We start from the raw sequence: 230686 nt of genomic DNA, 5'->3' as shown, positions 1-230686 counted from the left end.
TAGCCATGCGTAAAGTACTAGGTGCCAGCCGTTTCAGCTTGGTGAACTTATTAGCGAATGAATACATTAAACTAATGGCAATAAGTGCCATATTGGCGATACCAACAACCTTTTGGATACTTGAACGCTGGTTAGCTGAATTTAGCGAACGCATAAGTCAAAACCCGTTGTGGTACCTTCTCGCAGCCTTAACGACTTTTACCATCTGCTGGTGCACCGTTGCGGCTTTAGCCTGGCAGGTTGCTAGCCGCAAACCAGCAATGGTATTAAGGCAGCAATAATTAACGCCCTGTGTCAGGAGTTTTTCTTAGGCATGTCAGTATATATTGCCTTAATTAAATACCTGACACAGGTTAACTATTAAAACAGTTAAAATACAAACTCCATTTACTGCTCTAAAATAATTTACCGCTTATAATAAGTAGATTTTAACTAGGGCAGTTGCAATTGACTAAACAGCCAGTCTAGTGCGTGTTTAATTTGCTCTGGTTGCTGCACGGGTACTAGATGATCACTATTACTAAGTGCAATGTACTGACCATTTGACAGCGATGCTTGCTCAGCACTCCAAGCACTGCCTTCTTGTTGCCATAGTTGTAGCGCTGCTGCCAATTCAGGCTGCTCTTGCGCTTGTTCTATCTGCTGTTGTTCAAAGTCACTATCAATTACGCTTACCGGTATGGCCGACACCATTGGCAAACTGGCATAACCATCCAAGTCAGCTATATAACTGGCAATCTCAGTTGCTCTAGCTTGCTGCTGCGGGATCAATAACCGCCGTTGAATAATTTGCTCAAAATAACCCAAGTCAAACGCCACATTGTTTGCTGCAGCAAGCTGTTTTACTTCGTTGTATTCCAGATCCAACTTATCTTTTGTTCTTGCAGTCCAATTACCCTCAGCGATATAGGGCAGTAATTCGGGCAGATTTTCCAGATACCAGTCTGCTGGATAACCCTGATAAAGGCTTAACGAATGGGCAAGCGGAATATCCGGATCGATATACAACATAGCTTTTATATCAAACTGTTGCTGATGTTGCTGGTAAAACCAACGCGCACTAATACTGCTGCTAGAGAAAGCGACCAAGGTCACTTGGCTTTCAGCTAACTGCTGTAACACCAACGCCAAATCATCAGCAAAACGACGGTACGACAAGTTATCAGCACTACTGCTAAACGCATTACCAAGCCGGTCGATGCTATAAACCCGATATTTTTGGGCTAATAAAGGCTGCAGCGCCGCAAACCAAGCGCTGTCGCTGTGATAATTATAATTAGGCCCCGCCAACAACACTACCGCAGGCCCAGGGTTATCTAATCCCATAGCGCGAACATGAAACTGCCCTTGCTCAGTGGTTACTAGTTGCGAATGCTTTGGTAATTCAGGCTGCTCCAGCTCAGCAAAGAAACGGATTATTTGGGCAGAGGTATCAAACTGATTAAAGCGCCAGCTATGGCCACCATATATCGCACTGTATAAATTAAATTTTTGTTTACCATTGCTGTAATTAATACTGCCCGCACCGAGTTCAGGTAAAGGTTTAATTAACGGGTACGGCAAAGCGTTATGCTTATTAGCATGTAATTGAATCGCTTTTGGTGAGCTGATTAATCCAAAATTACTATCGGCTAAGCCGTTATAAGGTAGAACCGGATCATGCGAGCCATGCACCATCATCACCGACAAAGCTTCTTCTGGTGCACAGCTAGCCGCTAATTGCTCTGACATTGGGCTGGCCACCACCGCAACGGCCTTAAACACTTTGCTGCGGTTACATGCTAAATTTTGGGTAAATAATCCACCTTGAGAAAAGCCCGCAGCATATATTTCACTGTCTAAAACCTGATGACGCTGTTTAATATCGGCAATTACCGCATCAACAAAGCCTAAATCGTCAACCTTTTTGCGATGCGCAATATTACAGCCACAACCTTCGTTCCACTCCACTTCTTTAGAGTTAGGATAAGCGACAATGTAGTCATCAGTGTATTGCTCAAATTTAGCCGTACTGTGCATACTCATGGCGTTGCCACCTGAACCATGAAACACCAGCAATAATTTATAGCTTTTATCAGCCTGATAACCAGCCGGTAGTTTTAGCAGATAACTACGTTGCGCCAACTTTATTAATCCTGTGGTGTCAGCTTTGTCACTATCTACATTATTGCTGTCACTGCCACAAGATGACAAAACAAGGCTAAGTAACAACGTTATTATTATCACTAGTATTGATTTTAATATTGGCTGTAGTTTCATATTAAATTCCTGTTAACATTAGTTCAGGCAACAGCTTAGGAAAATAATATGGCCATGTCGTGGTTGTAACCGTGATGTTTATATGATGCATAAGCCATAAAATATGATGAAAAGCTTACCGGGAAGAAAATGAATAAAACTGTGCCCTCTGAGCCCGCTGTACAGTGGCAATTAGGTGAAGTTACTTTTGACAGTCGCACTCGGCAGCTAAGCCGTGGTGATAATCAACTGTACCTTGAACCAAGACAGCATCAGCTGTTACTCAGTTTACTGGCCAGCCCAGAACTGCCCCTTAGCCGCGAGCAATTAATTCAAACGGTGTGGCAAGGTCGTATAGTCAGTGATGGCGCGATTAACCGTGCGGTGTCGATGCTACGCAAAGCTTTTGCCAGTTTAGATCCAACAACAGATTATATTGCGACTCTGCCCAAGCTAGGTTATCAACTGTTGTCGAATGTGAAAGTAGTAAGCTTAATCAGCCCAGATCAGACTCAGAATTCTGCTCAGTCTACTCTCCATCAGGGCGCTCAACAAAAGCCGGCATCTGTGCGTTCTGGTAAAAGTCGCAATCGGTTACAGTGGTTATTTTTGCTACTGGCGTTAATTATTTGCGGGCTATTTGTTGTACGGTTTTGGTTTTATACCAATACACCACTTCAGCTACTCAGTGCCGCTAATAAAGTGCCCCACACTAGCTTTAATGGTCGCGAAAGCCAGCTAAGCAGTAATGCAAAAGGTACAGCGCTGTTGTATCAGCGCCAGGCTAATAATGGTAATCATCAGATCTGGCTAAATACTCTAGCGGATAACAAACACCTTGCCCTGACACCGGATAATGAAGACAGCCAAAATGCTGCATTAAGCCCGGATGGCCGCCAATTTGCTTATGTACGCTATAGCTCGGGTTCTAGCACTGAGCCTAACATCGAGCATTGCCAAATTGTGTTGCAAACGCTGGGCGAAACCACTGCTAATAGAATATTACACCAGTGCCCGCCAGATAACGCGCCGCTAATCAGCTGGCACAGCGATGGCAACACCTTATATTTTCGACAAAGAGCTGATAAAACCCATCCCTACCAGCTCTATCAGCTGAGTATTGCCAGCGGCGCTGTACGCCAACTAACACTGTTAGCTGCTGACTATTCTGGCCAAGGTGATATTGCTTTAGCAACATCAGGCCAACAGCCGCTAGCTATTGTGCGCTATATAACGGCTGATACTAGCGAATTACTGCTGCTGGACAGTAACGGTCAAATCACTTTTTCTCAAACTATAGCCATTCGTGCCACCGCATTGGCTTGGTACAACACTACAACTGTAAACGAGGATAGGGTGCTATTACTTAGCGCCGGCTCAACCTTGTATCAATACCACTTGGCGAGTGCTGAGCTGACGCCGCTGTATCACGCAGCTGATGCCATTAATTCATTTGTTGTCACTGGCGACAATGTGTATTTCAGTAGCACAGAACTTAGCGCCGATATTTGGCAGGCTAATAAAGCGGGAGATGCATTAGTACGGATTAACAGTTCACGGTTAGATACCATGCCGCGGCTATCACATGATGCTACACAACTGGCTTTTCTTAGCGATCGACAAGGCCATCTGCAATTGTGGTTACAGCAAGTTGATGGCACTGAACGCTTATTAAGCGAGCTACCGGGTCAACCCAGCTTTATTCGGCTAGAGTGGTCAGATGATGATAAGCAGTTATTGTTTAGTAAAGACGGCGCCGTTTATAGCGTTAATATCGACAGTGGTAAGCTAATGACACTGCTAAATGCTGATAAGCAAGTTGCGATAGCAAACTGGGCCATGGATGATACTAAGCTAGTATATAGCAGCCAGCGTGATGGCGACTGGCAGTTATGGTTATATGATTTGACTAACAACAGCGAGCAAAGGCTAACACAACAAGGCGGCTACAGCGGCCGTATTTGGCAAAATCGGTTATATTTCAGTAAATATCATCAGGATGGTTTGTGGGTTAAAGAGTTATCTTCTGGTAACGAGAAGTTATCTTCTGGCAGCGAACAGTTATTACTCTCCTTTTTTGACAAGATAAATTGGCTAAACTGGCAGATTGATCAGGTCCAGTTATATTACTACGTGCCAACTAAGGGTATTTATCGGCTGGATCTAGCGTCAGGCGAAAGTGCATTACACTTATCTGAACCCAGCCGCTTTGTCCGCCATTTTAGCGTACGCCAAAACCAAACGGTTTATGTGCGCCATAGTGAACTACAAGGAGATATTTATCGGTTGTTACTTAAAGCTGCCAAGTAAAAACACAGCCTTAAGTTATAGTTGCTAGTGTCTAACACCAAGCAACACCGGGTTGTAATAGCTGCAAACCACCGCGTTGCCAACCCCACCATGCAGCCATTAACACTAAACCCAGTACCGTGCTTAGTGCTAACCAGAGAATAAAGCGCCAGCGTTTTTTCATGTTTGCCTCTGTATTAACTTAACTTTTTTATTGATTTAACGCCGGCGTTAATTGCACCCTGCGCTCTTTAATCGGTAAGTTAAGTAGCGCCGCTATTACACTTAAGCCAATAGATATTTGCCACACCAAATCGTAATTGCCGGTAGAATCGTAAACATAGCCACCAAACCAGCCGCCTAAAAAAGCGCCTATTTGGTGAAACAAAAACACTATACCGCCGAGCATAGATAAATAGCGGACGCCAAATACACTGGCCACAATACCGTTGGTTAACGGCACGGTAGATAACCATAAAAAGCCCATCGCCATACCAAAAGCATAGGCGCTCCAATCTGTTAGCGGTAACATAATAAACGCTAAAATAACGATTGCACGAGCCGCATATAGCACACTTAATAATATAGGTTTAGAAACACGCCCGCCCAACCAACCCGCAGCATAAGTGCCAAAGATATTGAATAAGCCTATTAGCGCCAGCACCGTAGTGCCTACTTGTGGAGCTAATTGGTTATCCAGTAAATAAGAGGGAATATGCGTACCGATAAACACAACTTGAAAGCCGCAAACAAAGAAACCTAGCGACAACAGCCAAAAACCTTTATGAGCCAAAGCTTGTTTTAACGCTTGCTCAATACTTTGTGCCGGTTCGTTATCGTGAGTGGAGCCTGACGTCTTTAACATTAAGGCTAACGGCATAATTAATAACACCATAAAGCCTAACGCATACAATGCAGCAGACCAGCCCAGTTGGGTAATTAACACTAACGTCGCCGGTAACATGATAAATTGACCAAAAGAACCGGCGGCACTGGCAATACCCATGGCCATACTGCGCTTTTCAGCGGGGACAGCACGGCCGATAGCGCCTAAAATAATAGTAAAAGAAGTAGACGATAACGCTAAACCAATTAGCACCCCAGCACTTAAACCTAGGCTTAAGCCTGAATTAGACATGCCCATGGTAATTAAACCTGCGGCATAAAATAAACCACCCGCAATAACCACCTTATGGGCACCTATGCGATCGGCTAAAGCGCCGGTAAGTGGTTGAGTTAAACCCCAAATTAAGTTTTGTAAGGCAATAGCTAAGGCGAAAGTTTGCCGGCCCCAGCCAAAGTCATCACTCATTGGCGCTAAAAATAAGCCAAAACCATGCCGAATACCCAGCGCAAGCGCTAAGACAACCGAACCTCCTAACATTATGTAGAAAGTTGAACGTAACATGGCGGGCATTCGTGGCTCCTGATTAAGAAATACTGCTTAGTTAATATGATAACAGTTATTACTTAATCAGGTTATGCACAAAAGGTCGTAGCAGCTTAGTTTCTCTGCCGTAAACCTTAATGTTTAAAGCGGATCGGACACTTTGCTTTCGCTAAGTTTTTTCTCTAGTTTTTCAATTTTCTCTTGGGCTTGCTCACGATAACGAGTTAACCGCTCAATAGTCGCGGCAGCATTATCTTTAACAAAGCCTACTTGCTGCTCTAACTGAGTTTTTTGCTTTAACATGCGATCATGATCTAATTGCATATCTTGGGTTTTATCACGATGCTGTTGTAATTCTTCGCGCAATTGACGAATAGTTTCCCGCTGTTCAACTTGATGGTTAGCCGTCATTTCATTTTGCTGTTTTAACATCGCATTACTGGCTTTAAGCTGATTTAGCATTTCCTGCATATCGGCAGGACCATTATCTGGTGCTTGTTGTGCTTGAACTAACTTGTCTAATTGCTGCTGTAATGTAGCAATGGTCGCTCGTAGTTCTTTAGTTTCTTTTTTTGCATCATCATGTTCAGCATTTAAAGTCGAAATTTGGTTTACATAATGATTAATTTGTTGCTGAGCTTTTTCAATGTCAGCAGTCGACGCGTGGTCTTGCGAACTACTGGCCTCTATCTTAGCTAAGGCGACATCGTGCTCAGCCTCTAAGGCAATTTTATCTGCTTCAAATTCTTTTAATGCACTTTGTGCTTGGCTTAACTCTTGTTGTAATGCACTTAACTGCTCGTTGTTGTCGTTTGACGTACTGTTCGCAGATTCTCTTGCAGAAAGTTGGGCTATTACTTGTTCATGCTGGGCAACCAGTTGTGATTTTTCTTGTTCTTGTGCGGCTAAATTATCCTGCAGCTGTTGAAAATGCGCCTGCAGTTGTTGGTATTTTTCTACTAGCTCATTATCCGTATCTGTAGCGCTTGAACCCGCACCACCTTGCTGTAACTGTTCTAACTGCTGCTGTAAGCGACGGCTTTGAGCTAGCGCTTGAGTTTCGGTTTTAGTGGCAATTTGTAAGCGACTTTCAAACTCAGTTAACATGCCATTGAGTTCGATTATTTCATTATCTTGTTGCTGTAATTTAACCGCGTTGTCTTTAGCTTGTTGTTGTAACTTCTCAATATCGGCTTTGCCATCTTCAGCCGTTTTTAACGCTAGCTCTGCTTGCTCTAATTCTTGTTCAGAATGAGCAAGTTTACTTTGTAAATCTAGCTGTTGCTGCTCGCTATGCTGTAATGCATGCTTAAGTTGCTGCTGTACTTCATGGCTATCTCGTTGCTGCGCTGTTAATTGCTGCTGGCTTTGCTCAGCTTGTTGTTGCGCTTCAGTAATTAATTCTTCTTGTGCTTCTAAGCTGCTTTGTAGCTCAGCAATAATACCGGCTTGCTTTTGTTGTTGTTGCTCGGCTTGCTCTTGTTGCTCAGCTGATGCAGACGTAAGCTGACTAATATTATCGGTAAGTTGCTGCTGTATTGCTGTCGCGTCAGCCAGTTGTTGTTGTATTTGCAGTAGCTGTTGTTGCTCGGAGGCTAATGCTTGCTCTGCGGTAGCAGCTTGCTCTGTTAACTGCTTTATTTTCTCATTAGCCTGATCACGCTGCTCAGATAAAGCAGCATATTTTTCGGTTTGGGTGGCTAGCTTTTGCTGCTGTTCAGTTACGCTGGCCTCTAATTGTTCTTTGCGCTGCTGAATATCAAATAATTCATTTTGTAACTGCTGATTTTGTTCTGCGGCATTAACTTCAGCTTGAATAGCTTGTTCTAATTGTAAATTTAAACGGTCGGTGTGCTGTTTAGCAAATTGGGCAGCTTCTTGTTGAAAGGCAGTAATAAAGTCTGAGCTAAAAGCAGTATCAGCTGTTTCAGGGGCTTTATGAGCTTGTTCGTTGCGCCACTTTTGATAATGTACCACCACACTGGCTTGCGCGCCGGTGATTTGAGTCAATAAATAATCTAGTGAGACTGGCTGACCTGTCTTTTGCAGATCATCACAGATTTTCTTAATATCATTATATTGCGCCATAATTTAAGTATCCGCCTGACAACTTTGAATTAACATCAAAAATAACTACGTTTTATTATTCTATGCGCTTTTAGCTAAAAGCCAAATTTTATTACAAATATTTTGCAAATAGAGCTAATTAAGGCTACATTGCTGTATATACATACAGTTGGCGGCGCTATGATCTTATATATTGCAGAAAAACCCAGTTTAGGTAAAGCTATTGCAGCAGTGCTGCCTAAACCTCAACATAAAGATAACGGTTTTATCCGACTTGCTAATGGCGATGTTGTTAGTTGGTGTATTGGCCATTTATTAGAGCAAGCCGCTCCTGAACAATATAACCCCGATTATAAACGCTGGCAGGCTGCACATTTGCCTATTATTCCGACAGACTGGCAACTTAAAGTTAAATCATCTGCTGCAAAACAGTTTCAGATATTAAAAAAACTGATAAAACAAGCCGATAAAATCATTCATGCCGGCGATCCTGACCGCGAAGGTCAGCTTTTAGTTGATCAAATGTTGGCCTACTGTGGCGTTAAAGGCGCTAAGTTAGAGACAGCTCAACGCTTGCTAATTAACGACTTAAATCCGGATGCGGTTAAAAAGTCATTATCGCAGTTAAAAGCCAATAAAGACTTTGTGCCACTATCAACCTCGGCCTTAGCCCGCAGCCGTGCTGATTGGTTATACGGCTTAAATATGACTCGAGCTTATACCTTGCAGGGGCAAAAATCAGGTTATAACGGAGTATTATCAGTCGGTAGAGTACAAACGCCCTTATTGGGTTTAGTGGTTCGGCGTGACGAAGAAATTGCGAACTTTATCAGTAAACCGTTTTATCAGGTACTTGCTAGCCTTAGCACTCAGGCTAATGAACAATTTACTGCCCTATGGCAGCCAAGCGAGGCTTGCTTACCTTACCAAGATGAGGAGGGCAGAGTGCTAGTAAAAGCGTTAGCAGAACAGGTTAAGAATAAAATTGTTAACCAAGCCGCTATCGTTAGCAAGCTGGAACAAAAAGATAAAAAGCTTGCTCCGCCACTGCCCTATAACTTATCTGCGTTGCAAATTGATGCCGCCAAACGTTATGGTATCAGTGCCCAGCAAACCTTGGATGCCTGCCAACAATTATATGAACGACATAAACTGATTACCTATCCGCGTTCAGATTGCCGTTATTTACCGCAAGCACAATTTAATGATGCTGCCGCTTTGTGTCAAAGCATTGCAGCCAATAGCCAAGACTTAACCGAATCGGTTGCCAATGCCAATACTAGCCTGCGTAGTAAAGCCTGGAATGACAGTAAAGTGTCTGCCCATCACGCGATTATCCCCACTGCGAAACGGCAAATATTAACCAAGCTTAGCTTGACAGAACAACGCTTATATTTATTAATAGCAGTGCAATATTTAGCCCAGTTTTATCCAGCTTATTGCTATGCTGAAACCCGTGTTGAAGTAACAATATTAACCGGTATATTTCGCGCCACGGCTAAAGTAGAGCAAGCCGCAGGTTGGAAGCAGCTATTTCGCCAAGCTGCAACTAATGAGATCAAGCAGGCAAACAGTGACGAGCACCAAATTAGTCAACTACCAAAGCTAACGTTAGGCCAAGCCTTAAAGTGCATTGATGCAACAGTATTAGAAAAAAATACCCAGCCCGCTCAACATTTTACCGATGCCAGCTTATTAGCGGCTATGACCGGCATTAGCCGCTATGTGCAAGATAAAGACATTCGGAAAATATTACGCGACACTGACGGCTTAGGCACTGAAGCTACTCGCGCCAGTATTATTGAGTTGTTATTTAAACGCCAGTTTATTCAGCGCCAAGGAAAACTCATCCTTGCTACTGAAACCGGTACGGCACTGATTAATGCCCTACCTCTTAAAGCGACACTGCCCGATATGACTGCACTGTGGGAAGCCAGCTTAAATAATATCAGCCAAAAACAAAGCAGTTATCAAGCCTTTATGCAGCCCTTATGTGATGAGCTACAGCAGCTAATTGCTGACGCTAATACGATTAAAACCATGAAATTACCGCAAGGAACTAACCAAGGCTGGTCAAAGAAGAAAGCCAGTAGTGGTAAAAGAAAACCTTATGTGCGAAAGCCGTCAGTAGCTAAAATAGATACAAAACGTAATTAAGTGTTATTTCAGTAGCGAATAGCGAGGTGTCTGTTTTATGCTGCGTGCATTTAAAATGGAGGCCATATGATTAACAACATGTTCAAAGCTGTAACTGCAGCTGCTTTAATACTAGGTTGTAGCGCGGTGCAAGCAACTATTGTCGAAGTTAAAACCAATTTAGGCAGCTTTGAAATCAACTTATTTGATCAAAGCACGCCGGTAACCGTAGAAAACTTTCTTACCTATACTAATGCCGAGCGCTTTAACAATACGGTAATTCATCGTTCAGTACCTGGCTTTGTCATTCAAGGTGGTGGTTTTAAATTTGAACAGCAACTACCCTTAAAAGCCACTACCACTAATGCAGCTATTGTTAATGAGCCTAAATGGTCAAATGTACGTGGCACTATTGCCATGGCAAAGCTTGGAGGGCAGCCTAATAGCGCGACTAATCAATGGTTTATTAATCTAAACAATAATGCCGCTAATTTAGATAAGCAGAATAGTGGTTTTACGGTGTTTGGCCAAGTTAATGCCCAGGGTATGGAAGTGATTGATGCCATGGCGGCACTAGCTCGGTTTGATTTTCCTGCCACGCAAGACTTACCGTTACAAAACTATACTACTGCGGATCGCGATAACAATAAGCCTTTAGTAGCGAGTAATTTTATTACCATAGAAAGTATTACTGTGGTTGATGCTAGCCCAAATACTGACGCTAATGTGACAAAAGTGCCAACTACCGCATCAAGCAACAATAATCCTGCCGTTATCAACTCAGGTAGCACTGGTTTAATCTCTATATTTGCTTTAATGCTTCTGGCTATTCGTCGCTGGGGTATGAAATAAGGCGTATAACTGAAATTAAATAAAGGTCCGGTTTTAGCAATTGAACACGCTAAAACCGGACCTTTAACTTTATATTTTACGTAGCGAGTTTAAGCTAAAAGCATAAGCGGTTGAAAAAGCTGTTTCTTGAAAGATTTTTAAACCGGTGGCTTTAAAGTCAATTTGTAGCGGATTACGTTTAAGCAGTTCTTTTAATTCAGAAGCTGACATTAAGCTGCAACGGCAGTCTTTTATCAGCTGTAATGCAGCTTCAATTTTAAAGCCTACAGCACCACCGGCAAACTTGCCTTTTTGTGGCCGCTCTTTTATCACTAATTGTTCAATTTTATAGTCTTGAATAAACTTAGCGAAAGTAAATTGAAAATGCTGCATCTGTTCACTATCGGCATCTTTACTCAGGGTAAAGCGCGTTTGGCGACATTCTGGTAGCTCAAATAAACCGTCTTTTAAAACCATAAGACATATAATGGCTTCATTGGCTTTTATTTCTATTCCGCATACGCGCATGAAAATTCCCTCAATTAAGGTTTAGTTAAAGTATGCTGATGATTACTAATAATATTACAGCTTTGTTTTAACGGCTCACCAAACAGAATTGGATTAAAATCTCCGCTAATACAATAGTCTTGTTGAAACTTCAGCAGCGCTTCAATACTTGCCGTCGCTTTTTCTAATTGCTTTCGTTGACCTTCGCCCCATTGCTCTGCAGCAGCCATCAATTCCTTCTTCACTTGGCGTAAGGCTGCCTGCTTGTTGTCGCCTGCATCTGCCATTTCATCCATGAATAAACCATATAATTTTTCTTTATGTGGCCGGATAACATCATGATCCGAAAAGGTTAACACCAGTAAAAAAATAACAATGATCCAGAAAAATTTTTTCATAGTCGGCCCAAATTAGCTTTATTATTATTGTTAGTTGGCTAATGCCCGTCGTCATTATTATGACTCGTGCGATGTTAATTAGCGGCCATTATAACGGCTCTCGCTATTGTAACGAATAGTTATCCGACATGCACCGTGGTTTGTATCGTTACTCGCAAGTAAAAACCGTTTTAAATGATAGCCTAAACTAGTGAATTAACGCGTTCAACGCTATTTTTGCTAGGTTAGATCAAAATATTTTCCTGTACATAATGGTATACTAGCTAACAGATACAGTAAGCAGTAATAAGGAAAAACCGTGGATCAGCAAAGAATAGATGTTAAAAACATTCCCGCCCATGTTGAGATCCATAAACCTGATCCTGCTAAAGCCACACCTTATAGTGCGAGAAATCGTATTTATGTTCGGGCGGTAACAGGAATACACCAAGCCATTCGCCGTTATATCGGCTTTCTTTCGATGGCCGCGTTTATGATATTGCCGTGGATCCAATACCAAGGCCATCAGGCTATTCTGCTGGATATTGGTGAACAGAAATTTACATTGTTTTCGCTCACCTTATGGCCACAAGACTTTACTATTTTGGCGTGGATTTTTATTATTTCTGCTTATGCACTGTTTTTTATTACCGCCCTTTATGGTCGGGTCTGGTGTGGGTATTTATGCCCACAAACCGTATGGACCTTTATCTTTATTTGGTTTGAAGAAAAAATTCAAGGCACTCGCAACCAGCGGATTATGTTAGATCGTGAGCCGTGGACTTGGTCAAAATTTGCCAAAAAAGCCCTAACCCATGCTTGTTGGCTGGGTTTCTCGTTACTCACGGCCTTAATTTTTGTCGGTTATTTCACGCCAGTATGGCCGTTATTTAAACAGTTTTTTACCTTTCAAGCCGGCTTTTGGGCGGTGTTTTTTGTCTTTCTTTTTACTTTTTGTACATATGGCAATGCCGGTTGGATGCGGGAAATTATGTGTACCCACATTTGCCCGTATGCCCGCTTTCAATCCGCCATGTTTGATAAAGATACTTTTACCGTGAGTTATGATGAAAAAAGAGGCGAAAATCGCGGTCCGCGTGCCCGCAAAGATAAAGATTATAAAGAAAAAGGCTTAGGCGACTGTATCGACTGTAACTTATGTGTCCATGTTTGCCCTACCGGCATCGATATTCGTAACGGCTTGCAATATGAATGCATTAACTGCGGTGCCTGTGTCGATGCTTGTGACGATACTATGGATAAAATGGGCTACCCACGTGGCTTAATCAGTTACACGACTGAACACAGCTTAGCCGGTAAAAAAACTAAAGTGATGCGACCAAAACTACTGGGCTATATGTTAGTGCTAGCTATAGTTACCAGCGCTTTTGCTTATACCTTATATAGCCGCGTGCCCATGGAGTTAAATATTATTCGTGACCGTGGCGCATTATTTCGTGAAACCAACGAAGGCTTAATCGAAAATACTTTTACAGTGATTATTTCTAATAAATCCCAGCAAGCCGTCGACTTTGCATTAAGCCTAGATAGTGACGTTAAGTTTAACTGGATTGGTTTAGATCAAGTAAGGCTAAATGGCGGCGAAACGCGTAGTGTTCCCATTAGCTTAGCTATTGACCCCTATAGCGTAGAACAAAACAAAATTGAGTTTAAAATAAAAGTGCAGCAAATGGATGATACTGGCGTTAAATTGATTAATAAATCGACCTTTTATGTCGGACATTAATTCTGCCATGGCGACTTTTGATTTTAGCACCTTACAACCCGAGCTTATTATTGATGCCTTGCAGCACCTAGGTCTCGATGTTAGCTCAGGCTTATTAGCCCTTAACAGCTATGAAAATCGGGTGTATCAATTTAGTGCTTACCAAGGCACTGCTGAAAAACCTGTTAAGTTTGTGGTTAAATTTTATCGGCCACAACGCTGGAGTCTGGCTCAGTTAGAAGAAGAGCATCTATTTGCTTTTGAACTTGCTGACGCAGACGTTCCCGTGGTGGCGCCACTCCTTTTACACGGCCAATCTTTACATAGCTATCAAGGTTTCTACTTTGCTGTTTACCCCAGCCGTGGCGGTAGAGGCTTAGAAACGGATAACGACCAGCACCTAGCTATGCTTGGCCGCTTTATCGGCCGATTACATCAAGTTGGCAAAGCTACAAAATTTCAACATCGGCCCAGCTTTAGCATAGAAAGTCAGCTATTAGACAGCCAAACTATTTTACTAGCCTCGGGATTTATCCCTAACTATTTGCAAGCTTCGTTTACCACTGCCTTACAACAAGTTATTGACCTAGTTAAGGTGCAATATAAGCCTAAATCGTTAATCCGTTTACATGGTGATTGCCACGCCGGTAATTTATTTTATGTTGACCAAGGTCCGTTTTTTGTCGATTTAGATGATTGCCGCATGGGCCCAGCCATCCAAGATTTATGGATGATGCTATCGGGCGATCAACGCCAACAACGCGATACGCTAGAATTATTATTAGAAGAATATGAACAGCATTGCGACTTTGATCCTGCAGAGTTAAGGCTAATAGAACCGCTACGCGCCATGCGCATGGTGCATTATATGGCTTGGTTAACTAAGCGTTGGCAAGATCCTGCCTTTCCAATGAACTTTCCATGGTTTAATACAGACAAATACTGGGAGCAACAATGCTTAGTATTAAAAGAGCAACTGTATTTATTGCAACAGCCGCCGCTTTCACTAGTGCCACAGTACTAAATTTTGTTAAGCTGGATGCCGAACGCTAATTAAGGAATTATTTTCAGATGAAAAAGCTGTTTACGATATTACTGTTAAGTTTAACCCTTCCTTTCGCGGCTTTAGCCAGTGAGTTTGAGCAAGGCAAGCATTACGATGTGATTGCAAATCCTAACAGCAGTGCCAAACCTGAAGTGGTAGAGTTTTTTTCATTCTATTGCCCACATTGCGCTAACTTTGAACCTATAGCACAACAACTTGAGCAACAATTACCGGCCGGTAGCAGTTTTACTAAAATGCATGTTGATTTTATGCGTGCAGCCCCTGCAGAGTTACAAAACAATTTAGCTCGAGCGTTTTTAGCTGCTGATCGCCAAGGTAAAAAACACCAAGTCATTGACGCTATTTTTCAGCATATTCATGGCAAACGAGAAAGTTTCACCAGCCCAGATCAAATTCGCCAAGTAGCCATAGATGCGGGTGCTGATGCCAGCGCTTATGATGCTGACATTAATAGCTTTGCCGTTATTAATGCCGCCGACTTTATGAAGCAACAGCAAAACAAATATACTGCCCAAGGCGTATTATCCGGCGTACCTATGTTAATTGTTAATGGTAAATACAAAATTAACTTTCAACATTTAGAAGGCGATTTTGCAGCTGAACTCACTAAGTTAGTTAATTATTTACTTGAAAAATAAGATTAAACCCAGCATAAATACTATGCCATTCAGGCTGCGTAAGTAAGTTCTGAATATAATCAAAAGCATTAATTAAAATTATTGAAAGCAAAAAGGATGGAAGTAATGATTAAACGCGCAGCGATTTTACTGTTATCGGTCTTGTTACCTTTGACGGTGCAAGCGGATAAGTTTGAACAAGGTAAACATTACGACGTTATTGCTGAACAAGTATCAGCTCGGCCTGAAGTAAAAGAATACTTTTCATTTTATTGCGGTGGCTGTAATGCTTTTGAGCCGGTAGCACAAAGTATTGCCGCTAAATTACCTAACAATACTGAGTTTAAAAAAGTCCATGTCGACTTTATTCGTGCCGCCTCACCTGAAATTCAAAATATGTTAGCTCGCGCTTATTTAGTAGCAAAAAACCAAGATAAAGGCGATGAAGTGGCCTCAGCCATATTTAATCAAATTCATCAAAATCGTATACCTTTCAGCAACGAAAATGATATTCGTAGTTTAGTGTTATTACACGGCATAGATGGCGATACTTACGATAAAGCGATTAAAAGTTTTTCGGTGATGGGTGCTGCCAGACAAATGAAAAAAGAACAAGATGAGCTAAGTAAAAGCCGAGTATTAAGTGGCGTGCCTATGCTTATCGTTAACGGTAAATATAAAATTAATAACGCTGCTTTAGATAGCCGCAACTTTCAACAAGAAATGCAGCAGTTAATCGACTATTTACTAGAAAAAGATCAAGTTAAAAGCTAATTAACCTTAAGACGTTTTAGCTTTATAAAGCCGCTGTTTAGCGGCTTTTTGCTTTGAGTTTTTATACTCAGGATTAACTTAAAAGGATTTAACCTTGCCTAAAGTATTCAATATTATTTTTATCCTCGCACCCATTTTAATCTGGCTGCTGCTAAGCGTATTTAATGTCAGTTTTGCTTGGCTGTATTCCCCTGACTATGTCATTTATAACTTGTTAATGTCCGCATTTCTGTTTTTGGTTTTTATTATTGGTGTAGCTAGGCAATTCGCTCAAGCTAAATATTATCTAGTGTTTATAGGTAGCTTTGTGTTTATCAGTTATCAATTATTCTCATGGAGCTTTAGAGGGGTTAATTTCGTGGATAAGCTTGCTCTATCCGATCAGCAAAGCTTAGTGCTTGCTCATCAAGGTGGCGGCGCTATTGGCGAAGATTATCTACAGGTTATTTTAGTCAAAAAAGTAAATCCAGTTTTGATAACAACGACGATTTTGCATAGCTTTGACTACAGCGCTAAAGGCCAATTTGGTCCGTACTCTACAGAAAATAATACTGTGGCTATTAATTATGAAACATACGGTAAAGGATCGACTCAAGCCGGTATAAAAACCTATGAGCTAATACTAAATAAAACAAAGTAAGACAATGCAAATTTAGCGAATGGTAATGTTAGCGCATGCTTAACATGTATTAGCACTGGCGACATTAGCCAAGCAGAGTTTTACAATAAAGAAAAACCGCTAGTATTAGCGGCTTTTCTATTAATCAATAATATTGATTATTGACGTACACCTTCAATAGATATGGTTAGCTCTACTGTTTCTGACGCAGGGCCTAAATTTGTTTTAATATTAAAATCGGTTAATTTTAATGTGGTCGTGCCTGCAAATCCGGCACGGTAACCACCCCATGGATCATCACCCATACCAATAAAGTCAGCTTTAATAACAATACTCTTAGTTACGCCGTTAAGCGTTAAGTCGCCCGTTATATCGGTTGCACCTTCAGCAGTACTGACAACTTTTGTTGAAGTAAAGGTTGCCTTAGGATGCTTGCTCGAATTTAAAAAGTCTGCACTGCGAATATGCTTATCACGTTCAGCATGATTACTATCTACACTGGCGGTGCGCAATGTGACATTAACTTTGCTCGCTTCAGGATGGTTTTGGTCATAGCTAAAAGTACCATCAAAGTCTTTAAAAGTGCCGTATAACCAGCTATAACCTAAGTGACTAATTTTAAAATTAACAAAGGCATGCTGGCCTTCTTGGTCGATTTTATAATCTGCAGCTATTGCAGCTCCACTACTTAATACTGAACCTAACAACAATGCAGCAAGCGTTTTTTTAATCATGATATTTCCTTAACTTTAGTCAATAAATAATTATTTAGGCGCAATGCCCAACATACGTTTTAGCGTTTCATCTCGATCAAATAGATGATGTTTAAGCGCTGCCAAACCGTGTAGTCCGGCAAAAACAACTAAACTCCAAGCGGCATAATAATGAACAAATCCTGCAACATCAGCTTGATTAGGTAACCCTGACAGCACCGCAGGAATTTCAAACAAACCAAACACACTAATACCACGTCCATCTGCAGTTGAAATAAGATAACCTGACACTAGTACTGCAAAAACCATGATGTAGAGTAAACCGTGACCTAAACGACTTAATAAGCGCACCCGCGCAGAGTGACGGCTTAAAGCCGCCGGCGTTGGCGTAAACAACCGCCACAAAACTCGCAGCAGCATCAGGCTAAAAACTGTCACGCCAATACTTTTATGTAAAGCCGGCGCAGATTGGTACCATTCACTGTAATAATTGAGATCGGTCATCCACAAACCTAAACCAAACAACGCAAACACCGCCGCAGCGACCAGCCAATGCAAAACAACACTTATTAATCCATATTGGTTCGAAGAATTACGCCACTGCATGTCAGTTCTCTTTTATTGCTGGTATCAAATTACTGATGCCATATTACGAATACTATAATTCTAATATTAGTTATTATAGTTAATATAAATTGATAAGAAGCGCTAAATATTGGTGATAACCATCAACATTTTAGATGAATACAGGATGTATTAGCTTTCAAGGGGTCAGAACACTTGAAACGGTTTGTAATATAGCCGGCTATTATTGCATTTGTTATTGATTAGTCGCGGGGAAAACCTTTATCTGCTGGTACTCTGATTTTGTGGTAGTTGAATTGTCAGCAGCGCTATCAGCGTAAACTAATATTACTTCACCTTTTTCAGTTAACTGTAAAAAAGCTTCGTAAGCAATGTCTTCTCGCTGTAATAGCTTTTTTCGCGCTAATAGCAGGCTTTTTGGTGCCACAAAAACAGATACCTCACCGGTAAAATAAGCGCGCTCTAGCCAATAAATATCTGCATCCTTGCTGACATAGCTAATAACCGAAATATTTTGCCTGACGGGCAAAAACATTAGACTAAATATCAACAACGTTAATATGATGATCGGTGTTTTGGCTAAGCTTTTATGCCAAAGTAGCACGATTAAGTAATAAACAATAAGCGCCAATAAAATCCAAACAGTTTGACCGGTATTACCCGTTACCTCGGTTAAAAAGCCGACACCAAACACGTTTAATTCGATTACAGCCAAAAAGGGTAATAAATAAATAGCCAAACGCTTCAACTTCGAAGTCATACGTCCCTCATTACTATCCAACAATGTTAGCCGTTATGCCTTCAATCCTAGCACTCTTCTATTTAAAGTTTAAATTTTATTGATGTATTCAAAATAGGCTTTCATTTTTCTACTAATAAGCGGGTCACACACACAATAAAAAGGCACCCTAAAGTGCCTTTATTTATGATCGAGGTTTACTATTTATCTGTCATCGACATTTCTTTATTGAGTCGATAGATGTTGTAGTGGGTGGTCTCAAAATGATCACTCCAGTCTTTCCAGAACTGCATGGCTTTTTTCTCACTACCCAAGTGTTTAACCATCAAGCTGTTAAACTTCACTTCGGGTGGTGTCATGGCGGCATAGTTATCATAGGCGATAGCTAAGTGCATACCATATTCACCAGAAACCGGATAACTCCAACTCCAGCTATATGGCCATTTTTGGTCTTTAGCGACATCACTGATCGTTTTCAGTGCTTTTTCAATATCTTGGCCGTGTCCTTGCTTAAATTTATAGTAAGTTACACCAACAAAATTGGCACTAACACCTTCTGGCCAGTGACTGTTTTCCATATCTAAAATAGACATGTAGTGGCTATAATGAGCCACTTTATCATCAACGTTACTATTCCAATCTTTCATCGGGTCTTTTTCCATGACCCACTTGTCGTAGCTATCCATATCTTTCCATTCAAAGCAGCAGCTACGAATTAAATAACTATTTAGTTCGTCACCCAGTACCGGTGTATATACCTGCCAGACTCTAGGATCACCTAATGTTTTGCGATGAGCGATATGATCTGCGAATGATTTAGCGAAGGCTTGTTCCATGCCATCTTTGGGCTGCATTACCCACATATCAGACAACATTTCTTTTTCTTGCGCCTGCACATGGCCTACCGCTAATAACAGCGGAACAAACAGCCACAGTAGTTTTGGACTCAACTTCTTCCGTAAATTCATGGTGTTCTCCTTTCAATTTCACATATGTGACTAGGACACACCAAACAGCAACTACCAGAATACAAGCGTATCTTAGTGGACTAAGAATAGTAAAAGCGGCTGTTTTAGCCATTATTTGCTAGAACGTTTTAGTATTAAAATGGTGTTTTAACAATTAATCGTGCTAAAGCAGTATGCGCTTGTTCATGCGTTGCGCTACATATGCTGAAATATTAAAGCTGAGAGTTTTCGCCTTCAAGACGGATTGTTATTGATAAAATATATATAATCGCTAAATTAGCAAAATAGACATTGATAATATTAGGCCAGCCATCTCGTATTAGTAAAATATTTGGATCAGGATAGTTATCAGTAATTAATAGTTAAGAGTCATAGTTATGAGAAATAGACATGAGTAAAAGTAGTACCGGTCATCAGGCCTATCAGCAACAAGAGCAAGGTTACCGTGACAAGGCATTAAAAATGTACCCTTGGGTATGTGGCCGTTGTGCCCGCGAATTTGTGCACTCTAATTTACGCGAGCTAACGGTGCATCATGTTGATCATAACCATAGTAATAACCCTGCAGATGGCAGTAACTGGGAATTACTCTGTATTTATTGCCACGATAATGAACACAATAAATTCCACGAGTTCGTTATGTATGGCGGCACCACCGAGCAAAAAGTGGCCGCAGCCACCCACAACCCGTTTGCCGATCTAAAAGCCATGTTGAATAAACCCAAGTAATGCGATAAACCCGCCATTGGTACACTAGCAAGAATTGTCTGTTTGAGACTAAACAGACTCTACATGCCGCATTTTTGAATTCTGGAGATTTTATGAGTAACAGGCTTAAAGTGCCTCATACCCTAATTTTATTATTAGCCATGATGGTCACCGCTTTGATTGCTACTTGGTTAGTACCTCAAGGTTTTTTTGATATCACATTATCTGAGTCAGGCCGGGAAATGGTGGTCGCCGGCACCTATCAAACCGTAGCTGAACGGCATTACCTGACGCCCTGGGATCTCCTTACTGCTATTCCCCGTGCTTTTGCTGCCGCCCAAGATGTAATATTTTTTGTGTTGATTGTTGGTGGTGTGTTAGCTATTGCTCGGGCAACGGGCACGGTTGACGCCCTAATTGGTCGCTTACTTGAACGCCATGGCAAACAGCCACAACGACTCATTTTTATGGTGATATTTTGTTTTGCTATGGCCTCAAGTAGCATAGGTACTGCCGGTGAGTATATTCCGTTTGTTTTAATATTAGTGGCGCTGTGTAAAGCCATGCGACTGGATGCCATGACGGCTGTCGGTATGATCGTTGCCGGTTACGGTATTGGTTATGGCGTATCGGCGTTTAACCCTTTTACCGTGCTTATAGCCCAACAAATTGCTGAAATTCCTGTTTACTCTGGGCTGTGGTTGCGTTTAGCCATTTTTGTACCTTTTGTCTTAATTGGCTTTCATCATGTTTGGCAATACACCAAAAAAGTTGCCAAGGATCCAAGTCAATCTATGATGCTAGATGTGCTATGCCCATTAGCCAAACAAACCGCACCTGATTATCCTGCGCTAGCGCTACGGCATAAGCTTATTCTCGGCAGCTTTATGGCCACTCTGGCTATTGCAGTCTGGGGCATAGCGACTAAAGGTTGGTATTTATACGAGCTAGGCGGCGTCTTTGTTGCTTGGGGAGCATTAGTCGCAGTCTTAGGTCGGTTAACGGCCGATGAAACAGCTGAACGCTTTATAGAGGGCGTATCAGACTTAGTGACCACAGCAATATTAATTGGTGTCGCCCGCGGTATTGCCTTGATATTAGAAGATGGCCAAATTTTGCATAGTATTGTCCATGGTATGTCTTTGCCGCTGTCTTATGTTAGCGCTGAAGTATCCGCCATTGGCATGTTAATTATTCAAACTGTACTCAATACCTTTATACCTTCTGGTTCTGGCCAAGCCTTTGTCACTATGCCATTAATGGCGCCTTTGGGTGACTTAGTCGGCGTGCCGCGGCAAGTTGCGGTACTGGCATATCAATTTGGTGATGGTTTTTCTAATATGATTATCCCCACCAACGCAGTTTTAATGGGTATTTTAGGCATTGCAGGGGTACCTTACGGCCATTGGTTCCGTTTTTGTTTACCGCTGTTACTTAAGTTGCTGTTAGCCGCCTCCATTGTATTAGTGTTAGCTGTGCTATTTGGTTATGGCTTGGATGTGCAACCAACAGTAATACTGCCTTAATCCGGTCTCGTTAATTACGGTTTTATCTTTAAAGAAATTACCGCGTCAGAAATAAAAAAGTCCAGTGTGCTTGTTATGGCATCACTGGACTTTTTAGTTTGGCTGCAGTTTACTTTATTAGTAAAGCCTCTTAACTACAAAACTTTACTCAACCGTCACCGATTTAGCTAAGTTACGTGGCTGGTCAACGTCGGTGCCTTTGATGATGGCAACGTAGTAGCTAAGTAACTGTAGCGGTAAGGTGTAAACGATGGGCGCCAGGATCTCGTCAACGTGCGGTACGTTAATAACGCGCATGGTGGCGTCTGATTTAAACTGGGCGTCTACATCGGCGAATACATATAAAATACCGCCACGAGCGCGCACTTCTTCTACGTTTGATTGTAGTTTTTCTAATAAGTCGTTATTAGGTGCGACGACAATAATCGGCATATTGGCATCAATTAGCGCCAGCGGGCCGTGTTTTAGCTCGCCTGCGGCGTAAGCTTCAGCATGAATATACGAGATTTCTTTTAGCTTTAATGCGCCTTCCATTGCGATAGGGTATTGATCGCCACGGCCTAAGAACAAGGCATGGTGCTTATCGGCAAATTCTTCCGCTAAGGCTTCAATTTGTGGCGCCAGCGCTAAGGTTTGTTCTAATTTAGCCGGTAAGCTTTTTAAAGCATCGGTGAGTGCAAGCTGTTTTTGGTCAGTTAAGCCGTTATATTTACCAATCGCTAGCGTTAACATGGCTAAGCCCACTAACTGAGTGGTAAAGGCTTTAGTTGAAGCCACGCCAATTTCAGCGCCAGCACGGGTCATAAAGGCTAAGTCAGATTCACGTACTAACGATGAACCCGCTACGTTACAAATGGTTAAGCTACCTAAGTAACCTAAGTCTTTAGCTAAGCGTAAGGCCGCTAAGGTATCAGCTGTTTCACCTGATTGAGAAATACTGACTAATAAGCTATTTGGTTGCACAAACGATTTGCGGTACCGGAACTCAGAAGCAATTTCGACATTACAAGAAATACCGCCTAACGATTCTAACCAATAACGCGCTACCATACCTGAGTGATAACTGGTACCACAGGCAACAATTTGCACGTGCTTAACTTGCTTAAATAACTCGGCTGCGCCATTACCAAAGGTTTCGTCTAGTACGCTATCGTTACTTAAACGGCCTTCTAAGGTGTTATTAATGGCGTTTGGTTGCTCGTAAATTTCTTTCATCATAAAGTGCCGATATTGGCCTTTATCGCCGGCATCGTAGCTAACATTAGACTCATGAACTTCACGCTCAATGGCATTACCGTCTTTATCGAAAATGCTCACGCTGTGGCGAGTTATTTCAGCCACATCGCCTTCTTCTAAGAATATAAAACGACGAGTAACCGGTAATAGGGCTAATTGATCAGAGGCGATAAAGTTTTCACCAATACCTAGGCCAATAACTAATGGGCTGCCTGAACGGGCAACAACAATTCGCTCGGCGTCAGTGGTGTCTAATAACACGGTGCCATAAGCGCCATGTAACTGTTTTACACTGCGTTGTACGGCTTGTAATAAACTGCTGGCTGTTTTGCGCTCTTCTTCAACTAAGTGAGCAATAACTTCTGTATCGGTATCTGAGCTAAAGATATAGCCTTTAGCGGTTAAGGCTTCACGCAGCTTATGGTGGTTCTCGATAATACCGTTATGAACAACGTTAATATTGCTAGAAACATGAGGATGGGCATTACGCTCGCTTGGTTCGCCGTGTGTTGCCCAGCGTGTATGAGCAATACCGGTACCGCCTAACAAAGGCTCAATAGCAATAGCGTCGGCTAATTCTTTTACTTTACCTAAGCGACGTACTCGCTGTAATTCACCATTATGGACAATAGCAACACCGGCGGAGTCATAGCCACGGTATTCTAAACGGCGTAAACCTTCGACTAAAATATCAACTACATCGCGCTGTGCTACAGCTCCAACAATCCCACACATATTATTTTCTCCAAAATTTTTGTATTCGTTTAGCTAAATGTACGTTATCTGTTTAATAGCTATGCCGCTACTCTGATAACCGTTACACCTTGCTGTTCAATTTTTTTCGCATCTGCGACAGATAAGCCTTGATCGGTCACCAGTACTTTTACCTTTGACCAAGGTAGTTCTAAATTATGTATTTTTCGGCCTAGCTTATCGGATTCCAGCATAACGATGACTTCACGCGCCACGTCGGCCATGACTCGGCTTAAACTATATAGTTCATTATAAGTAGTAGTACCGCGATCTAAGTCGATACTGTCTGCGCCTATAAACAATTGATCAAAATCATAAGCACGTAACACTTGTTCGGCTAATTGGCCTTGAAAGGCTTCTGATTGCGGATCCCAAGTACCACCGGTCATCAATAAGGTGGGCTCGTTTTCTAATTCACGTAATGCATTAGCGACAGCCAACGAGTTAGTCATTACCACTAAACCACGCTTAATGGATAACTCAGGCAGTAAGGCAGCGGTAGTACGACCGCTATCAATAATAATTCGGTAATGATCTTTAATTAACCCTGCGGCGGCTTTAGCAATGGCAATCTTTCGGGTTGAAACTTGCTGTAAACTGCTTTCGCTAACAAAGTCTTGTGGTACTGGCACAGCTCCACCATACACGCGCAGCAGTAATCCGGCTTGTTCTAATACGGTTAAGTCTTTACGTATGGTTACTTCAGACGTTTTAAAGTGATCAGCAAGCTGCTCAACAGAGAGTTCGCCTTGCTGTTGCAGCTGACTAACAATTAAATGTCGACGTTGCTGAGTATTTCGCTTATTCATGCTTCTGCTTCAATGACCTTTCACTTATCTTTCGATTAACTTTCGAACAAGCTTCGAAACGAAAGGTATTTTACTGTATGCCTTTACGAATGCAACAAAAATATCCGCATTAGTAATGATAACTATTTGCATTTGTCTTTTGTTCATATTATAGTTTGTGTAGTCAACGGAGTGACACTGTGTTTTCAGGATGGATTCTCTGGTCGTTGTTTACTTGTCTTGTACTACATTAAGGGGTGGGTTTTGCCACCCCTATTTTTATGGCTACTTGCTATCTTTTACCCTAGCCAGTAATTTGCTTTAGTTACTTGGACTAAAACGTAGACTGCCATTTTGTACTGCCATATTTAAAGGCACTTGTGATAGCAGTTTCATGGTCGGGTTAGTGGTATCTAAACGATAAACCGGGTTGTCTGCTAAAAAGCCATTTATTAACTGTAGTAATTCAGAATTGACTGGTTTTAAATTACCCCGATATCCGGCGGCATCTATATTTGAGCTAATTAAATTTACTGAGCGTAAAAACACTGCCTGCTTTTCTGCATCGTAATAAGGTGCACCCTCTACTTGCAAGTTCATTTCTGCTGGATAACTTAAACCAAATAATGACAACACCGCGCTGGCGCTAGTATCTAAGCGAACTAAATCACTATTATCTGGACCAATAGCAACTTTCATTTTATCTACCTGTAACCGTAAAGGTATACCGGCAGCAGTGGCTTGATGGGTTAACTTGGGTATTTGCTGTGCCAGCATTTGCTCTAGATCTGACTCAGACACTGAATAACTGGCAATCGAACCTAACTGGGCACAACTGGCTAATACTAGTACGCTCAAAAGTACGCTTAGTGCTATCAGTATTTTCTTCATTTTTTAACCTTATTTATCAACTCAACGAGTGTTTTTATTATTAAGCATAGTGCAACATAACGCTTTCAGCTGACGTTAAGCTGAATATTACGGTTGTTAGCCGTAAAACTGATGCGACCAGCCAAGCTAAGTTGTCTTTGCTATTTTAAGTTGTGTTATGCTCAGCCTCGCTTTTTCGCTTATATTTATAACGCATAACGAGAATTATTATGTCACTTGTTCTTAAACTGATTGCCGGCATAGTGCTGGGTATACTCGCTGGGCTTTACGCGCCAGTTTGGTTAGTACAATTGCTATTAACCTTTAAAGGCTTATTTGGTGAATTATTATTTTTTACCATTCCTTTATTAATCTTATTTTTTATCACCAGCGGTATCGCAGCTTTGCCGCGCAACTCAGGTAAGTTACTGGGCCGCACGCTAACGATTGCTTATTTATCAACGGTTGTTGCCGGTACAGTAGCCTTTTTTGTTGCTAGCTTAGTTGTGCCCATGTTTACTACTGCAGCGCAGCATACGGCAAGTGTAACCGGGACCATTATCGAGCCGTTTTTACGCATGGATATTCCACCGGTTTTTGGTGTAATGACAGCGTTAGCATTAGCCTTTATTTTTGGTTTAGGCATTGCCTCTACCCAAGCTGAGCAATTAAAGAAAATATCGGATCAAGGTCGCGATATTATTCAGCTGTTACTAGAAAAGGTTATTATTCCTTTATTGCCACTATATATTGCCGGTGAATTTGCCCAAATGGCCGTTGCTGGTACGGTTTTCACAACCTTAAAAACCTTTGGTATTGTGTTGCTGTTAGCGGTTGTTATGCATTGGCTGTGGATTATTACTCTTTATACTATCGCGGGTATTAAAGCCGGTAGATCGCCGTTTACCTTAATCAAAAATATGCTGCCAGCGTACTTTACGGCATTAGGTACTATGTCGAGTGCAGCCACTATTCCGGTAGCGTTACAAGCGACTAAGAAAAACGGTGTAAAACCCGACGTCGCTAACTTTACGGTGCCGTTATGCGCCACTATTCATTTATCCGGCTCAACCATCACTATAGTAACGTGCGCTATGGCAGTTATTACCATGCAAAATGGCTTAGAAATGCCGTCGTTTGCCACTATGTTGCCGTTTATCTTTATGTTGGGTGTAGTGATGTTAGCTGCGCCGGGTGTTCCTGGTGGTGCGGTGATGTCTGCTGTAGGCCTATTAGGTTCTATGCTGGGGTTTGGCGAAGCTGCAGTAACCTTAATGATAGCCCTGTATATGGCACAAGACAGCTTTGGAACAGCCTGTAACGTCACCGGTGACGGTGCTATTGCCGTGTTGGTAGATAAAAGCTGAGAAGTCTACAATCAACAATAGTTCGATCTCGCTTTAACCGGTTGCAATGCCCGCTTCGGCTCCCCACAGTAACTCGTCCTTTGCCTTCGGCAGGACTCAGACAACCTGTGGTGACCGATTCGGGATTCCAACCTACTATGAAATCAGCGACTACTGCGCACATACAAGAATCGGTTTAGCCAAAACTAACCGTTGCAGCCCCGGACGGGCGGAAACGAGCCCCCAGGGATGGGTTTACGGCGTGTTAGCGTGGGAAAGCCGGTTCGTGTTTAAACACTAATTTACCAACATAAAGCCACAAGTATCTATTTTTTGATTTTTACAGGCCGTTGCCAATCAGCAATATGACGTTGCTTGCCTCGGGCGACGACTAACTCGCCATCAGCCGCATCACGAGTTAATACTGAACCTGCACCGACAGTTGCGTTAACACCCACAGTGACTGGAGCCACTAACGAACTGTTAGAGCCAATAAAAGCGCCGTCTTTGATAGTGGTGACAAACTTATTAGCGCCATCGTAGTTACAAGTAATAGTGCCCGCGCCTACATTCACTTTGCTGCCAATTATGGCATCACCTAAATAGGTTAAATGATTAGCTTTAGAGCCTTGGCCTAAAGTAGTCTTTTTCATTTCAACAAAGTTACCCACATGACTATCGTCTAGCATAACTGACGCAGGTCGTAAGCGAGCAAAAGGACCTACAGAGCAATTAGCGCCTACAGTGGCTTGTTCTAGCATAGAGTTAGGTTTGATTTCCGTATTATCGCCCACCGTCACGTCTTTAAGAATACAGTTCGCGCCAATAGTGACGCCTTTACCTAACACCACTTTACCTTCGAAGATAACGTTAATGTCGATCATGACATCATTGCCTACTTCAACGCTGCCACGGACATCAATCCGTGCAGGATCGCGTAAGTTTGCGCCAGCAAGCATTAGTTCGTTAGCTTTGCGTTGTTGGTAAGCGCGTTCTAATGCCGCTAATTGAATGCGGTTATTGGCGCCTTCCACTTCCATGGCATCGCTTGGGTGGGCAGTAGTAATTTCCACGCCTTCGCTGTTGGCCATGGCAATAATATCAGTTAAGTAATATTCGCCTTGAGCATTACTATTGGATAACCGGCTTAGCCAGTTTTTAAGCTGCTTACCAGGCACCGCCATAATGCCGCTATTAACTTCATTAATAGCTAACTGCTCGGCGTTGGCATCTTTTTGCTCAACAATACCGACTACTTGGCCATTTTCTCGCACGATACGACCATACCCGGTCGGGTTAGCTAGTTTAACCGTTAAAATCGCCACACCATTGGCTGGCTTGACATGCAATAATTGCTTTAAGGTATCCAGCTCGGTTAACGGTACATCGCCATATAATACTAATACGGTATCGTTATCAGCAATATTATCACTAGCTTGCGCCACAGCATGACCCGTTCCCAATTGTTCGGCTTGTAACACCCAATGTAAGGGTTGTTCACCTAAGGTGGCTTTTAACGCTGCTGCACCATAGCCATATACCAACTGTGGCTTAACTGCCCCTAAAGCACGGGCTGTATCAATAACGTGCTGTACCATGGGCCGTTCAGCTACTTTGTGTAACACTTTAGGTAAATCAGATTTCATCCGCGTGCCTTTACCAGCAGCCAGAATCACTACATTTAACGCCATAACAGAATCCCTGTAAAAATGTGTCTTTAATCAAGTAAGGTGCAATAATACGGTTATTTTAATAGATATTGCCGCAGATTACAGGATTAGGGTGAAGTTTTGCTGAATATTAATTTTGTTGGCTTTTATAACGGCAGCTATAGATGGTGCTAGGGATAATGAGAACAATGTTGTAAGACGTCATGCTACTGTGGCTATTAGCAACAAAAAAGCCACCCGTAGGTGGCCTTTTATAAGACTAAACTTATTTTTTTCGCAGTTGGCGTATAACACGTAATTGCGCTATAGCTTCTGCTAACTGACCTGCAGCTTCAGCATAATTGAAGTCTGCACCAGCATTTTTCATTGCTTCTTCAGCACGTTTCTGTGCGTCTAAAGCAGCTTGTTCATCTAAGTCTTCGCCGCGTACCGCGACATCGGCTAATAGCGTAATATTATCAGGCTGTACTTCTAAAATACCGCCTGCAACATACATTACATGCTCTTCACCGAACTGTTTAACGATACGGACCATGCCAGGTTTCAGGGTGGTGAGAAACGGGGCGTGAAAAGGTAAAATACCTAACTCGCCCTCACTGCCTGTGACCTGCACTGATTCGACAAGGCCTGAGAATAATTTTTCTTCGGCACTTACTACATCTAGTTGCACTGTCATCGCCATCACGCTCTCCTAAAGCCTAACTTACAGCTTTTTCGCTTTTTCGATCGCTTCGTCGATAGAACCTACCATGTAGAACGCTTGCTCTGGCATATGGTCGAACTCGCCTTCCAAAATACCTTTAAAGCCACGAATAGTTTCTTTTAACGGAACATATTTACCAGGTGAACCAGTAAATACTTCAGCTACGAAAAACGGCTGAGACAAGAAACGCTGAATTTTACGCGCACGGTATACTGAAGTGCGGTCTTCATCAGACAATTCGTCCATACCTAGGATAGCAATAATATCTTTCAGCTCTTTATAGCGCTGTAAAACCGATTGCACACCACGAGCAACATCATAATGCTCTTTACCGATAACCTGTGGATCTAACTGACGTGAAGTCGAATCCAGTGGGTCAATCGCAGGGTAAATACCTAAAGAAGCAATGTTACGGCTTAATACAACCGTCGCGTCTAAGTGCGAGAATGTTGTTGCTGGTGATGGGTCAGTTAAGTCATCGGCAGGAACATAAACGGCTTGGATAGACGTGATTGAACCGGTTTTAGTCGACGTAATACGCTCTTGTAACATACCCATTTCTTCAGCCAATGTTGGCTGATAACCTACCGCTGAAGGCATACGGCCTAATAAGGCTGATACTTCAGTACCGGCTAAGGTATAACGGTAAATGTTATCGACGAAAAATAGTACGTCACGGCCTTCTTCACGGAATTTTTCAGCCATAGTTAAGCCGGTTAACGCTACGCGTAAACGGTTACCTGGTGGCTCGTTCATCTGACCGTACACTAACGATACTTTATCTAGTACGTTAGAGTCTTTCATTTCGTGATAGAAGTCGTTACCTTCACGAGTACGCTCACCAACACCAGCAAATACTGAGTAGCCACTGTGCTCGATAGCGATATTACGGATAAGTTCCATCATGTTTACGGTTTTACCTACACCGGCACCACCGAACAGACCAACTTTACCACCTTTAGCAAACGGGCATACTAAGTCGATAACTTTGATACCAGTTTCTAATAACTCATTTGACGATGATTGCTCTTCGTATGTAGGAGCTGCACGGTGAATAGACCAACGTTCTTCTTCACCGATAGGGCCCGCTTCATCGATTGGCTCGCCTAATACGTTCATAATACGGCCCAGTGTAGCTGTACCTACTGGAACCTGAATTGCTTTACCGGTATTTGCCACAGCTGCGCCGCGACGTAAACCATCTGTTGTACCTAATGCGATTGTACGAACTGTACCGCCACCAAGCTGTTGCTGAACTTCCAGCACTAAACCAGCCAGATCACCGTCAGTCACGTTTAACGCGTCATAGATACCAGGTACCGCGTCTTGTGGAAAATCGATATCCACAACGGCGCCAATAATTTGGACGACCTTACCTTGACTCATGATGTTTCCTCAAATTTCTCAAAACTGTTTACCTTAGCCTACAGCTGCCGCACCTGCGACAATCTCGCTAAGCTCCTGGGTGATCGCGGCCTGACGCGCTTTGTTGTACGCCAATTTCAGGTCGTCCATCAAGTCGCCGGCGTTATCGGTTGCGGCTTTCATTGCAACCATACGTGAGGCGTGCTCACTGGCTGAGTTTTCTACCACACCTTGATAAACTTGCGATTCAACAAAGCGGTCCAATAACATATCAATAATAGGTTTTGGATCCGGCTCGTATAAGTAATCCCAGTTATGCTCTCTTGCTGCGATGTCTGCTTTAGGCAAAGGTAATAGTTGATCGATCACTGGCTCTTGCTTCATGGTATTAACAAATTTGTTATACACCAAAAATAAGCGATCAATTCGGCCTTCATTATATGCTTGTAGCATAACTTGAACCGAACCAAGCACATCAGCCAAACGTGGTACGTCACCTGAACCCGCCTGTTGCGCCATTACTTTACCACCAAAGCGACGGAAAAAAGTGGTGGCTTTATTACCAATAACGGCAAATTGCGCATCAACACCTTTATCTTTCCAGCTTTTCAGGTCAATAATAACTTTTTTAAACTCGTTGGTATTCAGGCCTCCACAAAGTCCACGATCAGTAGAAATAACAATATAGCCAACCTTTTTCACTTCACGATCCGCTAAATACGGATGGCGATATTCAAGGCTACCATTTGCCACGTTACCAATCACTTTGCGCATACCTTCAGCGTATGGGCGTGTTGCAGCTACCCGCTCTTGCGCTTTGCGCATTTTGCTGACCGCAACTTTTTCCATAGCACTGGTGATCTTGCGAGTATTATTAATACTCCCGATCTTACTTTTTATCTCTTTACCACCGGCCATGACTGTATCTCCGTTTCATTCAACGAATGGGGGTGGACTAGCCACCCGCATTGCTTACCAGGTCTGCGTTGCTTTGAATTTCTCAATAGCAGTTTTAAACGTAGACTCGATTTGGTCGTTGTAGTTACCGGTTTTATCGATTTCAGCCATCAGCTCAGCGTGTTCTGCTTTCATAAATGATATTAACGCAGCTTCAAAATCAAGGATTTTGTCTACTTCGATATCTTTCATAAAGCCTTTTTCGATAGCAAAAATTGATACACCCATTTCAGCAACAGACATCGGGCTGTACTGTAACTGTTTCATCAGTTCAGTAACCTTTTGACCGTGCTCTAACTGGGCGCGGGTTGCTTCGTCTAAGTCAGATGCAAACTGCGCAAACGCAGCAAGTTCTGAATATTGCGCTAACGCTAAACGAATACCACCACCTAGTTTTTTGATGATTTTTGTTTGTGCTGCACCACCTACCCGCGATACTGAAATACCGGCGTTTACCGCAGGGCGAATACCCGCGTTAAATAAGTCAGTTTCTAAGAAAATTTGACCATCGGTAATAGAGATTACGTTAGTAGGTACGAATGCTGAAACGTCACCGGCTTGAGTTTCGATAATTGGTATAGCCGTTAATGAACCGGTTTTACCTTTTACTTCGCCGTTAGTGTATTTTTCAACATAGTCAGCATTTACACGTGATGCACGCTCTAATAAGCGAGAGTGTAAGTAGAATACGTCACCTGGGTAAGCTTCACGGCCTGGTGGACGACGTAATAGTAAAGAGATTTGACGATAAGCAACTGCTTGCTTAGACAAGTCATCATATACAATTAGCGCATCTTCACCGCGGTCACGGAAGTATTCGCCCATGGTACAACCAGAATAAGGGGCTAAGTACTGTAATGCAGCCGCTTCAGAGGCAGAGGCCACAACTACGATAGTGTGAGCTAACGCATCATGGTCTTCTAATTTGCGTACTACGTTAGCAATAGTTGACGCTTTTTGGCCAACCGCTACGTACACACATTTAACGCCAGTACCTTTTTGGTTGATGATGGCATCAATAGCTAATGCGGTTTTACCGGTTTGACGGTCACCGATTAACAATTCACGCTGACCACGACCAATAGGAATCATCGCATCTACAGACTTATAACCGGTCTGCATTGGTTGATCTACTGATTGACGTTCAATTACGCCTGGAGCGATTTTTTCTACTGGTTCAAAACCAGCAGCATCAATTGGGCCTTTTCCATCGATAGGTGCACCTAGCGTGTTTACTACGCGACCTAATAAATTTGGACCAACTGGTACTTCTAAGATACGGCCAGTACTTTTTACTTTTGTACCTTCCGTTAAGTCCGCATACGGACCCATAACTACAGCACCAACTGAATTTCTTTCTAAGTTCAGTGCGATAGCGTAGCGATTACCAGGAAGCTCAATCATTTCACCTTGCATACAATCTGCAAGACCATTGATACGAATAATACCGTCAGTTACTTGAACGATAGTACCTTCGTTACGAGCTTCACTGACCACTTCGAACTGAGCGATACGACTTTTGATCAGTTCTGATATTTCAGTGGAATTCAGTTGCATTCTCTGTTCCCCAATTACGACTGCAGCGCAGTTGCTAAACGATCCAGCTTGCCGCGGATCGAGCCATCAATAACCATGTCACCTGCTTTAATTAGCAAACCGCTAACTAAGCTAGGATCAACGCTACAGTTCAATTTAACTTTGCGTGCCAAACGTTGCGTTAATGCTGCAACTAACTTGTCTTTTTCCGCAGTATCAAGTTCAGTAGCAGAAACGACAGTGACGTCGATTTCTTTTTCGTGCTCTGCTTTTAACTTGGCAAAAGTAGTTAGTACTTCAGGCAACGCCAACAAGCGATGATTTTCTGCCATCACTTTAATGAAGTTATGACCGTGCTCATTAAGTTGCTCACCACAAACATGAATAAACATACCAGCCTGCTTTTCAGCAGTAGCGTTAGCGTTTAAATACGCGCTAACTTGGTCGTTTTTTGCTGTTTCTGCAGCAAATGTCAACATCTGTAGCCAAGCTGGTAACGCATTTTGCTCTACAGCAAAATCGAACGCAGCTTTGGCGTAAGGACGAGCAATATTAGTCAAATCAGACATAGCTCTTCCTCATTACAGTTCTTGAACCAATTTATCCAGAATGTCGCTGTGAGCAGCTTCATCTATAGAACGTTGCAGAATTCTTTCTGCGCCAGCGACTGCTAAAGCAGCAACTTGTTTACGCATATCTTCACGTAAACGATTACGCTCAGCGGCAATTTCTGCTGTGGCTTGCGCCAAAATAACTTCACGTTCTGCATTTGCTTTATGCACGGCTTCATCAATCATTTTCGCTTCGCGTTTTTTCGCTTGGTCAATAATTTCTGCAGCCTGAGCTTTAGCGTCTTTTAACTGATCTTTAGCTTTATCTTGCGCTAACGCCAAATCTTTTTCAGCACGATCAGAGGCCGCTAAACCATCAGCAATTTTACTTTGGCGCGCTTCGATGGCATTCATCAAAGGTGGCCATACAAACTTCATACAAAACAGTACGAACACCGCGAATGCGATTAATTCGCCTAACAGAGTGGCGTTTAAGTTCACGACCGCTCCTCCTTAGTTGACAGTTGTTCGGATTAACACAAGCTTCAATTACATTGCGAACAACATGAACATAGCAATACCTACACCGATCATTGCTACGGCATCGATAAGACCTGCTAAGATGAACATTTTAACTTGTAGTGAAGGTGCTAATTCTGGCTGACGTGCACAAGCTTCTAAGAACTTACCGCCCATGTTACCAAAACCTAATGCAGTACCGATTGCACCGAAACCGATTAATAACGCAACAGCGATTAATTTGATAGCTTCAGGCATTGATAAGATTGATTCCATTTTTTTTCTCCGATATTTCTATAGTTAAAGTTAAAGTTAAAGTTTATAAAAATTAGTGATTATCTGAACTGGCCATACTTAGATAAACAATGGTTAGCATCATAAAGACAAACGCTTGCAATGTAATAACTAATATATGGAATACCGCCCAAGGGAAGTGCAGTGGTAACTGCGCTAAACCTACTGCACCGATCAAGATGAAGATCATTTCACCGGCATATAAGTTACCGAATAAACGTAATGCTAGTGAAAATGGCTTGGCGAACAAAGCGATAGTTTCTAGCAAAAAGTTGAACGGAATTAAGGCAATTTGTAACGGTACATTTTTAGTGTTAAATGGGTGTAATGTTAGTTCTTTTATAAAACCCAATACACCTTTAATACGAATTGAATACCCGATCATCAATATAAACACGCCTAAGGCTAAACCGGCGGCTAAGTTGATGTCAGTAGTAGGTACGAATTTCATATAGACGTTACCTGGTTCAACGCCCATTGCTTGTTCGCCAACTAAACCGGCTAATGCTGGTAAAAAGTCAACTGGAATTAAATCCATTAAGTTCATTAAAAACACCCAGACAAAGATTGTCAGTGCCAGTGGTGCTATTAATTTACTTTTACCGTGATAGGTATCTTTTACGTTATCAGCGACAAAGCCCACTATCATTTCAATAAAGCACTGTAGTTTTCCTGGTACGCCCGTGGTCGCTTTTTTAGCTGCACTACGGAAGATCCATAAAAACAGCACCCCTAAAATAATAGAGTACGCTAATGTATCGATATGCCATGTCCAGAAACCAGCCTGATCACACGCTTTGTTAAATGCAATACTGCCATCGACAGAACACATTTTCGCGTTAACTAGGTGGTGCTGAATATGACTAGAGAGAGTTAACTCTTCACCTGCAGCCATGTTTCATCCCATTGTTAATGTTTAAAAAAAACTGGTGCTGTCCATTGTGCTATTAGCGTCAGCATAAAACCGGTTAAAAATGCGCCATAAACCAGTTGTTGCTGTGAAAAAACCAAGGCTAACAGCACAGCGGATAAAATTAATTTTAGTGACTGGCCGCGCATAAATGCCATCACGACTAAGTTTGGGTTATCTGCTGCACTAAAGCGAAAAGCAAAAAACGCAAACACTAAATTTGGTATAACAGCGACTAAACCGCCTTTAAATGCTGACTTAGCCGTAAATGCATCACTGGCTATAAAAAAAGCCAACGCAATAACCCCGGCTACAGCTAATTGGCCTAAAACCAACATATAAGCTGACTTACGTGCAGCTTTAGCACTGATATCAGACATTATCTTGCCCCCCTGAAATTACCCGTGTAGGGGGTATAAAAAACTGGCGCAAGTATACTTATCTGGCCTTAATTTGCAACTAAAAGCGGCTAGGCCTTTACTGTTATGTTATTTTATAACTAAAAATAGCGCTTAATCTTGCTCTATTTCTAACTTATTTATTATGCCATCTAGCTCATCTAAGCTGCTATAGCTGATAACCAGATTACCTTTGCCTTTTTTATTATACAAAACTTGCACCGGAGCAGCGAAGCGTTCACTTAAGCGTTGCTCTAATGCAACCACATCAGCATCGCGCTGTTTATCCGCTGGGGCCGCTTTAGGCTCTAGGATACGGCGTACTAGGTTTTCTGTTTCTCGTACCGTAAGTTGCTTGGCCGCCACTAAACGAGCTGCATCACTTTGTTGATCGTCAATTAAGGCCAGTAAAGCTCTAGCATGGCCCATTTCAATATCGCCATGCTCTAATAACAGTTTTACATCATCGTTAAGTTGGTTTAAGCGCAATAAGTTACTAACCGAGACCCGAGATTTACCAACCGCATCGGCCACTTGTTGATGGGTTAAGCTAAATTCAGTTAATAAACGCTCTAATGCCACGGCTTCTTCCATGGCATTAAGATCTTCACGCTGAATATTTTCAATTAATGCTATGGCAACGGCCGCTTCGTCCGGAACATTTTTAATAATACAGGGTACTTCTGCCAGTTGGGCTAATTGCGCAGCTCGCCAACGGCGTTCACCGGCAATAATTTCATAGCTATCTTTAGCAATTGGCCGAACAATAATAGGTTGGATCACGCCTTGAGCGCGAATTGAGCTGGCTAAATCTTCTAATGCTTCTTGCGACATGTCTTTACGTGGCTGATATTTACCGCGCGATAAAAACTCGACCGGCAAAATATGCAGTTGCGAAGTATTGGCTTGCTGATTGTGTTCAGCTGAGGTTTTATTTGACGTAAGTAACGCATCTAAACCACGTCCTAAACCGCGTTTTTTTACCGACATACTGAATATATTCCCTTAATTAGTTACCTTAGTTTGAGGTAACCGGGTTAACTGTTTTTTTATCTGCCCGGCGTAAAATTTCGCCTGCCAGTGCCAGATAAGCTTTTGCACCTGTTGAGTTTTTATCATAATACATTACAGGTGAACCAAAACTGGGGGCTTCTGCTAAACGCACATTACGTGGAATAACAGCACGATATACTTTATCACCAAAATGCTGTTTTAATTGTTCTGAAACATCATTGGCTAAACGATTACGCGGATCGTACATGGTTCTTAAAATACCTTCTATTTTAAGCTCCGGATTAACTACTGCGGCTAATTTATTAATGGTATCCACTAATGCTGTTAAGCCTTCTAATGCGAAATACTCACATTGCATAGGTACTAACACAGTATCGGCAGCAGCCATGGCATTTACAGTAAGCATATTTAACGAAGGTGGGCAGTCGATAAAAATAAAGTCGTAGCTGTTACGATAATCTTTTAATGCCGTGCGTAAGCGAAGTTCGCGAGCAAAAACATCCATTAATCGTACTTCTGCCGCGGTAACATCTGAGTTGGCGGCAATTAAATGATAGCCACCTGTGGTTTCTTTTACCACAACTTCAGATAGTGGCTTTTCATCCACCAGTAATTCATAGGCGGTTGATTCAACCTGATATTTATCCACGCCACTGCCCATAGTGGCATTACCTTGTGGATCAAGATCAATTAATAATACTTTGCGTTTTGTTGCCGCTAGCGATGCAGCCAGATTGACTGCTGTTGTTGTTTTACCAACACCACCTTTCTGGTTAGCTATTGCGATCACTTTGGCCACAAGTTGTCCTCTAGTTTAAAATTAGAAAATTAGCAGTGAGTTAGTATCACTAAATGTCTTTCTGCGTGCAACTGCGGCACTTGCAACGGTTTAATAGCAACTACCTTAACAAAATCAGGTAAAGCTGCAATTTCTTCTTGTACTGCCGCACCTTTCATGGCGAAAAAAGCACCGCCTGAATTAGGTAAGTGCTTGCACCAGCTAAGCATATCATTAATTGAAGCAAAAGCGCGGCTAATCACACCATCATAACCTTGTTCAGGTTGATGCAATTCAACCCTACTTTGCAATGGCTGAATATTGGTTAGTCCTAGCTGTAATTTTACTTGGTTTAAAAACCGGATCCGCTTACCTAAACTATCTAATAAGGTAAAGGTTTTTTCCGGGTAATAAATGGCTAGTAACACGCCAGGTAAACCTGGGCCTGTGCCAACATCTATAAAATTATCACCGATTAAATGCGGAGCTATAACTAAGCTATCCATTACATGCTTGATCAACATTTCTTGCGGATCACGCACTGAAGTTAAGTTATAGGCACTATTCCATTTGTGCAATAATTCTATATAGGCAATACATTGAGCTAATTGATGATCGGTTAGCGTTAATGTTGTTTCAGATACCAGCTTACGTAACTGAGAAATCATATCAAACCTATTAATTTACGTATAATTACAATAATTTAAGCTAACTTACGCAGATTTACGTAATAGGCCCTGTTTTTTTAAGTACACCAGCAATAAAGAAATAGCGGCTGGCGTAATACCAGAAATACGTGACGCTTGGCCTACTGTTTCTGGCTGAGTTTGATTTAATTTAGCAATAACTTCGTTTGATAAACCTTTAACTGCTTGATAATCAAATTTGCTTGGCAATAACGAGTTTTCGTTACGAAGTTGTTTATTAATTTCATCTTGCTGGCGTTGAATATAGCCTTCGTATTTTATTTGAATTTCAACTTGTTCGGCTGCTATCGGATCGACTAAGCCAGGACCAATATCGGCTATTTGCATTAAGCTGGCATAATTGATCTCAGGTCGGCGTACTAATTCTTCTAAACTAGCTTCTTTGCTTAAGGGTGTTTTTACTAAAGCATTAATCGCGGTTAAAGCGCTATGTTTAGGATGTACCCAGCTTTGTTTTAGCCGTTGACGTTCTAGTGCAATTTGTTCCATTTTTTCATTAAAGGCTGCCCAGCGCACATCATCAACTAAGCCTAGTTCTCGGCCTTTTTCGGTTAAGCGCGAGTCAGCGTTATCTTCACGTAGCATTAAGCGATATTCTGCTCGGCTAGTAAACATTCGATAGGGTTCTTTGGTGCCTAAAGTAGTTAGATCGTCTACTAATACACCTAAATAAGCGTTATCACGACGTGGTGACCAACTCTCTTGCTCTTTTGCATATAAAGCGGCATTTAAACCTGCTAGTAAACCTTGAGCACCTGCTTCTTCATAACCTGTGGTGCCGTTAATTTGACCTGCAAAAAATAAGCCTTTAATAAACTTGGTTTCTAAACTGCTTTTCAAATCTCTTGGATCAAAGTAATCATATTCAATAGCGTAACCTGGTCGGGTTATATGCGCATTTTCCATACCGGCTATTGAACGCACAATCTCGAGTTGAACATCAAAAGGTAAACTGGTTGAGATTCCATTTGGATAGACCTCATGGGTGTTTAAGCCTTCTGGTTCAATAAAGATCTGATGTTTATCTTTGTCAGCAAAGCGAGTGATTTTATCTTCAATAGACGGACAATAACGTGGACCTATACCTTCGATCACACCAGAGTACATTGGCGATCGATGTAAATTATCTCGGATCGCTTGATGGGTTTTTTCATTGGTGTAAGTGATGTAACACGGGATTTGAGTTGGGTGATCCTTTTGGCTACCTAAAAATGAAAACACCGGTGTTGGGTTATCACCTGGTTGTTGCTGCATTTTACTAAAATCAATGGTTCTGGCATCGATTCTAGGCGGAGTACCGGTTTTTAAACGATCAACTCTAAACGGCAAGGCTCTTAATCGTTTTGCTAAAGCAACTGAGGGTGGATCTCCGGCTCTACCGCCGGCGTGGCTTTGTAATCCAATATGAATTTGGCCACCTAGAAACGTCCCTACGGTTAACACAACAGATTTGGCTTTAAATGTTAAGCCCATCTGGGTTACCACGCCAGTAACTTGCTCGTTTTCTACCACAAGATCATCACAGGCTTGTTGAAAAATTCGTAAATTAGGTTGATTTTCAAGCATTTGTCTAATGGCTTGACGGTATAATTGTCTATCAGCTTGCGCTCTTGTTGCTCTGACCGCAGGGCCTTTTGAGGCATTTAATGTTCTAAATTGAATACCGCCTTTGTCAGCAGCAATAGCCATAGCGCCACCAAGGGCATCAATTTCTTTAACTAAATGTCCTTTGCCAATACCTCCGATAGCCGGATTACATGACATTTGGCCTAAAGTTTCCAGATTATGGGTCAATAATAAAGTATTTAATCCCATGCGAGCAGAGGCTAAAGCTGCTTCAGTGCCGGCATGGCCACCTCCAACAACAATGACATCAAAAATTTCTTGGTAGAGCATATTCGCCTCAGGATTAAATTAGTAAAGACTGGATATTGAGCCGGCTATTGTACCGTGATCCTTGGCTAAGGGGAATAATGATCTGAAAAGGAGATCTTTAAATAATATAAGATCTTTTAAGAGATCTTTTTACTATTACTACTATTAAGCAAGCTGTTTTCAGTGCATAAGCGTTTCTTATAGTAAAGGATCAATAGCTTACATAAGATCAGATCCTGTGATCAAGAGGGGATCTACGTGTTCAGATGCAGTGCATAAAAAGGCTAGTTATCCACAGGCTAGATTAATTTATTTTTTATAAAGAGGATAAGTACAGCTTAATAACCTCTTACACCCAGAATTATACACTGTGCATTGCTTATAATTTCTGCTTTGTGGATAACTTTATTGGCGGATCATTGCTTTGATCAGATGCATTTATCAGGCTTTTATCAAAAATATATTAAGATTTAATGACGGGAACGAGGCTAAAATAATGCTTGATTGGTGTTATTGCTGAGATCAATCTGAAGTAGTAAAGCGTGAAATAAGTGGGAAATTATCGTTTTTCTTCCTGATTGCGATTGTGCTTAGCGGGTGTTTATTCACCCGCTTTTTTTATGCTAATTTTTTTATTAAGTTTGGTAACCAGGCTAATGCGTATTCTTCGGGTAATTCTGGTAGCTGAGCATCAATTTCTAAATTTGCTATTAACTGCTTAGCGCCTTTCATTTGTAGTGTTTTGCTCAAATTTTGCCCAGCCAAGCAAAAAGTATCGTAACTGGAGTCACCTAAAGTGATCACGGCGAAGAAAAGTGTGCTAAGATCGGCCTGATCTTGTGCTAATTGATCCGCAAAGGGTTGAATATTATCAGGCAGATCTCCTGCGCCATAGGTGGATGTGATAATTAACCAGGTTTTACACCTGTTTAAGTGATCCAATTCGGGTTTAAGATGTAGTTGTACGTCGTAACCCGCTTGTACCAGTGCTTCAGCAACTTGTTCTGCCACATATTCCGCTGCGCCCATTTGGCTGCCAACGAGGATGTCTATCATGATGTTTCTCTTGTCTTCTAAATGTTCGGCTATACTACTGGAATAAAATCAGACAATAAAAACTATTGTTCTGATTTACGTGTTTTTACTGCTTTGCAGGCTAAGTAAAAGCAACATATAGCACTATTACAATGCCTGCGTGTTATTGAGGTTTAAACAACGTATGTCAGACTCTATGTCTTTTGCCCAACTAATGTTACCTGAGGCACTTATTCGTGCTGTGACAGAACTGGGTTATGAAACACCGTCGCCAATTCAAGCGGCTGCTATCCCAAAACTATTAGCTGGGGAAGATGTGTTAGGCCAAGCGCAAACAGGTACCGGTAAAACAGGTGCTTTTGCTTTGCCATTATTAGCTCGGTTAGATCCGACGCAAAATGATCCACAAATATTAGTATTAGCGCCTACGCGTGAGTTAGCTATTCAAGTTGCCGAAGCCTTCCAAGCTTATGCGCGTTATATGCCAGCCTTTCATGTTTTACCGTTATACGGTGGCCAAAGCTATACTAACCAACTTAAATCACTTAAGCGTGGCTCGCAAGTTATTGTAGGTACGCCTGGTCGTATTCTTGATCACCTTGATCGCGGTACGCTTAAGTTAGATAAATTACGCGCTATTGTTTTAGATGAAGCCGATGAAATGTTACGTATGGGCTTTATTGATGATGTGCAAACGATTATGGATGCCACACCAGCGGGTCGCCAAGTTGCGATGTTCTCTGCAACGATGCCACACCAAATTCGCGCCATTGCTCAAAAGCATTTAAAAAATGCTGAAGAAATTAAAATAGCATCTAAAACCAGTACCGTTGAGAGTATTAGCCAACGTTATGTAATGTTAGATAGTAATCAAAAGCTTGATGCGTTAACTCGCTTATTAGAAGGCGAAGAATATGATGCCAGCATTATATTTGTTCGTACTAAGAGCGCGACTGAAGAAATTGCTGAAAAACTAGGTGCTCGTGGTTATGCCGTATCTTGCTTAAACGGTGATATGAACCAAGCTAATCGCGAACAAACGATTCGTCGTTTAAAAAATAGTCAAATCGATATCATTGTTGCAACTGATGTTGCGGCGCGTGGTTTAGATGTTGAGCGTATTAGCTTAGTGGTTAACTATGATATTCCTTACGATAGTGAAGCTTATGTACACCGTATTGGTCGTACAGGCCGCGCAGGTCGTGAAGGTAAAGCAGTATTATTTGTTTCACCACGTGAGCGTCGCTTATTACGCACGATTGAACATGCTACTAAACAACCCATTGAACAGATGTCGTTACCTACGGGTCAGGTTATTGAGCAACGTCGTATTCAATCGTTCCGTGAACAATTAGCGCAAACTGTTGAAAATCAAGATTTAAGCTTTTTCCAAGCTTTAATTAATGAGTGGAGTGAGAAAATTGATGCTTCAGATACTGATATAGCTGCAGCGTTATTATTTTTAGCTCAAAAAGAACAGCCTTTAAATGTGGCCAATAAATTCCCTGAACTTCGCGAGCCGCATGCTCGTGGCGAACGCGAAGACCGTGGTCGTAATGATCGCTCGTCGCGTGACCGTTCAGATCGTCCGCAACGTGATCGTGGTGAGCGCTCAGATCGTCCAGACCGTGGACCGCGTCAGCGTCGTGAAATGAAAGGTGATTTTAATACTTACCGTATAGAAGTAGGTAAAGAGCATGGTGTTCGTGCCGGTGATATCGTTGGTGCTATTGCCAATGAAGCCAGCATAGATAGCCAATTTATTGGTAATATTAAATTGTTTGAACAACATAGTACGGTTGAATTGCCTGCGAATATTCCAACGGAAGTATTTCAGCATTTGAAAAAAGTTTATGTACGTAAACAAAAGTTAAGTATTACTGTAGATAACAGTGCTGCAAGTACACCTAGCACACCTAGTGGTGATCGTCGTCCAAGTAATCCTGGTCCACGTCCTGGTGCTGCACCGCGTAAACCACGCGATTAATTACTAAAAATATTTTAATAAAGCCCCTATATTGGGGCTTTATTTTTATCTTAAATTCGTAATATTTAAATACGTAACACATATACTATAAAGGTTATGCTAGTAGTGAGTAATCACTAACCTATGTAGGGGCTATTGCTAGCCTACGTAATAAATGGCTAACTAGTGTTTAAGAATGTTTTATATCGGCTGAAAAAAACGCTATATAAGTTTCGGTTAACACTTAAAAGAGGTGTCTATGATTATTGCTTGTCCCGCTTGTTCGTCATTAAATAGGTTGCCAGAAGATCGCCTAAGCCAACAACCAGTTTGTGGAAAATGTAAAACAGAATTATTTACCGGACAGCCTATTGAATTAACAGCTACAAATTTTGCCGCCCATGCCAATAAATCTGAGTTGCCTTTAGTGGTAGACTTTTGGGCAAGCTGGTGTGGTCCTTGTAAAAATTTTGCACCGATATTTAGTCAGGTAGCACTTGAGTTGGAACCGCATTTTCGCTTTGGTAAGATAGACACCGAACAACAGCAACAATTAGCCGCTCAGTTTGCTATTCGCTCTATACCGACGCTAATGATTTTTAAACAAGGTAAAGTACTTGCACAGCAAGCGGGTGCATTTCCTAAGCAAGCCTTTTTACAATGGTTATCAAAATATAAGTAATGAATTAAATTAGAGGGCAATATGGATACTAAAATTTTTAGCCTTACCAGTCCAACTATCAAAGAAGGCCATTTTATGGCTAAAGAGCAAGAGTTTGATGGTTTTGGCTGTAATGGAAATAATATTTCACCAGAATTAAATTGGCACAATGCACCCAGTGGCACTAAAAGTTTTGTATTAACGGTGTTTGATCCTGATGCGCCAACCGGCTCGGGTTTTTGGCATTGGATAGTAGCGGATATTCCTGGTTCTGCAACCGGGTTAGCCCAAGGTGCAGGTAAGGGCAGTTTACCGCCAGGTTGCCGCAGTTTTATCAATGATTTTGGTATTAAAGAATTTGGTGGTGCCTGCCCACCTGAAGGTCATGGTATGCACCGTTATCAATTTACTATTTGGGCGCTACCAGAAGAAACCTTACCGGCTGCAGATGACGCAAGAGCAGCAGTTGTTGGCTTTATGTTAAACGCTATGGCGTTAGGTAAAGCAACGCTAACAGCTACTTATGCCCGTTAGTTAGGCTTGCTGTTCAAACAAACCGGCTTGCTCACGCTAACGCGCCGTAAACCCATCCCTGGGGGCTCGATTCAGGCATCCATGCCTTCAACGGTTAGCTTAGAGCAAGTCGGTTTTTGTTTAACTGTTCGGCATTACCCCTCAACAAAATTTATTTATACAGCAGCGGCCAGCGCTTGGCTTAAATCGGCAATAATATCGTCAATATGCTCAATACCAATCGATAAACGGACTAAATCAGCCGAGACACCCGCTTGCTTAAGTTCCTCATCATTTAATTGCCTATGAGTAGTAATCGCCGGAATGGCCGAGCAACTCTTGGCATCACCAATATTGACTAAGCGTAATATCAGCTGCAAGGCATCATAAAACTTAGCGCCAGCTTCACGGCCACCTTTTAAACCAAAGCTTAAAATACCTGAAGCATGGCCTTGTAAATATTTTTGGGCTAAAGCGTGATCTTTATGGTCGGGTAAACCGGCGTAATTAACCCAACTCACTTGGGGTTGTTGTTGTAAAAACTTCGCCACTTTTAAAGTATTCTCACAGACTCTTTCAATCCGTAAAGCTAGGGTTTCTAAGCCTTGTAGTAAATTCCACGCCGCTTGAGCGGATAAAGCCGCACCCATATTTCGTAGCGGGACTACCCGTGCCCGAGCAATAAAGGCAGCTTCGCCGACATCTTTAGCGTAATTAATGCCGTGATACGAGATATCGGGTTCATTAAGTAACGGAAACCGTGCAGCATGCTTTGCCCAGGGGAACTTACCCGAGTCGACAATAACGCCACCAATAGTGGTGCCGTGACCGCCAATATATTTAGTCGCGGAATGCAGCACAATATCAGCGCCGTGTTCAATAGGGCGCCATAAAAAGGGCGTAGCCACCGTATTATCGACAATCAATGGCACGCCATGCTTATGGGCAACCTCGGCTAAAGCGGCAATATCGACAATACCACCAGATGGGTTACCAATAGTTTCACAGAAAACGGCTTTGGTTTTATCATCTATTAAGGCTTCTAGCGCAGTCAAATCGTCTTTATCAGCAAAGCGCACGGTTATGCCTTGGCGCGGTAACGTGTGGGCAAATAAATTATAAGTGCCACCATAAAGCTGATTAACTGAAACAATATTGTCGCCGACTTCAGCAATAGTTTGAATAGCATAGGTAATAGCCGCCATGCCTGAGGCTACGGCTAATGCAGCGATGCCGCCTTCTAATGCGGCAACACGTTGCTCTAAAACATGGCAGGTTGGGTTCATAATACGAGAATAGATATTACCGGTTTGCTTTAAATCGAATAAATCGGCGGCATGTTGGGCACTATCAAAACAAAACGAGGTTGTTTGGTGAATAGGCACTGCAGCTGCTTTTTGTTCGTCGGCTTGGTAGCCATGATGTAAGGCGATCGTTTCCCGTTTCATAATAAAATCCTACTTATTGCTATATTAACTTTACTTATACAACCATGAATATATTACAACGTCAACATAAACATCTAGACGTCTAAGTGTTTGTGTTGAGTTTTGGCCTCGATGTAGGATTAGTTGATAAAGGGATAGTCATGTTTACGCGCTGTAGCGCCTGCTTAAAGCGGTTAGTCTCATAAAAGATTGGGGGGTAATATGGTATGGTAACTATAATTTTTCATTATAGATTAGGTAGATATGAATAGCAGTACCCTTATACTTTTACTAGCCGCTTTTACGTTAACAGCCTGTGGTGGCGGCGAAAGTAGCTCCTCAGTGTCTTCAGCACCATCAGCAGATAACGGTCAATTTAAAAGTAGCCACGAGACGGGCATTTATTACTCAGCAATTATCAATGGCAATACGTTTGATTATAACTTCGGACTTAACTCAATGCTTTGCCAAAGCACTTATCGTGATTACTATTATGAAACCGATAATGCCTTGATATTTGGTAATCCGGACTTACCGCAAGAAGACTTTCAAGTCGCGGCGGGTTGGGTTGAATCCGAGTTAAATACTGCACTCACGGCCATGAATATGACCAAAGCAGAATTCTACGCTGCTCGCACCAATGTCAGCATGACTGCGCGAGATAGACTAAAACAAGGCTTAAGCACCCTAAATAGCCCTGGCCAAAGCTATGGCAACTTTACATTTCCTGACCATTTAAGTGTATTCTCAGAATGGGAAGATGTCGGTGCTTGGCGAGTAAGCACCGCACAAGACGCTAGCTTAGCAGATATAGCGGCCACACTAATCGGCGACAGTCACTCAGGCTATACATCGGAAGATCAGATCCGCTTAGAAAACAAAATATATGTTTGTATCCACGAGCCAGATCATTTAGCCGGTTGGGGGGAAGGCCATTTAACGGGTATCAATATTGGTGCTAATTCGAATATTCAACCCTTTGATACGGCTAAAATTATAGTTCATGAACTAATACACACCATCCAACATGCGCTAGTAGCAAACACGGAAGGCTTTCGCGTACCACGCTGGTTTAGTGAAGGCCAAGCGGTTTATTTAAGCAAGATGCGGGTGGCAGACAAATCAAAACATGCAGAATTCGACCCAACAGAAGTGGTTTCCTTTTCGGACGAAATGGGCGACACCGGCCTGGCTTATCAGCACTACGGCCTTGCCTACCAATACGTACAAGAAGCCAACGGTCTTGATAATGTTAAAGCAATGATGTTGCGGGTTAAAAACGACTCTTACAAGATGCATGCTAGTTCACAACATTACAGAGAAAACCCCAACTACATCCTAGCATTCGATGCCACTATGCTAGATATGAATCAGCAAGCGCTTACAGTTGAACAGTACCGCAGTAACTATCACTCTTATTTAAGTGACTATGCGGCAAAACCGTAATATCTAGGCTTAAATCTAATATTAGCGGCAGTTAAAGCTTATGTTAACTGCCGCTTTTTTATTGCATGCCTTTTTACACTGCTTTTTGAGCTGCTTTAACAAACCCTGTTAAATCTCAAAACATAGTTATACTAAAACAGTTAAAAAAACTGCATCCAAAAACTCGGTTTATTCGAATTTAAGTATGCTAATACGCAATAAGGAGTTTTTGTTATGTCTACCCCCCAGATACTTGAGCGCGATTTACAGCAAATTGCGCTCGGTGATACTGCTGCTTTTCGCCATTTATATGAAGCAACCTCGGCAAAACTCTATTCTGTCAGTTATACCCTGTTGCGCCGTACTGATTTGGCAGAAGAAGCGTTGCAGGATACCTTTATCAAAGTGTGGCACCGTGCCGCTGATTATTCTGTGGCAAAGGGTTCGGTGATGAGTTGGTTGATAAGTATTGTGCGCTATCGTTCTATCGATTTACTGAGAAATAAAGCAAATCAAGAATTATCGACAGACGATTTTGATGAGTTGCCTACGGCCGATACGCTGGGTGCTACCATTGATTCATTGGGGCAGACAAAAAGTTTACGAGTGTGTATGAATGAATTACAGCCAACAACACGGCAGTGCATTCAGTTAGCCTTTGTTTGCGGCTTAAGCCATCAAGAGGTGAGCGATCATATTAGTGAAGCACTTGGCTCGGTAAAAAGTTGGATCCGTCGTGGCCTAGATAGTTTAAAAAGGTGCTTACAGCGATGAATTATCAATCTATTGAATTGCAGCATCAACTAGCAGCCCGCTATGTGTTAGGCAGTATGCGAGGCTTAGCACGACGCCGTTTTCAGCGTTTATTAATGGACTTACCCCCTTTGCGTGATGAAGTAGCATTTTGGGAAGAGCATTTACATCAATTAACGGATGTTATACCAATTCAACAACCTAGAGCGGTAGTGTGGCAGCGTATTCAAGAGCGGTTAGGTTGGGTACAGCCACGTCCAGCAGCAAGCTTTAATTGGTCTTGGTTATTGGCTGCTATGGCCAGTATTTTGTTATTGGTTAATGTGTATATGGTGGTAACGCCTAATTCTGTTGTGTCGCCGACTATTGATCGTATAGCGGTAATTCAAAATGATAAAGCCCGAAGCCTGTGGTTGGTTACCCAGCGAGAGCAAAAATTGACCATTGCTGCAGTTGGCTTGATAGATAAGTTAGTTGATGAGGATTATGAGCTATGGATGTTGCCAGCTGATGGCACTGCGCCTATTTCGCTTGGTTTATTACCGCAGCAAGGTGAAGTGATGTTGGCGCTGACTCAGAAAATTGATTGGGCTTTAGTGGGGGCTTTAGCGGTAAGTCGGGAACCTTTAGGGGGTTCGCCGCAGCCTGTACCAACGGGTCCAGTGCTGTTTACAACGGATTTATTAATTATTTAAATATTTTTGCATTTAATTGCATCTAAAAGATCCGCTCAATCGTTGTTTATATAGACCTCACTAAAACAGTCCGGTCAGCATAATCACTAAAACGATTGAGAGGGAATTTAGATGAATAGAAAAACAGTTATTGCCACTGCGCTACTTGCTGCATTGGCTACTAGCACCACCGCTTTTGCATCCAGTCACCGTGAAGCACCAAATGTGAGCCGCTTACCGACGATTGATTCTACCGATTTTTATATCTTTAATAGCTATGAGCCTGGTCGTGAAGAATATGTCACGATTATTGCTAATTATATTCCTTTGCAAGATAGCTATGGTGGCCCTAACTATTTCGCAATGGATCCTGCAGCAGTCTATGCCTTGCATGTAGATGCTAACGGAGATGCGATTGAAGATTATACCTTTGAGTTTCGCTTTAATAATAAATTACCTAATGGTGGAGTAAAATTACCGGTTGGCCCAGATGGCGTGCTGGTTAGCGTACCGCTAAAGCATGTTGGACCAATTAGTGCCGGTAATAATGGCGCCTTAAATTATAGCGAAACCTATACCATGAGTATGGTGTCGGGTCCGCAACAATCAGGTAGTCGTAGTGCTATTACCGGTGTGAACGGTGAAGCTGATTTTGTTAAGCCTTATGCTTATGTAGGCCAAAAAACTTTTGGTTCTACTGCAGAATACGAAGCCTATGCTAATCAGTATATTTATAACGTATCCATTCCTAATTGCAGTGCCATGGCTCGGGTGTTTGTGGGGCAACGCAAAGACCCCTTTACCGTTAATCTTGGCGAAACCTTTGATTTAGTAAATTATGTGCCGGTTGAAGGTGATAGTGCCCCAGGCGCGGGTGATGGTAATGGCTTCCCAGGCGGGATTACCCAATCGACGGCGAATGATGATCTTAACGATAAAAACGTTAACACCATAGCCTTAGAAGTTCCCAAATCGTGTATTACCGGGTCGGGCAACGGTGTGGTTGGTGCTTGGACCACCGCGAGTTTACCGCAAGCCCGTATTTTAAATCCAAATGCGACCTTAGAAAAGCCAGAAGTGAACGGCGGTGCTTTGGTGCAAGTGTCACGGTTAGGCTCACCACTGGTAAATGAATTGGTGATAGGTATTGATGATAAAGATCGTTTTTCTAGCGCTCATCCTGCAAATGATGGCCAGTTTGCGACCTATGTGACAAATCCGACGCTACCGATCATTCTGGATTTATTGTTTAAAGATGCGGTTAACGCCACTTTAGACACCAGTTTTGCCACCATAGCACCGACTAATTATCCGCGAGCAGATTTAGTGGCAGCGTTTTTAACCGGCTTTGCTGGTGTTAATCAACAAGCCATGGTGACGCCTTCTGAAATGCTACGTTTAAATACTGCTATACCTGCAGTTGCTGCCAGCATGCAATCAAACTTTGGTGTGGCGGGTAATGATTTAGCTGGTTTTCCAAATGGACGTCGCCCAGGCGATGATGTGGTAGATATTGCACTGCGAGTGGTGATGGGGGCGTTATGCTACGACCTTCCGGTAAATAGTGAACCGACTAACTTAGGTCTGTGTGCACCTGAAGATGCCAATCTGGGTACGGCGCCGTTTACCGATGGCGCGCCAGTAGATGCCAGTTTTATGCAGGATAGCTTTCCCTACTTAATCGCACCTTTGTCAGGTTCACCACAGTAAGGAGTGATAGCCATGTTTATTATTAAAAGCTTTAACCATAAGTCTAGGCTGTTAGTGGTGTTAAGTTCGCTGCTGGTATTAACGGCGTGTAATGGCTCAAGCGATAACGAGCCGAAAGTAAATACTGCGCCAAGCGCCACATCACAATCGGTGACAACCAGTGCCGATACCGCCTTGATGGCGCGACTAATCGGCTCTGATGCTGAGGGTGACCGTTTGCGCTTTACTGCCAATATGCCACCTCAGAATGGACGGGTTGAGATTGCGGCTGATGGTGCCTTTACTTATACGCCTAATACCGAATATGTCGGTACTGATAGTTTCACCTTCACAGTGTCTGACGGCTTATTAAGTGCCACAGGGACTATTACTGTGGTGATTAATGCACTGCAAGTTTCGTTTCGCAGCTTAGTTCGCGAGTCTTATGCTCAAACAGCACAGTCGATGCCTTTGGCCGTTAATGGTCGAGAAATTAGCCAAGATGTGTTGGATACCGCTGAGTTTGACGATTTAGTTGTGTCAGGTACGGTGGCAAATAATGACTAAAACCAACTTACGGCATTTCGCCTTAGGGGTTTTATTGGCAGTGGGTTGCGGCTATGCCGCAGCCTCTGTATCCAAGGCCGAACAATATACCAGCTATGTTATCGCGGGTAAGAATGATGCTCAGCATCATTTACACCAACAAGCAGCCATAATGTGGCAAGCGACTGCTCCGCAGTTAACCTCCTTAGCTAAATCAGAGCAGGCGCAGTGGTGGCTGGCTCAGGCTGATTTACTCCAATTTGAACATCGTTTTGATGCGGCGTTATTGGCGTTAGACAAAGTATTAGCATTGTCTACGTTGCAACAAAGTGCCTATTTGATGCAGGCGCGTATCGCCTTGACTCGACATAATTTACCCCTGGCAACGCAAGCTTGTCAGGCTTTAACTGCGTATGCCCAATTTGATGTAGTTGCTACCTGTTTGCTAGAGATTAAGGGGCGGGCAGGAGAATTAACCACAAGTTATGTTGCTTTGCAGCGCTTACAAGCTCGTAATGCTGAAACTAGCTCAGCACTGAGACAGTGGCGAAACCAAATCTTGGCAGAACAGGCCCAGCTACTTAAACGTTATGATGAAGCCTTAATCTGGCTTGATTATGTCAACTACGCCACTAACCCCGTGGTGATGCAACGGCAAATTTTAGATGTTTTGCTACTAACCGAACGCGCGGAAGACATTATTAGGTTATCTGGGACTTGTCCTATCGTCGATGCTTTACCAGTAGACAGCATGCTAGTGCGAATTGCTCATGCCGAGGCCAAGCTTGGCATGCAGTACTGTTGGCGTAAGGTGGCGGCTGAACGTATGCATTTACGTGAACTGCGGGCTGATGCCTTACATACCTCAGATTTAGCTTATTACTTTATATATTTACAACCTAGTGCTGTAAAGGCGCTGCATTGGGCAAGGCAAAATGTTGCGGTAGCACAAGAACCGTTTGATCAACAATTACTCGCGGCAGCCAAGGAGATATCGCCATGAAAAATATTCTAATCTGTTTAGGCCTAGCGGTACTGTTAATGGTGACTTTACCGGCGCAAGCGCATCGTTTTAGTACCAGTTGGTTGCAACTAAGTAGTGGTGAAGATCATCCCGCAGAGTTTGATTGGAGCTGGCTGGTCGTTGAACATGATTTGGCCATAGTGGCGCCCTTTTTAGTCGATAGCTTGGGGCAGTTGTTAGCCAGTGAACAATTGCTGGCGCAACAGGCGTCATTTGGCCAACTGCTAACATCATTGCTGGCGTTTAATGCTGATTGCTCATTAGAAGTGTTGCCGGTTGTACATCTGGTACGCGAAGTGTACGCCGGGCAGCAGTCGGTGCGTATTTATGGTCACGGTGGCTGCCCATTAGCGTCTTTACAGCAGGTTAGTATGCCATCTCTATTTTTAAAAATTAACGATCATAAAGTGATTGTTGAGCTAACAGACACTGCGCAGCAAGGTGTTTTAAGCCAAGACCAGGCACAATGGCAGTTAGCCAACTAATTTTTACTATTAAAATTTTGGCCAATAAAACTATTTACCGATACAAAAGGAGCTAAAAATCCGGCCGAGTAAATCATCGCTGCTAAACTCACCGGTGATTTCATTTAAGTGTTGCTGTGTAATGCGCAGTTCTTCGGCCAGTATTTCGCCGGCGATATAACTTTGCAGTTGCTCTTGGCCGATGGCGAGATGTTCGGCGGCGCGATCTAGGGCGTCTAAGTGACGGCGGCGGGCCAGAAAGCTGCCTTCAGTGCTGGCGTCAAAACCAATACATTGTTTTAAATGGTCGCGTAAAGCGTCGATGCCAGCACCGGTTTTGGCCGAGATAGCAAATACCGGGGTATCATTATGTTGCTTAGGATTCAGGTTTTCGCCACTTAAATCGGCTTTATTACGAATAACAGTCACCCCTAAATTTTCGGGCAGCCGGTCAATAAAGTCGGGCCATAATAGTTTGGGATCACAAGCTTCGGTAGTCGTGGCATCCACCATAAACAGTACTCTGTCGGCTTGACTAATCTCTTGCCATGCTCGCTCGATACCAATTTGTTCTACCGCGTCGGTAGCTTCACGCAGGCCGGCGGTATCTATAATATGCAGCGGCATGCCATCAATGTGGATATGCTCGCGCAGTACATCACGTGTAGTACCAGCAATATCGGTAACAATAGCCGCTTCACGACCCGCTAAAGCGTTAAGTAAGCTAGATTTACCGGCATTGGGTCGACCGGCGATAACCACTTTCATGCCTTCGCGTAAAATACTGCCTTGGGCAGCTTGTTTTTTTAGTGTGCTGAGGTAATCGATAATTTCAGCTAGGTCAGTGGCCACTTTGCCATCCGATAAAAAGTCAATTTCTTCATCCGGGAAATCAATAGCGGCTTCGACATACATGCGTAGATAGATAACTTTTTCGACTAAGTCGTGAATATGGCGCGAAAACTCACCTTGTAATGATTGCATAGCGCAACGAGCGGCTTGTTCACTGCTGGCATCAATTAAGTCGGCAATGGCTTCAGCTTGGGCTAAGTCGAGCTTATCGTTTAAAAAAGCTCGCTCAGAAAATTCGCCGGGCCGGGCGATGCGTACATTGGCTATAGCCAGCACTTGTTTTAACAGTAAATCTAATAACACTGGGCCGCCATGGCCTTGTAGTTCTAAAACGTCTTCACCGGTAAAGGAATTTGGTCCAGGGAAGAACAAGGCGATGCCCTGATCTAAAACCTGACCGTTGGTATCATTAAAGGCAAGATAGTCGGCGTAACGCGGTTTAGGCAGCTTGTGTAGTATAGCTTGGGCAACATCTTTAGTATGAGGTCCAGAAATACGAATAATACCGACACCGGCTCGACCTGGTGCAGTTGCTAATGCGGCGATAGTATCAGTAGTAAACATAGTAGCCTCTTCATATAAAAAAGCCTGCCATAAAGGCAGGCTGTTCGTATTGCGGTTATTCTAAATGTAAGTTGTTAGTTTAACTAGTTTTTGCTTTTTTGGTATGTAAGCCTTTCTTTTCCATACCTCTATAAATATACAGCATTTGCGCCAGTGAAATTAAGTTACTGACTAACCAATATAATACTAAGCCACTTGGGAACCATAAGAAGAAAATAGAGAATGCTACAGGCATCCACATCATTATTTTCTGTTGCATAGGGTCAGTTACGGTCATTGGCTGTAATTTTTGCATCATGAACATGCTAATACCAAATAATACCGGTAACACATAGAACGGATCTTGTGATGATAAATCGGTGATCCATAAGGCAAATGGCGCATGACGTAATTCAACGCTTTCGACAAATACCCAATATAAGGCTAAGAAAATAGGCATTTGTATAATCATAGGCAAACAGCCGCCCATCGGATTTACTTTTTCCTTGCGATAAAGTTCCATCATCGCCGGGCCCATTTTTTGTTTGTCGTCTTTAAATTTGGCTTGTAACTCATCAATTTTCGGCTTTAAATTACGCATTTTAGCCATTGATTCGTATTGGATTTTAGTTAGCGGATACATAGCACCTTTAACAATTAAGGTGATACAAATAATAGCCACACCCCAGTTAACCACAAAGCCTTGAATAGTGGTTAATAACCAGAAAAGAGGTTGTGAGATAAACCATAAAATACCGTAATCTACGGTTAAATCTAAGCCGTTAGCTAGTTTTGCTAGGTTATCTTGGGTTTTAGGACCGGCATAAAAGCTAGAGCCAATTTCTGCAGTGGCACCCGGTTGAATATGGATTTCAGGGCCTTTAGTACCAATGACACCTAAATTATTTTGCACTCGGCTGTATATTTGATTTTCTGCTTGTTGGTCAGGTACCCAAGCCGATACAAAGTAATGCTCTAACATGGCTGCCCAACCACCGGTTGTCGGTTTGATTAGGTTTTCATCTTTCATATCGTCAAATTTATACTTAGTGTACCGCTCTTTGGCTGTACCATAAGCGCCACCACGATAGATAGGCATCATTAAACCACTTTCTGCTCCGCCCTCAATGCTTTGCACTAAGTGTTGGTATGGTTGTACGGTTTTAACTTCATCACTTTGGTTGTGGATAAAATATTCTACCCGAACATCATAATTACCGGCGGTAAAGGTAAAGCGTTTTTCAATACTTAAACCATTAGCGGTATACATCAATGGCACCACTAACTGCTGTTCGCCTTTAGCCAAACTGAAATTTTGTGCAGTAGTGCTATAAACAGGGCGCGGAGTACGGCTATCGTCTGGACCGTCGCGGCCAATTAAGCCTGATTGAGCAGTAAACTCAAAACCGGGTAATTTACGCATTAAGGTATACAGCTCATCGCTGTCTTTGCTTACGGTATATTTCGGTAATTTTAAGCCGATGATATCACCACCACGGTTGTCGATTTGCAGTTGCAAAACGTCAGTGCTGATATTGATAACTTTAGCTTGAGCATTGGTGTTGCTAACAACAGCCTGCTCTGAACTAGTTGAACTCATATCAATGGCATTAGAGCTATTTTGATTTGAGCTACTTTGGGTTACGGTCGTAGGAGCTGGTGGCGCTTGATCAGTTTGCCATTGCTGCCAGAGTAAAAAACTGACTAGAGCTAGACCGATAACTAAAAAACTACGTTGTGATTCCATGGCTTAGTTATTCTCGTTGTGCTTTTCAGGAACAGGATCATTCCCGCCTGCATTTAAAGGGTGACATCTTAAGATACGCTTAGTTGCTAACCAACTGCCTTTTAGTATACCGAAACGTTCTATGGCTGTAACGCTATAGTGTGAGCAGGTTGGATAAAAACGACAACTAGGCCCTAAGATTGGACTAATGAATGTTTGATAACCGCGGATCAGCGTTAACGCGCAGCGGATTGCAAAGCGGTGTGCTGGCGAACGATTTTTCTCCATAGCTTTTCCAGTTGCTTCTGTAATTCATTATTTTCAGTATTACTAATATCGCCTTTAACCATTAATACTAAATCAACGCCTGGTAACTCGTGTTGATGTAAACGGAAGTTATTGCGTACAAAGCGTTTAATACGGTTACGTTGCACCGCTAATTTAACACGTTTTTTGGCAATGGTAAGACCTAATCTAGCATGAGATAAATTATTGGATTTAGCGAGGATAGTAAATAACGGAGAAGAGACCCGGAAAGGTTGTTGAAAGACATTATCGAATTGACCAGGAGTTAGTAATCGTAACTCCCGGCCGAATTTTAAATTCACCACTCAGTACTTAGCTACCAATTAGGCAGATAAGCGCTGACGGCCTTTAGCACGACGACGTGCTAAAACTGCACGACCATTTTTAGTGGCCATACGTGCACGGAAACCGTGATTGCGTTTGCGTTTTAAAACGCTTGGTTGAAAAGTTCTTTTACTCATAGTTCACCCGTCTGGTCAAAAATTTACTAAAGGTTCCTGTGTTTTAGCAAAAAGTACCAAAACGCAGCTAACAAAAATGAGCGCGAATTTTAAGTAGTCTGGAGAGCAAAGTCAATCAGATCCGCGGTTTTATTATACTCGATCATGTTTGATCCTTATTTAATTAGGGTTTTTAATAAGTTTTCCACAGCCTAGGCTACTTTAGTTGAACAAATTGTGGGTTACTTTGTTTTTATCTGTTTTTCAGCATGGAATTTAGCGGGTTAGTATGAAACAATATAAGTAATATATTTAGTTTTAAATCAGCTAGTTAAGCTGTTAATCTTGCTGCAACGCTAAATTTGCAAAAGTCAATATTGAAGTTGTGGATAAGATCGTATCATAATGGTAGATTATTTTAGCTACGCCAGCCTATTTACCATGGTAAATGAGGGCTTCAGGAGAGAAGGTGTATCAGTCCGTTTGGCAAAATTGCCTGCAAGCGCTGCAAGCAGAATTGACCGCGCAACATTTTAGCATGTGGATCCGCCCACTGCAGGCTGATAGTTCTGACGCAGGTTTAACTTTATATGCGCCTAATCGCTTTGTATTAGATTGGGTACGTGAAAAATATTTAAACCGTATTCAAGAGCTTATTCAAGATTACTGTGGTGATGACGCGCCACGGCTTAAATTTGATGTCGGTTCCAGTCAGCAACATAGCAATCGGGTTGCGCCAGTATCGCCAGCCACTTTTAGTGTAGCCCCAAGACGGGTGGTAAAAGAGCAAGAAGTCGTTGAACCGGCGCCAAAAACCATTGTTACCAGTAATGTGCGTGCTATTTATACTTTTACTAACTTTGTTGAAGGTAAATCTAACCAATTAGCTCGAGCAGCAGCCAGCCAAGTCGCCGATAACCCAGGTACAGCTTATAACCCGTTATTTATTTATGGTGGCACGGGTTTGGGTAAAACCCACTTATTGCATGCGGTGGGTAATGGTATTTTAGCTAAAAAGCCGGATGCAAAAGTTATTTATATGCATTCAGAACGCTTTGTTCAGGATATGGTTAAAGCATTACAAAACAATGCCATAGAAGAGTTTAAACGTTATTATCGTTCGGTTGATGCGCTGCTTATAGATGATATTCAATTTTTTGCTAATAAAGAACGCTCGCAAGAAGAGTTTTTCCACACTTTTAATGCCTTGTTAGAAGGCAACCAACAAATTATTTTAACCAGCGATCGTTATCCTAAAGAAATCGATGGCGTTGAAGATCGTTTGAAATCTCGTTTTGGTTGGGGATTAACCATTGCTATCGAGCCTCCAGAGCTAGAAACACGTGTCGCGATCTTGATGCGCAAGGCGCATGAAAATCAAATCCGTTTACCTGAAGAGGTGGCCTTTTTTATTGCCAAGCGTTTACGTTCTAACGTGCGTGAACTGGAAGGTGCGCTTAATCGTGTTATCGCCAATGCTAACTTTACTGGCCGACCGATTACTATCGACTTTGTGCGCGAAGCGTTACGAGATTTATTAGCCTTACAAGATAAATTAGTCACGATTGAAAATATTCAAAAAACAGTCGCTGAATATTATAAGATACGTATAGCCGATTTATTGTCTAAACGTCGCTCACGTTCAGTGGCAAGGCCGCGGCAAATGGCGATGGCATTATCTAAAGAGTTAACAAACCATAGTTTACCGGAAATTGGTGATGCTTTTGGTGGTCGGGATCATACTACTGTGTTGCATGCGTGCCGTAGAATTGAATCACTAAAAGAAGAAACGCATGAAATAAAAGAAGATTTTCAAAACCTAATTCGTACATTGTCATCGTAACAGGGATCTGCTCATGCAATTTGTTATTAACAGAGATGCGTTATTAAAGCCATTGCAGATGGTGTCCGGCGCGATAGAGCGTCGTCATACATTACCAATTTTATCAAATGTATTAGTAGAAGTAGCTGATGGCCGCTTGTCATTAACCGGTACTGATTTAGAAGTGGAGTTAGTGGCAACCACTGATGCCTTATCTATTCAAGCTGAAGGCCGTATAACGGTTCCGGCAAAAAAATTATTAGACATATGCCGCAGCTTACCCGATAGCGCGGATATTAATGTTTTAGTCCAAGCTGATAATTGTATTTTAAGTTGTGGTAAAACTAAGTTTACCTTATCGACACTAAGTGCAGCAGAATATCCAAATTTAGAAAGCTGGCAAGGTGAAGTTGATATTGAATTAAGCCGTCAGCAACTGCGAAAGCTGTTAGATGACACCGCTTTCTCGATGGCCAACCAAGACGTACGTTATTATTTAAATGGTTTATTATTTGAAACTGATAATGGTCAAGTGCGAGCTGTTGCTACAGATGGTCACCGTTTAGCCTTAAGCTTACTAGAACTACCAGGTTTTAATGCCGAACAAAAACAAATTATTATTCCGCGTAAAGGCGTAATGGAAATTATGCGCTTATTAGCCAATGATGAGCAGCAAATTCAATTAAGTTTTGGTCAAAATCATATTCGTTTAACCGACAGTAATTTTGTGTTCAGCAGCAAATTGATTGATGGCCGCTTTCCAGACTATCGTCGAGTATTACCACGCAATAGTACTAAGTTGGTCACTGCCCATCGCAGCATTCTTAAAGATGCTTGTACTAGAGCGTCAATTTTATCCAATGAAAAATATCGTGGTGTGCGTTTTACATTAACACCGGGTGGCTTACATATTGTGGCGAATAACCCTGAGCATGAACAAGCCGAAGAGCAAATTGAAGTTGAGTATCAAGGCGACAATTTAGAAATAGGTTTTAATGTTGGCTATTTATTGGATGTGCTAAACACCTTATCGACTGATTTAGTAATACTACATTTAAATGACGCCAATTCCAGTGCTTTAGTTGAAGGTGTGGGTAATGTTGGGGCATCATATGTTGTTATGCCGATGCGCTTATAATTAATGTCGTTGTTGTCGCTAAATATTAGCCAATTTAGAAATGTTGCTACATCGTCCTTTGTTGCTGCTGAGCAAGTTAATTTATTTGTTGGCAGCAATGGCAGCGGCAAAACCAGTTTATTAGAAGCTATTTATTATTTAGCCCATGGTCGCTCATTTAGAACTAGTCGACCACAGCGCTTAGTGCGACATGAACAAGATGCATTTGTGCTACATGCTAAAGTAAAAGCGCATGGTCAAGCTCATAGCTTAGGTATTAAACGTTCTCGCCAAGGCGACATGCAAGCACGTTTAAATGGTAGTAGTATTACCCGATTAGCAGATTTAGCCAGTTTATTGCCGGTACAATTAATTACGCCAGATAGTTTTAAACTGTTTTTTGGTGGGCCAAAAGAAAGACGGCAGTTTTTTGATATGGGATTGTTCCACGTGGAACCTCAATTCTTTGATATCTGGCTTCGGTTTAGTAAAATACTCAAGCAACGCAATGCGTTGTTAAAAACCCAACGCAGTTATGATAGCCAGTTTGAATATTGGGATCAGCAATTTGTTAGCTTGGCTTTTGCCTTGCAACAGTTACGACAAAGTTATGTACAACAGTTAGCTGCCTGTTTTAGCCAATTAACTGCTGATGACAGTTTGTTTGCTACGCTAACGTTCCAATTACAGCAAGGTTGGCCAGAGAAAATAACCGACGAAGCAGGGCTGTTAGCATTGCTACAGCAAAACTTTGCTCAAGATAGTAGAATGGGCTTTACCCAGTATGGCCCACAAAAAGCTGATTTAAAGCTTAAAGTTGAACAGCAGGCGGTAGAAGAAGAATTATCACGCGGCCAGCTAAAAGTGTTACTATTTGCGTTAAAGATTGCGCAAAATAATTTGATACGCGATAACGGTCAAAAACAGCCGTTATTGTTGATAGATGATTTAACGTCGGAATTAGATCAACACTCTACCCGACAAATATTTAGTTACTTACGCAATATAAACTCACAGGTTTTTATTACTGCAATTAACGCTGATCAGATTTCACCGCACATTGGTACTGATAAAGTAGCAATGTTCCACGTGGAACATGGTCAGATAACAGCACGGACAGATGATGATGGCCGAACAACATAATTACGATTCCTCGAGTATTAAAGTATTAAAAGGACTGGATGCAGTTCGTAAAAGACCCGGTATGTATATTGGGGATACCGATGATGGCTCGGGTTTACACCACATGGTCTTTGAAGTCGTCGATAATGCTATCGATGAAACCTTAGCCGGACACTGTACAGATATTTGGGTCACTATCCATAGTGATGGTTCGGTATCTGTGCGTGATAACGGTCGTGGTATTCCAACCGATATTCACGAAGAAGGTGTTTCAGCCGCTGAAGTGATCATGACAGTACTACATGCTGGCGGTAAGTTTGATGATAACTCTTATAAAGTATCAGGCGGACTGCATGGTGTAGGTGTATCAGTGGTAAATGCTTTGTCAGATAAATTAGAACTGACTATTCGTCGTAAAGGCGAAGTGCATAACCAGATATACCGTTTAGGCGTGCCGCAGGCGCCGTTAGCCATAATTGGTGAAACGGAAGATACCGGTACTTCTTTACGCTTTTGGCCTAGCCCAACAGTGTTTACTAACTTAGATTTTCATTACGATATATTAGCAAAGCGTTTACGTGAGTTATCTTTCTTAAACTCAGGTGTCAGCATTATTTTAGCTGATGAGCGCAATGATAAAAAAGATCACTTTAAGTATGAAGGCGGTATCGAAGCATTTGTTCAATACTTAAATCGTAATAAAACCAGCATTCACCCTAAAGCGTTTTATTTTACCGATCAGCGAGATGATGGTATTTCGGTAGAAGTTGCTATGCAATGGAACGATACCTATCAAGAAAACGTATTTTGTTTTACAAACAATATTCCGCAGCGCGATGGTGGAGCTCACTTAGCGGGCTTTCGTGGCGCTTTAACCCGTGTACTCAATAGTTATATTGAGCATGAAGGTTATGCCAAAAAAATGAAAGTGTCTGCTACCGGTGATGACGCCCGTGAAGGTTTAACGGCGGTTGTTAGTGTTAAAGTGCCAGATCCAAAGTTTAGCTCGCAAACTAAAGATAAGTTAGTGTCATCAGAAGTGCGCTCAGCAGTAGAAGGCGTGATGCATGAAAAACTTAATGAATACCTATTAGAAAACCCTGCTGATGCTAAAATTATTGTCGGCAAAATAGTCGACGCCGCGCGTGCGCGTGAAGCGGCTCGTAAAGCACGAGAAATGACGCGACGTAAAGGCGCTTTAGATATTGCAGGTTTACCCGGTAAACTTGCCGATTGCCAAGAAAAAGATCCGGCATTATCTGAACTATATATAGTGGAAGGTGACTCTGCTGGCGGTTCAGCCAAGCAGGGGCGTAATCGTAAAAACCAAGCTATATTGCCACTTAAAGGTAAGATCCTTAACGTAGAAAAGGCCCGTTTTGATAAAATGCTTTCTTCGCAAGAAGTAGGCACTTTAATCACAGCATTAGGCTGCGGTATTGGTCGTGAAGAATATAATCCTGATAAGACGCGTTATCACAGTATTATATTAATGACCGATGCTGACGTCGATGGTTCGCATATTCGTACATTATTATTAACCTTCTTTTACCGTCAAATGCCAGAGCTTATTGAGCGAGGCTATATTTACATTGCTCAGCCACCTTTATATAAAGTTAAAAAAGGTAAGCAAGAACAATATATTAAAGACGAAGCAGGACTGACTGAGTACTTAACGACGTTAGCATTAGATGGTTCATCTTTACATGTTAATGCCGAAGCTCCGGGTATTAGTGGTGAATGGCTAGAAAAAATAGTCCGCCAGTATCATACGGTCTCTGCTACGATTGAGCGCTTAAGCCGTAAAATACCGTTTAATTTATTAAATGAATTAATTTATGTGCCAGCGCTTGATGCCGAGCAAGCTAAGTCAGAACAATATAGTGAAGATTGGGTGAAACGCTTAGTGCAGCGTTTAGATGAAAAAGAAGGCGATGGTTCTAGCTACAGCTACGCGGTTCATGAAGATCGTGAGCGGCAGTTATTCTTACCAAAAATTATTATTCGTCAGCACGGTATAGATAACGAATACTTATTACACTATGACTTTATTACGTCGCGTGATTACTTATCTATTGCCGCTTTAGGTGATGAAATACGTGACTTAATGGAAGAAGGCAGCTTTATAAAGCGTGGCGAAAAAGTTAAGCCGGTTGAAACATTCTTAGAAGCTTTAGAGTGGCTAATGAGTGAGTCGAAGCGAGGTTTATATATCCAGCGCTATAAAGGGCTAGGTGAGATGAACCCAGAACAGTTGTGGGAAACCACAATGGATCCACAAAGCCGTCGTATGCTGCAAGTGACCATTGAAGATGCAGTTGGCGCTGACCAATTATTTTCTACCCTAATGGGTGATCATGTTGAACCAAGACGTGCTTTCATTGAAGAAAATGCGTTATTCGTAGCGAATTTGGATGTATAGTCCAATTACGAAATAAAAAAAAGGGGCTTAGGCCCCTTTTTTCACTATAAAAAGCCGTTAAGCGCTACAGTTAAGTAGGGCAACTAGGTATAATTTTCAGACATTTTTTAGCGAGTTATCAAGCATGAACACGTATGATATTAAAACCTTTCAAGGCTTAATACAGACCTTACAGGACTATTGGGCTCGTCAAGGCTGCGTACTGGTACAGCCATTAGATCTAGAAGTGGGTGCCGGTACTTTTCATCCTATGACTTTTTTACGATCGCTTGGCCCAGAGCCAACTAATGCCGCTTATGTACAGCCTTGTCGTCGCCCTACGGATGGCCGTTATGGCGATAATCCAATGCGCTTACAGCAATATTATCAGTTTCAAGTCATCTTAAAACCTTCGCCTGATAATATTCAAGAACTGTACTTAGGATCACTTCAAGCATTAGGCATTGATACATTAGTCCATGATATTCGCTTTGTTGAAGATAACTGGGAATCACCCACCTTAGGCGCTTGGGGCTTAGGTTGGGAAGTGTGGCTTAATGGTATGGAAGTCACTCAATTTACCTACTTCCAACAAGTAGGTGGTATAGAGTGTAGCCCTGTTACGGGCGAAATTACTTATGGTTTAGAGCGCTTAGCGATGTATGTACAAGGCGTAGATAGTATCTATGACTTGGTCTGGACAGATGGCCCTTTTGGCTGCGTAACCTATGGTGATGTGTTTCATCAAAATGAAGTGGAACAATCAACCTATAATTTTGAGCTAGCGGATGTACCGGCATTATTTAGTTATTTTGATCAATGCGAAAAAGAAAGCCAATTTTTAATTGAAAAAGGTTTAGCTCTGCCCGCGTATGAAAAAGCGATGAAAGCATCGCATACTTTTAACTTATTAGATGCCAGACATGCGATATCTGTAACTGAACGACAACGTTATATTTTACGGGTAAGAACCCTAGCTAAGGCTTGTGCGGAAACGTACTACGCATCACGTGAGAAACTAGGTTTTCCGCTGTGTAAAAAGCCAAATACAACGTCGCAGGAGGCATAAATGAGCGCACAAGACTTTCTAGTAGAAATTGGCACAGAAGAGTTACCGCCAAAGTCGTTAGTCACCTTAGCAACAGCTTTTGCCGATAATATAAGCCAAGAGTTAGCAAAACTTGATTTAAGCCATGCAGATGTAAAATGGTATGCCGCGCCAAGAAGACTGGCTGTTGTGGTGAAAAATCTCATCGCTAAACAGGCAGATAAAGAAGTAGAAAAACGTGGCCCTGCGATTGCTGCAGCATTTGATGCTGACGGCAATGCCACTAAGGCAGCCATAGGTTGGGCTAAAGGCTGTGGTATAACGGTTGAGCAAGCAGAGCGACTAGAAACAGATAAAGGCGCTTGGTTACTGCATAAGCAAATACAGCCTGGTTCGAACACCAGCAGCTTATTAGCTGAAATTGTTACATCTGCCTTAGCTAAGCTACCAATCGCTAAACCAATGCGTTGGGGCAGTTCAAAAGTGGAATTTATTCGGCCAGTGCACAGTATTATTATGTTATACGGTAATGATGTTATTCCAGCGAATATTATGGGCAAAGACAGTAGTAATCATAGTTACGGTCACCGCTTTCATGCTCCGGCAAAAATTAAGATCCAAAATGCTGAGCATTATGAAACGGCGCTAGAGAGTGGTTATGTTATTGCTGACTTTAGCAAACGTAAAGCCATTATCGAGCAAGGTGTAACAGAAGCCGCAAAACAGTTAAATGGCCAAGCGTTAATGGATGCTGATTTATTGGATGAAGTAACTGCATTAGTTGAGTGGCCTGTCGTACTAGTCGGTAGCTTTGAACAAAGTTTTTTAGATATACCAGCAGAGCCGTTAATTTCAACCATGAAGGATAATCAAAAGTATTTTCCGGTAGTGGATGCAGCGGGTAACTTACAAAATAAATTTATCTTTGTGACTAATATTGAGAGCAAAGATCCGCAGCAAGTTATTTCAGGTAATGAAAAAGTAGTACGACCACGCTTAGCCGATGCTGAATTCTTTTTTAATACAGACCGCAAACAAACGTTGGCTTCAAGATTAGACAGTTTAAGCAGTGTGTTATTTCAAAAGCAACTGGGTACCTTAGCCGAAAAGTCTGAGCGTATTAGTCAATTAGCTGCCTATGTTGCTGAAAAAATTGGTGCTGATAAAACGGCTGCCCAGCGCGCAGGTTTACTGTCTAAAACCGACTTAATGACCAATATGGTGGGTGAGTTTCCAGAAGTACAAGGCATTATGGGCATGCACTACGCTCGATTTGATGGCGAAAATGAAACAGTCGCATTAGCCTTAAATGAGCAGTATATGCCACGGTTTGCCGGTGATCAGTTACCCACTCGTTTAGAAGGCGCAGCGGTGGCTATCGCCGATAAACTTGATAGTTTAGTGGGTATCTTTGGTATTGGCCAAGCACCAAAAGGTGATAAAGATCCGTTTGCATTACGTCGTGCTGCCATTGGTGCATTACGCATTATGGTAGATAAAGATCTTAATCTAGATTTGGTCGACATTATTGCTTTTAGCCAGCAAACCTTTGGTGATAAGTTAACTAATGCCAATGTTGCTACTGATGTTTTAGAGTTTATGTTAGGCCGATTTAGAGCCTGGTATCAAGATCAAGGTTATACCGTTGATGTTATCCAAGCGGTGTTAGCGCGTCGTCCAACGGTACCAGCAGACTTTAACCAACGGGTCAAAGCGGTTGCAGAGTTCCGTAAACTTGATGCTGCAGCTGCCTTAGCTGCTGCAAATAAACGGGTTGCTAATATCTTAGCTAAAATTGATACGGCTATTCCTGATACCGTTGATGTAAAGTTATTACAACAAGTTGAAGAGCAGGCGTTATATCAAGCAATTACAGCAGAGCAAGCAGAGCAGGCTAAGCTGCAAAGTTATACAGACGGCTTAATGCATTTAGCCAAAATGCAGCAGGTAATCGATCAGTTCTTCGATAATGTAATGGTGAATGCCGATGACGCAGCAGTAAAACTAAACCGCCAAGCGTTATTAAAACAATTAAGAGAGCTGTTTTTACAAGTCGCGGATATCTCAGTTTTGCAATAACTATGTTTTACGAGCATAAAGTAAAACTACAGCAACAATTTCCTCTATAAGCAGTAGGTAAGCTAACGTTAATACACTGAACTTTTGCGTGTTAACGTTGGCAACTTGCTTGATGCAACATAAACTTTTCCATTACAAAACTACCAGCACAACTCTACGAAACTCTTCTGCGAAAACAAACCCGAGAAAATAAGCCAAAAATACTAAGGTGCAATTAATAATATTTTTTTGTTCTATCTTATTATCGGTAATTCTTATGCTAAAGCAGTAAATATTACCGATCACATCTATCTCTAAACTTTCAATTATTATAAATCCTATATAATCAGTTGGTTATAAAATAATAATTTAACCATAATTGGTATAAAGCCTGCATTGTTATTGTTAATAATAATAAAAGAGGTGGTAAAAAATGGCTGAGATTAAATATCCACAAAACCAAATTAATCTACATATGATGTATTTAGCTTGGTACAGCCGTCGTAAAAACCGTTGCGATAACAAAGTGACTGATTTTGCCCATGCGCTAGCATTGCGCGGTATCGCTAACAAAACTGTCTTAGAGGTTGAAAATGATTTATTGGCTGATATAGCCATGCTGAATAAACCAGGCAGTGTTTATTAACTAACACTGCTTAGCAATTAAGCTAACTAAAAAGAATTTGTTTTAAAGCAGAGGTAAATATGTCTGATCAAGCAAAGCAAAAGTTTTGGCAAGCCATGGCAGCAACGCCTACGTTGATGATAAAACTACAGCAAAGTGATTTGCATAGTGAGCCTATGCAGGCGCAATTAGATAAACAGGCAAATAGCAGGTTTTGGATTTACACCACTAAAGATAATCGCATCGCTGCAGGCGGTTTGGCAATGGCACAATTTGTAAGTACAGGTCATGATGTATTTGCCTGTATTAGTGGTGAATTAGTTGAAGAAACGGATTCGCTTATTATTGATAAATATTGGAGTAAAGAGGTAGAAGCTTGGTATCCAGAAGGCAAATTAGATACTAATTTAATGATGCTGCGTTTTGAATTATCAGATGCTGAAATCTGGTTGGTTGATGCCACAACTGAAGCAAAAAATAAGTTTATACTAGGCGCAGACGTTAATCCCAATGAAGTCGGTTCACATTATAAAGTTACGCTATAAAAATATAGCTAAAGCCTAACTATCCTGTACAGATTACGTCGGCACAAATTACATCGGCATAAAATACATTCGCTACGCTAAGTAATTAATATTAATTGATTTGATTGCGACCGTTACGTTTTGATTGATACAGTTGTTGGTCCGCGAGTTTAATCGCGGTGGGCAACTGAGCTAACTGCTGACTCTCGGCAACACCAAAACTCGCGGTTACGGTATAGGCTTTATCTGTTGATAAAAGCTTTTGCTGACTGAGCTGTTGGCGAATTTTCTCAGCTACTTTAAAAGCATCTATTTTAGAGGTTTTAGGCAATAGTAATAAAAACTCTTCACCGCCAGTACGACATGCTATGTCTTGCTGGCGTAAGTGGGCTCTAAATATATTAGCGATTACTTTTAATACTTCATCGCCAGCTTGATGACCAAATTTATCATTAAGTTGCTTAAAAGAGTCTATATCACATGCAATCACTGCCAGTGGAAAAAACACGTCTGGTTGTAAATTAAAGCTTTGCATAAGGTTAGCATCAATAAATCTGCGATTAGCTAATCCTGTAAGAGGATCGGTATTCGCTTGTTGTTCTTTATTATGTTGCAATAACTCCATAGCTTGATGGCTTTGTTCACGGAAATATTCATTAATCCAACATGCAAGAATCACAATCAGCAAAGAGGTGATAAATCGGCTTTGCTCCGCATTTTTATAATGGGCTAACGCCAAGTCAGGTACAAATAATATAATAGCCAGCGCACTAGTTAATAAAACGTTACTAATTAAGGCATTACGAACGCCAAGTAAACCAAAAAGTATGGCAGGAAACGGGAAAACCCAATATAAAGCAGTATTATTAAAGCCTCCTATAAAGACCAGACCAAGTACAAAAGCAGCGACTAAAATAGCTTCAATATTACAAGCAAGATTAAGATTATTGTTATAGTGAAAGTAGGTAATATTAAGCAAAAAAGCTGTTGCAGTAATAAATAAAACCATCGGTAAAATAGGATCGACAGCCCCTAAATTTTTAAAGGCATAAATATACATCACGGCACTGGTTATATAACTGACAAAAAGTAATATATAGCGCCGTCGGCGGCTATCGATAAATTGCGCTTGATTAACACTGTCTATGCTAAATTTTGACTGCAATTTTAAATCCAACTAATTACCTTACTTTGATGCTAGCATAAAATAGTGCTAGTTGAGAATTTACCATATTGAATATATCAAAGAATTTAATAACATCTTTTCTAGTTTATCTAACCGTTGTATATGCACACGAAATGTAACACTGCTATGCAGTAGAATTGACGCAAGTTAAGTTGGTATTTACAAGCATTTAGAAAACTTTAGCTTGCTAAGCGATTAAGCAGTTAAATAGTTGCTTTAAATTTTTAATCAATTAAATTAACTAGTTGCAAAAACCTTGCTGGGTTAAATTATAAACAGGGAAGTATACAGTTGAAGAAAATATTACTAATAGCATTAATAGGCTACGGCGGTTGGCAGTTTTATCAAAAGCAAAGCGTTGCTCAGCCTGTTACGGAGCCAACGGTTCAGGTGCTGCCAGATTATACCGTACCATTGCAAAAAGCTCGTGAAGCAGCAAGCCTGTTACAGTTTCGATGTGATGGGCGGCAACACTGTAGTCAGATGAAATCTTATGATGAAGCGGTATTTTTTTTAAGGAACTGTCCAGATACCAAGATGGATGGAGACAATGATGGCATTCCTTGTGAAAGACAATTTAATAAAGGCTAGATTATTGCACTAGCCTTTTTTAACCACATATTTATACGGTAGTTCTGTGGTATCGCTGGCTAATAACTGGTGGTCCATAAAACGACAAAAAGCCGGAATATCCCGAGTGGTAGCAGGGTCGTCAGCAATAATTAATAGGCTTTGGCCAGACTGCATATTACGAATGGTTAAGCGGATCATCATTACAGGCTCAGGGCAGCGCATGCCTAAAGCGTCTAATGTTTTATCTGCGCTGGTAAATAACAGCTCCATTTAAACTCCAATATAAAAAATCAATATAAATAAAAAGGACCGTAAAAACGGTCCTTATTTTAAACTATAAGAATATAAACTGCTATGTTACGGCCGTTCAAACACCGTAGCGATACCTTGGCCTAAACCAATACACATAGTAGCTAAACCAAACTTACCACCTTTATCTTCCATAATATTTATTAAGGTGGTGGCAATACGTGAACCAGAGCAACCTAATGGATGGCCTAGTGCAATAGCACCGCCATTTAAGTTAACCTTTTTATCAGCCACTTCTAGTAAGCCTAAATCTTTCATTACCGGTAAAGCTTGAGCAGCAAAAGCTTCGTTTAATTCTGCATAATCAATATCGTTTATGCTTAATCCAGCCATTTTTAAGGCTTTTTTCGATGCTGGCACCGGGCCATAACCCATAATAGACGGATCACAACCAGCAACACCCATACCGCGTACGTAAGCACGAATAGGTAGGCCAAGCGCTTTGGCTTTTTCTTCACTCATTACTAACATGCCTGAAGCGCCATCAGATAATGCTGAAGACGTACCTGCTGTTACAGTACCATTGGCTGGATCAAACACCGGACGTAATTTACTCAGGCCTTCTACTGTGGTTTCAGGACGAATAACTTCGTCATAATCCATTAGCTTTAATACGCCGTCAGCATCATGACCTTCTGTTGGTACTATTTCGTTATCAAACCGGCCTTCATCACTGGCTTGTTGGGCTAAGCGATGTGAGCGAGCGCCAAATTCATCTTGCTGCTGGCGGCTAATGCCGTGCATTTTACCTAATAACTCAGCGGTTAAACCCATCATGCCAGCGGCTTTAGCAACTGATGTTGATAAACCCGGGTGAAAGTCGACACCATGCGTCATAGGCACATGGCCCATATGCTCAACACCACCAATTAAGTACACATCGCCCATGCCGGTTTGAATGGCACGCACGGCATCGTGTAAAGCTTGCATGGATGAGCCACATAAGCGGTTAATCGTTACTGCCGGTACTGAGTGAGGAATGCCCGCTAATAATGCAGCATTACGTGCGATGTTAAAGCCTTGCTCTAACGTTTGCTGAACACAACCCCAAATAACATCATCAATATCTTCAGGGTTTAGCGCTGGATTACGGGCAACGAGTGACGCCATAATATGGGCGGAAAGTTGCTCAGCCCGAACATTACGGTACATACCATTTTTTGAACGGCCCATAGGGGTGCGAATACAATCTACTATAACTGCGTTTTTCATTATTGTGCTCCTGCGCTTAAACCGGGAAGAAACGCTGGCCAGCTTCGGCCATGGCGCGAGTTTTGTCGGTAACTTGATAGATTTCACCTAAGTGAGCGTAACTATCTGCAAGGGCGACAAAGTTAGCTAAGCCAATAGTATCAGCATAGCGTAGCGGACCACCACGGAACGGCGGGAAACCTAAACCATAAATTAAGCCCATATCAGCTTCAGCAGCTGAGGCAATAATGCCTTCTTCTAAACAACGAATAGTTTCGTTAATCATTGGGATCATGGTACGCGCGATAATGTCATCAGCTGAGAATTCTTTTTTCTCAGAAGTGCATTCAGCTAATAAACTTAATGCTTTAGCATCAATTTCTTTCTTGGTTCTACCTTTGGCATCTTTACTATAAGCATAAAAACCAAGGCCATTTTTTTGGCCGTAGCGTTCAGCTTTATACATAGCGCTTACCGGATCATGGTCTAATTTGGCCATACGTGTAGGGAAGCCATCTGCCATAACATCAGTACAATGGAAGGCGGTATCTAAACCCACTACATCTAATAAGTATGCTGGGCCCATTGGCCAGCCAAATTGTTTCTCCATCACTTTATCAACTTGCGCAAAATCAGCACCATCTAGCACTAACTTACTAAAGCCGGCAAAGTAGGGAAATAAAACCCGGTTAACGAAAAAGCCAGGGCAATCGTTAACTACGATAGGCGATTTACCCATCTTGGCGGCATAAGCGACGACAGCAGCAACGGTTTCATCGCTGGTGTCTTTACCGCGAATAACTTCGACTAAAGGCATGCGGTGTACGGGGTTAAAGAAGTGCATACCACAGAAGTTTTCTGGTCGTGTTAAGTTCGCGGCTAGAGCATTAATAGAAATAGTCGAGGTATTAGAGGTTAAAATGGCATCCTGTGCGATAATCGATTCTACTTCTTTTAACACTGCGCCTTTTACTTTTGGATTTTCGACTACGGCTTCGACAACGATATCAACATTTTTTAGCGCGTCATTGCTTAACGTCGGCGTAATAGAGGCAATAACTTTAGCCATCGATTTTACATCCAGCTTTTTACGCTCTACTTGCTTAGCTAATAAGCCACTTGCTTCAGCCATACCAAGTTCTAATGCTTTATCGGCGATATCTTTCATAACTACCGGCACGCCTTTAAGTGCCGATTGATAGGCTATACCACCACCCATAATGCCGGCACCAATGACTGCTGCCGTATTGACCGCTTTAGTGGCTGTCTTAGCAGCTTTTTTAGCCTTACCTTTAATCAGCTGATCATTTAAGAACAAGCCAATTTGCGCTGTTGCAGCATCGGTTTTAGCCAGTTTAGCAAAACCGGCATTTTCTAACGCTACTGCTTCAGCACGTTTTAAGCCGGCCGCTGCTTCAATAGTTTTAACCGCCACCATAGGTGCTGGATAATGCTTACCCGCTTTAGCCATTACCATGCCTTTAGCGGTGCTAAAGCACATGGTTGCTTCAATTTTGTTCAATTTAAGCGGTTGTAATTTTTGTTCGCGTTTTTTACGCCAATTCAGCTTGCCAGCAATAGCATCTTCAAGCATGCTAAGCGCCGCTTCTTGCAGTTTCTCTGGAGCGACAACAGCATCCACAGCGGCAAATTTTTGCGCTTGTTCAGCACTATATTGCTTACCGGTTGTGATCCACTCTAAGGCGTTATCAGCACCAATAAGTCTGGGTAAACGTGCCGTACCACCAAAACCAGGCATTAAGCCTAATTTAACTTCTGGTAAGCCTATTTGTGCACTAGTATCGGCAACACGATAATCGGACGTTAGTGACCACTCACATCCGCCACCTAGTGCAAATCCATTGATGGCAGTAATGGTAGGGACAGGTAAGTCTTCAGCAAGATCGAAGATGTCAGAGGCCTGTTTAATCCATGGAATTAATTCTGCTTCATCACGCTGAAATATTGTTAGAAATTCGGTAATATCGGCGCCAACAATAAAGGTACTTTTTTCACTAGAAAAAATAACACCTTGTAATGCTTTGTCAGCGTGCAGTAATTCTAAGGCTGATTTACAATCAGTTAGTGTTTGCTGATCAAATTTATTGACAGAGCCTTTAGCATTGAAAGTAAAACGGGCGATGCCAGGTTTAATATAAACAACACTAATGTTGTCACTCTGGTAGATCATAACGGTGCTCCTTGGTCGCGTAGGTTGAATTGTCGCAACTGGTACGATGAGGTTTCACAACCAGTGTGTCGTGGTTTAATAAAAATTTCAACCGCTATTTAAACGCTTGTTTGAATTGAATTGCAATAATAACTGTCAACTATAGCCGCTATTTTATATTTTTTATGTTTTTAGGAGTGAGATTGTGAGACGAGCTCTTTATTTTATCAGTATTTGTTTAGGTGTTACCGTGGCTAACGCAAGCCTTGCTGAAGAGCAAACCTTGCGTGCTGAGTTTAGTCAGGCGGAATTAAAAATAGCGAGTATGAGTGCTGTAGATGCACAAACCACCTTAGAAAAATTTGCAGATTATCCATTACAGCCCTATTTAGAATTGCAGCGTTTAAAGCATCACCTTACGGCTGATCAGCGCATAGCTGAATATTTACAGCGCTATAACAATAGCCCTATGGATTGGCCATTAAGAAAGCCTTGGTTATTTGATTTAGCCAAACGCAAGCAAAGCAAACTGTTTTTAGCTAACTATAACGGCTCATCAGACACTGAATTAGAGTGTTATCATTTACGGTTTAAATTGGCCCAGCCAGACGTCGATAAAGCCTCTATTTGGCCTCAAGTAACTAAGCTATGGACCGTAGGTAAGTCACAACCGAATGTTTGCGATGCTCTGTTTACCGCGTGGCGTGATGCTGGGCAACAAACAACAGCTATTGTGTGGCAACGTTTGCGCTTAGCTGCTGAAGGCGGTACGGCGAGTTTAGTGCCGTACTTAAAATCGTTATTACCGGCTGAACAGCAATATTTAGCCGAAATGTATCGGCAAACCCGAATTAATCCCAGTGTAATTGCCAAGCCTAAATTTTTTGCTTTAAAGAAGCCGCAAGAACGTGACATTTTAGCCTATGGCTTAAAGCGGTTAATTTGGCGAGATGCCGATAAAGCCCTAGCGACTTGGCAGCGCTTTATTAATGATCCTTATTTTACGCCAGCTCAGCGATTAGATGTCCAGCGCCAGTTTGCCATTGCCTTAGCAAATAGAGGGGATGAGCGTGCCAGCAACTGGTTTAAACAATTACCGCCAGAGCTACTTGATGATACGTTAGCCCAGTGGCAAGTTGGCAGTTTATTATTACAATTAGATTGGCCAGCGGTGCAACGCACTATTGAAGCTTTTCCAGCCGAGCTTGCGGGCAACATTCGCTGGCAATACTGGCTAGCGCGGGCATATGAACAGCAAGGTATGGCAGATAAAGCTAAGGTATTATTTGAACAGTTAGCACTGCAACGGCACTTTTACGGCTTTATGTCAGCGGCCAAACTGGGCTTGCCGCCAAGCTTAGCTCATGCGCCGGTCACCGTCAGTGATGAAGAGCTGCATATCTTAAAGCAACATCCCGCAGTATTGCGTGCCCAAGAGTGGTTAGCGTTAAAGCGTAATACCGAGGCACGTCGGGAATGGAACTATTTACAGAACAATGCCACTGAACAACAAAAGTTGGTGTCAGCAAAATTAGCTCATCAATTGCAGTGGTATGACCGAGCAATATTTTCATTGGCCGATGTCGGTTATTGGGATGACATAGAATTACGTTTTCCGCTGGCCTATCAAAATGAAATAAACCAAGGGGCAGAAAAAGCTCAAGTGGCTTCCGGTTGGGCGATGGCAATTGCGCGTCGCGAGAGCTCTTTTATGTCTGATGCTCGCTCACCCGTAGGGGCGCAAGGTTTAATGCAATTAATGCCAGCAACAGCAAAAGAAGTGGCGAAAAAGCCCGTGTCATTAGCGCAACTGAATGATCCTTTGCAAAATATAGATTATGGTACTTATTACTTAAATTATTTAATGCAGCGTAATGACGGTAATTTATTGATGGCTACCGCAGCTTATAATGCTGGCTATAGTCGCGTTAAACAATGGATACCACAAGACTATGCATTACCCGCGGATGTCTGGGTGGAAACCATTCCTTATCGCGAAACCCGAGAGTATGTAAAAGCCGTTATGGCCTATTATCAAATTTATAATATTCGACTTAATGCTAATAATGACGTGTTTCAACCGCTGTTAACAATGCAGATTGGGGTCAGAGTAGATTAATGCTATGATACATCGGATGTTTTTTAGTCAACAGGTCAGACACTTATGACACTTTTATATCAAGCGCTGTACCCGGCGCATATTGCTGAGTTGCAGCAACGGGTACAACAATTACTCGCCCGAGAAGGCTTAGATGCTTTAGTTATTCACTCGGGCCAAACTAAACGTCGATTTTTAGATGATATGGATTACCCGTTTCATGTTAATCCACAGTTTAAAGCTTGGTTGCCGGTAATTGATAATCCACACTGCTGGTTAATTGTTGACGGTGTGAATAAACCAAAGTTGATTTTTTATCGACCTAAAGATTTTTGGCATAAAGTACCTGACGAGCCGCATGATTATTGGGCTGAGCAATTTGATATTCAGCTATTAGAAAAAGCTGAAAGTGTTGAAACCTTTTTGCCTTATGACAAAGCTAATTTAGCTTATATTGGCGAATATATTGAAGTTGCTCAAGCGCTGGGCTTTACTGAAATAAATCCTGAGCCAGTATTAAATTATTTGCACTTTCATCGGGTATATAAAACCCCTTATGAACTGGCGTGTTTACGTATCGCTAATAAAATTGCCGTAGACGGTCATCAAGCTGCTAAAAGTGCTTTTTTTGCCGGTGGTAGTGAGTTTGATATTCAACAAGCGTATTTAACCAGTGTTGAACAAACCGAAAACGAAGTGCCTTATGGCAATATAGTGGCGTTAAATCGCAATGCCGCCATTTTGCATTACACCGGTTTAGAGCGTCGCACGCCAATACAACGGCACTCATTTTTAATTGATGCCGGTGCGTCGTTTAATGGTTATGCAGCAGACATAACACGTACTTATAGTGCTGAACGAAATAATGAGTTTGATGAATTAATTAGTGCAGTTAATCAGGCGCAGTTGGCGTTAATCGATCAATTAAAACCAGGTGCTAAATATGGTGACCTGCATGTTAATTGTCATCAGCATATTGCCACTATTTTGCATCAGTTCGATTTTGTAAAATTAGCTCCAGACGCCATGCTTGAGCAGCAAATTACGCGCAGCTTTTTCCCGCATGGTTTAGGTCATCACTTGGGTTTACAAGTGCATGATGTCGGCGGATTTATGGCTGACGAACGTGGCACTAGCGTAGCGGCTCCAGAAGGTCACCCCTATTTACGTTGCACTCGCGCGATAGAAGCGAATATGGTATTTACTATTGAGCCGGGATTATATTTTATTGATAGTTTGCTGGCTGATTTAGCCGAAACAGAATTTACTCAATATATTAATTGGCAAAAAATAGATCGCTTTAGGCAATATGGCGGCATTCGCATTGAAGACAATATCATTGTCCATCGCGAGCGCAATGAAAATATGACTCGTGAATTAAAACTGGACTAAGTCTTAAGGACGCCACAAGGTATGCAGTACCGTTCGATAATTCGGATCCTGGGATTGCTGATAGCAATGTTCAGTATCACTATGATACCACCTGCTTTTGTTGCGTTAGGGTATAACGACGGTGCTGGCGTACCTTTTTTATTGTCATTTTTATTATGCTTATTTATCGGCTTTATGATTTGGTATCCACACCGAAAACACCGAGCTGAATTAAAAGTACGCGACGGTTTTTTAATTGTTGCCTTGTTTTGGGTCGTATTAGGCGCTGTAGGTGCTATCCCTTTTATGTTGGCGTCAAACCCTAGCTTAAGTTTAGCCAGTGCGATGTTTGAAGCGTTTTCTGGTTTAACCACAACGGGTGCGACGGTGTTAACCGGCATTGAATTTTTACCGAAAGCTATTTTATATTATCGGGCCCAGCTGCAATGGTTGGGCGGTATGGGGATCATTGTTTTAGCAGTAGCTATTTTGCCGATGTTAGGTGTTGGGGGCATGCAGCTATATCGGGCTGAAACACCCGGACCGGTAAAAGATAATAAAATGACGCCACGAATAGCCGATACCGCTAAGCATCTTTGGTACATCTATCTAGCCTTAACAATTGCTTGTTCTTTGGCGTTTTATGCTGCAGGAATGGATGTCTTTGACGCCATTTGTCATGCATTCGCGACCATAGCCATCGGCGGGTTTTCAACTTATGATGCCAGCATGGGGCATTTTCAAAGCCCGGTAATTAATGCTATTTGCGTTATTTTCTTATTAATTAGTGCGGTTAATTTTCCATTACACTTTGCTGCCATGCGTGGTAAAAGTGTCAGTGTCTATTTTCGTGATCCTGAATTTAAAGCGTTTATATTTTTACAAGCCGCGCTAGTTTTCGTTTGCTTTGTGGTGTTATTAAAAACCAATACTTATGACTCTGCAGCCGATGCGCTAAATCATGGTAGTTTTCAAGCGGTGTCCATTGCTACTACCGCGGGATTCTCTACGGTTAGCTTCGCGATTTGGCCATTGTTTTTACCTATATTACTAATCTTTTTTAGTTTTGTCGGTGGTTGTGCTGGTTCGACCGGCGGTGGCTTAAAAGTGGTGCGAGTGGTGTTGTTATTTTTACAAGGTAAGCGTGAGCTAAACCGGTTAATTCACCCCCGCGCGGTATATGCCATTAAGCTGGGCCGTCGTGCGGTACCGGATAGAGTTGTTGAAGCGATTTGGGGCTTTTTCGCTGCTTATGCCTTAGTGTTTGTGGTTATTATGTTGTTGTTAATGGCGACAGGGCTAGATAGTGTGACGGCTTTTACTGCGACTGCGGCGTGCTTAAATAATCTGGGACCCGGCTTGGGCGAAGTGGCTGCCCATTATGGTGCTATCCCAGATATTAGTAAGTGGTTGTTAATCACGGCCATGGTGTTTGGCCGTTTAGAAATATTTACCTTGTTAGTTTTATTTACTCCAACCTTTTGGCAGGATTAAATAAAAATTGCGCTAACTTGGAATAGCTTTTCAACTTCGCTGATATGTTTTTTATCCACCATAAATAGAATGACATGGTCGTTTGTTTCAATCACGGTACTATTTTTGGCTATTAATACTTCTTCGCCGCGTACTATTGCGCCTATGGTGGTGCCCGGGGGTAATTTTAATTTACCAATGGCTTTACCAATAACTTTGCTACTGCTGCTATCACCATGGGCAATAGCTTCAATCGCTTCAGCTGCACCGCGGCGCAGAGAATATACGTTAACAATATCACCGCGACGAATATGGGTCAGTAAGGCTGAAATGGTGGCTTGTTGTGGCGACACGGCAATATCAACTTCGCCACCTTGCAGTAAGTCGACATAGGCGCTGCGCTTAATTAAGACCATGGTTTTTTGTGCCCCCATGCGCTTGGCTAACATGGCGGACATAATATTGGCTTCGTCATCATTAGTGACCGCAATAAATACGTCTATTTGCTCAATGTTTTCTTCTTCTAACAATTCTGGATCAGACGCATCGCCGACAAAAACTCGGGTGCTGTCTAAGGCACTAGATAAAAACTCGGCACGTTCTTTATTACGCTCTATTAATTTAACGCTGTGGGTATCTTCTAAAGCACGCGCTAAACCAAAACCTATATTACCGCCGCCAGCGATCATGATGCGTCTATAATTGCGCTCTAGCTTTTGCAATTCACTCATAACGGCCCGAATATGCTTAGTGGCAGCAATAAAGAACACTTCGTCGTCGGCTTCAATAATAGTCGTACCAAGCGGTCTTATAGCGTTGCCGTTACGATAAATTGTTGCGACCCGAACATCAATATTTGGCATATGTTCTTTTAACGTAGATAAAGCATGACCAACGAGCAAGCCGCCATAGTAAGCTTTAACGGCCACTAAACTCACTTTACCGCCGGCAAACTCAACAACTTGTAGCGCTCCAGGATAATCGATTAAGCGGCGAATATAGTTAGTGACTAATGCTTCAGGCGCGATAAAGTGATCGACAGGCATATCATCTTTATTAAATAACTGATCACGATATTTTAGGTATTGGGTAGTACGAATACGGGCAATTTTGACTGGCGTATTAAAAATACTATAGGCGACTTGGCAAGCAACAATGTTGACTTCATCGCTATTGGTTACAGCAACTAGCATATCAGCATCTTCTGCGCCGGCTTGCTTTAAGACGTCGGGATGAGAGCCGTGACCATGTACCACTTGTAAGTCATAGCGATCTTGCAAGGCGCGTAACTTATCTGCATTACTATCAACGACGGTAATATCGTTTTGCTCACCCACCAAATTTTCGGCCAAGGTTGCGCCAACTTCACCAGCACCTAAAATAATAATCTTCATAGATTGTTGCTAATCCTTGCCGTTTTTAACTAACAGTGCATAGTAAAAACCGTCTAGTTGTTGTTCATTAGGTAGGATCTGCCAGCCTACGGTAGTCGGGTCGGGCTGATGAGGAATAACCTGTAAGCTAGCATCAGCATGCTGCTGTAAAAAAGCAGTGATTTGTTGCTGATTTTCTGCAGGCAACACACTACAAGTAGCATAGAGCAAGCTACCACCTGGCGCTAATAACTGCCAACACTGTTGTAATATTTGCTGTTGTATTGCAACTAACACCGGAATGTCGGCTTTTTTACGTAACCAACGAATATCGGGGTGGCGGCGAATAACACCGGTGGCAGAGCAGGGTACATCTAATAAGATCCGATCAAATAATTGGCCTTGCCACCACGTGTCGGGTTCCGCTGCATCTGCTGCTATTACGGTAGCGGTTAAACCAAGCCGAGCTAAGTTTTCTTCGACCCTAATTAAGCGCTTAGGCTCTTTATCTAAGGCAGTTACCTTAGCTTGTGGTGCCAGTTCTAAAATATGGCAGGTTTTGCCGCCAGGTGCACAGCAAGCATCTAATATATGCTGACAATTTTTAACGTCTAATAAAGTAGCGGCGTATTGGGCTGCACCATCTTGAACTGAAAACCAACCTTCAACATAACCCGGTAACTTTGTCACATCTTGGGCTTGGTTAAGCTTAATTGCTGTCGGCATAGCCACCAAGGGTTGCTGATGCTCTATATCTGCTGCGGTTAACGCTGCGCTATAATCCTCAGCTGTAATTTTATTACTATTAACTCGTAACCAAAGCGGGGCTTTTTGTTGATTCGCCAGCAAAATATCTTGCCACTGCTCTGGATAAGCTTGTTGTAATTGGCTAATAATCCAACCGGGATGGTTAAACTGCACTGGGTCGGGCGCATCTTCGAAATCAAAAATGCCCGGATGACGTTGTACATTACGCAGTACCGCATTAATTAATTTAGTTAAAGACTGGCCTTTTAAAGAGCGGGCTGCCTCAACCGTTTCACTAATGGCAGCGTGATCAGGTATACGCATAAATTTAAGTTGGTAAATACCTACATACAACAAAAACTGCAGCGGCCTTAGCTGTTTAACTAAAGGCTTGGCCATTAACTGGCTGGTTGCGGATTCTAATTGCGGTAAATAGCGCATCACACCAAAACAAATTTCTTGCAGTAATGCTTTATCTAAATCGTTATCTAATTGTGCTTGAGCATGAGGTAGGGCATCAGACATAGATTGGCCACTATCGATAATGTCGAAACAACATTTGGCGGCGAGTACGCGCACATTTTGACTCATAACGATTTCTCAGAACTAGTAGACTCGATTATCATGCTTGGGACTAACCAATCAGCTCGGCCATTTAAAAAATCGGCAACTGCCATGGCTTTTTTACCAGGGGGTTGCAGTTGGCTAATATTCAGTACGCTGTGCTGACAAGCAATACGAATACCGTGCTTATCGGCAGACAGTATTTCACCAGGTACGGCATTAACTTCAAGTGCTTCGCTTGTAGCTTGCCACACTTTAACCGTGCCTTGGGCTAAGGTTATATAACTTACAGGCCAAGGATTAAAAGCGCGAATTTCTCGATCTAACTGCTGTGCGGTTTTACTAAAATCGAGTTCGGCTTCGTCTTTATGTAATTTATTGGCATAGGTGGCTAAATCGTTGCTTTGCACCACAGCATGCTGCTGTTGGTCAGCTAAATTATTTAAGGTTTCAAGTAGCGCAACTGGACCTAGCTCGGCAAGAGTGTTGTATAAAGAGGCACTAGTATCAGCGACATTTATCGGACAGCGACGAATGGCCAGCATATCACCAGTATCTAAGCCGGCGTCCATTTGCATAATGGTTACGCCAGTTTCAGTATCACCAGCCCAAATAGCTCGTTGAATAGGAGCAGCACCACGCCAGCGCGGCAATATAGAGCCGTGAACGTTTAAACAGCCAAATTTAGGCGCATCTAACACCGCTTGTGGCAAAATTAAGCCATAAGCGACGACGATCATAATATCGGCATTTAATGCTGCTAATTCAGCTTGCGCTTCGGCCGTTTTCAGAGATTTAGGTTGGTACACTGGTAACTGATGTTTTAGAGCGAGTTGCTTTACGGCACTAGGTTGCAGTTGTTGGCCTCGTCCTGCTGGGCGATCAGGCTGAGAGTAAACCGCGATCACTTGATATTGGCTAGCGATAAGCGCTTGTAAATGACGCGCAGCAAAATCCGGTGTACCGGCAAAAATAATTCGCAAAGATTGACTCACAGTATTTCCTGATTACAGCGCGTGGCGCTGCGCCATTTTGGCTTCTTTTTCTAATTTTTTTCGAATGCGGTCGCGTTTTAATGGCGATAAATAATCAATAAACAACTTACCCACTAAATGATCCAGCTCATGCTGCAAACAAATAGCCAGTAAGCCATCGGCATCAATAGTAAACCAATTACCATCCAAGCCTTGGGCCTTAACGGTAACTGTTTCGGCACGGTCAACCAGAGCGTAATTCTGCGGGACAGATAAACAGCCTTCTTCGTAGCTAGTTTCGCCATTTAACGCGCTAAGTTCTGGATTAATAAAAACCATAGCGGTATCTCTGTCTTCAGAAATATCAATAACGACAATGCGCAGATGCGCATCGACCTGAGTTGCGGCTAAACCGATACCATTCTCATCATACATAGTATCGATCATATCTTGCACTAGCTGTTTGATTTCACTAGTGATTTCGGTTACAGGCTTAGCGATAGTACGCAGCCGTTCGTCTGGATAATGTAAAACATTTAAAACTGCCATGGCACCTACAAAAATATGCTTTGTTTCAACGGTTGTGATATGTTTTAATTTTAGCCATTAATCCGCTGTATTAACAGCTTAGTGTGCAATAATTACAACTAAAATGAGCTCAAGGATGCAGGCATGCTGAAAAAAATTGCAATAATTTTTACTTTTATACTAATTAGTGGCTGTTTTGTAGCCCAAGCTGATGTATTAAAAATACGTGATGATGCACCACAGAACTACGTGGTGAAAAAAGGCGATACCTTGTGGGACATCTCAGCATTATATTTAAACGAACCTTGGTTATGGCCGCAATTGTGGCAAATGAACCCACAAATTGATAACCCGCATCTTATTTATCCTGGTGATACGTTAACCCTAACCTATGACGCTCAAGGCCGTCCGCGCTTAATCGTCAATGAAAATGTTAAACGATTATCGCCCACCAGCCGTAAAACCCTCAAGGGTGATAGCGCTATTAGTACCTTACCGCTAAGTATGATCCGACCTTATTTAACCTTTGAACAAGCATTATCTGAAGAGAGAATTGACGCGCTTCCTTATATATTAGGTTCAAACGCTAACGTAAAAACTCAGTCAATAATCATATTATCTATGTTAAAGGCGTACTTGATGCAGGTGCCTCTTACGGCGTGTACCGTAAAGGTAAAGCTTATGTTGATCCAGAAACAGACACCATTTTAGGGTATGAAACTAAGCTAGTCGCTACCGCTCGGGCATTTCGTACCGGTCGTGCTGCCACTGAAGATACACCAACTGAAGCCGCTTCGTTAAATGTATTAAGTGTTAAACGCGAAATTAAGCAAGGCGATAAAGTGATGCCTGCGCTTGAAGGTCAATCATTACCCGCCTTTTTTACTATGACCAAACCGAGCTTTGATATTGATGGTTTAATTATTGATACTACTTCAGACTTACGCGAGTTTTCTAAGTGGGATATCGTGGTACTAAACCGCGGCGCGTTACAAGATTTAGCACCTGGCCATATGTTAGGTATTTATCGCAACTCTCCACTAGTGATTGATGCCAAAGATGGCCCTGTGTATGTGGAAGATGGCAATAAATTACAAAAAGCGTTACGTCACTTCGGTGAAAATAGCATTCAGTTACCACGAGAAAAAGTGGGCGAGTTAATGGTATTTAAAGTGTCTGAGCGTACCAGCTTTGCAATTGTAACTCGAAATCAGCGACCAGTACGAGTAGGTGATTTAATCGCAAATTTATAAGCGACACAATAAAAAATGATGGAGCCAGTTTGCTATGCAAGATCTTCGCAACTGGCTCGCTTTAGCCACAGTGCATGGCCTAGATGGCCTGAAGTTCCAACGTCTAAGCGAGCATATAACGGCAGCTGAATTAGTTGCTTTACCAGTAAGTGCGTTACAAAACATTGGCTTTACCTCACGCCAAGCTCAGTTATTAGCTTATGAAACTGATAGTAAAATCGATTCGGCTTTACGTTGGCTAGAACAAGCTGAAAACCATCATATTATTACTTATTTTGACCCAGCTTATCCGGCCCTACTAAAACAAACCAAACAGCCGCCGTTGCTATTATTTGTCAAAGGTAACCCTGCGGTATTAGCCCAGCAGCAATTGGCAATGGTGGGTAGTCGTCAGCCGACACCGACCGGGCGTAAAATCGCCCAAGCTTTTGCTGCTGAGTTAAGCCAACAAGGTTATATTATTACTAGTGGCATGGCACGAGGCATTGATAGCGAAAGCCATAAAGGGGCTTTGCAAGCAGCAGGCATCACCATAGCGGTATTAGGCCATGGTTTAGAGCAGGTATATCCAGCATCCAACAAGGCCCTGGCTGCGGCAATTGCAGAACAAGGTGCGCTAGTGACTGAATACTTTCCATCGGTCGAACCGCAAGCTAAGTATTTTCCACAACGTAATCGTATTGTGGTGGGATTGAGTATTGGTACTATAGTAGTTGAAGCAGCAATTAAAAGTGGCTCATTAATCAGCGCTAATTTATCAGCTGAATATAGTCGAGATGTATTTGCGGTTCCTGGCAATATATATAATCCGCAAAGTGCCGGCTGTCATTTATTAATCCAGCAAGGCGCTAAACTTGTCACTTGTGTTGCCGATATTTTAGAAGAAAGAAGCTTTTTAACTAACAGTTGCGCAAAAACTGAACCAACAGTAGCAAAAAATCGTAATATAGACTTGTTTGCAGCGCAGTTGTTGGCTAACGTAGGAGATGATGTTACTACAATAGATATCATTGCCGAACGTTCAGGCCTGGCGATTACTGAAGCAAGCATTGCTTTATTAGAGCTTGAACTTGCAGGTGAAGTTGCCACCGTTCCGGGTGGCTTTATCAGAGTGAGGAGTGCCTAAGTATGTTTGATATCCTCGTTTATCTGTTCGAAAATTATATTCATAATGAATCTGATATTTACGTAAACCATGCCGACTTAACTAAAGAATTAAGCCGCGCAGGCTTTCATGATGATGATATTTTTAAAGCGCTAAAATGGCTTGATCATCTGTCTGTATTACAACAAAGCGATGTAAAACCGTATTTATCCCACACGGTAGCAAGTTCTACTCGTATTTTTAGTCAGCAAGAACTACAGAAAATAGATGTTCAAGGCCAAGGCTTTTTACTGTTTTTAGAGCAAATAAATGTGTTAAGTGCAGAGACTCGAGAGATGGTGATTGATCGGGTGATGGATTTAGATAGCAATAGCATATGCCTTGAAGACTTAAAATGGGTAGTGTTGATGGTGTTATTTAATGTACCGGGCCACGAGTCGGCTTATGCCCAAATGGAGGATCTTATTTTTGAACAACCAGAAGGGCTGTTGCATTAAACGGCCTAGCCAGTCATGACCGATAAGACGACCTTATTTAGCCAAACCGAGCGCAAACAACTTTGCCCACAGTGTCAGCAACCTTTAGTTATCCGTAGCAGCAAAAGTGGCGCTTTTTTAGGCTGTAGTAGTTATCCGGGCTGTGACTATATTAAACCGCTACACCAACATGAAACCACCATTGTTAAACTGTTAGAAACTGAACCTTGCCCAGAGTGCGCTGCGCCCTTAGCGGTAAAGAATGGTCGATATGGTATGTTTATTGGTTGCAGTAATTATCCCGATTGTCAGTTTATTGTGCCGCAACAGGCAACGTCTGATATTACTGAGCAGCAATTAAGTTGCCCTAAATGCCATAAAGGCGAAATAACCGAGCGATTAAGTAAGTTCGGCAAAGCCTTTTATGGCTGTGATAGCTACCCACAGTGTAAGTTTTTAATTAATGACAAACCGATAGCGGGGCAATGTGTGCAGTGTGGTTTCGAATTACTGGTAGAACGTAAAGCGGAATATTATTGTGCTGATAAAGGCTGTGCGCTAAAACAACCGGCAGACTAAGCTGCCGGCAATAACTTAATTAAACTTATAACTGCTTTAGCATAACGTCTAACTGCGGAAATGCAGTTGGCGATAGCAAGCTAATTAACTGGTTAAATTGTTGCTTTAACTCCGTATTATTTGCTGCTGATAAATTAATATGGCCCATCTTTCTACCTGGACGCTTGGTTTTTCCGTACCAATGCAATTGCAAGCCAGCAATAGCTAAAACCTCTGTCGGTACTGTGTCTTCACCCAGAATATTCACCATTAATGTCGGTCTAATTTCATGCGTGCTGCCGAGGGGTAAACCACATATTGCGCGTAAATGCAGTTGAAATTGACACACTTCTGCACCTTGTTGTGTCCAATGACCAGAGTTATGCACTCGCGGGGCAATTTCATTAACCAATAACTGCTGCTTAAGATCAAAAAACTCTATAGCTAAAACACCAACATACTCTAGGCTGTTAGCGAGTTTGGTAAAAATTTGTTCAGCTTGTAGTTGCAACTCAACACTGGCTTGGGCGATTACCGAAGTACTGAGCACGCCATTAACATGATGATTTTCAGTCAGCGGGTATACGCTTATATTCCCTTTAGCATCCCGAGCACCAATTAATGACACTTCACGCTGAAAAGGAATAAATTTTTCAGCAACAATGGCTTGTTTAGTATCAGCCGCTAAAAAGTCAGCTATGTCTTGCCACAGCGCAGCGGCTTGGTCTGCTGTTTTTAAACGCCATTGCCCTTTGCCGTCATAACCGGCAAGCGCACTTTTAAACACTAAAGGTAAGCCCAACTCTGCAATTGCTTGTTGAAACTCGGTTTCAGTATTAACAATGGCATAAGCGGCAGACTGAACATTGGCAGCATCTAGCAACTGCTTTTCAATTCGGCGATCGCCACCGGCTTTAATGGCTGCAGCGCCAGGTAAAAATTTACCGCTTTGTTGGCATTGGTCAAGAATAGGCAGAGGAATATGTTCAAACTCTGCCGTTATCACATCCGCATTGGCTATCGCCGCCGTTAAACCATGTGCCACTTTTTGCTGACTAATCGCATCAACCACTGTGTCAGTATTAACATCATAAGCACTGATTTGTAAGTTTAATGGCGTACCGGCTAAAGCCATCATTCTGGCCAGTTGGCCAGCGCCTAAGACTAAAATCTTCATAATGCTACCTTTGATGGATCGGGTTGGCTTAATACTGTTTCAGTTTGGGCGGCACGAAAGGCATCTATTTTTAACATTAATTCAGGGTTATGAGTGGCTAAAATTTGCGCCGCTAATAAACCGGCGTTAGCCGCACCGGCATCACCAATAGCTAAGGTACCAACGGCTACACCTTTTGGCATTTGCACGATTGATAATAACGAATCGATACCTTTTAGCGCTTTAGACTGCACCGGAACACCGAGAACCGGTAAGCTAGTAAAGGCAGCGGCCATACCCGGTAAATGGGCAGCACCGCCAGCACCAGCAATAATCACTTTTAAGCCACGCTCAGCAGCTGAATTAGCATAGTCTGCTAAAAGCTGTGGTGTACGGTGGGCAGAAACAACTTTGGTTTCATAGGCAATACCAAAGCTATCCAGCATATCAGCGGCATTTTTCATGGTTGGCCAATCGGAAGTCGAGCCCATTATGATTCCAACTTGCATTGTTGTTTCCTTTTTTGGTGATGAACTGAAAGCGTGAAGGCGTTATTATAACCGCTTGCGTGAATGAAGAACATTTTAACTGTGCTATTTGCACTAATTGATAAGGTAAATTGACACTATGTCAAATTTAACCCAAGTATTACAGGCGCTGCAACAGCAGGGTGTTATCGCTTATCCAACAGAAGCTGTCTATGGTTTAGGCTGTGATCCTGATAGTGAAATCGCCGTGCATGCATTGCTAACCATAAAGCAAAGGCCGGTAGAGAAAGGCTTGATATTAATAGCGGCTAATTATAGTCAATTGCTGCCATATATTGATGACAGTGCTATTTCAACTTCTATGCGTCAGCAAATATTAGCCAGTTGGCCAGGCCATATCAGTTGGGTATTACCAGCAAGTAATACTGCGCCGAAATGGATTACGGGTCAATTTAGCAGTATTGCGGTAAGGGTCAGCGCACACCCGGTAGTGCAACAAATCTGCTTAGCATTTGGTAAACCGATAGTGTCAACTAGCGCAAATTTATCTGGCCAGCCGGCAATAACCGAGGCCACAGTGTTATATCAGCAAATGTCTGATCGAGTTTCTGCTATTATGCCAGGTAATTTAGGTGGTGCAGGGCAACCCAGCCAAATTCGCAATGCACTTACTGGCGATATCGTAAGGAGTTAATATGACAACTAGCCAACCTCACAGCCATTTAGGTGTGGTACAACAATTTTTGTTACAACTACAAGATAGTATTTGCCAAGCATTAGAGCAGGCAGATGGCAGTGCAAAGTTTGTTGAAGATGCCTGGCAGCGCCCAGGTGGTGGTGGTGGTAAAAGCAGAGTATTAACCGGTGGCACAGTGTTTGAACAAGCTGGCGTAAATTACTCGCATGTTTATGGCGCTAATATGCCACCTTCGGCAACCGCGCATCGACCTGAACTTGCTGGCTGTAGCTTTCATGCCTGCGGTGTATCGCTAGTTATCCATCCCAACAATCCTTATATTCCCACTACCCATGCTAACGTACGGTTTTTTATTGCCGAAAAACCGGGTATAGCACCGATTTGGTGGTTTGGTGGTGGCTTTGATTTAACCCCTTTTTATCCGTTTGAACAAGATGTGGTGCATTGGCACCAAGTGGCTAAGAGTGCCGTTGATCCTTTTGGTGCAAATTTTTATCCGGATTATAAAAAATGGTGTGATGAATACTTCTATTTAAAACATCGTGATGAAACCCGTGGTGTTGGCGGCTTATTTTTTGATGATTTAAATCAACTTGGTTTTGAGCAAAGCTTTGGCCTAATGCAGTCAGTCGGTGAAGCGTTTTTACCCGCATATTTACCAATAGTTAGTAAGCGTAAAGATATCGCTTACGGTGAAAATGAACGTCAGTTTCAGCTGTATCGTCGTGGTCGATATGTTGAATTTAACTTAGTGTATGACCGAGGCACCTTGTTTGGCTTACAAAGTGGCGGCCGCACAGAGTCTATATTAATGTCACTGCCACCTTTAGTGCGCTGGGAATATGCTTACACACCAGAGCCTGAAAGCGCTGAAGCTTTGTTATATCAACGCTATTTACAGCCGCAAGATTGGCTAAAACTTAACAATTAATCATATGGCTAGCCAGTTGACCAAAAGACTGGCTTAAGCCTTGGCGCAGCAGTTTGTGTTCAACCACTTCGTTTAATGCTTGATCCATACAAAACATCCATTGATCGCGTAACTGCTCATTGACTTGAAAAGGTAAATGCCGAGCGCGCAGCCGAGGGTGGCCATAATTTTGCTCGAATAGCGCTGGCCCGCCTAACCAACCGGATAAAAACTCATAAAATTTTTGCCGAATAGTATCTAAAGGTAAGGGGTGGATAGCATACAGCTCTGCTGCTTCAGGTGCAGTAGACATAATGTCGTAAAAACGATTAGCTAGCAGCCGAACTTGCTGTTCACCACCGATAATTGCGTATGGTGTTTGTTCTGGCGTAGGATGGGCTGGAGTTTTTGTGTTAACTTTATTCAAAATCTTATTCATTAATTTCTTAATAGGCATCTAATTTGGACCGTTATGCAGTTTTCGGTAATCCGATAGGCCACTCAAAGTCGCCATTTATCCATACACAGTTTGCTCAAGCATTAGGTGAGCAGCTGCAATACGAGGCTATTCTAGCACCGGTTGATAACTTTGCCGACAGCTGGCGCGAATTTGTTGCCGCGGGGGGGAAAGGAGCTAACATTACTGTACCATTTAAACAACAGGCCTATCAGTTAGCCGAGCAGTTGTCTGATCAGGCTAAACAAGCACAAGCCGTCAATACACTATATATAGATAAGTATGGCAAGCTATGTGGCGATAATACTGACGGTATCGGTTTAGTCATGGATTTACGGCGGTTACAGCAAAAGCTAGCAGCAAGTACCGTATTAATTCTTGGCGCGGGTGGTGCAACTAGAGGTGTGATAGCTCCTCTATTACAGGCGGGAGTAGCAAACATTGTTATTGCTAATCGCACACTGAGTAAAGCTCAGGCTATAGCGGATATGATTAATCAGACTGTCAATAAAGAGGTTAAGCAGCAAGTACAAGCTGCAGACTTAGCACAGATCCCAGATCTTGCTTATAACATTGTGATTAATGCGACTTCATCAGGTTTAATGGGCGAACGGCCATTAATTGCAGAGAAACATTTACAGCACTGTTTATTAGCCTATGACATGCTTTATGGTGCCGAACCTACAACATTTTTACGTTGGGCTAAGCAAAGTGGCGTGCCCCTACAAGCTGATGGCTTGGGTATGTTAGTCGCGCAGGCTGCAGAATCGTTCTATATTTGGCGTGGTAAAAGGCCGGAAGTCGAGCCGGTATTAAGCATGTTATCGGAGCAGCTGGCACGATGAATCAACAACTTATCTTTAATAATGATTTTACGTTCAATCCAGAACAACAAGCGGTAATGTTTAGTTGTTTAGTATCAGGGTTAAGAGTTAATTGTTTTATAGCCGTGGCTGAAGGGCTGGCGCCAGAGTTGGCATTACAACAAGTGTTACAGCAGGCATTTAGTTGGGAAGATAGCGCCGAACAAGCAATAGCTAACGACGCTTATAATAGTGCAGGTGAAATTTGGCTTTAAGCTTCAGCCAGGTACTCATCTTTTAATACTACGTAATTGGCAGCCGACTCACTGAGAAAAGCAATTTCAGCTTCATTTAACGGCCGAGCTTGTTTAGCCGGGCTGCCAACATACAAATAGCCACCTTGCAAACGTTTACCTGGCGGTACCAAGCTGCCAGCGCCAATAATCACATCGTCTTCTACTATTACGTCATCCATAACAATAGCACCCATACCAATTAGAATGCGATTACCTAAAGTACAGCCATGTAACATTACTTTATGGCCCACCGTCACATCTTCACCAATAATAAGTGCTGAGCCTTCAGGTTTACCTGGGCTGGGTCTAGACAAATGTAAAACACATCCATCTTGAATATTAGTGCGAGCACCAATGCGCATAATATTAACATCGCCACGTGCAGCCACTAAGGGCCAAATACTAACGTCATCAGCTAATGTTATATCACCCACTAATACTGCAGACTCATCTACATAAACTGCTTTACCAAGAGTTGGTAAAATACCTTTATAGGCTCGTATCGTCATAATCTCCTCCAATGTAGAGATATTATGCAGTAAATGATGTAAAAAAGCGCGGATCGTAGAAAGTTTATGCGAACGATTCAACTATCGTAATATTTCTGCCATAAGCGCTTGCGCATGGTTTAAAACTCCCTATAATGCGCGCCATGCCAACGGGGAAACGCTTACAGTAACCTACTTATTACTAAGTATAGTTACTCAGTACAGCAGCTCTTCAGCGGTTTAAGCAGCGAGTCAAAAATCTTTTAAAAAGACGCTTGACACACAGGCTTAAATCTCTAAAATGGCCGCCTCGCTTCACGGTGGTAAGCAACACGGTGAAACAGGCNTAGGCCTTTTTTGTATTGGCAATACTGGTTGGTCAACCCCTCGAGCAGGGCGATCCCATGCGACAAAAATGTCAGGAACATTTTTGAACGCCGTACGCGGCGGCCCGAAGGGTGCAGGGCAGGACAGCCCGGAATAATGTAGTTCACCGCTCATGATGATTAATCGTTACTCACTAGAATAGCTGGCTTTTTTGCATTGGACTTCCGGCAGGTCAACCCCTCGATCAGGGCGACACCATGCTAATACCCATAAAAAAAGCCCCTATAAAGGAGCCTCTCTAAACCAGTAGTGATTGTATTTAGTTTAAACGTACTAAATTACCCTTGTTATCAAACTTCCACTCAGGCTTAGCTAATAATCGTAAATGTAATGCGGCATCATTTTTATTCACTGCTTGAATAAAGTGCTTATTTTGATCTAGAAAAATTAGCCATTCCGCTGCTGTGCTGGCGACAGTATCGTCATCTACAGCTATGTGCATACCCATATACGTTGCGGTAATGTGTTTCCAGCCTTGCTCAACCTTAAAAATATAGCGATTGTTATAGTTAAGATGCAGATAATTAGCCTGCTCAATTACAGTTAATAACTCTCTGTCACTAACGGTAACTAAAGCAATGGAGTGGCTTCGATCTATTAACTGTTGTATTTCAGTCACTTTTGCTGCCGCTAAACGTTGGTTATTAGCATCAGCAGATTGCGGAGCTTGTTTCAATTCAGTAGCAATCTCAAGCGAAAAATGGCTTAGTTCGTAGTTATCAAGCAATGATTGATAACTTTGGCTATTCTCGCAATCGGTTAATTTAGGGATATTTCGCTGCACAAACCGCGTCATTTTACCGTCAATTAATGCAATAGATGACAGTTCGGACATTTTAAGTTTTTGTTGTAGCAGCAGATTATGTTGCTGTATGTCTACTGGAATTACGGGATAGGTTTTTGCGACCTCAGATCCAGGTTGTTGTTCTAAACATGACTGCTGGAAACGGTTTAGTTCGGCATATTGTAAACTCATTTCTAATGCCGTTTGTAACGTACGGCGCTCAGAAGGCGAATAACCATTGGCTGAATATAAAGGGCTAGCGAGTAAGCCCGCTAAAGAAATAATCGTAAGCATATAATGATACTTAAAGCGCTAAATGCCCGCACACTAGCTTTAATATTATAAAAAGTAAAGTTATTAATAATGCTAAGAAAAATACCTGTAAATTGTGTTATTTAGTTGTACCGATTAAATGCTCGGCAAACAAACTGGTATGCTTAACTAAGTCCCGTTGCCAGCCAGCTAATATCTCTTTCTTACCGGAAATAATATATTGCTCACTTATCTGCTGCCAGCTATGTTGTTGCCAAAGCTTAGCGGCGAGGGTTAAGGCGCTCTGCTCAGGCAAGCTGGTAAAATGCTGATTAAACCAATTTAATAATAAGTGGCTAATTAATTCATAAGGCCGCTTCTGTTGGCTAAATAACCATAACTGTTCTAACTCTAGTGCGGTTAATGGCTGCTGTTGCTTCGTTACGGCTAAAGCTAAGATTAACTTGGCAGGCAGAAGCGGATAGTGCTCAGCCACTAAGCTAGGCAATTGTTGACGAAATTGCAGTGCCATTTCTTGGCTATGTTCAGATGTCGTGGTGATGGCTTTTAGCATTAATAATGAGTATTCAGAGCTGGCCTTATCTGCAGTTTGCCCCAGTCTAACGGGACAATACCCTGCTTGTTGCCAAAATTTCAATAAATCTATACTGACACCATAACTTGTTCCAACATAAGCCATGCCAAATTGCTTGGCATAGTTATCGATCTGTTCTAGTAATTGACTGCCCAACTGTTGGCGTTGTAGTTCAGGCTGCACAGCAATGCGCATGACTCTTAGTAGGGCTAGGCTTGCCAACTCAGGCTGAGCGCAGTGGAAAGCTAAGCTTTGGGCCAATAGATGGCCTTGTAATCGCCGCTCGCCATAATAAATTTGCTGAGCTAGGTCTCCGGTTATATTGCCTTCTATACTTAATAATGCACAGGCGAGTACATTATCAGTTGTTTCAAGCGTGATGACGCTAAGCTGAGGGTTATCTAACAGTGAGGCTAAATCTTTAACTTGGGTTTGATAATGAGCCAAGCTAAGTAAACTGAAAACCTGCTGTAACTTTTCCGGTTGCTTTAACCAATCCTGGGCTGAATAGCATTTAATATCGTAACGTTGCTCTGCTACAGCGTTAAACTGGGGGGTAGTTGATTGTAATAAAAAGCTGTTAAATATTAATTGCTCTAAAGGGTCATGCTGTTGATACCGAATAGCTTGCTGCATGTGTAGTTTTTGCCAGCCGGGGCATTGCTGGGTTAAATGCTGTTGAAAGCGAACAGTAAAGCCTCTACCCGTGCCCTCATATCCGTGCTCTGTTGTGGCGAACACCAGCCGACTGTAGCGGGCTAACAACTGTTGCAGTATCGGTGTTGGTATAGCAGCGGCCTCATCAATAAACACTAATGCTGCAGTAGGCACTTGAGCTAGTAATTCATCTATCGCCATAAACCGCAGTAAATTATGCTCGCTAACAGGTGTTAGCTGCTGAAAGTGTTGCAGGGCAATAGCCGCAGCTTGCGGAGACGGTGCAGTAATAATAAAGCCTTGTCGAGTATGTTGAATTAGTTGCGCTGCAGCGATACCCAAGGCGGCTGACTTGCCTCTACCGCGATCGGCTGTTAATACTAATGGACGTCGCCGATGGCCGGTTAATACTCGCTGGATCGCTTGAACGGCTTTAACTTGATCTTGGCTAGCAAAGGGAGGGGAAACGTCAGTTATCTTGGGTAAGATAGGCCATTGCAACGGCTGAACAAGCTGTTGATTATGACCAATAATGACATTCGCTTGTTGTAATTGCTTGAGCCAAAATGGAATAAAATAGCCCTGATGCTGCTTAGCATCAATAGGATACGGCAACAAGCTTTGATGAGCCGGATTTACTTGTTGTTGCCAAATATTAAATTCCGGACACAATACCAGCCATAATCCGCCCGCTTTAACGCAACCCGAGGTTGCTGCTACGGCGTCTGCAGCAAAGCCACTAAAGGCATTAATAATGAGTACATCGCACTCGGTGCCTAGTAACTGATAGTTACGGCCTTGCGAGACCATAGTTGCGCTAGGGGGGGCATCAGCGCCAAGCCAATAAACCTTAAGCGCGGTATTCGCTTCTAACCATTGTTTAGTCGCGGCCAGCAGAGTGTGCTGCTGGCCCTGCCAAACTATAGGTAGCCGTATTTGCAAATTGGCGGCTTGTGCTAACCAAGTTGAAAACACCGGCTGGTTGAACATTAGCCTACAGCTTCTAGGCGAGCGTAGGCAGTAACTAACCACTTGCTGCCAAGCTGATCAAAGTTAACTTGTATTCTGGACTGGGCGCCGGTGCCTTCATAATTAAGCACAGTACCTTCGCCGAACTTAGCATGCAGCACGCGTTGACCTAGGTTAAAACCAGTGTTTTCAAAGGCAACATGGCTAGCTTGGTTACTAAAGCGATTAAATGGGGTTGGTTTACTAACTTGAGTACTAAGGCGAATTTCCTCGATATATTCAGCCGGGATCTCGCGTAAAAAACGCGACGGTCGATTATGTTGTTCTTGGCCATATAAGCGGCGGCTTTCCGCATGACATAAATACAATTTTTGCATGGCCCGCGTCATACCGACATAGCATAAGCGACGTTCTTCTTCGAGTCGGGTGGCATCTTCAGAGCTTTGCATGCTGGGAAACATGCCTTCTTCTAAGCCACAAATAAAAACCTGCGGGAACTCTAAGCCTTTGGCGCTATGCAATGTCATTAATTGCACCGCATCTGAATTTTCTTCAGCTTGATATTCACCCGCTTCTAGTGCGGCTTGAGATAAAAAAGCCGCTAGGGGCGTCATCTCAACATCATTCGCAACATCAAAGTTTTGGCAAGCCGTGATCAATTCATTTAAGTTTTCAATTCGAGTTTCAGCTTTTTCGCCTTTCTCGGCTTGATACATGGCATATAAGCCGGATTTTTTAATCGCATGATCGGCTTGCTCGTGTAATGGCAATTCTGCGGTTAGGTCAGCTAATTGTTCTATTAATTGCATAAAGCTACTAATAGCATTAGCGGCACGTCCAGATAATTGATTTTCACTGATTAATTGCTGCAAACTTTGCCACATAGTGATTTGTTCGGTACGGGCATGAATACGCACTTTATTTAAAGTTGTCTCACCTATACCACGGGCTGGGGTGTTAACCACGCGCTCTAATGCTGCATCGTCTAGTCGGTTATTCATTAAGCGTAAATAGGCTAAAGCATCTTTTATCTCTTGGCGCTCGTAGAAGCGCAAGCCACCATAAATACGGTAGTTTAAGCCTTCTTGAATTAAGGCTTCTTCTAGTACTCGAGACTGGGCATTATTGCGATATAAAATGGCGCTATCGGATAAGGTGCCACCTTTTTTCAGCCAATCACGCACCCGGCTAACAATAAATCGAGATTCATCTAACTCATTAAAGGCAGTGTACAAAGAAATTGCTTCACCCTCAGCACCATCGGTCCATAAGTCTTTACCTAAACGGCCGCTATTATAGGCAATAACCGCATTCGCAGCTTTTAAAATGGTGGCAGTTGAGCGATAGTTTTGCTCTAAGCGAATGGTTTCCACGTCAGAGTAATCTGTTAAGAAGGTTTGGATGTTTTCCACTTGGGCGCCGCGCCAACCATAGATAGATTGGTCATCATCGCCGACGATCATCACTTTAGCGTTAGTACCGGCTAGTAGCTTTAACCACTTATATTGAATAGCGTTGGTATCTTGAAATTCGTCGACTAAAATATGCCGAAAGCGTTGCTGATAATGCTGGCGTACTTCAGCGTTATTTTGCAGTAACTCAAAGCTACGCAGTAAAATTTCAGCAAAATCGACTAAGCCTGAGCGATCACACATTTCTTGATAAGCAGTATAGATTTTTAGCATCTGTTGTAAGCTAAAGTCACCTGCAGCATCAATCATATTAGGCCGTTGGCCTTCATCTTTACGACCATTAATAAACCATTGCACTTGCTTAGCCGGCCAATGCTTTTCATCTAAATTTAACGCTTTAAGCAGGCGTCTAACTAAGCGGTATTGATCATCGGTATCTATTATTTGAAAGCTTTGCGGTAAGCCCGCTTCTTGATAATGGGCGCGCAGCATACGATGGGATAAACCATGAAAGGTGCCCATCCATAAGTTATTTAAGCTTACGCCTATGGTCTGCTCGATACGGCCGCGCATTTCTTTTGACGCTTTGTTGGTAAAAGTAACGGCAAGCAAACTAAATGGTGCAACACGCTCTACCTGCATTAACCACGCTAAACGGTGCACCAAGACCCGAGTTTTACCACTACCGGCCCCGGCCAGTACCAACATATGTTGCGGCGGCGCGGCAACTGCATCACGTTGTTTGTCGTTAAGCCCGTCTAGCAGGAAAGATACATCCATTAGTTTGTCTCGCTAAGCATAATGGCCGCTATTATAGCAGCCAAAACTGATGCGCCAAGCTAACAGCGCTTATTAGTGGATAAATAACCAGTTATTTGGCAATTAAAGCTTGGCGCAGCTTTATTCGACTAGGGTATTAGGGCGCTTAACATTTGCACATTGGTCAAGCGAATATGCGGTAAAACCGATATCGCGCTGTTATGGTGATCTAGCCAAGCGGTTTGGCAACCGGCATTTAAGGCGCCGATAACATCGGCACGATGGCTGTCACCAATATGTAAGATTTGTTGTGGCGCTAGGTTCAATTGCTGCGCGGCTTTTAAATACATATCAGGATAGGGTTTCATTCTGCCATCAGGGCCAGCTTGCAGGCTAAATTGAAACCACTGGCCGATAGCCATTTTGTCTATGCAGGCATTACCATTGGTAATAGCGATAAGTTGATAATGCTTGGCTAGCGCTGCCAATAATTGCTGAATTTCAATATCGACGGTGATAGTGGTGCGTTGCTGAATAAAAGCGCCATAAGCTATATTGGCAATCGCAGAGGCATCCGTTTGCGGTAAATTAAGGCTTAATAAACCGGCTTCAAGGCTAAGTAAGCGCCAACGGCCTAAATCATGGCGGATTTCAGGGTTAGTGCGAGCTAATTGCTGGCGGTGTTGCCACCAAAAATCGCTATCGGTTGTTAGCTTACTAGGTAGATGTTGCGCTAGTGCTAGTAGCATTGCTTGTTCAGCGGCGGCTATAACCGGTTTATTATTATAAAGCGTATCGTCTAAATCAAACGACAATGCTTGTATAGGCTGTAATTGTTTATAAATTTGCATTACGATTTTTTCTTCGCTCTAGGATGGGCGCTATCATACACTTTAGCTAAATGGGTAAAATCGAGATGGGTATAAACTTGGGTAGTGCTTAAGTTGGCATGACCCAATAACTCTTGCACAGCCCGTAAATCCTGACTGGACTCTAACATATGACTAGCAAAAGAGTGGCGTAACATATGCGGGTGTAAATGCTGGTTTAAGCCTTGCTGCGAAGCCCAAAGTTGCACCCGTTGCCGCACGTGTCTGGCGCTAATACGCTTTTGTTGTTTACTGACAAATAACGCTAATTTGTCGTGTTCAGGTAATAACTGACTAAAAGCGGGGCGCAAGCTTAACCAATGCTGGATAGCCGTTAACGCCACCGTGCCCACCGGTACAATACGTTGTTTATTACCCTTACCAAGCACTCGAATGAGTTTTTGTTGCCAATCAATATCGGTAATGTTGATATTAACCAGTTCATCTAAGCGTAAGCCCGATGAATAAAACAACTCTAAGATGGCTTTATCACGGCTGGCTAAAATATCATCGCTACTATCAAAATTTAATAAATGATTAATTTGGTCAACCGCAAGATTTTTCGGTAAGTCCCGCGCAGCTTTGGGCACAGTTAAGTATTGCGCTGGATTATCTGCACGTAATTGTTGCGCCTGCAATAAATTAAAAAAGCTGCGTAGCGCAGCCACTTTTAACGCAATAGTACGAGGTTTAATGCCCGATAAACGCAAGCTGTTGATATGTTGCTTGAGATGTTGTTGTTCAAGCGTTAGCCAGTTTAGCTGTGCATATTCTGGGTTGTTTAGCGTACTTATGGCGACTTGCTGTAATTGGCGGTGATAGCTGGCTAAGGTGTTTTTACTATAGCCACGCTCATATTGTAAATAGTGCAAAAAATCATCGATGGGTTGTTGCCAATCGACGTTAAGATCTGTTGCTGAATTAGGCCGCGTCATAGCCAGGCAATAATTGGCTTAAAATTAGGCCTAAGTGCTGTAAAAAAAGCTGATCCATATCGGGTTGAAAATGGTCATCATGCTCGCTACCAAAAGCTAACAGTGCCAAAGGTTTCTTGGCTTGGCGAATAACAACCAAAGCGACAGAATGAATATGGCTTGGAAACAGCACTTTTTGTTCTTCTTTATTTAACCGACCTAAATACACGCCTTGCTCATCTAAACGGCGAGATAATAACAATTGGAATCTATCAATATCCTCATCGGCAAAACGAATAAGTTGGTAAGCATGTACCTGCGGCATACTATCAATAAACTGCTGTAATCCGGCTTGAGCTTGCTGCAAACTTTGAGCTTGATATAGCTGAGCTTGCAATTGATTAAAGGCCATAAACAACTGCTCGTTTTGTCTAGCGATAGACATTAACCGAGTTATATCATCTTCTAGCACTTGAATTTTTTCGCGTTGCATTTCTAATTGACGCTCAACTAAAGACACACTGCCACGTTGCTGATGCGATATGCGTAATGACGCTAATAGCTGAGGCCGTTGCTGAAAAAACTCAGGATGGTCTTGTAAATAATCGCTAACCACTTCAGCGGCAATAATATCTTGTTGTACTATGGGGTTTGTCATAAGGCTATTTGTCCGTCATAAACGTGTTCTGCCGGGCCGGTCATTTTAACGGGATGGCCAGGGCCGTTCCAGCGAATGTGTAAGCTACCGCCTGGCAAGTCGACTTGCACTTGTTGTTGTAGTTTATTTTGCAGTTGGCCAATCACCACCGCTGCACAAGCACCGGTACCGCAAGCTAAAGTTTCACCTGCGCCACGTTCCCAAACCCGTAATTTAATATGGCTAGGTGACAATACTTGCATAAAACCAATGTTCGCCCGTTCAGGAAAACGCTCATGCAGTTCAAAAATAGGGCCTTGCACGATAACGGCAGCAGTAGTGACTTCGTCGACAATTATTACCGCATGCGGATTACCCATCGAAACCACACCACAAAGCAAAGTATGTTCTTCGGCGCGTAAAATATAAGTTAACTCTTGTTTCTGGGCTTTAAAAGGAATTCGCGCCGGCTCTAATTGCGGAATGCCCATATTAACAGTGACTTGGCCATCGGCTTCAATATACAGTGTAATTTTACCTGACTGAGTGCTAACGCCAATTTTATGCTTGTTAGTTAAGCCACGGGCGCGTACAAATTTAGCAAAACAGCGAGCACCATTACCGCATTGTTCTACTTCAGTGCCATCAGCATTAAAAATACGGTAATGAAAGTCGAGTTCAGGATCATAAGGTGGCTCTACCATCAGTAACTGATCAAAGCCGATGCCGGTATTGCGATTAGCTAAGGCTTTAATCTGCTCTTTGGTCAGAAATACATTTTGGCTTACCGCATCGACCATCATAAAGTCGTTACCTAAGCCATGCATTTTAGAAAAATGTAGTAACATTCGCGCCTTATAAATTAACTAATTAATACTTGTTCGCCACGCCATAAATCTTGCCATTGCTCACGGGCACGGATTAAATGCATGGTAGAACCATCTATTAATACTTCAGCAGCACGCGGCCGACTATTATAGTTAGAGCTCATGGTAAAGCCATAAGCCCCAGCAGAGCACACAGCAAGTAAATCGCCTTGGCTAATCGCTAGAGGGCGATCTTTACCTAAAAAGTCACCTGTTTCACAGACGGGGCCAACTACATCATAAACGGTGCTTGGCAGCGAATCATTTAACACCACAGGCACAATATTTTGCCAAGCACTGTACAGCGCAGGACGAATTAAATCATTCATAGCAGCATCGACAATAGCGAAATTCTTTTCACTACCCGGCTTTAAGTATTCAACTTTAGTTAATAACACCCCAGCATTGGCCATTATGGCGCGACCTGGCTCCATAACCAATTCTAAGTGTGGGTAGTCGGTTAAACGTTTTACCACTTGGCTAATATAATCAGCAGGAGATGGCGGTGTTTCATCATCATATCTAACACCTAAACCACCACCAATATCAATATGTTGCAACACTATACCGTTAGCAGAAAGTTGCTCAATTAATTTGAGTAATTTTTCTAAAGCATCTAAAAAAGGTTGTACTTCAGTAAGCTGCGAGCCGATATGGCAATCAACACCAACAACATCAATATGACTATAACTGGCTGCGGTTTGATAAATTTGTTCAGCCTGTAAAATATCAATACCAAATTTATTAGCTTTTAAGCCGGTAGAAATATACGGGTGGGTTTTGGCATCAATATCGGGATTAACGCGAATAGAAACCGGTGCCACTTTATTGGCTGCACTGGCCACTTGCTGTAATTGCTCTAACTCAGCGCTAGATTCAACGTTAAAACATTTAATACCTAAATCCAGGGCAAAGCGCATTTCATCTGCGGTTTTAGCCACACCGGAAAATACCACTTTTGCCGGATCACCACCGGCGGCAATAACCCGACGTAATTCACCTGCTGAAACAATATCAAAGCCACTACCTTGTTTTGCTAAAAGGTTTAAAATAGCTAGGTTACTGTTCGCCTTAACGGCATAACAGACTAAACTTGCCGGATGCTTAGCGGCGGCATCGGCAAAAGCATGGTATTGACGCTCAATGGCAGCACGAGAATAGACATAACATGGCGTGCCAAATTCTTGGGCAACCTTATTTAGCGGTTGCTGTTCAGCAAAAAGTATTTGGTTTTGATAATTAAACTGGTCCACTGGGTTCACCTGCTGATTTTATTGTTTTATTTTCGTCTGGCAGAGCGTTGTTTTGGTCTGGCTTCGCCACTTCTGCTGGCGTTTGTGGTAAGGTAAGCGGGCCCATTTGGCCACATGCGCTTAACAAACTACACAGTACTAAGGTGCCAGATATCGTGAAAAGTGACCTTTTGGTTTTAAATGCTTGCATGATGTTATTTTTTTATGGTGATTGCGCTCTATAATCGCATTCTTAGCGGTAAAAGCAAACAGGTGAAACAAGATGAATGATTTTGAATATGATGAATTAACCGATAGTACATTATTAGCGGTTGAAGAAGCGATAGAACGTATAGACTTAGATCTAGATTATGAGTTCCATGAAGGCTTGCTTAGCATCACCTTTCCTGATCAAAGCAAGATTATCATCAACAAACAGCCACCCCTGCATCAGTTGTGGGTAGCAACTAAATTTAATGGCCACCATTTTGAATGGAAAGGCGATAAATGGATTGATAATCGTACCGGAGCCGAATTTTGGCAATTGCTAACCGACGTAGGCAGCCAACAAGCAGGTACTGCGATAAGCTTCGCAAAAAACTAATTTTATAAACTTTCTCGGATAGGTGTAATGGCTTTACTTCCTTTTGTTGATGTTGCTGCGCAGGGTGAAACCCGCGCAGTCGTAGTTTGGTTACATGGCTTAGGTGACTCTGGACATGGTTTTGCGCCAATAGTGCCTGAGTTAAATATTCCTGCTGATGCAGGCATTCGCTTTATTTTTCCGCATGCGCCAGAACAAGCTATTACGGTTAATGGTGGCATGCGTATGCGCGCCTGGTACGACATTAAAACCATGGATTTATCGCATCGGGCTGATGAAGCCGGCGTGCGGCAATCAGCAACAGCGGTGACTGCATTGCTGGATAGTTTAATTGCCCAAGGTATTAGCAGCGAGCGGATTATTTTAGCTGGCTTTAGTCAGGGTGGTGTTATCGCATTACATTTACTTCCGCGCTTACCTTATAAACTGGCCGGAGTGCTGGCGCTATCAACCTATATGTGTGCCGCTGAGAAGTTAGCTGCTGAAGCCAACACGATTAATAAATCTACCGCAGTATTTTTTGGTCATGGTGCCCAAGACCCAGTCGTCCCTATGGCAGCAGGCCAACAAGCATTTTATGATCTGAAAAAGCTGGGCTTTAATGTTAGCTGGCAAGATTACAAAATGCAGCATAGCGTGTGCGCACAAGAAGTAGCCGCTATTAGTGCTTTTATTCAACGCCAACTTCAACGCCAACAAAAGACCGAGGTAGAAAGCTAAATGCACACTAACTCAACCCCAACGTCAGTAACTACATTAGCTGCTACAGCAAAAACAGTCCGGATAGCCACACGTAAAAGTGCCTTGGCTTTATGGCAAGCTGAATATGTTAAAGCGGAACTAGAAAAGCATCATCCGGGCTTATTAGTTGAGCTAGTACCCATGTCGACACAAGGCGACATTATTCTTGATACACCCTTGGCAAAAATTGGCGGTAAAGGCTTATTTGTTAAAGAATTAGAGCTAGCCATGCTAGATGGCCGCGCGGATATTGCGGTGCATAGTATGAAAGATTTACCGGTAGAGTTTCCGCCAGGCTTAACCCTGCAGACTATTTGCCCGCGAGAAAACCCATTAGACGCCTTTGTATCTAATCAATTTACGAGTTTGGATCAATTGCCTCAAGGCGCAGTTGTTGGCACGTCCAGTTTACGTCGACAATGCCAAATTAAAGCGTTACGTCCAGATATAACCGTGCGTGATTTGCGCGGTAATGTGAATACTCGATTGGCTAAGTTAGATAGAGGCGAATTTTCGGCTATTATTTTAGCAGCAGCGGGTTTAATTCGTTTGGGCTTGCAACAGCGAATAGCATCAATTATTCCAGCAGAAGTCAGCTTGCCAGCTAATGGCCAAGGTGCGGTGGGTATTGAATGTCGCGAAGGTGATGAGTTTATTCAGCGACTGCTGGCGCCATTAGAATGTGCTCAAACCCGGATTTGTGTATTAGCCGAGCGTGCAATGAATAGACGTTTACAAGGCGGTTGCCAAGTGCCCATTGGCGCTTATGCTGAGTTAGAGCAAGATCAGCTGTGGTTACGTGGCTTAGTTGGTTCAGTTGATGGTACTGAAATTATTCATCACCAAGTACGTGGACCCGCAGCTGACGCTGAAGCATTAGGGGTAGAATTAGCAAACTATTTATTATCTCAAGGTGCCGATCGTATATTACAGGCGGTATATCAGGCTGCACCATGAGTAATTTTTTAATTGCTCGGCCTGTGGGTAAAGCCGACAAAATGCTCGCAGAACTGGCTAAAATCGGTATAAATTACTTATATCAACCGTTAATTGAAATTTGCCAGTTAACTATTAACGATGCCGATAAGCAGCTTATCCAGCGAGCCGATGCGCTAATTTTTGTTAGTATTAGCGCGGTACGTTGTTTGCAATCGCAATTAGACGGTAACTTAATTAGTGCCGATTTATACGCTGTGGGTGATAGTACCGCCGAAGCTTTAAGCCAATGGCTTGGTCGCTCTGTTTGTGTACCGCAAGATCAGCGCAGTGAAGGCTTAATTGGTTTAGCAGAGTTTAAGCAGTTAGCAGGTAAACGGGTAGTGGTGCTTCGTGCTGAAGGTGGGCGTGAGTTAATTAAACAGCAGTTATTGGCCATTAAAGCCGATGTACACTATGTATTAAATTATCAGCGGCAAGCTTTAGCTTTAGAAGGTAGCGCTTTATACCAACAGTGGCAGCAAGCCGGCATTCGTTGTATTGTGGTAACCAGTAACGAAATACTACAGCAAGTATTTAAGCTAATGCCAGTATCAGCGCATGTTTGGTTGCAAAGTTTAGATTGGATTTTAGTCAGCCCACGTATGCAACAAAAAGCATTACAACTGGGTATAGCAACGAACAATATTACGCTGGCAGAAAATGCTAATGACCCTGCCTTATTGCAGACCATCGGCCAGATAAACAGGAGTTATCTATGAATGAAACCGTCGTTAGAGCCAGTGAGGCCGATGAGCCACTGAAAAATCTGAAGCAAAAGATGGACGATGAACAACAGCAAGCCAGTGAGAAAAAGCCGAGTCAGGGCATAGCGTTATTTAGTTTACTGCTCATTATATTACTTGCCGCCGCTATTGCTGTAGCAGGTTATTGGTTATGGCCACAATGGCAAACGCTACAACAACAGTCTGCCGATATGCAGCAATTGCAACAGCGTGTTACAGCGCAATCTGAGCAGCAGCAAACTACCGAGCAGCAATTACTAAATAGCTTATCTGCGCAACAATCCACTCAATTACGTCAGTTAGAGCAGCAACTGGCTAATGCCGAGCAAAAGCTAACATTAGCCCAACAGCAAACGGCTACTGAGCAGCAAATACAAATTCAAGCATTACGCCAGCAAGTACAAACACGAGACAGTGCACCACCAAGACATTGGCTACTGGCGGAAACCGAATACTTATTACAATTAGCGGCTAAAAAAGTCTGGCTGGAATATGATTTCACGACGGCTATTTCTTTACTAAAGACTGCGCAAGAGAAGCTGACCAAACTAGATGATCCTTCTTTAGTGCTGGTGCGCCAAGCGATAACCCAAGATATGGAACAGTTAAATCAGTTACCGAAAACTGACTTAACGGCCGTTCATTTACAATTACAGCAAGCTAGAAAAAATACCGACTTATTACCGTTAAAGCAGCAAGAAACTGCAGCCACTATTGTAACTAAGCCAAATGCAGGCTTAAAACAATGGCGGCAAACCTTGCATTACTATTGGCAGCAAGCTTGGAGTAATTTATTTACTGTGCGCAGTGCGGTGCCAGAAGATTATTTTAGTTTAAGTAGTGAGCAGCAATTAATATTGCGCAGCAGCTTAAGCCAACAGTTATTATTAGCAGAGCTGGCGGCTTTAGAACAAAATGGCTCAGTTTACGCTGCGTCAATCCAGCAAGCTGCCGAGCAATTGCAGCGTTATTTTGACCCAGCTAGCGCTGAAGTCGCGCAATTACAGCAGCAGCTAGCACAGTTAGCTAGTGTTGAGGTTAATAAACCTGAGCTGAAAGCCTTACTCAGCGTGGGCCAAATGCAGCAATACCAGCAGCAGCTGGAAGAGAGCAGCTTATGATTAAGTTGTTATTACTTATCGTAGCATTAGTGGCGGCAATGCTGCTTGGGCCTATGTTAGTTAATAATCCCGGCTATATTAAAATTATTGTAGCGGGCTATATAGTTGAAATGACAGTGCTGGGGCTAATGATTGCTTTAGTGCTACTCAGCTTAGCTATTTGGATCTTGGGTATCCTTATTCGTAAGCTGTTTCATGTTCAGCATGTATCGTTTAACTTTTTTCGCTGGCGCCGGCAACGTAAAGCACAAGACGCTTATGCGTTAGGTTTGCAAGCATTTGCTAAGCAACAATGGCCGCTAGCAGCCGATCTACTGGGTAAAGCAACAGCCGATAGTTTTATGCACACTGAAAAGCATTTACTGGGCGCCTATGCCGAGTTTTATGCCGGTAATATGCCACAGGCAGAGCAACATGCCGAAGCATTAACCGCTGATGACAATACTAAACGTTTTTTACAAGCTGATCTGTTATTGCGCCAAGCCGAGCCTGCTAAAGCCTGTGCGGTACTTAATGATTATGTTACTGCTGATACCAGCGATAAAGGTTTAGCGCAACTGTATGTCTATGCGTTACAACAAGCTGGACAATGGCAAACCTTATTGCAATTAGTGCCGGCGATATTAAAACAAAAGTGGTTTGATAAGCAGCAATGGCGGCAATTACGTTTTACTATTTACCCGATGGCAATTCATCAATTAAGCCAAAGCGAAGGCTTTGATGCCGAGGCAGATTATTGGCAAGCTCTGCCTAGTAAAGAACGTAAATCAACGGCAGCGGCTATTGGTAAAGCGTGGGCGTTAGCCCAAAATGGCCAATCTGAAAACGCCGAAAAAGAGCTAGTTGCTCACTTGTCGCTAGACCAATTGCCTTTAGCTTTACCCTACATACGGCAAATACCGCTAGGCACATCGGTGTTAAAGCTGCGTAAGCAAGCGCAGCATTGGCTACGTGATCATGATAGTAATGGTTATATCTATGGTCTGTTAGCTTATTTAGCCGAACAAGAAGGCGAGAAAGCGCATGCGAGTGTTGCGTGGCAAAAAGCCATTCAATATGAGCCATCGCTTGGCTAATCTAACTGAGTTACAACGGCTGCAAGGTCTAGCAGCCGTTAGTTCTAGCCAAGTAACAATATTAGTTTTAGGTAGTATGCCAGGTGCAGTTTCGCTGCAACTGCAACAATATTATGCCCACCCGCGCAATAGCTTTTGGCCTATAATGGCCAGTTTAGCCAAGATCTCATTAGACTTACCGTATCAGCAGCGTTTACAGGCTTTAAACCATGCCGGCATTGCGCTGTGGGATGTTATTGGTTTTTGCCAACGTCAAGGTAGTTTAGACAGTGCCATTAAAAACGAACAAGTTAATGACTTCGCGGCGTTCTTTGCTAACCACTCGCAGTTACAAATTATCGCTTTTAATGGCGCCAAAGCAGCACAGAGTTTTAACCGTTATGTGCTGCCCTTAAAAATAGTGCCACAGCATATAAGGTTAATAACCTTGCCATCCACTAGTCCTGCTCATGCCGCATTATCAACAAAGCAAAAACTCAAACAATGGCAAGTATTAGCGGATTATTTACTCAGTTAAATGCAGTTCTAACCGTGATTTTAGTTCGCCATCAATCGGCACGGCTTTACCGGTTTTTTGATCTAAACAAACAAAAGTAATATCAGCGGCGGCCGCCAGTTTGTCGCTGTCTGCTATATAAATAGCCTGATGATTGACAGTGCTTTTACTACCAACTTTACTAAAGCCGGTTTGTACTTCAAGGGTATGACCCATAGAGGAATAATTAAACAGACCATACCAGTTAGCGTTCAGCTCAGGCTAGTGCTAGATATTAAGTTTAAAGTAACACAGTGGCCATCTCACCATTCCTTATTGTTGCATCTGTGTTCTCAAACTTGATATTTATCCTGCCTTCTTGCAACCGTCATTCTTTCTTCTCGCACTGATAAACCGATGCACTCGCTCATTCACACTGTGAGCATTATCAACACTAAGGAAGTGTCCAGCATTAGCAATAATAGCCGTTTCAACGCAGGGTAAAACCCGCTGCGCCTGCTCTAAACTTTCCGGCGAATTAATAATATCCTCATCGCCAATTAGCACCAAAGTTGGCATAGCCAAACGACGGAATATGTCATCATCAAAGGGAGTCATTTGGGTCAACAAGTTTGGCAACGACTTATTAGTCGTTGAATAGCGATAAAACTGGTCAATATATAGCTGATCAATGTTATCAACGTTGGTCGACATGGTTTGCAACATGGCCCTAAGCTCACTTCTTTTGGGGTTAAGCGAAAAATACACACTTTTAAGAACATCTAAGCTCGGCTTTATCCAGCCAAAAGTTTGAGCCGGGCTTAGTAACACTAACTGTTCAACTTTAGCTGGCTCATTTAGGGCAATTTGGGTAGCAAACCATCCACCTTGTGACGCGCCAACTAGGGCAAACTGGTTCAGCGCTAGTGCATCAAATATTTCATTATACCAAGCAAGAACTTGCGCAACGTCATCAACAGCTTTCTTAGATTCAGACTTTCCGTTGCCCAATAGGTAATCAATGGCATAAACCTTATAATGTTGCGCTAGCCAAGGCACATTTGGGTACCACATCGTAGAGTTTGTGTTCATACCATGCAGCAGAATAAGTGGATAACCATCGGTAGGGCCGGAAACTACAACTTGCGCTACCCCAAATGATGTCGCTATACGAAGCTCTGTATATTCGTCACCCCAAAGAGTAAGCGCACGATTATAGAGCTGTTCTGTATTAAGGGTTTCAGGATCATCATTCACGAAGTTGACGTATTGGCTCTGATGTTTGTCGGTTGAATAATTTTCTATCGCTTGTTGGCGTGCAGATGGTGGCTCACACCCCGTTAGCAGTAATAACGAGCCCGCCCACAGGGTAAAAGCGTTAAATGCTAATGGCCGTAATGTGCCGGCCACTTTTATAAATCCGGGTTGGATCAACTGCGAAAATTTATTCAATGAAAACCTCCTATTGGTTGCGGTATGTTATAACACTTAGAGGTGCTGTACCAATAGCGGTAAACGATGTTAGCTGCTCAACTAAGCGTACTTATTAAGTGCTTTTAGTTAGGCTTATTTATTTTGTGTTTACTTAACTCTAAACTTGGTGCCAGACTAAACACGGCCGTACAGATTGAAATAATGTGCTGAAAAGTATTGTGCGTCGATAGAGCAAGCCAGCAGCTGGTAGCCAAGCATCATCAAGCACTAACCCTGGGCAGCATGCGCTGGACAAACACATTAAATCATCATTTAGTTGGCTATATGATGTTCTAACCGTGACTTAAGCTCGCCAACAATCGGCACGGCTTTACCGGTTTTTTGATCTAAACAAACAAAAGTAATATCAGCATCAGCCACTAATTTATCTGTGCCAGCAATATAAATAGCTTGATGAATGACCGCACTTTTACTACCTATTTTACTAAAGCGGGTTTGCACTTCAAGAGTATGGCCCATAGTGGCGGCGTCACGATAATTGATATTAATATTAACAATTACCCATGCTAGCTTTTGCTCGGCAAACCAAGCGACATCGCCATGGTCCTCTAAATAACTCCAACGAGCCTCTTCTAAAAATTCTAAATAGCGAGCGTTATTAACATGTTGGTAGACATCTAAATGATAGCCACGTACTTTAATCAGGGTTTTATGTGTCATTAATATTCTCTTAATTACTACAATTTGGTTTAAATATAAGCAAAAGCATCACAAAACATATTTTCGCGCTCTGCACCATGCTGTAAAAAGGCTTCGCGTACTACACCGGCCATGGCAAAAGGACCGGCGATATAAATGTCGTAGTCAGCTAAAGATGCAAAGTCATCAAGTACCGCTTGATGGACTAAGCCGGTTCTGCCTGCCCAGTCTGCGGTTGGGTTTTGTACTACTGGAATAAACTTAAAGTGCTGATTACTACTGGCCCACTGTTGCATTTCTGGATGATGATAAAGCGCTTCGACATCCCGCACACCCCAATAAGCAGAAACGGGGCGCTGAATATTCTGTTTAGCCAAGGTTTGGGCAATGCTGTAAATATAAGAGAAGCCGGTTCCGCCCGCTAATAAAATAAGCGGCCGTACACTGTCGGTACGCAGTTGTGCTTCACCTAAGCCAATTTCTGTTAACACCGGTTGCTTGGCTGCAAATAGCTGTTGTAAATGAGCTAAAGCTTGGCTTGAGTATTGATCGGTTTCTGCCGCGCCAATATGTAACTCTATTTGCAGGCTACCTTCATGGCTAGCAATAGAAAAAGGCCGTTTATCTTCTTCGCTTAAACATAGTTGTAAATACTGACCGCTTTGATAGCTAATAGGTGTCAACGGCGTTAATAATACGCGATTCACCGTAGGGGTTAAGGGTTCAATAGCGTCAATAGTACAGGCAATAATGGTCATAGCGCTCTCAGCAAAAAGTAAGCTTATTAATAAACATAGCTAGGTAATAGCGAAAAAATTAAAAGACAGGCAACAGTAAATAAATTGCTGTTGCTTGTCTAGTTTAGTAGAAGCCAAGCATATCGAATGCTTGTGCTCTAGGTTACGGTTGTGGTGGTAGCGTAATGCCTAGCGTAGACCAAATATCATCAATACGCTGTTTGACCGCCGGATCCATAACAATAGGCTCACCCCATTCCCGATCGGTTTCACCCGGCCATTTATTGGTAGCATCCATACCCATTTTAGAGCCTAAGCCCGATACCGGTGATGCAAAATCTAAATAATCAATCGGGGTATTTTCTACTAGCGTGGTATCGCGGGCAGGATCCATCCGGGTGGTAATGGCCCAAATAACATCTTGCCAATCACGGGCGTTAATATCGTCATCACAAACAATCACAAACTTGGTATACATAAATTGACGTAAGTAAGACCATACGCCCATCATTACTCGTTTCGCATGCCCAGGATATTGCTTCTTCATGGTTACTACGGCTAACCGATACGAGCAGCCCTCAGGTGGCAAGTAAAAGTCAGTTATTTCTGGAAATTGTTTTTGTAAAATAGGCACAAATACTTCGTTTAGTGCCACACCTAAAATAGCCGGTTCATCTGGCGGCCGTCCGGTATAAGTACTGTGATAAATCGGATCTTTACGCTGGGTAATATGGGTAACGGTAAATACAGGGAAGTCATCTACTTCGTTATAATAACCAGTATGATCGCCATAAGGGCCTTCTGGTGCCATTTCTGTCGGGTCAATATAACCCTCTAAAATATATTCAGCACTGGCAGGCACTTGTAAGTCGTTACTAATACATTTAACCACTTCCGTGTTATCACCACGTAATAAGCCAGCAAAGCCATATTCAGAAAGGTTATCGGGCACTGGCGTTACCGCCCCTAAAATCGTGGCAGGGTCTGCACCTAGTGCCACCGAAACCGGATAGTTTTGTCCTGGATTGGCTTTTTTGAATTCGTAAAAATCGAGCGCACCACCACGATGCGATAACCAGCGCATTATTAATTTGTTTTTACCCAGTAACTGCTGGCGGTAAATACCTAAATTCTGCCGTTCTTTATGTGGGCCTTTGGTAACAGTTAAGCCCCAAGTAATTAACGGTGCTACATCACCTGGCCAGCAAGTCATAATAGGCAGTTTGGTTAAATCAACTTGGTCACCGGTTAAGATAACGTCTTGGCAAGGTGCTTTTTTAACTTGTTTTGGCGACATATTAAGCACTTGCTTAAATAGCGGCAGTTTACTAAATGCGTCTTTTAAGCCTTTTGGTGGCTCGGGCTCTTTTAAAAAGGCCAGCAATTTGCCCACTTCACGCAAAGCCGAGACATCTTCTTGGCCCATACCTAAAGCAACCCGATGGGTGGTACCAAATAAGTTGGCTAATACTGGAGTGCTGTAGCCTTTTGGATTTTCAAATAAAATGGCGGGACCACCAGCACGCAAAGTACGATCGGCTATTTCGGTCATTTCTAATACCGGATCAACTTCAGCAGTCACTCGAACTAATTCGCCGCGCTTTTCTAATTGGGCAATAAAATCACGTAAATCTTTATATTTCATAACAATTCCGACATCCAGGCCCGACATTCAAGCCTGAGCGAATTAAGCTCTTAGATAACCCGCTATTATACAGCTCTGTCTCTAGCTTGCTAGTTTAAGCCTTGGGATATACTAGCCGCAGCTAAATATAAAAAAACAGCTTTATCTTTTGCCGCAGGGCTCAGATAAAGCTGTTTGCTGGTAGCAGCAAAGTAGTGCTGCTGATTAACTAAGCTGAGGCTTACATGTATTATTCAATTAATTAAAATGAATAACGCGCTTCTGCAAAGTAGTAACCGCCATTAAAACCAAAAGGTGCGTTAGTATTGGGATACTTAAAAATACCATTAAACTGATTTACTGCTGGCTGCTCATCTGGATAAGTGTCAAATAAGTTGTTTACACCAACGGTAAAGTCTAATTGCTTATTAAAGGCATAGTTAACAGATACATCCGCGACGGTTTTGGCACTGTATTCATAATTACCGGTGGCATAACCTAGGGTATAAGCACCAAAGCGGTTAATCCGTAGGTTAGTGGTAAAGTCACCATAACTGTGGGTAATGCCGGCGCTAAAACTATTTTTAGGGTTGGCGCTAGTTAAGCGAGTTTTCTCAACATCATCAAATAGCGCTTGTTCTAAACCACCTAATAACGCGGGCACTTTAATCTGCTTAATTTCGGTATCATTATATTGGGCCGAAAAACTTAACTTCACATCACCATATTCAGTTAGTGGCAATTGATAGGCCACTACGGCTTCGACACCTTGGGTACGGCTATCTACTGCGTTAGTGAAAAAGCGTACTGATTGCGCCGCGTTATCGCCAAGTAAAGCGTCGATTACTGGGTTAGAGCGGCTAACACTGCCGGTTAAAATAATCCGATCATCAATATCAATGCGATAACTATCTAAGGTAAAGGTCACACCATTATCGCCTTGATAGGTCACACCTAAACTAACACTTTGCGACTCTTCAGGTTTTAGCTCACCTTGGCCTAATGCTTTAACCACTGGCGAAGTGTTATTAAAAGTGCCTGATTCTACAGGGCTTAATATACCGGTATCGGCATCGGCAACAAACAACGTAGACAAGTTAGAGAAATATAACTGCTGTACGCTTGGCGCTCTAAAGCCACTGTTAATAGTGCTACGAACCGCCCATTCCGGCGTTAATGCATAACGACCTGCTAGCTTCCAACTGGTATTGCTACCAAAATCAGAATAACGCTCTTGGCGTACTGCTGCTGCCCAATTAAATTGTTCTGTTAGTTGGTTTTCAACTTCAACATACACGCCGACGTTATTGCGAGATTCGTCTACTGTTGATTCTGGAGTAAAACCACCAAAGCCTTGCATTCCACCCGATTTACCTTGATAGCCATAATTAGCATAGGAGACTTCATCGCCTTGGAAAATTTTATAATTGTTTTTACGGTAGGCAATACCACCAGACAACACTAAGTCAGACTCATTAACAAAGGCAAACAGCTTACTAGCATCTAGATTAAGATTTTGCTCATTGTTTCTCATACCACCAGCATTCGCGCTAGTAGGGCTGGTTGGGCCAAGTGAAGCATTTAGAGAGTTATTAACATAGTACTGATAGCGACTGGCGCCAGTATTGGCCGATAAATCTAATTGCCAATCTGCTAGTTCGAATTTATAACCTAAAGTGATGGCATGATCATTGGTTTCAGGCGCAATTTCGGGTAAAAAGCCATCCGGATAAATTTCTGGCACGTTGCGAGCATCTAATGGTCGGCGGAAAAAAGCACCTGATTTAGTTTTACGTTGCGATAGATCTGCAAAGGCATAGATCTCGCCGTCTGCTAATTGATAACCGGCATTAACCATAACCGCTAAGTTTTCAAAAGAGGCATCGCCGACACTGTGATTTAAACGATTTGCTGTAGCTTCACGCGGATCGGGCTGGCCATCAATATCGGCGTATTGCTGTCTTGGATCTAAGCCGGCGCGATTGGTTTTATTTTTGTGATGATATTCTGCACTAATATTAACAAAGCCATCTTGGCCAATGCGAATACCTTGACTGCTGCTAATTTTATATTGCTCGCCGTCACCATCGAAAGTTTGGCCGCCATTCAGGCTAATTTGACCACCGGAAACATTATCGTTTAAAACTAAATTAATCACGCCCGCTATGGCATCAGAGCCATACTGAGCGGCTGCACCATCACGCAGTATTTCAATGCGTTTAATCGCACTCATGGGGATGGCATTTAAATCAACGTTAGAGCTGCCCCGGCCCATAGTGCCATTTAAATGGACTAATGCAGAGCCATGTCGGCGCTTACCGTTAATTAAGACTAAAGTGTGATCTGGTGATAGGCCGCGTAAGCTGGCTGGCCGTACCGCGTCACTACCGTCAGTTATTGACGAGGTAGGGAAGTTAAAGCTGGGCACTAAAAACTGCAGTGCGCGCGCGGTTTCTGTCATCCCGGTTGCTTGTAGCTCGGCACTGCCAATAATGTCTACCGGTGCGGTGCTTTCTGTTGCAGAGCGCACAGATAAGCGGCTACCAATCACCGAAATTTTTTCCACGTCAGCTTCATTAGTCTGCTGAGCGAAGGCGGTAGGGGCGGTTAGCGCGATGGCTAAACTTACACTAGACGCTAAGTAAGAAGCTTTATGGTTCATTATTCAGTCCTTTAAGTAAATTCAGCATAAACTATACAATACTTTGATATGCCTTAATTATATGCAATTGATTTAATCTATAGCAAAAAGTTATAACTAGCAGTTATAAGCAAAATATGCCAGTTTCATGCTATACATAAATTAATGCACAAATATTCGTCTGTTCAGCTATATTACTAGCACTTAATTCAGAAGACGTCTAGATGGATTAGACTAATGGCTAATGGCGAATGAAAAAAACACAGAATAAAGAAATAATAAAATGAAAAAACCAACCCAATTAATTCATGCTGGCCGAGATAAAGCCTATACCGGTTATGCGGTAAATCCGCCACTAGTGCGGGCATCGACTATCGTATTTGATACCTTTGCTGAACTTAAACATGCCGCAGCACATGCTGGAGATAGAGTGCCATTTTATGGTCGCCGAGGCACTGATACTCATTTCGCGTTACAAGCGGCGATGTGTGAGCTAGAGGGCGGTGCGGGTTGTGCGCTTTACCCATGCGGATCCGCGGCCGTCAGTGGGGCATTATTGGCTTTTTTAACGGCAGGTGATCATGTTTTAATGGTTGATAGTGTGTATGAACCCACCCGAGCTTTATGTGACAAAGTACTTAAATCATTAGGCATTGATACTGAATATTATGATCCACTAATTGGCGCTAATATTGCCGACTTAATTAAACCGAATACCCGAGTGATATTTCTCGAGTCGCCAGGTTCATTAACGTTTGAAGTACAAGATATTCCGGCCATTTGTGCGGTTGCTAAACAACATAATATTGTTACCATTTTAGATAATACTTGGGCCTCTCCTATTTTATGTCAGCCTTTTGCGCTGGGCGTAGATGTGTCAATTCAAGCGGCGACAAAATACATAGTAGGCCATTCCGATATAATGCTCGGTACGGCGACAGCTAACGAGCAACATTGGCCACAGCTTAGAGATCATAGTTATTTACTGGGTTATTGTGCCTCTGCTGATGATGCCTATACCGCCTTAAGGGGGTTACGTACCTTAGGCGTGCGTTTGCAGCAGCATGAAAAAAGCGCATTAGCTGTGGTTGATTGGCTATTGCAGCGGCCAGAGGTGGCGCAAATATATCACCCTGCATTGCCTAGTCACCCGGGGCATGCCATTTTTAAGCGCGATTTTAGCGGCAGTAATGGTTTATTTTCGTTTGCATTAAAGCAAGGTAATCAAAAGCAAATTGCTGCGTTTGTTGAAGGCATGCAACATTTTAAAATGGGTTTTTCATGGGGCGGTTATGAAAGTTTAATTACCGCCACTATGCAGCTGCAAAGCCAGCGAACAGCCACAACTTGGCCACAGCAAGGGCCCTTATTACGCTTACACATTGGTTTAGAGCATGTCGATGATCTGATTGCCGATTTGGCGCAGGCTTTTGTTCGTTATAACTCTGTTGCTTGATGCAAAAACAGTGATTGACGCTGACTACCGCTGACATACAATAACGGCCGTTTATTTAGTCCGCTTGGTCAAAGGTAGTCGTATGAGCAGTGAGTCTGTATTAGTCGCACCCACGTTGGGTCAGCGCTTAAAATGTTTTATTGAGGCCCCCCTAGTCCAACGCATTTTATTGGCGCTAATTTTAATTAATTCTGTCTCTTTAGGGCTAGAAACAATGCCAGGGTTGATGGCCGTCGCGGGTCCTGTCATCCAAGTGCTAGATAAAGCTATTTTAACCGTGTTTGTACTGGAAATCGCGATACGGCTGTATGTGTACCGGCTAAACTTTTTTAAAGATGCTTGGAGTGTGTTTGATTTTATTGTGGTGACGATTGCACTGCTACCCGCTAGCGGACCGTTTGCGGTACTGCGTGCTCTGCGGGTGTTGCGGGTATTACGGGTGTTGACCTTTGTACCGTCAATGAAAAAAATTGTTGGTGCCTTGGTACAGTCACTAAACGGTATGCTGTCAATTGCCATGGTGCTGAGCTTAGTGTATTACGTGGCAGCAGTGATGGTGACTAAATTATTCGGCGAGGCTTTTCCCGAATGGTTTGGCGGCTTGGGCGCTTCCTTGTACACCTTGTTTCAGGTGATGACGCTGGAGAGCTGGTCGATGGGAATTGCCCGGCCGGTGATGGAGCAATTCCCTTATGCTTGGCTGTTCTTTGTGCCCTTTATTCTTATTGCTACCTTCACTATGTTAAACCTATTTATTGCGGTGATAGTTAACGCAGTACAAAGCATGCACGATGAAGAGCATAAAGCTGAGCATGACGCTGACGTTGCTACGCAACAGCAGCTATTGTTGCAGATGCAGCTGTTGCAGCAAGAGTTAACTGAATTGCGTACCGAGCTAAAAAAGCCTAATTCAGAATAAATTCTTCTAAAGACTGGCCGGTTAAACGGCCAACTTGGCGGAAAATATAAATTATGGCCGCCATTAACATCACCATACTGGGTAAGGCTATTACCGGGTAGCTAAGCCAAGTCATACGGCCTAGTTCTTCTGCGTAAGCAGTGGTACCGGGTAAGCTGACCACTATAGCTTTAGCTAAGATGTAATTTAATGCGGCCGACATAAAAAAGGTGGCGGCAACAATAAAGCCTGCGCGTTGAGTCGTCCTGGCAAATTCCGCAGTTTTCCCGCTTTGAGCTAAGGCGCTGTTCAATTTCTCGATATCGAGTATTTCTGGGTTTATTAATAACGTTTTTACCAGCGGATAACGGGTATATTGGCTAATGAGTACTGCGACACCTATTAATGCTGGGATCATCGCTTCTTTAATCGCAATATAAGCTGGGTCAAGTTGTAATAAACTAATACCGCCAGTAAGCAACACGCTAATGATACCCAGTATCGAGAAAAAATTTACCTTGCCCGATTTTAATAATTCCCAGCCACCATAAACTAATGGAAAAGCCAGCGCGACGACCACAGCCCAAACGGGGCCTAGGCTATCTTCAGTGCTTAACTTACTTAATATCAGCGCTGGCGCGATGATGTTAAATAGCATATTACTAAAAAAACCGGATTTCTTTTTGCTGCGTGTTTCAGTCATATTTAGATCTAACCAAGAGAATTATGCCAACTATTGTACCAGCTTATGCTGCAGGATAAGCCAGTGCTAAAAGCGAATTAGTTTAATTGGCCCATAAACTCGGCCAATGCATGGCGATGGCGGCGCGACATCACTAATTGTTGCCCCGACTTTAAAATAACATCGGCATCCCCTTTATCACCCGGTCGTAACTCGATAATGTCACTTTTTCTGACGATTGATGAACGATGAATACGGGCAAATACAGCTGGGTCTAACTTCTGTTCAATATTGGCCATGGTCTCGCGCATTAAATAACTTTTTTGTTGCGGTTGAGTATGGATCTCAATGTAATTACCGGCACTTTCAATCCAGCTAATATCGTTAACATCCACAATACGCAACCGACCGGGCTCGCGAATAGTTAAGCGCTGAATAAAATTAACGTTAGCTGCAACCTGATCAATAGCCGCGGTTGCGTTAGTTAGCTTATCCATAATTTTGCCATAAGCTTTAAATAACGCTTGTTGAAAACGCTCAGTGGTAAAAGGTTTGAGTAAATAGTCGGTAGCACTAAGCTCAAAGGCATTAACTGCATAGTCTGCATAAGCAGTACAGAAAATAACTTCCGGTTTAGAGGTTAAGCTTTTAAACACATTAATACCATTTAGTCCCGGCATTTCAATGTCGAGAAAAATAATGTCTGGGTTATGTAGCTCGGCTAATCGTAATGCGTCGTTACCGTTATCGGCTTCTGCAGCAATATTAAATTGCCCTTGTTGGGTCAGAAGGTGTCTTATGCCAGCCCTGGCTAAAGGTTCGTCGTCCACTATTAAACAGCTTAGTTTCATTTGTAATCTCTGTAAGCAATTACCGGGCTTAAGGCGTGCATCAATGATTGTTATTGAGCCGTACCAACAGTATTTGAGGGCGCGTAGTTTAGCAGAGCCCGCGTTATGGCAGAAGCGTTTAACTGATTTAAAGCGGTATTGTTAGGCATTAAATTACAAATAATTACTAAACAATGACCCAGCAGTGGCCGTTCAATAAGCATAAGATGCGCTAACCACCTTAGTGGCTAATTTCCCCCTATTAGTCACTGCTTACGCCGTCTTGGCGGATTAGTGCTGGCGTTAGCATTTTAAGCAGATTAGCGTCAGCGCCGTAAAATCCAGCAATCATAACGATGACCATCTTAAATGATGATGTCTAGGGGAATAATAATGCAAAAATCTTCAATAAATACAGCTGTGCGGATAGCTTTGTTAGCCGCGCCACTTAGCGCTATCGGATTCAGTTCAGTTGCTCAAGCTGAAGATGCAGCTGCTATTAAAGTTGAACGTATTGCCGTTACCGGTTCACGTATTCAGCGCCAAGATATGGAAACCTCTTCTCCTGTAACCGTGATCGATGCTAAAGCCATTCGTATGGAAGGTTACAACTCTGTCGATCAGTTATTACAAGCGCAAACTTCAATGGCTGGCGCAGCGGTAGGTTCAACCACAAATAATGGTTCTGACGGTGTTGCGCAAGTTGATTTACGCGGTATGGGCGCATCACGTACGCTAGTTTTATTAAATGGCCGTCGTATGGTCAACTCGGGTTCAGGTGCCGATAGTGCAGTTGATTTAAACTCAATCCCAGTAGCGATGATTGCCCGCGTTGAAATCTTAAAAGATGGTGCATCAGCGGTATATGGCTCTGACGCTATTGCTGGCGTAGTCAATATTATTACCAAGAAAGACTTTGAAGGTGTACAAATTGATTTAAACGGCAGTGGCACAGATAAAGGTGACGGCGAAACGGCTGAGCTAAGTGCTTTATATGGTTTTAGTACAAAAACAGGTAACTATACCTTTGGTGCCGCACTATCTAATCGTGAAGGTGTAGTGCAATCAGACCGTGATTGGACAGAGACAGGTAGTAGCTCATTTATTCCAACCGGTACTTTAGGTGGTAAAGTTCAAAATGCGCAAGGTGAGTGGGTTGGCCGCAGCAGTGGCTATGATTATACTAAAGATAGCTGGTATCAAACCCCAAGTAAGCGTTACAGCTTATTTGCTAATATGACCGAAGAATTAGGTAGCGATTTAGTATTAACGGCAGATGCCATCTATACCAAGCGTAAATCTGATCAGCAGTTAGCGCCGCAACCAGGTAATATTATGTTAGGTGTATGTGGTGAAGCTAATATCGATCCAGCTAAATGCATCACCTTAACGCCAGCCATGATTGCAGGTGGTATAGCCGTAGATGAGACTGGCCGGGTTAACTACCGTCGTCGCATGAATGATGTCGGTGCCCGTGTTTATGAACAGGATACCGATACCTTACGTTTATCTACTGCTTTAGCTGGTAGCTTAGATGTTAGCACCGGTTTAAATTGGGATATCGCTTATACTTTTGGCAAAAACAAAGCTAATAACAGTGTGGCGAACTCTATTAATGCCGTGAAAATGGCTAATTCAGTGTATGCCAACCAAGATGCCTGGTTTAGCGGTGACAAGCTAACTAAAGCCATTATTACTGATGTCGGTTATCTGCAGCAAGAAGGTGGTGGTAATGAGCAACATATTGTATCAGCTGGCTTAAACGGTGATTTATTTGATTTAAGCGCGGGTGCAGTTGGTTTTGCTATTGGTGCTGAATATCGTCGTGATAGCGGCTTCTTTAACCCAGACCCAATTGTTGTCGCTGGTGAAGGCACATCAGCCCAGCAAGATCCTACCGATGGTAACTATGAAGTTATCTCTTTCTACCAAGAAGTAAGCGTTCCGTTTACTGAAAAACTTACTGGTGAATTTGCCTTACGTTTTGACGATTACTCTACTTTTGGTAACGCCAGCACCTGGAAAATGGGTTTAACTTACACAGCAACTGACGAAATTATGTTACGTGCAGTAGCTGCAACGGGTTTCCGTGCACCAAACGTCAGCGAGTTATTCGGTGGTAACACTGGTTCTTATGATTACCTTGATGATCCATGGGGAAATGAGCAAGATCCACAAATCCTAGTTAACTACAGCTCTGACAACAACTTACAGCCTGAAGAGTCTGAATCATTTACGGCCGGTTTTGTTTATTCTCCAGCTGCCATTGATGGCATGTCAATGACAATTGATTACTGGAAATTTAACGTTTCAAATGCGATTACACGTTTAGATGCCCAAGCCGGTTTAGATGGTTGTTTTGCTGGTAATACTGTTGTTTGTGAACAATTTCAAATTACCGCAGCCGGTGATTTATCTAGCTTCACTAACCCGTTAACTAACGTGGGTAAACAGCATACTAGCGGTGTCGATTTCAACTTAGCGTATCGCTTTGACGCCATCGGCTTAACGTGGAATATCAATAACGACTTAACCTACTTATTGAAGTTTGAACAAGACGGAATCGATTACACCAACACCACTGATGGTAACTTCGGTGGTTATGCTAAAGTACGTAACAACTTCAGCCTACAAGCCGGTCAAGGCGATTGGAATATCACTTATTTCAACCGCTATATTGGTGAAACTGATTACTTAGCAGGTGATGCCAAAGTGGATAGCGTGTTGTATCACAACATTGCTGCTAACTACTTTATCACTGATGGCTTAAACCTAACTTTAGGTGTGAAGAACTTTACAGACGAAGAGCCTTCATATGTGGCTAACGGCAGTGACGGCGGTACTGTACCACAAGTGTTTGACACTATTGGTCGCCAAATCTACGGTGGCGTAAGCTACAAATTCTAAGCTAAGGCTTAGTAAAAAGCCCGCCAATTGGCGGGCTTTTTGTTTGGTATCTCAACAGTAGGGATTACTGGGTTAGCGTTGAATCACTTATTCATATTTGGCAGGATAGGTGGTGGCGTTATCGCTGGCCACGCCTTTACCCATGCGAATTTCTAGCACCGCTTCAACTTGCTCTCGACCAGTCGTGGTATTAATACCCATTTCATAATGTGGCTGACTGACAGTACGGCTATTACAACCTAACAAAGAACAATCACGCATTGAACGTTGCGTGCCCTGTTGGTAGCCTACACTGGCATGATTAGCAGGCGCATTGTCACGCTCAGTAACGGTTTCTTTATCAACAATAACAAACCAATCATAACCTTGCTTAGCGGTTAGTTCTGCGGCGCGGCGCATGGCATAGGCTTTAGCTTCACCACTGTTATCGCCGCGGGCTTTAAAGCTAACCCGATAATAATTATTACTAATTTGCTGCTCTGCATAACCATAACCATTAGCCGTTGCTTCCCGATACACCGGTTGGCTGCTACAAGCAGCTAAAACCACGATGAGTATTACTGATAATAAGCCACGCATAGATAAATTATTCATACTGTTCTCCTGATTAATCTTAGTTTTTATGTTCAGTTAACTGTTGTTGTTCAGCAGCTGCCGATAACGCTGGGCCGGCCATTAGCTGGTCTAAAATAGGATCCAAAGCGCTAGGTCCGCTAGCTGTTTGGTATAAGCCACTATTTTGCTTGCCCGGTTGGCTTAGGCTGGCTTTTAGCTGCCATTGACCTTGTTCTTTACAGGCAATATTTTCGCTTTGCTCGCTTATGCTTTGTACGCCATACTGGCGACAAAAGCTGCCTTGTTGGCTGATAAAGCTTAAGCGCGGAGTCACACTGTCATTAGCATTTAACGTATAAGCTTGGCCGCTGCGCGCACTATTTAATACCTGAATAATCTGGCTATTCAAAGCGGTAGTTATGGACTCAGATTCAGAGCCTAACTGGGACAGGCCATAACCAGCAAAGAGCGCTATACAGGCTACGGCAGCAGCATGATGTTGCAAATGTTGCTGGACTTTACGCCACCACGGAAATTGAATTATTTCTGCGCTTTCTGTTGTCGTTGCTTCTGTAGTTGCTGGCTGCTCTAGCAGTAAATTAAGCACAGCTTCAGGCATAGGTTGTTGATTAATTTTATCGTAATGTTGTTGCACTATGCTGTCTACTAAGGCTAAGTCGGCTAGGCGTTCAGCTAATTGTTCATTCTCTACTAGTTGCTGCCGAACCCGTTGCATATCGGCATCACTTAACGCGGCATCTAAAAAGCCAGACAGCATTTCGTCACTTATTATCATGCTAGCTTTCATGCTGGACTCCTATGTTGTTGTAAGGCGCTCACCATGGCTGTGCGAGCTCTAGCAAGTCGACTCATAATGGTTCCGGCAGGGATAGCTAAAATGCTTGCCGCCTCGGCGTAACTTAAACCTTGTACGGCAACCAAGGACAACACTTCACGTTGCTCATCAGGTAGCTGATTCATCGCCGTATTCACTTCACCTAGCTGGATATCATTGAGCATATCTTGCTCACCATCGCTAAAGTTTTGTTGTTGCAGGTCGACATGTTGGGTGGCTTGACGACGTACTTTTTGCGCCCGATAGTCATCTATCCATAAGTTACGGCATATTTTAAATGCCCATTGTGCCAAGGGAACACCTTCAGGTGCCGGGGCATTTAATAATCGTAGTACGGTATTTTGTAGTAAATCATCTGCATCTGCCATAGTGCCGGTAAGCGAATAGGCAAAGCGGCGTAAGGCGGGCAGCAGTAGCTTTAGGTCAGTTTTCATGTTTAGCTTATACTCCTATTTACCCTGATAACGGCTCAGCTATGTAGTTTATTCCATTGAGAAGGGAATTTTTTTCGCTGCTAGCCGTTTAATGTAGTAACTGCAGGTTTAATTTACAGGGAATATGATGAAAATACTCGCCGTTTGTTGCTTAACATTATTGTTAATGCCAACTGTTGGCTTTAGCCAGATCTCGTTAGCCGAGCCGTTATTACAACAGATACCGAGCCAAGTTGAGCAACAGTTGCAGCAAAGAACTAGCCAGTTGCAGCAAGTAGCGCAACAACAACTGGCGCAGCAACAGTTAGTAAAACAACTAGCAGAAAAAGCAACCTTAGCCGACCCCCTGACAGCTTTACCGCAAGTATTAGCAATTGTTGATCAGCAAGGGCAGTCGCTGTGGACAGTGGTTGAGGTTGAGCAGGGCTTTCGCGCAGTTGAGCGCGAATGGTTACTATTGCTAACCGAGTCCGAGTGGCAAGGCTTAGTGCAACGTTGGCCAGAACTAGTGCGTTACCAGCAAGCAAAATCGGAGCTAACGGCACTTGGCATGCTGCTGGTGAAACTAAAAGTCCCTGCAGAATTAGATTCATCGCTTCAGCTGAGCCAGCAATTTGATGCCACTTTGGCCAGCTATGCTGGTCGTAATCATATTTATCAGCCGCAAGCAGCGGTTAATACTGACGCCAGTGCGGCGTTAGTAACCAGTGAGGCGTTAGCAACCAGTGCGGAGTTAGTTAAAAGTACGGAATTAGTAAACAGTGCAGCGATGTGTACCCTGCCGGTAAGATTGGGCATGGTGGATACCGCTGTTGCCTTAGACCATCCGGCTTTGGTGCAGCAGTCACAGCGGCTTAAAATAGTGCAGCAAAATTTTTTACCGCAAACGCTTAATCAAACCTATGGTCATGGTACGGCTGTCGCTGGTTTGCTAGCAGCGCAACACGCTGATATTAAACCATTATTGCCGCAACTAACCCTGTATAGCGCTAGTGCTTTTTATCCGGCTAATCAATATCAACAATCAGCTACCTTAGCCCATATTTTACAAGGCCTAAATTGGCTAGTAAGCCAACAGGTCAAGGTGATTAATATGAGTTTAACCGGGCCAGATAACCCTGTTTTAGCCGCAGTAATAGCGCAATTAGTTAAAACAGACGTGATTTTGGTAGCAGCAGCGGGCAATGGGGGCCCTGTAGCTGCGCCATTATATCCTGCCGCTTACCAAGACGTGTTAGCCGTAACGGCGCTGGATAAGTGGCAGCAGTTATACCGTTGGGCTAATCAAGGCGAATATATAGATTATGCCGCGTTTGGCGTGCAAGTGCCGACATTAAGCGCCAATGGTACGGTTGCTGTGCAAAGCGGTACTTCGATGGCAGCTCCGGTGCTAAGTGCAGCGGTTGCTTGCTTACGTGCGGCCGAGCCAACCTTATCGCTGGCACAAATTCGGCAGCGCCTAACCGCACAGGCTCGGGATTTAGGCGAGCCTGGGCATGATAGTCAGTTTGGTAATGGCCTGATAGCGGCTCCGTTAAAGCAGCATTAAAAGCTAGGTTAAAAGCTCAGTTGTAATGATACTGAACTGCGGGTGTCGCGGTAATCAGCACTATCTAAGCTGGAGCTAAAGTCACCATGTTCAATTGCAGTGATAACAGCGAAATGTGAGTTTATAGCCAGCTGCCAGTTAGCCGCTAACTGGGTATGGGTATCGGTGCGACTAGGACTGGTTGTGTTAGGCTTTTTATTCAAGTTAGAAAAACCATCACTGTCAGTATTAGTAACAGTATTATCAGCAACATTGGCATAGTCACGCTGACTGACTTTAACAGAAAACTGTAGCTGCTGATCTAAATGCCACAGCGTGTAGCTGCTAGACAGTTTTAATTTAACCCCAGGGGCAGTATAGCTAAAAGCATTGTCTAGACTATCTTCGTCATGATAAGTCAGACCAAAGGCAATAAAGCGCTGGCCGTTGGCAAAAAACCAAAACGAATCAGCGCTAACATTCAAAGTATCTGCATCACGTTGACTAAACTGGCTAAACTGTTTTTTACCTGCCGTTAGGGCGGGGCGAATATACCAGCTTGGTGTAAGGCCATGCATGCTATATAGGCTTGCTTGCTGCAAGGTTAAAAAGCGGCTGCTATCTAATTCTGCTAACGCATAATAAACGTTAGCCCCTATGCGGCTATCACCCAATTGGTAGCTGGCATCCAAATAACCTAAATGTAACCGAGTATTAAAGTCAGCACTGTGTTGATATTGGGTATCTTGCACACTATAACCGCTAGTAAATTGTAGCGCTGTGCTGGCTTGCCAAGTTGCATCTACCTCTGCTTCAAGTAACACCGCGCTATCGCTACGGCCACTGGCTTGTTCCAACTCACTGATATTAACGTTTGATTGCTGGGCGATGCCGGCACGCGCTTTAGCACTAAGTTGCAAACTCTCGGAGCTGTGGCTAGGTAAACTGAATAATAAACATAGTGTTGCCGCTATGGTAGTGGCGCGGGTTAATAGGGCCATAATATTGCTCCTGCACTAGAAAAGCGCGCCGAAGGTATGCGGCGCGCAAGTTTGACTTATAAACCGGTAGATAACTTAAGGGTATTACGAACAGTGTTAGACACTTCAGCACTGACAGCTTGGCTAACATTCTGCGCCACTTCTGCACTGGTATTCTGCTGTACAAGTTGGCTGGCATTACTGAGTACTTGCTGTTGCACTGCCGCCGCTGCGTTAGCCGATAAATTGGCATTTACTTGTGAGGCAACACTGGTTCCAGCGGCTATTAAGGTATCGCTATTAATAGCCGAGGTTAATTGCTGCTCGGTTGCTGTAACCGTATTATTTAAGCTAGCAACGGTTGCCAAGGTGGTGTCCGTGCTGGCGGCGAGCTGAGAACTTAAGTTCGTTGCTAAGGCCGCACCGGTAGCACTAGTTTGCTGTGCTATATTTTGACTTGAGCTATCGGCAGCTGGTTGTTCTGTAGGTGTTGAGGATGATGTTGCTGCTGGTGCCGCGGGTTTAGCGACAGAGCCATTCGCGTTAGACGTTTGCTGATTGGTTGAAACAGTACTGTTGTGCTGCGCAGAAAGCTGGCTATTGTGCATTTTTACATCAGTGTTACTGTTACTTTGCGCCGACACAGAAACGTCGGCAGCAACTGATAAAGCAGAAAAACAAGCAATTGCGATCAGGCTAGGGGTCATTAATGTTTTCATTATCGTTTCCTTTAAATGTCGTGATTGACATAGCGATAACGCGTCAGCTTGAAGTTTTATTCCATTAAATATAAAAAAACATAAAAATATTTTATTTGGCTGTTATTAAATGGCTTTATTTTGCGGTTTATTCATTGCGTGTATTGAGTCGCGGTAAATTACCGACTAGGGTGAAGTAGCAGACCATAATAGAGGTATTATAGATGGCACAATATGCAGCATTAAAAGCGAATGTCAGTTTACTCGGCACTAAATTAGGCGACACCATCCGCAACCAATTAGGTGATGCCGTGTTGCAGCGCGTTGAGCAGATCCGTCTATTATCTAAAGCAGCGCGCCAAGGCAATGAGCAGCAAGCTGAGCAATTAAAGCAAGTGCTGACCTCGCTAAGTGACGATGAGTTGTTACCCGTAGCCCGCGCCTTTGCCCAGTTTTTAAATTTAGCAAACCTTGCTGAACAGCATCATACCATTAGTCAAGCTGGCCAAAACACCATCGAAAAGCCGCAGCCGATAGATGAACTACTGGAAAAGTTGCAACAACAGCAAGTATCGACTGAACACGTTATTGCGGCGGTTGAAAATTTATCTATAGAGCTAGTATTAACCGCCCATCCCACTGAAGTGTCACGGCGGACGCTAATTCATAAACTGTCTGAAATAGCCGGCTGTTTAGAACAACTAGAGCAACAACATAGCGCTGAACAACAGCAAGTTATTCAGCAGCGCTTGTTTGAATTAATAAGCCAAGCATGGCACACCAATGAGATTCGGCAGCAACGACCAACACCGGTAGATGAAGCAAAATCTGGGTTTGCGGTAATAGAAACTTCGCTGTGGCAAGCCATTCCCGAATTTTTTACGCCAGTTAGATAGCAAGTTAGTCGCGGCTATTGGTCAGGGCATAGCAGTCGATGCTACGCCAATTAGGTTTACTTCTTGGATGGGCGGCGATCGCGACGGTAATCCGTTCGTAACGGCTGAGGTAACCCAGCAAGTGTTATTGTTAAGCCGATGGAAAGCGGCCGATTTATTTGCCAAAGATTTAGATGTGTTAAGCAGCGAATTATCAATGTCAGAGGCAAACGCTGCTTTAAAAGCAGTAACACAGAGTGACGAGCCTTATCGTGCGGTATTAAATAAGTTAAGGCTGCAGTTATTAAGTACTCGGCAATGGTTAACACAAGCCATTAATCAACAACCCAGCCCAGTTCCGGCCGATTTGATTTGGCATAATAAGCAGCTACTTGAACCCTTATTACTTTGTTACCACTCGTTACAAGAATGTGGGATGACAGTAATAGCCAACAGTAAGTTACTCGATACCCTTCGTCGTGCTTATGCCTTTGGTTTAAGTTTACTAAAACTGGATATTCGCCAAGATGCCCAGCGCCATGCTGATGTGTTTAGCGAGTTAACCCAATATTTAGAGTTAGGTGATTACGCAAGTTGGGATGAAGCCCAAAAACAACAGTTTTTATTATCTGAGTTAAGCAGTCGTCGGCCTTTATTTGGTAAAGAATGGCAGCCCAGCGCAGATGTGCAACAAGTGCTAGATACCTGCGCTATTGTTGCAGAGCATGGCCCAGAAGCGTTAAGTACCTATGTAATCTCTATGGCTGGAAAACCATCCGATGTGTTAGCGGTACAGTTATTACTAAAACAAGCTGGCGCGCAGTTTTCTATGCCAATTGCACCCTTATTTGAAACCTTAGCCGATTTAGAGCATGCACCAGATAGTATGCAACAATTGTTAGCTATCGGTAGTTATCGAAATTATATTGATAACAAACAAGAAGTAATGATTGGTTATTCTGATTCAGCTAAAGATGCCGGTGTATTTGCTGCGGCATGGGCGCAATATCAAGCTCAAGAAGCCTTAGTGGCTATTTGTCAGCAAGCTAAAGTACAACTGACCTTATTCCATGGTCGTGGTGGCACTATTGGTCGTGGCGGTGGTCCTGCGCATGCTGCTATTTTATCTCAGCCACCCGGCTCATTAGCGGGGGGATTAAGGGTAACCGAGCAAGGCGAAATGATCCGGTTTAAATTTGGTTTACCTAAACTAGCCCTACGTAGTTTAGCCTTATATTCTAGTGCTGTACTTGAAGGTTTATTGCTACCGCCACCGGTACCTAAATCTAGCTGGCGCGAACTTATGCAACAGTTAGCGGATGATTCTTGTCAGGCGTATCGCGCAGTAGTACGTGAAGATAAAGCCTTTGTACCTTACTTTCGCGCTGCGACGCCAGAGCAAGAATTAGGACAGTTGCCGTTAGGCAGTCGACCCGCTAAACGAAATCCAACCGGAGGGGTTGAAAGCTTGCGGGCTATCCCATGGATATTTGCTTGGTCGCAAAACCGATTAATGTTGCCAGCGTGGCTAGGTGCCGGCGCAGCATTAGCTAAAGCGGAGCAGAGTCAGCAAGCAGTATTAGATGAAATGCAGCAACAGTGGCCATTTTTTGCCACCCGTTTGTCTATGCTCGAGATGGTGTTTTTAAAAGCCGATACTGATATCGCCGCTTACTACGATAAGATTTTAGTGCCAACAGAGTTACAATATTTAGGCACGCAATTAAGACAACAGCTCGATCATGACCGAGCGCTGTTATTGCGGCTTATACATAGCGATACGTTAATGGCAAAAGAAGGCTGGATCCGTGAGTCCATTATGTTACGTAATACTTATGTTGATCCGCTGCATATTTTACAAGCCGAATTACTCCACCGCGTGCGGCATCAACCCAACAGTGTGAAACCGGATATTAGCCAAGCGTTAATGATTACCATCGCCGGCATTGCGGCAGGCATGCGTAATTCAGGTTAGTTGAATTAAGTTAAGGGAACGTGGATGAAAACTCTGGTCTTGCGGTTAGCTATGCTGTTGTTTATTGGTCTTAGCTGGACCACTTATGCGGTTGATGCAGAGCCTGTTGCTGAAACCATCGCTGTGCTGAATGTGCCGCAAGATCAAGCGATAGCCGATCGGCTAACGGCGATAACTCAAGCTATTTCTGGGTTGGAGCAAGTTGAAGTTACGGTGAACGCTGGGGTATTAAGCCTTAATGGTGAAGCGGAGAATGCACAATTAAGTCGAGATATTGCGCACATAGCCAGTCGGCTGGAGGGTGTAGTTTATGTACAAAACAACTTGCAGGAGCAACTGGCGGTAAGCTCTCGATTAGCTCCGGCCAGTGAAAAGTTTCAAGAAATGTTTAATAAAGCATTACGCATGTTACCGCTATTACTGCTAGCAATAGTGGTGATAATTGTTTTTTACCAGCTTGCGGCTTGGTTAGCAAGACGCAGTGGATGGTTAAAACGGCTGGGCCTTAGTGAGCTATCGTCCAATCTAGGTATGCGATTTATCCGCATAGTCATAACGGGTATTGGCGTTTTAATAGCGTTAGAGCTGTTAGATGCCACAACGCTGGTTAGCGCAGCACTAGGTGTTGCCGGTGTAATAGGTATTGCATTAGGTTTTGCCTTTCGCAATATTGTCGAAAATTATTTAGCCGGTGTTTTATTAAGTACCCGAAATCCGTTTGCGGTTGGTGATCAAATTCAGGTTGGTGATTTTACTGGTAGTGTAGTGCGGTTAACATCAAGAGATACGGTGCTAATGACCTATGATGGTAACCATCTGCGTATTCCAAATAGCGATATTATTACTTCTGCGTTAACTAATTTTTCGCGCAATCCATTGCGCCGGCTAGGCTTTAAAGTCGGGGTGTCGGTTGAGTTAGATTTAGTTAATGTTCGGCAATTAGGTATTGCGACCTTAACAAATATTCCGGGTATATTAACTGACCCTGCACCTCGTTGCATGATTGCCGAATTAGGTGATAGCACGGTATTGTTGCAGTTTTATGCTTGGATAGATCAAAGCCATACTGACTTTTTAAAAGCCCGTAGCGAAGCCATCCGCCAAGTGAAAACGGCTTTCGATGAGGCGGGTATTGAAATGCCAGAGCCTATTTATCGTATCCATATGGTAGAGCAGCCCACTATGGCTAAAACAGAAAAAACAGTACCGTCTATAGCGTCAAACCGTGCAGCTAAACCGGCAGCAGCCACTGCAACTAACGTTACCGCTGAAGATATTGATGTCAGTACAGATAATACCATTCCAGAGCAATTAGCGGCTGATTTAAAAAATTCAGATGAAGAGAACTTGTTGACTAAGTAAAAGCTAAAATAGTTTATATATAAACAGAAGCCGCCAGTTATAAGGCGGCTTCTGTTTTAGCGTGGTTAGCGCGGTATAAAGTCTAATACCGTCGCATTTATACAGTAACGCGCTTGGCCGTTAGGGCCGTCGTTAAAGAGATGGCCTAAATGAATACCTGAGGTTTTCGAGCGTAGCTCTGTGCGTTGCATACCATAACGATTATCTGGCCGTTGGGTTACGGCACCCGCTATGCTATTAGTAAAAGACAACCAACCGGTGCCAGAATCAAATCTATCGCGGGTATCAAATAGCGCTGCGCCACTTAATTTATCAACAAAGACACCGTCTGGGGTATTTTTAAAAATTTCATATTGCTGGCAGAACTGACCATCAGTACCTTCATCAAAAGCGACATTAAATGCCTCTGATTCACCCAACTTAAAGTGGCCTAAAGCCAGATAAAATTGCTCTGGGCTCATATAGCCTTGATGACCAAATACTTCTTTACCATCGACTAAAAATAATATGGTTGGGGTGGCCCACGTAGGCGAGCTAATGTTAAGTCCTTGTAATTGGCTAGCCAGCCGAGAATGCACGGTGATATCACCCTGATAGCTATTAAGCACATTCTTTGTGAATTTTTCACAGTACGGACAATAGCTATCTGATTCAATAACAACTATCTGTTTACCTAGTTGTAAATCGGTGTTGTCGATATTGATTGCAGGGTGAGGGCTGCTGTTAGCAAACCGCACGCCAGTGGCATGATCTGGGCAATAGCCATTTGGATTCTTAGCTAAATAATCTTGGTGATAGTCTTCTGCCGCATAAAACTGAGTTAACGGCTTAATAACCGTGGTAATTTGACCTAAACCGGCTGCTGTAAGTAGTGGCTGATATTCTGCGCTAGTCTGTTTAGCTACAGTAAGTTGCTGATCGTTATTAACTAAAATAGTAGAGCGATATTGGGTGCCAATGTCATTACCTTGACGATTTAATTGGGTTGGATCATGTTGTTCAAAGTAATGTTGTAGCAACCGACCCAGACTTATTTTTGCCGGATCAAAAGTTACTTGCACCACTTCAGCAAAATTATCTGGATTGTATCTGTTTTTAGCGGCAGTAATGGCTTTATAGTTTGGTGCCACACCGGATCCATCGGCATAACCCGCAACGGCATTGACTACACCTTTTAAGGCTTCGAAACGTTTTTCTACGCCCCAAAAACAACCCGCGCCCAGTACAACTGTTTGTAATTTAATACTGGCAGGTAGTTGGCTTTTAAGCTGAGTAAGGTCTGGCTTAGCAGGCTCTGTTTTAGCATGGCTGGTATAACTGGTGATGAAAATTAGTAACGCAGCAGCTGCCGCGACTAAGAATAAATTGAGCAGTTTCATTAATACCTCTGCGTGATAACGGACTCTAGCTAATAAGACAGGTATTTTTACGGTTTGCTTTCAGATTGGATCAATTTAAATAAAAAGGGCCGTCTACATAAATAGTCGGCCCTGATAAATTAACGCTCAGATTCAAGACGAGTGTTTAACACTAAGACTGGAATGGCTCCAAAATAGTATTCATTCAACACTAAAAATTTAAACCTAAATTTAAGTGTATTTACGGTTCGGTTTAACCACACTAAGACGCCGTAAACCCATCCCAGGGGGCTCATTTACGCCCGTCCAGGGCGCAATGGTTAGTATAGGCTAAAACCGATCCTCAATAATTCATCTTAGTTAGTCCAGTTTTAACACTTAATAATGAGTATTTAGTGATTAGTAAAAGCTAATTTTAAAATCAACACCAAAGCTACGTGGTTCGTTAACAAAACCGGTTAAGTTACTAAAGTCGATAGCACCTTTTAAGTTATCTTGGTCAGTAATATTACGGCCAAACACACCTACTTCATAGTTGCTGTTGTAGTTGATATAGGCAACACGTAAGCCAGCTTCATGATTGTTGTTAGATTTAAACTCAGCAGATTCATACAAGAATAAATTAGTTTTACCTTGTAACTGATAATCGCCGTAGATATAAACTTCACCACCTTCTACTGGGAAATCATAACGAGCGTTTAACGTTAAGATGGTCTCAGGTGCTTGTGGGAAAGGGTTACCGTTAATTAACGCTAAACCGTCACCGTTAACCGGATCTAACACGGTACACATACCAGAACCACAAGGTTGCACAGTTAAGTTTTTATCTTTTAATTCAGTATGGTTGTAGCTAAAGCCACCACCGACACTAAGATTGGCTAACATGCGGTAATCAAAATCGACTTCAAAGCCGTAACCTACACCCTTATCGGCATTGATTAACTGGTTACCTTGAGTTTCTCCACCGACGGCAGATAACTGAATATCGTCGATTACATAGTAAAATACCGCACCATTTAAACGTAATGTATTGTCGAGTAAGTCAGATTTAGCACCAAACTCATAAGACATAATCGTTTCAGATTTAGCCACTGATGGTGGGGCTTCAAAGGCAACGTCACGACCTTGAATAGATTGGGCGCGGAAACCGTCTGCAACACGAGCAAATAAACTGGTTTTATTGGTTAAGCGATAGTTAGCGCTTAATTCCCAGCTTATATTGTCGTCCGATACTTTAATTGGTGCATAATCTTGAATTTGGGCGAAACCAATTAATAAAGCAAAGCTATCAACGTTTTGATCGCCAACATAAAATGTTTTTTCATCGTCGGTATAACGAACACCGGCAGTAACATCTAATTGGTCAGTTAATTTATATGAACTTTGACCAAAAACAGACCAGCTGGTATTGCCGTGGAATACATCGGTCGTACCAAAGAAGCCATCAATACTGCTAACGCCAAAGGTAGAATCAAAGTAAAACGCACCGACTTGCCAACCTAAAGGACCATCTGTGTCACTAGCTAAACGTATTTCTTGGGTGATTTGCTTTAAGTCTTTTAATTGATCAGTGGTCACGGCTGAGTCAGGATTAGCAGGGCCGGCTTCACTTGGGTTACCACCGTCAATATCACCAATACCACCACCGTCAGCGCGCTCAAGTGCTGAGATGCTGGTGAAAGTCATACCGTCTAGCATAAAATCAAATTTTAACGACGCGCCCCAGGCATCATAATTCTGTCTATTATAACCAGGTGCATCATAGGCAACCGTATCACGATCGTAGTTTTCGTTTAAATTATTACTGCCTGGGGTTAATATATTTTTACGGAACATGCTCGATGTGCCGTCATAATTGCGCGAGTGTACATTTAATAAAGCATTAAAATCATTCGCTTCATATAAAAACTGTAACCGGCCAGCGCGCTCATCATAGCCACCCATTACATCGTTTTCAGCCGTAAAACTATTATCAATCCAGTTACTACGATGCTGAGATAACAGGGATACTCGAGCAGATAGTTCGTCAGTAAGGCCACCGGCTACGGCACCTTCAACATGAAACATGCCCATAGTACCAACGGTTGTTTTGGCATAAGCATCAAAATCTTGGGTTGGTTTAACACTATCAAACTTTATAATACCGGCAGTGGTATTACGACCGAATAAAGTACCTTGTGGGCCGCGGATCACTTCGACTTGCTGAACGTCAAATAACGGAAAACTTTTTAAAATTACGTTTTCCATCACCACTTCGTCCATAACAATCGACACCGGTTGTGATGACGCTAAGTCGAAATCGGTATTACCTAAACCACGAATATAAAAACGCGGGGCGGCACGGCCGTTTGAGGTTTCAGCATAAAGCCCAGGTACTTTAATCGCTAAGGCGGTGATATCGTCGCCAGACGAAAAAATACTATCAAACTTTTCACCCGATAAGGTGGCGATAGAAATCGGCACTTCCTGAATACTTTGGGTCCGCTTTTGGGCGGTAACTGTGATGGTTTCTAATTCTTGGCTAGCTTGGGCTTTGTCACTTTCCTGTGCGTTTGCAACAGAAGAAAGACCAATAGCAGCAGTAAACAGGCTGGCGTGGATAGCAGTAGCCAGAACCGACTTTGTAAATGGTGTCATTAAGGTGAACCTTTTATTGATAGTGAGGTTTGAGTGAGTGCTAAATGTAATAAAAATATTACTGGAGTGACCACAGCTTTTCTATTGCATAAAGCTGGCTAAATATAGCACTTTTTAGGCAAAAAATCTTACACTCGCTGCTATTAGCAGCAAAAAAGCCTAAATATCAGGTATAAATTAACTAAGCGATTCATTTATCATTGGTTTTAATCTAACCGGTTATTTGCTCAACTAACTGCTGCACTTGTGTTATATCGCTAAGATTGTTGCGTTGCATAATAAGCGCCTGACCTAATTTCATGGCCATAATTTTACAGCGGTCTGTATCAGAATCAGATTTTATTTGCTCAAAGTCGGCAATACGCGCCACACCAATAGCGCGGCGTATTAATTCGCAGCCAGTAAAACCGATAGTGTCGCTAAACAACTGCTGCAGAAAATAGTGTTGATAGTCAGTATTGGTTAGCATGGGCTGCTTGCATTTATTGGCCATTAACTGGTTAAAGGTTTCAGCAAAATGCTGCCATAGCTCGGTGACTTGCTGTAATAAATATTGTTGAAATTGCTGCCGAGACTCGGCTTGTTCGGTTAACGAAAAATGAGCGATATAGTTAAGTAATAAGCTGCCTAGCACACTACCGACATCAAAACCGATAGGGCCGCAAAAACCAAACTCAGCGTCAATAATTTTACACTTTTCGTCATTGATAAACACACTGCTACTATTTAAGTCGCCATGCAATAAGGCTTGCGGGCTAGATAAAAATTTAACTTTAAGTTGGGCCACTTCGGCTTTTAGCGGTTGATCTGCCCAAAGTGCTTGTGCCTGTTGCTGAATGCCGGGCGGAACATGGTTGCGCTCATGATTGACGTAAGGCTCTGTGAAAATAACGTCTTCACTAATCAAGCATAATTCTGGATTAAGATACTTAACCACTTGTTGTTTTTTGTTCGGTCCTGTTAGGGCAAAATCACTGGTGTGATAAAGAGTATGGGCAAGGTACTGCGCGAGCTGAGAAGCTAAATGAGGAAATTGTTTCGCGGCAATAAGTTCACTGCGTAATATACGATAATCGGCTAAATCTTCTAATAAAATGGCGGCCAGTTCGGTATCGTGATGCAGTACTTCCACAGTGAACTCTGGGCAAAGACTATAATGCTTTTTTAGCACGGTCGCTTCGATTCGCGCCCGATCTACTGTTAACGGCCAGTTATCATTGCCGTAACCGGCATTAGGCAGGGCTTGCTTTACAATAAGACTAGTGCCTTTATCGTTACTGACACGGAAAACTTGATTAAAGTTTTTATCGGTTAGCTTTTCTACTTGTAGTTTACTGCGTTTGCCAAATAAACCGCTATGTTCATCGGCAAAAAGTTTTGCGTCTTCCGCTGTAAAAGTATGATATTCCGCCATAAAAGTATACTTAATGCTAAATTAGCCGTAGTACATAGTAGTACATAATTGCAAAGATAAATATCGACAGCAACTGCTGGTGCTACGGCCTAGTAATATTATCGCTAATCTATTGACCCTTGTTAGGATGATTAGGATAGCTAGCGTTGCCTAATATTTTACCGTCCACTTCAGTACCATAATAACTGGTGTTGCCATGAAATTGACGCCGAGTTTGTTTAATATCACCTTGATATCGAGGATCTTGTGGCCGATCCCGGCTATCAAGATAGCTGGCCACGTCCCACGCCTCTTGATCGGATAAACTATTCGGCATACCCAAGGGCATATTGTGTTTAATAAAATAGGCTGCGGTATTCACGCGTTGCATACCTGCGCCCCAGTTATAGCTATCTGGCCCCCATAAAGGAGGAAACACATAGCGCTGATTCACTTGTTGGCCTTGACCATTACTGCCATGACAGGCCACACACTGTTGCTGGTAAACTACTTTACCCCGGGTGATATCACCAGGTAGGGTAGGTTCATCTATTTTTGGATAGCCGCGGCCAGGCAAGACGGGAGTAGTGCTACCTCCGGCCGCTAAATATGCCGGCATAAACGGGAAGTCGTCACGCTTACCACCTTGCAGTAGTTCGGCATCGGTAGGCACAGGTATGTCGGCGGCAGTAAATTTAGCACCGACGCCATTACCTAGGGTAGCTTGAGCCAACCAATAGGCATACGCGGATAAGTCGACTAAGGTATCGTCACCCATAATAGGTGGTGTTCCGTTCATCGAGTATAAAAAACAGCCTTGTAAGCGCTCTTGAAAAGCATTTATCTTATCATTTTTTTTCCGATAAGCAGGATAGCTCATATAAGCGGCCCATAACGGCGCGGCATTTTCTTTTTTTCCGGCATCCATATGACAATTAACACAATTTAAACCATTACCTACATACTTTGGTGCCAGTTGTTGGCTATTAACAAAGTAGCTATAGCCGCGAAGAACCTTCTCACCCAACTCACCACTAGGTAATTGCTGCCAAGACGGAGCAGCTGGAAATTCAGTTGCCGATTTACCCACCGGTAACTCATCTTGGATAGCTAACTTAGCCACCTTAGTATTCTTTAACGGTGGTTTTTCTGCCGCAATAACCGAGCTGGCGCTGGCAACAATAAAGCTAATAATTAGATTCGTTATTAAGATACGCATTATTTAGCTCCTACCGTTGCAAAGTAGCTGGCAACAGCGCTTATTTCTTCTGCAGTAAGCTTGTTAGCGACGCTCGCCATTAACCCATTGGTATCACCTTTGCGATTACCGCTTTGCCAAGCCTGTAATTGGCTTTGGATATAATCAGCGTGTTGACCGGCTATTCGCGGAAATAACTCACCGACACCGACACCTTCAGGGCCATGGCAGCTAACACAGCTGGGCAAATTACGTTGCCAATCACCTTGATAAGCGAGTCGCTCACCGGTTGGCATACCAAGTGGTGATTTTTCACCGCGAAAGGCTGGGTTGTTAGGCAGGTCGGCTTCTAAGTTGGCAAACCAGTCACTGGTGGCTTTAATACCAGCATCATCTAACATCATCGCCATCGGCTGCATAATAGGTGAAACTCGGTTACCGTCTTTAAAGTGCTGAACTTGAGTGGATAAATAAGCGGCTGGTTTACCGGCAATAGAGGGCGCTAAATTAGCGAGGCCTTTGCCATTAGCTTGATGGCAGCTAACGCATAAAGCCGCTTGCGGTGGCATAGCTGCTATGCTGGAAAATGCAGCTAGCGCCAAAAGATAAGAGAACAATAATGATTTTTTCATAGTCTACACCCTAATGTTTACGCCGATTGGTATGACTAAACTCTGTTCCTAACGCTATTAGTAACTCTGATACTAAATTTGTTGTTGCCGTGACAGCAACCATAAACGGGTATCCAGCTCAAATTGATGATAGGCAGGCTCCATATGCAAGCATAGTTGGTAAAATGCCTTGTTGTGATCTTTCTCTTTAAAATGGGCCAGTTCATGCACCACTATCATGCGCAAAAATTCGGCGGGTGCTTGCTTAAATAAGGCGGCAATTTGAATGCTATTATGGGCTTTAAGTTTATTGCCCTGCTGGCGGGATTGAAAAGTATGCATGCCTAATGCTTGTTGGATCACATTTAATTTACTGTCATAGCGCACTTGGCTTAGAGGCGGGCTATTGCGTAGGTATTGCTGCTTTAATTCACTAATATAACTGTACAGGGCTTTATCGCTTTGTACCTGATGTTGTTGCGGATATTTCTGCAATAAATAAGAGGTTAATTTACCGCTAGTATAGAGCTCATTGGCTTGCTGCTGGATCTGCGCTGGATAGCCAGCTAAATAATTAATCGTTTTCACTTTAAGCCTATTTTCATCCTAATTTAATCCTACTACAGTCGCTCCCAGCTATGGGTTTTATACAGCCGAGTAGTATAAAGCATGACGGCAAAAACGTCAGTGAACAATCTGTGAAAATAGGTCACTAACAGCAAAGGGTTGACCGAGACTAAATTCACAGCAACACTATAGCACCAAAGGATAGTGCCTAAGCATAGCGCCAAAGCAAATGCTTAGGCAGAAGAGGTTTACCTGTGACTGATATTAATTGGCCTGGATTGAAGCAGGCAGCAAAACAAGCGACATTGCAAGCTTACGCGCCTTATAGCCATTTTCCCGTTGGAGTAGCCGTATTAGCAACGAGTGGCAAAATTTATATAGGCTGCAATGTTGAGAGTGCTTCTTATGGTGCAACCGTGTGTGCCGAGCGTAATGCTATTGCTGCAGCGATTGTTGCCGGCGAGCGTGAATTTAAAGCTTTGTTAGTGTATACGCCACAACTCGATTTAACGCCCCCTTGCGGTATATGCCGCCAAGTCATTGCTGAGTTTTTCCACCCAGATACACCAGTGGCAAGTTGTAACCATGTTGATCAGCAGCAAACGTGGACCTTAGGTGAACTATTACCGGCTGCCTTTACGCCAAAACATTTGGCTGATAGTGAAAAAGTTGGAGCCAAATAAGCATGATCCCTCAGGAAATAATAAAAACTAAACGCAATAAGCAACAGTTAACAGCTGCGCAAATTCAGCAGTTTGTCCGCGGTTTAATCGATGACAGTTTCAGTGATAGCCAAGTAGCCGCATTGGCCATGTCTATTTATTTAAATGGTATGGATACCAGTGAAATTGTTGCTTTAACCTTAGCCATGCGCGATTCGGGTAAAGTATTAAACTGGCAAGGCAAGTTGAATGGCCCGGTGGTGGATAAACATAGCACCGGCGGAGTAGGTGATAAAGTGACCTTAATGCTGGCGCCAATGGTGGCAGCTTGTGGGGCTTATATGCCCAGTATTGCCGGTCGTGGTTTAGGTCACACCGGTGGCACTGTCGATAAGCTAGAAGCGATCCCTGGTTATAGCTGTAGCCAGTCGTTAGCTAAAATAGAACAGGTGGTGTCTAGCTTAGGCTGCGCCATTGTCGGTCAAAGTAGCGAGCTCGCACCAGCCGATAGGCGTTTATATGCTGTACGAGATGTTACGGCCACGGTTGAATCAATCCCGTTAATTACCGCCTCTATATTATCAAAAAAGCTATCGGAAGGCTTAGATGCCTTAGTGATGGACGTGAAAATTGGTAACGGCGCTATTATGCGCACTATTGATGATGCCTCGGCATTAGCGAATAGTATTGTTAATACCGCCAATGGTGCCAAGGTGCCAACCCGGGCACTATTAACTGACATGAACCAAATTTTAGGCAGTACTGCCGGTAATAATGTTGAAGTACTAGAAACGCTAGATTACTTAAGCGGTAAATACCGTGAACCGCGCTTACATCAAATAACGCTAGAACTAGGTGCCAATATGTTAATGCTCGGCGGTTTATTTAGCGAAAAAGCCAAAGCCATTAACGCCTTACAACAAAGCTTAGATTCTGGCAAAGCAGCAGAAATTTTCGCTAAAATGGTTAGCACTTTAGGTGGCCCGGCCGATTTGTTAGAAAAGCCTGAGCAGTATTTACTGCCGGCATTTGTGGTAGTCGATATCGTAGCGCCGAGTAATGGCTACATCCAATATCTAGATACCGTCGGCTTAGGCATGGCAGTGGTCAGATTAGGCGGTGGCCGCTCCCATCCCAGTCAAAAAATTGATGCCACTGTTGGTTTTAGCCATATTCAAGCTTGCGGCAGCCAAGTACAACAAGGTGATGTTATCGCTAAAGTGCATGCAGCATCAGAGCAAGCAGCAAAACTAGCAACAGTAGAATATTTAGCCGCGTTACAAATCAGCGAAAAACCTTCCATCGCTATGCCATTAGTGCATCAAGTTATTGGCTAAGTCGCATTAACTTATCCTTAACCCAAGATTTAATGTTAAATAAATCTTGGGTTACCTCTCACATAAAAAATTCTTTAAAACGGCAAGTAATCACTCACTCAGCTCATTTTCTATCTTTTACTTAGCCTTATATTTATTATCATATTAAATAAAAAACCTAATCAACAACAAAAAATATATATTAAACATGTATTTAATGCTTTAAATATACTTGATATTCATCGTGCGTTAATGTAAGTTACAAATATTAACAAATACTGGCATGTAGTAACACAATGGAAGTTAGAGGTTGTTGTGTCTGAACAAGGATTGTTTCGTGCTAATGCTGTAAAACAGCAAGGCGCTAAATTAGATGGCGATGTTATTATTGCTCAGCCGCTGAGTAGTAGTGTTTTAACAGCCATTCTAGTGTGTGTTGTTATTATTATTGCTATTTTTCTTAGTGTAACCTCGTTTAATCGTAAAGAAACGGTGACGGGTTATTTAAAACCTGATATGGGCTTAGCTAAAGTGGTCTCGTCTCGTGCAGGTGTTATTCAACAACTTTATGTTGATGATGGTCAACAAGTACAAGCCGGTGATCGCTTAGCGCTTATTACGATACCCGAGCATTTAGCTGCCGGTGAAAGCCTTACCAATACGTTATTTCAAGGGCTTTTGCATCAAACCGAATTAATAAGCCTGCGTAAACAACAATTACAGAGTCAGTTTGTGCAACAACAAGCTGAATTTAGTACCCGCCTAATATTAAGTAAAAACTTATTACACGATATAGCTGCCCAACATGCGCTGCTACAACAAAGGCTACAATTAAATCAGCAGCGTTATCAAAATTATCAAACCCTAAATAACAGCGGCGCTATTTCCACTATAGAACTGCAACAACAGCATGAATTGGTACTCAATATTCAACAGCAACAAGCTGAATTAAATGCTAACGAGCAAAGCCAAAAAGCTCAAATAGAGCAATTAAGTGGCCAATTACAACGCTTACCTAGTGAGCAGCAGCAACAACTAGCCATGCTCGATACCGACATTTCGCGGCTTAAACAACAACAAACCGAATTAAATGCCCGTGGTGAGTTACTTATTACAGCGCCTATTGCTGGTCGAGTGACTAATTTGGTCGCTGAAATTGGCAATAATGTGCAAATTGGTTTGCCATTATTAACCATTATGCCCGATAACGCGAAATTACAAGCGGTATTGTTGGTGCCTACTCGGGCTTATGGTTTTGTCAAGGTTGGCCAGCATACACGCTTACGCTTTGATGCGTTTCCGTATCAGCGCTTTGGTTTATATCAAGGGCAAGTAATAAAAACGGCGCAGGCTATCATGATGCCAAATGAAGTTGATATGCCTGTAGCCGTACAGGAGCCAGTATACCGAGTAGAGGTAGCACTGGATTCGCAACAAATCCGCGCTTATGGCAACACAGTCCCGCTGCAATCGGGAATGCTGTTAAGCGCAGATATCGTGCTAGAACAACGCAGCTTGTTAGCGTGGTTGTTTGAGCCGATTTTAAGCCTAAAAGGGCGACTATAGCTCTAAGTAAAGAGCAACCAATAAACTTAAAAACATCTCAAGGAGAGATAATATGCAAGAGTTAACGTTTGAGCAAGTAGGAATTGTTGCCGGTGGTGAAGGTAGTGGTGATGGTGGGGCATCTGAAAGTGTTGAGACAGATACAATTAAAAAAAAGCAGGATGCTACAGGTTCTAATAGTGGGCGCGATGTAACCATATCATGTTGCTCAGGTAATGTAGGACCTATTAGTTACAACGTACCTGTTTTTAACTATAACTTTTCTTCTTATATAAGAGGAGTCGCGGCTAGACCTCTACCAACTGCGGCGGAATTAAATTCTGCAGTAGAAAATGGCATGAGAGGTAGTATGCTGTAGGTAAAATAATTAATGCTGGTGTAATAGTGTTTTACACCGGCAATCTATGGAATATGATTTGAAATGAAGGCACATATTGATAGAGGAAGTTATGGGTTTTTTGGAATAATTAAAACAGTATCTTTGATAGTGATTTTGTTTAATGTATTTTATTTTATTTTTCAATGCTTGTTTAAAATTTTATACGAAATTGAATATAAATTATGGGTTGAAGAAAATGGATTTGACATGTTTTCTGGATACTTTAAATCGTTTTTAACTGTTGTTGTTGTTGCTATTACTGTCACCAAGGGCTCGGAGCATTGGGCGGAGAAGTTGGCTATAAAAAGAGTTGGTTTTAAAGTTATTTTGTTATATGTAATGCCTCTTTTTCTATGTTTTATATTATATTATTTTTTAAAAAATTTTTTTGATGACACAATTTTTAAACAATACTTTATATTAGAAAGAAAGTTATACATAGAGCCATCAATATTTTTTAATGTTTTTCTATCTACTGTAGTATTAGCGCCTATAGCTGAAGAATTATTATTTAGAGGTTACATATTTAGGGGGTTTGTTAATGAATCTTTCAGTGATTATACAAGTGCGTTTCTTTCTACTGTTATATTTGTTTTATTTCATTATTACTATGAATTTTTTTTTCTATTTGAAATTTTTATTATTTCCTCAATTATTGGTTTCGCAAGAGTTAAAACTAAGTCGATAGTACCTTGTGTGGTTATTCACTCTGCTTACAACGCTATATTTTTCTTTTGATTTTAATATTGCACTTTTTCACGGCATAAGCTGATGTCCACTTAAAAGCATCGTATCGAGTATATATGTTAAACAAAATGATATTTCAATCCGAAGCTGCTGAATGCGGCCTGGCCTGCATTGCGATGCTGGCTAATCATCATGGCCATCAGCTGGACTTGACCACCCTACGCAATCGCTATAGCGTCTCACTTAAGGGTGCCAACCTACAGCAACTAATGCAACTGGGTAATCAGTTGGGCTTAACGCCTCGTGCGTTAAAACTAGATTTAGACGACTTAAACAAACTGCGTACGCCGTGCATTTTACACTGGGATATGAACCATTTTGTGGTGCTAAAAAAAGTCCATCGCGATGGTATTACTATTCTTGATCCGGCTATGGGTGAGCGGCGTTTATCATTAGCCGAAGTGGATAAAGCTTTTACCGGCGTAGCGCTGGAATTAACCCCAAGTACTGAATTTAAAAAAGTTGATGAACGGGTGCAACTTGGTTTAAGCGCATTCTGGTCTAGCATGAAGGGTGTGGTATCTGCTTTAGTTAAGCTATTCGCTTTATCGTTATTACTGCAAATATTCGGTCTGGCTGCGCCTTACTACACACAATTAGTTGTTGATGAAGTATTGGTAAGCCAAGATAAGCCACTTTTGATAGTTCTGGCGCTGGGATTCGGCTTAATTATGCTGATTCAAGTAGTCGTAAGTGCATTGCGCAGTTGGATATCACTGCATTTGAGTACCATGATGAGTATGCAAATGGTAACTAACTTGTTTCGCCACTTGCTGCATTTACCAATATCATTTTTTGGAAAGCGCCATATGGGCGATATTACTTCTAGGTTTGGCTCTTTATCAGCTATACAAACGCTGTTGACCAGCAGCTTAGTGGAAGGTTTATTAGACGGCATTCTGGTAATTATGGTATTTGCTATGATGTACCTATATAACCCCCAGCTAAGTTTGGTGGTGGTTATTGTGGTGTTTTTTTACGCGTTGATCCGCTGGGCGTTTTATAGGCCTATGCGGCAGTTAACTGAAGAAAACATTGTTGCTGGCGCAAAAGAATCTTCGGTATTTATGGAAACTATTCGTGGTATGCAAAGTATAAAGCTGTTTGGGCAGCAAGCGCAGCGGCTTAATATCTGGCAAAATCGGCAAACTGCAACCATTAACACAGGTTATCGGCTAGCTAAATGGGGTATCAGTGCTTCAATAATAAATCAAGTTTTGTTTAGTTTTGAAAATATACTTATTATCTACTTAGCGGCTCATGCAGTAATGGAGGGCAGCATGACAGTGGGTATGTTATTTGCTTTTATGGCGTATAAAGGACAGTTCACCAGTAGGATGTCAGCACTAATTGGCTTAGTGGTGCAGATAAAAATGGCTAAGCTACACCTGGATCGACTAGCAGATATTGCGTTAACAGAAAAAGAAGATGAAGGTGCGGCAGTTGATGGTCGGGACATTAGCGGCCAACTTAGTTTAAGCAATATTAGTTTTCGTTATGCCAGCAATGATCCGTTGTTAGTTAAGGGTTTGGCTCTTGACGTCAATGCTGGTGAAAACATTGCTATTATTGGTCCTTCTGGTTGTGGAAAAACCAGCTTAATGAAAATTATGCTGGGCTTGCTGCCGGCAGAGAGCGGCAAGGTGGAAGTCGATGGGGTGGATATTCGCCATTTAGGGTTACGCCATTATCGCAGCCAAATTGCGGCGGTAATGCAGGATGATCAACTGATGTCGGGTACCTTGGCTGAAAATATCAGTTTTTTTGACAGCCAAATGAATATGCAGCAGGTAACTGAATGCGCACAACTCGCCGGCATCCATCAAGATATTGCTGTGATGCAAATGGGCTATAACTCTTTGGTCGGCGATATGGGCAGCTCGTTATCCGGCGGCCAGAAGCAAAGGCTGTTATTAGCACGGGCACTGTATCGAAAACCAAAAATTTTATTTATGGATGAAGCGACCAGTCATTTGGATCTAGCGTTAGAGCATTACGTTAATCAAGCTATTAAACAATTAAATATGACGCGGATTATTATTGCCCACCGGCCAGAAACTATCATTAATGCACAGCGCATTATGCAGCTAGATAATGGCCAGCTAACAGATGTAACCGAGCAATATAAAGCCCAATTTGGACTGACAAAAGACGCAGGTTAATGTTAAGTTATTGACAAATAAAATTAAAAAAAGGAATGACATGTTAAAGCGCACTATTTTGGCCTTATGGCTATTGTGGCCCCTGGTATTGGCTGCTGAAATTTCGATTGCCGATTATGCTAAGCATAATCAGTTTATTGAGGTGAAAATTTCACCGACTGGCCAGTATTTAGCAGCAACTAATCGGGTTGAAGACGGCACTATTCAAATTGTGGTGATTGATCGTAAAGATATGAAAGTGATTTCTCAGCGCCACTTCTCAGGAGCTGACTCTATAGCCAGTTTTGATTGGGCCAATAAAAACCGCTTAATCTTAACCTTAGCACGGGAATTTGGCGCATTAGAAGCGCCAATGTACACCGGAGAAATATTTGCCGTTGATGCCAACGGTAAAAAAGAAGTGATGTTAACCGGTTATCGTTCGCGAGCCAAAGACACCACGGCGTCTTCAATTGTCGATTTTATGCCAGAAGATAAAAATCATATTATGATTGCCAGCTGGTCTTGGTTTAGTAAAGAGCCACATGTCGAGTTTTATCGATTAAATATTATCAGTGGCCGTAAATTCCGCGCGGGTACCGCACCAATAAGAGCCATTAAAGGCACTATGGTTCGCGCTTTAGCGGAAAAAGATGGCTTTGTCAGCTTAGTGGTTGGTATTGATCCCACCGATATTAGCCAAAATGTTTTGTTGCACCGTACCGAGTCGAATTCTAATTGGCGAGAAATAAAGCGCTATAGCCGCAATAAGGGAGATTTTATTCCCTTAACGTTTTCTGCAGATAATAAAAAAGTGTATGGCATTAGTGATACCAATTCCAGCACCCAGTCTATTAGTGTTATTGATTTAGATTCATTACAAGAAACCATACTGGCCACTCATCCTAAAGTTGATATTCGGCCAATATTTAGCTTCCGCAATGGTAAAACGACGGAAATTATTGGTACTCGCTATGAGTATGATGCCATTAACAGCCAATATTTTCAGGATGTTAATGACACTAAGTTTAGTAGCCAACTGCAAGGGCTAGAAGCTGCTTTTCCCGGTCAGTTAGTACAAATTAATTCAGCTACCGCCGATAATAGTTTAATGGTTGTCAGTGCAAGATCAGCCAATAACACGCCGACTTTTTATTTATATGATACTAAAAATAATAAAGTCAGCTTTTTACTGACGGCCGCACCGTGGCTGGAAAATAAATTACCAGAAACTCAGATTGTGCATTACAAAGCCCGTGATGGCCAAGAGTTACAAGGTTTATTAACCTTACCGAAAAATACCGCAGCTAAAAACTTACCTTTAATCATGCTGCCGCATGGTGGCCCGCATGGTATACGGGATTCGATTGCCTATATTGATAAAGATGCCAAGGTGTTAGCCGAGCATGGTTATGCCGTATTTCAACCTAACTTTCGTGGTTCGGGTGGCTTTGGCCGAGACTTCCTGACGTCGGGCTATCAGAAGTGGGGCACCTTGATGATTGACGATATGACCGATGGCGTCATGCAGTTAATTACAGATGGCATTGTTGATAAACAGCGTATTTGTAGCTATGGCGGCTCTTATGGTGGCTATGCAGCGTTAATGAGCGCTATTCGAGAGCCAGACTTATATCAGTGTGTAATTAACTTTGTCGGCGTAACCGATTTAGCTTTAATGTTTAAAGAAGGCGATATCCCAACCAGCAATATGGGCACCAGTGTTTTAGAAGATTATTTAGGCCGTAGTGACGACGTGCTGGTTAAGCAATCGCCTATTCATAATCTAGATAAGCTGAAAGCGCCGGTATTTATTATTCACGGTGCGCTAGATCAGCGGGTGCCTTTAAGCCATGCCGAGAAACTTCGTGATGGACTGCAACAGCGTAACCACCCAATGGAGTGGTTAGTTAAAGCAACGGAAGGCCATGGTTTTTATAAACCAGAAAACAACATTGAACGTTGGCAAAAAATGTTGGCCTTTATTGATAAGTATATTGGTAAAGCTAACTCGATTTAAAATAAAGAAAAACCCAGGCTCAATGCAATTTGAGCTTGGGTCTAACAATGCGGTTAATTCGTGCTACTAAACTAATTAATATCATTCTTAACCAGCCGTGTAAGGCGACTTGGTGCATGCGATATAAAGACATATAAGCAAGGCGCGCAATACGGCCTTCTATCATCATGGCGCCGCCGACTAGATTACCCATTAAACTACCTACAGTACCAAAACGACTCAGCGATATTAATGAGCCATGATCTTTATAGTGATAGTCTTTTTGTGGCTTACCGGCGATATCAGCAATAATGTTCTTTGCGACTAAACTGGCCATCTGATGCGCCGATTGTGCTCTGGGTGGCACCCATTTATTGTCTGGCAGTGGACAACCTGCACAATCACCAATAGCATAAATTTTAGCATCACGAGTGGTTTGCAATTGTTGATTAACCACTAGCTGGTTAATACGATTGTTTTCTAAGCCAGCAATATCTTTTAAAAAGTCTGGCGCTTTAATGCCAGCCGCCCAGACCATTAGTTCTGCCTCTACATGCTGCTCGTCTAACAGCAAACCGGTTTTAGTGGCGGCTGTGACTTTGGTGCTGGTGCGAACAGTCACCCCGAGCTTTGTCAATTCTTTGTGTGCAGCGAGAGCAATACGCTCGGGTAATGCGGGTAAAATACGTGGCCCAGCTTCAATTAATTGAATGTTTAGCCGGTTTTGGCGTAAATCAGCATAGCCATATAAGTTAAGTTCTGCGGCCGCATGATAGAGCTCGGCAGCGAGTTCAACACCTGTGGCGCCGGCACCAACAATAGCAATATTTAGTTTATCTTTAGGATGGGCAGGCGAGTTTAATTTTAAATACGCCATTAATAAATAATGCTGAAAGCGCTGCGCTTGTTCAGGGCTATCCAGAAAAATACAGTGTTCGGCTACGCCAGGGGTATTAAAATGGTTAGACACACTACCTATCGCCAGTACTAGGTAGTCATATTCTAGTGCCCGAGAGGCTAATACTTCTTCACCATCATCTTCAATGGGCGCGAGTATAACCTGCTGTTGGTCACGATTGATATCAGTAAGACTGCCAAGTTGAAATTCAAAGTGATGCGCTGCGGCATGAGCGCGATAACTCAGTTGATCAATTTCTACATCTAAGGTGCCGGTGGCGACTTCGTGCAATAACGGCTTCCAGATATGGGTATGGTTTTTATCCACTAGGGTGATATGAGCGCGGTTGTTGCTACCTGAGTTTCGGCCTAACTTATTGCCAAGCCGACTGGCTAATTCTAGCCCACCAGCACCACCACCGATAATAACAATGCGCGGACAGTTCATGCGCTGATCCCTTTGCAATATTGCTAGTTTAAATGAGTATGGCTGTTTATTAGAGATAAAAAAACCGGTGCTAGCACCGGTTTGATTAGATTAATTTTTTTGCCGTTTCATGGAATCAAAAAATTCATCATTGGTTTTAGTCATTAATAACCGATCGATTAAGAATTCAATACCATCGCTTTCATCCATTGGATGGATGATTTTACGTAATATCCACATTTTTTGCAGTTCTTCGGCAGAAGCTAATAGCTCTTCACGACGAGTACCAGAGCGATTAAAATCGATAGCAGGGAAAATACGACGTTCAGCAATTTTACGCGATAAGTGTAGCTCCATATTACCGGTGCCTTTAAACTCTTCGTAAATAACTTCATCCATTTTCGAGCCGGTATCTACTAAGGCCGTAGCGATAATAGTTAAGCTGCCACCTTCTTCTACATTCCGTGCTGCACCAAAGAAACGTTTCGGTTTATGTAAAGCGTTGGCATCGACACCACCGGTTAATACCTTACCTGAGCTTGGAATAACCGTGTTATAAGCACGAGCAAGACGCGTAATAGAGTCGAGTAAAATAATAACGTCTTTTTTGTGCTCAACTAAGCGTTTGGCTTTTTCAATAACCATTTCTGCCACTTGAACGTGACGACTCGCTGGCTCATCGAAGGTAGAAGCAATAACTTCACCTTTAACTAAGCGCTGCATTTCAGTTACTTCTTCTGGTCGCTCATCAATTAGCAATACCATTAACACACAGTCAGGGTGGTTAGCAGCAATTGATTGGGCGATATTTTGTAATAGGATTGTTTTACCGGCTTTTGGCGGAGCAACAATTAATCCACGTTGGCCTTTACCAATGGGTGAGGCTAAATCTAGTACACGTGCTGTAAGATCTTCACGGCTACCGTTACCACGTTCCATACGTAAACGTGAGTTGGCATGTAGCGGTGTTAAGTTTTCGAAAAGAATTTTATTGCGGGCTTGTTCAGGACGACCAAAGTTAACTTCGTTAACTTTTAATAAAGCGAAGTAACGTTCGCCTTCTTTAGGTGGTCGGATTAAACCGGCAATACTGTCACCAGTACGTAAGTTAAAGCGACGTATTTGACTTGGCGAGATATAAATATCATCTGGGCCTGCTAAGTACGAGCTATCGCCAGAGCGTAAAAAACCGAAACCGTCCTGCAGGATTTCTAGTACGCCATTACCAAATATCTCTTCGCCATTTTTAGCATGAGATTTTAAAATGGCAAAAATAATGTCTTGTTTGCGCAGGCGGGCCATATTTTCAAGGCCCTTAGACTCGGCCAATTGAACCAGTTCGTTAATTGGCTTTAGTTTCAGTTCTGTTAAATGCATATTGATGGGTTTCTTGTTGATAAAGACAGAGTAAGGCTTATCAGTTCGATGACAAAAGGTTTGAAGTGGTATTTTCGAAGGACAAGCGATGTTCAGGTTGTACAAAATGTACTGATGGCTACACTCTAGCAGCTAGAGTGGTATGCGTCTAGTGGCAGAATAAAAAAAGGCGTATAAAAATACGCCTAATTTAATACCACTTAGATATTGCTGTCTAAAAACTCTTTTAACTGAGTTTTAGATAATGCACCTACTTTGGTGGCGGCAACTTGGCCTTGTTTAAATAACAACAAGGTAGGAATGCCACGAATACCAAATTTAGGCGGCGTATTAGGGTTATGATCAATATTAACCTTAGCTACGCTGACTTTACCGCTATATTCTTTAGCAACATCTTCAAGAATTGGGGCAATCATTTTGCATGGACCACACCACTCAGCCCAAAAATCTACTAATACTGGCGTGTCTGATTTTAAAACATCGCTTTCAAAACTATCATCAGAAACCTGTAAAATATGCTCGCTCATGTATGTCTCCGCTTATACGTGCAGTTTTACTGCAAAAAAGTGTTATCAATTTAAACCTGGCTGTTCCTTATTGCAAGCGTAACGGTTATGCTTAGCGTGTATGAATAAAACTCACTTAACGTCACATAAATTCGCCGATTTCGCATTGGCACCTCAGGTCCTAGCTGCATTAGATGCAGAAGGTTACGGCTATTGTACGCCTATTCAAGCGCAATGTTTACCGCTAGCGTTAGCTGGCAAAGACATTGCAGGCCAAGCACAAACAGGTACTGGCAAAACGCTAGCCTTTTTAACAGCCACTTTCCACCACTTGCTTACCCATCCTGCTAAAAGCAGAGGTCAGCCTCGGGCGCTTATTATGGCACCTACGCGTGAGCTGGCGGTACAGATCCATCAAGATGCAAAAATGATGGCTGAAAAGTCAAATTTGCGTCTAGGTCTTATCTATGGGGGCGAAGGTTACGATACTCAACGCCAACTATTAGAAAGTGGTGTTGATATTTTAATTGGCACAACAGGTCGCTTAATTGATTATTTAAAGCAAGGCTTGTACGACTTATCACAAATTCAAGTTGTGGTACTTGATGAAGCTGATCGGATGTTCGATCTTGGTTTTATTAAAGATATCCGCTTTATGTTTAACCGTATGCCTCCAGCAACCGAACGTTTAAGTTTGCTGTTTTCTGCCACGCTATCTTATAAGGTACAAGAGCTGGCATTTGAAAAAATGAACCAACCAGAACATATTCACGTTGCCCCGGAAGAAATGACCGGTAGCCGCATTAGTGAAGAGTTATTTTATCCTTCAGATGAACATAAATTACCGTTATTACTGTCTTTAATGGAAGAAGAATGGCCAGATAAAGCCATTGTTTTTGCTAACACTAAGCATTGGTGCGAAGAAGTGCATGCTTGGTTAGAGGCAGATGGCCATCGGGTAGGTTTACTAACCGGTGATGTGATCCAGAAAAAGCGTTTACGTATTTTAGAAGACTTTAGCAGCGGTAAAATAGATGTTTTAGTAGCGACTGATGTTGCTGCGCGTGGTTTACATATTCCAAAAGTAAGCCATATATTTAATTATGATTTACCCGACGACTGCGAAGACTATGTGCACCGTATTGGTCGTACTGGCCGCGCAGGTGAAAGTGGCAAGGCAATTAGTTTTGCTTGTGAGCGCTATGCCCTTAATTTAACCGCCATTGAAGATTATATTCGTCACTCAGTACCAGTGACTCAATATGATGCGACAGCGCTGTTAGATGACTTAAAAGTACCTAAACCGCGAGCGCGTCGTCGCTCATCTGCGCAAGCACGCAGTACCGGTCGCAGTACTGCAGGACGCAGTAGTCATGGTTCAAGACCACCTCGTAACCGACCTCGCTAATCTAGCTAGCTTACCTGAGCAGTCATCGCATCAAGATATTTATGCGGTGATTGATTTAGGTTCGAACAGCTTTCACATGTTAATGGTGAAAGTTGTTGCTGGCTCAGTACAAGTTATTGGCCGAGTTAAGCGTAAAGTGCGCTTAGCTGCAGGTTTAAATCAACAGCAAATACTCCATCTTGATGCCATGACCCGTGGCTGGGAATGTTTAGCCTTATTTGCTGAGCGTTTGCAAGATATACCCGCAGAAAACATCCGAATTGTTGGTACCGCTACATTACGTTTAGCTAAAAATGCTGATCGATTTTTGCAGCATGCTGAAACCATTATTGGTCAAAAAATTCAGGTTATTAGCGGTGAAGAAGAAGCACGTATCATTTATCTTGGCGTGGCGCATACTTCCACTAATCACCGTAAGCGTTTAGTCATTGATATTGGTGGCGCAAGTACCGAAGTGATAGTGGGTGAAGGCTATACGCCGGCACTATTGGTCAGTTTAAATATGGGCTGCGTGACCTATTTAGAGCAATACTTTGCTGATCATGTCTTAACGGCTGCTCATTTTAATCAGGCCATTACTGCGGCTGAACTACTGATCCAAGATATTGTAAAACCTTACCGCCAACATGGCTGGCAATTAGCGTTGGGCGCGTCAGGTACGGTACAGGCAGTGCAAGAAATATTAATTGCCCAAGGTACAGATGAGCATATTACCCTAGCGCGATTAGAGTTAATTATGCAGCAAGCTATTGCTTGTCAGCATATATCTCGGTTGGCTATTACCGGTTTAGCTCAAGATCGTAAGTTAGCCTTTGCGTCTGGCTTAGCCATTTTAATTGCTTTGTTTCGCCAACTGAATATTAAAACCATGATTTTATCAGGTGGTGCTTTGCGTGAGGGGGTACTGTATAGCTTGTTGCCACAGTTACATCAAAATGATGTCCGTAATCGTACGGTACAAAGCCTAATGGTGCGCTATTTTATTGATCAGCAGCAAGCACAACGGGTCGCTGAAGTGGCAGCCGATTTAGCGTTACAACTTGAACCTAGTTGGGACTTAAAGTGTTTTGATGGTCACAATTTATTGCACAGTAGTGCTTTAATTCATGAAATTGGCTTATTAATTGAGTATAAAAACCATCATCATCATGGTGCTTATATTATTACTCATACTGAGTTACCGGGTTTTACGCGGGCCCAGCAGCAACTGCTGATGGCGTTAGTGCATAATCACCGAGCCGATATCAATGATAAGATAATTGCCAATCAAACCATGACCTCAGTGCTACTGGCACAGCGTTTAACCCGAATTTTACGCTTAGCAGTTATTCTGTCTATGCGCCGTCGAGATGAAGTTTTACCTCAAGTTAGCATTAGTAGCGACAGCGAAAAGCTATTATTAACCCTGCCGGACAGTTGGTTAGAGCAACATCCATTGATGTCTGCAGAATTAGAGCAAGAAATACAATATCAGCAATTAGCTGGTTGGCATTTGACGATTAGTTAACGCTTTAACGGTTTGATAAATCAAGTTAGCTAATAGTTATTAAAGATAAGCTCGGTAAAAATTACCGAGCTTATCGGTATAAACTGCCGATTTAGGAGCAACTATTCATTTCTACATACACAGCTACTACAACAAATATTACTCAATTGCTAAACAATAATTCGGCTTATTGCTGTCGAGGCGCTGCTTAACTGTAACGATAGCTTGCAATAACACAGACTACTTTATTTTGTAATACCACAAGCAATACGCTCGCCACCACCACCTAAAGGTTTAGGCTGATCAGAAAAATTATCACCACCTTGATGGATAACTAAAGCGCGGCCTTCTAAGTCAGCGAGCTTAAGATGAGGCGCAATTATTGTCTGGTTGGCATTACCATCATTATCGACAGTGAGAAGCGGTAAATCTCCTTTATGACCATTACCACCCGGGCCATTGTGTAAGTCACTACTTGTTGGATCATAATGTCCGCCTGCTGCGGCTGCAGGCGATTTATCTTGGCTTTGGCCTGGGCCACAATCAGGGTTTTGATGGACATGAAAGCCGTGTTCGCCAGGTGTTAAGCCTTGTAAGTTGGTTTTAAAATAAAGTCCTTCCGCGCCATCTTCAGCTGTAATGGTACCTATTTTTTCAGCTACACCCTGGGCAGACACTCGATGTATATCGAAGTTAAGTATTATCGCTTTTTTTTGCTCGGCTAATATTCTATCCGGTACGGGGGTTGATATCGTCTCAGTATTATCTGGCATACATGCAGTGAGTAAGCCGGTGCTTAAAATTGAGAAAACAATAAATTGCAGTTTCATAGATGCTCCTTAGCGATAAATAGCTATTAAGAATGATCAAGTTGCGGCTACCACTGCTGCCACTGGGTAAAGCTTGCTGTATATATACAAGCAAGCTTTAAGCCAGAGTTTTTTATGAATAAATTGGAATATTGAAGCAGGAACGATAAGCAAACAATGCTTGGCTGCCGCCGGTATGTAAAAACAATACTGTGCTGTTGGGTTTTAGCTGGCCGCTGTGGACTAAGTCGATAAGGCCTGCCATGGCTTTACCGGTATAAACCGGATCTAATAGTAGGCCTTCTTGTTGCGCTAATAATTTAATGGCGCTTTCACTGACACTAGAGCTAATACCATAGCCTTCACCATAATAGTCGCCATTAGTATGTACTCGATTTTTTGCAAGTGCTGGGTCAAGCTGTAAGGCCTGCAGAACTTGGCGTAATAGCTGTTCAACAAGTGGGTTTTGCTCTGTTACGGGTCTGCTAACGTTAATGCCCAATACTGGAATATCTGAATCCGCGGCAATTAAACCGGCTAATAAGCCTGCTTGTGTACCGGCACTGCCTGTGGCTAGCACGATGTGATCAACGCGATGTTGTTGCTGGTTTATCTGCTGTACTAACTCGTAAGCACATTGCACATAGCCCATGCTACCAATAACATTGGAACCGCCAATAGGGATTAAGTAAGGTTTTTTACCAGTTGACGTTAATTCATTTATCCGCTGTTGTGCGAATTGTTGGCAGTCATCATTTATACTCAGTTTATGCACAGTCGCACCGCATAAACTATTTAATAAAATATTGCCGTTTTCAGAGTAATTATCAGTTGGCGCACCGGCGACATCTTGTAATATAAGTTCACAATCAAAACCAAACTTGGCTGCCGCTGCAGCCGTTTGACGAGCATGATTAGACTGAATACCCCCGATAGTAATTAACGTATCTGCCTGGTGTTTTTGGGCATCTGCTAGCAAGTATTCTAATTTACGGGTTTTATTACCGCCACCCGCTAAGCCGGTACAGTCATCACGCTTAATTAAAAGCTTAATACCTAATAAGCTAGACATTCTAGCCGCAACCTCTAAGGGAGTCGGCTGATGACTAAGGACTAATTTAGTAAAATTTTGGCTGAGCTGAGCAAAAGGGATCATGACGTACCTACTATTTAGCTTGCTGTAACCAGATGGCGGCTTTTTTAGCAAAATAGGTTAAAATACCATCAGCACCGGCACGTTTAAAGGCCAGTAACGACTCCATTACGACAGGCTGCTCGGCTAACCAACCGTTTTGAAATGCTGCCATATGCATCGCATATTCGCCACTAACCTGATAGGCGAAGGTTGGCACACAAAATTCATCTTTGACTCTGCGCACCACATCTAAATAAGGCATACCGGGTTTAACCATAACCATATCAGCACCTTCCTCTAGATCTTGGGCAACTTCGTGCAAAGCTTCATCACTGTTTGCCGGGTCCATTTGATAAGTTTTTTTATCAGCACCTTTTAAGTTGCCTGATGAGCCAACTGCATCCCGAAAAGGACCATAGTAATGTGAAGCATATTTTGCAGAGTAAGCCATAATACGGGCATTAACAAAACCAGCATCTTCTAGTGCTTCACGGATAGCGCCAATTCGACCATCCATCATATCGGATGGAGCGATTATATCGGCACCGGCAGCAGCATGAGATAATGCTTGTTTTACTAAGGCTTCAGTCGTGATGTCGTTTAAAACATAGCCATTTTCATCAATAATGCCATCTTGGCCGTGCGTAGTGTAAGGATCGAGTGCGACATCGGTAATAATGCCAAGCTCGGGGCAATGCTGCTTTAATAACCTAACAGCGCGCTGCATTAAGCCATCTGGATGCCATGCATATTCGGCGTCTAATGATTTAATTTCAGCTGGCGTAACAGGGAATAAAGCAATGGCTGGAATGCCTAGCTCAACCAGTTGTTTGGCTTCAATTAATAATAAATCTACACTCAGACGTTCAATACCCGGCATTGAAGCAATGCTTTCACGTTGATTCTCACCTTCAATAATAAAGATGGGGTAGATTAAATCTTTTACCGTTAATTGATTTTCAGCCATCATATCGCGGCTAAAAGTATTTGCGCGCATACGACGCAGCCGACTGGCGGGGAAATAACGGTTAGTGTTCATGTATAACTCCTGATATTGCAGACTACTCTGTACTGGGTAATTGCGGATAAACCTGATTACGGCCATTGGTTTTGCTTTGATATAAGGCTTTATCAGCCTGGCCAACATATTCTTTAATGCAGCTTTCACTGGTTGCCGTTGCCGCATAGCAACCGACACTTATGGTAATATTCAGAGCCGGCTCTTGGCTAATAAGTGCTGTGGTATTAAGTTGCTGGCGAATAGATTCGGCTAGATTAACGGCCCCGGCTATTTCTGTATTGGGTAAAATAATAGCGAACTCATCACCGCCGTAACGGCACAGTTTATCACTTGCCCGTTTCAACTGTTGCTGTATTAACCAAACAAGGTTCTTTATCACCAAATCACCTACTAAATGACCGCTCTGATCATTAATGGTTTTAAAGTGATCAATATCGATAAAGATTAACGCCAAGGAGGTTTGCTCACGCCTGCTGCGATTAATTTCAGCCGCCATTTGTTGATCAAAATAACTACGATTATAGGCGTTGGATAAACTGTCAATTAGCGATTGTTGCTGCAAAATATAATTTTTTTCAGCCAATTCATTTAAAGTTATTTGTAATTCAAAACTGTGACTACGTAATTCTGCGGCTTGCGTTGTCATCTGTTGTTGCTGGCGATGTAACAACCACCATGCCAAAGGTATCACTATACAAATCGCTAAAATGTTTCCAGCAATAAAGTAGTACCATAGCTCAGTCATGCTCTGGCCTTGGCATAAAACCAAACAGTCGTTGGCTATTTTGCCAAGTTAATGTTGAGATATCGCTTACCGAGCAGTGTTTTAATTCGGCCACTTTTTCAGCCACATAGCTAATATAAGCGGGCTCATTGCGGCGTGAATTAGGTTTTGGTTGGATATTTTTTGGCATTAAAAAAGGCGCATCGGTTTCTAATAACAATCTGTCATTGGGAATATAAGCAATAGCTTGTTGCAGTTCAGCGCCACGTTTATCGTCGCAAACCCAACCGGTTATACCAATATATAAACCTAAATCCAGATAAGCACGCAACTGTTGGACATTACCGGTAAAGCAATGCGCGACGCCGTGCTGAATATTGTGTTGCTTTAACATGGCAATTTGGGTGTCAAAAGCGTCTCGCTCATGCAGATAAACCGCTTTATTATATTGCACGGCTAATTGTAATTGCTCGGCAAACACTTGCTGTTGTTGTGGTCGAGGTGAAAAATCACGATTAAAGTCTAGCCCGCACTCACCAATCGCCACCACAGAGTCAGCGCTAAGCAGTTGAGTCAATTGCTGTAACCAGTTGTCGGTTACTTGTGCTGCGTAATGCGGATGCACGCCAGCGGTTGTTACTAGACTTAAACTGGTCTGTTGCTGAGCTTGCTGAAGGCAAAATTGTAAGTTTTGCTCAGACTCTGCTAGGTCACTACCAATTAACAGTAAATGCTTAACCCCGGCAGCGGTGGCGCGTTCCAACACAAGTGGCCGATCGGCGGCAAATTGCTCACTAAATAAATTAACGCCAACATCACACCATAAGGTCATGTTTTAATGCCAGATTATTGATTGCGACGGATTTTAATGGTGCGGTTGTTTTTGTCATTAGCCAACACAAATGAATTAAAGATGCCGCGCTTAATACTATGGCGTTCGCCAACAGCGATAGGGTAATAATCGTTACCTTGTTGCCGCCATTGTTGACCATTAGCAAACTCAACTTGCAGCTCGTCATGGGCGCTGTAACTAAAGCTTTTAACTGTAACATGTATTAAATCAGCGTCTTGTTCTTTTTGTTTGTGTTCAAGACCAAAACTATTGTCTGTGTTAGTGTCGGTTTTAGGCTGAATTGCTGTCGGAACTGTTGCCAGAGCTTGGCTCTTTGTGGCGACAGTAGATGAAGCACCTACTGCTGAATCAACATTAATAGCATCGTAGCAAAGTAAGCGTTTTAAGGCATTTTGCTCGGCACGACATAACTCCAAAGCTTGTTCTGTTGGTACAGCAGCACTTACGGTAGTGACAACTAAGCCTAAGCTAATTAAAAGGTACTTCATATTTTGTCTTCCTGTTGTTCGGTATCAACTGCCGGTTGATAAAACCGACTAAGAATCAATCCTAATTCAAATAATAACCACATGGGTAAGGCTAACAAAGTTTGCGATATCACATCGGGGGGTGTTAGGAGCATACCTAAAATAAAGGCACCAACAACAATATAGGGTCGCTTTTGCGCTAAAGCATCACGGGTAGTGGCGCCGGTCCAGACTAATAATAAAATGGCGACTGGAATTTCAAAAGATAAACCAAAAGCAAAAAATAGCTTTAGCACAAAGTCTAAATAGCTGCTGATATCGGTGGCTATGGTGACACCTTCAGGTGCCACACTGGTAAAGAAACTAAAGACTAAGGGAAATACAATAAAATAAGCAAAGGCAATGCCGCTATAAAACAATAAAGTGCTGCTAATAACTAACGGCGCCATTAAGCGCTTTTCCCGCTTATATAAAGCAGGTGCAATAAACTGCCAAATTTGTAATAAAATAAAAGGTATGGCTAAACATATAGCGACAATAAAGGTTAGTTTAAACGGCGCAAAAAAGGGTGCTGCAACATCCGTTGCAATCATGCTGCTATTTTCGGGTAAGACCGCCATTAACGGCATGGCCAGCCAATGATAAATTTCTTGGGCAAAGGCGGCTAAAGCAGCAAATACTAGCACGACAGCAATAATACACTTAAGCAGTCTATTACGGAGTTCGATTAAGTGGCCTAGAAGGCTCTGGCTGTTAGAGTTTTGGCTCATGCGGTGTCGTTGACTCGGTTTTAACATTAGGTTTGTTACCTGACAGCGGGCTAGTGACATCGGCTGCGGCTTGTTTTAACTCGCTTAATGCTGATTGCTCTTCAGACGTAAGGTTAGTTAAGCCTTTTTCTTCAGCACTTTTTAGTTTTTGATGTAACTCATGGACACGCAGGTTTTCACTTAACTCAGCTTGCATTTGTTGGCTAAATTGTTTTACACCACGAATGGTTTTATGTACTGAGCGCAATGCGCCAGGCAACCGCTCTGGTCCCAAAACCAAAAGCGCGACTACACCAATAACAACCAGCTCCCAGAATCCCATATGGTTAGACTTTGGTTTTATCTTTGCTAGCAGCGTTGTTTGGTTGCTGTTCGCTAGTGTCGGTCGACTTTTCGGCTAGTTGAGCACTATCTTTATCTTCTTCTTTTGCTGGCTCGTCTTTAATTGAGCTGCGAAAGCCTTTAATCGCATCACCTAAATCGGTACCGATACCACGCAGTTTTTTAGTACCAAATAATAATACAATTATGGCCAATACGATTAGTAACTGCCAAATACTTACACCACCGATGCCCATATCTTATCCTTTATTTAAATTGCTATTGCTTATTATAGCAACGATTAATAGTGATAACCTTAATCTCAGCTTATGCAGTCCATGCTTTTAAGGTAAAAACGATACTTATTACCAATAATGGCGCTGCCAGCCAAGGGTTTGCGAAACTGAATACTATACTAGCACTGATTATACTTGCTGCAGCTAAGGTTGCCGCAACTATTTGTTGCCTAGTTTTCCGTTGTTGCAGAGCTACTTGCTGCAGCTGTTTTAACAGTTGGCGCTGCTGTGCTGGGCCTTGCTCTAAATATTGATGTAACAACGTTGGCATTTGCGGTAACTTTTCCGCCCAATATGGCAAGTTTTCTTTTATTTGTCGCCAAATTGCCGGTACACCAATTTGTTGTTGCATCCAGTTTTCTAAAAAAGGTTTAGCCGTTTTCCATAAATCAAGCTGAGGATAAAGCTGTCGACCGAGCCCTTCAACATACAATAGGGTTTTTTGTAATAACACTAATTGTGGTTGTACTTGCATATTAAAACGTTGCGCCGTGCTAAACAGGTTTAGCAGTACATGGCCAAAGGAGATTTCTGCTAGTGGTTTTTGAAATATTGGCTCGCAGACCGTGCGGATGGCACTTTCAAACTCTTCCACCTTAGTTTCTGCGGGTACCCAGCCAGAATCAACATGCAGTTGCGCCACTTTTCGATAGTCACGATTAAAAAATGCGACAAAGTTTTCAGCTAAATAGCGTTTATCTTCGGGATTTAAAGTGCCGACAATACCGCAGTCTATACCAATGTACTTAGGGTTATAGGGGGTTTCAAAGGAGACAAATATATTGCCTGGATGCATATCGGCATGGAAAAAGCTGTCACGAAAAACTTGAGTGAAAAATACTTCAACACCGCGCTTGGCCAATAACTCCATATCCGTGCCTTGCGCTTCTAACGCTTTAATATCGGATACTGGAATACCATAAATACGCTCCATAACCATAACATTGCTGCGACTGTGCTCAGTATAAACAAACGGAATATACAACGAATCTGAGTCGGCAAAGTTGCGCCGCAATTGGATGGCGTTGGCTGCTTCACGATTTAAGTCCAGTTCATCTAGAATAGTTTTTTTATACTCTTGTACCACTTCGCGCGGACGTAATCTTTTACCGTCGGGCAATAAACGCCGAGCAACATCGGCTAAGGTGTCCATTAACGCTAAGTCGGCAACGATTTGCTGGCGTACATCGGGCCGAATAACCTTAATTACCACATCGGCTAATTCGCCGTCTGCCAGTATTAATTTAGCCGTATGAACTTGAGCAATTGAAGCTGAAGCTAAAGGTGTTTGTTCAAAATCGACAAACAGCTGATCAATACTGTTAATACCTAATGCTTTTTCAATCATGGTTTGGGCGGTTTCACCGCAAAATGCCGGCACTTTATCTTGCAGCTTGGCTAGCTCGTCAACTAAATGGGCGGGAAATAAATCGCGACGAGTGGACAGCATTTGGCCAAACTTAACCCAGACAGGTCCTAAGCTTTGTAAGGCTAAGCGTAACCTAACGCCTACTGGTTGATCAGGGTGCTGATTACGCAACCAAAATAAGCTGCGTCTGGCTAATCGAGCATACCAAGGCTGCCATTGTGGCGGGATTAGCTCATCTAAGCCGTATTGTAGTAACGTTTTTTGAATTAAGTAAAACCGGCTAACGCGCACTATGGCTCCTGATACTTATTTAGCTGTTGTTGCAATAATGCCACTCGCGCTGAGATTTCGCTGACATGCTGACTAAAATGAGCTAATTCAATCGACGTTGGGCTAAGTAAAAGCTCGTCCTGGGCTAGCTCTGTTGCCAGCTGTTGCAACTGCTGGCTTTGTTCTATTATATAGTGCTGCACTTGCTGTAAAACGCTAGCGATACGGTGGGCAGCGGCATCACCAACATAGACCGATAGCGCTTGTGGCCAGTCAGGATCTAGCTGCTGAAAAAACCGACTAAATTGCTGGGCAACGTTAATATCACCGTCAATTTGTAACGCATCGGCTTTAATTAATCGGGTCAGTTGGCTTGGATCGCGTAATAATTTCAGGCTGGCTAAATCAGTGCTAATAGCACAGTCTGTCGGTTCGTTATGCTGATTAAATAATAAAGCATCCGCGGTGGCGGTAATAACCAGAGTAAGAGGCCATTCGCATAGCGTAAATGACAGTTGTTTGCCTTGCAGCCTGATTAAGCGTTGTTTAGCGTTAGGATCTAAATTAATAATGCCCGCCACAGCGGTTTCTGCAGCAGCGCATAACAATTGTGGCAGCAGCGGCAACATTAGAATTTGTACCCGCGATGTAATGCGACAATACCACCGGTAAGATTATGATAACTGACTTCAGCGAAACCGGCTTGTTGCATCATGTCTTTTAACGTTTCTTGATCGGGATGCATGCGTATGGATTCAGCTAAATATTGATAACTTTCTTTATCATTAGCCACTAATTGGCCTATGACAGGTAGCAATTTAAAAGAATATAAATCATACGCTTTACTTAACCATTGTTGTTCTGGTTTAGAGAACTCTAGCACTAATAAGCGGCCACCCGGTTTTAGTACTCGAAACATTGAACGTAAAGCCGCGTCTTTATCGGTGACATTACGTAAGCCAAAACCAATAGTGATAACATCAAAGCTATTATCGGCAAAAGGTAAGGCTTCGGCATTAGCTTGTACATATTCAATATTGTTGACTAAACCTAGATCGCGAAGTTTATCGCGACCCACGTTAAGCATAGAGGCATTTATATCGGCTAAAACCACTTTACCCGTAGGGCCAACTCGTTTTGAAAATAATGCGGTAATATCACCCGTACCACCGGCTAAATCTAGTACCTGCTGGCCAGGGCGTACGCCACTGCAATCTAAAGTAAATCGCTTCCATAATCTGTGCACACCAAATGACATTAAATCGTTCATAACGTCATATTTAGCAGCAACAGAATGGAACACATCGGCCACCATTGAGACCTTTTGTTTGGCTTCAACTGTTTTATAACCAAAATGAGTAGTGTTATTATCTTGCTGATTCATCGAACCGACCTATTAGATCTAAAGAGTGACTAGTGTAAGAGATAAAGGCTTAGCAGCCAACTTATCTAGCGTAATATACTACTATGTTCTGAATTGAGATCAATTATTCACCGGCAACCATAGCTTCGCTAGCGATTTGGTTTTGGCCCGCTTGTTGGGCTATGTGCAGAACGGATGCTGAGCGGGCAAGGAATTGGTACCAATTTTCTGTGGCGTCATATAAACAGACACCTAATGATAGCGTTACTTTTGCTAATGCTTGTTGATTGCGCGCAGAAACAAAGCGCAGCTTAGCAACTTGAGTTCTGACTGAGTGCGCAACTTCATTGGCACTACGTAAGTCAATATCAGGCAATAATAGTAAAAACTCATCCGCACTGGTTCGCACAGCAATACCACTGGCTTGTATAAAGCTACTAATCTTATTACTAATTTTACTTAGCACTATATCGCCGACAGCATCCCCATATTGCTGATTAAAGTTGTTGAATTGATCTAGGCTAATTGCAATAGCCGCAATATTGCGCTCCGGTTGCTCTGACAACCAGATATCCACTTGATTATGCATAGCTGCACGATTATATAAGCCAGTAAGTGGGTCGCGTAATCGCTGTTGCTTTAATTGCTCCAGCTCATCGCGTAACTGATGGCTGTGTTGATTAGCAAGTAACAATTGCTGTTGTAGCTGTTGTTGTTGATGCTGGATTTGCGTCGTTGCTTGCTGTAATTGATTAACAACTTTAGCCACGGAGGGCTCCGGCGTTAATTGTTGTAAATTGACGAGCTGAGCATTAATGGTATTTAAATAAAGACTGATATTTTCAGCTGCAACATCGGTGTTAGCGGACAAGCGATTCAGCATGCCGGTTGCTTGATAAACAATATGTTCATGCTGCTGACTAACGGGTGTTAAATAACGGTTATAGAGTTCGGTCATGCTAAAATTATCAAACCGAGCGTTAGCGGTGATTTTTTGTTCAATACTTTGACAAAGTTCAGTATTACTTTTACTTACATACTCATAGCACACCGTATAATTAATGGGATTAGCAGGCAAAAAGTTTTGCTGCATAAATGCATTAACGGTCACTGCTTTAGTTTTAGCTTGGGCAAATGTATCTTGATACTTCAAGGTGGATAACCTTACTTACAACAATAAGTTATTCATTACCGGTTAATTAATACTTTTATACTACTCCAATTCATCTTGCTGACAACCGCTTAATAACAAAAAGTAGTAATTAAACTTAAAAACAACCATTTAATGAATAAATTATTACTAAAGGTCAGCATTTATTCCTTTACTGAGTCTATGAAAACAGGTCAACAGCATGCTATTGCCGTTGAGCTAACTGTTTTATCTTAGAAAAGTAGTTACAATCAAGTGAAATCAGTTAGTGGATAAAACAATGAAAAAAATAACTATAGCATTGGCAATCTTGGTTTTTGTTAGTGGGTGCGCCACTAATAAAACTGAAAAGGCTGAATCTTTTAGCCAGTTTGCCCAAGAATTATGGCAAGCAGAGCAAGCATTAACCCGACCTGCAGCGGATGCGTTGTGGGATATGTCTGCTGCTAATTTACAACAGCAACATCAGCAACGTTTGGCTTGGTATAAACGATTAACTGACATAAATCCTAGTACATTGTCGGATCAAGACCAAATTAATTACGCTATATTGGATTACCGTTTAAGTGATGCCATTGATGAGTATAAATTTGGTGCTCATATGATGCCTATTACGGCTGAATCAGGCTTTCATGCCTATTTATCTTTTATAGCTAAAAATTCAGTATTGAGAACAGAGCAAGATTATCAAAACTATTTAGCAAAATTAGCGGCTATACCGACCTATATGCAACAGCAAACCGATTGGATGAAGCAGGGCATTGCTACCGGTATGACTCAACCAAAAGCGGTATTAACCGGATTTGAGCAAAGTATTATTTCGTATGTGGTTAGCGAGCCAACCGCTAGTGTTTATTACCAACCTTTTTTACAGCAGCCAAGCTTTATTACAACGCCAGTGTGGCAACAATTGACGGCCCAAGCGGCTGACGTGGTGATGACTGCGGTTAATCCAGCTTATCAGGCATTTTATGATTTTATGGTCAAAGAGTATATGCCAGCCGCACGTGACACTATAGCGGCAAACGATTTACCGCAAGGTGCAGCGTATTATCAAAATCGCTTAGAGCACTACACCACGTTAAAAATGACGCCAGAGCAAGTGCATCAAATTGGCGTAGATGAAGTAAAACGTATTCGCGCAGAAATGCATCAGGTTATAGCGGATAGTGGTTTCAAAGGTAGCTTTGCTGATTTTGTACACTTTTTACGGACCGACGAGCAGTTTTATCCTAAAACGGAAATGCAGTTATTGCAGTATGCTAGTTACTTAGCTAAGCAAGCTGATGCTCAATTACCTAAGTTATTTAAAACCTTACCTAGAACACCTTATGGTGTTATTGAAGTACCTGCAGAGTTTGCACCTAAATATACTACAGGGCGTTATTCTGGTGCTTCACGCGATGACCAGGCCGGATTTTACTGGGTAAATACTTATGCCTTAGACCGCAGACCCTTATATGAGATGGAAGCGTTAACCTTGCATGAAGCGGTACCAGGTCACCATTTACAAGTTGCATTAGCGCGCGAGCAAACTGAGCTGCCAGATTACCGTCGTAGTTTTTATACCTCGGCATTTGGTGAAGGTTGGGGTTTATATGCAGAGCATCTGGGCTTAGAGATGGGTTTTTACCAAGACCCCTACAGTAATTTTGGACGCTTAACCTTTGAAATGTGGCGCGCGGCACGTTTAGTGGTGGATACCGGCATGCACACTATGGGCTGGAGCAGACAGCAAGCTATCGACTTTTTAGCCAGTAATACCGCCTTGTCGATGCATAACGTTACGACAGAAATTGACCGTTATATTAGTTGGCCAGCCCAAGCCTTGTCGTATAAATTAGGTGAGTTAACCATTAAGCGCTTGCGCGCTCAAGCCGAGCAAGCATTAGGAAATGACTTTGATATTAGAGAGTTTCATGATGTTGTGTTAGGCAGTGGCAGCTTGCCGCTAGAAGTTTTAGAGCAACAAATACAGCAATATATTACCGGTAAGCAGGCAGCAGTAAAGTCGTAGCTATTGCAGTTACCAAAGCTATTGCGGTTAACAATGTATATGAAGTGGCTGCCAACGTTAAAATCTTACTTTAACGTTGGGAGCGGTATTAATCTCGCCATCTCTATCTATCGCGGCCAAATGACCATCTGCGATCAGTAAAGCTAAATTGCCACTTTCCATACGGCGGACACAAAATAAATCATAGCCAAATCTTTGCAGTTCTGAAACTGCAAATTTTTGTGCTAAATTAAGATCGTCCCAGAAAGTTCGGATATCCTTATTTATATGGCGCCTTTCACGATGCATTTTCTACTCCGGCCAACATAAATCAAGGTGTAGCAGCTTGAGTAGGCTGCAATATTGTCTAAACACACATTACAACCTCTCAGCTTAAAAGTGTAGTTCAGTCAGTTAAATTGTCCAGCGGCCAGTGAATAGCAGTGATTAATTTTTTGCTGCATAAACTTTGCTGATTACTAGGGTTTACGGCAGAATAACCATTCAAGTGCATGATTAAGGAAAGCAGATGAGTAAAGTATTAGAGGGCTTATTATCATTATTAAAGTTAGAGCAGATAGAGCAGGGTTTATATCGAGGCCCTAGCCAAGACTTGGGATTTAAGTCGGTTTTTGGTGGCCAGGTTATGGGCCAAGCGTTATCTGCAGCTAAAGAAACATTAGCTCAAGATAGAAAGCTGCATTCTTTTCATTCCTACTTTCTGCGCCCAGGAGATGCTTCGCGCCCTATCGTCTATGAAGTAGAAACCATTCGTGATGGCAAAAGCTTCAGTACCCGCCGCGTCAGTGCTATTCAATATGGCAAACCAATTTTTTACTTAACGGCGTCTTTTCAAACTGAAGAAACCGGTTTTGAACACCAAGATGTGATGCCAGAAGTGCCAGGGCCAGAGCAGTTAGTGTCGGATTTAGACTTTTATCAGCAACATGCCGATCTTATTCCAGAAAGTTTACGCAGTAAGTTTATTTGCGAAAAGCCAATTGAAATGCGGCCAGTTGATTTTCAAAACCCGTTTAAGCCTAAAGTGAGCCAGGCGAGACGTTATGTTTGGTTTAAGGCGAATGGCGCTATGCCGGAAGACTTACGAGTACATAAATATTTATTAGCCTATGCCTCAGATTTTAACTTCTTGCCAACCGCGCTGCAACCACATGGTAAATCGTTTATGGCGCCTAATATGCAAGTAGCGACTATTGACCATGCAATGTGGTTTCATCATGACTTCCGTTTTGATGATTGGCTGTTATATGCAGTTGATAGCCCAAGTGCTTCTGGTGGCAGAGGGCTAGTACGAGGCCAATTCTTCAGTCGTGATGGCACCTTAGTTGCCTCAACCATGCAAGAAGGTGTTATCCGCGCTTATCCTACAAGCCGCTAACTGCGGCTTGTAGGGATAATACTATGGATACTAAGCAAAACATCATTGCGTAACAGGCTATCTACAGTGTGGTTTAACTCGACTAAAGCATCGGTTGCTTGCACACGGCTTTGCTCATCACTTTGGGTGTAAGCATTGTCGCGTAGCGCGTTAATTAAGGTAGAAAACAGCTGTTTATCGTAATACTCTGGTGCGGTAATGCCGTGCTGTTGTAACAAACGTTGAGCTAATTGATGGCACTGCTTTTCTAAGTCAGCTCGGCTTTGCGCCTGTTGCGTTAAGATAAGTTGGAATACCATAGCGTAGCGTTGTAAAGTGTGTTCGGCGTTATCTGCCAATAAACTTAACATAAAATAGCTATTACTTTGTTGCGCGGGAGCAAAGTAAAGCTCGCCTTGCTGCTGGACGATATTTTTCTGGACTAAATGTTGCAATACCTGCTGACAATAAGCCGTAATATCGTCTAACTGTAAAAACATTTCTTGCTGTAATAAAGGATATAGCTGGCGCACAATATTAAGTAAACCCTGCCAGCTCATTTCGCGTTGATGCAAAATTGCGTTGGCTAAAATCGACGGTAATATAAATAAATGCAAAATATTATTCCGATAGTAGCTCATTAAGATCGCGCTTTCAGCCGTGACGCTAATCAACTCACCAAACTGATCTTTATGCTGCTGTACTTTATCTAAGCTAATAGCATGCTCAATTAATTCGCTACTGCTGGCTTGCGGTAAAGTGGTTTGGCCATGATAAGGAGCTTGCTGCTGAAGTTGCAGATAAAAATCTAATTGCTGCTCCAGCTCTTGCCTAGTTAAAGTGTGTTTATCGGTGGCAAGTAAAGCTAGGGCAATTAAATTAATACTATTTAAAGCGGCAGCATGATTAATCCGCTGCATAACATTTTGTGAAACATCGTCAACCACACCGGCTAACCAATGCGGCTTTTGCACTTCTATTGGATCAATAGCCTGTTTCCAGTCAGGGACGTTTTGGTTTAAGTAGTCATTTAAGGTTAAGGGCTCGCCAAAATTGACATAGCCATAACCATAATCACGCAAGTTTCGGATCGCTTTTATGACACCAAATACTGACTCTTTCTTTTTGCCTGAGCCTTGCAGTTCGCTTAAGTAAGTATTTACTTCCATAACATGCTCGTAGCCTAAATAGACTGGAACAATAGTAACGGGGCGGTCAATACCTCTAAGCATAGATTGAAGAGTCATCGCTAACATACCTGTCTTGGGCTGTAGTAAACGGCCAGTGCGGCTACGACCGCCTTCAGTGTAGTATTTTACCGAGTAGCCTTTGATAAATAACTGGCATAAATATTCGCGAAATACGGCGGAATATAATTTATTGCCGCTAAAGCTACGGCGGATAAAGAAAGCGCCACCACGTCGGAAAAGGGTGCCTGCCGGCCAAAAATTTAAGTTAATACCCGCGGCTATGTGTGGCGGAACGAGGCCTTGTTGATAAATAACATAGCTAAGTAACAAATAATCCATATGGCTGCGATGGCAGGGTACATAGACAATTTCATGGCCTTTTTGGGCTAAGTCACGTAGTACATCGGCATTATTGATTTTAATACCGGTATACAGCCTATTCCATAGCCAACTTAATATTCGATCACCAACTCTTAACGTAGAAGAGCGATAGTCTGCGGCAATTTCTAATAATAATTTATGGGCATTTTTACGCGCTTGTTCCAGAGATATGCGCTTAGACTTTGCCTCTTCCGCTATGGCTTTTTTCAATGCTGGCGCGGCTAGTAAGGCAGTAAAGAGTTGGCTGCGATTAACTAGTTTAGGACCATTGGCGGCTAAGCGTTGTCGATAAAAGTGAAAACGTGACATACGTAATAACTTACGTGCAGTATCATTATCGGCACCAAATTTTGCCGCCATCTGCTGTAAAGACAAAGCAGGAATAAAGCGAACTAATGAGTGCCTGCCAGATATAAACACGATTAATAGCTTGGCTAGCCAGTTTGGCGCATGGGCTTCGCCTAACAACCATTTGATACTGTTTTCTTTACCGGGAGCGCGACCCCATAAGATTGAAACAGGCACAATATGGGCATGTAAACTGGGATTTTTAAGATGGGCATCAAGTAATGCTAAGGCTTGCTGTAGTGCTTGAGTTTTACCTCGTTTAAACACTAAAGTATGCGGTCTTTCTAAAAATAAGGTGCGAAAGTGTTTTACACCATCAATATCCACATCTGAAGTAGGATCCGGCAGTTGTAAGTTTTTACACACCTGCTTTAATGCAGCCAAATCCGACCCTGATTCAGTAGGGCAAATATAAAAAATAGGCTGAGAAGTATCTATATTAAGCTCGGTAACGGGCTGTTCAGGTACTACTTTGTACTTCAGCAACGGGCGCAAAGGCCACTTTAATAACGCTGCAAACAATTTAACCGAGCGGAACATAATGACATTATCCTCAAAAAAATCCGGCGCATAGCATACCACGTCAGGGCTTAGGGTAAAGTTAGCGATTAGCACTGATACTTGCAATTGCATCTTACCTGTATATACTAACAGTATAAACTGTATAGGTAACCAGCATTATGAGACCATTAACGCCGCGACAGGCAGAAGTTTTGCAACTGATTAAAGATTATCAGATAAAAACCGGCATGCCGCCGACACGGGCCGAAATTGCCAGCCAACTGGGCTTTAAATCTGCTAATGCGGCAGAAGAACATTTAAAAGCCTTAGCTAAAAAAGGTGCTATAGAAATGTTACCAGGTACATCAAGAGGTATCCGCTTACTGGATAATGATGCACCTGAACAGTTAGGTTTACCACTCATCGGTAAAGTTGCTGCTGGTCAGCCTATTTTAGCGGCAGAACATGTGCAACAACATTATCAAGTTGACGCTAATATGTTCAAACCTTGTGCCGACTTTTTGCTTCAAGTTCAAGGTATGAGTATGCAAGATATTGGTATCTTAGACGGAGACTTGCTAGCTGTACATAAAACCAATCAAGTTGAAGCCGGTCAGGTGATTGTGGCACGTGTAGATGACGAAGTAACCGTTAAGCGTTTTCAACGCGAGGGTCATACCGTATTTTTGCATCCTGAGAATGCAGATTTCGATGTCATTAAAGTTGATCTGCGCCAACAGCATTTTGCCATAGAAGGATTGGCTGTAGGCGTTATTCGCAAAGGCGGTTGGATGTAAAATGTACTAAGCTCAACAGCTTATTTTACAAAATGCACTGGTATGACCTCAATGGTTTGCCGGTGCTTTTTGCATTTAGGGGTTTACAGTTTGCTTTAAATGGACAATTCTTAGACTGAAACTGATTAAATTTAACACTTTAATCAGTTTGGTTTCTGCGCTAACCCTGAAACCGGATAATAAAATAATAACTAAAATAATTATAATGTACTGATGAAGCTTGAAACATAGATTCGGTGTAGGTGAAATAGCCGTGTAGTGCTGTGTACTGAGTTTCTGCAGTTTGCTTTGCAAAATGACAGAGGAGAAGTCCAGTGACGAAACCGAGTAGTTTTCGTTGGTCGCTGCCAGCTTTGCTATGCACTGCGTCGGTGAACGCAACAGCAATGCCATTGAATATGACTCAAGGCGTTTCAGATATTAGTCAGCAAGTTTATAACCTGCACATGACTATTTTCTGGATTTGTTGTGCTATCGGTGCCGTAGTGTTTGGCTTGATGTTTTGGTCTATTTTTCGGCACCGAAAATCGCGCGGCGTAACACCAGCTCAATTCCATGAAAGTACAAAAGTTGAAGTGATTTGGACTTCGATACCAGTCGTTATTTTAATTCTTATGGCGATACCCGCCACTAAAACCCTGATTGCAATGGAAGATACCACTGAAGCGGATATAACCGTATTAATTACCGGTTCGCAATGGAAGTGGCATTATGAATTTCTAGATCATGATGTATCTTACTACTCGCTATTAGCGACACCAAAAGAGCAAATTAATAATCGCTTTGCCAAAGATCCTAACTACTTGCTTGAAGTCGACCGACCGCTAGTGATCCCAACCGATAAAAAAGTTCGTTTTTTAATGACTTCTGATGATGTTATTCATTCTTGGTGGGTGCCCGCTTTTGCAATTAAAAAAGATGCCAATCCAGGCTTTATTAATGAAACTTGGACCCGGGTTGAAGAGCCGGGCATTTACCGTGGTCAATGCGCAGAGTTATGCGGTAAAGATCACGGCTTTATGCCAATAGTGGTTATTGCCAAAACCCCGGAAGACTTTGCTACTTGGGTTGCAACAGAAGAAAAGCGTAATGCTGAAGCTAAAGCCGAAGAGCAAGCACTGCTGGCGATGAATATGTCATTAGAAGAGTTAATGACCGTTGGCGAACGTACGTATCTTGGTCACTGTTCAGCTTGTCATCAACCGTCAGGACAAGGTTTACCCGGTATATTCCCCGCGTTAAAAGGCAGCCAGATGGCGCTAAAAGATATGGCAGGTCATATCGATATTGTGTTGCATGGCAAAAGCGGTACCGCAATGCAGGGTTTTGCTAAGCAGCTGAGTTTAAAAGAAATTGCTGCAGTAATTACCTATGAGCGTAATGCATGGGGCAACAATACCGGCGACTTAGTTCAAGCGGCAGATGTTAATGCAGCATTACAAGGTAAAGGGGATTAATAGATGAGCGGAATAACAGAGACTGTCGCAGTTGACGAACATCATGACCACAAACCTAAAGGCTTTACACGTTGGCTGTATACCACCAACCATAAAGATATCGGCAGTTTATATTTAATTTTTTCGTTAGTGATGTTCTTTATAGGTGGCACCATGGCAATGGTGATCCGGTTAGAGTTGTTTCAACCCGGATTACAATTTGTCGAACCTCACTTTTTTAATCAGATGACCACAGTGCATGGCTTGATTATGGTGTTTGGTGCGGTTATGCCCGCCTTTACCGGTTTAGCTAACTGGATGATACCTATGATGATAGGGGCGCCAGATATGGCGTTACCGCGGATGAATAACTGGAGCTTTTGGATCTTACCTTTTGCTTTTTTAATTTTATTATCATCATTATTTATGCCTGGTGGCGGTCCTGCATTTGGTTGGACCTTCTACGCCCCTCTTTCTTCTACCTACAGTAGTGATAGTACGGCATTATTTGTGTTCTCTGTCCATATCATGGGGATTTCATCCATTATGGGTGCCATCAACGTTATTGTGACCATATTTAATATGCGAGCACCAACCATGACGTGGATGAAAATGCCCTTATTTGTTTGGACTTGGTTGGTGACGGCATTTTTATTAATTATGGTGATGCCGGTGCTTGCTGGCGCAGTCACCATGGTATTAACCGATAAATACTTTGCTACCAGCTTCTTTGATGCTGCAGGCGGTGGTGACCCGGTACTATTCCAGCATATTTTCTGGTTTTTTGGTCATCCAGAAGTGTACATAATGATTTTGCCTGCTTTTGGTATTATCTCTAGCATAGTGCCAACCTTTGCTCGTAAACCCTTATTTGGCTATGCCTCTATGGTGTATGCCACTGGCAGTATCGCTTTATTGTCATTCTTGGTCTGGGCGCATCATATGTTTACCACTGGGATGCCGGTATTTGCAGAATTATTTTTTATGTACTGCACCATGCTTATCTCAGTGCCAACGGGGGTTAAAGTCTTTAATTGGGTGGCAACAATGTGGCGAGGGGCTATGACCTTTGAAGCCCCTATGATGTTTGCGCTCGCGTTTATAGTCCTGTTTACCATCGGTGGTTTTTCTGGGCTAATGTTAGCCATTACGCCTGCTGATTTTCAATACCATGACACTTACTTTGTCGTAGCGCATTTCCATTATGTGTTAGTGACCGGTGCCGTCTTCTCGATTATGGCCGCGGCTTATTACTGGCTGCCTAAGTGGACAGGCTATATGTACGACGAAAAATTGGCGCAGTGGCATTTTTGGTGTTCTCTTATCTCGGTTAACTTACTGTTTTTCCCTATGCACTTTGTTGGCTTAGCCGGCATGCCACGTCGTATTCCTGATTATGCGCTGCAGTTTGCTGATTTTAATGCTTTGATCAGTGTCGGCGGTTTCTTATTCGGTTTATCCCAACTGTTGTTTGTATGGGTAGTGGTTAAATGTGCTAGAGGTGGAGTAAAAGCGACAGCACATGTATGGGAAGGCTCGCATGGTCTAGAGTGGGAAGTGCCATCACCGGCACCGTACCACACTTTTACTACTCCTCCAGAGGTGAAGTAACGATATGATTAAGTCAGTGCATAAAACATTAACCGGTAAATTAATCGTTATGAGTTTAGCCATGTTCGGCTTTGGCTTTGCGTTAGTACCGCTATATGACGTGTTCTGTGACTTAACCGGTATCAATGGTAAAACGGCAACTACGGCAGCTTCGACTGAAGCTGCCATCATTGATACCAGTCGAGAGGTTATTATTGAGTTTATCGCTCGGCCTAATAAAGACATGCCTTGGATATTTAAACCAGAAATTAGTCGCATTAAAGTTCATCCGGGTGAAGTGCATCGGATAAATTATCTAGCTACTAATCCAACCCAGCGGTTTATTATAGGACAAGCAGTACCTTCCGTCGCACCAGGGCAAGCGGCTTTATATTTTCACAAAATAGAGTGTTTTTGTTTTAGTCAGCAGCAGTTAGCTGGCGGCAAAGACATGTTGATGCCATTACAGTTCTATGTTGATCCGGCATTACCAGAGCGGTTTTCTACTATCACGCTGTCTTATACTTTATATGATGTAACAGCGAATGCGGTAGAAGTTGCCGGCGTGCCAACAAAATTTGGGGAATAACATGAGTAACAGCTATGAAAAATATTATGTTCCCGCACAAAGCCCTTGGCCTATTGTTGGTGCGGTTGCGTTATTTCTAATTGCCGTTGGTGCAGGAAATTATATTAATGATATTACTTATCAGCGTACAGGATTTGGCGGTTATTTACTTTTTGCCGGCATAGTCACCCTGATTATTATGCTATTTGGTTGGTTTAGAAATGTTATTGATGAATCAATGAGTGGTCTGTATAGCCAGCAAATGTCACGGTCTTTTCGCTTGGGCATGAGTTGGTTCATTATGTCGGAAGTGATGTTTTTTATGGCATTTTTTGGCGCATTATTTTATGGCCGCATGATAGCGTTAAACTGGCTAGGGGGGGGCGGTAATAATGCCAGCACCTTCGCAGTACTGTGGCCAGAGTTCCAAGCTAGTTGGCCACTATTAAAAACTCCAGGTGGTACAGAAACTCAAGCTATGCCGGCGACAGGCTTACCGATGATTAATACCGCCTTGTTATTAATTTCATCAGTAACATTACATTTTGCTCATACTGCAATTGAACAAAATAAGCGTGGCCAGTTAAAGTTAATGCTACTGTTCACTTTAATATTAGGTTTTAGCTTTTTAAGCTTACAAGTGTATGAGTATGTGCATGCTTATCGTGATCTAGGGCTAACCTTAGCATCAGGCTTCTATGGTAGTACTTTCTTTATGTTGACAGGCTTTCACGGCGTGCACGTAACCTTAGGTGCCATCATATTGTTTTTCATCTTTTTAAGGGTGTTAAAAGGCCACTTTACACCTGAGAATCACTTTGGTTTTCAGGCCGCGGCTTGGTATTGGCACTTTGTAGATGTAGTGTGGCTGTGTTTATATGTGTTTGTTTATGTGCTGTAACACAATTCAGAATGGGGTGGGGTTCGGCTGAATTAAGCCGAACGCTATGGCGAGAAAAATTAATAACAACAGGACAATAGAAATTACTAAACGGCGACCTAGATAGCGCGACATGCTGACTTCGGAATTGGTTGTTCGCAGCATGATAATTCCGGCACGAAATAAATTAAAAATAATAAAGAGTAGTAGTGCGATGATAACAAGTTTAATTAACATAAAATGCGCTCTATTAGGTCAGATTTATGCGCATTAAACTGGCAAATCATATATTTGCCGTACGCATCAGTTGGCTAGGTATCACTGTGGCTGTTTTTATCATTTTAATCAACTTATCTTGGTGGCAGCTACAGCGGGCAGAGCAAAAATCAGTACAATTAACTCAGTTAGCTCAACAAGCAGAGCAAGCGGTACTTAACGCCACGACGCTAGCGAGTACACAGCAAAACTTTCAACAGCAATCTTATCAAAATCAATCTGATAATCAGCCAGAGAATCAGTCTTTAGACGGCTTAAAGTTAGCGGCCAGCGCAACTTGGCAAGCGCCGTATATTTGGCTGCTAGATAACCAAATTGTCGATGGCAAAGTAGGCTATGACGTTATTATCGCGGCGAAATTAGCTACAAATGACAGGTTGTTGCTGGTTAATCTAGGCTGGATTGCGGGTACTAATTCCCGGGAACAGCTACCAAATGTGACAATTCCTGACCAATTATCGTTAAGTGGTGTATTACATACTGACGTTACGGGTATGCTGTTATTAGGTCAAAACATTGAGTCTTCAGCGAGTTGGCCGATGCGAATTCAACAAGTTAACTTTGCGGTATTAGCGGAGCAAACTGCTCAGACATTCTACCCTGCGTTGCTTTACCAACAGCAACAAGCCGACTTTATTTATCATTATCAAGCCGTTGTTATGCCACCAGAAAAGCATCAAGCCTATGCATTGCAATGGTTGTTATTGGCCATTGCTGTGCTAGGTGTGGCATTAGCAGCAAGTCATCAAGGAAGGGCAAGTCATGGCTAAAAATAAATTTTTACTGTTATTTATATTATGTTGCGCTGTACCGTTGTTATTAGCTTATTTAGTGCTGAATTTCGGCTGGTTTGACCGTGGTGTAACCAGTAATGGTCAATGGCAAACCGAAGAGGAATTTGTGCTGACGCCATCCAGCGAACAGGCACATTGGCGCATTGCTGTATTGCCCGCAAAGCAATGTACTGAGTTATGCCAGAATGCGATTTATACCGTGCAACAATTGTATATTGGTTTAGGCCGTAAACAACAGCAAGTACAGCCGGTATTGGTCAGTACAGAATCCTTGCCTGTGCTACCGAATAGCTTTAGTCAGCAAGCCGCAAAACAAAATATCAGCACAGAATTACTCAATCAAATTGTATTGATTGATCATCAAGGCTTGGCATTATTACGTTATCCAATGCCAAGCACGGAAGCCGAAATGGTGTTAACCGCCAAAGCCCTACGTCAAGATTTATTGAAATTGCTTAATTATGATAGGACCGATGTATGACTAGACAGCGGTGGCTGGCAAGCTTTGCCATTATTCTTACTTTAGGCGTTATTACCTTAGGAGCCTACACTCGACTTACGGATGCTGGCTTAGGTTGTCCAGACTGGCCAGGTTGCTATGGTTTTTTAAAGGTGCCGCAACAAGATCATCATATTGCTCAAGCGATGCAGGCATTTCCTGAGCGACCAGTGCATGCGGAAAAAGCCTGGAATGAAATGATCCATCGTTATTTTGCTGCCAGTTTAGGCTTATTAATTGCTTTTATCTTTATAACTAGTTGGTGGCGGTCTACAGAACCAAGACGGCCTAAATTATTGCCAAGCTTATTGTTAATGTTAGTGGTGTTTCAAGCTGCGCTAGGTATGTGGACAGTAACCCTTAACTTATTGCCGTTAGTGGTGATGGGGCATTTATTGGGAGGGTTTTGCCTATTAAGCTTAGCGGCCTTGTACTGGTTACAACAACAACCGCGGTTACCCGCTCAGCCTGAACTTGTAGGGTTGAAGCCACTAGCCAGCATTGCTGTGATTATCTTAATTGGCCAAATAGCGCTGGGTGGTTGGACGGCAGCCAATTATGCCGCTTTGGCCTGTATTGAGCTGCCAGTATGTGAGGCAGGTTGGTGGCAACGCATGGATTTTGCCGCAGCTTTTGATTTGCATTTAGGCCATGACGATTATGAATATGGCGTCATGTCAGCTGAAGCGCGGCAAACTGTACATGTGTTACACCGCTTCGGCGCGTTAATCACCTTTAGTGTGGTAGCTCTGTTTCTGTGGCAATTGTGGCAGCGAGCCGTGCAGCCCAGAATGCGTAAATTAACCATACTAGCTGCAGTGTTACTACTAGGCCAATTTAGTTTAGGCTTAATGAATGTTGTGCTGCATTTACCGTTAGTTAATGCTGTTGCACATAATGTTGTTGCCGCAAATTTATTAATGGTTTTAGTGTTATTGTTGGTACAAGTTCCGACCGTTGCGTCGGCAAGGAGCAACTATGCTGAGTCTAAGTAGAAGCCATGATTTTACGGCTAAATGTAAAGATTATTTAGAGTTAACTAAGCCAAAAGTGGTGGCGTTATTAGTATTAACTGCTTGGGTCGGCATGATGCTAGCGGTTCCCGGCTTGCCAGATATACAAACCGTCATTATTGCGACTGTCGGTATTGGCTTGTTATCTGCGGCGGCTGCGGCAATGAACCATGTAGTTGATCGGCGAATTGATGCCCAAATGGCGCGTACTTATAGCCGACCCATTGCTAAAGGCCGTATTACTAGTCGGCAAGCCAGTATATTTGCTACTTCATTAGCGGTTATGGGCTTTATATTATTATATTTTGCCGTTAATGCGTTAACTGCTTGGTTAACCTTAGCCAGTTTATTTGGCTATGCGGTGGTGTATACTCAGTTTTTAAAACGGGCCACGCCACAAAATATTGTGATTGGTGGTCTAGCTGGCGCGATGCCACCCTTATTGGGCTGGACAGCGATTGCCGGTGAAGTGCATGGCCATGCCTTGTTATTAGTGATGATTATTTTTGCCTGGACCCCGCCGCATTTTTGGGCGTTAGCCATTCATCGCAGAGCTGATTACGCAAAAGTTAATATGCCAATGCTGCCGGTTACCCATGGTATCGAGTTTACTAAAAGCATTATTTGTTTATATACGGTGTTATTGTTTGTGGTGTGTTTAATGCCTTATTTGGTTGGCATGAGTGGTGCAATATATTTAATCGGTAGTGTTATATTAAATTTACGTTTTATGCAGTATGCGTGGCGGTTAAAATTAGCCGATGAGAAAACAGATTTGGCCATGAAAACCTTTAAGTTTTCAATTGTGCATTTGATGACACTGTTTCTATTGTTATTGGTTGACCATTATTTAAAGGTATCCCCATTCTATGTTTCGTAATATTATTTTAGCTTTAATTGCTATCGTGGCAGTGGTGTCTGGTGTCATGTTGTATCAAATGCAGCAGCAGAGTGCCGAGCCAAGCCATGCGTTAGTTTATCCGCAACCCAGAACGTTAAGCGATTTTAACTTAACCGATCAATTTGGCGAAAAGGTTGACCGAGAGCGCTTATATGGTCAATGGACATTGGCCTTTGTCGGTTACACTTATTGCCCTGATATTTGCCCATTAACGTTAGCCAAATTGGCTGGTGTACAGCCAGAACTGGCGGCGATGGTGGAGCAACCGTTAAAAATTTGGTTTGTTTCGGTCGATCCTAATCGCGATACCGTGCCCCAGCTTAATAACTATGTTAATTACTTTGCCCAGCCTGCTGTTATTGGTATGACAGCAGGGCATGACCAACTGTTTCCGTTTGTTCGCCAGTTAGGCTTAATGTATGCCATTGGCAATACCACTGAACCTAACTATGCTGTCGACCATAGTGCGTCAATCGTATTAATTAACCCGCAAGGCCAGTTAGTGGCCATGTTTAAGCCACCACTACAAGTGGGGGAATTACCGGTGGTGAGTTCAGAGCAACTTATGGCTGACTTTCCATTAGTGCTTAAAAAGCTTAATCAAGCTTAAGCCAAGGTTGAGAGAACCAATAGTAATAACCATTTTTGCTTAATGACGGAGCAGTACAGTTATAACGACTGCGCCCTTTAGTTAATGGCTTATCTGCTTGGACGCTAAAACTATTATCTGTTTCCCAGTTTGGGTTTAAGGCTTTGCCAAAGGCATAACATGTCAATTGGCTTGGCTTAAAATCTGTTATCTGCAAGGTTAAGCGTAACGTTGGTGGGTTAGCTTGCTGAACTAAAGCATCGGTTTTATGTTCATCAATAATAGTAAAGGCTAAGCTGCGAAACTTTTGGCTTAACTGTGCTAAATTGGCATATTGTCCTGCGGCGGGAAAACGTGGCATATGGGTTAATGAGGTGCTGTTACCGACAGCGCCAGAGTGCTGACCAATACCGATAAAACCCATTTCAGCCACTAATTGTTCTAAAGCTAAACTATATTCGCCATACGGATACGCCAGCCATTTATGCGACTGCCCTGTGTGTTGTTTAATGCTTTTTTCTGCATCTAAAATACTTTTCTTAATACGCTTACGCCAGGCTTTTTTAGTTTCACCAGCTTCGGGTGCGGCCATATGCTCGTGCCACATGCCGTGATTAGCGATTAATACGCCATCATCAGACATCTGTTTAACTTGCTGCCAATTAAGCAGTGGGCCGTCTTGTTTATCTATACTTCCTGGGCTGATAAACAGGGTATAAGGATAACCAAATTGTTGCAGAATAGGGTGGGCCGTAGTGAAGTTGTTTTCGTAGCTATCATCAAAGGTGATCACGACACTATTGTCGGCGATGGGTTGGCTAGTTTTAAGTTGGTTTATTAAGACATCAAGACCAATGACGTTAAAGTTGTGATCTTTTAAATATTGCAGATGGCCACGAAGCTCATCGGCCGTTACGCTAGTTACGCGAGGCGTGTCACTGGCAACATGATGGTAAATAAGCACGACGGCAGCCTGAGCAGGCAGCAGAGTTAAACAAACAAATGTAATAATTAAGGTAATTAACCGTAACATGACGAAAACTCCTAGCTGAGATACTAAGCGCTGTTATATCACAGCTAGCATGAAGCTTCAGTCATTGTTACGGCTGCTAGTTAAAAACCCTTATTAATAATAAGAGTGTTCACCCGCTTGGTGTTCAGTAATATCACGCACGCCAGTTAATTCGTTAATAAACTGATTTAATAACTGTTTTTCAATGCCCTCTTTTAACGTGAGGTCGACTTGTGAGCAGCCATTACAACCACCGCCGAACTCTAATACGGCCACACCTTCTTTTGTTAATTCAATCACTGAAACCCGTCCACCATGGTTAGCTAACTGTGGATTAATCTCAGCATCAATGACATATTGCACTCGCTCGAGTAAAGGGGCGTCGTCATTCACCTTGCGCACTTTGGCATTCGGCGCTTTTAACGTCAGCTGAGAACCCATCTGATCGGTAACAAAGTCGATTTCAGCATCTACTAAAAACGGTTTACTTTCAGCGTCAACCACGGCATCAAAACCGGTAAAGTTGAAACGTAAATCTGATTCTTCAACCGCATCCGGCGGGCAGTAAGATACGCCACATTCCGCTTGAGCCGTGCCTGGGTTGACAACAAACACGCGAATTAGGGTGTCTGTTGGCTGATTAGACAATAATTTTGCAAAGTGTGCCTGTGCTTGTTCTGAGATAGAAATCATATTAGTACCTGACTAAATTACTAGGTTAATTACTATGATACTCCTCCTGTTTATTGGATGCCAGCCTAGCTTGAATTTTGCTTTCGGATCTGGCTAACTTAGCCGCTGCTAAGAGGATATCAGTATGAAATATGTTAGTTTGCTGTCATTGGCACTGTTTAGTTGCCTCAGCATTGCTCAGATACAATATGCACCCCAAGCCGAAAAACCAAGTCTACCTAGCCCGAAACAAGTATTAGGCTTTGAAGTCGGCCAGTGGCATGTGCGGCATGATCAAATTCAAAATTACTTTGAACAGCTTGCAGAGAAATCGGACCGAACTCAGTTAGAAGTTATTGGTTATAGTCATGAGCAACGGCCAATGTTGCAAATGGTCATTTCTGCCCCAGAAAACTTAAGCCGTTTACATGATATTCGCCAGCAACATATAGCCGCTGCGCGTGGTGATGCCAAACCCAATGATAATGCACCTGTGGTTATTTGGCTGGGTTACAGTATCCACGGCAATGAGCCAAGTGGTGCAAACGCGTCATTATTATTAGCCCATTATTTAGCGTCGAGTGATGATCCGCAAGTGGTTAACTGGCTAAAAAATGCGGTGATTTTAGTGCAGCCCAGCTTAAACCCAGACGGCAACGATCGTTTTGCACTTTGGGCCAATATGCATAAAGGCATGACACCGGTAGCGGATAGACAAAGTCGCGAACATAATGAGCCTTGGCCTAATGGTCGGCCTAATCATTATTGGTTTGATTTAAACCGTGACTGGCTGTTACTGCAACATCCAGAAAGCAAAGCTCGCATAGCGCAATATCAGCAATGGCTACCGAATATTGTTGCCGACTATCATGAGATGGGCACCGATAGCACTTTCTTCTTTCAACCGGGCATTCCAAGTCGTAACTCACCCTTTACTCCAGAGCGTAACTTTGAGCTCACCAGAAAACTGGCGAAATATCATGCCGCAGCTTTAGATAAAAACAGTAAGTTATATTACACAGAAGAATCGTTTGACGACTTTTATGTTGGTAAAGGCTCAACGTATCCGGATGTCCAAGGCAGTGTCGGTATTTTATTTGAACAAGCCAGTAGTCGTGGTCATATTCAAGAAAGTATTAATGGCGATTTAAGCTTTCCTGACACCATTCAAAATCAATTCACCGCTTCGTTATCTATGATCCAAGGTGCGGTAGAACAACGCTTGTCGTTACTGAATTATCAACATCAGTTTTATAACGATGCCAAGCAGCAAGCCCGTGATGAAAAAATTAGCGGCTATATTTTAACCGAAACCGCCGATAAAAGCCGACTGGCCGCTTTATTAGATAATTTACAACGTCACCATATTAGCGTGTATCCACTGCGTAAAGATTTCAAAGATGGCGGTGAGAAATATAGCGCTGGCAATAGTTATTATGTGCCGCTACAGCAAGCGCAATACCGTTTTATTAAAGCCGTATTTAGTACTGAAACATTATTTAATGATAACACCTTCTATGATGTGTCAGCTTGGACCTTACCTTACGCTTATAACATTCAATTTAAAGCTGTAAAAAACAGCCCAAGTAAAAGTCACTTAGATGACAGCTGGGTGCAAAATCCTGTTGTTTCGACTGAATTAACGGCTGGCGCTTATGGTTATGCGTTTAATTGGCAAGATCAACAAGCGCCGTTATTACTGCAAGCGATATTAGCTGAAGGCTTACAAGTACGTGCTGCTATGAACGACTTTACGGCTGACACTCCCCAAGGCCAAGTTGATTTGCTTAAAGGCGCTATGGTGTTGCCAGCAGGCTTGCAATCAGGCGACTGGTTTGCTCGTTTACAGCGGGTGCAGCAGCAGTTTAATTTGCCAATTTACGCTATTACTACGGGCTTAACGGCCAAAGGCAGTGATTTAGGGAGTCGCAACTTTGTGCCAGTTACTATGCCAACTGTCTTGCTGATAGCGGGACCAGGTATTAGCTCGGGTGAGGCCGGTGAGGCTTGGTATAATATCGAGCGTTTAGGCGGTATTTCGCCAAGTATGGTGGAGCCTCAGCGCTTTGGCTCTATCAATTTAAGCCGTTATAGCCATATTGTGTTACCAGATGGTAACTATAGCCAGTGGTCAGATACTGATGTTACCAAGTTAAAAACTTGGCTACAGCAAGGCGGAGTATTGTGGGCACATAAGCGTGCCGCGATGTGGTTAGCTGAGCGTAAAATCTTAAAGGCCGAGACCTGGTCTGCTGCTGAGATGTACAGTTTAATCTCCTCTGACAACCTTAGCTATGCAGATCAAGAGCAATTAGGCGGAAAGAGACGCTTAGCGGGCGCTATTTATCAAGCGCAATTAGATTTAAGTCATCCGCTAGCCTTTGGTTTTAGCCATGCTGACTTGCCCGTATTTAAAAATAGTGTGTTGTTACTTAAACCAAGCGAGCAACCGTTTGTTAACGTCGCTTTATATAGTGCTGCACCACAATTAGCCGGTTACACCGCGGCGGAATATATTCCAAGAATTAGCCAAAGCGCGGCGTTAATGGCACATAATTTCGGCAAGGGTAAAGTTATTGCGATGACCGACAATCCGGTGTTTCGCGGTTATTTCTTTGGTTCAAGTCGGTTATTAATTAATGCCTTGTATCTAGGTCATAGCCTAGATGCCCGAGCGCAATAAGCCATAAGGCAGGCTAATATTCTGCTGTCTTTAATCTAAAACCGTAACGGCTAAAGTCCATAAACTAATATGACTGACGCCGTTACGCTTTAGTAAGCGACATAATTCGTTGGCTGTCGCACCTGTGGTAATAACATCATCTATTAATGCAACATGGCTTGGTAAAGCAGCCGTTGTCTGCAAACTAAAAGCCTGTTTTAAATTACGCTGGCGTTGTTTACGATTTAATCCTACTTGGGCTGGATTTTTATGCTGACGTTGCAACACATTAAGTAACGGCAACTTTAATTGTTTAGCGGCCGCCTTAGCTAGAATTTCAGCCTGATTAAAGCCCCTTTTACGTTGTCTGCTCGGATGCATAGGTACATAAAGTATGGCTTGCGGTAAGGCTATTGTGTGCTTAGCATAGCGACTTAATAAGCTTATAAATTGCTGTTGCAATAACTCTCCCGCGGCATGATTAGCAAAAAATTTCCATTGCTGGATCCAATGCTGATAAGGATGATGATAATAGCTTAGTGCGAGTAATTGCTGAAATAAGGGCTTTTTAATACTTTTGCTCACTACCGGCAACCAGAGTAAATTATAATGACACAGTGGATAAGGCAAACTAGGTAAAGCTTGTTGGCAGCAAGTGCACAATTGTTGCTGAGCATGTTGCACCGGCAAGCTACACCATAAACAACAAGACGGTAACAGTAAGTGCCAGTAATGGCGTAATGACGGAATGATATTAGTGATCACTGACAACCTACGAGTTCACAATTAATTAACTATGAATAAGACTAGCACAAGCCAAAAACCTACGCTGGTATTGCTGCATGGCTGGGGGGTTAATCAAGCTGTTTGGCAGGCTACAACTACAGCTATAGCCAAAGAAGTTAAGGTGATAACCCTTGATTTACCCGGTTTCGGTGCTGAACGTCAATTCCCGCAGCCTTATCAGCTAGCACAAATTGTTGACCAATTAGCAGCAAAAATTCCTGAGAAAAGTTATGTTTATGGTTGGTCTTTAGGTGGTTTAATCGCCATTGCTTTAGCGGATAGGCACCCAGAAAAAGTAAAGCAACTGGGTTTAATTGCCGCCACACCTTGCTTTTTAGCGCAAGAAAACTGGCCAGGAATGGCCGAGACCGTTTTGCAACAGTTTGCTGTGGCACTAAGTAAAAACTTGCCGCAGACCATAGAACGTTTCTTGGCGATTCAAGCTTTAGGCAGTCACAGCGCCAGAACGGATATTAAAGCCTTAAAGCAGGCCATTTTAGCTTTTGCTCAGCCAGAGCCAGCAGCGGTTTCCGGCGCCTTAGATTTGCTAAGTAGCATTGATTTACGCCAGGCTTTTAAGCAGCTTAAAATGCCGCTAGTAGGTTGTTTTGGTCGCTTAGACTCGTTAGTACCGGTAGCGGTTACTGAACAATTGCGACAATTACAACCGCAGATGGCGCTAACAACCTTAGCTCACGCTTCTCACGCGCCGTTTATTTCTCATCCAGAGCAATTTATTACTTGGTTAAATGACTCGATTTTACGGACCTAGTTTACAGACTTAGCTACTTGCTTAGTCTTAGCGAGCTTAATGCTGGCTTTTTAAGCGGGGTTGGTTAATAATTGGCCAGTATTGGGCGTTGAATAAAGGTGAGTTGTTATGGATGTAAAATCGGCATTTATGTCGGGTGTGCAAGGCTATCAAAACGCTGCTAGTAGTGTTAAGTCGGCTACTCGTGCAATTAACCAACCAGAATCATCCTCTTTAACCGCTAACTTAGTGCAATTAAAACAAGCTGAATTAACCGGTCAAGCCAGTGTTCGGGCAATAAAAGCTGCAGATGAAATGCTGGGCACTGTGATCGACATCCGAGTGTAAGATGATTACTTCACACTACCCTAATGTGAGCATAAATACGGCTAACCCGCCTACCGAACAAGCACGGCGTGATAACTCACGTATAGATTTATTTACCCCCGTTAAACATGCTGAAAAGTCTGTAGCCGAAAAGCCGGTGTTAACTGACGAAAAATCACGCTATCCAAGCCATAATCAAAATAACACTTCTAGCGCCGGCGAAAAAGAGACTGAGACCTACCAAGCCATAAATGCTGGCTCAGAACAGAACCCTGATAAAGAATCAACTGAGCAGCAGCAAGAACAACAAAAACAAGCGGAACAAAAGCAAGCCCAAGCGGCAGAACAACAAAAAATTCAACAGCTTAAAGCGCGTGATAGTGAAGTTAAAGCACACGAGCAAGCCCATGCTAGCGTCGGCGGCAGTTATGCTGGTGCGCCTAGCTATAGTTATCAACAAGGGTCAGATGGTAAGCGGTATGCGGTAGGCGGTGAAGTACAAATTGATATTGCACCTATAGCCAACGATGCTAAAGCGACCATTACCAAGATGCAGCAAGTGCAAGCTGCGGCACTGGCGCCGGCACAACCTTCTTCTGCTGACTTATCTATTGCAGCGAAAGCAGCCCAACAAGCGCAACAAGCTAGAGCCGAGTTAATAGCTGAAAATGCGACGGATATGGCAACGCAGAGTAAAATGCAGCAGCGGCGAGATGTCATTTCAGGTTTTTATCAGCAATCTACCTTACCGCAACAACAAAACCCTGCCCAAACAGTATAAAAATTATTTAAAACCAGTACACAAATTTAGTAATAACACGCTAGCCAATTACGCTATTAACTAGCGAGTTATCTACCAAAATTATATAACGCTATTTCTTTAATTTGGCAAAAGCATCAGCAAAAGCATTACCCATAGCAGCATTATTGTCTTGCGGCTTTTGTGGCCGTGCTGTTGTTGTTTGCTTTTTAGGTTGACCTTTAGCAGCTGCTGGTTGCGCAGCTTTCGCTACCGGTTGTTCGTCTAAACGCATGGTTAAGGCAATGCGCTTACGATCTACTTCTACATCCATCACTTTTACTTTAACAATATCACCGGCTTTAACCACTTGATGCGGATCGCTAACAAACTTATCGGTTAATGATGAAATATGGACTAAACCGTCTTGATGCACGCCAATATCAACAAAAGCACCAAAGTTAGTCACGTTAGTCACCACGCCTTCTAGCAACATACCCGGTTTTAAATCTTTTAAAGTTTCTACGCCGTCTTTAAAGTTGGCGGTTTTAAATTCTGGACGCGGATCTCGGCCGGGCTTTTCAAGTTCTTTTAAAATATCGCTAATGGTTGGAATACCAAAATGCTCATCAGCAAACTCGGCAGGGTTAATACTGGTTAAAAAGCTGCTGTTGCCAATAATTTGTTCAACGGTTTTTTGTTGAGTACGCAGAATTTTTTCTACTAAAGGGTAAGCTTCTGGGTGCACAGAAGACGCATCTAAGGCATTTGTACCATTATTAATCCGTAAAAAACCAGCGGCTTGTTCAAAGGCTTTTGGCCCTAAACGGCTCACTTTTAATAGTTGATTGCGGCTATCAAAGCGGCCGTTACTGTCGCGATATTGAATAATATTTTGGGCTAGGGTTTTATTTAAGCCGGCTACTTTGGTTAATAGCGCAGCTGAAGCCGTATTTAAATCAACGCCAACGGCGTTTACACAGTCTTCAACCACAGCGTCTAATGAGCGCGTTAATAAGCTTTGGTTAACGTCATGCTGATATTGACCAACCCCAATCGCCTTAGGCTCTATTTTGACTAGCTCGGCTAGAGGGTCTTGTAAGCGACGTCCAATAGATACTGCGCCGCGCAGGGATACATCTAGATCAGGAAACTCAGCGGCGGCAAATTCAGAGGCAGAGTAAATTGAGGCGCCGGCTTCTGATACCATAATTTTTTGGATGTTATGTTCAGGCAAGGCTTTAATTACATCGGCTGCCAGTTTATCGGTTTCGCGTGATGCCGTACCATTACCAATTGCGATGAGGGCAATTTTATGTTGTTGGCATAATAAGCTCAGCGTGCGTACCGATTTATCCCATAAGTTTTGCGGGGCATGGGGGAAAATAGTACTGTGGCCTAATAACTTACCGGTTTCATCAATTGCAGTCACTTTAACCCCAGTACGCAAACCCGGGTCCAGAGCTAACGTGCGGTGCATACCGGCCGGGGCTGCCATTAACAAGTCTTTTAAGTTGCGCGCAAAAACATTAATGGCTTCTATTTCAGCTTTTTCGCGTAACTCGCTGAGCAAATCGTTTTCTAGGTGTAAATGCAGTTTAACTTTCCAAGTCCATTGCACCACAGTACGTAAAAAGCTATCTGCGGCACGGCCTTTATCGCTAATGTTAAAGTGATCGGCCACCATCTGCTGGCAAATAGCATGGGCCGTTTCTTCATTGCTATCCGGCACTAGTTGTAAAGCTAAGATACCCTCGTTACGGCCCCTAAACATAGCTAGAGCGCGATGTGAAGGCACATTTTTCCAGCTTTCACTGTGGGAGAAATAATCACGAAACTTGGTACCTTGTTGCTCTTTACCGGCAACAACGGTACTTTTTAATTGGGCATGTTGCGCTAAATGGCGGCGTAATTGGGCCAATAAGTTAGCATCTTCAGCAAAGCGCTCCATTAAGATATATTTAACACCCTCTAATACCGCTTTACTATCGGTATAACCTGCTTCGCTATTAATAAATGCTTGAGCTTCAGTTTCAGGATCTAATTCAGGTTGTTGTTGAATACTATCGGCAAGCGGCAATAAACCGGCTTCGATGGCCATTTGACCTTTAGTACGACGTTTAGCTTTATAAGGTAGGTATAAATCTTCTAAACGGGTTTTATTATCTGCGTCGAGCAATTGCTGCTTAAGCTCTGGGCTTAACTTATCTTGTTCATCTATAGTGCGAATAATAACTAAACGGCGATCTTCTAATTCACGTAAATAGGTTAAGCGCTGCTCAAGATGACGTAATTGAGTGTCATCTAAGCCACCGGTGGCTTCTTTACGGTACCGAGCAATAAAAGGCACTGTCGAGCCATCATCTAGCAACTGTATGGCGGCAGTAATTTGTGCTGGTTTAGCCGCTATTTCTGAGGCAATTGTATTGACAATCAAAGACATAAAAAATTCCTAATGCAGCGCCTACAGTGGCAGTGCCAATAAAAAACAAACTGATAGCGTAATTGTCTACTTTCAGCCTAAATAAATCCAATTAACTGTGCAGTAATTAACGATTGCACCCGCGAGTTGTTGTTGCTTATGTGCACTCTAATGGTGCTGGTTAGGCCTATTTTCAAGCGTTAGCTGTTAATTAGACAAACTTTGTAACATAAAGAACTTTGCCAACTACTCGTTAAATCAGGGTTTTAGTTTATAGTGAGGCCAATAGTGTGAGACAAATAGTTTTGGAGGCTTAGCAATGATGGTATCTGAAACATCAAAGATATTAGTGGTCGATGATGATATGCGGTTACGAGCTTTATTAGATCGATATCTAGTAGAGCAGGGCTATATAGTGCGTAGTGTGGCTAATTTTGAGCAAATGCAACGTGTAATGGAACGTGAGAATTTTCATTTAATTGTATTAGATTTAATGCTTCCTGGTGAAGATGGCTTATCGATTTGCCGTCGTTTACGCCAACAAGAAAACCAAATCCCCATTATTATGTTAACGGCTAAAGGTGATGAAGTTGATCGGATAATCGGCTTAGAAATGGGCGCAGATGATTATCTACCTAAACCGTTTAACCCGCGTGAGTTGTTAGCCCGCATTCGTGCAGTAATGCGACGCAAAACCAAAGAGCTGCCGGGTGCACCTAGCCAGTCAGAAACCATTATAGAATTTGGCCCTGCTCTACTAGATATCGATCTAATAAAGCTCGTNGAATTTTCATTTAATTGTATTAGATTTAATGCTTCCTGGTGAAGATGGCTTATCGATTTGCCGTCGTTTACGCCAACAAGAAAACCAAATCCCCATTATTATGTTAACGGCTAAAGGTGATGAAGTTGATCGGATAATCGGCTTAGAAATGGGCGCAGATGATTATCTACCTAAACCGTTTAACCCGCGTGAGTTGTTAGCCCGCATTCGTGCAGTAATGCGACGCAAAACCAAAGAGCTGCCGGGTGCACCTAGCCAGTCAGAAACCATTATAGAATTTGGCCCTTTTAGTTTTAATTTGGGCACGCGTGAAATGCACAAGGCAGACAAGCTGCTGCCGCTGACCAGTGGTGAGTATGCGGTGTTAAAAGTATTAGTCAGCCACCCCAGAGAGCCATTATCTCGCGATAAGTTAATGAACCAAGCTCGAGGCCGTGACTACTCTGCCATGGAGCGCAGTATAGATGTTCAAGTGTCTCGGTTACGCCGTATGCTAGAAGATGACGCCAGTAACCCGCGTTATATCCAAACAGTGTGGGGATTAGGCTATGTTTTTGTTCCCGATGGTAGCATTAATTAAATGCGTTTAGTGCCTCGTAGTGCCTTTGGTCAAACGGTTTTTTTAATCGCCTTATTGCTATTAATTAATCAGCTAGTGTCTTACTTATCGGTTGCCTTATATGTCATAAAACCCAGCACCCAGCAAATTACCCACCTTGTCGCCAAGCAAATAAAAGTGGTATTTATAGACGTTGATAACCCACAGCTATTGCTAGACAGCCCAATTAACGCAAGGCTACAACAAGTCACCGGCATTGAGGTTTATACTGAAGCTGAGGCTATGCAGCAAGGCTTAACAGAAGCTCGTTATTACGCTTATTTTTCTGATTTAATGTCAAAAGAACTGGCAAGTAAAGCCGAGGTTAGGGTGGGCCAAGGCGATTCTTATGCATTTTGGGTGCAATCATCTCAGGCAGCAGGTTATTGGATAAAGGTCCCCTTAACCGGCTTAGACGAAACTGATTTTTCACCACTAACATTTTATTTATTATTAATCGGTATATTGAGCGTGGGTGGTGCTTGGTTATTTGCTCGGCAATTGAATAGGCCGTTAAAAAGTTTGCAACTAGCGGCTTTACAAGTGGGTAGAGGAGAATTTCCGGCGCCGTTAGCTGAGCAAAAAGGCTCTACAGAAGTGATAGCTGTAACCAAAGCCTTTAATTATATGGCCCGGGGCATTCAGCAATTAGAAAAAGATCGGGCATTGTTAATGGCTGGTGTGTCACACGATTTACGCACACCGCTAACCCGAATACGCTTAGCCTCAGAAATGATGCACGAACAAGATAGCTGGGTCCGCGATGGCATTATTAATGATATTGAAGATATGAATGCCATTATTGATCAGTTTATTGATTATCTGCGGCATCACAAAGAAGAGGTCGCAGAAAAAGAAAACCTGAATAATTTAATTCGAGAACTGGTACAAGCAGAGTTAGTGCAGCAGCGTGCAATCAGTACTGATTTAGATACTAATTTGCCCTTTATTTATCTGCGGCGAATAGCCATAAAAAGGTTATTAAATAATCTATTAGAAAATGCTTTGCGCTACAGCGAAGGCGCTATTGAAATAAGCAGTGGCTATGAACGTAAAAAGAAACGGGTATTTATTCAAGTACGCGATCATGGTCCTGGTATTCCTGAAACCAATATACCCACCATGTTTCAACCCTTCACCCAAGGTGATGAAGCCCGAGGCAGCAGTGGCTCCGGTTTAGGCTTAGCTATTATTAAAAAAATAGTTGATATGCATCATGGTGAAATAGAACTGCATAATCATGTGGAAGGTGGTTTAGTGGTGAGTATTTACTTACCTATTAAGCCGAAAAGTAAACTACTTTAACTAAAAACTAGCTGCAAAGTGAAAAAATAATATAAGCATAAAATTAACCTAGGTCATTAAATTAATGGAACTTTATTTTAAAATTTTACTGTTTTTATTTGGTTGGTTATGTTATCAAATGCGCCTATGTTGCAAAAACATAGCTGTTTTTAACAGTTTGCATTTATTTACCTATTAGTGTTGTAGAGTCTTATGCAAAAGTAATATATCGCAGAATATGTACTTTGCTGTAGAAATACTAACAGTGAAATATAAAAATTATAATAATAGAGGTTTCTATACTATGCAGTCTAAATCTAGGGCGCTGCCAAAAATGACAGTGTTAGCCGCTTTTGTCGCATCTACAGTTTCATATGGAGCTATAGCCAGTACGTTGACTGCTGTACCATTAACAACAGGCCCAAGCCTGATGCAGCAACATACAGGCTTTGATAAATCCGCGACGTTAATTCAGCAGCAATTTCCAACTTATTATATTATTCAATTAGAAGATGCGTCTTTAGCAACGTATAGCGGCGGCGTGCGTGGTTTAGCGCCAACGCACAGGTTAATCGCTAATGAAGATAAGTTAAATACCCAATCTGTTGCAGCTACAGCCTATAATCAATATTTAGAATCACGTCAGGCTGAGGTGGTTTCTGTTTTACAATCAAAATTTCCTTCATTACAAGTACAACGTAATTTAAGTATTACCTTTAACGGTTTAATTGTTAGCGTGCCAGGCCAAGTTGATCTGAAAAAACAATTACAAAGTGTGCCCGGTGTTAAGAACGTATTTGAACATGAGATATATGAAGCCCAATTAGATACATCGCTAGCATTAATTAATGCCCCAGCGGTGTGGGACGCTATTGGCCAGCGCGATCGTGCCGGTGAAGGCATTAAGGTAGCGATTATAGATAGTGGTATTCGAGCTGAGCATCCCATGTTTGCTAGCAATGGCCATACCCGACCAGAAGGCTTACCTACAGATGATTACTGCGCAACAGTTGATCCGACTTTCTGTAATGATAAATTAGTATTAGCCCGTTATTACACGCCAACATTCCAAGTACACGCTAACGAAAGTATTAGTCCATTGGATTTTGGTGGCCATGGTACGCACGTAGCGGGTACTGCTGTGGGTAATGCCGTAAGTACCACCTATGCTGGTGTCGATGTTAGCTTTTCTGGTGTGGCGCCAGGCGCAACAGTAATGGCTTATAAAGCGTTATTCCAAACGCCTGAAGGTCGCGGAAGCGGTTCAAACATCATGTTAATTGCCGCATTAGAAGATGCGGTTGCCGATGGTGCAGATGTCATTAATAACTCATGGGGCGGCGGCGCAGGTGGCGATCCGGCAAATAGTGTTTACGCACCCATTTTTACTGCTGCTGAAGCGGCAGGCGTTGTGATTGTTACCGCCGCAGGTAACGATGGTCCAGGTGCAAAAACAGTTGGCTGTCCAGCATGTGTTGAGGCAGGTATCACCGTTGCGAGCACTCAAACCGGCCGTAGTTTTGGTCATTTAGTTAACGCATCGGGTATAACCGATGTCGCTGCGATTCCCGGCTCAGGTGACTTTGAAATCACTGCAGACATTAACGCTTTATTGATGCCAGCTATTAATGTCGATGAAGCCAATGCGCTGGGTTGTGATGCCTTCCCAGAAGCATCATTAAGCGGTCAAATAGTATTGCTTTCTCGCGGTGCCTGTAATTTCGCACAGAAAGCCAATAATGCTCAAGCCGCTGGCGCTGTGGGTATGATTTTATTTAATAACGCCCCAGGGGTTATTAGTATGTCAATGCCGGGCGCGACTTTGCCCAGTGTGTCTATCTTACAGCAAGATGGCGAAGCTATTTTAGCGGCATGGCAAGCGGGTGATGAAGCAACTATTACTAAAAGCATGCAGTTAAATAATGCTGCTGCAGTTGATGCAATGTCAGATTTTAGTTCGCGTGGGCCAAATGGTGATAGCAGCTTCTTAAAGCCAGATATTGCTGCGCCAGGCTCTGATATTTTATCAGCGTATTCGCCAGGTAGTGATGAAACCCAATATAATGTTATTTCTGGTACCTCAATGGCCAGCCCGCATGTTGCAGGTGCAGCTGCCTTGTTACGCCAGTTGCGTCCAGAATTAAATGCATTCCAAATTAAATCTATTTTAATGACTTCTAGTAATCCTGCAGTAAAAATGCAAGATTTAGAGTCAGTAACGACGCCATTTGATCGTGGAGCAGGCCGCCTTGACGTGCTAGCCGCGAGCAAAGCTGCGGTTAGCTTTGATAAACCCTCTTTTGTTTCTACCGGCTGTGTTATCAACTGTAGCTTTGAGCGCACGGTAACAAACCTAATGCCAGCTGAAGGAAATTGGCAAGGCCGTGTTGAATTTGTAAGTGATAAAGTAACAGGTAGTTTATCAACACCCGATCTTAGTATTGCCGTCGACGGCACAACAACATTTAATTTAACAGTGGACACTTCTTTTGCTGAAGAAGGGTGGCAGTTTGGTCAAGTAGTATGGACAGACGCGTCAGGTAAATATCCCACTGCGCATTTACCTATTGCTGTTATGGCCGCACGGTCAGATGATAGTCAATTAGTGAATACAACAGTTATGGCCGGTGAAGTGACTGCAGGTGAAGCCTTTAACATGAGCGCTCGTGCGGGCGACAGCGGCAGCGGACTACCTGTGAGCTTTACGGTTCATATCCCAGAAGGCACTGAGTTAGTTGAAGGCTCTGTTGATATTGAGTTAGCGCGAGCTTCCCAAAATGGCTTTAGCATAGCGCCAAATAAGCGCGTTATGACCTGGGCAGGTTCAGTGAATAGTGCTCCTGATGTGACATCATTAGCGCCTACTTCAGCCTTCCCGTATGCCGGTTATGTTATGGCTGATTTTGGGATAACAAGCACTCAGCTACCTTGTGATGCAGGTTGTGATGAGGTTTCATACGGCTTTGGTCTGGGTAGTTATGGTGGGTTTATTTGGAATGGTCAGCAAGTTGATACTATAACTGTGTCTGATAATGGCTTTATCGCTGCAGCATCGCAAAATACCACGGGCGCTTATCTAAACCAAGAATTACCTGATGTTACGTCACCTAATGCGGTTATAGCCCCACTGTGGACTGACTACGCTATAGGCGCAGAGAATGGTGGCCAAATTAATTACAATGTGCTTAATGATGGCACTAATCAGTGGTTTGTTTTGGAATGGGATAATGTCGCTGAGTGGAATTCTGCTACAGGTGATCGGTTTACCTTTGCAATATGGATTAAGTTAGGTACAGACGAAGTTTACTTTAACTATATTGATGTCCCAGCTATGCCTGCTAATTCAACAATAGGCATCGAGGATATTACGGGCCAAAAAGGTACGTCTCGATTCTATAACGGAGTTGGAACGGCAGCGATGACAGGTGATGCATTACTTGCTCGTCTAGCGCCAGGTGCAAAAGGCTCAGTGGTCATTAACTATGACTTAGTGGCTTCCTCGTTTGGTACGGCAACCGATGCTAGTGTCTCAACAGTAGAGCAAGCCCCCGTTCAGGTTGATTTAGCAACTGCATTTACTACCGGTACAGAAGGTTTATTATCAAAGGTTAGCTTAGTTACCAGTGATGAAACCTACAGAGCTGCACAACCTTTTGCTATCCAGCCAAGCGACGACGTTACTATCAGTATCGTCACTGCACCAGAACATGGTGTGCTTGCACCTGCAATGACAACACCTAGCGATGATACGACAGCGACAGCAATCCCGTTTAGCTATACCTATATAGCGCAAGAGGGATATGTTGGCGTTGATACATTTACGTATCAGGTAGTCGATGCAAAGGGTAATAAAACCAACGAAGCAACGGTTACTGTTAATGTACAGCGTGACAACACAGCACCAGTAGCTAAAGCATCAGCAACACCGGCGCGAGCCCAGGCTGGCGCGACGGTAAGCTTAAGTGCTGCAGCAAGTACTGATGTTGATGGCGATAGCTTAACCTATAGTTGGTCGCAAACGGCAGGTCCTAATGTTGCGATAACGGGTGGGTCAGGTGTGACAGCAAGTTTTGTTGCGCCAGCGTTCGCGGCTGATACAGGGTTAACATTTAATGTAACTGTATCAGATGGTTACGAGACTAGCACGGCATCAACTAATGTGACTGTGGTTCGAGCCAAAAGTAGCAAAAAATGGTATGAAGGTAGTTTTAGTGCAGTAATTGCATTGTTTGCCTTACCACTAGTGTGGCTACGTCGCCGCCGTACCTCAGTAAAATAAGCTAAATTAGCATAAGTTAATCTAGTTATTGTAATTACTGTTATAAATTAAGGGGCTTTCGAGCCCCTTAATTTTTAAGACGATTTAGAAGGGAGAATAGATGATTACAACAGGTATTAATTTGTTGAAAGTGCTTAGTAGAGTGACTAAGCCGCTTATAATTGGAGCCGTTCTAGTTGGTTGTAAACCGGTGACAGAAATAATTTCTACGCCACAGGCTCAGTCTCAGGTTTCAGCCGAGCAATTAGTAGAATTAGAACGCGGTATCAGAGATTTAATTAGTAGCCCAATCGCTCAAGATATAGCTAGCTGTAAAATAGTGACTTTAAATACTAATGACTGTCAGCAAACAGCAACGCATTTACTGTACTCGATAGAGAATACTAATGAGCCAGTATTGTTAGCTTTAGTTGAAAAGTATAATAAAGCACTGGAGTCAAAAACAGCAGAGTCAACAACCGAAAGTGGTACTTTGAGCTGTGTTGTTAGCCAGAAACCATCAGTGATACTGCAAAAGGACTTATGTATTCCGGTGCAATTTGCTACTGAATAAGTAACTTATACTGATAATCATGAGCGCACTTATTACGCCAAAAAAATGAGCGGCTGTTGCTAACGGATTGGCGTTAATAGCAGCGATTGGGATCGGTGAAAAAATAAATTCGTAACTAACCTTAGTAATAATCACCAAGAGTAACAAGCGAGAAAAAGGCTGGCGCTGCATAACATCTTGCAGCGCACCCCAAGCAAACAAACCATAAAGCACACCAGAGAAACCCACGTAGTAGTCAATGTTAGATGCAAAAAACCAGATGCCAGTACTGCAGCCCAGCGCTAAGAGCGGGAGTAACCAGAGAAAGCGCCAACCAGCAGTATATTCGGCAAATAACAGCCAAAACATCGCTATACCAGACAAGTTTAATAACAGGTGAGCTAAGCTTAAATGCATAAACTGCCCGCTAAATAAGCGCCATAACTGACCAGATTTAAGCGCTTCGCGTTCAAACATTAACCAATTTGCAAAGTGTTCAGGTAATAAAAACAATAACCCAAGCAATGCAGCGACCATTAGTACTGGAAGCAAATGGCGCTGCGCTAGGGGTAATGTTATGCCGAGCCTTAACATGCTAAATGCTAAATGCTAATAGCTTGGAGTTTTATCACAGCTTGTCGCTTAACTGCTGTAAATCAGCGCTATTGAAGACATAGTTGTTATTACAATAATCACAGCTAATTTCTAATTTACCTTCGGCTATGTGTTCGTTAATAATCGCTTGGCCTAAACTGATAATAGCCGCTTCGGTTTTTTCTCGTGAACAGCCACAAACAAAACTGACTGCTTGCGCAGCAAATAACTTAATATCTTCTTCATGGTACAAACGGTGTAATAACTGTTCAACTGGTAGGTTAAGGGTTTCATCGGCAGTAAGGGTGTTACTTAATATGGTTAACTCAGCAAAATCTATTTTCGCTTGCTGTTGATTTACCGGCAGTACTTGCAGCATAAACCCGGCAGCACGACAATGCTGCTGTTGAATATCAGTAAATAAATATAACCGGGTAGGTAATTGCTCTGATTGAGCAAAATAGGTTTCAAGGGTATGGGTTAAGCTGTCGCCCGTTAACGGGATAATGCCCTGGTAACGTTCACCTTGCTTTGGCGTAATGGTAACCAACATATGACCTTCACCTACCAGATCACGGAAGCTATCACCTTGTAGCTCTGCGCGCATTCGTGCAATACCGCGAAACTGCTGTTGATCGCTGCCATTTACAGCAGCAAAGCGAAGAGGGCCATCACCTTGAATTTGTACTGCAATTTCGCCTTCAAATTTAAGGGTCGCGGTCAGTAAACTGGTAGCGGCAACTAATTCAGCCAACAGTTGTTTTACTGGCAGGGAATAATCATGATTCAACAACATATTATCCAGGCTGCTAGAGAGTTGAACCAATTCGCCACGGACATGCTTATCTTGAAATATAAAACGGTATAAATTATCTGAAGTCATTATATTCTCTTACTGCTGTGATTTTAATAAAAGCAACTTACGCCGCTCTTTTTTATCGGGTTTAGTGTCAGGGTGCGGTGCAAATAAAGAATTAGTTTTTCGTAATTCAGCACGCTGTAAACGTAACTCAACGCTTTGGGCGGTTTCGGTATATAGCATTTGAGCTAAGGTAGCCGCTAAGCGTTTTTCTGCTAGCACTTGTATAATTACATGTTTTTCGTCAGTGCCTTGTGTCACTTTAACCGTTGCACCTAGTTCCACTGTTTTACTAGCTTTGCAGCGCTGACCATTATAATGTACCTTGCCGCCCTCTATCATGTTTTTTGCTATAGCGCGGGTTTTATAAAAACGACAGGCCCAAAGCCATTTATCTAAACGGATTGCGGGTGCTTCAGAAACTGATTTTTTTAATTTTTGCTGCATATGAGGTAATCTATTTACCGAACTAAAATAGCTATTATAGTGCCTATCTACTATATATGGGCAAAATCATAAAAAAACAGGGTTGCTTTAATGTAATAAATTACTATCGGTCTTGTTGCAAGATAGACAACTGGGTAAGATAAAAGTCGAATTAAACATAGAAGTGTGTGATGAAGCCGTTATTACAACTAGAACAATTTTGGCATCAGCTTGAAAAAATTCCACTGAATAACCTTCGGTTGATATTGAATGTGCTATTGAGCGTTTTATTAGCTTGGCTTTTAGCTAAGCTAAGTTGGCAGCTATTGCCTAGTCCAGCACAAACTGATGCTATAGTCCCTCCAGCTTTGCAACTTAATGCCGCGAATGCTAATGCTGCGAAAAATAAAGTCGATTTATCGGCTTTAGTCAGTTTTTCATTGTTTGGTAAAGCCGACCAAGTTACAGCCAATAAATCTGAGCCGGTGCCGGTAGTGACTGAAGCGCCAAAAACTAATTTAAATGTTAAATTAACCGGCTTAGTGGCTATTAGCCAAGTACCTGAGCAAGGTAGTGCTATTATCGAAAGCCGCGGTGCTGAAGCAACCTATGCCATTGACGATAAAATTGATGGCACTAACGCCGTATTGAAGCAAGTGTTGCATGACCGGGTATTACTGCAACAAGCTGGCCGTTATGAAACCTTAATGTTAGATGGTATGGAGTATACAAAGATTGCTCAAGCCAATATTGGTTTAGGTCGTAGTGATGCGGATAATTTTGAAAGTAATGTTGAGCAACAAGATGATATGGCACCAACATTAGACCCTATGCAGCCGCTACAAACCAATGAGATACTTTCTGAGCAACGTCAGCAGTTATTAGCTGAACCGATGAAGTTTTTTGATTATATTCGGGTTTCGCCACAACGTAGGGAAGGCCAGTTAGTTGGCTACCGTTTAACGCCAGGTAAAGACCCCGCTTTATTTAATCAGCTTGGTTTACAGGCCAACGATTTAGCCATCGAAATTAATGGCATACGTTTAGATGACATGCAGCAGGCAATGGGTGTCATTAATGAATTACGTGAAGCTCAAGAAGCGACAATAAAAATAGAGCGAGATGGTGAAACTAAAGATATTTTAGTTAGCCTATCGCAATAATAATGACAACTAATTGGTTATAATTTAATGAAATCATTGCAGCTCTCTTTTCTTTCTCGCCGAACTTTGGCTAGCCTTTTAGTCGCAGCTTCTCTTGCTGTTATCGTCCCTAGCGCGAGTGTTGTTGCTGATGAACCCGTAATGTACTCGCCTAACTTTAAAGGCACCGATATTAATGAGTTTATTAATATCGTTGGCATGAATTTAAAGAAAACCATTATCGTTGATCCACAAGTGCGCGGCCGGATTAATGTGCGCAGTTACGAAATGCTTAACGAGCAGCAGTATTATCAGTTTTTTTTAAATGTGCTGGAAGTCTATAGTTTTGCTGTGGTGGAAATGGAAAACGGCATTTTAAAAGTAGTGCGTAATAAAGATGCCAAAACCAGCAATATTCCTGTTGTTAGTGACGAGTATCCAGGCCAAGGTGACGAGATGGTCACGCGCGTGGTACAGGTACGTAACGTGTCGGTGCGTGAATTAGCGCCGTTGTTACGCCAATTTAGTAATCAGGCCGGTGGTGGCCATGTTGTGCATTATGATCCATCAAACGTGATTATGATGACAGGACCGGCTGCGGTGGTAAATCGCTTGGTGGATATTATTCAACGGGTGGATAAAGCCGGAGACCAAGAATTAGAAATAGTTAAACTTGAATATGCCTCTGCGCCAGAAATAGTCAGAATTCTTGAAAGCATTTATAAAAGCCAAGGTCGTGGCGATCAGCCCGATTTCTTAGTGCCACGAATTGTTGCCGATGAGCGCACTAACAGCGTAATTGTCAGTGGTGAGATCCAAGCCAGACAGCGGGTGATTGAATTAGCCAAACGCTTAGATTCAGAATTAAAAACCAGTGGTAATACTCGGGTGTTTTATCTGAAATATGCTAAAGCCGAAGAGTTAGTGCCGGTGTTAAAAGGGGTTAGTGAGTCTATTGTTGCTGAAGTACAAGGCGGCCAGAGCACAGCCTCACCAAGTGGCGCAAGACGTGCATCCGGTGGCAGCTCGCGCGCCATTAGCATCGATGCCCACAACGATAGCAACAGTTTAGTGATTACAGCCCAGCCTGACATGATGCGTTCACTAGAAGAAGTGCTGCGTAAATTAGATATTCGCCGTGCGCAGGTATTAGTAGAAGCCATTATTGTTGAAGTATTTGAAGGCGATGGCACCGATTTAGGTGTGCAGTGGTTAAATAAAAACTTTGGTGGTACCAACTTTAATAGCGGCAACACTATTCCATTAATGAATGTCGCTGGCGCCGCATTATCAGCGCGGCCGACCAAAAATCCACCTCGGGTAGAGCAGTCGACTATTCCGGGCGTACCCAGCACGACAGTGCCAGTGCCTGATACTGAAGGCGACTACAGTGCCGCGGCTCAGGTGTTAGGCTCATTGAATGGCGCTATGTTAGGCTTTATTTCTGGCGATTGGGGCGCAATTTTGCAAGCCGTCCGTACTAGCTCTAACTCTAACGTGTTATCAACACCGCACATTACCACTATGGATAATCAAGAAGCGTTTTTCTTAGTTGGCCAAGAAGTACCTGTTATCACCGGCTCAACCACCGGAGCCAATAACACTAACCCCTTCCAGCAAGTTAATCGCCAAGAAGTGGGCATTAAGTTAAAAGTGACGCCACAAATTAACGAAGGTAATGCGGTTCAACTGACTATAGAGCAAGAAGTATCCAGTATTGGTGGCGCTACTGCAGTTGATATCACCATTAATAAACGGGAAATTAAAACCACTGTTATGGCCGATGATGGTGCAACAGTAGTATTAGGCGGTTTAATTGATGAAGACGTGCAGGAAAGCGAGTCTAAAATTCCGCTGCTAGGCGATATTCCGTTTTTGGGCCATTTATTTAAAACCACCAGCGTGACCAAACAAAAACGTAACTTAATGGTGTTTATTAAAGCCACTATTGTCCGTGAAGGTTCGGCGATATCGGGTATTTCCAAAGAAAAATATAATTATATTCGTGCCGAGCAGTTAAAGCGGGATGAAGAAGGCATTCGTTTAATGCCCAATACCAAGCAAGTTATTTTACCAGAGTGGAACGACGCTTTAGAATTACCGCCGACCTTTGATGAATATATGCAGAAGCAGCAGCCAGAAGGTTTGTCAGCGACAGAAAGTAAAGGGCTGCAAGACTAATGGCGCAGTTAGAGCAGCTGGAACAACTCGCGGCAGAAGATATTAAACCGGTCAGTAGTCGGATCCGGTTGCCATTTGGTTTTGCTAAGCGCCACGGTGTGTTATTGCAGCAGCAAAAAGACGGTTGGTTGTTATCGGTGCATACCGCGACATCGGCTCAAGCCGTATTAGAAGTTCGCCGCATGTTAGCGGAGCCTTTTACTATTGTTCGATTATCACCGATTGAATTTGAAGCATTATTAGAAGCAAGTTACCAACGAGATTCCTCTGAAGCGCAGCAATTAATGGAAGATATTGGTAAAGAAGTGAATTTAGCCTCGTTGGCAGATGATATTCCTGAAACCGAAGATTTATTAGAAAATGAAGATGATGCGCCCATTATCAAATTAATTAATGCCATGCTAGGCGAGGCCATTAAATTAGGTGCGTCAGATATTCACGTTGAAACGTTTGAAAAAGCTTTAATTATTCGCTTTAGAGTCGACGGCATTTTACGTGAAGTGCTAAGGCCTCATCGGCGCTTATCGAGCTTGTTAGTGTCGCGGATTAAAGTAATGGCAAAGTTAGATATTGCCGAAAAACGCTTGCCACAAGATGGTCGCATCAGTTTACGTATCGCCGGTCGCGCCGTTGATGTCCGAGTGTCGACTATGCCGTCTAGCCATGGCGAGCGGGTAGTACTGCGTTTATTAGATAAGAATAACTCGCACTTAAATCTAGCCGACTTAGGCATGTCCGGCACGGTGCAAACCGCTTTTGCTGAACTTATTTTAAAACCGCACGGAATTATACTGGTTACGGGCCCTACTGGCTCGGGTAAAAGTACCACTTTGTATGCTGGTTTAACCGATATTAATACTAAAGATCGCAATATCTTAACGGTAGAAGATCCGATTGAATATGAGTTAGAAGGCATTGGCCAAACCCAAGTAAACAGCAAAGTTAATATGACTTTTGCCCGCGGTTTACGGGCGATTTTACGTCAAGATCCCGATGTGGTGATGGTGGGTGAAATTCGTGACTTAGAAACAGCACAAATAGCCGTGCAAGCCAGTTTAACCGGTCACTTAGTGTTATCTACCTTGCATACTAATACTGCCGCTGGCGCGATAACCCGCTTAGAGGATATGGGTGTAGAAGCCTTCTTGCTTTCATCCAGTTTATTAGGTGTGCTGGCGCAACGGTTAGTGCGAACCTTGTGTATTCATTGCAAACATCCACACCAACCTGATACCGAAGAGTGCCGATTACTCGGCGTTACTGCTGCCAGTAATACGATTATTTATCGAGCCAAAGGTTGCGAACACTGTAACCTTACCGGCTATCGTGGACGTACCGGGATTCATGAATTATTACAGGTTGATGAGCATATTCGCGAGTTAATTCATAACGGTAAGGGCGAGCAGTCTATTGAGAAATACGTGCGCCAACATAGCCCCAGTATTCGCGCCGATGGTTTTAGCAAGGTATTAAAAGGCTATACCACGTTAGAAGAAGTATTGCGTGTGACACGAGAGGATGTTTAGTGGCGGCGTTTGAATATCAAGCTTTAACGGCAAAAGGTCGCACCACTAAAGGGGTGCTAGAAGCAGATAATGCTAGGCATGCCCGCAGTTTATTACGCGAGCAAAAGCTAACGCCGATTAGTGTCACGGTAGCCTCGCAGCAAGAAAAGCTGCTGGCATCAGGTAAGCAATGGTTTAAACGCAAAATTTCCACCTCTGAACTCGCCTTAATTACGCGGCAAATCGCCACTTTAGTGGAAGCGGCGTTACCGATTGAAAGTGCCTTGCTGGCAGTTGCCGAGCAATGTGATAAACCGCGCTTAAAAACCATGATGATGACAGTGCGCTCTAAAGTGGTGGAAGGCTATAGTTTAGCCGAAGGTTTAGCCGAATTTCCGCATGTGTTTGATCACCTATTTCGCTCTATGGTCGCAGCCGGTGAAAAATCCGGTCATTTAGACCAAGTGTTAAACCGTTTAGCTGATTACACCGAGCAACGTCAGCATATGCGCAATCAAATCTTAATGGCGTCAATCTACCCCATTGTTATGGTTGTGGTGGCTATCGGCATTATTGGCGTTTTATTGTCGGTGGTAGTGCCAAAGATTACTGAGCAGTTCGAATATATGGGCCAACAATTACCGGCGTTAACTCGGTTTATGATTGGTGCCAGCGAGTTTGTGCAAAGTTATGGCCTTGGTTTAGTGCTCGGCATCGTATTATCCATTATTTTAGCTCAGCGCTTATTACAAAAGCCGGCTATAAAAATGGCTTATGATAAACAGCTATTAAATATTGCCTTTATTGGCCGCATAACCCGAGGCGTTAATACGGCGCGTTTTGCTCGCACTTTAAGTATATTAAATGCCAGTGCCGTGCCTTTACTTGAAGCGATGCGCATTAGCGCCGATGTGCTAGATAATAGTTTTATGAAACAATCGGTAACAGAGGCTGCAGCTAGAGTGCGCGAAGGCACCTCGCTGCGCAATGCACTGGATCAAACCAAACTCTTTCCGCCTATGATGTTGCATATGATTGCCAGTGGCGAGAAAAGTGGTCAATTAGATACCATGCTAGAGCGGGCGGCAAATAACTTAGATCGTGAATTTGAAATGACCATGACGGTATCGTTAGAAATATTTAAACCGGCAGTGGTGATTATTCTCGCAGCAATGGTGTTTTTAATTGTGATGTCAATTTTACTGCCAATACTAGAACTTAATAATATGATAGGAAAATAACATGTTAAAACAACGGGGTTTTACCCTTTTAGAAGTGATGGTCGTAATTGTTATTCTGGGTATTATTGCCAGCATGGTAGTACCCAATTTATTGGGCAATAAAGAAGCGGCTGATCAACAAAAAGCTAAAGTTGATATTCAACAATTAGAAAACGTCTTAGATATGTATCGGTTGCGTAACGGTTTTTACCCTACCACCGAGCAAGGCTTAACAGCATTAGTGCAACAGGCCACGTCTGAACCCGTACCAAGAGCATTTCCTGATGGCGGTTTTATTAAGCGTTTGCCAAAAGATCCTTGGGGCGAAGATTATATTCTGGTTAGCCCAGGCCAGATTGGTCGTATTGATATTCTAAGCAAAGGCCCAGACCGTACTGCCGGTAGTGATGATGATATTGGTAATTGGGATGTTGAGTCAGACAGTAATAATTAATGATCAAGCCTGCTGCTCGTCACGCTAAGAACACGGGTTTCACTTTATTAGAAGTGATGCTAGTAATGCTATTAATTGGCTTATTGGCGACAGCAGTGGTGCTTAATTTTAGCGGTGAAAGCCGAGCAGAAAAGCTTGATAAGCAAAGTTTGCGCTTTCAACAGTTGTTTCAGTTTGTGGCTGAAACGGCTTTGCTTAAACAGCAAGAGTGGGGGTTGTATACTACTGCCGATCGCTACGGATTTTTATATTACGATAATAATCAGCAAAAGTGGTTGCCGGCAGAAGAACCTGAAAGCTTGCGCCAACACCAATTACCTGAAGACATCAGCTTACAGTTAGATTTGGATGGTTTTGCCACAGTCGAAGACAATTTACTGCGAGATTTAGACTGGCAAATAGATGAAGAATACAGTCAGGATGAGCAGCAAACTACGCCGGTATTGCCGCAAGTATTTATTTTATCTTCAGGTGAAATTAGTCCGTTTAAACTTACCTTTATAGAAAAAAGTGATCTGTCTCCGTTATATTCCACAGTAAGTACCGAGTTTTTTATTCCCTTAACGCGCACCTTTGCTAGTGGCGAGCAACCATGAAGTCACTTAGTAACCATAACGGTTTTACGCTGCTAGAATTATTGGTTGCGATGGCTATTTTTGCCACTGCTGGCATTGCTATTATGCAAGCAACTTCAGCACATATTCGTAGTATCACCATGCTGGAAGATAGTACTTTTGCCAGTTTTGTTGCCAACAATCAAATGCAATTAGCGTTACTAGAAAAAGAGTGGCCAGGCAAAGAGCAGCGCAAGGGCGAAGTAGAGCAAGGCAACCGTAAATGGCTGTGGCAACTGGAAAATTATAAATTAGAAGATGCAGATTTACGCTTAATTAAAATTCAGGTCAGTTTAGCCGAAACACCAGAGGATATTTTATATAGTTTACAAAGCTATAAAGGTAAGCCAAATGGATAATCGTGGCCAGGGTTTTACCTTTATAGAAATGTTACTAGCCGTTTCACTGTTTGCTTTAGTTGGCTTGGCCTCGATAGCGGTGTTGTCTAGTGTGACCAAAAGCGATGAGTTATCGCGCGAGTCTAGTCAGCGTTTAATCGAAATTCAGCGCACCATGTTAATGTTAGAGCGTGACTTTATGCAGATAAGTGCCAGACATGTGCGTATTGATGGCGAGCCCGCTGAAAAAAATCGGCTAGTAGGTGCGCAGTACTTATTTGACAGCGAAGATCATGGTATTAGCTTTAGTCGCCAAGGTTGGCGTAATCCCGGTATGATATTACCGCGTAGTGAAATTCAAGCTGTGGCTTATCGACTTCAAGAAGGCGTATTGCAGCGCTTATTTACCTTATATCCTGATGCGGTTACCGGAACCGTGCCCCGGATACAAATGTTACAAAGTGACTTAACCGGCTTTGAGGTTGAATATTTATTGGCTGAAACATGGCAACAACGCTGGCAAGATAGTAATTTACCTACTGCCGTAAAAGTTACTTTGATTCATACCTACTTAGGACGTATTGAACGTATTTTTATGCTGCCAGATGGCTTAGTTGCGGAGCAAATATTGCAATGAACACTCAGCAAGTACAGGCTAAGCAAGCACCGCTTAAATACTCGGCAACAAGACAAAACGGCGTAGCGTTAATTGCGGTATTAATGGTGATTGCTATCGTGGTGATTATAGCCGCAACGATGACCAGCCGGTTACGCCTGCAAATACAACGACAGCAGAATATTCAACAGCAGACCCAGGCATTTTGGTATGCCATGGCCGCGGAGCAATTTAGCCGAGTATTATTAACCCGAACGGTCGTGGGTGAAGAAACGGTTAATTTATCTCAACAATGGGCGATGCAAGGTGCAACCTTTCCGGTTGATAATGGCACTATCGCTGGTGATATTACTGATTTGCGCAGTTGCTTTAATCTTAATGCGCTGCAAAATGTCAGCCGTGCAAACGCTAGCGCAAAAGCCGAATTTTCTGTGCCACAACAAGCATTTCAACGTTTACTTGAGTTAAAGTTGGCCGATTTAACCATGCCACCCGAATACTTAACCGCGCGGATTGCTGATTGGTTAGATGAAGATAGTTTATTAATGACTAGTGGCAGTGCGGAAGAAGATGACTATGCCAGCTTAGTGTATCCTTATTATGCGGCGAATACGTTGATGGCGAGTCCATCTGAACTAAGAGTGATTTTGGGTATTACCCCTGCTGATTATCAGGCACTAGCGCCTTATGTCTGCGTAATACCTGATAATAGAGATTTATTAATTAATCTAAATACGTTAACTGAAGAAACCGCGGTATTGTTAGCGGCGTTAATTCCGCAACTGACTGAAGAAGCCGCGATTGAGTTAATTAACAGCCGGCCAGAAAGCGGTTTTACATCGTTAGAAGATATTACCAGTAGTTCACAGTTAGCAGATATTGTTTTAACTGACGATGTAAAAAACATGCTAGTGTTTACATCCAAATATTTTAAGTTAACCGCGACGGCAGCTTATTTAGAATCAGGCTTTGTGCTAACGTCAGTGCTGGAAAAAACCAATACTAATAAAATTAAAGTGCTAGCTCGACGATTTGGAGACCAAGGGTGAGTGAACAATTAATAATTCGGCTGGGTAGCCGGGCAGAACAACAAGTAACTTGGTTGGTTTGGGCTAGCCATAACAATGAAGTTATTGCCAGTGGTGAGCTTGCCAATATTGATCAGTTAGCCGATTTAGCGAAAAGAGTCAGTCAGCGCCAAGTAATAGCACTAGTACCTGCATCAGATGTGGTATTAAAGCAGGTGTTATTACCTACCAAGCCTAACCGCCAAGTATTACAAGCATTGCCCTATATGTTAGAAGAAGAGCAAGCTGAAGATATTGAGCAGTTATTTGTGGCGCTAGGCGACGTGCAATTTCAAGAGGGCCAATACAGCCAGCAAGTGGCTATTTGCCAACGTCAGCGATTAGAGAAATGGCTAGACTGGCTGCAGCAAGCCGGCTTTAATGTCACGCGTTTACTACCTGATGCATTATTATTACCCGATCACAGCTTGCCAGCTTGTATCCAGTTACACGATCAATGGTTAGTGAAGCAAGCACCTTGGCAAATTGCAGCGGTTGAACAAAGTTGGTGGCCAGATTATTTACAGTTAGCGGCATTGCCAAACGTCACTAGTTTTAGCCCGTGGCCTGTTGAGGTGGATCATGCACATCAGTTGGCTGAGCCTGAATTACCTTTAGCCTTACTCGCAGCTCAATTACCACAGCATAACTTTAACTTACTCCAAGCGGAATATAAGCCGAAGCGGCAAAGTCATACTCAGTTTGGGCTTTGGCGTAACAGCGCCGTGTTAGCAATCGCTTGCCTAAGTATCTATTTGCTGCAACTTGGCATGATAAACGTGCAATTAAACCGCCAAAACCAGCAATTACAACAACAAAGTATTACGACGTATAAGCAAGCCTTTCCCAATGAGCCGGTGGTCAATTTATCGCTGCAATTAAAACGTAAATTAGCGCAAGTAGATGGCGGGACAGAGCAAGGATTTTTAACCTTATTAGCGGCATTGCAGCAACAATTAGCCACAGTGCCAGATATTAGCCTTGAAAACTTACGCTTTGATAGCAAATTGTCTGAGCTTAGGTTTCAAGCCAAAGCCAGTAGTTTTCAAAGCTTTGAGCAACTGAAAAATAAATTGGAACAAGCCGGCTTTAGTGTTAATCAGGGCACGCTGAGCAACGATGGCGATAAAGTGCAAGGCAGTGTGGCGATGCGAGGTAAAGCATGAAACAGCAAATATTAAGCTGGTGGTTTGGTTTGCAAGTACGCGAACAGCGTATTGTCAGCTTAGCCGGTGTGGTTATCGCCATAGCCTTATTTTATTGGTTACTGTGGCAACCTCTGCATCAAGCAAAAATTCAAAGACAACAAACTGTTACTGCAGCTCAGTTGCAATTACAGCGGCTGCAACAAGCGATACCTAGTTTATTGGCAGCTGGGAGTGCAAGTGTACGTACTGGTGGCAGTTTGGCGCAAATTATTAGTAATAGTGCGCGAACACAAAGTATTACCGTTAGCCGAATGCAGCCACAAAATGAGCAGTTAGCGCTGGTACTAGACGATTTAAGTTTTGAGCGATTGTTGCCTTGGTTATACGAGCTGCAATATCAGCATGGTGTGCATTTAGTCAGTTTAGATTTAGCGCAGGCAGACAAGCCCGGCATCGTTAGAGTACGACGTATAGTGGTTGAATAGAATGAACAAGTCTTGGAAGTTAATAGTTTTATTAATAGTAAGTTATAGTGTTTTTATGCTGCTTTTAACCCCCGCAGCGTGGTGGTTAAAGCTAGTGTCGTTACCAACTGGTTTACAATTGGGCAGTGTCAGTGGCACCTTAGCGCAGGGTAAAGTGAGCGCAGTGCAATATAAGCAGCTTTATTTACCCGAGTTACGTTGGCAATTAAATGCATGGCAGTTGTTTACCGCAAAAGCCCAATTTTCAGTAACAAGCGGCAGTAAGCAGCAAGCGAGCTTACCTTATGTTGATGCTACTCTAAACTATGGTTTTAGCGGCATGTCGTTGCAAAATAGTCTGTTTCGATTGCAAGTAGCTGATGTTTTGCCGCTGTTAGCGTTGCCTCTACCCATGGCAGCAAGTGGTGAGTTGGTATTAGATATAACCGATTACCAGCAAGGTCAGCCATGGTGTGAGTCATTACAGGGCAATGCCAGTTGGTTAGATGCAAAATTACAAAGTTTAAGTGGCAACTGGTTAGATTTTCAGGCGTTATTTGCCGATATGCATTGCGAGCAAGGCAGTATTGTTATGAATACCGCAGCTGATAATCTACTTGGACTGGATGCTGAAATACGCTTAGACAATGCGCGGTTACAGCTAAATGGTAGCTTAAAGCCAGATCCTTCTTTGCCAGAAGAAGTGCATCAGGCCATGCAGTTTGTTGGTCGGCCTGATGCAAATGGGCGCTACACTCTTAAGCTTTAGTTGTTTAAAGTCTAGGTTCTAGGTTTTAAGATATCAGCGACTAAAGTGTTGTAATCAGTAATGGCCGGAAACTCAGTAATGTTGTTGCTGACTTTCTGGCTATCTGGATTGGCCACCGCTAATAAGTGTTTTATGCCAAAATCTTTAGCGGCATGTAAAATGGGCAGGCTATCATCAACAAACAGCGTGCGAGCGGGATCAAAACCGAAGCGATGTTGCACTTTATGCCATAGCGCCCAATTTTCTTTGGTGACGCCAAATTCATGGGTAGACACTAAAGTATCGATATAACTCGCCAATTCAGTGCGCTCTACTTTTAATGATAAGCTGTCAGGGTGAGCATTGGTTAATAAGATCACCTGACGACCACTATCTTTTAATGCCTGTAAAAATACGGCTGCATCGTCGCGCATGGCAATTTTATCCATTACTTCACGCTTTAGTTCAGTAATAGGCAGTTGTAACCGTTTGCCCCAATAGTCTAGACAATACCACTCCAGCTTACCGGCTAACTTGGTATATTCAGCATCTAATTGCTGTTGAGCGCTTTTTTCATCAATACCGCTAATTTCAGACCAGCGTTTAGGCAAATAATATTGCCAAAAATAACTATCAAAATGTAAATCTAGTAAGGTGCCGTCCATGTCGAGTAATACAGTATCAATTTCAGCCCAATGCAACATAGGTTTTTCCTGTCATTCGTTTTATAGTAAGCAGTAATAGTAAACGGTATTAATTGTAACAGAGCTGACTCTTAGTCGCAGCGATAGGATGGTCATGACGACAAATAAACAAAAGCCACAGATATTGCAGCAGCAACTGGTGGCACAAAGCCTACTTTTTAAAGTTGAACAGTTACAGCTTGAATTTAGCAATGGCGAGCAGCGGGTATATGAACGGTTACGCGGTGGCGGTAATGGCGCCGTAATGATTATACCTTGCCCCGATGCTGAGAGTTTTTATTTAGTGCGGGAATATTGTGCCGGTAGCGACGATTACCAATTAGGCTTTCCTAAAGGCGGCATAGATCCTGGAGAATCAATAATTGAAGCGGCAAATCGTGAATTAAAAGAAGAAATTGGTTTTGGCGCAAAACGTTTTGTTAGCTTAAAGTCATTGGCTTTAGCCCCCAGTCATTTTAATGCTACAATGCACATAGTGCTGGCGTTTGATTTGTACCCAGAATCTTTGCCGGGAGACGAGCCAGAACCGTTAGAACTTGTTAGCTGGTTACGCCGTGATGATCAGTCTTTGTTGCAACAACCTGATTTCACAGAAGCTAGAAGTGTTGCCGGTTTGTTTTTAGCGCAGCAATATTTGGAAGCGAATCCGGATGTTTTTAAGTAATCTGCTTGAGCCAGTAAAAGCAGCAGCTCTAGAAGCTGGTACAGAATTATGGCAGTTATATCAAAGCGGTAACTTTGAGCAGCAACAAAAAGCTGATCAAAGTCCAGTGACTACCGCTGATCTTGCCGCGAATGCCATTATTATTGACCGCTTATCCACACTCACGCCTGAGATCCCTATTATTTCCGAAGAGTCGCGTTTAGCGTCATTAGCGGAACGTCATCAGTGGTCACGTTATTGGTTAATTGATCCTATGGATGGCACCCAAGAGTTTGTTGCCCGCAGTGGTGACTTTGCTGTTAGTATCGCCTTGGTAGAAGACGGCTGGCCAGCATTAGGTGTTATTTATTGGCCAAAGCATCAAGTATTTTATTATGCAACGCGGGGCAATGGCGCTTTTAAACAAGATAGCCAACAAATTCAGCGGATCAATGTTAATCACTTTAACGTTGGTGAGTGCTTAAAAATTGCAGTCAGCCGTCGCCAACCGCTTGAGCCAATTATTAATTTATTACAAGTAGAGCAAAATGTTGAGTATATAGCGCTGGGCAGCTGCTCGTTAAAAAGCTGTTTAATTGCCGAAGGCAAAGCCGACTGTTATATGCGAATAGGTCCTACAGGAGAGTGGGATACCGGTGCAGTTCAAGTCATTGTTGAAGAAGCCGGTGGCCAAATACTTGATAGCGAATTTTTACCCTTAAGTTATAACCAGCGCGATACCTTAGCTAATCCTAATTTTATGGTGTTAGGTCAAGCCAGTGTTTCTTGGCAGCAATTAATCAAAGCAAAAGCAACTTTACGGGATTTAACCCTGTAAAGCTTAGGGTAGTGTTGCAGAGTTGTATCACTTATTCAGCTAAAGAGCACTTTTTCTGGCTATCTTTTAACACTAAAAAAAGCTACTATAGCGCCGAGTTTTTGCCTATAAACCTGTAAATGTTTAGCAAAAACACAGAATTACTAAGTCCGCTAGAGACTGCACCCTTACCTACAGTACCCTAGGAGTTACATCATGTCCGATATGGATCTGAGCCAATATGGCATAACAGATGTCGCGGAAGTTATTTATAATCCTTCTTATGATCAATTATTTGCAGAAGAAACCCGCACTGACTTACAAGGTTATGAGCAAGGCAAACTGACCACATCAGGCGCCATCGCAGTTGATACTGGTATTTTTACCGGTCGCTCACCAAAAGATAAATATATTGTCCGTGATGATACGACCCGCGATACTGTGTGGTGGTCTGATCAAGGTAAAAATGATAATAAGCCTATCACTCAAGATGTATGGACAGCATTAAAATCAGCAGTAACTAAACAATTATCGGGTAAGCGTTTATTTGTTGTTGATACTTATTGTGGTGCCAATGCCGATACCCGCCTTGCGGCACGTTTTATTACGGAAGTCGCGTGGCAAGCCCATTTCGTTAAAAATATGTTTATTCGTCCTACCGAAGAAGAGCTAAAAACCTATAAACCAGACTTTATTGTCATGAATGGTGCAAAATGCACTAACCTAGACTGGGAAAAACAAGGTTTAAACTCTGAAAATTTTGTGGCATTTAACCTTACTGAGCGCATTCAATTAATTGGTGGCACTTGGTACGGCGGCGAAATGAAAAAAGGTATGTTCTCGATGATGAACTACTTTTTACCGCTGCAAGGCATAGCATCAATGCACTGTTCTGCTAACGTCGGTAAAGATGGCGATGTTGCAGTATTCTTTGGTTTATCGGGCACCGGCAAAACCACTTTATCTACGGATCCTAAGCGCCAACTTATCGGCGACGATGAGCATGGTTGGGATGATGATGGCGTGTTCAATTTCGAAGGCGGTTGTTATGCTAAAACCATTAACTTATCCAAAGAAAACGAACCTGATATTTATAATGCCATTCGTCGTGATGCTTTATTAGAAAACGTTACCGTTGCTGAAAATGGTGAAGTTGACTATAACGACGGCTCTAGAACTGAAAACACTCGTGTCTCTTATCCGATATATCACATTGATAATATTGTCACTCCAGTGTCTAAAGCTGGCCATGCCAAAAAAGTTATCTTCTTAACTGCCGATGCTTTTGGTGTATTACCGCCGGTGTCTAAGTTAACTGAAGCGCAAGCAAAGTATCACTTCTTATCAGGCTTTACGGCTAAGTTAGCCGGCACTGAGCGTGGTATTACTGAGCCAACACCTACTTTCTCTAGTTGCTTCGGCGCGGCGTTTTTAAGCTTGCACCCAACGCAATATGCAGAAGTGTTAGGTAAACGGATGCAAGATTCAGGTGCAGAAGCGTATTTAGTGAATACGGGCTGGAATGGTACCGGTAAGCGTATCTCCATTAAAGCCACTCGCGCCATTATTGATGCAATTTTAGATGGCAGCATTGAAGATGCAGAGTTCGTTTCTTTACCGTATTTTAATTTAGCCATGCCAACAGCATTACCAGGTGTTGATGACACGTCTATTTTAGATCCGCGTAATACTTATGCCGAAGTCAGTAACTGGGATGAAAAAGCCCAAGACTTAGCCAAACTTTTTGTTGATAACTTTGTTAAGTTTACCGATAACGCTGAAGGTAAAGCCTTAGTTGCTGCAGGGCCGCAACTTTAAACACACGTTTATAGATGACTGCTTTCAACAAATAAAAATGGCCGCTTTAGCGGCCATTTTTTATGGGTATTTACTTATTTTATTACTCGGCTTCAGCCGGTAATTGCGCAAATTGTTGCTTAGGCATTAAATTTATACTTTGATGCAACTCGGAAAAAACAATAACAATGTCGCCCGTTTCCAATTGTTGCATAACATGTTGTACTTTGTCGCCAAGTGACACTTCTTCATCACCGTAATCGGTGCCTTCACGTAACACATAATACTCAATTAAATTATTTAATGTGTCGGTATCAAGTTGCTGGTACGGAATTATCATTGCTTAATTGCTCACGAATAAAAGTAGGAATACGCTGCGTTAACCAAAATTTCGGTTTGAAAATATTGCCACAAACAAAGCCGACATGGCCGCCGCCTTGACTAAGTTCATAATGAATATAGTGGTTTAACTCTTCTGCTGTAGGAATAACGGCATCGCTAAGAAAGGGATCGTCTTTGGCATGAATAATTAAGGTTGGAATACTAATATGTTGCAAAAAAGCCTTACCACTGGCTTTTTGGTAATAATCTTGGGCACTGCTAAAACCATGAATAGGCGCCGTGAAACTATCATCAAATTGCTCTATATTGCGCAAGGTACTGAGTTTTTTTAGCGTAAGCGGGATAGGAAACTCAGGGAACTGTTTTAACTTTAAAGCTGTACTACGCTTTAATCGGCCTAATAAATACCGTTGATATATTCTACTGCTGCCTTGATTAATGCGACTAGCACAAGCTGATAAATCTAAGGGAGGGCATACCGCAACGGCTGTGGCCAGTGGGTTAGCGGTAGTCTGCTCACCACAATATTTTAGTAAGACATTAGCGCCTAGCGAATAACCAATAGCAACCAACTTTTGCTCTGGAAAACGTTGGCTTATTTCTGTTATTACTGCCGAAAAATCGGCAGTGTCACCGCTATGATAGGCTCTAGGCAGTTTATTCGGTTGTCCATTACAGCCACGGAAATGCATTAACACAGCTGGCCAGCGTAGGTGTCGGCATTGGGCTAACATAGCTTGGATATAATGACTGTTAATATCACCGGCTAAACCGTGCAGTAACACCACTAAAGGTGCGTCGCTAGCAATACGAGAGGGCTGCATCCAATTTAATTGTATTTCATCACCGTCAGCCAGCGGGAATATTTCGGCCACGGTTTTCTGTTTAAGTTTAGGGCTTAAATATTTAGCGAAGATAGTTTGTAAATGGGCATGCTTAAGCCACCATGCTGGCGTAAAAGAGGAGCTAATAACTGGTCTGATCTGAGCTTGCAAAACAAGGCTTCCTGATAAACAATGAATAATATTTTACGAAGAGTAGTCACTTATGGATCGCCGACAATTTATACTTAGTGGTATCGCCTTAGGTGCCGCGTCTAGCTTAGGTATATATGGCTGGAACAGCAGCTTTGATGAGAATAGTGATAATCGAGATCTCGTGTTAAGTGCACTACTACCTGCCTTATTGTACGCTGCTTTACCTGAAGATACGACTATGGCTGTTCAAGTTAACCGAACTAAAGCGGCAATCAGCGATTTTATGCCGTACTTAGCCAAAAGACAGCAACAAGAATTACAGCAGTTATTTAATTTATTAGCCAATCAAGTGACTCAATTGGCTTTAACCGGTCATCTAACGGCCATATCAGAACTGACTATGAGCCAGCGCTGGCAGCTTTTAGCTAATTGGCGCGATAGTTATTTAGCCTTGTTGCAGCAGGCTTATCATGGTTTACGCGAACTGCTGTTTGCGGCCTATTATGGCCAACCAGAACATTGGCAAGCTATAAACTATACCGCACCGAGATATCGTTAAGAATATAAATATAGCCCGTTTACTATAAAGCCCAATTGCAATACAGCCAAAAGGATTAATGATGCAACATTTGGATGCCAGCCAGTTTATAACCGATCAACATTTTAGCGCTGATGTGGTCATCATAGGCTCAGGCGCTGGTGGTGGTATTGCCGCTGAGCAACTTAGTGCGGCGGGTTTTAAAGTATTGTTGCTAGAAGAAGGCGCTTATTACACGCGTGAGCAGTTTAAGATGGAAGAACGCTGGGCTTATCCTAATTTATATCAAGAAGGCGCAGCGCGTAAAACTAAAGATCAAGCCATTGGTATTTTACAGGGTCGTACTGTAGGTGGTTCTACTACCGTAAATTGGACCACATCTATTCGCACGCCCCAGCAGACACTAGATTATTGGCAAGACCAGTTTGGTTTGAATTTTGTAGCAGAAAATGATCTTACGGCCTATTTCCAATTAGCTGAAGAGCGTTTAAATATAAAGCAATGGTCGGTAGCGCCAAACGCCAATAACGCTAAACTGCAATATGGTTGTGAGCAATTAGGTTGGCAATATACTGTGATCAAACGCAATGTTACCCATTGTGCTAATTTGGGCTATTGCGGTATGGGGTGTCCCATAGATGCTAAGCAATCTATGTTGGTCAGCACGATTCCAGCTGCTTTAAAAAAGGGTGCCACGTTAATCTCAAGGCTTTCTGTACGCAAATTACAGTGGCAGGATAACCAAATATTGAGGTTAGAAGCGGTGCCGGTTGATGAGCATTTTCAGCCTACTGCGTCATTAAAAGTCACAATATCAGCTAAGCATTATATTGTAGCCGCTGGGGCTATTGGTTCTCCAGCTTTGTTGCTACGCTCTAAGGTGCCTAACCCATCAGGTCGTTTAGGTAAACATACTTATCTACATCCAACGGTGATCAGTGGTGCTGTATTTGCTGAAGATATTAATGGTCATGCTGGTGCGCCGCAAAGTATTTATTCTGATCAGTTTGTATGGCCAACCGATTCCAAGCAGCCAGGCTATAAGCTGGAAGTACCCCCTATCCATCCGGTGTTGATGGCGTCGAAGTTAATTGGTGTAGGCGATCAACATGCGCAGTTGATGAAAAGCTTTAATCAACTGCAAGTGACTATCGCGCTTATACGGGATGGCTTTCACCCAGAAAGCCAAGGTGGCCAAGTAGTATTAGATCAAGATCAACAGCCAGTATTAGATTATCCCATTACTGATTATATTTGGCAGGGTATGCGTCAAGCACTATTATCCATGGCGGAATTACAATTTGCCGCCGGTGCTAAGCAAATTCTGCCTATTCATCACGATGCAAAGTTATATCAAAACTGGCCAGAAGCTAAAGCGGCAATTGAGCAGTTGTCGATGACCGCTTTACGGCAAACGGTTGTTTCGGCGCATGTTATGGGAGGTTGTAATATGAGTGCAACAGCGGACAAAGGCGTGGTAAATGCTAACGGTCGCCACCATCAATTAACCAACTTGTCGGTATTTGACGGTTCTATTCTACCTACTAGTTTAGGCGCAAATCCGCAACTGACTATTTATGCCTTGGTATGGAAAAACTGCCAGCAATTAATTAAAGAATTAAGCCATGAGCTGCAGCCAGTATAGCGTTAGGCTAATACAATATTGCCCCAGCAGTCGGTTGGGGTGACTTGCTGAGGCAAATGAAAATTAATCTTGCTCAGTCGCAGTACTAATTTTATAGGTAAAATAGACAGCAAAAAAAGCGCCGATGCCAAGTAGTACGCCCAGTCCGGTAAAAGAGGCGAAAATAATTGGGTCATTAAAATATAAGTGCCATAAGTCCATAACATATCCCCTTGTACTGTTTTGATATGGCTACCATAACGTATTGTTGAGCATAGAGTAGTGATGTAGATCAAACTTTGATTGTTTGCTTGGGTTTAAAGAGGCAATTCCAGCAAGAAGTGTTGATTAAATAGGGCTTTTATTTAAAAGGGCTTAACGCGAGCCGTAACTGTATAAGCTGTTGTTGTACCGTATTAGATATTGGTTGCTGTAGTAGGGCTAAGTAGAGCTCTAGCAAGGCACTGGGGGCGTTAATAACGGCATTATGCTGTGTGTTAGCCGTTAATAATTGCACTAACAATTGTTGTTCCTGTTGTTCGGCAACTAATTCTACACCGAGCAACTGTTGTTTCAATTCAGCACTAAATTGCTGCTGTTGCTCGGTAGTTAACGGGTTTAGGCTACTAACGCGTCGGCGTAACGCCCGCACTCGCTGGGTAATACGGGCATTATAAACAAATAAAGCTTGGTTTAGCCCCTTAAGGGTTTGGCCAGTAATACTTAAGCGCTGCTGCTCTAAATAACCCAGTAACAGTAACAGATTAACATTAGCATTAAAGTCATCTTGCCAAGCTAAACAAATCGGTTTTACCTTAGCATAATAACTAAGGCTAAATTGCCAAAAATCAGTAGCGTTAACGCTAGTCATGCTTTTGCCAAAACTCGTTAGTGAGATTTTCAAACTGTTCTTGGCCATCAAACCAAGCCGTTTCTACCTCGGCTAACTGGCTACTGGTTGTGGCTTGCTTCGCTAATAACAGTGTTAAATCAGCTTTGCGCTCAGCGTTATAAATATCACTTTGGCCAAGTTGCTGTTCAACGTCAGCTAACTCAGTTTCTAACTTTTGTTGGCGTAGCTCTAGCTTGTCAATATTTTGTTTTATTGGCCGGAGTAGGTTACGCAGTTCTGCCTCTAAACGCTTTTGATCTTTGCGCACTTGATTGCTTGTCGCAGGAGTACTAACAGCAACACTAGCTTGGCTTTGTTTGGCATCTTGCTGCAGCCATTGATAGTAATCACCTAGGTCGCCATCAAAAGGGGCAACTTTGCCATTGGCCACCAAATAAAACTCATCGGTGCAGCTGCTCAGTAAATGCCGATCATGCGATACAATTACCGTCGCACCAGAAAACTCTTGCAGTGCCATGACAATGGCTTCACGCATATCTAAATCTAGGTGGTTAGTCGGCTCATCGAGTAATAATAAATTCGGACGTTGATAAACAATTAAGGCTAATACTAGTCGCGCTTTTTCACCTCCCGAAAACGGTGCACAGGCTTCTAAGGCTTTATCGCCATAAAAACCAAAACCGCCCAAATAGTCGCGCAGCTTTTGCTCGGGTACTAATGGGTCTAAGCGGACTAAATGCTGTAAGGGTGAATCTTGTGGTCGCAGGGTTTCTAACTGATGTTGAGCAAAATAACCTAGGCTCACCCCATTAGCGAACCAAACATCGCCACTTTGCGGCTGCATACTGCCAGATAATAATTTTATTAGGGTAGATTTACCGGCACCATTACGTCCTAGTAAGCCAATACGACTACCTGGTAATAATTGAAATTTTATTTGGCTTAAAATGACTTTATCTGCATAACCGGCTTGAACATTATCCATTTTTAATAATGGATTAGGTAAAGATTTTGGTTCACGAAAGCTAAAACTAAAAGGCGAGTCAACATGTGCGGGTGCATATAGCGTCATGCGCTCTAGTGCCTTAATCCGGCTTTGGGCTTGGCGCGCTTTTGTGGCTTGGGCCTTAAAACGGTCAATAAATTTTTGTAAATGGGCTACCTGCAATTGCTGCTTATCAAAATTAGCTTGTTGTTGGGCAAGTTGCTCGCCGCGTTGGCGTTCAAACTGACTATAGTTACCTTTGTATAAGGTAAGTATTTGCCGTTCTATATGGACAATATTGTCGGTAACGGCATCCAAAAAATCACGGTCGTGACTAATCAGTAGTAGGGTGCCTTGATAATTGGCTAGATATTTTTCTAACCATAATACGGCATCTAAATCTAAGTGGTTGGTAGGTTCATCTAGTAACATTAAGTCGGCGCGCTGCAATAAAGCCCGCGCTAAGTTAAGCCGCATGCGCCACCCGCCCGAGAATGATTTAACGGCGTGTTGCTGCATTTCACCGCTAAAGCCTAAGCCATCTAGTAATACGCCGGCTTTTGCTTCGGCGCGATAGCCATCTAAGGCTTCTATTTGTAAGTGCACTGCGGCCAAGTCGCTTTCGCTACACTCAGTGCGTACCTTTAATAGTAACGGAAATAATTGTTCGTCGCCTTGTAATACATAATCCATGGCGCTACATTCAGCCGCTGGCGTTTCTTGGGCGACAGTGGCGATATCCCAGTTGACAGGAATACTAACATTACCGGCGTCGGCGCCAATTTTACCTTGTAGTAAGGCAAATAAGCTGGATTTACCACAGCCATTTGCACCGACAATCCCCACCTTTTGTCCGGGAAATACGGTAAGATCGGCATGTTTAAATAAACATTGAATGCCGCGGCGTAGTTCGACCTGTTGAAGCTGGATCATGTTTTTTCCTGAACAACTGAATTGGGGTGCTAATTTACCCGTATAATGCTAACAAACCAAGGCTTAGCACGTAAAATAATAGCCATAGAAATTCATAGTCATTAAGTGAGAATTATTATGACCACACGTAAAAAGAAACGTTTTATTGCTGGTGCCACTTGCCCAAAATGTCATGCCCAAGACACTATGATGTTATTTCTAGAAAATAATGTTGAAAAAGTTGAATGTGTTGCCTGCAGTTATCAAATGGTGCAACCGCAGGAACAAATTGTCAAAGCGGGCCGAAAGTCAGAGCAGGTTATTGGTGTATTTAAACCAGAATAATGTTTTAACTAACAGATTACTTTATTCAAGCTATTGTTATCACTGGGCTATGGTCCTAACTCGCTATTATTCGAAACAAGAGCTAAGCAGCAAAATAGATTAATAATGCGGTGGTAACGGCTCTTCTTCTGGCCGTAATATACCCATATCATCAGGAATTTGTTGCATCTTTTCTGCCAACATTTTTATTTGGATCTGTAAGCGCTCTATGCGCTTATGGTGCTCAAGCAGCTCCTGGCTTAAGCTTTGCACGGTATCTTCCTGAAAAGCTAACTTACTTTCCAGTTCGATAATATGCAGGTGTAAATTTTCATTAGTTTGATTCATTTGTGAATTCCCATACTTCGGCTATGCCACTAGAACTTTCGCTTATTAGCTGGCTATTACTTAGAAATGCCACGGCATGAACGACTGCACTGGCTGGACGACTATTGGTTTTTACTGATACTCGCCATTGTTGCAGTTCTTTACCGGTTTGCACATCCCATATGGCTAATTTTCGACTAGGGGCGCCGGTGGCCAGATAGCGACCATCAGCACTAAAGCGTACTGCACTAAAAATTTGTTGCCGAGCAGAGAATTGTAACTGACTAATACGCTCGCCGGTTTTAATATCCCATATTTGAGCTAAGTCTTGGCTGTCGGCAGTAAAAGCATAGCGTCCTTCGGGATCGAGAGCCACTTTAGTGACTCGGCTGGGATGACTAAAGCTATAAATAATCTGAGCGCTTTTGGTATCCCATAAATTAGCTTTATAATCATTACCGCCCGTTAACGCATAGCGTCCATTGGGTGACATGGCGACGCTATTAATTCGCTCAGTATGGCCAAGAAACTCTAAGCGACGGCCTGACTCCAGCGTAATATGCTGCACGCCACCATTACTTTTACCAATTAATAAATGCGCACCATTATTTGATACAGCGACATCACGAACGGTAGCGGCATCTAATTGCCAAAAACCGCTATTTTTACCATCGGCCACGCGCCATAAAGCAAAAGTATGTTGATCTGCAGTCAGTGCATAACTATTGTCATGGCTGATGGCCATACTAAATACATAATTATCGGTATCGGCTTGATGCTGCCATTGATATAGTAAAGCATTGTTATTGAGATCCCAAAAGGCAATGCCATCTTCTATGGAAGAGACCACCGCGTATTGAGCATCATCAGAGATGGCCGCGGCATAACTACCATTAGCAACATGCAAAAATTGTTGCAATGGGGCTGTTGGCAGCAACTTTTCGCAACCACTGAGCATAATTAGTAGAAAAAACAGCGGATATTTCATGCGGGGTGTTAACCTCATCAGTACAAACAGTTAGTATAGAACGGTTCATTGGACACTATTAAAACATACTTTTGCAGCTTTGCTGCCTAAATCTTGGAGAACCAAATGCGCTTAGTTACCAAAATGACGTTGGTCGCCGTTACTGTTATGACCCTTGCGGCTTGCCAAAAAGAAACTGAAGTTAAACCAGTACAGTTAGATACCGATGAAGCCAAGCAAGCATATAGCCTGGGTGTATCAGCGGGTCGTTACTTAGGCGTTGCCCAAGACGAGTACGGTAAAATCGGTGTAACATTAGATCAGCAATTAGTCTTACGCGGTGTACAAGATGCCATTGCCGATAGCATAGCCTTAACGGATGAAGAATTACAAACCGTGATGCAAGACTTAGATCAGCAGTATCAAGATAAAAAAATTGCCATGTTAGAAGCTGAAGCGGCTGAAAATGTTGCTGCAGGTAGCACTTATTTAGCTGAAAATGCGGCTAAAGAAGGCGTAACAGTTACTGAGTCAGGCTTACAATACGAAGTATTACAACAAGGCGACGGCGAGAAGCCAACGGCGACTGATGTAGTTAAAGTACATTATTCAGGCACGTTAACGGATGGTACTAAGTTTGATAGTTCTTACGACCGTGATGAGCCAGCACAATTTCCGTTAAACCGTGTCATTGTGGGTTGGACCGAAGGCGTACAATTAATGAATGTAGGCTCTAAGTACAAATTTACTATTCCTTCAGACTTAGCTTATGGTGAGCAAGATAAAGGCGTTATTAAACCAAATAGCGTATTAGTTTTTGAAGTAGAACTATTAGATATCATTAAGCCAAACGTAGAGTAACTTCTAGCAAAGTGAAAAAAAGCGGCTTAGCCGCTTTTTTTATTGTTGTTTATACTGATTATATTGTTTATACCGATACGGGGTCATCAGTTTGGGTTTGGTGCAAGGTATTAATTAGCTCGTCTTCATAAGCAAAGCGCTCTTCTAAGGCTTGGCCAAGCTCGGAAAGCTCAAGATCAAAAGCGCCACTTTGACGAGTACTAAGATGATCTGCATACTTATCATTAAATTGTAGTGCCAGATCGGTCGAATTTGAGATTTTTGGATAAAGTCTCTCGGCTAATTGTCGACACTTATTATCTTTAGTATCAGACTCAGCCACAATACGCTCATAGACTTCAAAGTGACCAGCAGATATGTAATCTAGTAGAAGCTGACAAAATTCTTGTACCCGTTGTTGTGTGGGTAGGGTGCTACGGTCACTTTCAAATGGCGGAAGAGACGCTAATTTACAATAGCTAACAATAACTTGTTGACGCTCGTCTAACCAGCTATCAATAGCCGACAGTGAACCGCCCCATTTTTGTTGCGCTTTCTGCACGCGGGTGTACATTGCCTTCTCCTTAATCACAGCGATGGGCTGTAGTAGAATCTAATTAACGTAATTTCTCACTAAAAATCAACATATATTTTATTGGTCTGCTCTGTTAACCGCATTATGATGTTATCAATACAGAGTACCCTAGAGGTTAAGCTATGATTAAACACAGTATAGAATTAGCGCCAACAAAGACAGCTTATTGGTTAGTTGTTAATAAAAGCAAAATTAAACTTACAGTAAATGGTGAGATACCCCATGGTAGTTTTAGTCAGTTAGCGTTAACGGCTAAAGCAGAACAAGTGTGTTTATTAGGCACCTTAGCAGGGCAGGAATGTTATTTAGTGATTGATCATGATCAAATCACCGATGACATGAATTTTGTTACCCCTAGAGAGATGCTATCGCTTGGCGAAGAAGCATATTCATTAGCTGCAAGAGCGACTCAAGTCGCATTATTTATGCAAACTCATCGCTTTTGTGGGCAATGTGGTAGTGCTATGCACCTGGTTAATTGGGAGTTAGCAACGTTGTGCCATAAATGTGGTCATCGTTGTTATCCGCGTATTGCGCCTTGCGTATTGATTGCTGTGCAGCGAGAAGGCCAAATTTTATTGGCGCGGTCGAGTAGACATAAACCAGGCTCTTTCTCCATTTTAGCCGGTTTTGTCGAGTCCGCAGAAACCTTAGAAAATGCTGCTAAACGTGAAGTAAAAGAAGAAGTGGGGGTTGAGATAACTAACTTACGTTATGTCGGTAGCCAGCCTTGGCCTTTTCCGCATTCATTAATGGCAGGTTTTATCGCTGATTATGTAAGCGGTGAGATTATTTGTCAGCCGGAAGAAATTGAAGAAGCATATTGGTACGATGTCGATAAGTTGCCAGAAGTGCCGGCAGTTGAGACCTTGTCGGGATTGATGATTAGACAAGTGCAGCAAATGATGACCAGTAAAATTAACAAATAAAAAAGCCACATAAAGTGGCTTAACGAAATTTGTTGCTGTGACTCGTTAAAACGAGCTTCTTACTTGTTGTTTTCTTTACTAGCGCGTCAATGTTATAACAGATTGAATTTTTACTGACAAGCTTTTCGCTGTAAAAAAATGAACTTAAGTTGTATCGACTAAGCAATTAGACCGAAGGCATGGCTGCTTTGGCTTTGCAGTGGTAAAATAGCCGCAACTATTTGTTAATGGCGGAGCCAAGATGCAATTAAAAAATGATCGTTACCTTAAAGCCCTACTTAAACAGCCTGTCGATAAGACGCCAGTATGGATGATGCGTCAAGCCGGACGCTACTTACCAGAGTATCGCGCGACTCGAGCTCAAGCGGGTGACTTTATGTCATTATGTCGTAATGCTGAGTTGGCGTGTGAAGTGACCTTACAGCCGTTACGCCGTTATGCTTTAGATGCGGCTATTTTATTTAGTGATATTTTAACTATTCCAGATGCGATGGGTTTAGGTCTTTACTTTAGTGAAGGTGAAGGTCCTAAATTTGAACGGCCTATTCGTAGTGCTAATGATATTGCTCAGCTACCTATCCCTGATCCAGAGCAAGAGCTGCAATATGTAATGAACGCTGTGCGTACTATCCGCCGTGAACTTAAAGGCAGTGTGCCCTTGATAGGCTTCTCTGGTAGCCCTTGGACGCTCGCGACCTATATGGTTGAAGGTGGTAGCAGTAGAACCTTCCCAACCATTAAAAAGATGATGTTCACCGATCCAAAAGCACTGCATATGTTGTTAGATAAGTTGGCGCAAAGTGTTGTTACTTATTTAAATGCCCAAATTAAAGCTGGCGCACAATCATTAATGATTTTTGATACTTGGGGCGGCGTATTAACTCCACGCGATTATCAAGAATTTTCACTACACTATATGCAGAAAATACTTGATGGTTTAATCCGTGAAGCTGATGGTAGAAAAGTACCGGTAACTTTATTCACCAAAAATGGTGGTTTATGGTTAGAAGCAATTGCGAATACTGGTTGTGATGGTGTTGGTTTAGACTGGACTATTGATATAGGTAATGCCCGTCAACGTATTGGTGACCAAGTAGCCTTACAAGGTAATATGGATCCATCGATATTATTAGGCTCGCCAGAGCGGATCCGTGAAGAAGTAAAAACCATCCTAGAAAGTTATGGTACCGGCCCTGGCCACGTATTTAACTTAGGTCATGGTATTACACCAGACGTTAATCCTGACAACGTAACGGTATTTATTGATGCGGTGCACGAATTTAGTCTTGCCATGCAGGCAGATAAAACGTCGGCTTAAATCAAAGCCAAATTTACACTAAGCGATAACCTAGCTAAACTTATTTAGCTAGGTTTACATAACGATTAGCTCTTATGCTAAGAGCTAATCGGCATAATCCATCAGTAAATCTTCAAAATTCTCAACTGTCCAATTGCGTCGCTTAGCTTCTGTAACCGCTTGTTTTAACATCGATATGCCTCGGACTTTTTGGCCTAACTCAATAAAAGCTATGCCAATGGCCGATAATAAATTTGGATTGTTCGGGTCGATGGCTCTACCTTGTTCAGCTAAGCGAATTGCTTTTTGTGGATCACGAATTACTGGGTCACTAGACATAGCCAATAATTCAGCATAATCCATAATAGCGGGCATATACTCTTTTAATGCCGCGATTTCTAAATATGCTGCTGCTTTGCGTGGGTCAAAATTAACGTTATTACTATCCAATAATTCTTGAGCTAATAAATACGCTGCTTTGGCATCACCACCGTCTGCAGAAATATGTAACCAGTTAATCGCTTTACTGCGATCTCGGATACAACCATTTCCGGAAATCAAACATTGAGCTATCCTATATTGCGCTGGCTTTGAGCCATTAACCGCTGCGTCTAAATACCAATTTAATGGTTCAGGGTCATCCACTATATTATTTTCTGCAAGTACCGCATAAAGGTATTGGTAACGTGCTGACTCAGCTTTAGCGGCGGCTAAAATAGCGTTCAGATATTCGGCACTTTCGCGTTGAAACTTTCTAGCTTTGGTGCCAGAAGCATGCTCAACTTTGAAAACGTGTGACTGCATTTCTAAGCGTATAGGTTCACCATAAATATCTTTAGGTGGTTCAAAAAGCCAGTTCTTCACAGCCTCAAGAACAAATTCATTAATACTATCAATGGGAAACACGGCTGCAACTTGAGGGTTTTCTACCCGGCCATCGTCAGCTACATCAAAATGCACAACAGCCCATGCATTAACACCAATCCGATTATAATAACCTGGGTAGTCGGGCTCAGGCTTGTTAACAGCCTTAAGCCGACGCTCTGCTGTAACGTAACGATTAGGCGTTGGGTATAAATTATCAAACAGTGCTTTTTTACCGAACTGGTCATTTAAGCTGCTATATACTTCTTTACCCGCCCGGCGAGACTCAAGTTGAGTGCGTAATACACGATACTGCTTATCTGCTAGGGCATGGTCGCGATCTTTTGCAATTAAAGTCCAAGCATAGGCAAGCTTAAGATCGGTATCGACTCCTAAGCCTTCAGCATACATCCTAGACAATAAAAACTGGGATTCAACATGGCCAAGCTCGGCTAAAGTTTCTAGTTGAGGCTTGGCTAATGCATATTCAGCTTGTTCAAATAAAGTTTTAGCAGTTGGAAAATCGGCTAGCCCAGGTAGTGAGTAGGTTAGCCAAAAGAATGCCAGACTATACCGAAGTTTCATCATATTAAGCCCCAAAGTTACTATTTATATTATTATTATGAATTTGAGTTTACAACGAATTATCAGTCAAAACAAAATTAAATATTAAAGGTAAAGAAATATAAAAATATAATTAATAAACAGCACTTTATTATCAGAATAAACGATTAAAACCATTTAATGCTGCCACACGATACGCCTCTGCCATTGTTGGGTAATTAAAGGTGGTATGAATAAAATATTCTAATGTATTACCACCATTTTTTTGCATCATAATTGCTTGGCCGATATGGACTATTTCTGCCGCACGTTCACCAAAGCAATGTACGCCAAGTATTTCTAGGGTTTCACGATGGAATAAGATTTTTAAACTACCCACATTAGTATTAGCAATTTGGGCTCGGGCTAAATGTTTAAATTGGGCTCTACCAACTTCATAAGGAATACGTGCTGCCGTTAATTCTTGTTCTGTTTTGCCCACAGAGCTCATTTCTGGAATGGTATAAATGCCCACCGGTAAGTCGTCTATTAAATGCTTATCACATTGACCATTATTAATAATCGCAGCACCCGCGATTCGCCCTTGGTCATAAGCGGCACTGGCTAAGCTCGGGTGACCAATAATATCACCCACGGCATAAATGTTTTCAATGCTAGTCTGATAGCGACTATTGACTTTAATTTGACCGCGACTATCAACAGCTAAGCCAATAGCATCAAGATTTAAGGTATCAGTATTACCGGTTCTACCATTAGCGTATAAAATACAATCGGCTTTCATTTTTTTACCCGACTGTAAATGTAACACTATGCCATCATCTCGACCTTCAATATGTGAGAACTCTTCACCATGGCGAATAGTGATACCAGAGTTCCAAAAGTGATAACTAAGTGCATCTGAAATCTCAGTATCCATAAAAGATAGCAGCCGATCACGGGTATTGACTAAATCGACTCTTACCCCTAAACCGCGAAATATAGAGGCATATTCACAACCAATAACACCGGCACCAAAAATGATGACATGTTTTGGCTCATGCTCTAACGATAAAATAGTATCGCTGTCGTAAATACGCGGGTGGCTAAAATCAACGTCAGATGGACGGTAAGGCCTAGAGCCGGTAGCAATAATAATATTTGCTGCGGTTATTTGAAAAGGATTGCCTTTGTTTGGTACGATTTTAATGGTGTTAGCGTCAACAAAGCTAGCATCACCTTGATACAGCTTTACCTCATTCCGCTCATAAAAGCTGCTACGCAGTCTTACCTGCTTGCGTATCACCCCTGCCGCGTGCTTTAAAATATGGGCAAAGGTCATGCGCCCAGCTTGGTCCTCTAATTGAAATAAAGGGTTTTCTTTATATTCAATAAATCGACTAACAGAATGGCGTAATGCTTTAGAAGGAATAGTGCCCCAGTGAGTACAACCACCACCGACAGCGTCATAACGTTCAATAACAGCAACCCGTTGGCCACTTTTGGCTAAATTCATCGCGGCACCTTCACCGCCAGGGCCAGTGCCTAAAATAATGCTATCAAAATCAAATAATGGTTTAGATTTTTTTGTTGCCATGAGCCAGCATCCTTATCGTTAGATGGAATTGATAATAACAGTAATTAGATACAAGAAAAGAGCCAGAAGCTTAATGCTTTTGTCTTAGGTTAACGCTAGGTGTTTTATGCAGATTTGTACTTATACAAACTAATTAGTGTATTCATTGCCAATCACAGTGAAGTAACGTCGGTAACTCGGCCGTTATTAAAGCCTAGAGTTACCGATGTTAATGCTATAACAGCAGTGTTTTAACTATAATGGGCGGCTAATTGTGCCCATTGCTGGCGTTGCAAATAGAGATGTTGTTTAAATTCGCTATAACGTTGTTTAAACTCACATTGACTATATTGAGCAACCAGTTGCTGCTTTTTACGTTGTAATAACTCTTTTTTAATTTGGTAATAATCTTGCAAACGACTGATCAGTAAATTGTATTCTTGTTCTAATGTTTGCAGTATTTGATCAGCATCGGGTAAGTGTTTAACTTTTTGCTGTAAGCGCATTAATTGCATTTGTAATTTAGCTTGCTCAATGCGCTCTTGCGGACAAGTGCGTAGCTTGCTCGTTAACCCTACCCATGAGGCGGCTTTAATAAACCATTTTGTTGGATCAAATTGATACCACTTAATACCATTACGGTAATCATATTCAAAAATATGATGAAAGTTATGATAGCCCTCGCCATAAGTGAAAAAGGCCAATACACCATTATCTCGGGCTGAGTTCTTTTCAGTATAAGGTTGGTTGCCCCAAATATGGGCCAAAGAGTTAATAAAGAAGGTAAAGTGATGGCTTAATACTAAACGTAATACGCCAGCAAGTAACAGCATAGCCATTAAGTGACCGGTTAACAGACCAAGCAAGGCCGGAATACCGACATTCGTTATCACCGCTAACGCAACATAATGTTTGTGTTGCCACATAACAATACGATTTTTCTGTAAATCTTTTACGTTATTATAGTCATTATAACTATCGCCTTGATAGTCTCTTAGCATCCAACCAATATGGCTGTACCAAAAACCGCGACCGGCAGAGTAAGGGTCTTTATCGTTATTATCAACATGACGATGATGATCACGATGATCGGACGCCCAATGTAACGCGCTATTTTGCAAAGCAAAAGCACCGCCTATTGCATATATAAATTGCAAAATAGGATGGGCATCATAGGTTTTATGCGCCCAAAGTCGATGATAACCGGCAGTGATAGACATACCGCAGTAACCAAGACATAACACAGCGGCAATAATTTCAGTCCAGCTAAAGCCATAAACTATGGCATACCAAGGCACGGCAACTACTGCAACTAATGAGGAAAGTGCAAATAGTATAATATTTGTCCAAATTAAGGGAGGTGTTTTCATTAGGCCTTCTTTCAGCTTACAAGTGTACGCTAATTTTACTGGTCACAAAGCGTTGGTCAAGGTATAAATAGCCTTAAACAAAATAAATAGGAGTTTCGGTGTCTAGAGCGCAGCAAAAAGAGCGTACGCGAAGAGCAATTATCGATGCAGCGTTTTCTCAATTAAGTGCTGATAAAAGCTTCGCCAGTTTAAGTTTACGTGAAGTTGCACGCGAGGCTGGCATAGCACCAACGTCGTTTTATCGTCATTTTGCTGATATGGATGAGTTGGGTCTAACGTTAGTTGATGAAGCGGGTTTAATGCTGCGACAACTTATGCGTCAAGCACGACAACGGATTGAAAAAAATGGCAGTGTCATTCGCACGTCTATTGAAACTTTTATGGAATTTGTTACCGGTAATAGCGATGTATTTAGATTATTACTCCGCGAACGCTCTGGTACCTCTGCGGCTTTTCGCAGTGCAGTAGCGCGAGAAATACAGCATTTTGTGGCAGAGCTGGCGGAATACTTACGTAAAGAGACAGTGTGTCCAGATGAACTGGCCAGAGCACAAGCAGAAGCAATGGTAATATTAGTCTTTCATGCCGGCGCGGATGCGTTAGATATGCCAAAAGAGCAACACGCTTATTTAACCAGCCGCACCATTATCCAATTACGTTGGTTGGCACACGGTGCGGCGGGTTATGGTCGCAAAGCTAAAAGCTAGCGTTTACGTAACCAAACCCCTGTCTCGATATGCGCGGTATAAGGAAACTGATCAAATATCGCATAACGTACAATATCGTGGGTTAGGCATAAGGTGGCTAAATTTGTTGCTAACGTATTAGGGTTACAAGAAATATAAATAATATCATTAAAACTGGCTACTAGTTGCTCAGTTGCTGCATCCAATCCTGCACGCGGAGGGTCAACTAAAACGGTATTTAACTGTAATGTCGATAAATCGAGCTTTTTAAGAGTATTGCCTTGTTGTAATGCGGCGGCAACATCTTCAGCCGACATTTGTAACACCTGCAAATTCTCAATATTATTAAGCTCAATATTATATTGTGCCGATTTAATGGAAGTACGTGAGATTTCAGTGGCGACCACTTGATTAAAGCTTGGCGCAAGGGCAATCGAAAAGTTGCCATTACCACAGTATAATTCTAATAAATCATCCGATAACTGATCAGCTACTTGTTTTGCCCAGGTCAGCATTTGCACGTTTACTTGGCCATTAGGCTGAGTAAAGCTACTTTCTACTTGTTGGTAGCGTAATGATTTACCCATTAAGTCAAATTGTTCAATAACAAAATCTTCCGACACCATCAGCTTTTGCTTACGGGCACGACCAATAAATTTCACCTTATAAATCGAAGCTAATTGCTCAGTAAGTTGTCGCGCATGCTCTAACCAGGTGTCATCAAGTGGCTTTTTATAGATTAACGACACTAATAGCTCACCAGATAACGTGGCCAAATAATCAATTTGGTATAATTTGTAGCGCAGCTCATGGTTAAACTGTAAATGCTCAATTAACACCGGCATAAAATCGGCAATGGTTTTACAAGCCACAGGAAAGTAATCAATGCGAATTTTCGCTTTCGTCACTGGATCAAACATGGCGTGATACATATCATCACCGTCATGCCAAATTCTAAACTCAGCTCGTAACCGGTAATGTTCAGCCGGAGAGGTAAATACTTCAGGTGCGGGTGGTGAAAACTCAGCAAGAAGCTGATTAACTTCTGTAACCTTGGCTGCTAACTGGGTGGAATAGTGCTGGGGGAAAACCTGACCTACGCTCATCTGGCTACTCTAAAACGACAAAAAGGTCATTTTAAGCCAGACGGAGCTTAAGATCCAACTTCATGAGTACTTATATAACTAATGCTAACACCTACACTACTTATATAAGGATAAAGCTAGTTCTATATATAGAGGTAACAAATGCTCCCTCTATATATAGATATATAGATATATAGAAAGGCTACTGTGGCCTATTCTTGACCATCGTCGTTGTCTTGACGTTCTTTAGCTTCTCTTACTTTTAACGTGCGCTCTTGAAAGTCAAAGTCATTTAACTTTTCAATCATTTTAGCACCGTCTTTGTAAGCGACCTCGACAAAGCCAAAACCACGGCGGCGTCCAGTTTGTCTATCTTTCATTAATCTTACGTTGATAACGATACCGTAGCGTTGAAATAATTCACGTACTGCATCTTCATTAGCACGATAAGGTAAGTTTCCTACATATAAGGTAGTAGTCTCTCCCGTATATGCTTGAGTAGCAGCTACACTATGACCTTGGATAGGTGCAGACTTAACATCTACTAATATAGGTATACATATACCAGCAAGTACAACGCCTATCACAACAAGAAAGGCTTGGTGCAGTCCCAACAATGGTAAAAAGTAAAAAATGGCAAATGATAAAACTGCTAAAGCCAGTGTATATGGCAAAGAAGCACGAAAAATGGGCAACATAATAATAATCCTAAATACGCTATTCTAGTTATCGGAATGCTTTAATTAGTTAAAGCTGCTTTATCTTAGCGATTAAGCAGCAAACCGCAACTATTAACTTAAGCTTAATTAGAATGATTATGGCGTATAATTAATCAATAAGTCGCTTTAATAAGCAAACGAACTACAAACGTCATGTTTTATTACATAAGCGCTTGCGCATGGTTTAAAACTCCCTATAATGCGCGCCATGCCAACGGGGATACGCACTGAGCCAACGTTATGTAAGTATAATGTAAGCCAGTAAGCAGCTCTTCAGCGGTTTAAGTAATGAGTCAAAAATCTTTTAAAAAGACGCTTGACACACAGGCTTAAATCTCTAAAATGGCCGCCTCGCTTCACGGTGGTAAGCAACACGGTGAAACAGGTAAAGAAGTCAG

222 protein-coding genes and 1 pseudogene (1 of these 223 cut by a window edge) are annotated in these 230686 nt (G+C 42.6%); 109 read left to right on the top strand and 114 right to left on the bottom strand.

Annotation, left to right across the window (positions count from 1 at the left end):
- Window positions 1-281, top strand: the 3' portion of a protein-coding gene (locus BI198_RS01350; protein ID WP_158007080.1) for an ABC transporter permease. It extends 2137 nt beyond the left edge of the window; only the last 281 of its 2418 coding nucleotides appear in the window; the start codon falls outside the window, past its left edge; it ends in the stop codon at window positions 279-281.
- Window positions 282-432: 151 nt separating this feature from the next.
- Here BI198_RS01350 and BI198_RS01345 read toward each other — a convergent pair whose 3' ends face one another.
- On the bottom strand, window positions 433-2259 hold the full coding sequence (locus BI198_RS01345) for an alpha/beta hydrolase (RefSeq protein ID WP_070047928.1): 1827 nt from the start codon (window positions 2257-2259) through the stop codon (window positions 433-435).
- 129 nt (window positions 2260-2388) lie between these two features.
- Between BI198_RS01345 and BI198_RS01340 the strand changes: the two genes are divergently transcribed.
- A complete protein-coding gene (locus BI198_RS01340) occupies window positions 2389-4548 on the top strand; it encodes a winged helix-turn-helix domain-containing protein (protein ID WP_070047927.1) in 2160 nt (719 codons plus the stop codon).
- A gap of 31 nt (window positions 4549-4579) precedes the next feature.
- Here the strand turns inward: BI198_RS01340 and BI198_RS16310 are convergent, their stop codons facing one another.
- The 3 genes from BI198_RS16310 to BI198_RS01330 all read right to left on the bottom strand — a co-directional run bounded on the left by BI198_RS16310 (window position 4580) and on the right by BI198_RS01330 (window position 8005).
- Window positions 4580-4711, bottom strand: a complete 132-nt coding sequence (locus BI198_RS16310) for a hypothetical protein (RefSeq protein WP_268793884.1) — start codon at window positions 4709-4711, stop codon at window positions 4580-4582.
- A 27-nt stretch (window positions 4712-4738) separates the two neighbouring features.
- Window positions 4739-5944 carry an MFS transporter gene (locus BI198_RS01335; protein ID WP_070047926.1) on the bottom strand — a complete coding sequence of 402 codons (1206 nt, stop codon included), beginning with the start codon at window positions 5942-5944 and terminating at the stop codon, window positions 4739-4741.
- Window positions 5945-6058: 114 nt separating this feature from the next.
- Window positions 6059-8005 carry a coiled-coil domain-containing protein gene (locus tag BI198_RS01330; RefSeq protein WP_070047925.1) on the bottom strand — a complete coding sequence of 649 codons (1947 nt, stop codon included), beginning with the start codon at window positions 8003-8005 and terminating at the stop codon, window positions 6059-6061.
- Between the two features lie 159 nt (window positions 8006-8164).
- Between BI198_RS01330 and BI198_RS01325 the strand changes: the two genes are divergently transcribed.
- Complete coding sequence (locus BI198_RS01325) at window positions 8165-10141, top strand: DNA topoisomerase III (RefSeq protein ID WP_070047924.1); 1977 nt, start codon at window positions 8165-8167, stop codon at window positions 10139-10141.
- A gap of 66 nt (window positions 10142-10207) precedes the next feature.
- Window positions 10208-10972, top strand: coding sequence for a peptidylprolyl isomerase (locus BI198_RS01320; RefSeq protein WP_141728821.1), 765 nt, complete (start codon window positions 10208-10210; stop codon window positions 10970-10972).
- Window positions 10973-11041: 69 nt separating this feature from the next.
- On the opposite strand, the gene BI198_RS01315 is transcribed toward BI198_RS01320, so the two are convergent.
- Window positions 11042-11479 (bottom strand): DUF3010 family protein, encoded by a 438-nt coding sequence (locus tag BI198_RS01315; protein WP_070047923.1) that lies wholly within the window; start codon window positions 11477-11479, stop codon window positions 11042-11044.
- A gap of 14 nt (window positions 11480-11493) precedes the next feature.
- Window positions 11494-11856, bottom strand: coding sequence for a hypothetical protein (locus BI198_RS01310; RefSeq protein ID WP_070047922.1), 363 nt, complete (start codon window positions 11854-11856; stop codon window positions 11494-11496).
- Between the two features lie 298 nt (window positions 11857-12154).
- Here BI198_RS01310 and ccoG point away from each other — a divergent pair, with 298 nt between their 5' ends.
- The 5 genes from ccoG (at window position 12155) to BI198_RS01285 (ending at window position 16658) form a co-directional block, all read left to right on the top strand.
- Window positions 12155-13582, top strand: a complete 1428-nt coding sequence (gene ccoG / locus BI198_RS01305; RefSeq protein WP_070047921.1) for a cytochrome c oxidase accessory protein CcoG — start codon at window positions 12155-12157, stop codon at window positions 13580-13582.
- On the top strand, window positions 13569-14585 hold the full coding sequence (locus BI198_RS01300) for a serine/threonine protein kinase (protein WP_235605192.1): 1017 nt from the start codon (window positions 13569-13571) through the stop codon (window positions 14583-14585). Before ccoG ends, BI198_RS01300 begins: the two co-directional genes overlap by 14 nt.
- A 47-nt stretch (window positions 14586-14632) precedes the next feature.
- On the top strand, window positions 14633-15265 hold the full coding sequence (locus BI198_RS01295; RefSeq protein WP_070047920.1) for a thiol:disulfide interchange protein DsbA/DsbL: 633 nt from the start codon (window positions 14633-14635) through the stop codon (window positions 15263-15265).
- A gap of 105 nt (window positions 15266-15370) precedes the next feature.
- Complete coding sequence (locus BI198_RS01290; protein WP_070050540.1) at window positions 15371-16018, top strand: thiol:disulfide interchange protein DsbA/DsbL; 648 nt, start codon at window positions 15371-15373, stop codon at window positions 16016-16018.
- A 94-nt stretch (window positions 16019-16112) separates the two neighbouring features.
- On the top strand, window positions 16113-16658 hold the full coding sequence (locus tag BI198_RS01285) for a hypothetical protein (RefSeq protein ID WP_070047919.1): 546 nt from the start codon (window positions 16113-16115) through the stop codon (window positions 16656-16658).
- A 137-nt stretch (window positions 16659-16795) separates the two neighbouring features.
- Here the strand turns inward: BI198_RS01285 and BI198_RS01280 are convergent, their stop codons facing one another.
- The 4 genes from BI198_RS01280 to BI198_RS01265 form a co-directional block, all read right to left on the bottom strand.
- Complete coding sequence (locus BI198_RS01280; RefSeq protein WP_070047918.1) at window positions 16796-17371, bottom strand: YceI family protein; 576 nt, start codon at window positions 17369-17371, stop codon at window positions 16796-16798.
- 30 nt (window positions 17372-17401) lie between these two features.
- Window positions 17402-17956, bottom strand: coding sequence for a cytochrome b (locus tag BI198_RS01275; protein ID WP_070047917.1), 555 nt, complete (start codon window positions 17954-17956; stop codon window positions 17402-17404).
- Between the two features lie 214 nt (window positions 17957-18170).
- Window positions 18171-18695: a hypothetical protein gene (locus BI198_RS01270; RefSeq protein ID WP_070047916.1), complete on the bottom strand. Its 525-nt coding sequence runs from the start codon at window positions 18693-18695 to the stop codon at window positions 18171-18173.
- 179 nt (window positions 18696-18874) lie between these two features.
- Window positions 18875-19642 carry a hypothetical protein gene (locus tag BI198_RS01265; protein WP_070047915.1) on the bottom strand — a complete coding sequence of 256 codons (768 nt, stop codon included), beginning with the start codon at window positions 19640-19642 and terminating at the stop codon, window positions 18875-18877.
- 390 nt (window positions 19643-20032) lie between these two features.
- On the opposite strand from BI198_RS01265, the gene BI198_RS01260 reads away from it, so the two are divergent.
- Together BI198_RS01260 and BI198_RS01255 are read left to right on the top strand one after the other, a co-directional pair.
- The gene (locus tag BI198_RS01260; protein ID WP_070047914.1) at window positions 20033-20371 is read left to right on the top strand and encodes a YajD family HNH nuclease; all 339 of its coding nucleotides are present in this window, start codon (window positions 20033-20035) and stop codon (window positions 20369-20371) included.
- 92 nt (window positions 20372-20463) lie between these two features.
- Window positions 20464-21876: a YfcC family protein gene (locus BI198_RS01255; RefSeq protein WP_070047913.1), complete on the top strand. Its 1413-nt coding sequence runs from the start codon at window positions 20464-20466 to the stop codon at window positions 21874-21876.
- Between the two features lie 144 nt (window positions 21877-22020).
- Here BI198_RS01255 and glmS read toward each other — a convergent pair whose 3' ends face one another.
- From glmS to BI198_RS01240, 3 genes are all read right to left on the bottom strand, one after another.
- Window positions 22021-23847 carry a glutamine--fructose-6-phosphate transaminase (isomerizing) gene (glmS, locus tag BI198_RS01250; protein ID WP_070047912.1) on the bottom strand — a complete coding sequence of 609 codons (1827 nt, stop codon included), beginning with the start codon at window positions 23845-23847 and terminating at the stop codon, window positions 22021-22023.
- A gap of 59 nt (window positions 23848-23906) precedes the next feature.
- Window positions 23907-24674 (bottom strand): DeoR family transcriptional regulator, encoded by a 768-nt coding sequence (locus BI198_RS01245; protein WP_070047911.1) that lies wholly within the window; start codon window positions 24672-24674, stop codon window positions 23907-23909.
- Between the two features lie 300 nt (window positions 24675-24974).
- On the bottom strand, window positions 24975-25544 hold the full coding sequence (locus tag BI198_RS01240; RefSeq protein ID WP_070047910.1) for a DUF1439 domain-containing protein: 570 nt from the start codon (window positions 25542-25544) through the stop codon (window positions 24975-24977).
- Between the two features lie 209 nt (window positions 25545-25753).
- Between BI198_RS01240 and BI198_RS01235 the strand changes: the two genes are divergently transcribed.
- Window positions 25754-26890, top strand: a complete 1137-nt coding sequence (locus BI198_RS01235) for a dicarboxylate/amino acid:cation symporter (RefSeq protein WP_070047909.1) — start codon at window positions 25754-25756, stop codon at window positions 26888-26890.
- 305 nt (window positions 26891-27195) lie between these two features.
- Here BI198_RS01235 and glmU read toward each other — a convergent pair whose 3' ends face one another.
- The 15 genes from glmU to mioC all read right to left on the bottom strand — a co-directional run bounded on the left by glmU (window position 27196) and on the right by mioC (window position 41202).
- Window positions 27196-28560: a bifunctional UDP-N-acetylglucosamine diphosphorylase/glucosamine-1-phosphate N-acetyltransferase GlmU gene (glmU, locus tag BI198_RS01230; protein ID WP_070047908.1), complete on the bottom strand. Its 1365-nt coding sequence runs from the start codon at window positions 28558-28560 to the stop codon at window positions 27196-27198.
- Window positions 28561-28804: 244 nt separating this feature from the next.
- Window positions 28805-29221 carry a F0F1 ATP synthase subunit epsilon gene (locus BI198_RS01225; protein ID WP_070047907.1) on the bottom strand — a complete coding sequence of 139 codons (417 nt, stop codon included), beginning with the start codon at window positions 29219-29221 and terminating at the stop codon, window positions 28805-28807.
- Window positions 29222-29242: 21 nt separating this feature from the next.
- Window positions 29243-30628, bottom strand: a complete 1386-nt coding sequence (gene atpD, locus BI198_RS01220) for a F0F1 ATP synthase subunit beta (protein WP_070047906.1) — start codon at window positions 30626-30628, stop codon at window positions 29243-29245.
- A 33-nt stretch (window positions 30629-30661) separates the two neighbouring features.
- Window positions 30662-31525, bottom strand: coding sequence for a F0F1 ATP synthase subunit gamma (gene atpG / locus BI198_RS01215; RefSeq protein WP_070047905.1), 864 nt, complete (start codon window positions 31523-31525; stop codon window positions 30662-30664).
- A gap of 54 nt (window positions 31526-31579) precedes the next feature.
- Window positions 31580-33121, bottom strand: coding sequence for a F0F1 ATP synthase subunit alpha (atpA, locus tag BI198_RS01210; protein WP_070047904.1), 1542 nt, complete (start codon window positions 33119-33121; stop codon window positions 31580-31582).
- Between the two features lie 14 nt (window positions 33122-33135).
- Complete coding sequence (atpH, locus tag BI198_RS01205; protein ID WP_070047903.1) at window positions 33136-33669, bottom strand: F0F1 ATP synthase subunit delta; 534 nt, start codon at window positions 33667-33669, stop codon at window positions 33136-33138.
- Window positions 33670-33681: 12 nt separating this feature from the next.
- Window positions 33682-34152, bottom strand: a complete 471-nt coding sequence (gene atpF / locus BI198_RS01200) for a F0F1 ATP synthase subunit B (RefSeq protein WP_070047902.1) — start codon at window positions 34150-34152, stop codon at window positions 33682-33684.
- A 48-nt stretch (window positions 34153-34200) separates the two neighbouring features.
- Entirely contained in the window at window positions 34201-34446 is a 246-nt protein-coding gene (atpE, locus tag BI198_RS01195; RefSeq protein WP_070047901.1) for a F0F1 ATP synthase subunit C, read from the bottom strand.
- Between the two features lie 52 nt (window positions 34447-34498).
- Window positions 34499-35359, bottom strand: coding sequence for a F0F1 ATP synthase subunit A (gene atpB, locus BI198_RS01190; RefSeq protein WP_070047900.1), 861 nt, complete (start codon window positions 35357-35359; stop codon window positions 34499-34501).
- Between the two features lie 14 nt (window positions 35360-35373).
- Window positions 35374-35754 (bottom strand): ATP synthase subunit I, encoded by a 381-nt coding sequence (locus tag BI198_RS01185; protein ID WP_070047899.1) that lies wholly within the window; start codon window positions 35752-35754, stop codon window positions 35374-35376.
- Between the two features lie 132 nt (window positions 35755-35886).
- On the bottom strand, window positions 35887-36762 hold the full coding sequence (locus tag BI198_RS01180; RefSeq protein ID WP_070047898.1) for a ParB/RepB/Spo0J family partition protein: 876 nt from the start codon (window positions 36760-36762) through the stop codon (window positions 35887-35889).
- Window positions 36763-36790: 28 nt separating this feature from the next.
- Window positions 36791-37585, bottom strand: a complete 795-nt coding sequence (locus BI198_RS01175) for a ParA family protein (protein ID WP_070047897.1) — start codon at window positions 37583-37585, stop codon at window positions 36791-36793.
- Between the two features lie 29 nt (window positions 37586-37614).
- Window positions 37615-38232, bottom strand: coding sequence for a 16S rRNA (guanine(527)-N(7))-methyltransferase RsmG (gene rsmG / locus BI198_RS01170; RefSeq protein WP_070047896.1), 618 nt, complete (start codon window positions 38230-38232; stop codon window positions 37615-37617).
- Between the two features lie 45 nt (window positions 38233-38277).
- Window positions 38278-40167 carry a tRNA uridine-5-carboxymethylaminomethyl(34) synthesis enzyme MnmG gene (mnmG, locus tag BI198_RS01165; protein WP_070047895.1) on the bottom strand — a complete coding sequence of 630 codons (1890 nt, stop codon included), beginning with the start codon at window positions 40165-40167 and terminating at the stop codon, window positions 38278-38280.
- Between the two features lie 597 nt (window positions 40168-40764).
- Window positions 40765-41202 carry an FMN-binding protein MioC gene (mioC, locus tag BI198_RS01160; protein WP_070047894.1) on the bottom strand — a complete coding sequence of 146 codons (438 nt, stop codon included), beginning with the start codon at window positions 41200-41202 and terminating at the stop codon, window positions 40765-40767.
- Between the two features lie 163 nt (window positions 41203-41365).
- Between mioC and BI198_RS01155 the strand changes: the two genes are divergently transcribed.
- From BI198_RS01155 to BI198_RS01145, 3 genes are all read left to right on the top strand, one after another.
- On the top strand, window positions 41366-43168 hold the full coding sequence (locus tag BI198_RS01155) for a DEAD/DEAH box helicase (protein WP_201243377.1): 1803 nt from the start codon (window positions 41366-41368) through the stop codon (window positions 43166-43168).
- Between the two features lie 238 nt (window positions 43169-43406).
- Window positions 43407-43829 carry a thioredoxin TrxC gene (trxC, locus tag BI198_RS01150; RefSeq protein ID WP_070047893.1) on the top strand — a complete coding sequence of 141 codons (423 nt, stop codon included), beginning with the start codon at window positions 43407-43409 and terminating at the stop codon, window positions 43827-43829.
- Window positions 43830-43850: 21 nt separating this feature from the next.
- Complete coding sequence (locus tag BI198_RS01145) at window positions 43851-44342, top strand: YbhB/YbcL family Raf kinase inhibitor-like protein (RefSeq protein ID WP_070047892.1); 492 nt, start codon at window positions 43851-43853, stop codon at window positions 44340-44342.
- Between the two features lie 155 nt (window positions 44343-44497).
- Here the strand turns inward: BI198_RS01145 and BI198_RS01140 are convergent, their stop codons facing one another.
- Entirely contained in the window at window positions 44498-45769 is a 1272-nt protein-coding gene (locus tag BI198_RS01140; protein ID WP_070047891.1) for an O-acetylhomoserine aminocarboxypropyltransferase/cysteine synthase family protein, read from the bottom strand.
- Between the two features lie 243 nt (window positions 45770-46012).
- Here BI198_RS01140 and BI198_RS01135 point away from each other — a divergent pair, with 243 nt between their 5' ends.
- The 7 genes from BI198_RS01135 (at window position 46013) to BI198_RS01105 (ending at window position 52344) form a co-directional block, all read left to right on the top strand.
- Window positions 46013-47194, top strand: a complete 1182-nt coding sequence (locus tag BI198_RS01135; RefSeq protein WP_070047890.1) for a hypothetical protein — start codon at window positions 46013-46015, stop codon at window positions 47192-47194.
- Between the two features lie 213 nt (window positions 47195-47407).
- Complete coding sequence (locus BI198_RS01130; RefSeq protein ID WP_070047889.1) at window positions 47408-47947, top strand: sigma-70 family RNA polymerase sigma factor; 540 nt, start codon at window positions 47408-47410, stop codon at window positions 47945-47947.
- Complete coding sequence (locus BI198_RS01125) at window positions 47944-48621, top strand: anti-sigma factor (RefSeq protein WP_070047888.1); 678 nt, start codon at window positions 47944-47946, stop codon at window positions 48619-48621. Before BI198_RS01130 ends, BI198_RS01125 begins: the two co-directional genes overlap by 4 nt.
- A 111-nt stretch (window positions 48622-48732) precedes the next feature.
- On the top strand, window positions 48733-50310 hold the full coding sequence (locus BI198_RS01120; RefSeq protein WP_070047887.1) for a DUF4331 domain-containing protein: 1578 nt from the start codon (window positions 48733-48735) through the stop codon (window positions 50308-50310).
- A 12-nt stretch (window positions 50311-50322) separates the two neighbouring features.
- Entirely contained in the window at window positions 50323-50856 is a 534-nt protein-coding gene (locus BI198_RS01115; RefSeq protein ID WP_070047886.1) for an Ig-like domain-containing protein, read from the top strand.
- Window positions 50849-51838: a tetratricopeptide repeat protein gene (locus BI198_RS01110; protein WP_070047885.1), complete on the top strand. Its 990-nt coding sequence runs from the start codon at window positions 50849-50851 to the stop codon at window positions 51836-51838. The genes BI198_RS01115 and BI198_RS01110 overlap by 8 nt, the downstream gene beginning before the upstream one ends.
- Window positions 51835-52344, top strand: a complete 510-nt coding sequence (locus BI198_RS01105) for a hypothetical protein (protein WP_070047884.1) — start codon at window positions 51835-51837, stop codon at window positions 52342-52344. The genes BI198_RS01110 and BI198_RS01105 overlap by 4 nt, the downstream gene beginning before the upstream one ends.
- Before the next feature lie 30 nt (window positions 52345-52374).
- Here the strand turns inward: BI198_RS01105 and mnmE are convergent, their stop codons facing one another.
- From mnmE to rpmH, 5 genes are all read right to left on the bottom strand, one after another.
- The gene (gene mnmE / locus BI198_RS01100; protein WP_070047883.1) at window positions 52375-53739 is read right to left on the bottom strand and encodes a tRNA uridine-5-carboxymethylaminomethyl(34) synthesis GTPase MnmE; all 1365 of its coding nucleotides are present in this window, start codon (window positions 53737-53739) and stop codon (window positions 52375-52377) included.
- A 79-nt stretch (window positions 53740-53818) separates the two neighbouring features.
- Complete coding sequence (gene yidC, locus BI198_RS01095) at window positions 53819-55465, bottom strand: membrane protein insertase YidC (RefSeq protein WP_070047882.1); 1647 nt, start codon at window positions 55463-55465, stop codon at window positions 53819-53821.
- 3 nt (window positions 55466-55468) lie between these two features.
- Window positions 55469-55732, bottom strand: a complete 264-nt coding sequence (gene yidD / locus BI198_RS15855; protein WP_074467400.1) for a membrane protein insertion efficiency factor YidD — start codon at window positions 55730-55732, stop codon at window positions 55469-55471.
- On the bottom strand, window positions 55681-56052 hold the full coding sequence (gene rnpA, locus BI198_RS01090; RefSeq protein ID WP_268793883.1) for a ribonuclease P protein component: 372 nt from the start codon (window positions 56050-56052) through the stop codon (window positions 55681-55683). Before rnpA ends, yidD begins: the two co-directional genes overlap by 52 nt.
- Window positions 56053-56073: 21 nt before the next feature.
- Window positions 56074-56211 (bottom strand): 50S ribosomal protein L34, encoded by a 138-nt coding sequence (gene rpmH, locus BI198_RS01085; protein WP_027670565.1) that lies wholly within the window; start codon window positions 56209-56211, stop codon window positions 56074-56076.
- Between the two features lie 448 nt (window positions 56212-56659).
- On the opposite strand from rpmH, the gene dnaA reads away from it, so the two are divergent.
- The 8 genes from dnaA (at window position 56660) to BI198_RS01045 (ending at window position 66928) form a co-directional block, all read left to right on the top strand.
- The gene (gene dnaA / locus BI198_RS01080) at window positions 56660-58033 is read left to right on the top strand and encodes a chromosomal replication initiator protein DnaA (protein WP_070047880.1); all 1374 of its coding nucleotides are present in this window, start codon (window positions 56660-56662) and stop codon (window positions 58031-58033) included.
- 13 nt (window positions 58034-58046) lie between these two features.
- On the top strand, window positions 58047-59150 hold the full coding sequence (gene dnaN, locus BI198_RS01075) for a DNA polymerase III subunit beta (RefSeq protein ID WP_070047879.1): 1104 nt from the start codon (window positions 58047-58049) through the stop codon (window positions 59148-59150).
- A gap of 3 nt (window positions 59151-59153) precedes the next feature.
- A complete protein-coding gene (recF, locus tag BI198_RS01070) occupies window positions 59154-60272 on the top strand; it encodes a DNA replication/repair protein RecF (RefSeq protein WP_070047878.1) in 1119 nt (372 codons plus the stop codon).
- Window positions 60256-62673 carry a DNA topoisomerase (ATP-hydrolyzing) subunit B gene (gyrB, locus tag BI198_RS01065; protein WP_070050536.1) on the top strand — a complete coding sequence of 806 codons (2418 nt, stop codon included), beginning with the start codon at window positions 60256-60258 and terminating at the stop codon, window positions 62671-62673. Before recF ends, gyrB begins: the two co-directional genes overlap by 17 nt.
- Window positions 62674-62797: 124 nt before the next feature.
- Window positions 62798-63721: a glycine--tRNA ligase subunit alpha gene (glyQ, locus tag BI198_RS01060; RefSeq protein WP_070047877.1), complete on the top strand. Its 924-nt coding sequence runs from the start codon at window positions 62798-62800 to the stop codon at window positions 63719-63721.
- Window positions 63722-65779 carry a glycine--tRNA ligase subunit beta gene (glyS, locus tag BI198_RS01055; RefSeq protein ID WP_070047876.1) on the top strand — a complete coding sequence of 686 codons (2058 nt, stop codon included), beginning with the start codon at window positions 63722-63724 and terminating at the stop codon, window positions 65777-65779.
- 412 nt (window positions 65780-66191) lie between these two features.
- Complete coding sequence (locus BI198_RS01050) at window positions 66192-66404, top strand: hypothetical protein (protein WP_070047875.1); 213 nt, start codon at window positions 66192-66194, stop codon at window positions 66402-66404.
- A gap of 59 nt (window positions 66405-66463) precedes the next feature.
- The gene (locus BI198_RS01045) at window positions 66464-66928 is read left to right on the top strand and encodes a pyridoxamine 5'-phosphate oxidase family protein (protein ID WP_070047874.1); all 465 of its coding nucleotides are present in this window, start codon (window positions 66464-66466) and stop codon (window positions 66926-66928) included.
- 91 nt (window positions 66929-67019) lie between these two features.
- On the opposite strand, the gene BI198_RS01040 is transcribed toward BI198_RS01045, so the two are convergent.
- Window positions 67020-68072 carry a GGDEF domain-containing protein gene (locus BI198_RS01040; RefSeq protein WP_141728820.1) on the bottom strand — a complete coding sequence of 351 codons (1053 nt, stop codon included), beginning with the start codon at window positions 68070-68072 and terminating at the stop codon, window positions 67020-67022.
- 312 nt (window positions 68073-68384) lie between these two features.
- Here BI198_RS01040 and BI198_RS16180 point away from each other — a divergent pair, with 312 nt between their 5' ends.
- On the top strand, window positions 68385-68684 hold the full coding sequence (locus BI198_RS16180; RefSeq protein WP_070047872.1) for an excalibur calcium-binding domain-containing protein: 300 nt from the start codon (window positions 68385-68387) through the stop codon (window positions 68682-68684).
- Between the two features lie 9 nt (window positions 68685-68693).
- Here BI198_RS16180 and tusA read toward each other — a convergent pair whose 3' ends face one another.
- From tusA to fadB, 3 genes are all read right to left on the bottom strand, one after another.
- Entirely contained in the window at window positions 68694-68936 is a 243-nt protein-coding gene (tusA, locus tag BI198_RS01030) for a sulfurtransferase TusA (protein WP_070047871.1), read from the bottom strand.
- 87 nt (window positions 68937-69023) lie between these two features.
- Window positions 69024-70187 carry an acetyl-CoA C-acyltransferase FadA gene (fadA, locus tag BI198_RS01025; protein ID WP_070047870.1) on the bottom strand — a complete coding sequence of 388 codons (1164 nt, stop codon included), beginning with the start codon at window positions 70185-70187 and terminating at the stop codon, window positions 69024-69026.
- A 16-nt stretch (window positions 70188-70203) separates the two neighbouring features.
- The gene (gene fadB / locus BI198_RS01020; RefSeq protein ID WP_070047869.1) at window positions 70204-72357 is read right to left on the bottom strand and encodes a fatty acid oxidation complex subunit alpha FadB; all 2154 of its coding nucleotides are present in this window, start codon (window positions 72355-72357) and stop codon (window positions 70204-70206) included.
- Window positions 72358-72541: 184 nt separating this feature from the next.
- Between fadB and BI198_RS01015 the strand changes: the two genes are divergently transcribed.
- From BI198_RS01015 to BI198_RS01005, 3 genes are read left to right on the top strand one after another with little or no spacing between them, the layout of a single operon-like run.
- On the top strand, window positions 72542-74455 hold the full coding sequence (locus tag BI198_RS01015) for a transglycosylase SLT domain-containing protein (RefSeq protein WP_070047868.1): 1914 nt from the start codon (window positions 72542-72544) through the stop codon (window positions 74453-74455).
- A gap of 45 nt (window positions 74456-74500) precedes the next feature.
- Entirely contained in the window at window positions 74501-75826 is a 1326-nt protein-coding gene (pepQ, locus tag BI198_RS01010; protein WP_070047867.1) for a Xaa-Pro dipeptidase, read from the top strand.
- Window positions 75827-75847: 21 nt separating this feature from the next.
- A complete protein-coding gene (locus BI198_RS01005) occupies window positions 75848-77299 on the top strand; it encodes a TrkH family potassium uptake protein (protein WP_070047866.1) in 1452 nt (483 codons plus the stop codon).
- Here the strand turns inward: BI198_RS01005 and trkA are convergent.
- From trkA to def, 4 genes are read right to left on the bottom strand one after another with little or no spacing between them, the layout of a single operon-like run.
- Complete coding sequence (gene trkA / locus BI198_RS01000; protein ID WP_070047865.1) at window positions 77296-78672, bottom strand: Trk system potassium transporter TrkA; 1377 nt, start codon at window positions 78670-78672, stop codon at window positions 77296-77298. The two genes, BI198_RS01005 and trkA, sit on opposite strands and share 4 nt — an antisense overlap.
- Before the next feature lie 9 nt (window positions 78673-78681).
- On the bottom strand, window positions 78682-79989 hold the full coding sequence (gene rsmB, locus BI198_RS00995) for a 16S rRNA (cytosine(967)-C(5))-methyltransferase RsmB (RefSeq protein ID WP_070047864.1): 1308 nt from the start codon (window positions 79987-79989) through the stop codon (window positions 78682-78684).
- Window positions 79986-80957 carry a methionyl-tRNA formyltransferase gene (gene fmt, locus BI198_RS00990; protein ID WP_070047863.1) on the bottom strand — a complete coding sequence of 324 codons (972 nt, stop codon included), beginning with the start codon at window positions 80955-80957 and terminating at the stop codon, window positions 79986-79988. Before fmt ends, rsmB begins: the two co-directional genes overlap by 4 nt.
- A 12-nt stretch (window positions 80958-80969) precedes the next feature.
- A complete protein-coding gene (gene def, locus BI198_RS00985) occupies window positions 80970-81485 on the bottom strand; it encodes a peptide deformylase (RefSeq protein WP_070047862.1) in 516 nt (171 codons plus the stop codon).
- Window positions 81486-81608: 123 nt separating this feature from the next.
- Here def and BI198_RS16175 point away from each other — a divergent pair, with 123 nt between their 5' ends.
- The 5 genes from BI198_RS16175 to BI198_RS00965 are packed head-to-tail and all read left to right on the top strand — an operon-like array spanning window position 81609 to window position 84877.
- Window positions 81609-82175, top strand: coding sequence for a LysM peptidoglycan-binding domain-containing protein (locus BI198_RS16175; protein ID WP_235605191.1), 567 nt, complete (start codon window positions 81609-81611; stop codon window positions 82173-82175).
- Window positions 82124-82717, top strand: a complete 594-nt coding sequence (locus BI198_RS16170) for a hypothetical protein (protein ID WP_235605190.1) — start codon at window positions 82124-82126, stop codon at window positions 82715-82717. Before BI198_RS16175 ends, BI198_RS16170 begins: the two co-directional genes overlap by 52 nt.
- Before the next feature lie 34 nt (window positions 82718-82751).
- A complete protein-coding gene (gene dprA / locus BI198_RS00975) occupies window positions 82752-83843 on the top strand; it encodes a DNA-processing protein DprA (protein WP_070047861.1) in 1092 nt (363 codons plus the stop codon).
- Window positions 83844-83845: 2 nt separating this feature from the next.
- Window positions 83846-84319, top strand: a complete 474-nt coding sequence (locus tag BI198_RS00970) for a DUF494 family protein (protein ID WP_070047860.1) — start codon at window positions 83846-83848, stop codon at window positions 84317-84319.
- Between the two features lie 15 nt (window positions 84320-84334).
- Window positions 84335-84877: a DNA topoisomerase family protein gene (locus BI198_RS00965; protein WP_070047859.1), complete on the top strand. Its 543-nt coding sequence runs from the start codon at window positions 84335-84337 to the stop codon at window positions 84875-84877.
- Window positions 84878-84902: 25 nt separating this feature from the next.
- Here the strand turns inward: BI198_RS00965 and BI198_RS00960 are convergent, their stop codons facing one another.
- Complete coding sequence (locus tag BI198_RS00960; RefSeq protein WP_070047858.1) at window positions 84903-86033, bottom strand: 5-(carboxyamino)imidazole ribonucleotide synthase; 1131 nt, start codon at window positions 86031-86033, stop codon at window positions 84903-84905.
- Window positions 86030-86521: a 5-(carboxyamino)imidazole ribonucleotide mutase gene (purE, locus tag BI198_RS00955; RefSeq protein ID WP_070047857.1), complete on the bottom strand. Its 492-nt coding sequence runs from the start codon at window positions 86519-86521 to the stop codon at window positions 86030-86032. Before purE ends, BI198_RS00960 begins: the two co-directional genes overlap by 4 nt.
- 118 nt (window positions 86522-86639) lie before the next feature.
- On the opposite strand from purE, the gene BI198_RS00950 reads away from it, so the two are divergent.
- Window positions 86640-87194, top strand: a complete 555-nt coding sequence (locus BI198_RS00950) for a Sua5/YciO/YrdC/YwlC family protein (protein ID WP_070047856.1) — start codon at window positions 86640-86642, stop codon at window positions 87192-87194.
- 1 nt (window position 87195) lies between these two features.
- The gene (gene hemF, locus BI198_RS00945; protein WP_070047855.1) at window positions 87196-88128 is read left to right on the top strand and encodes an oxygen-dependent coproporphyrinogen oxidase; all 933 of its coding nucleotides are present in this window, start codon (window positions 87196-87198) and stop codon (window positions 88126-88128) included.
- Here hemF and BI198_RS00940 read toward each other — a convergent pair.
- Window positions 88118-88546: a group II truncated hemoglobin gene (locus BI198_RS00940; protein WP_083256524.1), complete on the bottom strand. Its 429-nt coding sequence runs from the start codon at window positions 88544-88546 to the stop codon at window positions 88118-88120. The two genes, hemF and BI198_RS00940, sit on opposite strands and share 11 nt — an antisense overlap.
- A 23-nt stretch (window positions 88547-88569) precedes the next feature.
- On the opposite strand from BI198_RS00940, the gene aroE reads away from it, so the two are divergent.
- Together aroE and BI198_RS00930 are read left to right on the top strand one after the other, a co-directional pair.
- Window positions 88570-89409, top strand: a complete 840-nt coding sequence (gene aroE, locus BI198_RS00935) for a shikimate dehydrogenase (RefSeq protein WP_074467399.1) — start codon at window positions 88570-88572, stop codon at window positions 89407-89409.
- Window positions 89406-89642, top strand: coding sequence for a DUF1488 family protein (locus tag BI198_RS00930; RefSeq protein WP_070047853.1), 237 nt, complete (start codon window positions 89406-89408; stop codon window positions 89640-89642). Before aroE ends, BI198_RS00930 begins: the two co-directional genes overlap by 4 nt.
- Here BI198_RS00930 and BI198_RS00925 read toward each other — a convergent pair.
- The 10 genes from BI198_RS00925 to lptM form a co-directional block, all read right to left on the bottom strand.
- Window positions 89639-90172: a gamma carbonic anhydrase family protein gene (locus tag BI198_RS00925; protein ID WP_070047852.1), complete on the bottom strand. Its 534-nt coding sequence runs from the start codon at window positions 90170-90172 to the stop codon at window positions 89639-89641. The genes BI198_RS00930 and BI198_RS00925 overlap by 4 nt on opposite strands.
- A gap of 625 nt (window positions 90173-90797) precedes the next feature.
- Window positions 90798-91616 (bottom strand): hypothetical protein, encoded by an 819-nt coding sequence (locus tag BI198_RS00915; RefSeq protein WP_070047850.1) that lies wholly within the window; start codon window positions 91614-91616, stop codon window positions 90798-90800.
- Window positions 91617-91713: 97 nt separating this feature from the next.
- Complete coding sequence (locus BI198_RS00910; RefSeq protein ID WP_070047849.1) at window positions 91714-93816, bottom strand: tRNA(Met) cytidine acetyltransferase TmcA; 2103 nt, start codon at window positions 93814-93816, stop codon at window positions 91714-91716.
- Window positions 93816-95987, bottom strand: a complete 2172-nt coding sequence (gene uvrD, locus BI198_RS00905; protein WP_070047848.1) for a DNA helicase II — start codon at window positions 95985-95987, stop codon at window positions 93816-93818. The genes BI198_RS00910 and uvrD overlap by 1 nt, the downstream gene beginning before the upstream one ends.
- A 128-nt stretch (window positions 95988-96115) precedes the next feature.
- A complete protein-coding gene (locus tag BI198_RS00900; protein ID WP_070047847.1) occupies window positions 96116-96817 on the bottom strand; it encodes an HAD-IA family hydrolase in 702 nt (233 codons plus the stop codon).
- Window positions 96817-97770, bottom strand: coding sequence for a tyrosine recombinase XerC (xerC, locus tag BI198_RS00895; protein ID WP_070047846.1), 954 nt, complete (start codon window positions 97768-97770; stop codon window positions 96817-96819). The genes BI198_RS00900 and xerC overlap by 1 nt, the downstream gene beginning before the upstream one ends.
- A complete protein-coding gene (locus BI198_RS00890; protein ID WP_070047845.1) occupies window positions 97757-98407 on the bottom strand; it encodes a DUF484 family protein in 651 nt (216 codons plus the stop codon). The genes xerC and BI198_RS00890 overlap by 14 nt, the downstream gene beginning before the upstream one ends.
- Complete coding sequence (gene dapF / locus BI198_RS00885; protein ID WP_070047844.1) at window positions 98404-99234, bottom strand: diaminopimelate epimerase; 831 nt, start codon at window positions 99232-99234, stop codon at window positions 98404-98406. Before dapF ends, BI198_RS00890 begins: the two co-directional genes overlap by 4 nt.
- Window positions 99235-99248: 14 nt before the next feature.
- Window positions 99249-100505, bottom strand: a complete 1257-nt coding sequence (lysA, locus tag BI198_RS00880; RefSeq protein WP_070047843.1) for a diaminopimelate decarboxylase — start codon at window positions 100503-100505, stop codon at window positions 99249-99251.
- Window positions 100492-100695 (bottom strand): LPS translocon maturation chaperone LptM, encoded by a 204-nt coding sequence (lptM, locus tag BI198_RS16445; RefSeq protein WP_070047842.1) that lies wholly within the window; start codon window positions 100693-100695, stop codon window positions 100492-100494. Before lptM ends, lysA begins: the two co-directional genes overlap by 14 nt.
- Window positions 100696-100767: 72 nt before the next feature.
- On the opposite strand from lptM, the gene cyaY reads away from it, so the two are divergent.
- From cyaY to BI198_RS00840, 7 genes are read left to right on the top strand one after another with little or no spacing between them, the layout of a single operon-like run.
- Complete coding sequence (gene cyaY, locus BI198_RS00870) at window positions 100768-101088, top strand: iron donor protein CyaY (RefSeq protein ID WP_070047841.1); 321 nt, start codon at window positions 100768-100770, stop codon at window positions 101086-101088.
- 27 nt (window positions 101089-101115) lie between these two features.
- The gene (locus BI198_RS00865; RefSeq protein WP_070047840.1) at window positions 101116-101808 is read left to right on the top strand and encodes an alpha/beta hydrolase; all 693 of its coding nucleotides are present in this window, start codon (window positions 101116-101118) and stop codon (window positions 101806-101808) included.
- Window positions 101809-102786: a hydroxymethylbilane synthase gene (gene hemC / locus BI198_RS00860; RefSeq protein ID WP_070047839.1), complete on the top strand. Its 978-nt coding sequence runs from the start codon at window positions 101809-101811 to the stop codon at window positions 102784-102786.
- Window positions 102783-103526, top strand: a complete 744-nt coding sequence (locus tag BI198_RS00855; RefSeq protein WP_070047838.1) for a uroporphyrinogen-III synthase — start codon at window positions 102783-102785, stop codon at window positions 103524-103526. The genes hemC and BI198_RS00855 overlap by 4 nt, the downstream gene beginning before the upstream one ends.
- Window positions 103523-104671, top strand: coding sequence for a uroporphyrinogen-III C-methyltransferase (locus BI198_RS00850; RefSeq protein ID WP_070047837.1), 1149 nt, complete (start codon window positions 103523-103525; stop codon window positions 104669-104671). The genes BI198_RS00855 and BI198_RS00850 overlap by 4 nt, the downstream gene beginning before the upstream one ends.
- A complete protein-coding gene (locus BI198_RS00845; protein ID WP_070047836.1) occupies window positions 104668-105747 on the top strand; it encodes a heme biosynthesis HemY N-terminal domain-containing protein in 1080 nt (359 codons plus the stop codon). The genes BI198_RS00850 and BI198_RS00845 overlap by 4 nt, the downstream gene beginning before the upstream one ends.
- A complete protein-coding gene (locus tag BI198_RS00840) occupies window positions 105740-106264 on the top strand; it encodes a DNA-deoxyinosine glycosylase (protein ID WP_235605189.1) in 525 nt (174 codons plus the stop codon). The genes BI198_RS00845 and BI198_RS00840 overlap by 8 nt, the downstream gene beginning before the upstream one ends.
- Here BI198_RS00840 and BI198_RS00835 read toward each other — a convergent pair.
- The 6 genes from BI198_RS00835 to BI198_RS00810 form a co-directional block, all read right to left on the bottom strand.
- On the bottom strand, window positions 106253-106459 hold the full coding sequence (locus tag BI198_RS00835) for an acyl-CoA thioesterase (protein WP_070047834.1): 207 nt from the start codon (window positions 106457-106459) through the stop codon (window positions 106253-106255). The two genes, BI198_RS00840 and BI198_RS00835, sit on opposite strands and share 12 nt — an antisense overlap.
- A gap of 129 nt (window positions 106460-106588) precedes the next feature.
- On the bottom strand, window positions 106589-107674 hold the full coding sequence (locus BI198_RS00830) for an alpha/beta fold hydrolase (protein WP_201243376.1): 1086 nt from the start codon (window positions 107672-107674) through the stop codon (window positions 106589-106591).
- 294 nt (window positions 107675-107968) lie between these two features.
- Entirely contained in the window at window positions 107969-108376 is a 408-nt protein-coding gene (locus tag BI198_RS00825) for an acyl-CoA thioesterase (RefSeq protein WP_070047833.1), read from the bottom strand.
- A gap of 29 nt (window positions 108377-108405) precedes the next feature.
- Window positions 108406-109113, bottom strand: a complete 708-nt coding sequence (fre, locus tag BI198_RS00820; protein WP_070047832.1) for an NAD(P)H-flavin reductase — start codon at window positions 109111-109113, stop codon at window positions 108406-108408.
- Window positions 109114-109255: 142 nt separating this feature from the next.
- Window positions 109256-110737 (bottom strand): 4-hydroxy-3-polyprenylbenzoate decarboxylase, encoded by a 1482-nt coding sequence (gene ubiD / locus BI198_RS00815; protein WP_070047831.1) that lies wholly within the window; start codon window positions 110735-110737, stop codon window positions 109256-109258.
- A 241-nt stretch (window positions 110738-110978) separates the two neighbouring features.
- Entirely contained in the window at window positions 110979-113378 is a 2400-nt protein-coding gene (locus BI198_RS00810; protein WP_070047830.1) for a TonB-dependent receptor plug domain-containing protein, read from the bottom strand.
- Window positions 113379-113640: 262 nt separating this feature from the next.
- Between BI198_RS00810 and BI198_RS00805 the strand changes: the two genes are divergently transcribed.
- Window positions 113641-114813, top strand: coding sequence for a cystathionine beta-lyase (locus BI198_RS00805; protein ID WP_070047829.1), 1173 nt, complete (start codon window positions 113641-113643; stop codon window positions 114811-114813).
- Window positions 114814-114895: 82 nt separating this feature from the next.
- Entirely contained in the window at window positions 114896-115732 is an 837-nt protein-coding gene (locus BI198_RS00800; RefSeq protein ID WP_070047828.1) for an ion transporter, read from the top strand.
- On the opposite strand, the gene BI198_RS00795 is transcribed toward BI198_RS00800, so the two are convergent.
- Window positions 115719-116414 carry a VC0807 family protein gene (locus BI198_RS00795; protein ID WP_070047827.1) on the bottom strand — a complete coding sequence of 232 codons (696 nt, stop codon included), beginning with the start codon at window positions 116412-116414 and terminating at the stop codon, window positions 115719-115721. The genes BI198_RS00800 and BI198_RS00795 overlap by 14 nt on opposite strands.
- A gap of 77 nt (window positions 116415-116491) precedes the next feature.
- On the bottom strand, window positions 116492-117244 hold the full coding sequence (locus BI198_RS00790; RefSeq protein WP_070047826.1) for a LytR/AlgR family response regulator transcription factor: 753 nt from the start codon (window positions 117242-117244) through the stop codon (window positions 116492-116494).
- 372 nt (window positions 117245-117616) lie between these two features.
- Here BI198_RS00790 and BI198_RS00785 point away from each other — a divergent pair, with 372 nt between their 5' ends.
- Entirely contained in the window at window positions 117617-120130 is a 2514-nt protein-coding gene (locus tag BI198_RS00785) for a TonB-dependent receptor plug domain-containing protein (protein WP_201243375.1), read from the top strand.
- Window positions 120131-120217: 87 nt separating this feature from the next.
- On the opposite strand, the gene BI198_RS00780 is transcribed toward BI198_RS00785, so the two are convergent.
- The 3 genes from BI198_RS00780 to BI198_RS00770 are packed head-to-tail and all read right to left on the bottom strand — an operon-like array spanning window position 120218 to window position 121975.
- On the bottom strand, window positions 120218-120724 hold the full coding sequence (locus BI198_RS00780; RefSeq protein WP_083256523.1) for a CC0125/CC1285 family lipoprotein: 507 nt from the start codon (window positions 120722-120724) through the stop codon (window positions 120218-120220).
- Window positions 120725-120743: 19 nt separating this feature from the next.
- The gene (locus BI198_RS00775; RefSeq protein WP_201243374.1) at window positions 120744-121493 is read right to left on the bottom strand and encodes an anti-sigma factor family protein; all 750 of its coding nucleotides are present in this window, start codon (window positions 121491-121493) and stop codon (window positions 120744-120746) included.
- Window positions 121490-121975, bottom strand: a complete 486-nt coding sequence (locus BI198_RS00770) for an RNA polymerase sigma factor (protein ID WP_070047825.1) — start codon at window positions 121973-121975, stop codon at window positions 121490-121492. The genes BI198_RS00775 and BI198_RS00770 overlap by 4 nt, the downstream gene beginning before the upstream one ends.
- Before the next feature lie 127 nt (window positions 121976-122102).
- Here BI198_RS00770 and BI198_RS00765 point away from each other — a divergent pair, with 127 nt between their 5' ends.
- The gene (locus tag BI198_RS00765; protein ID WP_070047824.1) at window positions 122103-123524 is read left to right on the top strand and encodes a S8 family serine peptidase; all 1422 of its coding nucleotides are present in this window, start codon (window positions 122103-122105) and stop codon (window positions 123522-123524) included.
- Between the two features lie 8 nt (window positions 123525-123532).
- Here the strand turns inward: BI198_RS00765 and BI198_RS00760 are convergent, their stop codons facing one another.
- Both BI198_RS00760 and BI198_RS00755 read right to left on the bottom strand, forming a co-directional pair.
- Window positions 123533-124504 carry a surface lipoprotein assembly modifier gene (locus BI198_RS00760; protein ID WP_070047823.1) on the bottom strand — a complete coding sequence of 324 codons (972 nt, stop codon included), beginning with the start codon at window positions 124502-124504 and terminating at the stop codon, window positions 123533-123535.
- Window positions 124505-124560: 56 nt separating this feature from the next.
- Window positions 124561-125202: a hypothetical protein gene (locus BI198_RS00755; protein WP_070047822.1), complete on the bottom strand. Its 642-nt coding sequence runs from the start codon at window positions 125200-125202 to the stop codon at window positions 124561-124563.
- Between the two features lie 203 nt (window positions 125203-125405).
- Here BI198_RS00755 and BI198_RS16440 point away from each other — a divergent pair, with 203 nt between their 5' ends.
- From BI198_RS16440 to BI198_RS00745, 3 genes are read left to right on the top strand one after another with little or no spacing between them, the layout of a single operon-like run.
- On the top strand, window positions 125406-126077 hold the full coding sequence (locus BI198_RS16440) for a phosphoenolpyruvate carboxylase (RefSeq protein WP_235605188.1): 672 nt from the start codon (window positions 125406-125408) through the stop codon (window positions 126075-126077).
- A 16-nt stretch (window positions 126078-126093) separates the two neighbouring features.
- Window positions 126094-128031, top strand: a complete 1938-nt coding sequence (gene ppc / locus BI198_RS00750; RefSeq protein WP_394331521.1) for a phosphoenolpyruvate carboxylase — start codon at window positions 126094-126096, stop codon at window positions 128029-128031.
- A 24-nt stretch (window positions 128032-128055) separates the two neighbouring features.
- The gene (locus BI198_RS00745) at window positions 128056-129393 is read left to right on the top strand and encodes a mechanosensitive ion channel family protein (protein ID WP_070047821.1); all 1338 of its coding nucleotides are present in this window, start codon (window positions 128056-128058) and stop codon (window positions 129391-129393) included.
- Window positions 129394-129458: 65 nt separating this feature from the next.
- On the opposite strand, the gene msrA is transcribed toward BI198_RS00745, so the two are convergent.
- From msrA to BI198_RS00715, 6 genes are all read right to left on the bottom strand, one after another.
- The gene (gene msrA, locus BI198_RS00740; RefSeq protein WP_070047820.1) at window positions 129459-130772 is read right to left on the bottom strand and encodes a peptide-methionine (S)-S-oxide reductase MsrA; all 1314 of its coding nucleotides are present in this window, start codon (window positions 130770-130772) and stop codon (window positions 129459-129461) included.
- Between the two features lie 378 nt (window positions 130773-131150).
- Window positions 131151-133388, bottom strand: coding sequence for a TonB-dependent receptor (locus tag BI198_RS00735; protein ID WP_070047819.1), 2238 nt, complete (start codon window positions 133386-133388; stop codon window positions 131151-131153).
- A gap of 211 nt (window positions 133389-133599) precedes the next feature.
- On the bottom strand, window positions 133600-134802 hold the full coding sequence (gene mtnK / locus BI198_RS00730; protein WP_070047818.1) for an S-methyl-5-thioribose kinase: 1203 nt from the start codon (window positions 134800-134802) through the stop codon (window positions 133600-133602).
- A 109-nt stretch (window positions 134803-134911) separates the two neighbouring features.
- Window positions 134912-136000, bottom strand: a complete 1089-nt coding sequence (locus tag BI198_RS16160) for a c-type cytochrome (protein WP_074467398.1) — start codon at window positions 135998-136000, stop codon at window positions 134912-134914.
- Window positions 136000-136611, bottom strand: coding sequence for a c-type cytochrome (locus tag BI198_RS00720; protein WP_070047817.1), 612 nt, complete (start codon window positions 136609-136611; stop codon window positions 136000-136002). The genes BI198_RS16160 and BI198_RS00720 overlap by 1 nt, the downstream gene beginning before the upstream one ends.
- Before the next feature lie 72 nt (window positions 136612-136683).
- A complete protein-coding gene (locus BI198_RS00715) occupies window positions 136684-137178 on the bottom strand; it encodes a M48 metallopeptidase family protein (RefSeq protein WP_070047816.1) in 495 nt (164 codons plus the stop codon).
- 233 nt (window positions 137179-137411) lie between these two features.
- Here BI198_RS00715 and BI198_RS00710 point away from each other — a divergent pair, with 233 nt between their 5' ends.
- From BI198_RS00710 to BI198_RS00680, 7 genes are all read left to right on the top strand, one after another.
- A complete protein-coding gene (locus BI198_RS00710) occupies window positions 137412-137840 on the top strand; it encodes a cytidine deaminase (RefSeq protein ID WP_070047815.1) in 429 nt (142 codons plus the stop codon).
- A gap of 2 nt (window positions 137841-137842) precedes the next feature.
- Window positions 137843-139156, top strand: a complete 1314-nt coding sequence (gene deoA / locus BI198_RS00705) for a thymidine phosphorylase (RefSeq protein ID WP_070047814.1) — start codon at window positions 137843-137845, stop codon at window positions 139154-139156.
- A 294-nt stretch (window positions 139157-139450) separates the two neighbouring features.
- Window positions 139451-140701 carry an HlyD family secretion protein gene (locus BI198_RS00700; RefSeq protein ID WP_070047813.1) on the top strand — a complete coding sequence of 417 codons (1251 nt, stop codon included), beginning with the start codon at window positions 139451-139453 and terminating at the stop codon, window positions 140699-140701.
- 52 nt (window positions 140702-140753) lie between these two features.
- Window positions 140754-141059, top strand: a complete 306-nt coding sequence (locus BI198_RS00695; protein WP_070047812.1) for a hypothetical protein — start codon at window positions 140754-140756, stop codon at window positions 141057-141059.
- A gap of 63 nt (window positions 141060-141122) precedes the next feature.
- Window positions 141123-141818, top strand: coding sequence for a CPBP family intramembrane glutamic endopeptidase (locus BI198_RS00690; RefSeq protein WP_070047811.1), 696 nt, complete (start codon window positions 141123-141125; stop codon window positions 141816-141818).
- 65 nt (window positions 141819-141883) lie between these two features.
- Complete coding sequence (locus tag BI198_RS00685) at window positions 141884-143989, top strand: peptidase domain-containing ABC transporter (RefSeq protein ID WP_317133691.1); 2106 nt, start codon at window positions 141884-141886, stop codon at window positions 143987-143989.
- A 40-nt stretch (window positions 143990-144029) separates the two neighbouring features.
- On the top strand, window positions 144030-145988 hold the full coding sequence (locus BI198_RS00680; protein ID WP_083256522.1) for an alpha/beta hydrolase family protein: 1959 nt from the start codon (window positions 144030-144032) through the stop codon (window positions 145986-145988).
- A gap of 19 nt (window positions 145989-146007) precedes the next feature.
- Here BI198_RS00680 and BI198_RS00675 read toward each other — a convergent pair whose 3' ends face one another.
- From BI198_RS00675 to trxA, 3 genes are all read right to left on the bottom strand, one after another.
- Window positions 146008-147312 (bottom strand): NAD(P)/FAD-dependent oxidoreductase, encoded by a 1305-nt coding sequence (locus BI198_RS00675; protein WP_070047810.1) that lies wholly within the window; start codon window positions 147310-147312, stop codon window positions 146008-146010.
- 90 nt (window positions 147313-147402) lie between these two features.
- Entirely contained in the window at window positions 147403-148668 is a 1266-nt protein-coding gene (gene rho, locus BI198_RS00670) for a transcription termination factor Rho (protein ID WP_070047809.1), read from the bottom strand.
- Between the two features lie 200 nt (window positions 148669-148868).
- On the bottom strand, window positions 148869-149195 hold the full coding sequence (gene trxA / locus BI198_RS00665; protein WP_070047808.1) for a thioredoxin TrxA: 327 nt from the start codon (window positions 149193-149195) through the stop codon (window positions 148869-148871).
- Window positions 149196-149295: 100 nt separating this feature from the next.
- Between trxA and rhlB the strand changes: the two genes are divergently transcribed.
- A complete protein-coding gene (gene rhlB, locus BI198_RS00660) occupies window positions 149296-150582 on the top strand; it encodes an ATP-dependent RNA helicase RhlB (protein ID WP_070047807.1) in 1287 nt (428 codons plus the stop codon).
- On the top strand, window positions 150548-152089 hold the full coding sequence (gene gppA, locus BI198_RS00655; protein ID WP_083256521.1) for a guanosine-5'-triphosphate,3'-diphosphate diphosphatase: 1542 nt from the start codon (window positions 150548-150550) through the stop codon (window positions 152087-152089). Before rhlB ends, gppA begins: the two co-directional genes overlap by 35 nt.
- A gap of 224 nt (window positions 152090-152313) precedes the next feature.
- On the opposite strand, the gene sodC is transcribed toward gppA, so the two are convergent.
- From sodC to BI198_RS00590, 13 genes are all read right to left on the bottom strand, one after another.
- Window positions 152314-152898 (bottom strand): superoxide dismutase family protein, encoded by a 585-nt coding sequence (sodC, locus tag BI198_RS00650; protein ID WP_201243373.1) that lies wholly within the window; start codon window positions 152896-152898, stop codon window positions 152314-152316.
- Window positions 152899-153010: 112 nt separating this feature from the next.
- Window positions 153011-154033 (bottom strand): D-cysteine desulfhydrase family protein, encoded by a 1023-nt coding sequence (locus tag BI198_RS00645; protein WP_070047806.1) that lies wholly within the window; start codon window positions 154031-154033, stop codon window positions 153011-153013.
- Window positions 154034-154043: 10 nt separating this feature from the next.
- The gene (hemB, locus tag BI198_RS00640; protein ID WP_070047805.1) at window positions 154044-155051 is read right to left on the bottom strand and encodes a porphobilinogen synthase; all 1008 of its coding nucleotides are present in this window, start codon (window positions 155049-155051) and stop codon (window positions 154044-154046) included.
- A gap of 22 nt (window positions 155052-155073) precedes the next feature.
- Window positions 155074-155778 carry a GGDEF domain-containing protein gene (locus BI198_RS00635; protein WP_070047804.1) on the bottom strand — a complete coding sequence of 235 codons (705 nt, stop codon included), beginning with the start codon at window positions 155776-155778 and terminating at the stop codon, window positions 155074-155076.
- On the bottom strand, window positions 155771-156589 hold the full coding sequence (locus tag BI198_RS00630) for a TatD family hydrolase (RefSeq protein ID WP_070047803.1): 819 nt from the start codon (window positions 156587-156589) through the stop codon (window positions 155771-155773). Before BI198_RS00630 ends, BI198_RS00635 begins: the two co-directional genes overlap by 8 nt.
- 14 nt (window positions 156590-156603) lie before the next feature.
- Window positions 156604-157098, bottom strand: a complete 495-nt coding sequence (locus BI198_RS00625) for a hypothetical protein (protein ID WP_070047802.1) — start codon at window positions 157096-157098, stop codon at window positions 156604-156606.
- Window positions 157095-157874 (bottom strand): twin-arginine translocase subunit TatC, encoded by a 780-nt coding sequence (gene tatC, locus BI198_RS00620; RefSeq protein ID WP_394331514.1) that lies wholly within the window; start codon window positions 157872-157874, stop codon window positions 157095-157097. Before tatC ends, BI198_RS00625 begins: the two co-directional genes overlap by 4 nt.
- A complete protein-coding gene (gene tatB / locus BI198_RS00615; protein WP_070047800.1) occupies window positions 157831-158169 on the bottom strand; it encodes a Sec-independent protein translocase protein TatB in 339 nt (112 codons plus the stop codon). Before tatB ends, tatC begins: the two co-directional genes overlap by 44 nt.
- A 4-nt stretch (window positions 158170-158173) precedes the next feature.
- Window positions 158174-158425, bottom strand: a complete 252-nt coding sequence (tatA, locus tag BI198_RS00610) for a twin-arginine translocase TatA/TatE family subunit (protein WP_070047799.1) — start codon at window positions 158423-158425, stop codon at window positions 158174-158176.
- Window positions 158426-158495: 70 nt separating this feature from the next.
- Window positions 158496-160124: a ubiquinone biosynthesis regulatory protein kinase UbiB gene (gene ubiB, locus BI198_RS00605; protein ID WP_070047798.1), complete on the bottom strand. Its 1629-nt coding sequence runs from the start codon at window positions 160122-160124 to the stop codon at window positions 158496-158498.
- Complete coding sequence (locus tag BI198_RS00600) at window positions 160124-160732, bottom strand: ubiquinone biosynthesis accessory factor UbiJ (RefSeq protein WP_070047797.1); 609 nt, start codon at window positions 160730-160732, stop codon at window positions 160124-160126. Before BI198_RS00600 ends, ubiB begins: the two co-directional genes overlap by 1 nt.
- Entirely contained in the window at window positions 160732-161487 is a 756-nt protein-coding gene (gene ubiE / locus BI198_RS00595; protein ID WP_070047796.1) for a bifunctional demethylmenaquinone methyltransferase/2-methoxy-6-polyprenyl-1,4-benzoquinol methylase UbiE, read from the bottom strand. The genes BI198_RS00600 and ubiE overlap by 1 nt, the downstream gene beginning before the upstream one ends.
- Window positions 161488-161590: 103 nt before the next feature.
- Window positions 161591-162619: a GGDEF domain-containing protein gene (locus BI198_RS00590; protein WP_070047795.1), complete on the bottom strand. Its 1029-nt coding sequence runs from the start codon at window positions 162617-162619 to the stop codon at window positions 161591-161593.
- Between the two features lie 277 nt (window positions 162620-162896).
- On the opposite strand from BI198_RS00590, the gene BI198_RS00585 reads away from it, so the two are divergent.
- The gene (locus BI198_RS00585) at window positions 162897-164633 is read left to right on the top strand and encodes a DUF885 domain-containing protein (RefSeq protein WP_070047794.1); all 1737 of its coding nucleotides are present in this window, start codon (window positions 162897-162899) and stop codon (window positions 164631-164633) included.
- Between the two features lie 57 nt (window positions 164634-164690).
- Here BI198_RS00585 and BI198_RS00580 read toward each other — a convergent pair whose 3' ends face one another.
- Window positions 164691-164921, bottom strand: a complete 231-nt coding sequence (locus tag BI198_RS00580) for a hypothetical protein (RefSeq protein ID WP_070047793.1) — start codon at window positions 164919-164921, stop codon at window positions 164691-164693.
- Between the two features lie 220 nt (window positions 164922-165141).
- On the opposite strand from BI198_RS00580, the gene tesB reads away from it, so the two are divergent.
- Complete coding sequence (gene tesB, locus BI198_RS00575) at window positions 165142-166011, top strand: acyl-CoA thioesterase II (RefSeq protein WP_070047792.1); 870 nt, start codon at window positions 165142-165144, stop codon at window positions 166009-166011.
- Here the strand turns inward: tesB and plsB are convergent.
- On the bottom strand, window positions 166008-168542 hold the full coding sequence (gene plsB / locus BI198_RS00570; RefSeq protein ID WP_235605187.1) for a glycerol-3-phosphate 1-O-acyltransferase PlsB: 2535 nt from the start codon (window positions 168540-168542) through the stop codon (window positions 166008-166010). The two genes, tesB and plsB, sit on opposite strands and share 4 nt — an antisense overlap.
- Before the next feature lie 47 nt (window positions 168543-168589).
- Between plsB and lexA the strand changes: the two genes are divergently transcribed.
- From lexA to BI198_RS00545, 5 genes are all read left to right on the top strand, one after another.
- Entirely contained in the window at window positions 168590-169207 is a 618-nt protein-coding gene (lexA, locus tag BI198_RS00565) for a transcriptional repressor LexA (protein ID WP_070047791.1), read from the top strand.
- A gap of 314 nt (window positions 169208-169521) precedes the next feature.
- Window positions 169522-170664: a cytochrome c oxidase subunit II gene (gene coxB / locus BI198_RS00560; protein WP_235605186.1), complete on the top strand. Its 1143-nt coding sequence runs from the start codon at window positions 169522-169524 to the stop codon at window positions 170662-170664.
- Window positions 170665-170667: 3 nt separating this feature from the next.
- Window positions 170668-172254 carry a cytochrome c oxidase subunit I gene (gene ctaD, locus BI198_RS00555; RefSeq protein ID WP_070047790.1) on the top strand — a complete coding sequence of 529 codons (1587 nt, stop codon included), beginning with the start codon at window positions 170668-170670 and terminating at the stop codon, window positions 172252-172254.
- Between the two features lie 4 nt (window positions 172255-172258).
- Window positions 172259-172822, top strand: a complete 564-nt coding sequence (locus tag BI198_RS00550) for a cytochrome c oxidase assembly protein (RefSeq protein ID WP_070047789.1) — start codon at window positions 172259-172261, stop codon at window positions 172820-172822.
- A 1-nt stretch (window position 172823) separates the two neighbouring features.
- Window positions 172824-173702 carry a cytochrome c oxidase subunit 3 gene (locus BI198_RS00545; RefSeq protein WP_070047788.1) on the top strand — a complete coding sequence of 293 codons (879 nt, stop codon included), beginning with the start codon at window positions 172824-172826 and terminating at the stop codon, window positions 173700-173702.
- Between the two features lie 6 nt (window positions 173703-173708).
- Here BI198_RS00545 and BI198_RS00540 read toward each other — a convergent pair whose 3' ends face one another.
- Window positions 173709-173918, bottom strand: coding sequence for a DUF2909 family protein (locus BI198_RS00540; RefSeq protein ID WP_070047787.1), 210 nt, complete (start codon window positions 173916-173918; stop codon window positions 173709-173711).
- Window positions 173919-173944: 26 nt separating this feature from the next.
- On the opposite strand from BI198_RS00540, the gene BI198_RS00535 reads away from it, so the two are divergent.
- Genes BI198_RS00535 through BI198_RS00515 form a run of 5 tightly spaced genes read left to right on the top strand, consistent with a single transcriptional unit; the run spans window position 173945 to window position 177774 of the window.
- Window positions 173945-174727: an SURF1 family protein gene (locus tag BI198_RS00535; protein ID WP_070047786.1), complete on the top strand. Its 783-nt coding sequence runs from the start codon at window positions 173945-173947 to the stop codon at window positions 174725-174727.
- Window positions 174720-175232, top strand: coding sequence for a hypothetical protein (locus BI198_RS00530; RefSeq protein WP_070047785.1), 513 nt, complete (start codon window positions 174720-174722; stop codon window positions 175230-175232). The genes BI198_RS00535 and BI198_RS00530 overlap by 8 nt, the downstream gene beginning before the upstream one ends.
- Window positions 175229-176245 (top strand): COX15/CtaA family protein, encoded by a 1017-nt coding sequence (locus BI198_RS00525; RefSeq protein ID WP_070047784.1) that lies wholly within the window; start codon window positions 175229-175231, stop codon window positions 176243-176245. Before BI198_RS00530 ends, BI198_RS00525 begins: the two co-directional genes overlap by 4 nt.
- Window positions 176229-177143 (top strand): heme o synthase, encoded by a 915-nt coding sequence (gene cyoE / locus BI198_RS00520; protein ID WP_070047783.1) that lies wholly within the window; start codon window positions 176229-176231, stop codon window positions 177141-177143. Before BI198_RS00525 ends, cyoE begins: the two co-directional genes overlap by 17 nt.
- Window positions 177133-177774 carry an SCO family protein gene (locus tag BI198_RS00515; RefSeq protein WP_070047782.1) on the top strand — a complete coding sequence of 214 codons (642 nt, stop codon included), beginning with the start codon at window positions 177133-177135 and terminating at the stop codon, window positions 177772-177774. Before cyoE ends, BI198_RS00515 begins: the two co-directional genes overlap by 11 nt.
- On the opposite strand, the gene BI198_RS00510 is transcribed toward BI198_RS00515, so the two are convergent.
- On the bottom strand, window positions 177761-178786 hold the full coding sequence (locus BI198_RS00510; RefSeq protein ID WP_070047781.1) for a polysaccharide deacetylase family protein: 1026 nt from the start codon (window positions 178784-178786) through the stop codon (window positions 177761-177763). The genes BI198_RS00515 and BI198_RS00510 overlap by 14 nt on opposite strands.
- A gap of 93 nt (window positions 178787-178879) precedes the next feature.
- Window positions 178880-179458 carry a Fe-S biogenesis protein NfuA gene (gene nfuA / locus BI198_RS00505; protein WP_070047780.1) on the bottom strand — a complete coding sequence of 193 codons (579 nt, stop codon included), beginning with the start codon at window positions 179456-179458 and terminating at the stop codon, window positions 178880-178882.
- Window positions 179459-179582: 124 nt separating this feature from the next.
- On the opposite strand from nfuA, the gene BI198_RS00500 reads away from it, so the two are divergent.
- Window positions 179583-182120 carry a M14 family zinc carboxypeptidase gene (locus BI198_RS00500; protein ID WP_070047779.1) on the top strand — a complete coding sequence of 846 codons (2538 nt, stop codon included), beginning with the start codon at window positions 179583-179585 and terminating at the stop codon, window positions 182118-182120.
- 30 nt (window positions 182121-182150) lie between these two features.
- Here BI198_RS00500 and BI198_RS00495 read toward each other — a convergent pair whose 3' ends face one another.
- Complete coding sequence (locus BI198_RS00495) at window positions 182151-182864, bottom strand: ComF family protein (protein ID WP_235605184.1); 714 nt, start codon at window positions 182862-182864, stop codon at window positions 182151-182153.
- A 31-nt stretch (window positions 182865-182895) separates the two neighbouring features.
- Here BI198_RS00495 and bioH point away from each other — a divergent pair, with 31 nt between their 5' ends.
- The 3 genes from bioH (at window position 182896) to BI198_RS00480 (ending at window position 184744) form a co-directional block, all read left to right on the top strand.
- Complete coding sequence (gene bioH, locus BI198_RS00490) at window positions 182896-183657, top strand: pimeloyl-ACP methyl ester esterase BioH (protein WP_070047778.1); 762 nt, start codon at window positions 182896-182898, stop codon at window positions 183655-183657.
- 108 nt (window positions 183658-183765) lie between these two features.
- On the top strand, window positions 183766-183984 hold the full coding sequence (locus BI198_RS00485; protein ID WP_070047777.1) for a hypothetical protein: 219 nt from the start codon (window positions 183766-183768) through the stop codon (window positions 183982-183984).
- Window position 183985: 1 nt separating this feature from the next.
- Complete coding sequence (locus tag BI198_RS00480) at window positions 183986-184744, top strand: putative metalloprotease CJM1_0395 family protein (protein WP_070047776.1); 759 nt, start codon at window positions 183986-183988, stop codon at window positions 184742-184744.
- 91 nt (window positions 184745-184835) lie between these two features.
- Here BI198_RS00480 and BI198_RS00475 read toward each other — a convergent pair whose 3' ends face one another.
- A complete protein-coding gene (locus BI198_RS00475) occupies window positions 184836-187145 on the bottom strand; it encodes a Tex family protein (RefSeq protein WP_070047775.1) in 2310 nt (769 codons plus the stop codon).
- Between the two features lie 298 nt (window positions 187146-187443).
- Between BI198_RS00475 and BI198_RS00470 the strand changes: the two are divergent.
- From BI198_RS00470 to BI198_RS00450, 5 genes and pseudogenes are all read left to right on the top strand, one after another.
- Window positions 187444-187907 (top strand): annotated as a pseudogene (locus BI198_RS00470) (response regulator); the annotation flags it as partial.
- A 1-nt stretch (window position 187908) separates the two neighbouring features.
- A partial coding sequence (ompR, locus tag BI198_RS00465) for an osmolarity response regulator transcription factor OmpR (protein WP_235605182.1) occupies window positions 187909-188488 on the top strand: 580 nt, incomplete at its 5' end.
- Window positions 188489-189811 (top strand): two-component system sensor histidine kinase EnvZ, encoded by a 1323-nt coding sequence (gene envZ / locus BI198_RS00460; protein WP_070047774.1) that lies wholly within the window; start codon window positions 188489-188491, stop codon window positions 189809-189811.
- A gap of 283 nt (window positions 189812-190094) precedes the next feature.
- Complete coding sequence (locus tag BI198_RS00455) at window positions 190095-194069, top strand: S8 family serine peptidase (protein WP_158007079.1); 3975 nt, start codon at window positions 190095-190097, stop codon at window positions 194067-194069.
- 100 nt (window positions 194070-194169) lie between these two features.
- Complete coding sequence (locus BI198_RS00450; RefSeq protein WP_070047773.1) at window positions 194170-194622, top strand: hypothetical protein; 453 nt, start codon at window positions 194170-194172, stop codon at window positions 194620-194622.
- Here the strand turns inward: BI198_RS00450 and rrtA are convergent.
- From rrtA to hslR, 3 genes are read right to left on the bottom strand one after another with little or no spacing between them, the layout of a single operon-like run.
- Complete coding sequence (rrtA, locus tag BI198_RS00445) at window positions 194590-195195, bottom strand: rhombosortase (RefSeq protein ID WP_070047772.1); 606 nt, start codon at window positions 195193-195195, stop codon at window positions 194590-194592. The genes BI198_RS00450 and rrtA overlap by 33 nt on opposite strands.
- Window positions 195196-195229: 34 nt before the next feature.
- Window positions 195230-196078: an Hsp33 family molecular chaperone HslO gene (gene hslO / locus BI198_RS00440; RefSeq protein WP_070047771.1), complete on the bottom strand. Its 849-nt coding sequence runs from the start codon at window positions 196076-196078 to the stop codon at window positions 195230-195232.
- 9 nt (window positions 196079-196087) lie between these two features.
- Window positions 196088-196501, bottom strand: coding sequence for a ribosome-associated heat shock protein Hsp15 (hslR, locus tag BI198_RS00435; RefSeq protein WP_070047770.1), 414 nt, complete (start codon window positions 196499-196501; stop codon window positions 196088-196090).
- 170 nt (window positions 196502-196671) lie between these two features.
- On the opposite strand from hslR, the gene gspC reads away from it, so the two are divergent.
- Genes gspC through BI198_RS00375 form a run of 12 tightly spaced genes read left to right on the top strand, consistent with a single transcriptional unit; the run spans window position 196672 to window position 207998 of the window.
- On the top strand, window positions 196672-197643 hold the full coding sequence (gspC, locus tag BI198_RS00430; protein ID WP_070047769.1) for a type II secretion system protein GspC: 972 nt from the start codon (window positions 196672-196674) through the stop codon (window positions 197641-197643).
- A gap of 27 nt (window positions 197644-197670) precedes the next feature.
- Window positions 197671-199803 carry a type II secretion system secretin GspD gene (gspD, locus tag BI198_RS00425; protein ID WP_070047768.1) on the top strand — a complete coding sequence of 711 codons (2133 nt, stop codon included), beginning with the start codon at window positions 197671-197673 and terminating at the stop codon, window positions 199801-199803.
- Complete coding sequence (gene gspE / locus BI198_RS00420) at window positions 199803-201329, top strand: type II secretion system ATPase GspE (protein WP_070047767.1); 1527 nt, start codon at window positions 199803-199805, stop codon at window positions 201327-201329. Before gspD ends, gspE begins: the two co-directional genes overlap by 1 nt.
- On the top strand, window positions 201329-202549 hold the full coding sequence (gene gspF / locus BI198_RS00415) for a type II secretion system inner membrane protein GspF (protein WP_070047766.1): 1221 nt from the start codon (window positions 201329-201331) through the stop codon (window positions 202547-202549). The genes gspE and gspF overlap by 1 nt, the downstream gene beginning before the upstream one ends.
- Before the next feature lies 1 nt (window position 202550).
- Window positions 202551-202982, top strand: coding sequence for a type II secretion system major pseudopilin GspG (gene gspG, locus BI198_RS00410; protein WP_070047765.1), 432 nt, complete (start codon window positions 202551-202553; stop codon window positions 202980-202982).
- A complete protein-coding gene (gene gspH / locus BI198_RS00405; protein ID WP_070047764.1) occupies window positions 202982-203578 on the top strand; it encodes a type II secretion system minor pseudopilin GspH in 597 nt (198 codons plus the stop codon). The genes gspG and gspH overlap by 1 nt, the downstream gene beginning before the upstream one ends.
- The gene (gene gspI / locus BI198_RS00400) at window positions 203575-203955 is read left to right on the top strand and encodes a type II secretion system minor pseudopilin GspI (protein ID WP_070047763.1); all 381 of its coding nucleotides are present in this window, start codon (window positions 203575-203577) and stop codon (window positions 203953-203955) included. Before gspH ends, gspI begins: the two co-directional genes overlap by 4 nt.
- The gene (gene gspJ, locus BI198_RS00395) at window positions 203948-204571 is read left to right on the top strand and encodes a type II secretion system minor pseudopilin GspJ (protein WP_070047762.1); all 624 of its coding nucleotides are present in this window, start codon (window positions 203948-203950) and stop codon (window positions 204569-204571) included. The genes gspI and gspJ overlap by 8 nt, the downstream gene beginning before the upstream one ends.
- Window positions 204568-205599, top strand: coding sequence for a type II secretion system minor pseudopilin GspK (gspK, locus tag BI198_RS00390; RefSeq protein WP_070047761.1), 1032 nt, complete (start codon window positions 204568-204570; stop codon window positions 205597-205599). Before gspJ ends, gspK begins: the two co-directional genes overlap by 4 nt.
- Window positions 205596-206783 (top strand): type II secretion system protein GspL, encoded by a 1188-nt coding sequence (gspL, locus tag BI198_RS00385; RefSeq protein WP_070047760.1) that lies wholly within the window; start codon window positions 205596-205598, stop codon window positions 206781-206783. The genes gspK and gspL overlap by 4 nt, the downstream gene beginning before the upstream one ends.
- Window positions 206780-207250 (top strand): type II secretion system protein GspM, encoded by a 471-nt coding sequence (gene gspM, locus BI198_RS00380; protein ID WP_070047759.1) that lies wholly within the window; start codon window positions 206780-206782, stop codon window positions 207248-207250. Before gspL ends, gspM begins: the two co-directional genes overlap by 4 nt.
- Window positions 207251-207305: 55 nt before the next feature.
- Window positions 207306-207998 (top strand): type II secretion system protein N, encoded by a 693-nt coding sequence (locus tag BI198_RS00375; RefSeq protein ID WP_235605180.1) that lies wholly within the window; start codon window positions 207306-207308, stop codon window positions 207996-207998.
- Window positions 207999-208009: 11 nt separating this feature from the next.
- On the opposite strand, the gene yrfG is transcribed toward BI198_RS00375, so the two are convergent.
- On the bottom strand, window positions 208010-208681 hold the full coding sequence (gene yrfG, locus BI198_RS00370; RefSeq protein WP_070047757.1) for a GMP/IMP nucleotidase: 672 nt from the start codon (window positions 208679-208681) through the stop codon (window positions 208010-208012).
- 94 nt (window positions 208682-208775) lie between these two features.
- Here yrfG and nudE point away from each other — a divergent pair, with 94 nt between their 5' ends.
- The 3 genes from nudE (at window position 208776) to pckA (ending at window position 211959) form a co-directional block, all read left to right on the top strand.
- On the top strand, window positions 208776-209345 hold the full coding sequence (nudE, locus tag BI198_RS00365) for an ADP compounds hydrolase NudE (protein ID WP_141728816.1): 570 nt from the start codon (window positions 208776-208778) through the stop codon (window positions 209343-209345).
- On the top strand, window positions 209332-210162 hold the full coding sequence (cysQ, locus tag BI198_RS00360; protein WP_070047755.1) for a 3'(2'),5'-bisphosphate nucleotidase CysQ: 831 nt from the start codon (window positions 209332-209334) through the stop codon (window positions 210160-210162). Before nudE ends, cysQ begins: the two co-directional genes overlap by 14 nt.
- 195 nt (window positions 210163-210357) lie before the next feature.
- Window positions 210358-211959: a phosphoenolpyruvate carboxykinase (ATP) gene (gene pckA / locus BI198_RS00355; RefSeq protein WP_070047754.1), complete on the top strand. Its 1602-nt coding sequence runs from the start codon at window positions 210358-210360 to the stop codon at window positions 211957-211959.
- Between the two features lie 82 nt (window positions 211960-212041).
- Here pckA and BI198_RS00350 read toward each other — a convergent pair whose 3' ends face one another.
- Together BI198_RS00350 and BI198_RS00345 are read right to left on the bottom strand one after the other, a co-directional pair.
- Window positions 212042-212278, bottom strand: a complete 237-nt coding sequence (locus BI198_RS00350; protein WP_070047753.1) for a YheU family protein — start codon at window positions 212276-212278, stop codon at window positions 212042-212044.
- Window positions 212253-213275 carry a hydrolase gene (locus BI198_RS00345; RefSeq protein WP_070047752.1) on the bottom strand — a complete coding sequence of 341 codons (1023 nt, stop codon included), beginning with the start codon at window positions 213273-213275 and terminating at the stop codon, window positions 212253-212255. Before BI198_RS00345 ends, BI198_RS00350 begins: the two co-directional genes overlap by 26 nt.
- Before the next feature lie 52 nt (window positions 213276-213327).
- On the opposite strand from BI198_RS00345, the gene BI198_RS00340 reads away from it, so the two are divergent.
- Entirely contained in the window at window positions 213328-213816 is a 489-nt protein-coding gene (locus BI198_RS00340) for a hypothetical protein (protein ID WP_070047751.1), read from the top strand.
- Between the two features lie 61 nt (window positions 213817-213877).
- Window positions 213878-215440 (top strand): GMC family oxidoreductase, encoded by a 1563-nt coding sequence (locus tag BI198_RS00335; RefSeq protein WP_235605178.1) that lies wholly within the window; start codon window positions 213878-213880, stop codon window positions 215438-215440.
- Between the two features lie 63 nt (window positions 215441-215503).
- Here BI198_RS00335 and BI198_RS15900 read toward each other — a convergent pair whose 3' ends face one another.
- The 3 genes from BI198_RS15900 to BI198_RS00325 form a co-directional block, all read right to left on the bottom strand.
- Entirely contained in the window at window positions 215504-215641 is a 138-nt protein-coding gene (locus BI198_RS15900) for a DUF3149 domain-containing protein (protein ID WP_083256519.1), read from the bottom strand.
- Window positions 215642-215780: 139 nt separating this feature from the next.
- Window positions 215781-216290 carry a TIGR02444 family protein gene (locus BI198_RS00330; protein ID WP_070047749.1) on the bottom strand — a complete coding sequence of 170 codons (510 nt, stop codon included), beginning with the start codon at window positions 216288-216290 and terminating at the stop codon, window positions 215781-215783.
- Window positions 216283-218190 (bottom strand): ATP-binding cassette domain-containing protein, encoded by a 1908-nt coding sequence (locus BI198_RS00325; protein WP_070047748.1) that lies wholly within the window; start codon window positions 218188-218190, stop codon window positions 216283-216285. The genes BI198_RS00330 and BI198_RS00325 overlap by 8 nt, the downstream gene beginning before the upstream one ends.
- A 117-nt stretch (window positions 218191-218307) precedes the next feature.
- Here BI198_RS00325 and BI198_RS00320 point away from each other — a divergent pair, with 117 nt between their 5' ends.
- Complete coding sequence (locus BI198_RS00320; protein ID WP_070047747.1) at window positions 218308-218514, top strand: YheV family putative zinc ribbon protein; 207 nt, start codon at window positions 218308-218310, stop codon at window positions 218512-218514.
- 99 nt (window positions 218515-218613) lie between these two features.
- On the opposite strand, the gene BI198_RS00315 is transcribed toward BI198_RS00320, so the two are convergent.
- Together BI198_RS00315 and BI198_RS00310 are read right to left on the bottom strand one after the other, a co-directional pair.
- Window positions 218614-218841, bottom strand: coding sequence for a SlyX family protein (locus tag BI198_RS00315; protein ID WP_070047746.1), 228 nt, complete (start codon window positions 218839-218841; stop codon window positions 218614-218616).
- A complete protein-coding gene (locus tag BI198_RS00310) occupies window positions 218828-219808 on the bottom strand; it encodes a WD40 repeat domain-containing protein (protein ID WP_070047745.1) in 981 nt (326 codons plus the stop codon). The genes BI198_RS00315 and BI198_RS00310 overlap by 14 nt, the downstream gene beginning before the upstream one ends.
- A gap of 105 nt (window positions 219809-219913) precedes the next feature.
- Between BI198_RS00310 and fkpA the strand changes: the two genes are divergently transcribed.
- Entirely contained in the window at window positions 219914-220648 is a 735-nt protein-coding gene (gene fkpA, locus BI198_RS00305; RefSeq protein WP_070047744.1) for an FKBP-type peptidyl-prolyl cis-trans isomerase, read from the top strand.
- Between the two features lie 67 nt (window positions 220649-220715).
- Here the strand turns inward: fkpA and BI198_RS00300 are convergent, their stop codons facing one another.
- On the bottom strand, window positions 220716-221201 hold the full coding sequence (locus BI198_RS00300; protein WP_070047743.1) for an Rsd/AlgQ family anti-sigma factor: 486 nt from the start codon (window positions 221199-221201) through the stop codon (window positions 220716-220718).
- A gap of 143 nt (window positions 221202-221344) precedes the next feature.
- On the opposite strand from BI198_RS00300, the gene nudC reads away from it, so the two are divergent.
- Window positions 221345-222151: an NAD(+) diphosphatase gene (nudC, locus tag BI198_RS00295; RefSeq protein ID WP_070047742.1), complete on the top strand. Its 807-nt coding sequence runs from the start codon at window positions 221345-221347 to the stop codon at window positions 222149-222151.
- A gap of 241 nt (window positions 222152-222392) precedes the next feature.
- Complete coding sequence (gene hemE, locus BI198_RS00290; RefSeq protein WP_070047741.1) at window positions 222393-223469, top strand: uroporphyrinogen decarboxylase; 1077 nt, start codon at window positions 222393-222395, stop codon at window positions 223467-223469.
- Between the two features lie 84 nt (window positions 223470-223553).
- On the opposite strand, the gene BI198_RS00285 is transcribed toward hemE, so the two are convergent.
- From BI198_RS00285 to BI198_RS00275, 3 genes are all read right to left on the bottom strand, one after another.
- Window positions 223554-224900: an energy transducer TonB gene (locus BI198_RS00285; RefSeq protein WP_070047740.1), complete on the bottom strand. Its 1347-nt coding sequence runs from the start codon at window positions 224898-224900 to the stop codon at window positions 223554-223556.
- Window positions 224901-225030: 130 nt separating this feature from the next.
- Complete coding sequence (gene sthA / locus BI198_RS00280) at window positions 225031-226449, bottom strand: Si-specific NAD(P)(+) transhydrogenase (protein WP_070047739.1); 1419 nt, start codon at window positions 226447-226449, stop codon at window positions 225031-225033.
- Between the two features lie 230 nt (window positions 226450-226679).
- Window positions 226680-227798, bottom strand: coding sequence for a fatty acid desaturase (locus BI198_RS00275; RefSeq protein ID WP_070047738.1), 1119 nt, complete (start codon window positions 227796-227798; stop codon window positions 226680-226682).
- Window positions 227799-227896: 98 nt separating this feature from the next.
- Between BI198_RS00275 and fabR the strand changes: the two genes are divergently transcribed.
- Window positions 227897-228505, top strand: coding sequence for an HTH-type transcriptional repressor FabR (gene fabR, locus BI198_RS00270; RefSeq protein ID WP_070047737.1), 609 nt, complete (start codon window positions 227897-227899; stop codon window positions 228503-228505).
- On the opposite strand, the gene trmA is transcribed toward fabR, so the two are convergent.
- Both trmA and BI198_RS00260 read right to left on the bottom strand, forming a co-directional pair.
- Entirely contained in the window at window positions 228502-229590 is a 1089-nt protein-coding gene (gene trmA, locus BI198_RS00265) for a tRNA (uridine(54)-C5)-methyltransferase TrmA (protein WP_070047736.1), read from the bottom strand. The two genes, fabR and trmA, sit on opposite strands and share 4 nt — an antisense overlap.
- A 191-nt stretch (window positions 229591-229781) precedes the next feature.
- A complete protein-coding gene (locus tag BI198_RS00260; RefSeq protein WP_070047735.1) occupies window positions 229782-230267 on the bottom strand; it encodes an RNA recognition motif domain-containing protein in 486 nt (161 codons plus the stop codon).
- Between the last annotated feature and the right edge of the window lie 419 nt (window positions 230268-230686).

This window comes from Rheinheimera salexigens, assembly GCF_001752395.1.
Classification (GTDB): Bacteria; Pseudomonadota; Gammaproteobacteria; order Enterobacterales; family Alteromonadaceae; genus Alishewanella; species Alishewanella salexigens.
The sequence above is the reverse complement of the archived record's forward strand: the minus strand, read 5'-3'. Positions and strand labels throughout refer to the sequence as shown.

Bases quoted from the DNA above. Each gene is read 5' to 3' on its own strand.
- atpD (WP_070047906.1), bottom strand. From the start codon at position 30,628: ATGAGTCAAGGTAAGGTCGTCCAAATTATTGGCGCCGTTGTGGATATC.
- BI198_RS00770 (WP_070047825.1), bottom strand. From the start codon at position 121,975: ATGAAAACTGACCTAAAGCTACTGCTGCCCGCCTTACGCCGCTTTGCC.
- BI198_RS00775 (WP_201243374.1), bottom strand. From the start codon at position 121,493: ATGAAAGCTAGCATGATAATAAGTGACGAAATGCTGTCTGGCTTTTTA.
- BI198_RS00275 (WP_070047738.1), bottom strand. From the start codon at position 227,798: ATGAAAACACCTCCCTTAATTTGGACAAATATTATACTATTTGCACTT.
- BI198_RS01135 (WP_070047890.1), top strand. From the start codon at position 46,013: ATGAATAGCAGTACCCTTATACTTTTACTAGCCGCTTTTACGTTAACA.
- cyoE (WP_070047783.1), top strand. From the start codon at position 176,229: ATGCTGAGTCTAAGTAGAAGCCATGATTTTACGGCTAAATGTAAAGAT.
- BI198_RS00695 (WP_070047812.1), top strand. From the start codon at position 140,754: ATGCAAGAGTTAACGTTTGAGCAAGTAGGAATTGTTGCCGGTGGTGAA.
- atpA (WP_070047904.1), bottom strand. From the start codon at position 33,121: ATGCAACTGAATTCCACTGAAATATCAGAACTGATCAAAAGTCGTATC.
- rsmB (WP_070047864.1), bottom strand. From the start codon at position 79,989: ATGAGTCAAAATGTGCGCGTACTCGCCGCCAAATGTTGTTTCGACATT.
- BI198_RS00950 (WP_070047856.1), top strand. From the start codon at position 86,640: ATGTCAAATTTAACCCAAGTATTACAGGCGCTGCAACAGCAGGGTGTT.
- BI198_RS01255 (WP_070047913.1), top strand. From the start codon at position 20,464: ATGAGTAACAGGCTTAAAGTGCCTCATACCCTAATTTTATTATTAGCC.
- BI198_RS16440 (WP_235605188.1), top strand. From the start codon at position 125,406: ATGGCACAATATGCAGCATTAAAAGCGAATGTCAGTTTACTCGGCACT.
- lexA (WP_070047791.1), top strand. From the start codon at position 168,590: ATGAGACCATTAACGCCGCGACAGGCAGAAGTTTTGCAACTGATTAAA.
- gspJ (WP_070047762.1), top strand. From the start codon at position 203,948: ATGGATAATCGTGGCCAGGGTTTTACCTTTATAGAAATGTTACTAGCC.
- cyaY (WP_070047841.1), top strand. From the start codon at position 100,768: ATGAATGATTTTGAATATGATGAATTAACCGATAGTACATTATTAGCG.
- BI198_RS01260 (WP_070047914.1), top strand. From the start codon at position 20,033: ATGAGTAAAAGTAGTACCGGTCATCAGGCCTATCAGCAACAAGAGCAA.
- mtnK (WP_070047818.1), bottom strand. From the start codon at position 134,802: ATGGCGGAATATCATACTTTTACAGCGGAAGACGCAAAACTTTTTGCC.
- BI198_RS01345 (WP_070047928.1), bottom strand. From the start codon at position 2,259: ATGAAACTACAGCCAATATTAAAATCAATACTAGTGATAATAATAACG.
- BI198_RS00475 (WP_070047775.1), bottom strand. From the start codon at position 187,145: ATGTCTTTGATTGTCAATACAATTGCCTCAGAAATAGCGGCTAAACCA.
- tatA (WP_070047799.1), bottom strand. From the start codon at position 158,425: ATGGGCATCGGTGGTGTAAGTATTTGGCAGTTACTAATCGTATTGGCC.
- BI198_RS00340 (WP_070047751.1), top strand. From the start codon at position 213,328: ATGGATCGCCGACAATTTATACTTAGTGGTATCGCCTTAGGTGCCGCG.
- BI198_RS00335 (WP_235605178.1), top strand. From the start codon at position 213,878: ATGCAACATTTGGATGCCAGCCAGTTTATAACCGATCAACATTTTAGC.
- BI198_RS00900 (WP_070047847.1), bottom strand. From the start codon at position 96,817: ATGCAAATTTATAAACAATTACAGCCTATACAAGCATTGTCGTTTGAT.
- tusA (WP_070047871.1), bottom strand. From the start codon at position 68,936: ATGGAGCTGTTATTTACCAGCGCAGATAAAACATTAGACGCTTTAGGC.
- bioH (WP_070047778.1), top strand. From the start codon at position 182,896: ATGAATAAGACTAGCACAAGCCAAAAACCTACGCTGGTATTGCTGCAT.
- BI198_RS00970 (WP_070047860.1), top strand. From the start codon at position 83,846: ATGTTTGATATCCTCGTTTATCTGTTCGAAAATTATATTCATAATGAA.
- ubiD (WP_070047831.1), bottom strand. From the start codon at position 110,737: ATGAAATATAAAGATTTACGTGATTTTATTGCCCAATTAGAAAAGCGC.
- BI198_RS00525 (WP_070047784.1), top strand. From the start codon at position 175,229: ATGACTAGACAGCGGTGGCTGGCAAGCTTTGCCATTATTCTTACTTTA.
- sodC (WP_201243373.1), bottom strand. From the start codon at position 152,898: ATGAAACTGCAATTTATTGTTTTCTCAATTTTAAGCACCGGCTTACTC.
- BI198_RS00755 (WP_070047822.1), bottom strand. From the start codon at position 125,202: ATGAAAACATTAATGACCCCTAGCCTGATCGCAATTGCTTGTTTTTCT.
- BI198_RS00315 (WP_070047746.1), bottom strand. From the start codon at position 218,841: ATGAATCAAACTAATGAAAATTTACACCTGCATATTATCGAACTGGAA.
- deoA (WP_070047814.1), top strand. From the start codon at position 137,843: ATGATCCCTCAGGAAATAATAAAAACTAAACGCAATAAGCAACAGTTA.
- xerC (WP_070047846.1), bottom strand. From the start codon at position 97,770: ATGACGCGGCCTAATTCAGCAACAGATCTTAACGTCGATTGGCAACAA.
- dnaN (WP_070047879.1), top strand. From the start codon at position 58,047: ATGCAATTTGTTATTAACAGAGATGCGTTATTAAAGCCATTGCAGATG.
- atpH (WP_070047903.1), bottom strand. From the start codon at position 33,669: ATGTCTGATTTGACTAATATTGCTCGTCCTTACGCCAAAGCTGCGTTC.
- BI198_RS01325 (WP_070047924.1), top strand. From the start codon at position 8,165: ATGATCTTATATATTGCAGAAAAACCCAGTTTAGGTAAAGCTATTGCA.
- BI198_RS00550 (WP_070047789.1), top strand. From the start codon at position 172,259: ATGATTAAGTCAGTGCATAAAACATTAACCGGTAAATTAATCGTTATG.
- BI198_RS01235 (WP_070047909.1), top strand. From the start codon at position 25,754: ATGTCACTTGTTCTTAAACTGATTGCCGGCATAGTGCTGGGTATACTC.
- gppA (WP_083256521.1), top strand. From the start codon at position 150,548: ATGGTTCAAGACCACCTCGTAACCGACCTCGCTAATCTAGCTAGCTTA.
- BI198_RS01125 (WP_070047888.1), top strand. From the start codon at position 47,944: ATGAATTATCAATCTATTGAATTGCAGCATCAACTAGCAGCCCGCTAT.
- BI198_RS00780 (WP_083256523.1), bottom strand. From the start codon at position 120,724: ATGAATAATTTATCTATGCGTGGCTTATTATCAGTAATACTCATCGTG.
- BI198_RS00455 (WP_158007079.1), top strand. From the start codon at position 190,095: ATGCAGTCTAAATCTAGGGCGCTGCCAAAAATGACAGTGTTAGCCGCT.
- BI198_RS00960 (WP_070047858.1), bottom strand. From the start codon at position 86,033: ATGAAGATTTTAGTCTTAGGCGCTGGCCAACTGGCCAGAATGATGGCT.
- BI198_RS01280 (WP_070047918.1), bottom strand. From the start codon at position 17,371: ATGATTAAAAAAACGCTTGCTGCATTGTTGTTAGGTTCAGTATTAAGT.
- BI198_RS00350 (WP_070047753.1), bottom strand. From the start codon at position 212,278: ATGATAATTCCGTACCAGCAACTTGATACCGACACATTAAATAATTTA.
- nfuA (WP_070047780.1), bottom strand. From the start codon at position 179,458: ATGATTTCTATCTCAGAACAAGCACAGGCACACTTTGCAAAATTATTG.
- BI198_RS00645 (WP_070047806.1), bottom strand. From the start codon at position 154,033: ATGATCCCTTTTGCTCAGCTCAGCCAAAATTTTACTAAATTAGTCCTT.
- tesB (WP_070047792.1), top strand. From the start codon at position 165,142: ATGAGTAAAGTATTAGAGGGCTTATTATCATTATTAAAGTTAGAGCAG.
- BI198_RS01155 (WP_201243377.1), top strand. From the start codon at position 41,366: ATGTCAGACTCTATGTCTTTTGCCCAACTAATGTTACCTGAGGCACTT.
- BI198_RS01335 (WP_070047926.1), bottom strand. From the start codon at position 5,944: ATGCCCGCCATGTTACGTTCAACTTTCTACATAATGTTAGGAGGTTCG.
- BI198_RS00805 (WP_070047829.1), top strand. From the start codon at position 113,641: ATGAAAAAACCAACCCAATTAATTCATGCTGGCCGAGATAAAGCCTAT.
- gspD (WP_070047768.1), top strand. From the start codon at position 197,671: ATGAAATCATTGCAGCTCTCTTTTCTTTCTCGCCGAACTTTGGCTAGC.
- mioC (WP_070047894.1), bottom strand. From the start codon at position 41,202: ATGATAGACATCCTCGTTGGCAGCCAAATGGGCGCAGCGGAATATGTG.
- BI198_RS00320 (WP_070047747.1), top strand. From the start codon at position 218,308: ATGACCACACGTAAAAAGAAACGTTTTATTGCTGGTGCCACTTGCCCA.
- envZ (WP_070047774.1), top strand. From the start codon at position 188,489: ATGCGTTTAGTGCCTCGTAGTGCCTTTGGTCAAACGGTTTTTTTAATC.
- BI198_RS01315 (WP_070047923.1), bottom strand. From the start codon at position 11,479: ATGCGCGTATGCGGAATAGAAATAAAAGCCAATGAAGCCATTATATGT.
- BI198_RS00545 (WP_070047788.1), top strand. From the start codon at position 172,824: ATGAGTAACAGCTATGAAAAATATTATGTTCCCGCACAAAGCCCTTGG.
- BI198_RS00940 (WP_083256524.1), bottom strand. From the start codon at position 88,546: ATGAATAAGATTTTGAATAAAGTTAACACAAAAACTCCAGCCCATCCT.
- BI198_RS00760 (WP_070047823.1), bottom strand. From the start codon at position 124,504: ATGGCCCTATTAACCCGCGCCACTACCATAGCGGCAACACTATGTTTA.
- BI198_RS00325 (WP_070047748.1), bottom strand. From the start codon at position 218,190: ATGATCCAGCTTCAACAGGTCGAACTACGCCGCGGCATTCAATGTTTA.
- BI198_RS00735 (WP_070047819.1), bottom strand. From the start codon at position 133,388: ATGACACCATTTACAAAGTCGGTTCTGGCTACTGCTATCCACGCCAGC.
- nudC (WP_070047742.1), top strand. From the start codon at position 221,345: ATGATTAAACACAGTATAGAATTAGCGCCAACAAAGACAGCTTATTGG.
- BI198_RS16310 (WP_268793884.1), bottom strand. From the start codon at position 4,711: ATGAAAAAACGCTGGCGCTTTATTCTCTGGTTAGCACTAAGCACGGTA.
- gspM (WP_070047759.1), top strand. From the start codon at position 206,780: ATGAAACAGCAAATATTAAGCTGGTGGTTTGGTTTGCAAGTACGCGAA.
- BI198_RS00785 (WP_201243375.1), top strand. From the start codon at position 117,617: ATGCAAAAATCTTCAATAAATACAGCTGTGCGGATAGCTTTGTTAGCC.
- recF (WP_070047878.1), top strand. From the start codon at position 59,154: ATGTCGTTGTTGTCGCTAAATATTAGCCAATTTAGAAATGTTGCTACA.
- atpB (WP_070047900.1), bottom strand. From the start codon at position 35,359: ATGGCTGCAGGTGAAGAGTTAACTCTCTCTAGTCATATTCAGCACCAC.
- BI198_RS00790 (WP_070047826.1), bottom strand. From the start codon at position 117,244: ATGAAACTAAGCTGTTTAATAGTGGACGACGAACCTTTAGCCAGGGCT.
- BI198_RS00965 (WP_070047859.1), top strand. From the start codon at position 84,335: ATGACCGATAAGACGACCTTATTTAGCCAAACCGAGCGCAAACAACTT.
- lptM (WP_070047842.1), bottom strand. From the start codon at position 100,695: ATGCAAGCATTTAAAACCAAAAGGTCACTTTTCACGATATCTGGCACC.
- BI198_RS00675 (WP_070047810.1), bottom strand. From the start codon at position 147,312: ATGAACTGTCCGCGCATTGTTATTATCGGTGGTGGTGCTGGTGGGCTA.
- sthA (WP_070047739.1), bottom strand. From the start codon at position 226,449: ATGGCAACAAAAAAATCTAAACCATTATTTGATTTTGATAGCATTATT.
- def (WP_070047862.1), bottom strand. From the start codon at position 81,485: ATGGCAGTTTTAAATGTTTTACATTATCCAGACGAACGGCTGCGTACT.
- BI198_RS00825 (WP_070047833.1), bottom strand. From the start codon at position 108,376: ATGACACATAAAACCCTGATTAAAGTACGTGGCTATCATTTAGATGTC.
- BI198_RS00720 (WP_070047817.1), bottom strand. From the start codon at position 136,611: ATGAAAAAATCATTATTGTTCTCTTATCTTTTGGCGCTAGCTGCATTT.
- trxC (WP_070047893.1), top strand. From the start codon at position 43,407: ATGATTATTGCTTGTCCCGCTTGTTCGTCATTAAATAGGTTGCCAGAA.
- BI198_RS00625 (WP_070047802.1), bottom strand. From the start codon at position 157,098: ATGAAGTACCTTTTAATTAGCTTAGGCTTAGTTGTCACTACCGTAAGT.
- pckA (WP_070047754.1), top strand. From the start codon at position 210,358: ATGTCCGATATGGATCTGAGCCAATATGGCATAACAGATGTCGCGGAA.
- BI198_RS00930 (WP_070047853.1), top strand. From the start codon at position 89,406: ATGAATCAACAACTTATCTTTAATAATGATTTTACGTTCAATCCAGAA.
- BI198_RS01140 (WP_070047891.1), bottom strand. From the start codon at position 45,769: ATGAAACGGGAAACGATCGCCTTACATCATGGCTACCAAGCCGACGAA.
- BI198_RS00330 (WP_070047749.1), bottom strand. From the start codon at position 216,290: ATGACTAGCGTTAACGCTACTGATTTTTGGCAATTTAGCCTTAGTTAT.
- plsB (WP_235605187.1), bottom strand. From the start codon at position 168,542: ATGCAATTGCAAGTATCAGTGCTAATCGCTAACTTTACCCTAAGCCCT.
- hslO (WP_070047771.1), bottom strand. From the start codon at position 196,078: ATGACTTCAGATAATTTATACCGTTTTATATTTCAAGATAAGCATGTC.
- atpE (WP_070047901.1), bottom strand. From the start codon at position 34,446: ATGGAATCAATCTTATCAATGCCTGAAGCTATCAAATTAATCGCTGTT.
- BI198_RS00500 (WP_070047779.1), top strand. From the start codon at position 179,583: ATGAAATATGTTAGTTTGCTGTCATTGGCACTGTTTAGTTGCCTCAGC.
- BI198_RS01045 (WP_070047874.1), top strand. From the start codon at position 66,464: ATGTCTGATCAAGCAAAGCAAAAGTTTTGGCAAGCCATGGCAGCAACG.
- BI198_RS00915 (WP_070047850.1), bottom strand. From the start codon at position 91,616: ATGCTTACGATTATTTCTTTAGCGGGCTTACTCGCTAGCCCTTTATAT.
- trmA (WP_070047736.1), bottom strand. From the start codon at position 229,590: ATGAGCGTAGGTCAGGTTTTCCCCCAGCACTATTCCACCCAGTTAGCA.
- rsmG (WP_070047896.1), bottom strand. From the start codon at position 38,232: ATGATTTCTCAGTTACGTAAGCTGGTATCTGAAACAACATTAACGCTA.
- BI198_RS01320 (WP_141728821.1), top strand. From the start codon at position 10,208: ATGATTAACAACATGTTCAAAGCTGTAACTGCAGCTGCTTTAATACTA.
- rrtA (WP_070047772.1), bottom strand. From the start codon at position 195,195: ATGTTAAGGCTCGGCATAACATTACCCCTAGCGCAGCGCCATTTGCTT.
- nudE (WP_141728816.1), top strand. From the start codon at position 208,776: ATGACGACAAATAAACAAAAGCCACAGATATTGCAGCAGCAACTGGTG.
- rho (WP_070047809.1), bottom strand. From the start codon at position 148,668: ATGCATTTAACAGAACTGAAACTAAAGCCAATTAACGAACTGGTTCAA.
- BI198_RS00580 (WP_070047793.1), bottom strand. From the start codon at position 164,921: ATGCATCGTGAAAGGCGCCATATAAATAAGGATATCCGAACTTTCTGG.
- glyQ (WP_070047877.1), top strand. From the start codon at position 62,798: ATGAACACGTATGATATTAAAACCTTTCAAGGCTTAATACAGACCTTA.
- BI198_RS01245 (WP_070047911.1), bottom strand. From the start codon at position 24,674: ATGAATAAGCGAAATACTCAGCAACGTCGACATTTAATTGTTAGTCAG.
- BI198_RS00450 (WP_070047773.1), top strand. From the start codon at position 194,170: ATGATTACAACAGGTATTAATTTGTTGAAAGTGCTTAGTAGAGTGACT.
- BI198_RS00300 (WP_070047743.1), bottom strand. From the start codon at position 221,201: ATGTACACCCGCGTGCAGAAAGCGCAACAAAAATGGGGCGGTTCACTG.
- glyS (WP_070047876.1), top strand. From the start codon at position 63,722: ATGAGCGCACAAGACTTTCTAGTAGAAATTGGCACAGAAGAGTTACCG.
- BI198_RS00925 (WP_070047852.1), bottom strand. From the start codon at position 90,172: ATGACGATACGAGCCTATAAAGGTATTTTACCAACTCTTGGTAAAGCA.
- tatB (WP_070047800.1), bottom strand. From the start codon at position 158,169: ATGGGATTCTGGGAGCTGGTTGTTATTGGTGTAGTCGCGCTTTTGGTT.
- BI198_RS16175 (WP_235605191.1), top strand. From the start codon at position 81,609: ATGCTGAAAAAAATTGCAATAATTTTTACTTTTATACTAATTAGTGGC.
- pepQ (WP_070047867.1), top strand. From the start codon at position 74,501: ATGACACTTTTATATCAAGCGCTGTACCCGGCGCATATTGCTGAGTTG.
- BI198_RS00540 (WP_070047787.1), bottom strand. From the start codon at position 173,918: ATGTTAATTAAACTTGTTATCATCGCACTACTACTCTTTATTATTTTT.
- uvrD (WP_070047848.1), bottom strand. From the start codon at position 95,987: ATGGATGTATCTTTCCTGCTAGACGGGCTTAACGACAAACAACGTGAT.
- rpmH (WP_027670565.1), bottom strand. From the start codon at position 56,211: ATGAGTAAAAGAACTTTTCAACCAAGCGTTTTAAAACGCAAACGCAAT.
- BI198_RS01225 (WP_070047907.1), bottom strand. From the start codon at position 29,221: ATGGCGATGACAGTGCAACTAGATGTAGTAAGTGCCGAAGAAAAATTA.
- hemF (WP_070047855.1), top strand. From the start codon at position 87,196: ATGACAACTAGCCAACCTCACAGCCATTTAGGTGTGGTACAACAATTT.
- trxA (WP_070047808.1), bottom strand. From the start codon at position 149,195: ATGAGCGAGCATATTTTACAGGTTTCTGATGATAGTTTTGAAAGCGAT.
- hemB (WP_070047805.1), bottom strand. From the start codon at position 155,051: ATGAACACTAACCGTTATTTCCCCGCCAGTCGGCTGCGTCGTATGCGC.
- BI198_RS00260 (WP_070047735.1), bottom strand. From the start codon at position 230,267: ATGTTGCCCATTTTTCGTGCTTCTTTGCCATATACACTGGCTTTAGCA.
- ctaD (WP_070047790.1), top strand. From the start codon at position 170,668: ATGAGCGGAATAACAGAGACTGTCGCAGTTGACGAACATCATGACCAC.
- gspK (WP_070047761.1), top strand. From the start codon at position 204,568: ATGAACACTCAGCAAGTACAGGCTAAGCAAGCACCGCTTAAATACTCG.
- BI198_RS00535 (WP_070047786.1), top strand. From the start codon at position 173,945: ATGCGCATTAAACTGGCAAATCATATATTTGCCGTACGCATCAGTTGG.
- BI198_RS00515 (WP_070047782.1), top strand. From the start codon at position 177,133: ATGTTTCGTAATATTATTTTAGCTTTAATTGCTATCGTGGCAGTGGTG.
- BI198_RS01330 (WP_070047925.1), bottom strand. From the start codon at position 8,005: ATGGCGCAATATAATGATATTAAGAAAATCTGTGATGATCTGCAAAAG.
- BI198_RS00690 (WP_070047811.1), top strand. From the start codon at position 141,123: ATGAAGGCACATATTGATAGAGGAAGTTATGGGTTTTTTGGAATAATT.
- BI198_RS01310 (WP_070047922.1), bottom strand. From the start codon at position 11,856: ATGAAAAAATTTTTCTGGATCATTGTTATTTTTTTACTGGTGTTAACC.
- trkA (WP_070047865.1), bottom strand. From the start codon at position 78,672: ATGAAGATTATTATTTTAGGTGCTGGTGAAGTTGGCGCAACCTTGGCC.
- BI198_RS00480 (WP_070047776.1), top strand. From the start codon at position 183,986: ATGATTACTTCACACTACCCTAATGTGAGCATAAATACGGCTAACCCG.
- BI198_RS00810 (WP_070047830.1), bottom strand. From the start codon at position 113,378: ATGAACCATAAAGCTTCTTACTTAGCGTCTAGTGTAAGTTTAGCCATC.
- BI198_RS01130 (WP_070047889.1), top strand. From the start codon at position 47,408: ATGTCTACCCCCCAGATACTTGAGCGCGATTTACAGCAAATTGCGCTC.
- glmU (WP_070047908.1), bottom strand. From the start codon at position 28,560: ATGGCGTTAAATGTAGTGATTCTGGCTGCTGGTAAAGGCACGCGGATG.
- BI198_RS00745 (WP_070047821.1), top strand. From the start codon at position 128,056: ATGAAAACTCTGGTCTTGCGGTTAGCTATGCTGTTGTTTATTGGTCTT.
- BI198_RS00800 (WP_070047828.1), top strand. From the start codon at position 114,896: ATGAGCAGTGAGTCTGTATTAGTCGCACCCACGTTGGGTCAGCGCTTA.
- mnmE (WP_070047883.1), bottom strand. From the start codon at position 53,739: ATGTTTACTACTGATACTATCGCCGCATTAGCAACTGCACCAGGTCGA.
- BI198_RS00890 (WP_070047845.1), bottom strand. From the start codon at position 98,407: ATGACAAACCCCATAGTACAACAAGATATTATTGCCGCTGAAGTGGTT.
- BI198_RS00310 (WP_070047745.1), bottom strand. From the start codon at position 219,808: ATGAAATATCCGCTGTTTTTTCTACTAATTATGCTCAGTGGTTGCGAA.
- tatC (WP_394331514.1), bottom strand. From the start codon at position 157,874: ATGTTAAAACCGAGTCAACGACACCGCATGAGCCAAAACTCTAACAGC.
- BI198_RS01180 (WP_070047898.1), bottom strand. From the start codon at position 36,762: ATGTCGGTAAAAAAACGCGGTTTAGGACGTGGTTTAGATGCGTTACTT.
- rhlB (WP_070047807.1), top strand. From the start codon at position 149,296: ATGAATAAAACTCACTTAACGTCACATAAATTCGCCGATTTCGCATTG.
- BI198_RS00845 (WP_070047836.1), top strand. From the start codon at position 104,668: ATGATTAAGTTGTTATTACTTATCGTAGCATTAGTGGCGGCAATGCTG.
- fadB (WP_070047869.1), bottom strand. From the start codon at position 72,357: ATGATCTACCAGAGTGACAACATTAGTGTTGTTTATATTAAACCTGGC.
- glmS (WP_070047912.1), bottom strand. From the start codon at position 23,847: ATGTGTGGGATTGTTGGAGCTGTAGCACAGCGCGATGTAGTTGATATT.
- yidC (WP_070047882.1), bottom strand. From the start codon at position 55,465: ATGGAATCACAACGTAGTTTTTTAGTTATCGGTCTAGCTCTAGTCAGT.
- BI198_RS01005 (WP_070047866.1), top strand. From the start codon at position 75,848: ATGCAGTACCGTTCGATAATTCGGATCCTGGGATTGCTGATAGCAATG.
- BI198_RS01105 (WP_070047884.1), top strand. From the start codon at position 51,835: ATGAAAAATATTCTAATCTGTTTAGGCCTAGCGGTACTGTTAATGGTG.
- BI198_RS01115 (WP_070047886.1), top strand. From the start codon at position 50,323: ATGTTTATTATTAAAAGCTTTAACCATAAGTCTAGGCTGTTAGTGGTG.
- gspC (WP_070047769.1), top strand. From the start codon at position 196,672: ATGAAGCCGTTATTACAACTAGAACAATTTTGGCATCAGCTTGAAAAA.
- atpG (WP_070047905.1), bottom strand. From the start codon at position 31,525: ATGGCCGGTGGTAAAGAGATAAAAAGTAAGATCGGGAGTATTAATAAT.
- BI198_RS01295 (WP_070047920.1), top strand. From the start codon at position 14,633: ATGAAAAAGCTGTTTACGATATTACTGTTAAGTTTAACCCTTCCTTTC.
- BI198_RS00600 (WP_070047797.1), bottom strand. From the start codon at position 160,732: ATGTTGCCGCTGCTGCCACAATTGTTATGCGCTGCTGCAGAAACCGCT.
- gspI (WP_070047763.1), top strand. From the start codon at position 203,575: ATGAAGTCACTTAGTAACCATAACGGTTTTACGCTGCTAGAATTATTG.
- gyrB (WP_070050536.1), top strand. From the start codon at position 60,256: ATGGCCGAACAACATAATTACGATTCCTCGAGTATTAAAGTATTAAAA.
- BI198_RS00765 (WP_070047824.1), top strand. From the start codon at position 122,103: ATGAAAATACTCGCCGTTTGTTGCTTAACATTATTGTTAATGCCAACT.
- gspE (WP_070047767.1), top strand. From the start codon at position 199,803: ATGGCGCAGTTAGAGCAGCTGGAACAACTCGCGGCAGAAGATATTAAA.
- gspH (WP_070047764.1), top strand. From the start codon at position 202,982: ATGATCAAGCCTGCTGCTCGTCACGCTAAGAACACGGGTTTCACTTTA.
- yrfG (WP_070047757.1), bottom strand. From the start codon at position 208,681: ATGTTGCATTGGGCTGAAATTGATACTGTATTACTCGACATGGACGGC.
- BI198_RS00635 (WP_070047804.1), bottom strand. From the start codon at position 155,778: ATGACTGAGCTATGGTACTACTTTATTGCTGGAAACATTTTAGCGATT.
- yidD (WP_074467400.1), bottom strand. From the start codon at position 55,732: ATGGAGAAAAATCGTTCGCCAGCACACCGCTTTGCAATCCGCTGCGCG.
- BI198_RS16160 (WP_074467398.1), bottom strand. From the start codon at position 136,000: ATGCGTATCTTAATAACGAATCTAATTATTAGCTTTATTGTTGCCAGC.
- BI198_RS15900 (WP_083256519.1), bottom strand. From the start codon at position 215,641: ATGGACTTATGGCACTTATATTTTAATGACCCAATTATTTTCGCCTCT.
- hslR (WP_070047770.1), bottom strand. From the start codon at position 196,501: ATGCAGCAAAAATTAAAAAAATCAGTTTCTGAAGCACCCGCAATCCGT.
- BI198_RS00685 (WP_317133691.1), top strand. From the start codon at position 141,884: ATGTTAAACAAAATGATATTTCAATCCGAAGCTGCTGAATGCGGCCTG.
- fkpA (WP_070047744.1), top strand. From the start codon at position 219,914: ATGCGCTTAGTTACCAAAATGACGTTGGTCGCCGTTACTGTTATGACC.
- dapF (WP_070047844.1), bottom strand. From the start codon at position 99,234: ATGTTACTACATTTTTCTAAAATGCATGGCTTAGGTAACGACTTTATG.
- gspG (WP_070047765.1), top strand. From the start codon at position 202,551: ATGTTAAAACAACGGGGTTTTACCCTTTTAGAAGTGATGGTCGTAATT.
- BI198_RS01145 (WP_070047892.1), top strand. From the start codon at position 43,851: ATGGATACTAAAATTTTTAGCCTTACCAGTCCAACTATCAAAGAAGGC.
- cysQ (WP_070047755.1), top strand. From the start codon at position 209,332: ATGTTTTTAAGTAATCTGCTTGAGCCAGTAAAAGCAGCAGCTCTAGAA.
- BI198_RS00855 (WP_070047838.1), top strand. From the start codon at position 102,783: ATGAGTAATTTTTTAATTGCTCGGCCTGTGGGTAAAGCCGACAAAATG.
- BI198_RS01270 (WP_070047916.1), bottom strand. From the start codon at position 18,695: ATGACTTCGAAGTTGAAGCGTTTGGCTATTTATTTATTACCCTTTTTG.
- BI198_RS00630 (WP_070047803.1), bottom strand. From the start codon at position 156,589: ATGACCTTATGGTGTGATGTTGGCGTTAATTTATTTAGTGAGCAATTT.
- hemC (WP_070047839.1), top strand. From the start codon at position 101,809: ATGCACACTAACTCAACCCCAACGTCAGTAACTACATTAGCTGCTACA.
- BI198_RS01240 (WP_070047910.1), bottom strand. From the start codon at position 25,544: ATGAAGAAAATACTGATAGCACTAAGCGTACTTTTGAGCGTACTAGTA.
- BI198_RS01110 (WP_070047885.1), top strand. From the start codon at position 50,849: ATGACTAAAACCAACTTACGGCATTTCGCCTTAGGGGTTTTATTGGCA.
- BI198_RS00865 (WP_070047840.1), top strand. From the start codon at position 101,116: ATGGCTTTACTTCCTTTTGTTGATGTTGCTGCGCAGGGTGAAACCCGC.
- BI198_RS00485 (WP_070047777.1), top strand. From the start codon at position 183,766: ATGGATGTAAAATCGGCATTTATGTCGGGTGTGCAAGGCTATCAAAAC.
- BI198_RS00795 (WP_070047827.1), bottom strand. From the start codon at position 116,414: ATGACTGAAACACGCAGCAAAAAGAAATCCGGTTTTTTTAGTAATATG.
- BI198_RS01300 (WP_235605192.1), top strand. From the start codon at position 13,569: ATGTCGGACATTAATTCTGCCATGGCGACTTTTGATTTTAGCACCTTA.
- fre (WP_070047832.1), bottom strand. From the start codon at position 109,113: ATGACCATTATTGCCTGTACTATTGACGCTATTGAACCCTTAACCCCT.
- BI198_RS00375 (WP_235605180.1), top strand. From the start codon at position 207,306: ATGCTGCTTTTAACCCCCGCAGCGTGGTGGTTAAAGCTAGTGTCGTTA.
- BI198_RS00285 (WP_070047740.1), bottom strand. From the start codon at position 224,900: ATGATGAAACTTCGGTATAGTCTGGCATTCTTTTGGCTAACCTACTCA.
- BI198_RS01290 (WP_070050540.1), top strand. From the start codon at position 15,371: ATGATTAAACGCGCAGCGATTTTACTGTTATCGGTCTTGTTACCTTTG.
- dprA (WP_070047861.1), top strand. From the start codon at position 82,752: ATGCAAGATCTTCGCAACTGGCTCGCTTTAGCCACAGTGCATGGCCTA.
- fadA (WP_070047870.1), bottom strand. From the start codon at position 70,187: ATGAAAAACGCAGTTATAGTAGATTGTATTCGCACCCCTATGGGCCGT.
- mnmG (WP_070047895.1), bottom strand. From the start codon at position 40,167: ATGCTCTACCAAGAAATTTTTGATGTCATTGTTGTTGGAGGTGGCCAT.
- BI198_RS00850 (WP_070047837.1), top strand. From the start codon at position 103,523: ATGAATGAAACCGTCGTTAGAGCCAGTGAGGCCGATGAGCCACTGAAA.
- BI198_RS01050 (WP_070047875.1), top strand. From the start codon at position 66,192: ATGGCTGAGATTAAATATCCACAAAACCAAATTAATCTACATATGATG.
- BI198_RS00585 (WP_070047794.1), top strand. From the start codon at position 162,897: ATGAAAAAAATAACTATAGCATTGGCAATCTTGGTTTTTGTTAGTGGG.
- BI198_RS01120 (WP_070047887.1), top strand. From the start codon at position 48,733: ATGAATAGAAAAACAGTTATTGCCACTGCGCTACTTGCTGCATTGGCT.
- purE (WP_070047857.1), bottom strand. From the start codon at position 86,521: ATGCAAGTTGGAATCATAATGGGCTCGACTTCCGATTGGCCAACCATG.
- BI198_RS00530 (WP_070047785.1), top strand. From the start codon at position 174,720: ATGGCTAAAAATAAATTTTTACTGTTATTTATATTATGTTGCGCTGTA.
- msrA (WP_070047820.1), bottom strand. From the start codon at position 130,772: ATGAAACTGCTCAATTTATTCTTAGTCGCGGCAGCTGCTGCGTTACTA.
- BI198_RS01265 (WP_070047915.1), bottom strand. From the start codon at position 19,642: ATGAATTTACGGAAGAAGTTGAGTCCAAAACTACTGTGGCTGTTTGTT.
- hemE (WP_070047741.1), top strand. From the start codon at position 222,393: ATGCAATTAAAAAATGATCGTTACCTTAAAGCCCTACTTAAACAGCCT.
- BI198_RS00510 (WP_070047781.1), bottom strand. From the start codon at position 178,786: ATGTTACGGTTAATTACCTTAATTATTACATTTGTTTGTTTAACTCTG.
- BI198_RS00835 (WP_070047834.1), bottom strand. From the start codon at position 106,459: ATGGGTCATACCCTTGAAGTACAAACCGGCTTTAGTAAAGTTGGTAGT.
- BI198_RS01185 (WP_070047899.1), bottom strand. From the start codon at position 35,754: ATGTCTGATATCAGTGCTAAAGCTGCACGTAAGTCAGCTTATATGTTG.
- ubiE (WP_070047796.1), bottom strand. From the start codon at position 161,487: ATGAATCAGCAAGATAATAACACTACTCATTTTGGTTATAAAACAGTT.
- BI198_RS00680 (WP_083256522.1), top strand. From the start codon at position 144,030: ATGTTAAAGCGCACTATTTTGGCCTTATGGCTATTGTGGCCCCTGGTA.
- BI198_RS01340 (WP_070047927.1), top strand. From the start codon at position 2,389: ATGAATAAAACTGTGCCCTCTGAGCCCGCTGTACAGTGGCAATTAGGT.
- BI198_RS01275 (WP_070047917.1), bottom strand. From the start codon at position 17,956: ATGCAGTGGCGTAATTCTTCGAACCAATATGGATTAATAAGTGTTGTT.
- BI198_RS00910 (WP_070047849.1), bottom strand. From the start codon at position 93,816: ATGTTCAACCAGCCGGTGTTTTCAACTTGGTTAGCACAAGCCGCCAAT.